Here is a 225836-nt window from a genome sequence, read left to right on the forward strand (position 1 = left end):
TCAGCCGAGCAGACCACCAGGATCTGCACGAGGTGCGGCGGGTAGTCAGCGGACGCGGCGCGGGCGATGGTGGCTTGGATGACCTCCTCCTCGTGGCGCGCTGGGAGGATGGCGGTGAAGGAGAGTTGCGGCGTAACACGTTGATCGGGCACCCGTGCCTTGGCGTCCGCCTCTGGCTGGTCCCAGGTATAGATCATCAGATATAAGGCGTGCGCCGCTTGCACCGTCAGTAGTAGCGAGATCAGGGTGACGCCGGTCAACACGATCTGCTCCATCGGTGCGTTCACTCCAAATCCACTTCGAGCTGACGGCGAAGTTCACCGCGAAGCCGGCGCCGATGCCGACCAGGTTGGCTGGGAGGTAGTGCATGCCGAGTCCCACCAGGATCTGGACCACGACCACGTTGACCGGCAGCGCGGCGAGGCCGGCCAGGCTGTAGTAGGCGAAGCGCTGCAGCGACAGGCTCCGGCGCCGGAAGGTCCACAGTTCGTGCAGGATGTAGTTGGAGACGAGCGCGATCTCGACCGACGCGACCGTGGCCGGCAGCAGGGCCAGCCCGAGCAGTCCGTGCAGCACGAGCAGGGCGACGTTGTTGACGACGACACCGCTGGCTCCCACCAGGGAGAACCGGCTCAGCCGGTTCAAGTAGTGCGTCACGCTCACAACCGTGCCGCCCGGCCGCCCTCCGCCACATCACGCCGCGGTCCGGCGGCGGTCCACACCTTCGGTCTCCCCCAATCGGCCTAGTCCACCTGGCACCTGATACGTGGTGATTCGCACCTTTCTCCGGGTATAGGCCGCCACGATGAGTATCAGGATCCTGATCGCCGACGACCACGCGATGGTCCGCGAGGGCCTGCGCAGCTTCCTGTCCCTGAGCGCCGACCTGGAGACCGTCGGCGCCGCGGCGGACGGGCGGGAGGCCGTGGCCCTCACCCACGAGCTGCGGCCGGACATCGTGCTGATGGACCTGCTGATGCCGGGCCTCGACGGCATCAGCGCGACCGCCGTCATCCGCCGCGAACTGCCCAGTGTGGAGGTCGTCGCGCTCAGCGGCTACCTCGAACCGCAGTTGATCGCCGACGCCCTGCACGCGGGCGCCGTCGGTTATCTGCTCAAGGACACCGACGCCGAGGAGTTGCACCGCGCGGTACGGGCCGCGGCCGCCGGACAGGTGCAACTGTCCCCGGCGGTGGCCGCCCGCCTGGTCCGGGACGTGCACGTGCCGACCACCCCGCCGCAGCTCACCAGGCGCGAGGAGGAGGTGCTGATCCTGCTGGCCCGCGGCCGGGCCAACGGGCAGATCGCCCGCGAGCTGCACATCGCGCCGCAGACCGTCAAGACGCACGTGAGCAACATCCTGTCGAAACTCAACGCCGAGAGCCGTACCCAGGCCGCCCTCTACGCGATGCGTGTCGGGCTGGTCCCTGTCCACGCGGCGGCCCCGAGTTGAGCGCGGCGCTCGACGAGCTGTGCTCGCTCGCCCGAAACGTGACCGGCGCGCAGTCCGTCCACGTCCTCGACGCCACGGCGGTGGTGCGCGCCTCGGCGGGCGCGTCCGCCGGCGTGGATTCGGACCTGGCCGCCCGCGTCCTGTCGACCGCCCGCCCGGCGCGCGTCGACCCCGTCCTCTACCTCCCCCTCCCACCCCCACTTCCCAGCGTTGATCATGCAGTTGTGGTGCCTGACAAAGCCGGACATCGCGGGAGTGTCCCGGCACCACAGGTGCAAGATCGACGCGGGGTGGGGGTTGGGGTGGGGGTTGGGGTGCTGGTCGGGATCGGGCGGCGGCGCGCGCCGCGGGCCGCCGAGCTCGCGCCGTTCGCGCCGCTCGCGCGGCTGCTGCTGAGCGGGGCCGCCGAGCCGATCCAGGAACGCGAGCGGCTCGCCCGGGACCTGCACGACTCCGTCGTCCAGACGCTGTACGGGATCAGCCTCGGTGCCGGTACCGCCGCCGAACTGCTCCACGGCAACCCGGCGCAGGCGCGGGAGTCGCTCGCCTGGATCCAGGAGACGGCCGCGGCGGGCCTGTCTGACCTGCGCGGCATCATCCTGCGGCTGCGGCCGGAGACGCTGGTCGGCTCGGGGCTCGCGACCGCGCTCAAGGGTCTCTTCGAGACGCTGCACGCGGCGCCGGGCCGCGACGAGGCGCAGACCGACTGGGGCCTGCAACTCGACGCCGACCCGGCCGTCAGCCCGGAAGTGGAGGAGGCCTTGTACCGCATCGCGCTGGAGGCGCTGGCCAACGCGGCCCGGCACGCCGCCGCCGCACATGTCACGCTCCGGCTGTCCGGCGACGACACGCAGGTCGTGCTGGAGGTGGCCGACGACGGGGTCGGGTTCGCGGCCGACGGCCCGCACCCGGGCCGGCTGGGGGTGCGGTCGATGCGGGAGCGGGCGGTCCTCGTCGGCGGGCGGCTGGAGATCGTCACCGCCCCGGGGGCCGGCACCGTCGTCCGCGCGGTCCTGCCGGCCCTGGCTACCGCTTCCGTCCTACCCGCCGGGTGAGGCACGGGGGCGGACGGGCCGCGACCTTGGACCCATGCGCGTGGTTACCGACCTCACGAAGTGTCAGGGCTACACCCAATGCGCCTTCCTGGCCCCGGACCTCGGGAGGAATTCGTGACCGCCTCGGTCGGCTCCGGCTTCGACGCCGTCCTCGACCCGGTGAACCGGCACAACCCGTACCCGCTCTACACCTCCCTGCGGCGCACACCCGTCGACCGGCAGCCGGACGGCACCTACGTCGTCACCACCTTCCGCGAGGTGGCCGACCTGCTGCACGATCCACGCGTCAGCTCGCAGCTCGACAGCGACCTCGACGCCGCCGACCCGCACGCCCGGATCGGGCTGCCGCCGAGCTTCCTGCGGCTCGACCCGCCGGAGCACGACCGGCTGCGCCGCCTCGCCACCCGGCCGTTCGGCCCGCCGCACAGCCCGCACCGCGTCGACGACCTCCAGCCGAAGCTCGAGGACATCGTGGCCCGGCTGGTCCGCGACCTGCCGGGCTCGACCGTGGACCTGGTCGACCACTTCGCGTATCCGCTGCCGGTCCTGGTCATCTGCTCGCTGCTCGGCGTGCCGGTCGAGGACGAGCCGAAGTTCCGCGGCTGGATCGACACCGCGCTACAGTCGATCGACCCGCGGCGCGCCCGGCAGGAGCAGCTCGACGCCGCGCACGCCGGGTTCCGCGACCTGGCCGGCTACCTCGGCGACCTCGTCGACCGGCGCACCGCCGAGCCCGGTGACGACCTGCTCTCGGCCCTGGCCACGGACGACGGTCCCGACGGGCGGATGACCCGGGAGCAGCTCATCAGTACCGCGGTGCTGCTGCTCATCGCCGGCCACGAGACGACGGTCAACCTCGTCGCCAACGCGGCCCTGGTCCTGCTGCGCCAGCCGGTCTGGCTGGACCGCCTCCGCGCCGACGACGGCCTCGTCATCCCGTTCGTCGAGGAGGTGCTGCGCTGGGACCCGCCGGTCCAGATGCTGCCGTGGCGGCGGGCCCTGTCCGACATCCCGCTCGCCGGCACGACGATCCCGCAGGGCGCGTCGATCACGCTGGTCCTGGCGGCGGCGAACCGCGACCCGCAGGAGATCCCCGATCCGGACCGCTTCGACCCGCAGCGCCGCCAGATCCGGCACCTCGGCTTCGGCGATGGCATCCACTACTGCTTCGGCGCCCCGCTGGCGCGGCTGGAGGCCCAGGTCGCGCTGCGCGGCCTGGCCCCGGTGCTGGCGCACGCCCGGCTGCTGGAGGATCCGCCGGTGTACCGCATGAGCGCCATCCTGCGCGGCCCCCGCCACCTGCGCGTCGCCCTGGGCTGAATGAACCCTGGACTGAGCCTTGGACTGGGCCCGGGATCGAGGCCGGGGCGGTCCGGGCGGACGTGGCGCGGCGGGTCGCGGAGCTGCCGCGCCGGCCGTCAGGCGCTGCCGGCGCGGACCAGGCCTGACTCGTACGCGTAGACGACCGCCTGGACACGGTCGCGCAGGCCCAGCTTCATGAGCACCCGGGCCACGTGGGTCTTCACCGTGGCCTCGCCGACCGTCAGCGCCGCGGCGATCTCGCCGTTGGACAGGCCGCGGGCCATCAGGCGGAGCACGTCGGTCTCGCGCGGGGTCAGCTCGGCCAGCTCCGGCGGCGGCTGCGGGCCCGGCGAGCCGGCGAACGCCGAGATGACCCGCGTCGTGATCGCCGGGTCGAGCAGCGCCTCGCCGCCCGCGACCACCCGGATCGCGGTGATGAGATGCTCCGGCGACGAGACCTTGAGCAGGAAGCCGCTCGCACCGGCGCGCAGGGCGTTGTACAGGTTCTCGTCGGTGTCGAACGTGGTGAGGACGATGATGCGCGGCGCGCCCGGCGCCGACAGCAGCGTCCGGGTGGCGGCCAGCCCGTCCTGGCGGGGCATCGCGATGTCCATGAGCACGACCTCGGGACGCAGGCGCCGCGCCAGGGCGACCGCCTCCACGCCGTCACTGGCCTCGCCGACGACGGTCATGTCGGGTTCGGTCTCGATGACCATGCGCAGACCGGCCCGTACCATCCGCTGGTCATCGGCGATGACGACCTTGATCGTCATGCGGGCGCCGCCACCTGGGCCGGGAGCCGCGCGTGGACCGCGAATCCGCCCTCCGGGCCCGGACCCGCCGTGAGCTCGCCGCCGAAGAGCATCGCACGCTCCCGCATGCCGATCAGGCCCTGGCCGCCGCCGGCGACCGGGGACGCGGTCGTCCCGCCCTTGTCGACCACCGACAGGTGGACGCCGTCGTCACCGTACCGGATCTCGACGGTCACCCTGGTCGGGCCCGCGTGCTTGAGGACGTTGGTCAGCGCCTCCTGGATGATGCGGTACGCCGAGAGGTCGGCCGCCGGCAACAGCGGCACGGGCACGCCCTCCCGCTTGAACGTGACGGTCAGCCCGGCCTCGCGCACCTGCGCCAGCAACTCGTCGAGGCGGTCCAGCCCGACCGGGGCGGCGGCCGCGCCGCTGTCGTCACCGCGGAGCAGGCCCAGGGTCCGGCGCAGCTCGCCCACGGCGTCCCGGCCGGCCGACTCGATGCTCCTGAGCAGCTCACCGTCGACGCTGAGCCCGGCGTCGAGACGCCGTCGCACGACGCCCGCCTGGATCACCATCACCGTCACGCTGTGCGCGACCATGTCGTGCAGCTCCCGGGCGATGCGCACCCGCTCCTCCATGACCGCCTCGCGGACCCGCTGCTCGCGGATCGCCGCCCGGGCGGACGCCGCGTCGGTGTTCTGCCGGTGCTGGATCGCGAACGCGATCCCGAGGCCCCACGGCACGACCGGGAAGAAGAACGCGCCCATCGGATCGGTGTGGTCGACGTCCCAGTAGGTCAGCGCGGTGGCGACGACCAGCCCCAGCCCGACGAAGCCGCGGACGCTGCCGGGCCGGGGCGGCAGGTAACGGCCCACCGTGTAGGCCGCGATGATCATCGCGGCGAGCTGCCACAGCCGGTACGTGACGACCATGTCGCTGTAGAAGATCTTGTTCGCGTGCACGCAGCTCGCGGCGAGCCCGACGAGGGGGACGGTCCGCCGGAGCGCGACCAGCACGGCGAAGACGGCGAGCGCGAACGGCCACCACGCGCCCGGCATCCGTACCACGGCCTCCTCCGTGAGCGCGAACGCCACGAACCCGCCGGCCACTCCGAGATCGACCTGCCACCTGCGCACACCGAAACGGTACGGGCTGCGCGGTCACCCCCTCGCCCGTCCGCCGGATGACCGGCCGTCCCCCGCGCGGCGGACCCCGGTTCGCTCGCGCTGCGGGTTACCGGCAGGTCGGGTCCGCCTAACGTTCACCGCCGTTGCACTGCTGATGACAAGGAGGAACCGATGCGGCGTACGGCTGCTGCGGTCTGTTTGGTCCTGGCCCCCATCACGTTGGCCGTCGCGACGGCGGTCGACCCGGCCCTCGGCGCCGAGGACCAGAGCTACGGCATCTACCGGGACAACCCCGGTGCCATCGAGTGGCACTCGGTGCTGCTGCACTGGGCCTGGGTGCTGTTCGTGCCGGGCCTGATCGGCCTGCTCGACCCGATCCGCAAGCGGGGGGCCGTCCTCGCCCGCATCGCGTGGATCGCCGTCGTGTTCGGCCTGGTCACGTTCGCCGCGCTGATGGCATCCGACCTCATGGTGCTGGCCCTGGAGCAGAACCTCCCCAACGACAAGGTCAAGGCCGTCGACGAGGCCTTCCAGGCCATGGCGTGGGCGCAGTGGGGCTGGCAGGTGCCGGGCCTCCTCGGCTGGGCGGTCGCGCTGCTGCTCACCCCGATCGCGGCGGCCCGGGCACGGGTCATCAACTGGTGGACGGCGGGCGCCGCCCTGGCCGGCACCGCGGGATACTTCCTGTTCGCGATCTCCCCGGTGCCGCTGTGCCTCGTCGGCCCGGCGGTCATGACCGGCGCGTACGCGGTGGCCGGCTGGCAGCTACGCCGCGTCACGCCGCCCGCGGAGCCCGACTCGTTCGGCGCGTTCCGGTTCACCGTCGGCCGGCTCTGCATGGTCCTGGCCCCGGTGTCGTTCGGCGTCGGCCTCGCGACGGTCCCCGGTCTGTCGGCGGACACCGCCGGCTTCCTGGAGCACCCGGCCCTCGCCCAGGCGAGCGCCTTCTTCCTGCACCTCTCCTGGGTGCTGTTCATTCCGGCGGTACTGACCGCGACGCGCGACGGCGGCCGCTTCGCCCGCATCGCGGGCTTCGTCACGGTGCTGGCGCTCGCGAACTTCAGCGCGCTGATGGCGGGCGACTACGGTGACCTGGCGGCGCGGCAGACCCTGGACCAGGCGACGGCCGACAAGGTGCAGGCTTCGATGGGCGAGCAGGCGCTGTTCACGTTCGCCTGGGTGCTGCCGAGCATGGCGGGCACACTGCTGGGCCTGATCCTGGTGGCGGTGGCGACGACGGTGGACGGCCGCTCCCGCTGGTGGGTCCCCGTGCTGGTGAGCGCCGGCATCGCGGCGTTCCTGGTGCTGGGCGTGGGCCCGCTGAGCCTGGTGAGCCCGGCGCTCCTGCTGGCGGGCTTCGGATTGCTGGCCCGCTCGCTGCGGTTCACGTCCACGCCGTCCCCGGCACCGGCGCCCGCACCGGTGCCCGCCGGCTGAGACCCACCGCGCGCCCACCCTCGTCGATCATGCGGTTGTGGTGCCGCGACACTCCCTGAATGCCCGGGTTTGTCAGGCACCACAACTGCAAGATCGACGAGGGTGGGCGCCCGCTCGAACGCGGAGCGTCAGGCCTCGACCAGGGCCATGACCTCGTCGCTGACGTCGAAGTTGGCGTAGACGTTCTGGACGTCGTCGCAGTCCTCGAGCGCGTCGATCACCTTGAAGACCTTGCGGGCGCCCTCCTCGTCGAGGGGAACGGTCACGCTCGGGACGAACGAGGACTCGGCCGACTCGTAGTCGATGCCCGCCTCCTGCAGAGCGGTGCGGACCGGGACCAGGTCCGACGCCTCGCAGATGATCTCGAACGACTCGCCCAGGTCGTTGACCTCCTCGGCGCCGGCGTCGAGGACCGCGAGGAGCAGGTCGTCCTCGGTCAGGCCGTCCGCCTTGGGGACGATGATGACGCCCTTGCGCGAGAACATGTACGACACGCTGCCCGCGTCGGCCAGCGAGCCGCCGTTGCGCGTGAGGGCGACCCGCACCTCCGTCGAGGCACGGTTGCGGTTGTCGGTCAGGCACTCGATGAGGATCGCGACGCCGTTCGGACCGTAACCCTCGTACATCGCCGTCTGCCAGTCGGCACCGCCGCCGATGAGGCCGGAACCGCGCTTGACGGCGTTGTTGATGTTGTCGTTCGGTACCGAGTTCTTCTTCGCCTTCTGAATGGCGTCGAACAGCGTCGGGTTTCCGGCCGGGTCACCACCACCGGTGCGCGCGGCCACCTCGACGTTCTTGATCAGGCGGGCGAAGAGTTTGCCGCGCTTGGCGTCGATGACCGCCTTTTTGTGCTTGGTCGTCGCCCATTTGGAGTGCCCGGACATCTCTGCTAACCCTCCGTCGTCTGACCCGCCTCACGCGCCATCTCCACGAAGTACCGATGGACTCGGAGGTCGCCGGTGAGCTCGGGGTGGAAGGCCGTCGCGAGCAGGTGCCGCTGCCGAACCGCAACGATCCTACCGGCGGCCGGCCCGTCCTTCACGCGGCCCAGCACCCGCACGTCGTCACCCACCGACTCTACCCAGGGCGCCCGGATGAAGACCGCGGAGAACGGACCGCCCTCGATATCCGAAATGTCCACGGAGCCCTCGAAGGAGTCGACCTGCCGGCCGAAGGCGTTGCGGCGGACCGTCATGTCGATCCCGCCGAACGGGACCTGATCCGGTCGCGCGTCCAGCAACGACGAGGCCAGCATGATCATTCCCGCACACGAGCCGTAGACCGGCATCCCGCCGGCGATCCGCTTGCGGACCGGCTCCATCAGGCCGAACTCGACCGCGAGCTTGCTCATCGTGGTCGACTCGCCGCCCGGGACGATCAGCGCGTCGACCGAGTCGAGCTCCTCCGGCCGCCGCACGGGCCGCCCGATCGCGTCACAGGCGGCCACGGCGTGCAGGTGCTCGCGGGTATCGCCCTGGAGGGCGAGCACACCGATGATCACGAAAAGGTCACCAGCCCCGCTCGGCGAGGCGGTGCGGCACCGGGATGTCGTCGACGTTGATGCCGACCATGGCCTCACCCAGGCCGCGGGAGACCTTGGCGAGCACGTCGGGGTCGTCGTAGAACGTGGTGGCCTTGACGATCGCGGCGGCGCGCTGCTGCGGGTTGCCCGACTTGAAGATGCCGGAGCCGACGAACACGCCCTCGGCGCCGAGCTGCATCATCATCGCGGCGTCGGCCGGGGTGGCGATGCCGCCCGCGGTGAACAGCACGACCGGCAGCTTGCCCGTCTCGGCGACCTCCTTGACCAGGTCATACGGCGCCTGGAGCTCCTTGGCGGCGACGAACAGCTCGTCTTCGGGCAGGGAGGAGAGCCGGCGGATCTCCTGCCGGATCTTGCGCATGTGGGTGGTGGCGTTGGACACGTCGCCGGTGCCGGCCTCACCCTTGGAGCGGATCATGGCGGCACCCTCGTTGATGCGCCGCAGGGCCTCGCCGAGGTTGGTGGCGCCGCAGACGAACGGCACGGTGAACGCCCACTTGTCGATGTGGTTGCTGTAGTCGGCCGGGGTGAGCACCTCGGACTCGTCGACGTAGTCGACGCCGAGCGCCTGGAGGATCTGAGCCTCGACGAAGTGCCCGATCCGGGCCTTGGCCATCACCGGGATCGAGACGGCGTCGATGATGCCGTCGATCATGTCCGGGTCGCTCATGCGCGACACCCCGCCCTGGGCGCGGATGTCGGCGGGAACCCGCTCGAGAGCCATGACGGCGACCGCGCCGGCGTCTTCGGCGATCTTGGCCTGCTCCGGCGTGACGACGTCCATGATGACGCCGCCCTTGAGCATCTCGGCCATCCCGCGCTTGACGCGGGCGGTGCCCGTCACGGACGAGCTGGGTGTGGGCGACTCGGACACGGCGCAGCACTCCTCACAACAAAAGACCCGGATTCACCCGCAAGTTTACGCCCGATCACCCGGCAGCCCCGACAGCCAATGCCAACCCCGCGGCCCACAAACCCCCTACCCCCGTTGATCTTGCAGTTGTGGTGCCTAACAAGTCGGACATTCAGGGAGTGTCTCGGCACCACAACTGCAAGATCAACGGGGCGGGCGGGCGGGCGGCGGCGGGCGGGCGGCGGCGGGCGGGAGCGGCGTGGGTCAGGGTAGGGACGGGTCGTCGACGTCGAAGTACGTCGGGGCTGGGTGCTTTCGGGCCAGGCGGAACAGTCTGATCAACGGTCTGCGGCGCACGGCGAGCGCGTCCCGGACGACGTCGTTGTGCACCTGCCGCGCCAAGGCCACCCGGCGGCTCACGTGCACCAGTGAGTCCAGCACGTCCTGCGGTGCCCCGGTCACGGAGCGCAGGTGACGGGTGAGGTCGTTCTCGGCGATCTCCCGGTCCTCGGGACCCGCGTCGAGGGCGATTCGGGCCGCGTACATCAACGTGGGCACCTGCGCGGCCTCGGCGAGCGCCACAGCGGCGACCGCGCGGCGGACGAGATGCGCATCGAGAGTCGCGTACGCCGCGCCCGCCCGGGCGTGCAGCCGGTCGACGCGAGCGGCCAGCCAGGTCAGGTACGTGGCGATCACCACCACTACCGCCACGACGGCGATCACCCACCACATGCGGCGCAGCCTACGGGACCGACTCCTGCACGGTCGCTCCGGCGACCTCGATCGCCGTCGAGTAGACCTCGAGGACACGCTCCGCGAGGACGGGCCAGTCGTAGGCGGCGACCACCTCGGCCGCCCGGGCCGCGATCCGGGCCCGCCGCCGCGGGTCGTCGAGCAGGTCCGCGGCGGTCGCGGCGAGTGCCGCCGCGTCGCCGACGGGGAACAGCGCACCGGCGGCGCCGCCGGCGAGGACCCGCCGGAAGGCGTCGAGGTCGCTGGCGAGCACGGGCGTGCCGGCGGACATCGCCTCGGTGAGGATCATGCCGAAGGACTCGCCGCCGGTGTTCGGCGCCACGTAGAGGTCGACGCTGCGCAGCATCCTGGCCTTGTCGTCCTCGGAGACCTTGCCGAGGAACACGATGCGGTCCCGGACGTCGGCCGGCACGTCGTCGAGCACCTCGTCGACGTCACCCGGGCCGGCGACCAGCAGCCGCAGCCCCGGCCGGTCCCGCGCCAGGATCCGGAAGGCCGACAGCAGGTACGGGAAACCCTTCCTCGGCTCCGTGAACCGGCCGAGGAAGCCCAGCGCGCCGTCGCCCGGCCAGCCGTCGAACGGCTGCGCGGCGCGGTACTTCGCGACCTGCACCCCGTTGGGGATCTCCCACGCGCTGCCGCCCAGGTGCTCGACCTGGACCTTGCGTGCCAGCTCGCTGACCGCGATGCGGCCGGTGATCCGCTCGAGCACCAACTGGAGCACCCCCTGCGCGGCGGCGAGGGCGCGTGAGCGGGTCATGGCGGTGTGGAACGTCGCGACGACCGGGCCGCGCGCGGACAGTACCGCCAGCATCGACAGGCTGGGGATCAGCGGTTCGTGGACGTGCAGCACGTCGAACCGGCCGGCCGCCAGCCAACGGCGCACCCGGGTCGCGGAGATCAGCCCGAACGAGACCCGGGCGATCGAGCCGTTGTAGGGCACGGGCACGGTCCGGCCGGCGGGCACGACGTACGGCACGGTCATGCCCTCGTCGTCCCCGGGCGCCAGGACGCTGACGTGATGGCCGAGGGAGATCAGGGTCTCGGCCAGGTCGCGGACGTGGTTCTGCACGCCGCCCGGCACGTCGAAGGAGTACGGGCAGACGATCCCGATGCGCAACGCCCCTCCTTCAGGCCACTGGAGTCTTCGCCGGCTCGTCCAACCAGAGCCGTTGCAGCATGTGCCAGTCTTCCGGATGGCGCGCGATGCCCTCGGCGAGCTGGTCGGCGACGCGCTGGGTGACCAGCCGCACGCGGACGTCGAGCGGCCCCTCGCCGGCGGCCGGCATCGGGAGCGGGCCCACGAGGCGACCGGCCGCCGCATCCGCATCGAACCACATCTGTGCCACGTACAGGGGGGCACCGGTCCGCAGGGCGAGCAGCGCCGGACCGGCCGGCATCTTCGTCCGGCCGCCGAAGAACTCGACCTCGACCCCCCGGGCGGTCAGGTCCCGGTCCGCGAGGAGCGGCACGACCGCCCCGGCGCGGACGCGCTCCTCCAGCACGTCGAACGCCGGGCGGTCACCGCCGACGAGCGGCAGGATCTCCATACCCAGCGAGCGGCGGAACTCCAGAAACCCGCGGTACACGCTCTCGGGTTTGAGCCGCTCGGCGACCGTCGTGATCGGCCAGCCCTGTGCGGCGACCCACGCGCCGGCCGCGTCCCAGTTGCCGCCGTGCGGCAGGGCGACGACCGTGCCGGCCCCGGCGGCGACGTGCTCGCCGAGCAGTTCGCCGCGCTCCAGCCGGAACCCGCGCAGGATCTGCTCCTTCGACCGGCCGGGCAACTGGAATGCCTCCAGGTAGTACCGCGCGTAGGAGCGCAGGGCCCGCTCGATCAGCGCGGCGAACTCCGCCTCGGGCAGCTCGTCGCCGACGACCCGGCGCAGGTTCTTCGCCAGGGTCGCGGTCCCCTTGCCCGGTTTTCCGCCACGGTACGCCCGGGCGCCGTGCCCGGCCGCCGCGGCGAACAACGGCCACACCGCACCCCGCGGCAGCCTCGGCAGCAGCGAGAACGCGGCGCCGTAGCCGAGCTCGACGAGGTTCACGACACGCCGGCCTGCTGGTCCGTCTGCCGGTCCGCCTGCTCGTTCGCCTGGCGGTGGACGGTCACCATCCGCTGCGCGACGGTGACGATCGACAGCACGCCGAGGATCCACAGGACGACCTCCAGGCCGTACCGCACGTCGAAGCCCCACAGCAGGCCGCCGATGCCGAGGATGATGAGCCGCTCGGAACGCTCGATGAGCCCGACGTTCGCGGTCATCCCCAGGCCCTCGGCGCGGGCCTTGACGTAGGAGACGGCCTGGCCGGCGACCAGGCAGAGCAGTGCCGCGGCGACCCCGCGCAGATCGTCCCGCGTGGCGAAGTAGTAGGCCACGGAGCCGAAGATCGCGCCGTCGGCGATGCGGTCCATGGACGAGTCGAGCAGCGCGCCGAACTTGTTCGTCACGCCGCGGAGGCGGGCCATCGTGCCGTCGAGCATGTCGGTCAGGCAGCTCACGGTGATGATGACGAGCGCGATGACGAGGTGGCCGCGCGCGGCGAAGCCCAGGGCTCCGACGAGCACGCCGACGGTGCCGGCGACGGTGACCGCGTTCGGGGAGACCCCGGCACGCAGCAGCGCCGCGGCGACGGGCTGGACGACTCGGCCCAGGGAGGCCTTGCTGACTACGCTGAGGATCTTCGCCATGGCGCTCCCACGATAACGGCGGCGAAGCTTGGCGGATACCGCCGCGTGGGACTGCTCACGGTGCTTGAGTAAACCTCATGCCGTGATGAGCGGCGGTGGGCTTGTGTCGGTGATGTTTCGGGTGTGGGATCGGTGAACAGGTCGTGACTGTGAGGCTGCTCACAGAAGGCTTCGGGCTGACGGGAGGCGCGTAATGGCGCAGAAACTCCAGGAGAAGGGGGTCACCGGCCACGCACCGGTGGTTGATGACCCCGGCAGGGTACGTAACGTGGTGCTCGTCGGGCACTCCGGTTCCGGCAAGACGACGCTGGTCGAGGCGCTGCTTGCCGCGACCGGGACGATCGGCCGGGCCGGCGCGGTGACCGAGGGCACCACGGTCACCGATCACGATCCGGCGGCGGTGAAGCAGCAGCGGTCCGTCACGCTGTCCTCGGCGCCGATCATGCATGGCGACGTCAAGGTCAATCTCCTCGACACCCCCGGCTACGCCGACTTCGTCGGTGAGTTGCGGGCCGGTCTGCGGGCCGCGGACGCGGCGCTGTTCGTCGTGTCCGCGGTCGACGGGATGGACGCGGCGACCGCCGCGCTCTGGGAGGAGTGCGCCGCCGTGGGCATGCCCCGCGCGGTCGCGGTCACCCGGCTCGACCACCAGCGGGCGGACTTCGACGAGACCCTGGCCCACTGCCAGGAGGTCTTCGGCGACAACGTCCTGCCCCTCTACCTGCCGATGCTCGGCGACGACGGCACGTCCGTCGAGGGGCTCATCGGCCTGGTCACCCAGCGCGTCTTCGACTACTCCGGCGGCTTCCCGCCGCGGCTGCGCGAGCCCGACCCCGAGCACCTGCCGGCGATCGAGGAGTCCCGCAACAGCCTGCTCGAAGGGATCATCGCCGAGAGCGAGGACGAGACGCTCATGGAGCGGTACCTCGGCGGTGAGGAGATCGAGACCTCGGTGATCGTCGACGACCTCGAGAAGGCCGTCGCCCGCGGCACGTTCTACCCGGTCGTGCCGGTCTGCTCCGAGACGCGGGTCGGGCTCGACGTGCTCCTCGAGGTGCTCACCAGCGGGTTCCCGTCGCCGCTGGAGCACGTGGTTCCTCCGGTCACCGACCTCGACGGCAACCCGCACGCCCCGCTGCGCTGCGACCCGCGGGGCCCGCTGATCGCCGAGGTCGTCAAGACGACGATCGACCCGTACGTCGGGCGGGTGTCGCTCGTCCGCGTGTTCTCCGGCACGCTGCGCCCGGAGCAGCCGGTCCACATCTCCGGGCACGGCATGGCCGAGCGCGGGCACCCCGACCACGACGCCGACGAGCGGTTCGCCCACCTGTTCTCGCCGCTGGGCGCGAACCTGCGCGAGGTGCCGTTCGCGGTCGCGGGTGACCTGGTCGCGATCACCAAGTCGGGCACCGCGGAGACCGGCGACACGATCTCGGGCAAGGACGAGCCGCTGCTCATGGCGCCGTGGGAGATGCCCGAGCCGCTGCTGCCGATCGCGATCGTCGCCAAGACGCGCTCCGACGAGGACGCCCTCGCCAAGAACCTGGGCCGGCTCGTCGCCGGAGACCCGACGCTGCGGCTGGAGCGCAACAGCGAGACGCACCAGTTGGTCCTGTGGTGCATGGGCGAGGCGCACGCGGACGTCGTACTGGACCGGCTGCGCGCCGGCGGGGTCGAGCTGGACACCGAGCCGGTCAAGGTCTCCCTGCGGGAGACGTTCGCCGCGCCGAGCCAGGGGCACGGGCGGCACGTCAAGCAGTCCGGCGGCCACGGGCAGTACGCGGTCTGCGACATCAAGGTCGAGCCGCTGCCGCGCGGGTCCGGCTTCGAGTTCGTCGACAAGATCGTCGGCGGCGTGGTCCCCCACAACTACATCCCCTCGGTCGAGAAAGGTGTGCGAGCCCAGATGGAGCGCGGCATCGTCGCCGGCTACCCGGTGGTGGACGTGCGGGTGACGCTCTTCGACGGCAAGGCGCACTCGGTCGACTCCTCCGACGCGGCGTTCCAGACCGCGGGGGCGCTCGCCCTGCGCGAGGCCGCCGAAAACGGCCGGACGACGCTGCTGGAGCCGATCGACGAGGTGACGATCCGGGTGCCCGACGACTTCGTCGGCGCGGTGATGAGCGACCTGTCCGGTCGCCGGGGCCGCGTCCTGGGCAACGAACCCGACCCGGCCGGTCACGAGCGCACCCTGGTCCGGGCCGAGGTCCCGGCGACGGAACTGGTCCGCTACGCGGTCGAGCTGCGCGCGATGACCTCCGGCTCCGGCACGTTCACCCGCTCGTTCGTCCGCCACGACCCGATGCCCGCCAACCTGGCCGAGGTGGTCAAGCAGGAGCACGCCGCCGCCCGCTGACGGCGGCGACCCCGCTCGCGGCGCGCCTGCATCCGGGCTGGCCGCTGACCCACCCCTCCCCGCGTCGATCATGCAAGGCCGCGACGTCAGGCCCCTTGGTCAGCCCCGGACAAGGCCGACAATTCGAGCGCGTGACCCGGAGGTGTCGCCGCCACTCCGCCACCCGCTCGACCGTGCGTCACCACCCAGTAGCACAACACCGGATTGCCAGACGACCGCACGACTCAACGTCGCGACCTTTGTTGATCATGCAGTTGTGGTGCCTCGACACTCCCACGATGTCCGGGTTTGTCAGGCACCACAACTGCAAGATCGACGCACAGAAAGGCGCGGGGGGCGCGGGAGGGGGCTAAGGGAGGGGGGTGGGCCAGGCGTCGGCCAGGAGTTTGCGGGTGTCCGTCAGTAACTGGGGCAGGACCTTGGTGCGGCCGACCACCGGCATGAAGTTGGTGTCGCCGCCCCACCTCGGGACGATGTGCTGGTGCAGGTGGGCGGCGATGCCCGCGCCGGCCACCGCGCCCTGGTTCATGCCCAGGTTGAAGCCGTGCGCCGCGCTGACCCTGCGGATCACCCGCATCGCCGTCCGGGTGAACGCGGCGACCTCGGCGGTCTCGGCCACCGTCAGGTCGGTGTAGTCCGCGACGTGCCGGTAGGGCACCACCATCAGGTGCCCGGGGTTGTACGGATAGAGGTTGAGCACCGCGTAGGCGAGATCGCCCCGCGCGACGACGAGGCTCTCGTCCTCCGGCAGGCCGGGCGCCCGGCAGAACGGGCACCCGGTCGGCTCGTCATGGTCACCGGCGCGATCCTCCTTGATGTACGCCATCCGGTGCGGCGTCCAGAGGCGCTCCAGGTCGTCCGGGACGCTGGTCACGACGCGCTCGGACCCACGTTGGTCCGGGAGCGGACGACCTCCACCACGTGCGCCACGGCCTCGTCGAGCGGGACGCCGTTGCGCTGGGAGCCGTCGCGGTACCGGAACGAGACCGTGCCGCCGTTGACGTCGTCGTCGCCGGCGATCGCCATGAACGGCACCTTCTGCTGCTGGGCGGTCCGGATCTTCTTCTGCATCCGCTCGTCGGAGTGGTCGACCTCGGCGCGGATGCCCTCCTTGCGCAGCCGGGCGACGAACTCGGCGAGGTAGCCGGCGTGGTCGGCGCGGATCGGGATGCCGACCACCTGCACCGGCGCCAGCCAGGCCGGGAACGCGCCCGCGTAGTGCTCGGTGAGGACGCCGAAGAACCGCTCGATCGAGCCGAACAGCGCCCGGTGGATCATGACCGGCCGCTGCCGGGTGCCGTCGGCCGCCTGGTACTCCAGCTCGAAGCGCTCCGGCAGGTTGAAGTCGAGCTGGATCGTCGACATCTGCCAGGTGCGGCCGATCGCGTCCCGTGCCTGCACCGAGATCTTCGGCCCGTAGAACGCCGCGCCACCCGGGTCGGGCACCAGGTCGAGCCCGGACTCGGTCGCGACCCGGCGCAGCGTCTCGGTCGCGGTCTCCCAGACCTCGTCCGAGCCGACGTACTTGTCCGGGTTCTTCGTCGACAGCTCCAGGTAGAAGTCGGTCAGGCCGTAGTCCTTGAGCAGGTCGAGCACGAAGTGCAGCAGCGAGGCGAGCTCGCTCTCGATCTGCTCCGGGGTGCAGAAGATGTGCGCGTCGTCCTGGGTCATGCCACGGACCCGGGTCAGGCCGTGGATGACGCCGGACTTCTCGTACCGGTACACGGTGCCGAACTCGAACATCCGCAGCGGCAGCTCGCGGTACGACCGCCCGCGCGACCGGAAGATCAGGTCGTGCATCGGGCAGTTCATCGGCTTGAGGTAGTAGTTCGCGCCCTCGACCTCCATGGGCGGGAACATGCCGTCGGCGTACCAGTCGAGGTGGCCGGAGACCTCGTACAGGTGCCCCTTCGTGATGTGCGGGGTGTTGACGAAGGAGTACCCGGCCTCCTCGTGCCGCTGCCGGGAGTGGTTCTCCATCTCCCGCCGGATGATGCCGCCCTTCGGATGGAAGACCGGCAGGCCGGAGCCCAGCTCGTCGGGGAAGCTGAACAGGTCGAGGTCGGCGCCGAGCTTGCGGTGGTCGCGGCGGGCCGCCTCCTCGAGGAGCTTCTGGTACTCCTTCAGGGCGTCCCGGGTCGGCCACGCGGTGCCGTAGACGCGCTGGAGTTGCGGGTTCTTCTCCGAGCCGCGCCAGTAGGCGGCGGCGGTGCGGGTCAGCTTGAACGCCTGGATCAGCCGGGTCGTCGGCAGGTGCGGGCCGCGGCACAGGTCGGACCAGCACACCTTGTCGGACTGGGCGTCGACGTTGTCGTAGATGGTCAGCTCGCCGCCGCCGACCTCCATGACCTCACTGGTGTCGACGTCGGACTTGGCGTCGACCAGCTCCAGCTTGAACGGCTCGTCGCTGAGCTCCGCCTTGGCCTGCTCGACCGAGTCGAACCGGCGCCGGCGGAACCGCTGCCCCGACTTGATGATCTCCTGCATGCGCTTCTCGAGCCGGTCGAGATCGTCGGGGTGAAACGGCGTGTCGACCTGGAAGTCGTAGTAGAACCCGTGCTCGATCGGCGGGCCGATGCCGAGCTTGGCCTCCGGGAACAGGTCCTGGACGGCCTGCGCGAGGACGTGCGCGGTCGAGTGGCGCAGCACGTCGAGCCCGTCGGGCGAGGACATGTCGACGGCCTCGACCTCGACGTCCCGCTCCGGGGTCCAGTCCAGGTCACGCAGCTTGCCCTCGGCGTCACGGACCACGACGACGGCCTTCGGACCGGTGGCGGGGAGCCCTGCGGCGGCGACCGCGGCGCCCGCCGTCGTGCCCGCCGTGACCACGATGCGCGGAGGGGCTTCAATGGTCTGGCGCGCTGTGGACACGGTCTGCTCCCAAGCTCGGTCGGTCGGGTTTCCTCCCGATGCTATCGGGGCGCTCAGCGCAAAGCCGCGAACACCCCTCCGGCGACGAGCGCGCCGACCGCCGTGCCGACGACGACCTGTGTGACGGTATGGTCCGTCAGCCGGACGCGGGACCAGCCGACGGCGGCGACGAGCGGCGCCGTGACGGCGAGGAGCCAGCCGTAGACCAGCATCAGGATGACGACCGAGCCGGCGGCGACCGCGGCGTGGATCGACATCTTCCACCAGTGGTTGACCGCCATCGCCACGATCAAACCGACCCCGCCGGCGACGACGGCGGCGATCAGGTCGCGGTCGGCGCCGAGCCACAGCAGCACGGCGAACCCGACGGCGACCGAGCCCAGCCCGACGAGCAGTGGCCCGCGCCGCTGCTTGTGGTCGCCGACGTGGTGGTCGGTGAGGCTGCCGTTGCGGACCCCGCGGAGGATGTACAGGAAGGGCAGCACGCTCTCGAACAGCGCGGCGACGACGCCGAGGGCCAGGCCGCGGGCGGGCCGCCCGGGCTCGCTGTGCAGGCCGAGCAGCACCAGCAGGACGGACACGAGCACGGCCGGCGCGAAGAGCTCGGTGAGCGCCCTGGCGATTCGCTGGCTGTTCACCGCCGCACCGTACCGGACCGGTGCACTCCCCGTCGTCGAGTGCACCGCCCGGCAGGTCAACGGTCAGCGTCCGCGGTCAGCGCCGCCAGAAGGCGCGGCGCGGCTCGGCCTGCGGCGGCGGGTCGCCGGCGGCCTCGTCGAGAGCCTCCAGGACGAACCGCCACAGCTCGTCGAGTGGCCGCGCGGCGATCCCGGCCGGGGTCAGGGCGTCGGTGAGCTGCCGCAGCTCGGGCAGGCCGAGCGCGGCCAGCCGCGAGCCGAGGTCCTCCAGCAGCTCCCGCCGCTCGTAGTCGGGCCGGTCCGCGGCCTCCCGGAGCCGGGCCGCCTCCTGCGTGGCGAGCTCCCGCAGGTCCACGCCGGTCACGCGGGCCAGCGCGGCGTCCACGTCGGCCTGCTCGAACCGGATGGACCGCGAGTGGCCCCGGCCGCGCGACATCCGGGCCATCCCGCCGCCGCCCGTGGCGAACGGCGCCGGGGCCGGCATCGCGCGGGGCGCCGGGGGCGGCGGGCCGCTCGGCGCGGACGCGCCGGGCGCCATCGACATCGGCATCGGCATCGGCATCGAGGCCGGCACCGCGGAGAACGGCGGGGACATCGGTTGCAGCGGTGGCGGCGGTACCGCGGTCGGCGGCTGCCAGCCGGCGGGCGTCTCGACCGGCTGGGTCACCCGGCGGGGCTGGTCGCCGTCGGTGACCACGCGGCTGTCGACGGCCACGTACGCCGTGAAGCGGCACAGCACGCCGAAGCGCAGCGACGTGGCGGTGATCCGCTCCTCCAGGTCGTCGGAGGGGACGCCCCCGGACACGTAGGCGTCCTCGAGGTCGCGGAGCAGTGCCCGGGCCCAGACCGCGGTGAGCGCGGCGTTGTCGTGCCGCTCCGCGGTGACCGTCGCCGACCAGGGCAGCTCGTCCCGGGTCGTGCCGGCGACGGTGAGCGCGCCGGCGACCGGCCCGCGGTACCGCCCGGCGACGACGAACGGCACACCGGGAAACACGTCGGGGAGCCGCGCCGGGGTCCGCGTGCCGTCGAGGAGGTCGAGGCCGGCGGGCGTGACCGTCACCCCGGTGAGGACCGGGGCACCGATCCGCCGGTGGATGTGGTCCATCGCCGTGTCCAGGCGGTCCTCGCTCTCGACCAGCTCGCAGCGGCCGCCGCCGGCGACGGCGAGCCGGCCGAGGAAGCCGGCGTTGACGGCCCGGTCGATGCCGACGGTGTGGACGCGCACGCCGCGCAGGGCCGTCGAGACCGTGCGCAGGATCTGGTCCTCGTTGCCGACCTGGCCGTCGGTGACCAGCACGAGCACGCGGTCGCGGGTGCCGGCGGCGGGGTCCGGGTCGCAGGCAAGCAGCTTCAGGCCCTGCAACAGCGGGTCGAGCAGTTCCGTGCCGCCGCGGGCGTCGACCCTCGCCAGGTGTTCGATCGCGCGGTACCGGTGGCGGTCGGTGCCGGCGACGAGCCCGGCGGGCAGGGAGCCGGGCGCCTCGACACGGTCGTCGAAGGCGAGCACCGTGAAGCGGTCGTGCGCGTCGAGCGTGTCGACGATCCGGGCCGCGGCCCGGCGGGCGGCGACCATCTTCCAGCCGCCCATGCTGCCGGAGCGGTCGAGCAGCAGCACCACGTCCTTGGGGCGGGGTGCCGTCCGCGCCGCCGGCGGGAGCACGGTCAGCAGGTAGGTGCCCTCCTCGCCGTCGGCGTCGGGCGCGAGGGCGAGGCTCTGCGCGCCGGCGCCGTAGCCGATGCGCAGGACGAAGTCGCGGTCGGCGCGCTCGCCCGGCCGTACCGTCAGATGTCCTTGGTCCTCCACGACCGTGTGGAGGCTGGACCGGACGTCGCCGAGGGGCAGCCCGGCCGGGTCGATCGTCACGTCGATGCCCAGCCGCAGCGGGTTCGGGAAGCCGGGCAGCAGCACCGGCGGGCTGATCCGCGAGGCGTCCGGGACGGCGTCGGTGTCCAGCGCGTACCCGTCGCCGACACTGTCGCCGTCGAGCGGGGCGCCCGGGACGTACCGCGGGGCGACGACGAGCGGGAAGCGGTACGTCGCCTCGCCGTCCTCGAACGCCAGCGGCCCGACCAGGGACAACGTCACGCTGACCCGCTCGCCGGGCAGGATGTTGCCGACCCGCATGGTGAACACGTCGGGCCGCTCCTCCTCCGCGATCGAGGCGCGCTGACCGGCGGCGATCGCCGTGTCGTACGCCTCGCGGGCGGCCCCGCGCTCCCGCAGCTCGGCCTCGACGACCCGCCCGTCGGCGGTCATCGCCATCCGGATCACGGCGGCGCGGTCGGGCAGCGGGAAGATGTAGGTCGCCTCGAGCGGCGTGGTGTGGACGTTGACGAACTCCTGGACGAGGTCGGTGCGGGCGACGAGTCCGGTGATGGCGGCACGGACGTCGAGCCGGTCGAGGGGAAGGTTCCCGCGCTCGGTGCGCAGTGCGCCGATCCCGGCCTCGTCCGCGGGGACGGCGACCCGGTCGGCCTCGGCCTCGGTCATCGTGGCGACTCTCATTTCGCACTCCCTGAGTTCGGCGTGGTGGACTGGTCGGCAGGCCCGCCGGGCAGGATTCCCCGGCTGGTGAGCAGGTCGAGCAACGGCTGTGCGGCGGCCCGGATCGCGGCCACGTCGTCGGCGCCGGGGTGCGCGGGCAGCAGCAGCACGGCGCCGCCCGGCAGCGGCACCCCGGTGAGCAGGCCGGGCAGGCCCGGTCCCGACTCCGGCGGCCGGACGCCCGGCGCCGGTGGTGCCGGGCGGCGGACCGGCGGACCGGCGGCCGGCGGATGGTGACTGCCCGGGGAGTCGGTCCAGAACCGCCGACGGCCCTTCCCGGTTGCCGCCGGTCCGCCCGCGGCATCGGCACGATCGCCGGTTCCGTCGCCGCCGGCCGCCACATCCATTGATATGCCGGATTTATCCGGATTGCCGAGGTGAGTCACGCTCGGCGCTCCCCCGGGCGGGCCGCCCGGCAGGGCCGCAAGGCCCTCGGGCACGTCGGCGATGGCGCCGAGCACCTCGTCCGGGACGTCCGCCAGCTCCACCTGGATGTCGGCGATCCGCTTCCCCCGCGACTGCAGGCGCTTGATCGCCACCAACTGCAGCAGGTGACGCGGCCCGTAGAGGGCGACCCGGCCACGCATCACCGGGCGGTCGACGAGGCCGATCGTCGCGTACCACCGGATGGCACGCGCGTCGGGCACGTCCCGCACCCGCCCGTTCGGCGCGCCCGCGTAGGCGGCACCGCCGAGCGCGGCGGCCACCCGGGCCGTCAACTCGTCGAGCGTCCATCCTGTCGCGGTCATGCCGCCAACTATGACACTGTCACATGACACTGTCAACAAGGCGCGGTAGCCGCACCTCGGCGCGGGTGCCCGGGCGGCCGTCTACCAGCTTCACCGTGCCGCCGTGGCGGCGCACCAGCTCACGCACGATCGCCAGGCCGAGACCGGTGCCACCCGCGTCGCGGGCGCGCCCGTCGTCGAGCCGGGCGAACCGGTCGAACACCCGCTCCCGCAGCGCGGCCGGGATGCCCGCACCGTCGTCCGTGACAGTGACAAGGACGTCGTCACCGTCGGCGACGGCGGCCAGGACCACCCCCGAGCGGGCGTGCCGGACCCCGTTGTCGACCAGGTTGAGCACGATGCGGTGCAGTTCGTCCGGGTCGGCCTCGACCCACAGGGACTCCCCCGGCTCCACGGTGACGGTGTCGTACTTCCGTGCGAAGTTCGACAGCAGCGTCGGCAGCTCGACGGGCTCCCGAGCGCCCGGGCGGCCGTCGGACGCGTCGGCCCGCGCGAGCAGCAGCAGGTCGTCGACCAGGCGCTGCAGGCGGTCGAGGTCGACGAGCAGGTCGTCGCCGGCGGTGGCCCAGTCGCCGAGCTTCTGCGCCACCTCCACCTGGATCCGCATGCTCGCGAGCGGGCTGCGCAGCTCGTGGGCCGCGTCGGCGATGAACGACCGCTGCCGGGCGCGGGACTGCGCCAGCCGGTCGAGCATGTGGTTGAGCGTCACCGCGAGGCGCTGGATCTCGTCACTCGACGGCGGTACGGGCAGCCGCTCGTCGGTCGCCGCGCCGGTGATCCGCTCGGCGCCGGACCGCAGCCGGTCGACCGGGGCCAGCGCGGCGCCCACGACCCGCCAGGCGATGGCGACGAGCACCACGACGAGCACCGGGTACGTGACCCACAGCGAGGTGCGCAGCAGGGCCTGGCTGCGCTGGTAGTCACCCAGCGGCACCGCCACCAGGACGATCCGGTCGTCGGACACCTTCCGCGCGGTGACGCGGAGCCGGTCCGGTTGCAGGGCACGGTCGCCGGACACGGTGACCCGGGTGCCGCTCATCGCGACGGTCAGCTCGTCGTCGTGCAGCAGCGGCACGAGCCGGTCCGCGTTCCGGTCACCGGCGACGACCCGGTGCTGGGCGTCGAGCACCTGCACGACCTGCCCGGCCGGGGCAGGCAGCGGCTCGGGGAGCCGGTCACCCTCCACCAGCAGGTTGGAGATCTCGGTCGCGGTGCTGTCGGCCGAGCGGTCGAGGGTCCCCCGGAAGCTGTACGTCATGGCGGTCGCCATCGCCAGGCCGGCGATCGCCAGCCCGACGACGAGCCCGCTGGTCCCCAGCAGGACGAGACGTCCGCGCAGCGAGAGCTGCGACCACCACCTCATGTTCACGCCCGCAGCCGATAGCCGGCGCCCCGGACCGTCTCCAGGGCGTCCCGGCCGAGCTTGCGGCGCAGATAGCCGACGTACACCTCAACCGCGTTCGGCGCGGTGTCGATGCTGGCGTCCCACACGTGGTCGAGCAGCTCGGTCTTCGACACGACCTGGCCGGGACGGCGCATGAGGTACTCCAGCAGCGCATACTCCCGGGCGGTGAGCACGATCTCGGTGCCCGCGCTGGTCACGCGGCGCCGCGCCGGGTCGAGTGTCAGCTCGCCGACGGTCAGCACACTGGGCCGCTCGGGCGCGCCGCGGCGCAGCAGGGCGCGCAGCCGGGCGACGAGCACCACGTAGGAGAACGGCTTGGTCAGGTAGTCGTCGGCGCCGCAGTCGAGGCCGTCGGCCTGGTCGTACTCGCCGTCCTTGGCCGACAGCATGAGCACCGGCACCCAGTTCTTCTCCGCGCGCAGCGCCTGGACCACTCGATAACCGGACAAGCCGGGCAGCATGATGTCCAAAATCACCGCGTCGTAACCGCCGTGCCTGGCCAGCTCCAGCCCGGTCGGGCCGTCGCCGGCCACGTCGACGGCGAATCCCTCCGCCTGGAGACCGCGCTGCAGCGCGTGCGCCATGCGCACCTCATCCTCCACCACGAGCAACCGCACGGGGACCAGCGTGGCACGCTGTCCTGTGGAACGGCACAGACGGTCTCAGCGATGTCACAGCCGACCCCGGGCACCATGGTCGGCAGGAGGTGTACCAATGTCCAACTTCACGTCACGACCCGTCCTTCGGTGGGCGGTGCCCGCGGCTGCTGCGGTCGCTGTGGTCGGAGCGGGCGTGGCCGCGAAGACCCTCGCCGTGGCCGCCGAGCCGGACCTGCCGCCGCGCACCGCCGCGCAGTTGCTGGTCGACCTGCAGACCGCCCGTCTCGACGGGCTGTCCGGCACCGTGGTCGAGCGCGCCGACCTCGGTCTTCCGGCGATTCCGTCCCTGACCGGCGAGCAGAGTGCCGAGCTCACGTCGCTGGTCTCCGGCAAGCACACCCTGCGCGTGTGGTACTCCGGACCCGAAAAGGCCCGCATCTCACTGCTGGGCACGCAGGGTCAGAGCGACATCATCCACAACGGCGCCGACACGTGGTTGTGGAACAGCAAGACCAACACCGCACAGCACTTCAAGGGCTCTCCGCCCGGCGCGGACGAGAGGGGCCCGGCCGGCATCCCGAGCGACCTTCCGAAGTCGCCACAGGAGGCCGCTGACCTGGCGCTCAAGGCGATCGACCCGACGACGCAGGTCTCGACCGGCAACTCGGCCCGCATCGCCGGTCGCAACGCCTACGAGCTGATTCTCCGGCCGCGCGACACCGCGTCGCTGGTCGGCGAGATCCGCCTGGCGATCGACGCCCAGGAGAAGCTGCCGCTGCGCGTCCAGCTCCTCGCCCGAGGCCAGGCCAGCCCGGCCTTCGAAGTGGCGTTCACGCAGGTGAGCTTCACCCGTCCGGACGACGGGCAGTTCGCGTTCAACCCGCCGGCCGGTGTCAAGATCGAGGAGCAGGACCCCGCCAAGGACCCGAAGGCGGCGGAACCGCAGCACCCCGAGGTCACCGGGGAGAAGCCGAAGAACACCGTGATCGGCACGGGCTGGACCTCCGTCTTCGTCATGCGCCCCGGCGACGGCAAGGGCGCCGACCCCGCCGAGGCGCGGAAGACCCAGGACGTCATCGACCAGCTACCGCTGGGCAACGGCGGCCGGACGTTCAACAGCAAGCTGTTCAGCGTGCTGATCACCGACGACGGCCGGGTGCTGGTCGGCGCGGTGACCCCGGAGCGGCTCTCGCAGGTGGCCGCGGACCCGGCGGCGGCGCTGAAGTAGGACCGGCTCAGTTCCGGGACGGGACCGTGGCGGTGCCACGGTCCCGTTCCATGTTCCGGTTGACCGCGGCCCGGGCGAGTGTGGCGGCCGAGTACATGTCCCGGGCCCGGCGCAGCAGCGCCTCCTCGGTGGCGGTGTCCTGCCGCACGGAGAAGCCGACCGTGCTGTACGCCAGGCCGCTGAGCAGCAGGCAGGCCGCCACGCACACGGGCGCCAGCAGGCCGAACAGGCTCACGCCGGGGACCTCGCCGGCGACGGGGGACACCTCGGCCCGTACCGCCGCCAGCACCGTGTAGTGGGTGCTGCAGACACCGACGGCCATGATGGCGGCGGCGCACAGCATCGCCGCGTTCCCGCGGATCACGCTCACGCACCACAGTGTCACCGTGGCCGCGACGATCGAGACGACGGCACCCGCGAGGGCGGTGCCCGGGTCGTACCGGATGACGCCGGCGATCCGCATCGCGAGCGGCCCGGTGCAGTGGACGACGGTCAGCCCGAGCCCGGTGAGGATGCCGGCGAACACCGTCTTCCACGCGCTGAGGTGGCCGAAGCCGACGATGAACAGCCCGAGGCAGTGCGCGACCACCGCGATGCCGGGGCCGAGCAGGACGACGGTGAGGTCGTACCGGACGACGGTCCCCGGCACGTCGGTGCCGAGCAGGGCCATGAAGTGGGGCACCCAGGTCCCGGAGCCGCCGATGGCGACCGCGGAGAGCGTCAGCCAGCGGGCCCGGCTGCCGCCGGAGGACGCCCGCGAGCGGATGGCGAGGGAGATGCCGAGCAGGCCGCCGAGGAAGGCCATGACGAGGGCCAGCACCGGCGTGATCCAGCCGTACGCGAAATGCTCAACCGCGGTCACGCTCGCCGATTCAGCCAGGACCAGGCCCGTCCCGGCCGGACAGGTTGTGCGTTTGCCTTCGGCCGCCCCGGGTACGCGACCGCCATGAGCGAGTTCGAGGAGTACGTCGAGCGCCACTCGACGATCCGGTCCGGCGCGGCCGGCCGGGCCACGGACGGCGAGGAACTGCCGGCCGGCTCGGCCCGCGAGGTCGACGAGGAACTGGAGGCCGAGGACCACGGCGGCTGGGCCTCCCCGGGCGAGACGCCGCCGGAGGCGGCGACCCTGCCTCCGGACCTCGAGCAGGTCCCCGACGCCGACGGCTCCCGCCATCGCCTCTGACGCCGGTGAGCGCCGGGACGGGAGTCAGGCCGCCGGCTGACGGGCCTCGATCTTCGCCGCCAGGGTCCTGATCAGGTCGGCCCTCCGGCGACCACGGCGCTCAGCCGCTGGGCCGGAGCATGGGTGTCACTACCCACCAGCGTGGTGCAACACCTGCTGGTCCTCGTTCGGACCCAGATCCGGCCAGCCCCGCTTCGGGTCGGTCTCCTCGATCTCGACCCGGTCCTCGGGCAGCACCCGGGCGGGCAGCTCACCGAACCGCACGTGCCGCAGGAACGCCAGCTCCGCATTGGTGAATTCGGTCATGCTCCGATCGTCCACCCCCGCGAACACACGCGCAAGCACGCCGTGTCTCAGGGCCCGCGGTGCCTCAGGATCCGCGGTGCCTCAGGATCCGCGGTGCCTCAGGATCCGCGGTGCCTCAGGATCCGCGGTGCCTCAGGATCCGCGGCCGATGAAGGCCAGCAGCCTGGTCTGCGGGTCCGCGTCGGACACCTCCACCAGGTGACGGACCACGTCACGGGCCGCCCAGCCCGGACACGGCGACGGCCGGTCCCAGCCGTCCGGGGCCGCGCCGCGCACCAGTTCGGTGAAGCGGCCGGCCACCGTGCGGTGTTCCTCCGCCGGACCGGACATGCGGGCCTCCTCGGGGCAGGGCGCCTCGGGCGGGGCGCCATACTGGACGGCATGGGTTATCTGATCGCGTTCGCCTCGCGGCGCCTGGTGGAGGACGAGTCACTGACCCCTGGATACGTGTACCACGACCCGGAGGACGCCACGCTCCCTCCCGCGCCGGACGGACGGCGGGCCAGCGGGTGGAACCTGCTCGTGGGTGACGAGACCGACGAGCAGCTCGCCGACGCCGGTGAGCTGCTGATGCCCGACCTGGAGTGGCTCGTCGAGCGGTATCCGGCCTTCGGCAGGATCGTCGGCGAGGGCTCGGACGGCCGGCAGTTCGAGTGGGACGCGGACGAGGAGCGGTACACCGACGTCGGCCCGTCGACGTTCCAGGACTGACCCCCTACTCGGGCAGCGGCAAGGTGATCGACGACGGCGACAGGATCTCCTGACGGACGGCGCGCAGCTCCAGTTCGTGGCCCAGCGGGGCGCCGGTGCCCGGGTTCCGGGAAAACCTGGGATGGGCACCACCGCTGACCTGCACACGGATCCGGCGACCGGCCGCGAACCGGTAGGCCGTCGGCCACAGCTCCACCCGCACCGGCCCGGCCGGGGCACTCACCCGGGCCAGGCCGTCACAGATGTTCCAGGACCGCCCCTGGTCGTCGACCTCGCACAGCCGCACGAAGACGTCGAAGTGCGGTGAGCTCGCGCGCACGGTGATGTCGGCGGCGACCGGTCCGACCACGTCGAGCGGCTCGGTCAACGGCGCCGACGTGAACGTCAGGACGTCGGCGCGCGACTCCACGGGCCGGTTGTCCCGCCGGCCGGAGATCTTGCCGACGAGGCGCGGGCCGCCGAGCGCCGGCGTCGGATCCCGGGGGTCGTAGGTGAAGGCGTCGAGCACCGCACCGTCCTGCCCCGGTTCCGTGGCCAGTTGGGCGCCGGCGCGGAGGTACCACCGCCGCGTCCGACCGTTCGGCGGCGGCCAGTCGGCGAGCTCGTGCCAGCCGTCGGCCCCGCCGACGTGGACGCGCACCGGGCACTCCCGGATCTGCTCGGGTCCGCCGGTGTGCGCCCGGAACCAGGCGACCGACTCGGCGGCGGAGTGCTGGAAGAGGCCCGCGCTGCCGTGGTGCCAGGGGCCGATGGTGAGGTACGGCTGGAGACCCGCCTTGCGCAGCGCCGCGTAGTCCGATAGCTGCCAGGGGAGGAAGATGTCGTGCCAGCCGCCGATCATGAGCACGGGCGCGGTGACGTCGGGCAGCCGGTGGGTGTGGCCACGCTCGGTCCAGTACGACGAGGCGGGGTCGGCCTCGGCGAGCCACCGTTGGAAGAACTCGATCTCGGCGCCGGTGGTGATCCGGTCGGCCTCCGCGAGCGGCACTCGGGCCAGACCGCGCTGGAGCCGCGGCTGGCCGCGCAGCAGTTCGACGGCGTTCTCCAGGCGCGGCCCCCGTTGCGCCTCCAGCAGCGCCGACCAGGTCAGGACGGTGTCGAGCGAGAACGCGCCGCCCGCGTAGGTCGGCGGCCCGAAGTCGGAGGCGGTGACAATGGTGGCCATCGCCTTGAGCTCGTCGCCGGCTTCCGCGGCGAGGGCCCATTGGACGAAGCCGACGTAGCTCGGGCCGTACGTGAGGAGGCGGCGGTCGTACCATGGCTGGCACCGCAGCCAGTCGAGGGTGTCGAGCCCGTCTTCACGCTCCTGGAGCAGCGGTTCGAAGGTCCCGCCCGAGTCCGCCGTGCCGCGGCACGACTGGATCAGCACGTGGAAGCCCCGCTGGGCGACGGCCCGGCAGAGCAAGCTGACCGGCGCCCCGCGCCCGTAGGGCGTGCGGACGAGCACGGTGGGAAGCTGGGCGTCGAGCAGGGGCTCGTAGTGGTCGGCACGCAGAATGGCCCCGTCGCGCATCCGGACCGGAATCCCCCGTGCGACCCGCACCCGGCCGGTCACCGCGGGTGGCAGTTTGAGCAAACGACCGACCGGATCAAGCCTCATGTGTCCCGAGTCTATGAAGCACCACGGCGACCCGCACCGAGCCGGGCCGGTCCCGGCCCGGTGGCCGGCCGCCACCTGCTGCGGGAGCGGCGCCGACCCCGGCGTTGCGCCACGGGACGGTGGCGCACAGTCATGCCGGTGACCTCTGGCCGCTGGACCGGCCCGGCGTGTCCCGGGTCGACCGACTCCTTGACCGAGCAAACCGGGAAGTTCAGCCGTGCGGTCGTCCGTCGACCCCCACGTTGCGCTACGGAAAGGTGACACACAGTCGCTCGGGCGGGTGTCCCCCGATCGCGGCACCCGCCGACCCCGGGACGACACGCTCCGGGCCAGCGACGCCATGATCATGGGAAAGATCTGGCTATCGGGGCAGCCACATCTTTCCCATGATCATGAGATCGATCGGCACGGCGGCCGATCGCGGCGGATTGCGCCGCACCGCGCGCCGGCCGGCACGCCTCGGCGGCGACACCTCCGAGTCCAGTGCCCGAATTATCATCCTTGTCAGGCTTTGCCCGACTCCTTCGGGCTGAACCGCGCGGCCTTGCCGCATGTCGGCACGAAGCCTTCCGGAGCATGCGCCGACCGCATCGCGAGCTACCACAACCCTGTGCCGTCATGAAGACGACGCCCCGCCCGGCGGGCCGCGCGGATCAGTAGTTGGCGCAGCAGGACGTCATCAGGGCCTTGACGTTGTCGACGTATTGACCGTTGGGGATGCCGGCCTTGCCCTTCGCCGGGTCGACGCCGACCGTGCCCCAGTTGTACGCCGAGATGACGCCGTTGAGCAGCGCCGGGTTGGACAGGTCGAACGTGCCGTCGGCCTTGAACGCCTGCAACTGGTTGCCGTAGTACGAGAAGAGCCAGGCGAGATACTGACCGCCGAGCATCACGTTGTCCGCCGGGACGTCGATCTCATACGTGGTGCCGAAGCGCTGGTTCATCCACGCCTCGGTGTCCGGCATGATCTGCATGACACCTACGCCGCCGTCGCAGGCGTGGATGTTGGACTGCCAGCCGCTCTCCTGGTCCGCGATCGCGTAGAGCAGCCGGACCGGCACGCGGATGGCCTGCTCGGCGGCCGGCGCCCTCGAGCCCCAGAACTGCGTCGTCGACGCGGTGCTGAGGTATTGCCGCACCTGTGACTTCGCCAGTTGCTTGCCCTTGTAGGTGGGCTGGCAGCCGGGCTTCGTCGTCTTCACCGGCGGCGGCGGGACCTCGGTGCGCTTGGCCGCCGGGGTTTTCGTCGTGGCGGACGGCGACGGCGACGGCGGTGGCGGCTCGGACGACGGCGGCGGTGACGGCGGCTCCTCGGACGGGCCGGCCGGCGCCGAGGACGGTGTCGTGGCCGCGGCCGGCGTGGCGTGCCGGTCCACGCCTCTGGCCAGGCCGACGATCACGCCGCAGGCGATCAGGACCACCGCCAGGCCGCAGAACAACACCACGGTGCCGATGCGCCGCCGCACCGGGCCGCGTGGATGTTCGGCGGTGTCGTCGTCGTCCTCGTAATGGCTCATGGAAACCTCCCCCGTGACCGGAAGGCTAGCCGTCCGGTGGTTGTCCGCGCTGTCCCGTCACCGTCCGTCGACAATCAGGGGCGCCGAACGTCACAGCACGCACAGTGCCCGGCGAACGGCCGGGGGCGCCTGGAACAATGGGGGCCATGCAGACCCGCTCAGACCTTCGCAACGTGGCCATCATCGCCCACGTCGACCACGGCAAGACCACGCTCGTCGACGCGATGCTGCGCCAGGCCGGCGCGTTCCACGCGCGCGCCGAGCAGGTCGACCGGGTCATGGATTCGATGGACCTGGAGCGCGAGAAGGGCATCACCATTCTCGCCAAGAACACCGCAGTGCGATACGTGCCGGAGGACGGTGGCGCGCCGACCACGATCAACATCATCGACACGCCGGGCCACGCCGACTTCGGCGGCGAGGTCGAGCGCGGCCTCACCATGGTCGACGGCGTGGTGCTGCTGGTCGACGCGAGCGAGGGGCCGCTGCCGCAGACCCGGTTCGTGCTGCGCAAGGCGCTGAAGGCGCGCATGCCGATCATCCTGGTGATCAACAAGGTCGACCGGCCCGACGCGCGCATCAAGGAGGTCGTCGACGAGACATATGAGCTGTTCCTCGACCTCGACGCCGACGAGGAGCAGATCGACTTCCCGATCGTCTATGCCTGCGCGCGTGACGGCATCGCCTCCCTCCAGGAGCCGAAGGACGGCACGGTGCCGGACGACAGCGACAGCCTCCAACCGCTGTTCCGCACGTTGCTGGACACGATCCCCGCCCCGGCGTACGACGAGAACGCTCCCTTGCAGGCCCACGTCACCAACCTCGACGCCTCGCCGTTCCTCGGCCGCCTCGCGCTGTGCCGGGTCCGCCAGGGCACGATCCGCAAGGGCCAGACGGTCGCGTGGTGCCGTGAGGACGGCTCGATCCACAACGTGCGCATCTCCGAGCTGCTGATGACCGAGGCGCTCGAGCGCAAGCCGGCCGAGGAGGCCGGGCCGGGCGACATCATCGCCGTCGCCGGCATCTCCGAGATCATGATCGGTGACACGCTGGCCGACGCCGAGCAGCCGGTCCCGCTGCCCCGGATCACCGTCGACGAGCCGGCGATCTCGATGACGATCGGCACCAACACCTCGCCCCTGGCCGGCAAGGTCAAGGGCGCGAAGGTCACCGCCCGGCTCGTGAAGGACCGGCTCGAGCGGGAGCTCGTCGGCAACGTGTCCCTGCGTGTGCTGCCGACCGAGCGGCCCGACGCCTGGGAGGTCCAGGGGCGCGGTGAGCTGGCGCTGGCCATCCTCGTCGAGCAGATGCGCCGGGAGGGATATGAGCTGACGGTCGGCAAGCCGCAGGTCGTCACCCGCGAGATCAACGGAAAGGTCCACGAGCCGACCGAGCGCCTGACGATCGACGCCCCGGAGGAGTACCTCGGCGCGATCACCCAGCTCCTGGCCACCCGCAAGGGCCGCATGGAGCAGATGGTCAACCACGGCACCGGCTGGATCCGCATGGAGTGGCTGGTGCCGGCGCGCGGCCTGATCGGCTTCCGCACCGAGTTCCTCACCGACACCCGTGGCACCGGCATCCTGCACCACGTGTTCGAGTCCTACGAGCCGTGGTATGGCGAGCTGCGCACCCGCGCCACCGGCTCGCTCGTCGCCGACCGCGCGGGTGTCGCGACGCCGTTCGCCATGATGAACCTCCAGGAGCGGGGTTCGCTGTTCATCGAGCCGACCACCGAGGTGTACGAGGGGATGATCGTCGGCGAGAACTCCCGCGCCGACGACATGGACGTCAACATCACCAAGGAGAAGAAGCTCACCAACATGCGGTCCTCGGCGGCCGACGAGACCGAAAAGCTGATCCCGCCGCGGAAGCTCTCGCTGGAGCAGGCGCTGGAGTTCTGCCGCGAGGACGAGTGCGTGGAGATCACGCCGGCGGCGATCCGGATCCGCAAGGTGATGCTGGACCAGAAGGACCGCGAGCGGGTGGCCCGCAAGCGGGCTCACGCATAGCCCACCGCGGGACGCTACTCCGCCGCACGCCGCTGGGGCGGCACCTCCGAGGGCGCGTAGCGGCCGGACTCGAGCGACCAGTCGAGGTTGCCACGGATCCAGTGGACGAGGTCGGCGACGCAGACCTCGACCGCCGGATCCGTGCTGTCCAGCCGCTCCATCGCCGCCATGAACTCGACGACCTGCTCGTCGTGCTCGGCGACCGCCGCGTAGACGGCGTCCTCCAGCGACAGCCTCTGCTCGCGCTGAAACGCGAAGACGATGTTGTGGTGGTCGCCGATCGCGGCCTCCTTCGGCCACGAGATCAGATCGTTGAAGATCCCGATGATCGTGCCGGCGGACAGGCGCATGGCGCGGAACACGGGATCGGCCAGCGTCTCGGCGGGCAGCTCGACGCCGTGCATCGGCTCGATGAGGTCGAAGAACATCTCGGTGGCGGCACTCTGGTACCGCATCCGGCGATACTCATCGAGCCGCGGCGGCCGGCCTTCGGCCCGGTTGCCCGCCTCCCACAGCGTGCCGGTCAGGTATCCGGCGACATGCCCGACGAACCGCTCCCGCCAGGCTGGGCTGACCCGCTCCCCGGTGCGGCGCCAGACCTCGTCCAGCGCGCCGGTGAGCGGCCGGCCGAGCACCTCGCCCAGGACCGGGCTCGCCGCCGCCGGCGGCGCCTGCTCCCGCAGCAGCCGCACGAGTTCATCGACGGCGGACCGGGTCGGCTCCGGATCGGTGACCAGCGACCGCTCAAGCAGGTCGTCGAGCACGAAGATGCTGATCAGCCAGGCGGTGACCAACTGCAGATCGGCCTGGCCCGCGTCCGGATGAGCGCGGGCCATGAGATTCGCGAAGCGGGCCCGCGCGAAGGCCGCGCGGGCGCCGGATCGTTCGAGCAGTCCGTGGCGGGTGGCCCACTGCATGGACCAGCGCTGGACCGCGTCCACGTGCGGGGAGATCCGCGGCGTGAACGGGCACAGCACGGATGGGGCCGTGAGGTGGCCCGCCTGCGCGATCTCGTGCATCATGCATCACCCGCCCGCTGTGGTACCCCATAATCGCCCCAGATCGAGCTTGGCGCGACCTTGTTCGGGCACTTAGGACGCGTTGGTTGTTTTGTCTGGTTCAACTGTTGCCGCACGTGCGTCACGCTTCGACTTGACCAGTGATGCGACGGTCGTGATCGCCAATGTGCCAATGATCACACTGAGCGACAATTCGATCCCGATGTGCGGTGCCCATTCGACGTGCTCGCCGCCGTTGATGAACGGGAGGCTGTTGTCGGCGAGCGCCTCCAGGAACAGCTTCACGCCGATGAAGCCGAGGACCACCGCGAGACCGATCGACAGGTAGACGAGACGGTCCAGCAGCCCGCCGATCAGGAAGTAGAGCTGCCGCAGACCCATCAGCGCGAAGACGTTCGCGGTGAAGACCAGGTAGGGCTCCGCGGTGAGCCCGAAGATCGCCGGGATCGAGTCGAGCGCGAAAATCAGGTCGGTGGTGCCGATCGCGATGAGCACGACGACCATCGGGGTCATGCGCAGGCGACCGCGCGCGTCGCGGCTGGTGAGGCGCGACTCCTGGTAACGCTCCGTCATCGGCAGGACGCGGCGGGACCACCGGATGAGCGCGTTCTCCTTGAAGTCATCTTCGTCGTTCTCGCCCTGCGTGGCCAGTTTGACGGCGGTGTAGATGAGGAAGGCGCTGAAGATGTAGAAGACCCAGGAGAAGCGGCTGATGGCCGCGGCGCCGACGGCGATGAACGCCCCTCGCATCACCAACGCCAGCACAATGCCGATGAGCAGCACTTTTTGCTGGTACTGCCGGGGCACCTTGAACCGCGACAGGATGATCACGAAGACGAAGAGGTTGTCGACGGAGAGGCTGTACTCCGTCAGCCAGCCCGCATAGAACTCGCCCGCGTAGGTACCACCCCACTGCGCCAGGACGAAGAGCCCGAACAACACGGCGAGCCCGACGTAAACGGTGACCCAGATCGTCGACTCTTTGATGGACGGCTCATGAGGCCGACGGGCGATGATCATCAGATCGAAGATCAGAATGGCACCGAGACCGACGAGTGTCGCGGTCCAGGTCCAGCCGGCAACGTCCACGTGCACAACCTCCGGTAGACACACACAGACCGCGCGGATCCCAGGGGGATGCGCGGACATGTGTAGTTGACACCGGAGGTCTCTTCCGCCACCCGCCAACGCCGGATGACCGACGACGCCGGGTGATCACCACGTTACCGTGGATGCACCGTGCTGACGACGATCGCCGCTGGGGAATACTCCCCTCCTGTTACTTCAACCATTGTCCATCAACCCGCCACGATCACGCGGGCGGGGGGCCGAAAATGTCGTACCCCACGGCTATGGTGCGGATCGTCGGGTGGCGATCATCGCTTGGGGGTGTGGCTGTGTATCGGCAAGGAGATGTGCTGCTGGTGCCGGTGTCCGTCGCGGAGGTGCCCGCGACGGCGGTGCCGGCGCCGCGCGACCGGTCGGGCCGGATGATCCTGGCCCGAGGCGAGGCGACCGGGCACGCACACGTGATCGTCGGTCCGGATGTGGCGCTGCTCGCCGACCGCGACGACATCGACCGGCTGTTCGTCAAGGTGATCTCCCGCGCCCGCGTGGTGCACGAGGAGCACGGGCCGATCACGGTGTCCGCCGGTGCCTACCGCGTGGTGCGGCAGCGTGAGTACATCCCGGGTTCCTACCGGCCGGTGGCGGACTGATGACCGCCGTCGCGCTCTCCGGCACGGCCGACGCCGCCCTGTCCCGGGCCGCGGCCCTGGGCGCCGTCTCGGCGAAGTGGCTGGCCGCCGGCCTGTCGACCGCTCCCGCCGACCGCGACGCGGCGGCCGACGCCGTCCGGCTCGCCTACCGCTCCGCCGGTCTCCCCGAGCCGGCCCGCATCGTGTGGTTCGCGTCGCCGTCCGCCGGCGCGCGGGCGGCCGCGCTGCTCACCGGCCGGCGCGACCTGCCGGGCGGCCCGGAGGACAAGGACCGCTGGGACGAGGAGATCGCCGCCGACCTGCGGGCGCAGGGCTGCCCGCCGCGCCCGGGCACGGCCGGCGTCCCGGTGCGGGCAGCGGTGCGCAACCGGCCGTGGGCGGCTGCCCGCGCCGAGGTCTATGCGTTGCTCGGCCCCGACGGGTGGGCCGGCCTGTGGTCCGCCTGCGGCGCCGACGTGTGGCGCCTGGTCAACGACCGGGTCGCGGCGCCGCTGCGTGCCCACCTCCGGACGGAGCTGCCGTCCCAGGCCCGGGCGGTGCTCCTCGACGCGGTCGGCGGCCAGCACGACGCGGGCTGGCTGGCGGCCTTCGACGCGGCGGCCTCCGGCGCCGCCGGCCCGTCCGCCCCGGACACCGGCACCACCGCCCCGGTCGCCGGCACCACCGACCGGGGCGGTGGCACCACCGACCGGGGCGGTGGCACCACCCTGCCGTGGCCCAGGTCCGCGGCCGACGACCAGCCGGCCGCCCGCGGCGGAGCGGGCTCGACCGGGCCCACCGGCAACGGTGCCGCGGCCACGCACGGCATCGACGACGCGGCCGGCCTCGACCCGGCCGCGCGCGGGGCCGGGGGCGCGGTGCTGCACGCGGTGCAGCGGCTGGCCGGGCTCGCCGGAGTGGCGCGCTCGGCCGGGTGGTGGTGGCCGTATGCCAACGTCGCGATCCTCACCGATCGGCCCGATGCCCTGCACCGGGACAACATCGGGCGGTTGCACGCCGCCGACATGCCCGCGCTCCGATACAGCGACGGCTTCGCGCTGCATGCGTGGCGGGGCATGCCGATCCCGTCGGACGTCGTCGACCGGCTCTCGCAGCTCACCTCCGACCAGATCACCACGGAGCGCAACGCCGAGCTGCGGCGGGTCATGCTCGAGCATTTCGGCTACGAGCGGTATCTGCGCGCGGCCGGAGCGCAGCGGATCGGCCAGGATGCGTGCGGTGTCCTGTGGCGGCTGAGCTTCGCCGACGACGAGCCGCTGACCATGGTCGAGGTCGTCAACAGCACGCCGGAGCCGGACGGCACCAGCCGCGTCTACTGGCTGCGCGTGCCGCCGTGGACGCGGACCGCGCGGGAAGGCGTGGCATGGACGTTCGGGCTGACCGAGCAGGAGTACCGGCCGCTCGTGGAGACCTGAGCCGCGAGCGGAACGGACCACGACGGGCGTTCGTGCGGGATGCGTTCGAGCACGCCTCCGGCGAAGACGTCGTAGAGCGGCAGCGTAGTCAGGTGCACGTAGCCGATGTGGCAGTCGCAGGTGCCGTTCGGGCAAGGGCGGGCGGCGCCGGGGACGCGGGCCGCCTGCCAGGAGCCGTCGTAGAGGTTGCCGAGCGGCTCGGGCACGAAGTGGCAGCGGCGCACGGTGCCGTCGCCAAGCACGGAGACGACGTCGCCGCCGGTGCGGCACGGCCGGTCGAGCGAGGCGTGCGGGCGCACGCTGTAGCCGAACAGGGGGTCGAGCGCGGTCCACGTCACCTCCTCGTCGGCCGTGTACGGGTGGCCGTCGGCGGCGTTGACCCACAGGTACACCTCGGGCGGCAGCGCCTGCCGGAGCGCGACGGCGTCGGCCAGATGCTCCGGCAGGCCGACGATGCCGACCGAATAGCGGATGCGGTGTCCGTCCAGCGTCGCGCACGCGGCGAGGAACCGGTCGAGCGTGACCTGCCCGGGATGAAACGTGCACCACAGCGCGAGCGTGGCCGGGTCGGCGTCGGCGACCCAGCCGAGGCGGCCGGCGAGGTTGGTCTGGATCGCGGCGCGGCCGACGTGCGGCAGGTGGGACAGCTCGACGAGCGCTTCGCGGTACCACGAGCGGGTCAGGCCTTCGCCCCACGGCGTGAACAGCACCTCGACGGGCTCGTCGCGACGGCCGCGGACCCAGCCGACGAACCGCCGCAGCGCCTCCCGGTCGGCGCGCAGCAGCTCCGGCGGGTCGCGTCGCTTGGCGAACGGGCAGTACGGGCAGTCGTAGTTGCAGCTCGCGAGCGGCCCCCGGTAGAGGATTCTCATCGGGCCACGTGCCCGGCCATGGCGGCGCGGACGCCGGCGGAGACGAGCCACGGGCCGATGGCGTCGGCGTGGGCCAGGCCCTCGGCGGTGAGGCGGTGCCCGTCGAGGTAGCCGGCCTCGCGCAGCTCGTCGAGCGCGGGAAAGTCGTCGTCGACGCCCGTGCCGAACCGGTGCCGATACGCGCCGGGCATGATCCCCTCGGCACGCAGCAGCGACTGCAACAGCCAGCGCCGCCGCTGCTCGGCGGCGTCGAGCACGAACCCGGCCTCGGCGCCGTCGAAGTCCTCAGCCGGCCGGCCCAGGTAGTCGTCGAGGATCCCGCGGACCTGCCGGACACTGACGGCGTAGTCGAAGGAGTAGTGCAGCCCCGAGGTGTACGACCGGGCGCCGCACCCGAGGCCCACCATGCCGTCGTCCTGGCAGCAGTAGCCGGGGCCGTCGACCGGCGGCGCGTCGCGGCGGCGGAACGCGCGCATGGAGAGCTGCTCGTAGCCGGCGTCGGTGAGCAGGGCGACGGCGTGGCGGTAGAGCGTCAGGCGGTGCGCGTCCCACGCCGGGTCCGGCCCGTCGTCGGCCCGCCGCGCAACGCCCCGCCGGCCGAGGCCGGTCAGCGGCCGGACGTACAACGGATAGAGGTACAGCTCCTCGGGGCGCCAGTCGAGTGCGGTCCGCAGCGAGTAGGCCCAGGTGTCGGGGGTTTGGCCGGGGATGCCGTAGATGAGGTCGACGTTGAGGTCGGCCGGGCCCGCGGCGCGGATGGTGTCGAGGGCGCGGTCGACCTCGGCGCGGCGCTGCGGGCGGCCGGCGGTGCGGGCCTCGGTGTCGAGGAAGCTCTGGACGCCGATGCTGATCCGGGTGGTGCCGCGCTCGAGCAGCACCGCGAGCCGGTCGGCGGTGGCGGTGGCCGGTGACGTCTCCACGGACAGCGGGACGGCGCGCAGGTCGGTGCCCGTGGTCTCCTCCAGCAGGTCGAACAGCGCCGTCAGCTCGCCGGCGGTGAGGTAGGTCGGGGTGCCGCCGCCGATCGCGGCCCGCGCGTATCGGGCACCGGCCGGCAACGCGGCCGCGACCCGCCCGGCCTGGCGGCGCATCTGGGTGAGGTAGGCGCCGACCTGGTCCTGATCCACGCCTGTGCGCGTGAAGAGGTTGCAGAAACCGCAGCGCATTTCGCAGAACGGCACGTGGACGTAGAGGAACAGCGCCTCGACCGGCTCGCCGGCCCACACGTCGGCGAGCCGGGGTCGCGGGCGCAGCGGCCGGTAGGCGGTCTTGTGCGGGTAGGCGTAGAGATACCCCTTATACGGCGAGCCGAGGTCTACCACGCGCCGGCCGCCAGCGTGAACTCCGCGTAGGGCACCGTCCACACGACCTCGTGGCCGACGCGGTGGCCGGTGTGGCCGTCCTCGCCGTATGCGGTGCCGTGGTCGCTGCACATGATGACGCGGCACGGCCGGCCGCGGGACGACACGAGTGTGAACAGCGCCGGCAGGTGCCGGTCGACGTATTCGAGCGCGGCGGCGTGCGACTCGATGCTGTCGTCCTCGGCTCCCGGCAGATAGTGCCGGTTGGGCTGGTGCAGGGCGGCGACGTTGACGAACGTGAACAGCGGACCGGCACCGGGCAGCACGGCATTGAGCCGGTCGAGCTGCGCCTCGAAGCAGCCGGGGTTGGTGACCCCGAAGTCGCGGGTCCAGTGGGCCTCGTCGAACAGGCCGGGCAGGACGCCGCCCTGCGGCGAGGTCATCGCGAAGAAGCCGACGCCGCCGACGCAGATGGTGTGGTAGCCGGCGGCGCGGAGCGCGGTGACCACGTCGGGCGCGTCGAAGACCCAGGTGTCGGGGCCGACGGTCGTGCTGCCGGGGAACCGCGCGGCGAACGGCCGGTCGTGCGGGCCCGGCGTGACCGGCGTGGGCAGGAACCCGCCGAAGAACGCGTGGTGCGCCGCGTAGGTGAACGAGGCCGGCGTGTGCCGTCGCTCCCACAGTCCGCCGGGCAGTGCCCGGGCGAGATTGGGCGTGCGACCTGCCGCGAGCAGGTCGGCGGCGACGTCGTAGCGCAGTGTGTCGAGGGTGACGAAGAGCAGGTCGTGGCTGCCGATCAGGGACCTCATCACGCCACCGCCCCGGTGAGCGCGGCGATCTCGGCGGCATACGTGTCGCGGCCGTCGACGAGCACCCCGGGCAGCAGGTCGCCGAACGCGTTGACCTCGGCGACGGCGTGGGCGGTGTACCGCGGCCCGAACATCAGGTCGACGCCGACGTGGAGACTGCCGGGGAAGCAGGCGGCGGCCCGCTCGCAGGTGCGCATGGCGGCAGCCCAACGCTCCTCCCCCGCCGCGGCGCGGACGGCGGCCAGGTCACCGCGGGCGTTGCCCAGGTGGAGATTGGTCATCGGCGAGCGGCTCGACCGCACGACGACGTGGCTCGCCTGGCCCGCGATGACCACGACCCGCAGGTCGAAGAGCCGCCCGTCGTGCCCGCCCTTCGGGAACCAGCGCTCGATGTGCAGCCCGTCGCGGCCGAGCCGGTCGACGATCTCCGCCACGACCGTCTCGTCGGTGTAGTGCCGGACGCGCAGCTCGTTGAACAGGCGGCCGCCGTCGAGGACCGCGGAGCTGTACGCACTGATCCTCCCCCGCCCGAACGCCAGCGCGACGACCCCGGACGCGGAGCTGCCGTGGGCCGGCTTGACGAACACCCGCGGCCAGCCGTGCGCCCGGATGCGCTCGTAGGCGTCGTCGGGCCCGACGGTGAACGCCTCCGGCACCGGCACACCGCGCGCAGCGAGCAGCGCGTGACAGCGCCGCTTGTCGAACAGCACCTCGAGGTCGCCGACCGGGGTGAGCAGCGGCGCACCGCGCGCCTCGACCCGCCGGGCGGCGGCGATCAGGCCGCGGTGCCAGGCGGCGAGCCCGACGATCTCCCCGTGCTCCGTCGGCTCGGCCGCGCCGCGCAGCAGCCGGTCGACCTCGGCGTCCTCGCCGGGCGACTCGAGCCGCACCAGCGTGCCCGGGCCGACGGTGAAGGCACCGGCGCAGACCTCGCGCCAGTCGACGACCGCCGGCGTGTCCAGCCCGGCGGCGACGGCCGCCTCCTGGAACAGCCGCACCCGGCGGTGCCCCCGGATGCCGACGACGGTGAACGTCATTCCGACACCGACACGTAGCGATCGCTCGGGTCTTCGGCCTCCTGCTCGTCGGAGAGGTCGACGTCGACGCCCGGCAGCTCGGCGACGAACCGCTCCCGCAGGTCCGCGGAGATGAAGTGGTGCGACAGGTCGAGCCGCCGCAGGTGGGTGAGCGGCTGACCGAGCAGCAGCTCCTCCGCGCCGCGGTCGGACAGGATGCCCAGCGAGAGGTCGAGCTCCTCCAGCCGCGCCACCACCGGCGCGCCGGCGAGCGCCGCGGCGACCTGGTCGGCGATCTCGGCGTTGCGCAGGGCGAGGCGACGCAAGGACGGCAGCTCAGCGCCGCCCAGGATCGGCGCGAGATCCTCGACGGTGATGTCACCGCCGTATGCGCTGACACCCAGCCACAGCTCCAGCGTCGTCAGCGCGGGGAACGCGGAGTCGCTGATGCCGCGCAGGACGGTGGCGGGCAGGCCGCCGGACTCGACGCCCAGCTCCCGCAGCCGGCGGTGCCGGACCGGTGACAGCCGCAGCCCCTCGGAGCCGCGGATCCACAGCACCTCGAGCCCCGGGAACGCCCCGAGCAGCGGGGTGACGTCGCCGTGGTTGATCCACGAGATCTCGCACTCGTCGAACGTCATCTCGCCGAGGAACAGCGCCCGCAGGTTGGGCAGCCGGTCGCGCACCGCGATGATCCGGTCCAGCGGCGGCGCCGTTTCGTAGGCCGATCCCCACTGCCCGACGACCAGCGCTTGCACCGACTCCCCACCCACCACGTCGAGCAGTCTGTCCAGCATCCGCACGAAGACCTCGGCGTCGTCCTCGTAGTCCGTCTCGATCCGCCACGCGACGGCACTGCGTGGCGTGCCGGCCGCGTCGAGCTTGTCGACCACACCGGGCTCGAACTCGGTCACCGGCAGTCCGGCGAACGTCGTGATGCGCTCGCTGATCGTCATGGGCCGGACCCTAGCAGCCGCCACCGACAATTCCGGGCGACCGTGACGGGAGCGGGATGCCGTCCTCTACGCTTGCCCGATGGTGTTGGAAGTTGCGCTCATCGACGTCCTCGAAGGCAGCGAGGACGAGTTCGCCGCCGCCTACCGCAAGGGGCACGAGATCCTCGCGAGCACGCCCGGCTGCCGCTCGGTGCGGATGACCCGCGGCATCGAGACGGCGAACCGGTTCGTGCTGGTGGTGGAGTGGGACTCGGTCGAGGCGCACCTCGACAACTTCCGCGCGACGGAGCGCTTCGCGCAGTGGCGGGCACTGATCGGCCCGTTCTTCGACGGCGCGCCGCGCGTCGAGCATTTCACCGACGTGACGCCATAGACCCTGTCGTGTCGAGCCTGCGCCGGCCCCCGGAGCGCGTCGACGTCCAGACCGCCGCGCCCGCCGGCGAGGGCCGCACCAGGGGTGCGATCCGGCGGTGACGCGCGGGACCTTCGACCGTCCGCTCAGTCGCCCGGCTTCTTGAAGACCGTGAAATCCAGGTAGGTCGAGTAGATCTGGCCGGCCACGACGAGGTCGGCGCCACGCGGGGTGAACCACGCGTAGCGGGCCTCGTTCGTGTAGACGCACACCCGTGAGCCGGGCACCAGCACGGCGAGCACCACCTGGTTGACCCACTGCTCCGCGGGCAGGGCGGCGCAGCCGGCGAAGGACGGGATCTCCGGCGCGGTCCAGACAGCGAGCTGGGCGCCGGCGCCGGCGGACAACCCGACGGCGGCGGCCGTCACGTCACCGCCGGTGGCCGACTTGGTGCCGGTGTCGAAGTCGAACGCCTCGTCGGGCTGGCCGAGCAGCACCGTGAGCCGGACCGTGCCCACCCGCAGCACGTCGGTGCCGCCCTCCGGGATCGGGCCGACGACCACGCCACCCGGGCCGGCCGAGCCGCTGGGGTCGAGGCTCGGCACGCCGGTGCTGCCGCCGCTGCGGTCCGGGCCGACCGACACGCCGCTCACCCCGTTGGCGGTGGGCGTCGTGACCACCGCGGGCGCGTGGGAGGGGTTCGTCGTGCCACCGTCGCGCGTGGTGGACGAGCCACGGGTCGCCAGCACCCCACCGGCGGCCGCGATCACCAGCACGATCAGTCCGACGACGAGCGCGACGACCCGTCCCTTCCGGGCCGGCCGGCCCGGCCGGCCGGCGCTCGGCGCCCCTCGGGCCGGCTCCTCCGCTGGCTTCGTGTCCTCGGCCACCGGCCCGGGCACCGTCTCCGGCTCCGGCGCGGTCGGCTGCCGGGGCACGACCGCGTAGGCCGACGTGGGCCAGCCGGATCCGCCGTCGAGCGGGGAGTCGGACATCCAGCCACGCCGGCTGCGGGGTCGCGGTGGCGACCCGTTCACCTGGTCGTGGCTGTGCTCCGTCGGTGGCTTCTGCCGTGGGGGGTGTCCCGGCTCCATGCAGCGCGTCCTTCTGATCCTGGCGTTGGTGCTGTTGCCCGGCAGAGTATCCCCGACCGGCCAGCGGACGCACCACGGCAGAAAGCCAGTACGCGCCGTCGTACGGCGCTGATTGTCGGCTATCTGGCAAGCATCTGCGCGACCGCGGTGGCACCGGACGCGGTGTACCACCCGCTGACCGCGAGCACGCCGAGCACCGCCGCCGCGACGACGATGCCCATGGCCTCACCCGTCCACTGCCACATTGAGCGCACACGCCGGTGCCGTGCGTGACGCACCGGTCGGCGGCCGTCCTGATCCACGGTCACCGCGATAAGCTCGCGACGCTCCAGGCCCGGCCGGCCCAGGCTGTGTCGCCCGACTGTCATGATCGCCCCCCGCAATCGTTCCGCAGAAGGAAGATATATTGACAATTCCGGCATTCCGTGCACACCACGCCGGGCGGACCCGGCGGCAGGCCCGAATTCACCTTCCGGTGTGATGACCCTATGAAGATGGTGGGGCTGACCGGCGGCATCGGCGCCGGCAAGAGTGCCGTGGCGACCAGGCTCGCGGCGCTGGGCGCGGTGATCATCGACGCCGACCGTCTGGCCAGGGAGGCGGTCGCGCCGGGCTCGGCCGGGCTCGCCGAGGTCGCGGCCGCCTTCGGCGAAGGCGTGCTGGCCGCCGACGGCTCGCTGGACCGGCCGGCACTCGCCGGGCTGGTCTTCAACGACGACGACGCCCGGCACAGACTGGAAGCGATAATCCATCCACGGGTACGGGCAAGGACCGCCGAACTCGTCGCCGCCGCACCCGCCGACGCCGTGATCGTCAACGACGTCCCGCTGCTGGTCGAGAAGAACATGACCGGGCCCTATGAACTGGTCGTTATCGTGTTCGCCAGCCTGGAGACCCGGCTGGACCGGCTGACCCGGCTGCGCGGGATGTCGGCGGAGGACGCCCGGGCGCGGATCGCCAAACAGGCCACCGACGAGCAGCGCCGAGCGGTCGCCGACATCGAGATCTGGAACGACGGCACTCCGGAGGACCTGGACCGGGCGGTGGAGGCAGCCTGGCGGCAGATCAACGCGCGCTGACGTCCGCCGACGATCAGGGCGCTCGCGGCGGCCGGTCGCGCGCTACGCGCGATCCTGCACCGGTGCGCTCGGCCGGTCGTGACGGACCGGGGCAGCAACCGGGCGCCGGGAGGGCCAGCCGTGTGGTGGCGAGCCTGCTCTCCGGCCGGCCGCCGCGAGCGGCCTACGCGTCTACGTTAGCCCGGTGATCTTCACCACACAATCGTCATGTTGAATACGATCCACCACCCAGGGCGAGGACCCCGAAAGTTGTCATACCCCACGCGTACGGTTGGGGGCATGGCGCTCGACATCCCACGCTTGGACCGCCGATTCGAGGTGGTCAGCGAATACAAGCCCTCCGGCGACCAGCCCGCGGCGATCGAGGAGCTGGCGCGGCGGGTGCGGGCCGGCAACCGGCACACCGTCCTGCTCGGCGCGACCGGCACGGGCAAGAGCGCGACCACGGCGTGGCTGGTGGAGCGGCTGCAGCGCCCGACGCTCGTGCTCGCCCACAACAAGACCCTGGCCGCGCAACTGGCCAAGGAGTTCCGCGATCTGATGCCGCACAACGCGGTCGAATACTTCGTCAGTTACTACGACTACTACCAGCCCGAGGCCTACATCCCGCAGACCGACACCTATATCGAGAAGGACTCCTCGATCAACGAGGAGGTCGAGCGGCTGCGGCACTCCGCCACGATGAGCCTGCTGACCAGGCGCGACGTCATCGTGGTCGCGACCGTCTCGGCGATCTACGGTCTGGGCACCCCGGAGGAGTATCTCGACCGGGCGGCCAAGGTCAGCGTCGGCGAGGAGATCGACCGCGACAAGCTGCTGCGGCGGCTGGTCGACATCCAGTACACGCGAAACGACCTCGCCTTCAACCGCGGCACGTTCCGGGTGCGCGGCGACACGCTGGAGATCATCCCGGCCTACGAGGAACTGGCGATCCGCATCGAGTTCTTCGGCGACGAGATCGAGCGGCTGGCCTATCTGCATCCGCTCACCGGCGACGAGATCCGGCAGGCCGACTCGCTGCTGATCTTCCCCGCGACACACTACGCCGCCGGGCCGGAGCGCATGGAGCGGGCGATCAACGCGATCGAGGCGGAGCTCGAGGAGCGGCTCGCCGAGCTGGAGCGCGAGGGCAAGCTGCTGGAGGCGCAGCGGCTGCGGATGCGCACCACGTATGACGTCGAGATGATGCGCCAGGTCGGGTTCTGCAACGGCATCGAGAACTACTCCCGGCACATCGACGGCCGGGAGGCCGGCAGCCCGCCGCACTGCCTGCTGGACTACTTTCCCGACGACTTCCTGACCGTCATCGACGAGTCACACGCGACGGTGCCGCAGATCGGCGGCATGTACGAAGGGGACGCGTCCCGGAAGCGGACGCTGGTCGAGCACGGGTTCCGGCTGCCCAGCGCCCAGGACAACCGGCCGCTGCGGTTCGACGAGTTCGAGGAGCGGGTCGGTCAGACGGTGTACCTGTCGGCGACCCCCGGGCCGTGGGAGCTGGGCCAGACGCAGGGCGAGTTCGTCGAGCAGGTGATCCGGCCGACCGGCCTCATCGACCCCGAGGTCGTGCTGAAGCCGACCAAGGGCCAGATCGACGACCTGATGCACGAGATCAAGCTGCGCACCGAGCGCGACGAGCGGGTGCTGGTCACGACGCTGACCAAGAAGATGGCCGAGGACCTCACCGACTACCTGCTGGAGCACGGCATCCGGGTGCGATACCTGCACTCGGAGGTCGACACGCTGCGGCGGGTGGAACTGCTGCGGGAGCTGCGGCGCGGTGAGTTCGACGTGCTGGTCGGCATCAACCTGCTGCGGGAAGGTCTCGACCTGCCGGAGGTCAGCCTCGTGGCGATCCTCGACGCGGACAAGGAAGGCTTCCTGCGCTCGGGCACGAGCCTGATCCAGACGATCGGCCGCGCCGCGCGGAACGTGTCCGGTCAGGTGCACATGTATGCCGACAAGATGACTCCGTCGATGGCCCAGGCGATCGACGAGACGAACCGGCGGCGGGCGAAGCAGACGGCCTACAACGAGGCCAACGGCATCGATCCGCAGCCGCTGCGCAAGAAGCTCGGCGACATCCTCGACGACATCTACCGCGAGGCCGAGGACACGGCCGGCGCGGTCAGCGGCCACGGGCCGGGCGGGGCGGTCGTGGTCGGCGGCGGCCGTCAGATGAGCCGCGGGAAGTCGCCGGAGAACACCCGGGCCCGGCAGAAAGGCGGCGGCACCAAGGGCACGGCGGGCGGCGCCGTCACCCCGGCGCGGGCCGGCATGGCGAGGGCCGAGCTGGCGTCGCTCATCCAGGACCTCAACGAGCAGATGCTGGGCGCCGCGCGTGAGCTCCAGTTCGAGCTGGCCGCCCGCCTCCGCGACGAGGTCGCCGAACTGAAGAAGGAACTTCGCGCCATGGACGTCGCCGGCGTGAAGTAACCACCGGTCCGGCGTACGTGCGCACGGACGCCGGACCAGCCCCCGTGCGCGGCGCTTCCCGTTCGGCTCCGGCTGTTCGACCCCTTCTCGGTATTCCTGGGTGGAATGCGATGCGGAGATAGCAGCCCGGCGCCGGGAACGGACGAGCCCCGCGGCCGACCAGGCCGCGGGGCTCGTCGCAGACTTGCGAGCTTGTCAGCTCTTGCCGCCCGCCAGCTTCTCGCGAAGCGCGGCGAGGGCCTCGTCGGTGGCCAGGGTGCCCGACGGCTCCTCGGGAGCGCGGGTCGTGGCCGGCGTGGACGAGCTCGCCGAGCCGCCGCCGGCAGGAGCGGCCGCGGCCGGCTCCGCGCTGGCGTCGGCCTGACGGGCCGTCTGCACCTGCTTGGTGTGGGCCTCCCAGCGCTGGCGGGCCTCAGCGTACTGCTGCTCCCACGCCTCACGCTGCTTCTCGAAGCCGGGCAGCCACTCGGCGGTCTCCGGGTCGAAGCCCTCCGGGTAGATGTAGTTGCCCTGCTCGTCGTAGGTCGCCGACATGCCGTAGAGGGTCGGGTCGAAGTGCTCCTCGCCCTCGACGAAGCCCTCGTTGGCCTGCTTGAGCGACAGCGAGATCCGCCGGCGCTCAAGATCGATGTCGATGACCTTGACCATGACGTCCGAGCCGACCTGCACGACCTGCTCCGGGATCTCCACGTGGCGCTCGGCCAGCTCGGAGATGTGCACCAGGCCCTCGATGCCGTCGTCGACGCGCACGAACGCACCGAACGGCACGAGCTTGGTGACCTTGCCGGGGACGATCTGCTGGATGGCGTGCGTCCGGGCGAACTGCCGCCACGGGTCTTCCTGGGTCGCCTTCAGCGACAGGGAGACGCGCTCGCGGTCCAGATCGACGTCGAGGACCTCGACCTCCACCTCCTGGCCGACCTCGACCACCTCGGACGGGTGATCGATGTGCTTCCAGGACAGCTCGGAGACGTGGACCAGGCCGTCGACACCACCGAGGTCGACGAACGCACCGAAGTTGACGATCGAGGAGACAACGCCCTTGCGGACCTGCCCCTTCTGCAGCTTGTGCAGGAACTCCGTGCGCACCTCGGACTGGGTCTGCTCAAGGTAGGCCCGGCGGGACAGCACCACGTTGTTGCGGTTCTTGTCCAGCTCGATGATCTTCGCCTCGAGCTCGCGGCCGACATACGGCTGCAGGTCACGCACCCGGCGCATCTCGACGAGCGACGCCGGCAGGAAGCCGCGCAGCCCGATGTCGAGGATGAGGCCACCCTTGACGACCTCGATGACGGAGCCGCGAACGACGCCGTCGTCTTCCTTGATCTTCTCGATGGTGCCCCACGCCCGCTCGTACTGCGCGCGCTTCTTCGAGAGGATCAGGCGGCCTTCCTTGTCCTCCTTCTGCAGGACGAGGGCCTCGATGTGATCACCGACCGACACGACCTCAGCAGGGTCGACATCATGCTTGATCGACAGCTCGCGCGAGGGGATGACGCCCTCGGTCTTGTAGCCGATGTCGAGCAGGACCTCGTCCCGATCGACCTTGACGACGGTGCCTTCGACGATGTCGCCGTCATTGAAGTACTTGATGGTCTCGTCGATCGCGGCGAGGAATGCCTCCTCGGACCCGATGTCGTCGATGGTGACCTTGTTGCTGCTGGCGCTCGAGGTGGCCTCGATGCTGCTCGTCATGTGGGCTGTTGCTCCGGTCGGTGGATTTCTGGGTGGACCTGCGCGCTCCCGCGGACCCGTCGTCGGGCACAACCCGCCTGTCACAGTGCAGGATCAGTGCATTGGAAGCGCTCAGGATGTGTTCAACGACCGTGAGCCTGCTCCATGCCGAGGCGCACAAACCCACGAGTGCACCGATCAGCTTACCCTGCGCAATACCACATGGTCCAACCCTCCCCCAGACCCGATCTGCCGACTTCCTCGGGGCCTACCGTTGCTCTCCATGGAACCGTCACCCGACGCAGGCGTCACCCGACGCGCCGTGAGTCCCGCTGAGAGTCGCCGGGCCAGCCGCGGCTGGTGGGACCGCGATGCCGATGCCTACCAGGCCGAACATGGCTCGTTCCTGGGCGACGCCGACTTCGTCTGGTGCCCGGAGGGCCTGCGTGAGGCCGATGCGCACCTGCTCGGCGACGTGGCCGGGAAGCGCCTCCTGGAGATCGGCTGCGGCGCGGCTTCGTGCTCGCGCTGGCTCAAGTCCCAGGGCGCCGAGGCCTACGCGAGCGACCTGTCCGCGGGCATGCTCCGCCACGCGGCCGCCGGAGCCACCCGATCGGGTGTCACCGTCCCGCTCGTGCAGGCCGACGCGACCGCCCTCCCATTCGCCGACGGCGTATTCGACGTCGTCTGCACGGCGTTCGGCGCCGTGCCGTTCGTGGCCGACTCGACGAGCGTGATGCGGGAGGTGTACCGCGTGCTGAAGCCCGCCGGCCGCTGGGCGTTTTCGATCACCCACCCCATGCGGTGGGTCTTTCTCGACGACCCGGGTGAGGGCGGCCTGGTCGCCGTCCACTCGTACTTCGACCGCCGCGCCTACGTCGAGGAGGACGGCCATCACGTGCCGACCTACGTCGAACAGCACCGCACCCTGGGCGACCGCATCCGCGAGCTCGTCGGCGCCGGTTTTGTCCTCGACGACCTGATCGAGCCCGAATGGCCGGCGGGCCATGACCTGACCTGGGGCCAGTGGAGCCCCCTGCGCGGCCGGATCTTCCCGGGCACCGCGATCTTCGTGGCGACCAAGCCGGCCTGAGTCGAGCCGGCCGCCCGGCTCCTTCGCGGAGCCGGGCGGCCGGCAGTGGATCGTCAGTGGTCGGCGGCGTTCCAGTCGTGGCCCGAGCCGACCGAGACACCGAGCGGGACGTCCAGCGGATACGCACCGCCCATCTGCTCGCGCACCAGGGCCTCGACCGCGTCGTACTCCCCCGGTGCCACCTCGAACACCAGCTCGTCGTGCACCTGGAGGAGCATTCGCGAGCGCAGGCTGGCCTCGCGCAACGCACTGTCGACGCGGAGCATCGCGACCTTGATGATGTCGGCCGCCGACCCCTGGATCGGGGCGTTGAGCGCCATCCGCTCGGCCATCTCCCGCCGCTGGCGGTTGTCGCTGTTGAGGTCCGGCAGGTAGCGCCGCCGGCCGAGGACCGTCTCGGTGTAGCCGTCGCGGCGGGCCTGCGCGACGACCTGGTGCAGGTAGTCACGCACCCCGCCGAACGTCGCGAAGTACTCCTCCATGAGCACCGTCGCCTCGGCCGGCGAGATGCCGAGCTGCGTGCCGAGCCCGTAGGAGGACAACCCGTACGCCAAGCCGTAGTTCATCGCCTTGATCTTGCGGCGCTGGTCGGGGACCACCTCGCCGACCGGCACGGAGAACACGGACGAGGCGGTCGCCGCGTGGAAGTCGAAGCCGGAGTTGAACGCGTCGATGAGCGCCTCGTCTTTCGACAGGTGCGCCATGATCCGCATCTCGATCTGGCTGTAGTCGGCGGTCAGCAGCGTCTCGAACCCGTCGCCGACGACGAACGCCCGACGGATCCGCCGGCCCTCCTCGGTGCGGATCGGGATGTTCTGCAGGTTGGGGTCGGTGCTCGACAGGCGGCCGGTAGCGGCGACCGTCTGGAAATACGTCGTGTGGATCCGGCCGTCGTCGCTGATCGACTTGAGCAGGCCGTCGACCGTCGTCTTGAGCTTGGCCTGGTCGCGGTGGCGCAGCAGATGCTCGAGCAGCGGGTGGCCGGTCTGCGCGAAGAGACTCCCCAGCGCGTCGGCGTCGGTGGTGTACCCCGTCTTGATGCGCTTGGTCTTCGGCAGCCCCAGCTCGTTGAACAAAATCTCCTGGAGCTGTTTGGGCGAGCCGAGGTTGAACTCGCGGCCGACTACCGCGTAGGCGTTCTGCGCGGCGGCCTTCACCTCCGCGGCGAAACGCGACTCGAGCTCGCTGAGATAGTCCGCGTCGGCGGCGATGCCGGTCCGCTCCATCTCGGCGAGCACCGTGACGAGCGGCAGCTCGACGTCGGCGAGCAGGCGCGCGGACAGGTCGCCGTCCCGGCGCAGCTCCTCGGAGATGGCTTCGGCCAGGTCGAGGGTGGCGCGGGCGCGCAGCATCAGGTTTTCCTCGGCCTCGCCGGTGTTGCCGCCCAGTCCGTCCAGCGTGAGCTGCCCGTTGTCCGGTGCGTCGACGCGCAGCTCGCGCTTGAGATAGCGCAGTGCGAGATCGTTGAGGTCATACGACCGCTGGTCCGGCCGGGCCAGATAGGCCTCCAGCGCGGTGTCGCTCGCCACCCCGTCGAGCTGCCAGCCCCGGGCCAGGAATGCCAGCCGCGCCGGCTTGGCGTCGTGGAGCACCTTCGGCCGGTCCTCCGCGGCGAGCCACGCGCCCACCGCCGCGTCGTCGGCCTCGTCGAGCTCGGTCGGGTCGAACCAGGCGGCCGGGCCGTCGGCGATCGCCAGCCCCATGCCGGTGACGATCCCGGTGCCGCGGCCGAACTTGCCGGCGACCGCGACGCCGACCCGCACGCCCGCGGGGGCGTGCTCGTCGAGCCATGCGCCGACCCCCGAGCGCAGCACCGCGCCCGACAGCTCGAACCCGGACTCGGCCTCCGGCTCCACCGCGTCGAGGTACTGATACAGCCGCTCCCGCAGCACCCGGAACTCCAGCGAGTCGAACACCTGGTGCACCGCCTCGCGGTCCCAGCCGCGCCAGCGCAGGTCCTCCGGGCCGACTGGCAGCTCCAGGTCGTCGACGAGCCCGTTGAGGTCGTAGTTGCGCATGACCTCGGCGAGGTGGGCACGCACGTTGTCGCCGGCCTTGCCCTTGATCTCGTCGACCCGGGCGACGATCCCGTCGAGCCCGCCGAACTGCAGGATCCACTTCGCCGCGGTCTTGTCGCCCACGCCGGGCACGCCCGAGAGGTTGTCGCTGTCCTCGCCGACGAGCGCGGCCTTCGCCCGGTAGAGGGACGGCGGGATGCCATACCGCTCTTCGACCCGCGCCGGTGTCATCCGGTCCATCTCGGAGACGCCGCGCTTGAGATACAGCACGGTGACGGTGTCGTTGACGAGCTGGAACGTGTCGCGGTCGCCGGTGATGATCGAGGTCGGGATGCCGTGCTCGGTGGCCTGCCGGGCGAGGGTGGCGATGACGTCGTCGGCCTCGTAGCCCGGCTTCTCGATGAACGGGATCCGCAGGGCGGTGAGGATCTCCTTGATCAGCGGCACCTGGCCGGCGAACTCGGGCCGGGTCTGCTGGCGGGTGGCCTTGTACTCCGGATACTTCTCCAGGCGGAACGTCTGGCGCGACACGTCGAAGGCGACCGCGACGTGGGTCGGCTGCTCGTCCTTCAACATGTTGATCAGCATGGACGTGAAGCCGAAGACGGCATTGGTCACCTGGCCCGTCTGCGTGGAGAAGTTCTCCGCGGGCAGGGCGAAGAACGCCCGGTAGGCGAGCGAGTGCCCGTCGAGCAGCAGCAGCCTGGAGTCAGTCGAACCCGTCACACTTCGCGAGCCTAGTCCGCAGGTACGACACTTTCGGCTTCAGGCCCGCCGTACACCGACGCGGCTTTTGTCCGGAACGCCGAGACAGTCGGTCATGTCCGCCGCACCGCCCCTGATTGGGCCGACAAAGCGAATCGTGTTGCGGTTGCGAACAGGAAGATTACGAACGCGCAACTTCCTCGTACGTGTTGGGCCGAAGGCCTAGTGCCGCGGGGTGAGTGTCATTAGGTTGTGGCTTCATCAGCGTCTTGGCATCTAGGCGCAACCACGCCTACCGCGCTGTTAAAAAGGAGACAGGTGATGATCCGCCCCAATCTCGGATGGCGCTCGGTCGCCGTGCTGAGCGCCGCGTGCATGGCGCTCGCCGCTTGTGGCGATAACAAAGGCGATTCGCCCAAGGCTGGTGCCACCAGCGGCGCTGCCGCCGCCGGCGACGGCGTGCTGAAGATCGGCACGATCCTGCCGCAGACCGGCTCACTGGCCTTCCTCGGCCCGCCGGAGTTCGCCGGCGTCGACGTCGCGATCAAGGAGATCAACGACAACGGCGGCGTCCTCGGCAAGCCGGTCCAGATCCAGCACATGGACTCGGGCGACACGTCCACGGACATCGCCACCCAGTCCGTCAACAAGCTGCTGACCGACAAGACCGACGTCATCATCGGTGCGGCCTCGTCGTCCGTGTCGCTGACGGTCATCGACAAGATCACCGGCGCGGGCGTGGTGCAGATCTCACCGGCCAACACGTCGACGGCGTTCACCACGCACAACGACAAGGGCCTCTACTTCCGGACCGCACCGCCGGACACGCTCCAGGGCCGCGTCCTCGGCGACCTGATCGTCCAGGACGGCAACGCCAAGGTCGGCATGCTGGTCCTCAACGACTCCTACGGCGTCGGCCTCGCCGAGAACGCCAAGAAGGAGATCGAGAGCGGCGGTGGCGAGGTCGTCAAGTCGATCACTTACGACCCCAAGGCCGCCGACTTCAGCACCGAGGTCGACGCCATCGCGACCGCCAACGTGGACGCGATCGCGATCATCGGCTTCGACGAATCCAAGAAGATCGTCCCCAAGCTGGTCGAGAAGGGTCTCAAGTCCAAGAAGTGGTACTTCGTGGACGGCAACATCGCCGACTACTCGAAGGACTTCCAGGCCGGCACGCTGACCGGCTACAAGGGCACCCAGCCCGGCGCCGAGGCCAAGCAGGACTTCAAGACCCGCCTCCTCGCGATCAACAAGGACCTCAAGGACTTCAACTACGCGGTTGAGTCCTACGACGCCACCATCCTCGCGGCCCTGGCCGCCGAGGAGGCCAGGAGCGACAACCCGGCCGAGATCGCCAAGCACCTGATCACCGTCTCGAAGGACGGCGAGAAGTGCACGGACTACAAGCAGTGCCTCGACCTGCTCAAGGCCGGCAAGAACATCGACTTCGACGGCCGCAGCGGCCCGATCTCCTTCAACGAGGCCGGCGACCCGGCCGAGGCCACCATCGGTGTCTACACCTACGGCGCCGACAACAAGCTGACCCCCGAGGTCAAGTACCAGACCGGCAAGATCTGAGCCTGTCCCAGGCCCCAGGGCCCTCACCCGCTCGCCGGGTGGGGGCCCTCCCTTTTCCCCGCCCCTTCCGTTGCGTTGATCTTGCAGTTGTGGTGCCTGACAAACCCGGCATTCAGGGAGTGTCGCGGCACCACAACTGCAAGATCAACGCGCAAAGTGGAGGGGGTGGGGGGCGGGTGGTACATGAGCGAGGCGGGCCGGAAAGAGCAGGGCGCGCGATTGTCGAAAGGGCGCGGAAATGGCGGTGGAACCCGAGGGATACGTAACTACGAGAAATCCCGCACCACCCCTCCGGTGGTGCGGGATTTCTGTCTGACAAAAACGATCGTTCAGGCGCGGGCGAGCGTCCCGAGGTACAACTCGATCACCCGGGGATCGTTGATCAGATCCCGACCGGACGCCGTATATGCGTTACGGCCCTGATCGAGGACGTAACCGCGGTCGCAGATCTGCAGGCACCGGCGGGCGTTCTGCTCGACCATCACGACCGTCACGCCGGTCAAGTTGATCTGCTTGGTCCGGAAGAACACCTCGTCCTGCAGCGCCGGGGACAGGCCGGCCGACGGCTCGTCCAGCAGCAGGACCGTCGGCTCCATCATGAGCGCCCGGGCCATGGCCACCATCTGCCGCTCGCCGCCCGACATCAGGCCGGCCCGCTGCTTGCGCCGCTCGGCCAGGGTCGGGAACAACTGGGTGACGAACTCGAAGCGCTCCTTGAACCGCTTGGGCCTGAGGAAGGTGCCCATCTGCAGGTTCTCTTCGATGGTCAGCGCCGCGAACACGTTGTTGGTCTGCGGCACGAAGCCGATGCCCCGCTCGACCAGCGCGTGCGCCTTGAGGTTGGTGATGTTCTCCCCGCGCAGGGTCACCGAGCCGGTGCGGATGTTCACCAGCCCGAACATGGCCTTGAGCAGCGTGGACTTGCCGGCGCCGTTGGGGCCGATGATGCCGACCAGCTCGCCGTCGTGCACGTAGAGGTCGGCGCCGTTGAGGATGTTGATGCCGGGCAGGTAGCCGGCGACGACGTCGTCGGCGCGCAGGACGGCACCCTCGGCCTTGGCCAGGTGTTCGCCGCGGTCGACGACCTCGTTGCGGGTCGCGGGCGGCGGGAGCTCTTCTTCGGGAAGGGAGGTCACTTGCGGTCCTTTCCGTCTTCGTCGTCGAGCTCGTCGACCACCGGTACCAGCGTCACCGAGTCGCCCTCGTCCAGCGTGCCGGCGTCGATCTCCTGGCCGCCGACGCTCTTGACCGCGCCGTCGTGGTGCGCGCCGAGGTACGCGTCGATGACCCGCGGGTCGGCCATGACCTTGTCGGGAGTGCCCTCGGCGATGACCCCGCCCTGACCCATGACGATGATCCAGTCACTGATGTCGTGGACCATGTCCATGTCGTGCTCGACGAAGAGCACCGTCATGCCGTCTTCGCGCAACTGCTTGACGTGGCCGAGCAGCGACTGCGTCAGCGCCGGGTTGACCCCGGCCATCGGCTCGTCGAGCATGACCATCTCGGGCTGGACCATGAGGGCGCGGGCCATCTCGAGGAGCTTGCGCTGGCCGCCGGAGAGACTGCCGGCGAAGTCGTCCTTCTTGGCGATCAGCTTGAAGCGGGTGAGCAGGTCCTCGGCCCGTGCCGTGATCTCGGCCTCCTGCTGCCTCCAGACGCCGGGGACGAGCGCCCGCCAGAAGCCCTCGCCCTTCTGCCCGGTCGCACCGAGACGCATGTTGTCGATGACCTTGAGCTTCGACAGCGCCTTGGTGAGCTGGAACGTGCGCACCATGCCCGCCCGGGCCACCTTGTGTGCCGGCACGCCGGACAGCGACCTGCCGTTGAACGTCCACGTGCCCTCGTCGGGCGCGTCGAAGCCGGTCAGCAGGTTGAAGAAGGTCGTCTTGCCGGCGCCGTTGGGGCCGATCAGCGCGGTGATCGAGCCGCGCTGGATCTCGACGTGCTTGACGTCGACGGCGGTGAGGCCGCCGAAGCGGCGCACCACGTTGTCGGCGACGAGGATCGGGTCGGGCTTCGGCACGCCGGGCTCGTTGGGCAGGTCGGCGAGTGCGGCCACCGCCCGCTCGCGGACCGTGCGCCCGGTGGTCTCAGCGGACATCGAGCATGACCTCCCTCTTGTCGCCGAAGATGCCCTGCGGGCGGTAGATCAGCAGCAGGACCAGGCCGAGACCGACCAGGATGTACCGGACCGAACCGGCCTGGGTGGTGCTCATGAACCAGTCGGGCAGGACCTTGTTGTTCGACATCTCGCTGAGCGTCGAGTCGACGAAGATCAGCAGCACCCAGAAGATCATCGAACCGACGACCGGACCGAAGACCCGGGCCGCGCCACCGAGGATCACGATCGTGTACGCGAAGAACGTGAACTCGGTGCCGTAGGTGTCCGGCTGCACCGCCGCCCGGTCGAGGGCGAAGACGAAACCGCCGAGGCAGCCGATGACGCCGCCCAGGACGAGGGCCTGCATCTTGTACGAGAAGACGTTCTTGCCGAGGCTGCGCACCGCGTCCTCGTCCTCGCGGATGGCCTTGAGCACGCGGCCCCACGGGCTCTTCATGAGCAGCCAGACGACGAGGCAGCCCAGCGCGACGAGCAGCCAGCCGACGAAAAGGATCCACACCTCGCGCTCGGAGAAGGTGACCAGGCCGAGGTCGACGCCGCCGCTGCCGTCGAACGGGTTCAGCGCGTAGAAGTCCTGCGAGAAGCCCTGGAGGCCGTCCGAGGCGCCGGTCCACTTCCGCAGGTCCGTGGCGCGGTAGAGCAGCCGGATGATCTCGGCCGCGGCGATCGTGACGATGGCCAGGTAGTCGGCCCGCAGGCGCAGGGTCGGAATGCCCAGCAACAGCGCGAGCAGGACCGACGCGGTGAGGCCGATCGCCACGCCGAGCCACAGCGGCAGGTCGAACGTGGAGACGGTGACGGCGATGCCGTAGGCCCCGACGCCCAGGAAGGCCGACTGGCCGAAGTTGAGCAGGCCAGTGTAGCCGAAGTGGACGTTGAGACCGATCGCCGCGAGCGCGTATGCAATGGTGGTGGACCCGACGACCGCTTCGAGCGACACGCTGAAGATGCTGTCCCAGTTCATCGTGTCCCCCTCAGCCGATCCGGGTCCGGCGGCCGAGGATGCCCTGCGGCCGGAAGAGCAGGATCAGGATCAGCGCTGCCAGCGCGCTCACGTTCTTCAACTCCGACGGAATCCAGTAGGTCGAGAACTGGATGAACAGACCGATCACCAGGCTGCCCAGCAGGGCACCCCAAGCGGTGCCGAAGCCGCCGAGCGTCACGGCGGCGAAGATGAGCAGGAGGATCTGGAAGCCCATCTGGAAGCTGACATTCTGGTAGACGCCGAGCAGGACGCCGCTGAGTGCGGCCAGGCCGCCGCCGATCGTCCAGACCAGCCGGATGATGCGGTCGACGTTGATGCCGGACGCCGCGGCGAGGGCCGGGTTGTCGGCGACCGCGCGGGTTGCCTTGCCCAGCCGGGTCATCAGCAGCGCCGCCGACACGGCCACCAGCACCGTGATCGCGATCGCGTCGGCGACGAGGTTCTTCGGCGCGATGAGGAAGGGGCCGTACTTCTCGCCGGGCTGGGAGTTGTACTCGGCGAAGGCACGCGAGTCGCCGCCGAAGAAGTACAGGAACAGGTACCGCACGGCGAGCGACAGGCCGATCGAGATGATCATCATCGTGACCAGGTTGGTGCGGCGCTTTCGCAGCCAGCCCCAAAACGCCCTGTCCTGCACATAGCCCATGGCGGCGCCGACGGCGACCGCGACGAGGCCCGAGAGCACCAACGGCAGGCCGATGGTCACGTTGAACAGGAAGGTGATCAGCGCGCCGAACGTGACCAGCTCACCGTGCGCGAAGTTGGTCAGGCCGGTCGTGCCGAAGATCAGCGAGATGCCCAGCGCGGCCAGCGCGATGATGAGCGAGAAGTGGATGCCCGAGTAGAACAGGTTGGCGATCCGGTCCCATTCCGACGGCGCGGACGGCGCCGGCTGGTTCTGGTCGCCCGTGGCCGCCCCACCCGATCCCCCGCCGAGCGGAAACAGCACGTTTCGAGCCTGGCCGTCGGCCACCGACGGCGTGAGGCTCGGCCGGCCGTTCGTCACCGTGACGCCGGACGGCAGCGTTGACTGGTCGAGGTCGATCTTGTAACTCCCGGCGCCAGGCACCGGGATGCTCCATTTGCCCTGCTCGTCGGATGTGGCTTCGCCGACGGGCGCGCCGTCCTGGGTGAACGCTTTGATCTTGACACCGGCGACCGGAGCGCCGTTGCTGGTCAACGTTCCCTGCAGCGCTTCACCCTCGGCCCAGGCGCTTGTGGCGCCAACGCCGAAGGAGAGCATCACGCAGGCCAGGAAGGCCGTGAGCATGATCACGGCTCTACGCAATGGTGCTCCTCGAATCAACGGGTATTGGGGGGCCGTCCCGACCCGCGGGACTGGCGGATCATAGCCCGCGTCGCAAGGCAATTGCGGGCCGTTACCAAGCCGTTATTCGATGCTCAGGGGCACCTGCCGAAACACGCCGTGCGCTGGTAAAAGGTCACGACTCCTGGGTAACGGAACTGTTACCACCGGCGGTTTCCGCGATGATCCGGTCGGCCACTTCCCGCATCGTCATGCGGTGATCCATGGCGGTCCGTTGAATCCATTTGAACGCCTGCGGCTCGTTCATGCCATAGGTCGCCATGAGCTGGCCTTTGGCCCGCTCGACGACCTTGCGGGTCTCCAGTCGATCGGTGAGCGTGGCGACCTCGGCCTCGAGCATCGACAACTCGGCGAACCGCGACACGGCGATCTCGACCGCCGGCACCAGGTCGCTCTTCTGGAACGGCTTGACCAGATAGGCCATCGCCCCCGCGGCACGCGCCCGCTCGACGAGGTCACGCTGGCTGAAGGCGGTGAGGATGACGACCGGCGCGATCCGGCCGCCGGCGATCTTCTCGGCCGCGGCCAGCCCGTCCATGATCGGCATCTTGATGTCCAGAATGACCAGATCGGGCTTGAGCTCCTCGGCGAGACGCACGGCGGTCTCGCCGTCGCCGGCCTCACCGACGACGTCGTAGCCTTCCTCGACGAGCATCTCCCGGAGATCGAGGCGGATGAGGGCCTCGTCTTCCGCGATGAGCACCCGACGGCTCTGTGCCTCGGCCACTAGCCACTCCCGATCAAATCCGACACGACACGACACGACGGCGATTACCGTCGCGATCAGAGTAGTGGGTACCCTGGTGCGGCGTACTCGTCCCGGTATCCCAATCGGCAGAGGAACGGAGCTCAAACCTCCGACAGTGTGGGTTCGAATCCCACCCGGGGCACGCACAACAACCCGGCCCGCGCCACCGTCGGCGGGCAATCCGGACAGACCGGGCGGGCTCGATCCCGCCGGCCGGTGTCCTGGAGACGTCAGTCACGCGGCGGTCCCTGCGGAAACCTGCGACCGCACGGCGGATGCGGCGCTACTCCAAGCGTACGAAGCCTCAGTCGAGAACGACCGGGGCCGTGCCCTCCGTGAGGAGGTCGAGGCCGGCACCGCTGACGACCTGCGCCGGCTGCCTGTCCCGACCGGCCATGGCGGCCAGCCGTGCCACCGGGAGCCGCCCGGCCCGCAGTGCCGCGGCGAACACCACATTGCCGAATCGGCGGCCGCGCAGCAGCTCCGGGCGCACCACCAGGCAGACGTCGTCGAAGGCCGTCCGCAACGTCGCGGCCTGACCGCGGGAGAACGCGAGCGGCGCCAGGTCGGCGACGTTGACCGCGTAGATGCCCTCGGGCCGCAGGACCCGCGCCACCGACACGGCGAACGTCACGTCGCTGACGCTCTCCGGCATCTGCGCCGCCACGTACACGTCGCCGATGACCAGGTCGAAGTCCTCCGCCCGCCATCCCGCGACGGCGGATCGAGCGTCGTCGAAGACGATCTCCAGCTCGAAGCCGAGCGGCAGGACCCGCTGCACGAACCCGGCCAGCCGCCGGTCCCGCTCCACCACCACCTGAGCGGAGCCGGGCCGGGTCGCCTCGACGTACCGCGGCATCGTGAACGCGCCGCCGCCGAGGTGCAGCACCCGCAGGGGCCGCCCGGCCGGCGCCGCGGTGTCCACGATCGAGGCGAGCCGGCGGGTGTACTCGAAGCTGAGGTACGTCGGGTCGCGGACGTCGACGTACGACTGCTGGACCTCCTCGACCAGGAGCGTCCAGCCGCCCTTCCGCCGTGGGTCACGCAGGAGCCGCGCGGCGCCGAGATCGACGTCCTCCGCGATCCCGTCGACGATGTCCCGCCAACCGCCGGCCACTTACGCGGGTGCCTCTTTCACGAGTTCCACCGGCACGCCGTCGGCATACCGGGCCTTGAAGAGCGGAGTGGCCTTGTCGACGTCCGCCGTGCCGACGACGACCACGCCGCGCACGAAGTCGGAGCTCACGCTGTTGACCTCGACGCCCCGCGACGACCAGTAGGCGTGGTCGTCGCCGACCTCGTCGTACCGCCTGGCGAGGTCGCCGGCGGAGAACCTGGCGTCGTGCAACAGCACACAGGCGTCGCGGAACGTCTCGAGGACCCACGCGTCGAACTCGGCGGACGGCTTGCGGTAGACGTCGACACCCTCGTCACCGACGCGGGCACCGGCGAAGACGGCGGCGAAGGCGGCCTCGCCCTGCTGCCCGACCTGCGCGGTCACGTCCACCGGGTCGACCGAGTCGGGCGACGGCGTGGCGGCGCAGCCGGCGGTGCGGGTCGACAAGGAGCCGCTCGGGGAGGTCTCCGCACCGGGGGAGCCGGACGAACAGGCCGTCAGTGCCGGTAGCGCCGTCACGGCGGCGAGCAGCGCCAGTACGAGTACACGTCGCATCGCGCCACAACCTACCCGAGGAAGCCCGGCAGCGGTGAAACCCTCATGACGCCGCTCCGCAGGACGAAAACATGGACATGGAGGCCGGTACCACCGTCATACGCAGCGTCGACGACGTGCTCGACGCCCGCGCGGTCACCACGGTCTTCCAACCCATCGTCCGGCTCGACTCGTGGTGGCGCAAACGCCATGAGGTCGTCGGATACGAGGCCCTCACCCGGGGCCCGGCCGGCACGCCGTGGGAGTCGCCGCTGGAGCTGTTCGACGCCGCCGCGGAGCGGGGCCGCCGCGCCGAGCTCGACTGGATCTGCCGCGCGACCGCGTACCGCGCCGCGATGGACGCCGGTCTCCCCTACGGCCTCACGCTCTTCGTCAACACGGAGCCGCAGGCGCTCGACGTGCCCTGCCCGCCGGATCTGGCGCCGACCATCCTCGACGCGCAGCTCCGCCTGCGGGTCGTCGCCGAGATGACGGTGCGGGCCATCGGGCACGACCCGTCGGCGCTGCTCACCGCCGCTGAGGCGGGCCGCGCCGCCGGGTGGGGCATCGCCCTCGACGACGTCGGCGCCGAGCCCGCCTCGCCGGCGCTCCTGCCGTTCGTCCACCCCGACGTGGTGAAGGTCGACAGGCACCTGACCCGGCGGCCGGACGTCGACCCCGCGGCCCGGGTCGTCAACGCGATCGTGGCCTACGCCGAACGTTCGGGCGCCGCCGTGCTGGCCGAGGGCATCGAGACCGAGGAGCACCTCGCCGCGGCGCTCGGCCTGGGCGCCACCCTCGGCCAGGGCTGGCTGTTCGGCCGGCCCGGCCCGCTGCCGCCGGACGTGGCGGACCGGCGGTCCACGCTGAGCGTCCCGTTCGTGGTACCGCCGGCGACCACCGGCGGGCGCACCCCGTACGAGATCGTCGCCGCCCGCAAGCCGACGGCCGAGGCGACGAAACGCATGCTGCTGCCCCTCAGCCGCTACCTGGAGGCCATGGCCATGGACCCGGCGGAGCCGCCGATACTGCTGGCGAGCTTCCAGGAGGGGCGGTTCTTCACCCCGGCGACCGCCCGCCGCTACGCCTCGGCCGCCGGGACCGCCGCCCTCGTCGCCGCGCTCGCCACCGAACTGCCCGCCGAGCCGGCACCGGGCGTGCGCGGTACCGCGCTCGGCGGCGACGACCCGCTGCGCGGCGAGTGGAACGTCGTGGTCGTCGGGCCGCACTTCGCCGGCGCGCTCGTCGCCCGCGACCTCGCCGACACCGGCGACGACGGCGACCGGCGCTTCACCTACGCGCTGACCTACGACCGGGACCTCGTGCTCGACACGGCCCGTGCGCTCCTGCACTGGATCGTGCCAACATAGACGGTCATGAAGCGGGTGTTGCTCCTCGCACTGGTGGTCCTGGTAGCGCTCGGCGGCGCCGCGCTCTCCGGCAACGCACCCCGGCCGCAGGCGCCACCGGCGCGACCCGTGGTGATGCGCGTCGCGCTCACCCAGGGCCGGGTCGACGAGGTCCGGCACACCGTGCAGGTCTCGATGAACAACGACGGCCCGGCGAAGATCACCGTCGTGCAGGTCGAGCTGCGGGCCCCGTCCTTCAAGGGCGTGGGTCCGGTGCGGGTCGACGCCCCGCTGCCGGTCGGCGGGCTGCGGGTCGACGTGCCGGTCTCCTACGGCACCGGCATCTGCGCCGGCGACGAGCTCAAGCCGCGCAGCGCCGCGTCGCACGTCGCGTTCAAGGTGCGCACGGAGGACGGCGCCGTCCACGACGTCCGCCTGCCGCTGCCCGACCCCGACCCGATGCTCGACAAGCTCCTCGCGATCGACTGCCAGCAGGCGTTCCTCGACCGGCAGGCCACGTTCACGTTCGGCCCGTGGACCCCGCTGCCCAGCGGCTGGGTCAACGGCACCGTCGTCGTCCGGCGGGTCGGGTTCCCGGGCACGATCACGCTCCAGGAGTTCACCGGCAGCATCCTGCTGGAGGTCCTGCCGATCCCGCTGCGGGAGAAGACCCCGAAGCCGTACGGTGTGCTGCGCCCCGGCGAGGACGAGGTGCGCATCCCGATCGTCGTCGACGGCGAGCGGTGCACCCCGCACGCCCTCGCCGAGATCAAGAAGCCGTACGTCTTCCCCGCCTTCGTCAGCCTCGACGGCGGCGAGCCACTGTACACCGAGCTGAAGATCACCGATACCGAGGTGGCCGCGTTCAAGCCGGTCATCGACGCGTGCGCGGCCGGCCACACCGAGATGTGAGCAGCGAGTTTTAAGCCAGACTTAGGTCGGTTGCGATGGGATTCGGCGGGTGCCATGCTCGCAGCCGTGTCCGAGGTCGGTCGCCGCTTCCGCGCCGCGCTTCCCGCGGTCGGCCTGCTGACGCTCGCCACTGCGGGCATGCTGGGCATCTGCGCACTGCTCGGTTTCGCGCCGGCGCCGCCGGTCTGGCGGATCGCGCTGACCCTGGTGGCCGCCGCGCTGCTCGGCGTCGCCGCCGCCGACCAGGTCCGCGCCGCCCGCACCGACTGGCGGGGCGCGACCGCGGCCGAGTCCGGCGCGCACCGCCGTCCCCGCCGCGGTACGCCGGCCACGCTGCGCCGCGCCGACTCGGAGCACACCGGCGAGCACACCGGCACGGGCGTCTTCACCGGTCGCACCCGCCGGGTGCCGACGACGGACGACCTGTGGGGCGGTGAGGGCGCGGTGGCGACGGCTCCCCCGCGCGCCGAGGATCCGCCGCCGGCCGGGCCGCCGCCGCGTCCCAGGCCGCCGCGCCCGTCGTGGGTCCGGCTCGCGGTCACCGTCCTGTCCGCGCTGGCGCTGGCGGCACTGCTGTGGGTGCCGCGGGTGCCGGTCGGCGGCGTCGTGCGTACCGTCGCGCAGTTCTTCTCCGGCTACGGCGCCTTCGCCCTGCCGGTCCTGCCGTTGCTGCTGGTCTGGCCACTGCCGCGGCCGCGCCACGCGCCGTGGCCGTGGCGGCTCCCGCTCGTGCCGCTGGTGGACCGCCGGCTGTGGACCGGCGAGGAACTGCGCACGCTGGCCGTCGCCACGCTGGCGTTCGTGCGCGAGCGGGTCCTGACCCGGCCGGCCGGCATCGTGCTGGCCGCGCTGGGCCTGCTGCACCTGGTGCGCGGCAACCCCGACCTGCTCGACGGCGGCACCTCACGCGCCGGCGGCATCGTCGGCTTCCTGCTCGCCGAGCCGCTGCGCCTGGCGCTCGCCTCCGGCGGCGCGATCGCCCTGCTCGGCGGCGTGCTGGCCGGGGCCGCCGCGGTGGCCGCCGCGTCGGTGGGGCGGGCCTGGGGCACGGTCACCGGCTACGCGGTCCTCGCCGTGGCGCTCGCCGTGCCGCTCGGCGGGGTGGGCGCGAGCCACTGGCTGGGCTTCGAGTACTACCTGCGCACCGAGAACGGTCGCGTCGTCGTGGTCGCCGGCCTGTCGCCGGACCACCGGCAGGCGGTCCACGACACGTCGCTCACCGTCGACGGCCTGTCCCCCTCGCTGGTCGCGCTGTTCGACAAGGGGCTGACGGTCGCGGACAACGCCGACGGGGACCGGATCGCCAAGGCCCTGGTCCGGCCCGCCGAGTCGGCGGCGGCGAGCTTCGTCGGTGACCAGTTCGAGCTCAGGACCGGCGAGTGCTTCGACTGGATCGGCGGGTCGTCGCAGCTACGGTACGTGGCGCCGTGCAACGGTGCGCACGTCGGCGAGGTCACGTTCGTCGGGCACCTGCCCTTCAGCGTCGACCCCGGCAAGGCGGCGGTCGAGATCGCCTCGCGGGCCATGTGCGAGCAGTCCTACGGCGACTATCTGGGCGTACCGTTCGGGCAGTCCTTCCTGCCGCTGGAGCAGCCGCTGCTGCCCGCCGGCCTGGACGGCGACGGCTGGCGGCCCAGGCCGGTGATCGCGTGCTGGCTGGGCTCGGTCGGCCCGTGGCCGCTGAAGGGCACGAAGACCGTGGCCGCGCTGCAGCAGAAGGTGTCGTGGGGCGCCGCCGCCGGCTGCAAGATCGAGGTGCCGGACGCGCTGCGGGTGACCGCCGAGCAGCCCAATGCGCGGTGCGTCGCGCCCGGCCCGGAGCAGAAGCTCAGCGTGCCGGGTGGTGGCTTCGCGATGGACCTGGAGTTCGCCGCGGTCGGCAAGGCGGCCGGCGGCGCGAAGATCGGCGCCGGCTGCTTCGACGGGGCGAACCTGGCCAACGGGTACAGCTTCGAGGTGGCCGCCGACGGCATCATCGAGATCTACAAGCACGCCGGCGACCAGCACGTCAAACTCGGCGCGTCGGCGAAGCCGAAGAACGCCGGCCCGCCCACGACCGCGTCGACTCCGCTGCAGGTGACCTGCAAGCCGACGGCCGACGGCGGCGTGGAGCTGACGGCGTTCTCGACGGGCGGCCGCAAGGCCGCGACGGTGGACAAGAACGCCCCGATCACGGCGTTGAGTCCCCGTCTGGTCCTGTCGAACGCCGCCACGGCCGGCGTGGTGATGACCACGATGATCTTCAACGCCACCCGGGTGTAGGCGCGTCGGATCGAAGCCGGCCGGCTCCGCCCCGGCTCCCCCAAGGCTCCGTGATCACCAGCACGGTGGCCGCCCCAGCCGACCGCAGTGCTGGTGATCGCGACCTCGCCGCAATCATGGCCAGGCGCCGCCCGAAGTGCACGGAGCCGGGCGACCAGTCTCATGCTCGTGAGGCCGAACTCCCGCTGCTGACCCGCGCGGCCGGGTCAAGGCGGGCCGGGCCGGGCGACTCCATCATGGGAAAGATGTGGCTATCGGGGCAGCCAGATCTTTCCCATGATCTGGAGTCCGGGCGCCACGGCGCCGGAACGCGTGCCGGCCGGCGGGCCTCGGCGGCGACACCTCCGAGGCCCGCGCCCGAATTGATGGTCTTGCCCGGATTGGCCATGGAACTGTTGGGCCGAGCTTCGCGGCCTTGCGCCGGGGCAGCCAGGCACTTTCGATGATCATGAAACCAGGGTCAGGCCGAGCGCGGCGCCCGGCCGTCCGGCGTCCAGGTCGTTCCAGCCGCGGCGCGGGTCGACGATCGCCGATCAGTGAGCGAGCGTTCGCTCTACAATGGGAGGGTGCCGCGCGTTTCCGAAGCCCACCTCGCCGCCCGCCGTGAACAGATCATCGAGGCGGCGACGCGCTGCTTCGTGCGCAACGGATTCCATCAGACCTCGATGCAGGATGTCATCAAGGAGGCCGGGCTCTCCGTCGGCGCCTTCTACCGATATTTCAGCAGCAAGGCCGAGCTGATCAAGGCACTCGCCGGGGAGAAGATCGGCACCATCCTCGGCACGGTCGACCACCTGATGCGCCAGGAGCCCATGCCGCCGCTGGACGAGGTGCTCGACGAGGTCCTGCGGCAGATCGACGAGAACCTCATCGACGACGGGCCCGTACGCATCGCGGTCCAGGTGTGGGGCGAGGCGGTGCACGATCCCGAGTTCGGCGAGCTGGTGGGGGGCATCTACTCGCGGTTGCGGGACAGCGCGACCGCCCTGGCGGCGCGCGCCCAGGCCGACGGCCAGCTCCCCCGCGACGCGGATCCGTCGGCGATCGGCGCGACGATCTTCGGGCTGCTCCAGGGGTACATCCTGCAAAAGGTGCTGCTCGGGCGCATCGATCGCGCCATGTACCTCGGCGGCGTCCGCGCCCTGCTGGGGGCCGGTGCGCGGCAGACCGGCCCCCGTCATTGAGTCAGGACTGGACGATGCTCACGTCGACAGGCGCCAACCTACCGATTGGCTCATACCATGGGCGCGTGCAGAAGGCTCTCGGCTGGGTCGGCTTCGCCGCGCACCTGGCAACCGTCGTGTGGTACGCCGCGTCCGGGCTGCTCGCCCCGGGCTGGGCGGTTGTCCTGCTGCTGGTGATCTGGGCGGGAATGACGGTGTTCGCGCTGCGACTCGTGCGCGGTGTACGGCCGCTGTGGACGCTCATGGTCCCGGTCCTCGACGCCGCGATCTGGTTCGGTGTGCTCTCGTTCGGCGAGGCGGTGCTCGGCTGGACGGGCTGATGAACCCGCGGTGACATGTGGACCACGCGGGTGGGAACGCGGGTCCGGGCCGATCGCTCCCGCATCGACGGCCCGTTATGGTGCGTGGCGGCGCCCCACGAGACGCCCCGACCTTCACGGAAGGCACACCATGACCAACCCCTCCGGCACCACCCGGCGACGGGTTCTCACCGTCGCCGCGGCAGCGGCCGCAGCACCGCTCGTGGCCCCGGCCGCGGCGTCGGCCGCCGAGACACACCGCCCCGGGACGCCGAAGACGTGGGACCTGACGCTGCTCGGCACGTCCGACACCCACGGCAACGTCTACAACTGGGACTATTACAAGGACACCGAGTACGACGACAGCGCCCACAACGACGTCGGCCTCGCCAAGGTCGCGACGCTGGTCAACCGGATCCGCGCGGATCGGTGCGGCAAGGCCACGCTGGTCCTCGACGCGGGCGACACGATCCAGGGCACGCCGCTGGCGACGTACTACGCCAAGCAGGAGCCGATCACCACCACGGGCGAGAAGCACCCGATGGCGCGGGCGATGAACGTCATCGAGTACGACGCGGTGACGCTCGGCAACCACGAGTTCAACTACGGGCTGCCGCTGCTCGGTCTCTGGATCCGCCAGCTCGGCTTCCCGGCCCTCGCGGCCAACGCCGTCAACGTCAAGACCGGGCGGCCGGCCTTCGCGCCGTACGTCATCAAGAAGGTCGACCTCGGCAACGGCGCCCCGACGCTCCGGGTCGGCATCCTCGGCCTCACCAACCCCGGCGTGGCCATCTGGGACAAGGCCAACGTCGAGGGCAAGCTGCGCTTCGACGACATGGTCGGGACAGCGGCGAAGTACGTGCCGGAGATGCGCCGCCGGGGCGCCGACATCGTGCTGATCTCCGCGCACGGCGGCGACAACGGCAAGTCCAGCTACGGCCCGGAACTGCCGAACGAGAACCCGTCGGCGCTGATCGCCGAAAAGGTGCCCGGCATCGACGCGATCCTCTTCGGCCACGCGCACAACGACGTGCCGCAGCGCTTCGTGACCAACACCGAGACCGGCGCGCAGGTGCTGCTGTCGGAGCCGTCGAAGTGGGGCCAGCGGCTGACCCGCATGGACTTCACGCTGTCCCGCGACCGGGGCCGCTGGACGATCACGGCGAAGCAGGCCACCACGCTGAACACCAACACGGTCGAGGCCGACCCGCAGGTGGTGGCGGCGGTACGGGCGCAGCACAACAAGACGGTGGCGTACGTCAACCAGGTGGTCGCCACGTCGACGGAGACGCTGTCGGCGGCCGAGTCGCGGTACAAGGACACGCCGATCCTGGACTACATCAACAAGGTCCAGACCGACACCGTGGCCGCGGCCGTCGGCACGGCGCTGCCGATCCTCTCGATCGCCGCGCCGTTCTCCCGCACCGCGGTGTTCCCGGCCGGCCAGGTCAAGATCAAGGACGTCGCCGGGCTGTACATCTACGACAACACCCTGGAAGCGGTGGTGCTCACCGGCGCCGAGGTGCGCGCATACCTGGAGTACTCGGCGAAGTACTTCGTGACGCTCGCCCCGGACGCCCCGGTCGACCCGGCGAAGATCAACGACTCGTCCGTGCCGGACTACAACTACGACACCATCTCGGGCGTCGAGTACGACATCGACATCAGCCGCCCGATCGGCCAGCGCATCACGCGCCTGGTCCACCCCGGCACCGGCACCCCGGTGTCCGACACCGAGCAGTTCGTGGTCGCGGTGAACAACTACCGCCGCTCGGGCGGCGGCAACTTCCCCGGCATCGTGAAGCCCCAGGTCTACAACGCCCAGCAGGAGATCCGGCAGCTCCTGATCGACTGGGCCCAGGCCAAGGGCCAGATCAACCCGGCCGACTTCTACGTCCCCAACTGGAAGCTCGTCCGCGAGACCGTCCCCGTCTTCTGACCCCGCCCCTTCACGCGTTGATCTTGCAGTTGTGGTTGCGACAAACCCGGACACTTCGGGAGTGTCGAGGCACCACAACTGCAAGATCAACGCGATGGGGGCTTGACGGGCGGGATGATCAGCCGCGACATAGGGTGAACGTCATGCAAGAGAGGACATCGGGGCGCACGGGTGCCCGCGGCAACGCGGCCGTCGGCGCACAGCCGATGGAGAGCGTCGGCGACACGATCGGCGTGGAGGAGGAGTTCCACGTCGTCAACGCCGAGAGCGGCGAGCTCGAAGCCGCCGCGCGGCGGGTGCTGCGCGGCGCCGACGCCGAGCCGGAGCTGCACCGGTCGATGGTCGAGACCGCGACCGCCGTGCAGACCGACCTGTCGGCGCTGCGGGCCGACATCGTCGAGAAGCGCCGTTCCCTGACCGAGGCGTGCGACCGGCTGGGGCTGGCGCCCGTCGCGGCGGGGACCGTGCCGGGCTCGGGCAGCGGGCCGAGCCGCGTCTACCCGGACGAGCGCTACGAGCGGATGGCGCAGGAGTATCGGCAGCTCGTCGACGAGCAGCAGGTCGCCGCGTGCCAGGTCCAGGTCGGCGTGCCCGACCGGGACCAGGCGGTGCGCCTCACGCGGCGGATCCGGGAATGGCTGCCGGTGCTGCTGGCGCTGAGCGTCAGTTCGCCGTACTTCGCCGGCCAGGACACCGGCTACGCCTCGTACCGCACGGTCGTCACCAGTCGCTGGCCGACCGTCGGCCCGCCGCCCGACCTGGCGTCGGCCGCCGAATACGAGAAGGTCGTCGAAACGCTGGTCGAGAGCGGCGTGATCAGCGATGCCGGCATGGTGTACTTCGACGCTCGGCCGTCGGCCCGCTACCCCACCGTCGAGGTCCGCGTCGCCGACTCGTGCCCGCGGATCGACGACGTGGTGCTGCTCGCCGCCCTGTCCCGGGCGCTGGTCACGGTGGCGGCCGAGGAGGACGACGCCGGACGTCCGCTGCCCGAGGCACCGCAGGTGCTGCTGCGCGCGGCGACCTGGCGGGCGGCTCGCTCCGGCCTGAGCGGCCACCTCGTCGACCCGTCGACCCGCACCGCCGTGCCCGCCGGGGTGCGTATCGACGCGTTCCTCAACCACGTGCGGCCGGCCCTGGAGGCCCGCGGCGAGTGGGAGACGGCCGTCGACCTGCTCGCCGACCTGCGTGGTCGTGGCACGTCGGCGACCCGGCAGCGCCGGGCGCCGTCCCACCGGGAGGCCGTCCTGGCGCTCGTGGCGGAAACCCGGCAACCTTAGGCCATGGCGACGCCCAAGGGCCTTCTGGTCGACTACGGCGGTGTGCTCACCACCGACGTGTTCGTGTCGTTCGACGCCTTCCGCGCGCGGGAGGGGCTGAAGCCGGCCCGGGCGCTGGGCATGACCACGCTCCACCGTCAGGACACCCGGACCACGATCGGCACGCTGCGAACGCGGCTGTAGCGAAGCGGAGGTGGCGGCGTGAAGAGACGGACGCTGCTTGTCGGCGCGCTGTCGACAGCCCTGCTCAGTGCGTGTGAGCCGGACGGGGCTGAGGCCTCCGGGACGTTGCGGATCGCGACCGGCAGCTCCGGCGCGGTCTACTACAAGTACGGCACGGCGATCGCGAACCTCACCACGACGTACCTGCCGGAGGTCCACGCCTCCGTCCTGCAGACCGCCGCGTCCGAGGAGAACGTCCACTTCGTCATCACCGGCCAGGCCGAGCTCGGCTTCACGCAGTCCGACGTCGCCGGCGCCGGCGACAAGACCAGCCCCGGCCAGCTCGCCGCGCTCGCCCGCGTGTACGACGACTACATCCACGTCGTCGTGGCCGCCGGCGGTCCGGTGAAGTCCGTCGCCGAGTTGCGCGACCGCCCGGTGTCCGTCGGCGCGCCCGGATCCGGCACCGCCGTCACCGCCGACCGGATCCTCGGCGTCGCCGGCGTGCCGGTGGACCGGCGGCAGCTAGGCCTGGACGACTCGGCGGCGGCGCTGAAACGGGGCCAGATCGACGCGTTCTTCTTCTCCGGCGGCCTGCCGGTGACCTCGATCGGCGACCTGGCCCGGGAGTTCCCGATCCGGCTGCTGGACCTGCAGCAGACGGTGCTGGAGATGCGCGAGGTCCACGGCCGGTACTACGCGGAGCGGGTGGTGCCGGCGTCGACGTACCCGGGGATCAGCGCCACGGTCGCCATCGGCATCGCCAACTATCTCGTCGTGCGGGTGTCGATGCCCGAGCCGCTCGCGTTCGGCCTGACCCGGCTACTGTTCGAGGGGCGTGACGAGCTGGCGAAGGCGCACCAGGCGGCGGCCCGGCTCAACGTCCGCTCCGCGATCAGCACCCCGCCGCTGGTCCTGCATCCGGGCGCCGTCCGCTACTACCGCGACCAGAAGGCCTGAGCCTAGGGCGGGCCGGGGAACCAGAGTCGTGCGTGCAGGCCGGTCGGGTCGTTCGGCAACAGGTCGAGCCGGCCGCCCGACGCGTCGACGAGGACGGCGACGATCGGCAGGCCGAGGCCGCTGCCGTCGACGTTCTGCGCGTCGGGTGCCCGCCAGAACCGTACCGTCGCCAGCTCCCGCTGCTGCTCGGTCAGGCCGGGCCCGTTGTCCATGACGTGCACGGCCACGCCGCCGCCGTCGGCGGTGGGGCGGACGGTGACGGTCGCACCCGGCCCGGAGAACTTGACGGCGTTGTCGATGAGGGCGTCGAGGGCCTGGTCGAGCGCCGTCGTCACGGCACGCACGCGCAGCGGGCGCGGCGGCCGGACGTACCGCAGGGTGATCTGTCGTTTCGTGGCGACGGGCTGCCAGGCGACGACACGGGCCCAGGCCACCTCCCCCGCGTCGATGTCCGCCAGCTCGAAGCGGCCCCGCTCGGCGCGGGCGAGCGCGAGCAGGCTGTCGAGGACCTCGCCGAGCCGCTCGGCCTCTTCGAGGGCGAGCTTGTGCCCCTCGACGGCGTCCGGGTCGGTGAGGTCGGCGCCGAGGTCCTCGACGCGCAGCCGCAGCGCGGTGAGCGGGTTGCGCAACTGGTGGCTGGCGTTGGAGACGAACGCGCGCTGACGCTCGAGGGAGTCGGCGACGGTCGCCGCCATCTCGTTGAACGCGGTGCCGAGGCGGCGCAGTTCCGGCGGGCCGTCGGCGGCCGGCACCCGGGCGGCGTAGTCGCCGGCGCCCAGCTCGTGCGCGGCGGCGTCGAGCTCGGCGACGGGCCGCAGGGTCCAGCGGGCCAGCGAATAGGCGGCGACGATCCCGGCGAACAGCACGACCAGCCCGCCGCCGGCGAGCACGCTCCAGGCGGTCCCGACGGCGTTGGCCCGGTGCCGGGTCGGCGAGATCGTCACGACCGCGCCGATGACCTCGCCGCCGCGGCCGACCGGCGCGGCGACCACGAACGGCTCCGTCCGCCACGGCCAGACGGTGCCGTCGTCGCTGCCCTCCCGCCCCTCCAGGGCGCGGTGGACCTGCCGCTGCACGTCGGCACCGGCGAGGAGCTTCAGGTCGGCCCGGGAGCTGACGACCTGGTGCGCGTCCTGGTCGACGACGACGGCGGCGATGCCGTACAGCTCGTCGTAGCGGATCAGCTCGTCGGTCATCTCCTTGGTGTCGTTCGCGCGCAGCGCCGGTTCGGCGAGCGTGGCGAAGCGGGTGGCGTCGGCGAGCCGGTCCGCGACGAGCCGTTGGGTGTCCCGGGCGGCCAGGGTCATCGCCAGCGGTACCTCGAGTGCCGCCAGCACCAGCAGTAGCAGCACGAGATACGTCCCGACGAGCCGGACCCTCACGGTGCCAGCCGATAGCCGACGCCACGGACGGTCTGGACGAGCCCGGGCACGTCGAGCTTGGCGCGCAGCGAGCCGACGTGGACGTCGAGCGTGTGCCGCCCGACAAAGCTCGTCTGCCAGACGGCGAGGATCAGCCGGTCGTACGAGACGACGACGTTGGGCGTGCGGGCCAGCACGGCGAGGATCTCGAACTCCTTGCGGGTCAGGGCGGCCTCGCGGCCGTTGATCCGCACCCGGCGGGCCGCCACGTCGATGCTGACCGGACCGGCGGCGAGCACCTCGGCCGGCGCGGGCGCGGCCCGGGCGGCGCGGCGCAGGACCGCCTCGATCCGAGCGTTGAGCTCGGCCATCGAGTAGGGCTTGACGACGTAGTCGTCGGCGCCGGTCTGCAGGCCGGCGACCCGGTCGCGCTCCTCGGCGCGGGCGGTGACGGCGATGATGGCGACGCTCTCGTCCTTGCGGCGCAGGGTGCGGCACACGTCGATGCCGTCGCCGTCGGGCAGGTTGAGGTCGAGCAGCACCAGGTCGAACGGTTCCGCGGCGAAGGTGTCGAGCGCACCCGCCGCGGTCATGCAGTGCACGATCTCGTGGCCGCGCCGGCGCAGAGCGGTGGCCAGAGCGGCCGCCACCCGCGCGTCGTCTTCCACCAGCAGCACTCGCATCGTGCCGCTCATGGTAGAGGTCGCCGGCCTCCGGCCGCGTTGATCATGCACGTGTTGTGTCACTATGGTCGCCGTTTGGACGGTTTACCCGCATCACAATTGCGTCTCCGACGAGGCGCCCGGCGCCTTGCGGTTGAGCTTGCCGGCCGCCGCCGGCGGGATCCGGTCCACCGGACGGATGGCCCGCGGGCACCTGGGTGGGGCGGGCGGGCACCTGGGTGGGGCGGGCGCACGAACCCGCCGGCCGCCGTCGCCACGGCGGTGAAGGCGTCCTCGGCTGCGGTGGCGCCGTCCCGTAGCGTGCAGACGACCGCACGGCTGAGCTTCGCGGCCTTGCCCCGGCCCCGGGTGGTCTTTCAAGACTTCCTCAAGGAACGGTGGCGGCGGTTCCGTCCCCGGCCCGGCAGTTGCCACGGTGTCAGGGTGGACATCGTGTCAACCGGCGACCGCTATCGAGCCTCGACCGTCGCCGCGTTCGAGGCAGCCGTGCTGGTGCGATGTACCGGGGTGTGCGGTGGAGGCCGTGCCCGGGCGCTGGGGGGCGCCCGGGCACGGTCCGCAAACCCTTTGTCGGGGGTGCTCGCCGAGTTCAACCGGGCCGCCGCCGCGGACCGGCTGGTCGAGCTGCTCCGAGCGGCTGGCCGCTCGGCGAGCGTGCACCGTTTCACGGCGGGCAACCGCCACCGGTACGAGATCTCCCGCGTCTTCACCGACCCCGCCACCGCCGGCTTCCTGGATCGCGCCTGGCAGGGTGGTTACACCGAGTTGTGCGGCACGCCGGGCGCCCCACGCTCGACCCGCCAGGTGCGGCACGCCCGGCTGCTGGCCGAGGCCGCCTGGCGCGGCGTCCTGCTGGTGTCGGGCCCGGCCCGCAACAGCTCCCCCGGCCTGCGCGTGGCAGATCTGGACACGGCGACGGTGCTGATCCGCGCCGGCCGGATGATGCGCATGCCGGTCCGCATGAGCACCCGCCCCGGCGGTCAGCTCCTGCTGGTCATGCCGGCCGAGGCGGCGGCCTGACCGAGCTCACGACGGCGCTCAGAGGGCGGCGAACCTGCGCTCCAGGCCGTCGACCAACGCTTCCAGGCCCAGCTCGAACGCGCTGTCGTCCACCTGGGCGTGGCGTTCCGCGAGGCGGTGGGCGTCGCGCAGGTGCGGGTAGTCGGTGGCGTAGAGCGACGGGTCGTCGACGAACCCCAGCGCGAACGATCCCAGCGCCGAACCCGCCACAAAATATCGCATCGTCGCGCCGATCCCGGTCGCCAGCACGGGGGGCCAGCCGGCGGCGACCAGGGCGCCGTACACCGCGTCGGCCAGGCGGAGCGACGCCGGGCGGCGGGCCGGGCCACGCGCCAGGAACGGCACCACGTTCGGGTGGGCGCGGAACGCCGCGCGGTACGCCCTGGCCCACGACTTCAGCGCGGCCGGCCACGGGTCGCGGCCGAGCATCGACAGGTCGACACCGGCCACGATCGCGTCGCCGATCGCGTCGACGATCTCCTCCTTCGTCGAGAAGTGGTTGTACAGCGACGGTGCCCGTACGCCGAGGTCGCTGGCCAGCCGCCGGGTGGAGAGCGCGTCGAGCCCCTCGGCGTCGACGATGGCCGTGGCGGCCTCGACGATCCGATCACGGGTGAGCAGCGGCGTTCTGGGACGGACCATGGCTACGATCTTAGGAACTCACGTACTGCCTGCGCCCGATCGCCGGGTTCCAGCGCATTCGGGGTAAGGGGTCACCGTGATCGACGTCTACAACCCTGCGACCGAATCCGTCATCGCCTCCGTGCCGGTCACGACCTCGGTGACGCCCGCGGTGGAAGCGGCGCGCGCGGCGCAGCCGGCCTGGGCGGAGCTGTCCCGCGCCGAGCGGGCCACACACCTCGCCCGGCTGCGGGACCTGCTGACGGAGCACGCGGACGAACTGGCCGGCATCATCACCGCCGAGATGGGCGCGCCGCTCGGCGTGGCACGGAAGGTCCAGGTCGGGCTGCCGATCACGGTGCTGTCGTCGACGGTCGCCCAGCTCGAGGCGCCGGAACAGGACGTACGACTCGGAAATTCGCGCATCGTGCGGGATCCGGTCGGCGTCGTCGGGGCCATCACCCCGTGGAACTACCCGCTGCACCAGACGGTCGCCAAGCTCGCGCCCGCCCTCGCCGCCGGCAACACCGTCGTGCACAAGCCGAGCGAGATCGCCCCGCTGTCGGCGCTGCGCCTCCACGAGCTGGTCCGCGAGGCCGGCCTCCCCGACGGCGTCTACACCCTCGTCACCGGCTACGGCGACCCGACCGGCGCCGAGCTCGCCGGCCACCCCGGCATCGACCTGATCTCCTTCACCGGGTCCACGACCGCGGGCCGCAAGGTCGCCGCGCTGGCCGCCGCCAACGTGACCCGGGTCGCGCTGGAGCTCGGCGGCAAGTCCGCCAACGTGATCCTGCCCGACGCCGACCACACCGCCGCGGTCAAGGTGGGCGTCGCCAACTGCTTCCTCAACTCCGGCCAGACGTGCACGGCGTGGACCCGGATGCTGGTCCACGAGTCGCGCCACGACGAGGCCGTCGAGCTGGCCGTGGCCGCCGCCGCGAAGTACACGGTCGGCGACCCCACCGACCCTTCGACCCGTCTCGGCCCGCTCGCCTCGGCCGCGCAACGCGACCGGGTGCTGTCCTACGTGGAGCGCGGCGTCGCCGACGGCGCGAAGATGGTCCACGGCGGCGGTGCCGTGCCGGAGGTCGGCTACTACGTCGCGCCGGTCGTCTTCGCCGACGTCGACCCGGACGCGGTCATCGCGCAGGAGGAGATCTTCGGTCCGGTGCTGTCGATCATCCGGTACCGCGACGAGGACGACGCCGTGCGGATCGCCAACGGCACCAGGTATGGTCTCGCGGGCAGTGTCTGGTCGGCGTCGCAGGACCACGCGGTCGCCGTCGCCCGGCGGCTGCGCACCGGTCAGGTCGACGTCAACGGCGGCGCGTTCAACCCGCTCGCCCCGTTCGGCGGGGTCGGCCACTCCGGCTACGGCCGGGAGCTCGGCACCTTCGGCTACGAGGAGTTCACGACCGTGAAGGCGATCCAGCTATGACACGCGCGGCGGTGCTGCGGGCGCTCGACGGCCCGCTCGCCGTGGAGGAGCTGATCCTCAACCCGCTCGGCCCCACGCAGGTGCGGGTCCGGCTGGCCGCGGCGGGCGTCTGCCACTCCGACCTCTCGCTCGCCGACGGCACCCTCCGCCAGCAGTTCCCGGCCGTGCTGGGCCACGAGGGCGCCGGCACCGTCGTCGAGGTCGGCGCGGACGTCACGACGGTCGCCGTCGGCGACCACGTGGTGCTGAACTGGTCCCCGCCGTGCCGGTCGTGCTGGTTCTGCGAGGCCGGCGAGCCGTACCTTTGCGTGCGGGCGGACGACGCACGGGCCGTGCCGTTCGCGCGCGACTCGTCCGGCGCGGACGTCTTCGCGGGCCTCGGCACCGGCGCGTTCGCCACGGAGACGGTGGTCGGCGCCCACGCCTGCATCCCGGTCCCGGCCGACCTCCCGCTCGAGGAGGCCGCGCTGCTCGGCTGCGCGGTGCTCACCGGCGTCGGCGCGGTCACCAACGCGGCGCGGGTCCGCCCGGGCCAGTCGGTGGTGGTCATCGGCCTCGGCGGTGTCGGCCTCGCCGCGCTGCAGGGCGCGCGGATCGCGGGGGCCGGCACGATCGTCGCGGTGGATCCGGCACCGGCGAAGGAGGATCTCGCCCGCCGTATGGGCGCGACGCACTTCCTGCCGCCGTCGGAGAAGCTGGCGAAGGAGATCCGCGCCTTGACCGGCGGCCGCGGCGCCGACCACGCCATCGAGTGCGTGGGCCGCGCGGAGACGATCCGGGCGGCGTGGTCGGCGACGCGGCGCGGCGGCACGGCCACGGTGGTCGGGCTGGGCTCATCGAAGGACCAGCTCAGCTTGAGCGCGCTCGAGGTGGCGTACTTCGCGCGGACGCTGGTCGGCTGCATGTACGGCAGCACCGACCCGGCCGTGGACGTGCCGATCCTGCTGGACCACTACCGGGCGGGCCGGCTCGACCTGTCGGCGCTGGTCACCGATCACGTGGGCCTGGGCGACCTCGACGAGGCGTTCGTCCGCGTGCGCGAGGGCCGGGGCGCTCGCACCTTGGTCCGCTTCTGACCCCCGGTTCGCGGCCCGGCGTCTCGGCGGTGCCGCCGGTGCCTGTCGCGGCGCTGAGGCCCGGCCGCAGCCCGGCCCCAGCGCCGCGAGAGGCGCTACATCCCGAGTAGCCGATCGAGGAAGTCGCGGTACTGCCGGACCGCCGCCCGCAGCCGCTCGGTGTCGTCGCCGTCCTGCCGCTGCCATTCGGCGAGCCGCCGGCACTGGGACTCGAGCGCGGCCGTGACCGACCCGACCGCCTCGGCGACGAGCGCGTCGGCCTCGCCCGCCACGGACCGAGGATCGTCGATGAAGCGTAGCTGGAGCTCGCGCCAGCGCTCGCGGAGCCCGTCCACGGCACCGTCCGCCCACAGCGCCCCGATCGGCGGAACCTCGACCGCGCCCGGCAGCAGTTCCTCGGGCTCACCGTCGACCGGCTGGGCGGCCGCGCCCGCCGGGTCGCTCACCGCGAGCGTCTCGTCGTAGCCGTCCGCCGCGGTGTCGTCCGCACCGGTGTCGTCCGCCGCGGTGTCGTCCGCCGCGGTGTCGTCCGGGTGCCCGGCCTCCCACCGCCGGTCCGCGGTCTCCTCGGCCCGCGCCGTCCCGGCCCCGTCCGGGTACCGCTCGTCACCGCGCTCGCCCGAGCCGGGCTGCCCGGTGGAAACCCGCGCGGTGCCGACCGCGACGTCGTCGTGGTCTGCCGTGCGCGGCTCGGGAACGTCCGTCCGCTGTTCCTGCTGCATCGGTAGCGTCCTTTCCCGGCCCTACGACCGGCTGGTGGTGTCGTGGGGCACCGCTTCGGACGCCCGCTGCGCGGGAACGCCGGGATCGCCGGGGGTGGCGTCGGCGCCGAGCAGGTCGGAGAAGAGCGCGCGGTAGTGCACGACCGCCTGGCGCAACTGCTCCGTGGTGGCCTCACCCCGGTCGCTGAGCAGGCTGATCTCGTGCGCGTCGCGGTAGTGGCCGAGGGTCCGGGCGTGCTCCACCGACAGGTCGGCGACCTGCTCCTCGTAGTCGCCGGCGGGGTACCCGCGCTCGGCGATCAGCTCGGTGACGAGGGTGTCGGCGGCCCGGACGGCACCGGCCGGGTCGTCCAGGAAACGGGCCTGGATCTCCTCCCACGCCGTCGCGTACCGGGTGCGCGCCTCGGGCTCGAGCTCGCGCAGTTCGAGGGCGGCGTGCCGCCGCTCGCGCTCACGCAGTTCGCGTTCGGCGGCGAGGCGGCTCTCCCGTTCGGCGACGGCCCGGTCGTACTCGGGGCCGAACCGGTGCTGCAGAGCGCGCCGCCGGGTGACGAACCAGATGCCGTAGCCGATCGCGGCGATCACCACGAGCACGATGATCGTGAGCAGAACTTGGGTGGCTGTCATGGCGGTCCTCCTTCACAGGAGGTATGCCCGCCAGATACGAGCCCTCAAACGGCGGTATCGACGATGATCACGGCCCGACGAGATGGTTCAAGAAGTCGCGGTACCCGTGGACGGCCGCCCGGAGCTGCTCGGTGTCGTCGCGGCCGGAGGCGCGCCAACTGCTGAGCTGGTCCTTCCGGGCGTTCAGCGAGGCGGTCACCCCGGCGAGCGCGTCGTCGATGAGGCGCTCGGCCTCACCGGCGGCGGTCTGCGGGTCGTCGACGAACCGCATCTGCAGCTCCTGCCAGCGGGCCCGCACCTCGTACGCGTGCGCCTCGCTGGTGAGCGGCGCGGTCGTGGAGTACCCCGGCCCGGGTGGCGGCGGCGGTGGCGCGCCGTATCCGGGCTGCGGCTGGGGTGCCGGCGTGCCGTACCCGGTGCCGTACGCGGGCACCGCGGACATCTGCGCACCGGGCATCATCCCGGGGACGGTGGGCATCGTGCCAGGCATCGCCGGCTGGGCTATCCCTGCGGGCGCCGCGGTGGGCGGGACTCCGGGGGCCGCCTGGATCCCGGCCGTGGCGGTCTGCGCCGGAGGCCGCGGAGCCGGGGGTGCCGAGCCGGACTCCACCTCCTCGTCCTCCTCCTTGTTACCCCGCAGCAGGATCCAGCCACCTACCGCCAGGGCGATGACCACCAGCCCGATCGTGATCGTCGTTGAGTTCATGTGCTCGTCTCCTTCCCCACCCCGGCCTCACAGGCCGAGGATGCGGTCGAGGAACTCGCGGTAGTCGCGCAGCGAGGCGCGCAGGTTCTCGGTGTCCAGGCCGCGGGCGGCCCGTTGCTGGTGCAAATGGGTGCGGCGGGCGTCCAGCGAGGCGGACAGCGCGGTGACCGCTTCCTGCACGAGCCGCTCCGCCTCGCCCGCGACGAGGTGCGGATCGTCGAGGAAGCGCATCTGCAGTTCCTGCCAGCGGCCGCGGATGCGCTGCCGGTCGGCGTCGTTCCACAGCGCCGCCAGTGCCGCTGTGGTCGTGCCGCCGTTGTTCGACCGGTACGTGGACGGGCTACCCGGGGCCGCGCCGCTCGCCGCACCGGACACCGCCCCGGCCGGGGGAGGCGGAGGTTCGGCCGAGGTGGCACCGAACGCGGACGGGTCCGCGGAGCCGCTGAACGACGGGACGCCGCTGGCCGGAGCTTCGTCGTCAGCCTGGGGCGCCATCTCGTCGCCTTCAGGTCGCATGCGCGCGTTCCTTTCTCCCACTGGCGAAGCCCGGCCCGGGCACCGGTGCAGCACGGGCCTACCCGGTCTGAGGCGTGCCACACTCGACACGGCCTCCGGGCCTCGGGGACGGGTGCCCCGCACCCGGTGCACCACGTGGTCCACAGTGGACATGACGGTCCCGGTGGGACGGCGGCGCAGGCGCCGGCGCAACAGCAGGCCGATCAGCAGGGCGACCCCGAAACAGGCGACCGCCAACGACATCGTGCACCCCCCTTCGGGACCAGTCTCAGCCTTACCCCGATCCGCGCGGCGAGAAGCCGGGCAGGGCCCGGTCACCCGGGTTCCCACCCGCGGGTGACAGGGGCAGAGGTCGGACGGCGTCCAGGGCCGAGCGCGGGACGTCGGTGCGGTCGGCGATCACGTCGCCGAGGTCGCCACGGACGTCGACGCCGCACGGGTCCGGCTCCGCGAGGGCGGGGCCGCTCCCCGGCCCGAGGCCGGGCTCAGGCCCGGGACCTGCGAGTCTTGCCGCGGCTTGCAAGCCGCCGCCACGACTTGCAAGCGGCGTCAAGGCTGGAAGCGGTACCCCATGCCCGGCTCGGTCAGCAGGTGCCGGGGCCGGGAGGGATCCTCTTCGAGCTTGTGCCGCAGTTGGGTCATGTACTGCCGGAGGTACTGGGTCTGCTTGGAGTACGTCGGGCCCCAGACGTCCTGCAAGAGCTGGCGCTGGCTGACCAGTTTGCCGGGATTCCGGGCAAGGATCTCCAGCAAGCGCCACTCGGTGCGGGTCAGGTGCACACCGTCGGTGATGGTGTGCGCGGTGAAGTCGATGTCGTGGCGGCCGATCCGTACCGGTTCGAGTTCGTCCGCCGGGCTCAAGCGGCGGGTGACCGCCCGGACCCGGGCGAGGAGCTCGTCGATGCTGAACGGCTTGGTCACGTAGTCGTCGGCGCCGGCGTCGAGCGCCTCGACCTTGTCCCGGGAGTCGGCCCGGCCGGACAGCACCAGGATCGGCACCGGACTCCAGGCGCGCAGCTCCCGGATCACGTCGACGCCGTCGACGTCGGGCAGCCCCAGGTCGAGGATGACCAGGTCGGGCCGGGCGTCGGCGGCCTGGCGCAGCGCCTCGGCACCGTCCGCGGCGACCACCACCTCGTACTGCCGCGCGACCAGGTTGATCCGCAGCGCGCGGACGATCTGCGGCTCGTCGTCGACGACCAGGACGGTGCTCACGCTTCCTCCGCTTCACTCCGCATCGCTCACACCAGCGTCCCATCCCGCCCCGACGTGACGGCGGACACGCTTGAAGGGCTCCGCAAGCCGACCGCAAGTGGCCGCCAAGTGCCGGTCGGCAGAGTGTGCGGCATGACGAAGACGCGTACGTTCTGGGCCGGCCCGACCTTCACCATCGCGACCTCGGGCTCATCCTCGAACCTGGACGAGAGCGAAAGCGCCGCTGGTGCGCCATGACGCGGGCAGGCTTCGCTCGGCCCCCTCGGCCAACCCGACGACCACGTCCGACTTCACTGTCCGCAACGCCGCGACCGCGCCCGGGAAGTATCCGGTGAGCTCCTCGAACGACGAGGTCACCGGCCAGTGGCGATCCCCGACCAGGCGGCGGTAGTTGAGATCACCCTTGAGGATGGTCAGCTCCGCCGCCGCGAACCGGGCGGCAAGCTCCTCCGGCAGGTCATGGAACGTCAGCGGCGCGCAGAAGAACGGATCGGCGTGCAGGGACAGTGCGCCCTCCTCCAGCGCCGCCCGCAGCCGCCGCCCGACAGCACTGCCGGCCGGGAACCGCCGCAGCTCCGCGAGGACGTCGGCGGGCAGGGCGTCGGACACGAAGTACGGCGCCGGCTTGACGTGCAGCTCGACCCGTCCCGCGCGCCCGGTGCGCAGCAGGAAGTCGACCAGCACCAGGTCGGGCAGCAGTTCACGGCCCGCGTTGTCGGCGATCAGGCAGACGGTGCCACCCCCGCGCAGCAGTTCCCACAGCCGCTTGCTGTCGTCGACGATCAGCTCGTCGACCCGGTCGGCGCCCCGCGCCACCAGGCGGAAGCCGAGATCCGCCCGATTGCCCCACAGCGCCGCGGTCACCAGCGCCCCCGCCTGCCGCTCGTCGGGCAGTGCCTGCAAGGCGTCCAGTTCGGCAAGTTCCTCCGGCCCCGGCAGGTCGGCGTCCTTCTGCGGCCCGAACGGGTCGATCCCCCGCCATGGACCCGGTGCGTAGTAGCCGACCGCGTCCAGCAGCCGCCGGTAGAAGAAGTTCTCCGCCCAGAGGAACGGCACGTCGTACCACGACCGGCCGTACATGCCCTCGCCCCACCGCGCCCACTCCGCCGCGTCGTGCGCACCGGCGGGCAGCGGCGCGATGACAGGCTCTTGCAAAAGCCTTTCCAGCCGGAGTCGTACCTCTGGTGGGTACGGGGTTCCCTCGAGCACGCGCCGGACGATCGCGGGGTGGCGGTCCCGCAGGACGGACCGGGGGAAGGATCCCGGCTCGTTGCTCAGGATCGGCGGTGGCTCGGCGGGCATGCGGGCAGTATCACCCAAGGCCGCGAAGTCGCGCCCAACCACCCCCGGTCGACTCGGACCAGGCTGACAATTCGGGCGCTGGCCTCGGAGGCGTCGCCGCCGAGGGCGCCGGTCGGCACGCGTTCCTGCGCAATCCCGCCGCCAGGCCGGGCGACCCCATGATCGACAGACACCACCCGCACGACCGTGCGTCACCATCCGTAGCGCAACACCGGGTTGGACAGACGACCGCACGACTTGACTTCGCGGCCTTGCGGTATCACCCGTAAACTCGATCCATGTCGGACGAGTCGCTCTACGCGCTCTTCGTGGTCGGCGGGTTGCTGCTGATCGGCCTGCTGGTGCTGGCGATCGTCCTCTCCGTGCGGGTCTGGAGGACCGGCAAGTATCTGCAGGCCATGGGCGCCGGCGGCAAGGTCGCGCTCTGGGGCGCGATCATCTACACGATCTTCCCGGTCGACCTGCTGCCCGACCCGATCTACCTCGACGACGTCGGCGTCCTCGGTGCCGCCCTGTTCTACCTCACCCGCCTGGCCGTCAAGACCCGCCAGCGCCGGTCCCCCCTCCCACCGGAACTCCAGCGCCGCCGCTGACCCCTCACCCCGCGCCGCCCGGACTCCCCCAGCGCGCGTCGATCTTGCAGTTGTGGTGCCTGACAAACTGGGCATTCCGGGAGTGTCGCGGCACCACAAGTGCAAGATCGACCAGCTTGGCGGGGCTGGCCACATCGCGAACCGGGGCACCACGGCCTCCGACACGCCGGACATCGCGCTCACCCTCGCGCGGACACCCCGGTGTGAGCCGTCGCGGGAGGGGTACCACGACGCTATGCCGACAGAGGGGTACCTCGGCGTCTCGCCCGCCGAGCTCAGCGACGCCGGATTGCTGCGCGAACTGGCCACCTTGCACGAGACGCGCCACGACACGTTCCGCCACGGGTCGGACGACGCGCTGACCAACCACACCCGGCGCACCGACGAGCTCGAACGCGAGTACCTGCGCCGCCACCCGAACCGGGAGGTCGACCCGCACCGGGTGCGCGGCTAGCGCTAGGGCTTCGTCGCGACCAGGATGTCCCGCATGATCGCCTGGTCGACCCGGTGGCGGAACGATCCGTACGGATCCTCGTCCACCACCCGCAGGCCGGCGGCGGCCAGCAGGCCGGCGGCCTCCTCGCGGCGTGCCACGAAGGTGTTCCACGAGATGCCCAGCGCGCCGCCGCCGCGCAGCAGGCCCGCCCACACCGGCGCGCTCTCGGCGAGCAGGTCGCCCGGGTCGCGCGCGAGGCCCTTCCCGCCGGTCCGGCTGCCGTGCTGCACGCCGTACGGCGCGTCGGCCACCACCAGGTCGAACGTGCCCGGTTTGAAGAACTCCCCCGAGCGCACCGTGTCGGCGTTGACCACGTCGAGGACCTGTTTCTCGCCGGTCTTGTAGTCGTCCTTCGACGCGGCCAGGTCGACCCGCAGCCGTCGCGCCACGACCTGCCGGTTGCGCCGCACCGGGCCGACCTCGGCGTGGTGCTTGATCCGCTTGCGCTTGAGCCAGGTCTGGATGAACGCCGCGTACGCCTCGAAGTCCTTCTGGTCGCGGTCCACTCCAGCGGCGTCGAACCCGTACATGAGAGCCTGGTTGAGGGTCGTGCCGCGACCGCACAGCGGATCGAGCACGCGGAACCGGCGCTCCAGCATCTCCGGCGCGAACGCCGAGGCGAGCAGCGTCACGTTGAGCAGCAGCTTCGTGAACAGCTCGTTGGTCTTGCCCTGGTACTTCTGGATGGTCAGCAGATCATCGTCGAAACGGTCGAGCGGCCGCAGTTCCACCGGGCGCAGCAGGTCGCCGACGACCTCGAACAGCGCATAGGCCGAGGACAGGTTCGCCAGGAACGCGGCGTCCCGCTCGCCGAGCCGTTCGGCCTCGAACGTCACGTACGGCACGCCGCCGATCGTCTCCTCCGCCGGCTCGGAGAGCCTGCCGTCGAGGACGGCGCGGTTGAACGCGGCCAGTTCGGCGCGGGTCAGCGCGACGGAGGCGTCGGCGTACACCCGGTTGGTCGAGGGCAGGATGAGCAATGCGTACTGGGCCATAGTCGCCTCAGCCTACCGGTGGCGCTCCGCCGGTCAGGGTGATGGTGAAGCCGTCCGCCGTGCGGCTCGTCCGGACGTGGTTGCACGACTGGTACGTGATCCACAGGCCGAGGCCGCCGAGGCCGCCGTGGTCGGCCGGCATGAGCCCGGCGAACGGGTCCTTCGGCCCCGCACCGCCGTCGCTGACCGCGACCACGATCCGGTCCTCGGCGGTCCACACCCGCATCCGGACCGGCGGGCGGCCGTGCCGCAACGCGTTGGTGACCACCTCGCTGACCGCGATCGTGAGCTCCTCCAGCTCGTGGAGCCGTAGCCGCCCGCCGTCCACGGCCCGGACCACGTCGCGCGCCTCGCCCGGGGTCGGGTCGGCCAGCTCCGCGACCGGAGGCCGCTCCTCGATCGGGTCGGGCGCCGTGGTCGACGGCTCGCTCAGGAAGGTCAACGGATCGACGAACGATCCACTGGGCACGTGCCGGCCGCCGGGCATGGCAACGTTCGGGTGGGTCCGGGCGACGTCGTCGAGCACCGGCGTCAGGGTGCGCCGGGTGTCGTACGCACACATGCTCCACAGCGGGAAGTCGTCGTACGCGTGGTTGATGGCCGCCTCGTACCGCGCCCACCAGTCCCACATCCGGCCGAGCAGGTCGGGTGCCAGCTCCCCGACGATGCGGATCTGCGCTGCTCCGTCGGCCACGTGGCCGGCGAGCAGCCGCCGGTACGACCGGATGGCGGCGGCCGGGCGGGCGTACACCCCCTCGCCGGTCAGGAAGGTCACGCCGTGGCCCTCCGGAAGCGCGTCCCGCACCAGCGCGGCGTTGTGCTCCCCGAAGGCGACGATCGACGGCTCACCGGCGGCGACCCCGTCGAGCAGGAACGGCACGACAACGGCGAGCAGGTCGTCGGGACGGTCGTAGAAAATGGCTTCGTGGAAGTATCCGTGGTGGCCGGCGGCCGCACCTGTGCGCGTGGTCATCGTGCCGGCTCTACCCGCACCCGGCGCAGCCCCAGCAACTCCACGAGCTTGACCGCGGAGATCAGCCCGGTCCGCAGGACCACCCGCGTGTGCCGCTCCTCGGCATAGTCCTCGAGGTCCAGCAGCGTGCGGTGGTCGATGAACCGCAGCCCCGCCGCGTCAAACACGATCTCCTCACCGTCGGCGCCCAGGTCGGCCCGGCGCATCGCGGCACCCAGCACCGCACGGTTGGACTGGTCCAGCTCCCCGGACAGCACCACACCCCCGCCGTCCGCCCCGGCCCGCAGGCTGAACAGCACGCCGACGTTGGTCTCGGGGTGCAGCCCGGCCAGCTCGGCGACCACCTGCCAGCCGAGTTCCCGCTGGTCGTAGGCGCAGAGAGCCGACATGGGAGCGGTGCTCATGTACTGTTCGACGAGGTATTCGTAGCGCGCGAAGGCCTCCTGCCCAGCCGCGTCCCGGACCAGCGGCGTAACCTCCGCCACGACCCGAAACCCGGTATACCCGTCGGCGAGGGCCTGCTCGGTCGCGGCGGCGTAGGCTCGCACCTGGGCGGGCGGGTCGATGATCCACTCGTCGTCGTAGGCCTCGGCGATCCGGATGAGCCGAGCACCCTCGATGGGCTTCGTCCCCTCATCGGCGACGAACCAGACCCGGTTTCCGGCAGCGATCCCTTCGGCGATCCACTCCTTCGCGCGGACCGTGAAGCCCACCGGGTCGTCATATGCCCAGCAGACATGCCGATGCCTGTCCACCACCCTCTGAGCCTACGTCAAGCCAGGAAACCCCGCGCGCCGCGCGCCGCCCGTCGCCACCTCGCGAGCGGCGACACGGGGGGTCGGGATGCACGATGGCGGGGCAATCGGGTACAGTTTGGCGTCGCGGGCGATTGGCGCAGCGGGAGCGCGCTTCGTTCACACCGAAGAGGTCACTGGTTCGATCCCAGTATCGCCCACCGCAGATCAGAGGCCATGTCGAGATGCTCGACATGGCCTTTTGTGTTGCCTGAGTGACTAAGAGGTCGCGCAAATAGGTGGGTTTCATGGTCGGCGGGTGGGGCGGGTGTCCCAGCGGCAGAGGGTCCAGGCCTGGCGGATGAGGCTGCGGATGGTGATGCTGGCGTCGGCGAGGTCGAGGTGGAGCCATTCGTCGCGGCGGTTGCGGATCGCGCTGGCCGAGCAGGTGGTATCGGCGATGGCCTCGTAGGAGCAGCCGAACCGCAGCACCCGCAGGAGCTTGTCGAACACGATCCGGTCGGCGATGCGCCGACGGTGGCAGCCCAGCGGGTGGGTCGGATCGGCCGCAGGTCGTGGCGGGAGCAGCGCGGCGAACTGGTCCCACGGGGGGTCGCTCAGCCATGTGGGATAGCGGGCACAGGCGTTCCAGTGATCACTAGGCGTAGGAACCTTCATGATCACTGACGCCTGTGCCCGTCTTCTACCCGCCCGGCTCCTCGCTGACCTATTCGCGCGGCCTCTAAGCCTCATGAAACGCTCGCGACTTCCCCAGCCAGCTAATCGAGGTACCAGTTGAGCATCTCGGCACCGGTCGCTGTGAGATGGACGATCGGAACCATGATCGCAAGAACACTGAGCACCACCAGCGCGCTTCGAATGCGCACGCCGAGGCGCCGTCCGGCGAAGGCGAGGATCCCAGCCGCAACGCCGAGCACCGCGCCGGTGCGGCCGCTGTCGAGGCCGTGCGTGTCGCCAAGGCCGAATGTTTCCGAGTAGAAGGCGGCGTAGCGACTAACGAGGCCGGCCCCCAGGACTGTCAGAACGAGACAGGCGAGGCCGACGCCGGCGATCACGAGGCGGTACCTACCGCTGCGGCGACGCTGCATGACGGCAAGCACCAGCCCCGAAACGCCGAACGTGCCCAGCAGGAAGGGCCCGCCGAGGATCACCGCCCAGGCGCCCAGGTCCAGCAGGGTTTCCAGAGGAAGCAGAACGACGAACGGTCCGTCCGTCGGCCACAGCCCATTCGGGTCGACCGTCAACCCGGTCCGAGCGATGCGACCGGGAATATCCGCTGCCAGGTAGGTGATGGGCACCATGATCAGCCAGGAAATTACCGGCCAGCCCAGCCCGAGGAGGAGGAAATGGGCTATCGAGGTGAGCGCGCCCGGCGCTGGAGCGACTGTGGATAGGTCGGCGAAGCCACCGCGACGTGCAGCGCGGCGCAGTGCCGGCAGCGTCCATGCTGCGCCGGCCAGATAGCGCCAGCGAGTACCCGCACCGCTTGTCAAGCCCAGCAGGTCGGCCGCCCACTCATCGCGTTGCCGCCCCCGGAAGCCGGCCGGCAGAAGCCGGCACAACATCGCGACCGCGGCGCGTTCGCCGAGGGGAAGCCTGTGCTGCTGCGCCGACTCACCTGCTCGACCTGGGCTCACCACGCCAGCCTCCGAGCGCCGGACCGCTGCGCGCGCTGCCTCCGAGTGGCCATGGCGGCACGACCGGCAACCACGCCGTCCGCAGTGAGCCGGTAGTACCGCCGCCGCGGGCGGCCCTCGACGTGGACGTCCACCTCCTCAGCCCGGCTGGCGAGCCAGCCGGCGGCCTCAAACGCCACGAGGATCGGATAAATCGTGCCCGGCTCAAGCCCGGCGATGTGTGCTAGCTCGAGACCGTATCGCTCACACTCAGGCTCATCGAGGAACGCCTCTAACACCAGCAGGCGTGGCACTGTCATGCGGAGGTTCGTCATGGTGTGCCAGCATAGACCCTATGAAGAATACTGCATAGCCGGCAACCAGGCCGCATCCAAAGCGGCAGGACTGAGCGCGGCGCCGTGCCGCCCAAGCTGCGGGTCTGCCTCGCCAAGTCGCACGACAGGTTCGGCCAACCCGCCCGCTTGGGAGAAATCTGGGAGACGATCTTACGTGCCAGCCCTCGCAGCATCCCCGGAAACCAACGACGACCAACGTCCCGGCCAGTAGGTTTGCGGTTTGCCGCACGTGGGATCGCCGGGCTTGCCGAGCAGCGTCGGGTTGGCGTCGAAGTTCGCGACCAGGACGCTGCCGTCAGCCGGACGGCATGAAGGCCGACCACAGGCCGGATCGCCTTCGTGCCATCAGGTTGACCTGGGGGTGCTCAGCGCCGCCGCATCCGGCCACGGTTGCGCGGGGGTGGGTCCTCGATCGTGGGCGGGTCGCGGTCCTCGCCCTTGAGCACCTGGACCGTACGGAAAGCGTCGTCCCGCATCCGCTTCGTCCCCAGCACGCTGACGATCGTCGCGATGGTCGGTCCTGGTAGCTGTGGGCCACAAGCGCAGCAGGCTGGCGGTCCCCGACCGCCCGGTTGGGTGGTCAAGGTCGACGTCGGCGAAGGTAACTCGCACACCCATCGCCGCCGCGACCGTCTTCAGCCTGGTGATTCACGTCTTCCAATGAATGACCGGATGAGATTTTGTCTACCCAATTCACTGCCGGAGATGAGTGAATGAATGAATGAGCTACGGGAACGACTATTCTCGGAGCGCGCCCGCATCCTCGCGGTTGAGCCGATCCGGTCTCCTGCGCCACGTCCATCACGACCAGACCCGGCTCAGCACTCTCATCGGTGTCCCGATCGAAGAAATCCTCACTTCGGAGCGTGGTGCGTAATTCGGAACCCCCGCATGTCAAACCCCACGACAGTGCCGATCTTGCAGTTGTGGCGCCTAACAAAACCGGACGAGTTGGGAGTTTCATGACACCTCGACTTTCGGACTTCAATACCTGGGCCTGCGGCCTGCCGCGATCGCATCGCGGCAAGCCGTTGGGACGTCGAGATCGGCTGGTCGGGCCACGGGTATTTTGCGGCTTAGCGTGGACCAGGAAAGTTGCAAGGTCTAAGTCGGTCTCGCTGCTGGCCTGCGGCGTCACCGTCACCAAAAGTCCGAACGTTCAAGTGGCACCACAAGTGCGAGATCGACGTATGGGAGAGGCGTTGACAAGCCGTCCCGGCGGAGTGCGCGACACGCTCGTCGGCCGAGTGGTTCAACCACAGAGGCCAGGTGGCCCTGGACCGCGGGCCGGACGGTTTCACGGTCCGGCCGACCCCGGGCCGCCGGACACGGGTTCAGCGTGAGGGTTCCAGGATGTGGTGCTTGGCAGCGAGGTAGCCGGCCTGGAAGCGGCTGGTCGCACCGAGCTGCTCGAGCACCTCGGCGATGTGCCTGCGGCAGGTGCGCACCGACACCCCGATCTGGCGGGCGATGCGCTCGTCGCGCAGGCCCTCGGCGAGGAAGTACAGGATCGCGCGCTGCACGTCGCCGCTGAGCTCCCGTCCCTCGGAGCGGGAAACGGTGCGGCCGTCGAACGGCTTGGCCATGCTCCAGCTCTGCTCGAACAGCGCGGCGACCGCGGCGGCGACCACGGGCTGGCTGACCGACACCACGCCGGTGTGGTCGTAGATGAACACCATCTCCTGGTCGATGACGCAGGTGTGGTTCCACAGCTTCTCGATGGTGCGCACCTGCCCGCCCGCGCCGGTGATGACGGCCGCGTGGTCCTGCACCGCCTGGTGGTAGCGAGCCGCATGCTGGTGCAGCACGCAGAGACGGACGCCGGCGTGGGCCGGGGCGGCGTCAGCGGGCAGGATCGGCGTGAACCGGTGCTTGACCTTCGGGTCGGTGCCGCACATCACCAGCACCTCCTTGCGGGCGGCGGCGATGTGCTCGGTGACGAGCACATTGGCGGCGTCGGGGTCGGTGATGGTGTCGAGCACGCCGTTAAGCTGGTTGCGCCGTTCCACGGTGGAGCGGTAGACGGCCATAAGCTGGTCGAACTGGCCCGAGATGCACTTGATGCGCCACTGCGCGTTGCGGATCGTCGTCTCCAGAGGGTCGATCATCGCCGAGGCCGCGACGTCCGGACGCAGCACCGTCATGCCGTCGGCGTCGGGCACGGGGCGCACCAGGTGAGCCTCGGCCAGCTTGTCCAGCACCCACTGCGCGCCGTCCGGGCCGAACTCCTGCTCCAGGGCGGCGGCGTCCAGCAGGTCCATCTCGAGCACGCGGCGATAGAGCGCGAGCGTCTCCTCGTCCAGGCGAGGTATCGATGCGTCGTGCGTTCCCATCGTGAAGCTCCCAAAGTAGTTCATACACGAGGGCACGCGTCGTCCCAGACCTGATCCCCTACGGCGCCGCCATCCGACGATATCGCAATACACCGGATCGGAATTAGCACGACAAAGAGGCCCCCGCACCTAAGGTCGTCAATCTATCGGCCTGATGCTCCCATGCCGTAGCGGATCCCGTCAACCGCGGTCACGCTGCGTATGTACATTCTGCGGATCTTTGGATAAAAGGGCCGATCGGCCGATCGGATAATTACCGTCGAAGACCGCGCTGTCCACGGCGGGAGGGGATCAGGTTCCTGCACGGCCACAACCTGCGCCGGTGCCCGGCACTCCCCTTCCTGCCATGCAACAAATTGCCGTCCACGAAGGATGGCCAGGCCGAAATTGACTGTGTAAGTATCGGCACCGGTCGCTGGCCTCCCACTCATCATCGCCGCCGCCGTATCCAAAAAAAGGGCCGCGGTGATCTATCGCGACCGGCGATCGCTGCAATGACCGACCGCAATCAACAGCACGATCCAGAAAGGGAGTCACCCATGCCCACGGTGAACGTAGGAAACGCTCAGGTGAAGTACACGGTAACCGGGTCCGGCCCGGACCTGGTGTTGGTGCACGGCGTCGGCAAGGGCGGACAGAGCGCGTTCGGTCACCTCGTTGACCAGTTCGCCGAACGCAACACCGTCATCCTCGTCGACGTGGCCGGCAGCGAGGCCGCTACCGACGACGGCGCCGACCTGACCGTCGAGGGCCTGGCCGAGCAGGTCAACGCCATCATCGAGGACTACGGCAAGAAGCCCGTCGACCTGCTGGGCTTCTCGCTCGGCGGCGCGGTCGTGGCGGCCGCCGCGGCCCTGCGGCCCGACCTGATCCGCCGCCTGGTTCCGGTCGGCGGCCTGGTGCGCACCGACACCTACATGCGCAACCTCATCGGCCTGACGTTGAGCCTCAAGCACGACCCGGTGGCCTTCGGCCGGGTGCTCACCACCACCGCGTTCAGCCCCCGCTACCTGAACACCCTGCCCAACCTGGACGAGGTCGACCGGCTCGGCGCCGAGCTCAGCCCGTCCAACGGCCGGGTCCGGCAGCTCGAGCTGCTGATCCGGGTGGACATCCGGGACCTGGTGAAGAAGGTCCAGGCGGAGACCCTCGTGGTCGCCCCCTCGCCGGACTCCGCGGTGCCCACCCACCACTCGCGGGAGCTGCACGCCTCGATCCCCAACTCGTCCTATATCGAGATGGACAGCGGCCACATGGTTCTGTTCGAGCAGCCCGACGAGTTCATGAAGCTGGTCAACGAATTCCTGCACAAGCACTGAGGCCCCCGACGGGCGCGGCCGGGCCGCGCCCGTCGTTCCTTGTCCACACCGGACATTCCACATAGGACACCAATACGGAAGGGAGCGACCGTCGTGACCAGGATCCTGCTCGCGGTCAGCAGCCACACCGTGCTCGGCGACACCGGCAGCCCCACTGGCTACAGCGTCTCCGAGGCGGCCCACCCCTACTACGTCTTCACCGCCACCGGCAACGAGGTGGACTTCGTCTCCGTGCGCGGCGGCGAGCCGCCCGCCGTCGTGTTCGAGGGCGAGGAGAACGACCCCCAGGTCGCCTCGTTCCTCGCCGACGACGCGATCCGGGCCAAGCTCGTCGCCACCCGGCCCGCCGCCGAGGTCGACCCGGACGCCTACTCGGCCATCTTCTACGTCGGCGGCCACGGCGCCATGTGGGACTTCCCCGACTCGTCGGAGCTCGCCCGCCTCGCCATGGACATCTACGCCCGCGGCGGCGTCGTCTCGGCCGTCTGCCACGGCCCGGCCGCGCTGCTCAACCTCCGCCTGCCCGACGGCGCCTATCTCGTCGACGGCCGGCGGGTCGCCTCCTTCACCAACGAGGAGGAGCAGTCCTTGGGCCTGGTTCACGTCATGCCGTTCCTGCTGGAGGAGCAGCTCAAGGCCCGAGGCGCTCGGCACACCAAGGCGCCCAACTACGTCGCCCACACTGAGAGCGACCGCCGGGTGATCACCGGGCAGAACCCCGCCTCGGCCGCCCACGTCGCCGCGCTCGTCGTCGAGGAGCTCGAAAAGGCCGCCGCCAACTCGTAACGGAAGGAGCACACCATGCAGGGTTTGATCCAGGTCGCCGGCGTCATCGACCAGGCCGAGGCCGACCTCATCGTCGAGGAGGGCGCGGACTGGCTGGGCTTCGCGCTGCGCCTGCCCGCCAAGAACGAGGATCTCTCCGAGGCCGAGGCCAAGGCGATCGTCAGCCGGATCCAGCCGGAGTGCAAGGGCGTCATCATCACCTATCTCACCGAAGCTGACGAGACCGCGGCGTTCTGCGCCGAGCTCGGCGTCGGCGCCATCCAGATGCACGGCGACATCACCCCCGCGGAACTGCGTCGGCTGCGGCGTATCGCCCCGGACCTCTACGTGCTCAAGAGCCTGGTGGTGAAGACCGACAACATCACCGAGCTCGCCGGGATCGTCGAGGACTCCGCCGAGTGGGTCGACATGTTCATCACCGACACCTACAACCCGGCCACCGGTGCCAAGGGCGCCACCGGCCTGGTGCACGACTGGGACGTCAGCGCCGAGCTGGTGCGCATCTCGCCGCGCCCGCTCATGCTGGCCGGCGGGCTCGGCCCGGACAACGTCGCCGAGGCGATCGAGAAGGTCCGCCCGGCCGCCGTCGACGCGCACACCGGCTTGGAGAACGCCACCGGCCGCAAGGACCGGCTCAAGGTGCGCACATTCGTCGCCGAGGCCCGCCGCGCTTTCAACCGCATCGGCGCCGGGGTCCCGCGATGACCGTCGTCGACGACTCCACGCTTCACCTGCTGCCGCAGACCCCGCGGCTGCGCGCGCTGCACACAACCATACGTGACCGCAGCGTCGACCGGGACACGTTCGTGCTCACCTCCGGGCGGATCATCCGCCAGCTCGTCGAGGCCGGCCTGGAGCTGCTGCCGTTCGAGCCCCGCGACGTTCAGACCCCGGTCGGGCGCACCTACCACGGCACCCGCGTCGCCCCGCCGATCTGCGGGGTCTCCATCGCGCGGGCCGGCGAGAGCATGGAGGCCGGGCTGCGCGCGGTCGCCCCGGGCGTGCGGATCGGCAAGATCCTGATCCAGCGCGACCCGGTGACGAAACTGCCGAAGCTGTACTACTCCAAGCTCCCGGCCGACCTCGCCGACCGGCACGTGCTGCTGCTGGACCCGATGCTCGCCACCGGCGGCACCGCGCTGGCGGCGATCGATGTACTCATCGGCGCCGGCGTGGCCCAGGAGCACATCGTCTTCGTCAACCTGCTGTCGGCGCCGGAGGGAATCGCGGCCGTTCGCGAGCGCTTCCCGCGTGTGCGGATGGTCACCTCCTCCATCGAGGAGCGGCTCAACGAGAACGCCTACATGCTGCCGGGCATCGGCGACTTCGGCGACCGGTACTTCGGTACCGACGTGGCGTGACGCCGAACAACGGAAGGAGCGCACCCATGTCCACTGTGGATCCCACCCGGGTCGCCGTCGTCTACTACTCCGGCACCGGCAACGTCCATCGCCTCGCCTCGGCCGCGGCCGAGGCGGCCGAGAAGCACGGCGCGCACGCCCGCCTGCTGCGCGTGCCCGAATACGTCGACGCCTCCCTCGCCCCGGCGTTCGTCGAATGGACCCGGGCCTGGAAGGAGCACGCCGAGAAGGTCAAGAACGAGCCGACCGCGAGCCTCGACGACCTCGACTGGGCCGACGCCATCCTGTGGGGCAGTCCCGGCCGGTTCGGCCTCATCGCCGCCCCGCTCAAGCACTTCATCGACCTGGCCTGGCCGCTGCACGCCCGCGGCGGCCTGGCCGGCAAGGTCATGTCCGCGTTCACCTCGACCGGCGCCCCGCACGGCGGCCAGGAGAGCACGATCCTGACGCTGAACAACGTCTTCTGCCACTGGGGCGCCATCATCGTGCCGCCCGGCGTCGCCGACGACATCCAGACCGCGCCGAGCAACGGCAACCCGTACGGCGTCAGCTCCGTCTCCGGCCCCAAGGCGGTCCCCGGACGCCTCGCCGAGAACGTCACCGCCGACAACGAGGCCGCGATCGGCTACCAGATCCGGCGGATGATCGCGGTCGCCACGGCCCTACGCCGCATGGGCGACACCGGCCGCATGGGGGACACCACATGAGACCCGACTGCCTTCCCGCCCTGCTGCGCGAGCAGGCCGGGCGCAGGCCCGACGCCACGGCGGTCGTCACCGGCGGCGACCGTCTGACCTTCGCCGAGCTGGCCGGGCGCAGCGCCGAGCTGGCCGGTCGGCTGCACCACCTCGGCGTCGCCGCCGACGAGTGCGTCGGGCTCTTCGTCGAGCCCTCCATTGACCTCATGGTCGGCGCCTGGGGCATCCTGTGCGCCGGCGGCGCCTACCTACCGCTGTCGCCGGAGTACCCGGACGAGCGACTGCGGTACATGATCGAGGACTCCGGTACCAAGGTCGTCCTCGCCCAACCGGGGCTCACCGCCCGGCTCGCCGCGCTCGCTCCCGAGGGCACGACGATCCTCACGCCGCAGGACGCCGACGGGTTCGTGCCCGGCGACGCCGACCCCGCCCCGCAGGACCTGGCCTACGTCATCTACACCTCCGGCACCACGGGCAAACCCAAGGGCGTGCTGATCGAGCACCGCAGCATCGTGAGCCAGTTGCGGTGGCTCGCCGCCGCCCACGGGATCGGCCCGGACAAGACCGTGCTGCAGAAGACCCCGATGAGCTTCGACGCGGCTCAGTGGGAGATCCTCGCCCCCGCGTGCGGGGCGACCGTGGTGATGGGCGCCCCGGGCATCTACCGCGACCCGGAGCGGCTGCTGGAGACCATCACCGCGCACGACGTCACCACCCTGCAGTGCGTACCGACCCTGCTGCAGGCGCTGCTGGACACCGACGAGTTGCCGTCGTGCAAGTCGCTGCGGCAGGTCTTCGCCGGCGGCGAGGTGCTGCCCAAGCCCCTCGCCCAGGCGTTCCTCGCCGCCATGCCGGGCTGCGAGCTGGTCAACCTCTACGGGCCGACCGAGTGCACGATCAACTCCTCGGCCTACACCGTCGACCCGGCCACCGTCGGCGAGGGACCGAACGCGATCTCGATCGGCGCCCCGGTGCATGACACCGACTACCTCATTCTCGACGACAAGGGCGCCCCGGTCGCCGTCGGCGAGATCGGCGAGCTGTGCATCGGCGGCGTACAGGTGGCCCGCGGCTACCTACACCGGCCGGAGCTGACCGCGCAGCGGTTCGTGGTCGGCCCGGCCGGACAGCGGCTGTTCCGCACCGGCGACCGCGCCTCCTGGAACACCGACGGCACGGTGCAGTTCGCTGGCCGGGCCGACAACCAGGTCAAGCTACGCGGCTTCCGGGTCGAGCTCGACGAGATCCGCCTGGCCATCGAGACCCACGGCTGGGTCCGGCACGCGGCGGTGCTCGTCAAGACCGACCCGCACACCGGCTACCAGAACCTGGTCGCCTGCGTGGAGCTCAACCCGCGCGAGGCGGCCCTGATGGACCAGGGCAACCACGGCGCGCACCACCAATCCAAGGAGAGCAAGCTGCAGGTGCGGGCCCAGCTATCCAACGCCGGACTGCGCGACGCCGCACAGCTCGCCGACCGGTTCTCCCTCGACCTGCCGGGCCGGGTGGCGAACCCGGCCCAGCGGCGGGCGGCGTTCGCCCGCAAGACCTACCGCTTCTACGAGGACGGCGGGGTCACCGCGGGCGACGTGCTGCGGCTGCTCGGCCGGCTGCACGACCGGCGCGCCGCCGGGGTGCCGCCGCGCGGGCCCGGGCAGCTCAGCCTCGCCGAACTGGGTGGGATCCTGCGGTACCTCGGACCACACCTCAGCTCGGAACGGCTCCTGCCGAAATATGCCTACGCCTCCCCCGGCTCGCTGTACGCCACACAGGTGTACCTGGAACTCACCGGCGTCGGCGGGCTGCGCCCGGGCATCTACTACTTCCACCCGCTCGAGCACCGGCTCGTGCTCATCACCGAGGCGCCCGGCGCGCCCGAGGCCCGGGTCCGGCTGCACTTCCTGGGCAAGAAGGCGGCCATCGAGCCGGTCTACAAGAACAACATCCAGGAGGTACTGGAGATCGAGGCCGGCCACATGGCCGCCCTGCTCGAGGAGATCCTGCCCGGCTACGGCCTGGAGATCGTCGACGCCCCGTTCCTCCCCGCGGCCAAGGCCGCCCTGGACGTGGCTGCCGAGGACTACTACCTCGGCGCGTTCGACTGGGTCCCGTTCGCCGGCCCACGCCCGTACGACATGCTCGACGTCTACGTCCAGGCTCACCCCGGCAAGGTCGCCGGCCTGCCCGCGGGCCTGTACGCCTACGAGCACGGCGGGCTCACCCCGGTCTCCGACGAACTGGTCCTGCGCAAGCACGTCATCGCGATCAACCAGGCCGTGTACGACCGGGCCAGCCTCGGCATCACCGTGGTCAGCCGGGCCGGCCCGGGCTGGCGCCGCTACATCGACCTCGGCCGCGCCCTGCAGCGGCTGTCGATGAACGACCTCGACCTCGGGTTCATGTCGGCCGGCTACAGCTCGCACTCCGGCGACGATCTGCCCTCGGCCCGCCGCATCGACGCCATCCTGCGCGGCCTGGGCCGGCACACCGGCCCGTCGTACTTCTTCGTCGGCGGGCGGGTGAGCCACGAGCAGCGCCGGCACGAGGGCATGAACGAGGACATCGTGCACATGCGCGGCCCAGCCGAGATGATCCGCGACGACCTGATCAACTTCCTGCCGCACTACATGATCCCGAACAAGGTCGTCATCCTCGACGCGCTGCCCACCACCGCCAACGGCAAGATCGACGTACAGGCGCTGGCCGAGTCGAAGGTTACCGACGTCGACCGCGGCGACCACCCCTTCGTGGCCCCGCGTACCCACGCCGAGCGGCGCATCGCCGAGCTGTGGCAGCAGGCGATGAAGCGCGACAGCGTCTCGGTGCTCGACGACTTCTTCGCCTCGGGCGGCAACTCGCTCATCGCGGTCGGGCTGGTCAACCGGCTCAACCGCGAGTTCCAGGCCGAACTGCCGCTGCAGGTGCTCTTCGAGGCCCCGACCATCGAGAAGCTGGCCCGCCGGCTGGAGCGGGCCGACGCCGAGCCGCTGTCCCGGCTCGTCCCGCTGCAGCCCGACGGGCCCGGCCGGCCGATCTTCTGCTGGCCCGGGCTGGGCGGCTACCCGATGAACCTGCGCCTGCTGGCCGAGCGAATGGGCGCGCATCGGCCGTTCTTCGGCGTACAGGCGCACGGCATCAACGCAGGCGAGCTGCCATACCCGACGATCCGCGAAATGGCCGCGGCCGACGCCGAGATCATCAAGCGGGCGCAGCCGGACGGCCCGATCACGCTATGGGGATACTCCTTCGGCGCCCGCGTCGCCTTCGAGACCGCCTATCAGCTTGAGCAGGCGGGGCGCAGGGTCGACCACGTCTTCCTGATCGCCCCCGGCGCCCCGAAGGTCGGCGATGGCCGGCCGGACCAGATCGCCAGCTACGCCAACCCGACCTACGTGACCATCCTGTTCTCCGTCTTCACCGGCACCATTACCGGCCCGCTGCTGGACCGGTGCCTCACCGTGGCACGCGACGACGAGCGTCTCGCCGCGTTCCTCAACGCCAACCTCGCCCACCTCGACCCCGACCTGGTGCACCGGATCATCAGGGTGGTGCGCACCACGTTCGAGTTCAGCTACTCCTTCCGTGAGCTGACCGAGCGGCGCATCGCCGCGCCGATCACCATCTTCAAGGCCCGGGACGACGACTACTCGTTCCTCGACGGCAGCAGCGGTTACTCCAGCGCGGCGCCGACCATCGTGTCGCTGCAGGCTGACCACTACGCGCTGTTGCGGCCGGTGGGCATCGACGAGCTCGTGGCCGCCATCCGCCGGCGGCTCAACATCGGAGAGGCGAACAACATGCCGCACGTCAACATCAAGTACTTTCCCGTGAAGCTCAGCGACGAGCAGCAGTCCGAACTCATCACGGCCGTGACCGCGGCGGTGATGAACGCATTCGGCTGCGACGACGGGGTGGTGTCGATCGCGTTCGAGCCCATCGACCAGGCCGCCTGGCGAGAAAAGGTCTACATCCCGGAGATCGTCAACCGCCGGGACATCCTCGGCAAGGTGCCCAACTACAGCTTCGACAACAACTGACGGGTGTGCGTGCCATGCAGATCCCCCTGGTCTTCAGCGACGAGGTGGCCGACGCGGTCCACGACGGCCGGCCCGTCGTGGCGCTCGAGTCCAACGTCATCACGCACGGCCTGCCGTACCCCGAGAACGCCGCCACCGCCCGGAAGGTCGAAGGGGCCGTCCGGGCCGGCGGCTCGGTCCCGGCCACCATCGCCATCGACGCCGGCCGCATCGTCGTCGGCATGACCGACGCCGACATCGAGCGGTTCGCCGCCACACCGGGCATCCCTAAGGTCAGCAGCCGGGACATGGGCCTGGTACTGGCCGGCGGCGGGATGGGCGCGCTCACGGTCGCCTCCTCCGTGGTGGCGGCCGAACTCGCCGGCATCCCGTTCTTCTCCTCCGCTGGCATCGGCGGGGTACACCGCGGCGCCCAGGCGTCGATGGACATCTCCTCCGACCTGATCCAGTTCACCCGCTCGAAGGTCGCGGTCGTGTGCGCCGGGGCCAAGAAGATCCTCGACCTGGGGCTCACCCTGGAGTACCTCGAGACCCAGTGCGTGCCGGTGGTCTCCTACCGCTCGGACGACTTCCCGGCCTTCTACTGCCTCTCCAGCGATTTGCGCAGCCCGCAGCGGCTGGACGACGACGACGTCATCGCCCGTGCCGTCGAGCACCACTGGGCGCTGGGCCACCAGGGCGGGTTTCTCATCACCACACCGGTCAAGCCGGAGGAGGCGATCGGCAGCGAAGAGGTCGACGCCGCCATCGCCGAGGCCGTCGCGGCCGCGGAGCGCGACGGGGTGCGGGGGCAGGCGATCACGAAGTACCTCATGCGGGCCGTCGACGCGGCCACCCAGGGCCGCTCGGCCCGGGCCAACATGGCCGTGCTCATCAGCACGGCCGAGGTCGGCGGCCGGCTCGCCGCGGCGCACGCCCACTACCGCGCGGAGGTGGCGGGCGCATGAACGCCAAGAACCTCACCCTCGTCGCCGGGCGCAGCCATCTCGAGCTCGCCGATGAGGTGGCCGAGTGCCTGGACGTGTCGCTGACCCCACAGGCGGTCTACGACTTCGCCAACGGCGAGATCTTCGTGCGGGTCGAGGAGTCGGTACGCGGTAGCGACGCGTTCGTCATGCAGAGCCATTGCGCGCCGATCAACACCTGGCTCATGGAGCAGCTCATCATGGTGGATGCGCTGAAACGGGCCAGTGTCCGGCAGATCACGGCCATCATGCCGTACTACGCCTACTCTCGCCAGGACAAGAAGCACCGCGGCCGCGAGCCGATCTCAGCCCGGCTCATCGCCGACATGTTCAAGGCCGCGGGCGCCGACCGGATCATGACCGTCGACCTGCACACCGCCCAGATCCAGGGCTTCTTCGACGGCCCGGTCGACCACCTGTTCGCCCAGAACCTGCTTGCCGACTATGTCGACACCAGGTACGGCCGGGCCGACGTCACCGTGGTCTCCCCCGACTCGGGGCGGACCAAGCTCGCGGAGAAGTGGTCCGACCGGCTCGGCGGGCGGCCCATCGCGTTCATCCACAAGACCCGGGACCCGCTGCGCCCCAACAAGGTCGTGGCCAACCGGGTCGTGGGCGACGTGAAGGGCCGCACCTGCGTGGTCATCGATGACCTCATCGACACCGGCGGCACCATCGCCAAGGCGGCCCGGCTGATGCTAGACGAGGGCGCCGCGGACGTGATCATCGTGGCCACCCACGGCGTGCTGTCCAACCAGGCGGCGGCCGTGCTGGCCACGTGCGGGGCCCGCGAGGTCATCGTCACCAACACGCTGCCGATCCCGGCGGACAAGCGGTTCCCCACGCTGACCGTGCTGTCCATCGCCCCGCTACTGGCGCGGGCCATCCGCGAGGTCTTCGAGGTCGGCTCGGTCACCGGCCTCTTCGATGGGCACGCGTAAAGGTTCTTTTGAAGCCGGCCGCCGATCCGTTGCCGTGACACGGATCGGCGGCCGCCCTCGGGGTGGGCCGGCCGCCGGTCCGTTGCCGGGAAAGCCTGTCAGGCGGTGGTCGTCAGGGCGTCGTCCTCGGAGGAGACCGGGGCGGCCTTGCGGCTACGGCCGGTGGCGAGCGTGGTCAGCAACGCGGCCGCGGCCAGCGCCACGCCGAACCAGACCGCGCTCTCGACCCCGAGGCGGTCGGCGAACAGCCCGCCGAAGAGCGCCCCGAGGGCGATCGAGGTGTTGTACCCCAGCGTGTTGATGGACATCGCGGCCTCGAACGTGTCGGGGGCCGCGCCGAGCATGAGGTTGATCTGGCACAGGTTCGCGGCCCCGAAGGACGTGCCCCACAGCACCACGGCCAGGATCAGCCCAAAGCGGGTGTGCCCGATGCCGAGCAGCAGCAGCATCGCTGTCACAATGCCGACGACCGCAACGACGAAGCTCGCCCGGAGGTTCCTGGTGACCGTGTAGCCGGCGACGAAATTGCCGACGGCGCCGCCGATGCCGTAGATCACCAGCAGCACGCTGATGAACGCGGCCGAGACGCCGGTGTTCTCCTCGGCATACGGCCGGATGAAGGTGTACGCCCCGAAGTGGCCGAGCACGTACAGCGTCACCGCGAACATCACCACGCGTAGCTGCCGGTTCTTCACCGGCAGGTTGAAGACCTCCCGCACCGGCACGGCGTTTTCCGACGGCAGCGACGGGATCACGGTGGCGACCAGTAGGAACACCAGCGTGCTCAGCCCGCTCCAGATCAGGAACGTGCCGCGCCAACTCGTCAGCTCCTCCAGCATGGTGCCCAGCGGGATGCCCACCACCGTGGCGATCGAAATGCCCGACAGCGCCACGGCGGAAGCCCGGCTGGCCAGGTGGCCCGGCACCAGGCGCATCGCCATGCTCACGCCGATGGCCCAGAACACGCCGTTGGCGAAGCCCATGATGAGCCGGGTGCCCAGCACCAGCGGGAAGTTCGGGGCCAGGCCGACCACGAGGTTGCCCACGGCCAGGATGGCCAGCAGCACCGACAGCAGTACCCGCCGGTTGACCCGCCGGGTCCAGGCGACGATGAACGGCACGCCCAGGCCGGCCGAGATGCCGTAGAGAGTGACCATGAGCCCGGCGATGCCGACGGACACGTCGAGATTCTTGCTGATCGGGGTGAGCAGGCCCACCGGCATCAGCTCGGTGGTGACGAAGGTGAACAGGCTTGCGGTGATGACGGCGACGCCGAGCCACGCCCGCGCCATGGAGCGTGACTGTGCCTCATTTGTGACCATTGCTTCTTCCTTGTTGTTCGGGCCGCGGGGCTCCGGCGCTGATCGGGAGCCGGGGAGTCGACGACTGGTCCCCGTCGCTTTGCGGGGAGTCCTGTGGGCGTCGAGGCTTCGCCGGTTGGGTCTGTGCCAGCAGTACCGCGGCGATGATCGCGACGACGCCGACCAGTTGCAGCAGCGAGAACGTCTGGTCCCGGAACACGTAGCCGAGGATTGTGGCCACGATCGGGCTGCCCAGCGCGAGGAACGACACGGCCAGCGCGGGCAGCCGCTCGATCCCCCGGAACCACAGCGCATAGCTGAGCACGGCGCCGAGGGTGACCAGGTAGGCGAACCCGATGACGTTGCGCGGGCTGAGCGAGTGTGGCAGCCCCTCGTAGACCAGCGTGAACGGCAGCACCACGAGCCCGCCGGCGACGAGTTGCCAGCCGGTGAAGGACAGCAGCCGCACCCCGTCGGGCCGGCCCCAGAACTTGGTAAGCGTGATGCCGACGGCCATGCAGATCGCTGCGGCCAGGGCGGCGAGCACGCCGACGGTATCGAGCGTCGCCGAGCCGCGGAACACGAGCAGGACCACCCCGGCCGCGCCGAGAAGGCACGCCACCACGTGCGGGAACCGGATCCGGTCGCCCATGAGCAGCGCCGCCAGGATCAGCACGATCATCGGCTGCACCGCCATGATCACCGCGGCCACCCCGCCGGGCAGGCGGTAGGCCGCGACGAACAGCAGGAAGTTGAACGCCCCGATGTTGAGCGTGCCCAGTACCAGGGCGCGCCACAGCCAGATCCCGACCGGCCACTCGCGTAGGAACACCAGCAGGATCAGCCCGCCGGGAAGTGCCCGCACGGTGGTGGCCAGCAGCGGCCGTTCGGGCGGTAGCAGTTCGGTGGTGATGAGGTAGGTGCTTCCCCAGATCGCGGGCGCGAGCCCCGTCACGCCCGCGGTGAGCAGTTGTCGGCCGCTTGTCATTGCCGGGCCGCCCTCCGTGTTCGTTTGTTGTACGCTCAGTTCGTTCGTTTGCGCTCGGTTCTTGTGTTTTGGCCCTCAGTCGAAGATGGGATCGCGAGTCCGGGAGCGCTTGAGCTCGAAGAAGCCGTCGGTACCGGCGGCGGCGATCACCGCGTCCCACAACCGCCCGGCCGCCTCACCCCGCGGGCTCGGCGACATCACCGGGCCGAAGAACGCGATCGACTCACCCTCGACCCCTGGCACGTGGATGACCGGCGTACCGACCTCGACCCCGACCGGCTCCATACCGGCGGCGTGACTGGCCCGCAACGCCTTGTCGTGATCGGTGCTGTCCCCCGCGTCGGCGAGGTGCACGGGCAGCCCGGCGTCGTCGAGGGCGGCGAGGATCATGTCCCGCCCCAGGCCCGCCTTGTCGTGGTGGATACGGTTGGCCATCGCGGTGTAGAGGCGCCGCAGCGCCTCGGGGCCGTGCTGCTCCTCGGCGGCGATGCACACGCGCACCGAGGCCCAGCCCTCGACCATGGCGGCGCGGTACCGCTCCGGCACCTCCCGCCCCTCGTTGAGCACCGACAGGCTCATGACGTGGAAGCGCGCGACCACCGGCCGCACCTGTTCCACCTCGCGCAGCCAGTTGGCGGCGATCCAGGCCCAGGGGCAGCGCGGGTCCACCCAGATGTCAGCAACGGTCTCCGCCGGGTTCGGCTGGTCCACTCTCACGCTCCGAGTCTTGCCGCGCGCGATTGATGAGTCCAACGCATGTTTGTCACCTCGCCGATCGCGATGCAAGATTGATCCGTGGAACTGCAGCAGATGCGCTACGTCGTGGCGGTCGCCGAGACGAACAGCTTCACCCGCGCGGCGGAACGCTGCCTTGTGGTCCAGTCCGCCCTGAGCCATCAGATCGCTCGCCTGGAACGGGAACTGGGCACGAAGCTGTTCGAGCGCACCAGCCGCCGGGTGCGCCTCACCCCCGCCGGCGCCGCCTTTCTGCCTGCCGCCCGCCAATGCCTGGACGCCGCCGAGCGCGCCGCCGCGGACGCCGCCGCCGCGGTCGGCGAGATCCGCGGACGCCTTGCCGTGGGGCTGATCCCCACCGTCGCCGCCGTCGACATCCCCGGCGCCCTGCGCGACTTCCGGCAGCGCTACCCGTCGGTGCGGATCAGTCTGCGCGCCGGCGCCTCCGAGGACCTCGTCGAGCAGGTCAAGGAGGGCGCCATCGAGGTGGCCTTCCTCGGCCTGCCCACCACCGCCCGCCCCGAGGGCGTGCACGCTCGGGTCCTCGCCCACGACCGCCTCGTCGCCGTGGTCGCCCCCGGTCACCTCCTGGCCACGGAGCCCACGGTCGATCTGCGCCGCCTCGCCCAAGAAGTGTTCGTCGACCTGCCCGCCAAGACCGCCGGCCGGGCCCAGTCCGACCAGGCCTTCGCCGCCGCCGGCCTGACCCGCGACGTGGCCTTCGAGGTCACCACCGCCTACATGACCGCCGGCCTGGTCGGCCAGGGCCTGGGCATCGCCATGCTGCCGTCCGCCTACGCCCCCCAGCTCACCGGCGTCACTACCATCGAGGTCACCGACGCCCCGACCCGTGTCGAGTACGTCGTCTGGAGCCGGGTCAGCCACACCGCCGCCGCCAAAGCCTTCCTCGAACTGCTGGACGCCCACACCGCACCCACCGCCCGGCCGGCCCCATCCCGCTCACCGGAACCCTGATCCGAAAATGATCTTGAATGGGCGCCTCGTACGGAGCCGACGCCGACAGCGGAATGATGTTCCATCGTTCGGTGTCCGATATGGAGCGTCGATGTCCTGATGCGCTCGCGAACCATCACCCGTACCAGAACTCGCGCGGCAATCACCTCACGATGGCATTACGTTCGTTCTTGAAACGATCGTTTTGCTAGCGATAGGTTGACCCTGTGAAGCTGAAGATCCTGATCGCCGTCCTGCTGACGATCTCCGCCCTTGGTGCCGTCGTGATCTGGCAGAACAGCTACGACATCCGCGAGGAGAAGGTCAGCGTCCACGGTCTCGACGGCGTGCTCGCCCTGCCGGACAGCGGCGACGGCCCGTTCGGGCTGGTCGTGTTCGTTCACGGCGACGGCGAGATCGACGCCACCCACGACGGCTTCTACCGCCCGATGTGGGAATCGTTCGCCCGCGCCGGCTACGCCTCGCTGTCCTGGGACAAGCCCGTCGGCTGGCTCGACCAGAGCATGGACGACCGCGCCGACGAAGTGCGCCACGCGATCGCCTGGGCCCGGCAGCGCCCCGACATCGACGCCAAGCGTATCGGCCTGTGGGGCGCCAGCCAGGCCGGCTGGGTCATGCCTAAGGTCGCCTCGACCGACCCGAGTCTGCGGTTCATGATCGCCGTTTCCACCGCGATCAACTGGCTCCAGCAGGGCCGCTACAACCTGCTCGCCCAGATGCGGGCGGACGGCGCCACCCAGTCCGAAATGGATGAAGCCTTGCAACGGCGGGAGAGGCGGATCACGTTGCTGCGTCAGGGAGCGCCCGTGCCCGAGGACGAGGACATCACACCGCAACGGTGGGCGTTCATCCTGAAGAACTTCACCTCCGACGCGACGGCGGATCTCAAGGCCATGCACGGCATACCGGTGCTGCTCATCCTCGCCGGGCACGACCTCAACGTCGATGTGGCCGACGCCGAAGCGGCATACCGGCGGCTCGTGCCCAACCTCACCGTGCAGCACTATCCCGATGGGACACATTCACTGCTCAAACAGGACATCGAGGAATCCACGCCACGACTCACCGTCACAGCGATCTTCGCGCCGAGGATGCTGTTCGCCGACGGCTTTCTCGCCAACCAGCAGCAGTACCTTCAGCGGGTGAACCGATGAGAAGAATCGCCGCCGTCGACGCGCTACGCGGGTTCGCCGTCGACGAGGGCGAGACGTATGACCGGCTGTTCGCCGACATGGTCGCCACGAACACGCCCACCGGGGCTGTCCGCCACTCCTGTACAGGCAGCAACGTACTGCGGCCGACGCCACCGGACCGGACGACGCCGGACTGAAACACACCGGCCGACCTCGGACCGGCCATCACGGGACCATCAGACCGACAGTTCGCATCGAGAGGGTCGGAAGCCTGCGCGACGGGATCGCTCCGCGGACCTACACTGCGGACATGCGAACGCTGGACGGGTCTTATGTGCTGCTCGTGCTGGCCCTTGTTCTGTGCTCCTCGATCGGGGCCGGTGGGGTTGTATTGCTCGCGCTTCGGAAGATTCGCCGTCGCCAGTAGTGCCGCGGAGGGAGCACGCACGTGCGCGACCTCGGACTGGGACCTGACGCGATCTCGCGGCCCACAATTCGCACCCTCATGTATGGCCGGCATGTGGCTCGCCGGATACCCCCTCGCCCAACACACCGCCAAAGGCACCCCCGCCGGCTCCACCAACCCCCTCATCGACTACCACATCATCTACGCCGCCGCCCTCCCCATCGTCCTGGCCCTCGCCTACGCCGGCCACACCTGGGGTCTCGGCCGCCACTGGGCCAAGCTGCCCATCGTCCAGCGCAACCGCTGGCTCATCTAACCTCGCACCAACCAGCCGCGAAGCCCGGTTGAGGCAGCCGCCTCAACCGGGCTTCGGCGCGCGCGCACGCCGAGATGTCGCGGACCAGGGGGCGGCACAGGTGAGCGCCTCGGCCGATCGACTTGAGTGCGTATATGGCCCTATGGCCCTCAGGATTTGCTACCAGCACATTCAAGCGCGACGATCGCACCAGCAACTGAGCGCTCGCAAGGCATCACGGCAGGCTACGTCCATCTTCCCAGCCCCGAGGGACGACGATGTCACCGCTTGATCCGCGGCTTTCCCCCGCCGACGCGTACTACTTCATCGCACACGAGCACATGGTCGGCCGGCGGCGGCTGCATCCACGGATCATCGGGATCGGCCTGGGCGCGGCGCTGCTCGGCGAGTTGGTCCTGACCGGCAGCCTCACCGTCGACGACCGGGGCGTCCGCGCCCTGCGGCTGGAGCCGCCCCGCGATCCGTTGCTGCACTCGACGCTGGCCCTGCTGCTCGCCCAGCCGCAGCACCGCGACCCGGCCACCTGGCTGGCGTTCCTCGCCGAGGAGGCGGCCGACCGGGTGGCGCAGCGGCTCCAGTTGAGCCGGCGGCTCGAGGTGATCCGGCAGCGGCGGCTGATCGGCACCCGGCGGGTGCTCGTCCCCGCGGACGTCAACGAGGCCGCCTGGGAGTCGATCCGGCTGGAGCGGCTGCTGAACACCGAGACGCCGTTGTGCCAGGCCGACGGCTTCCTGGTCGGGCTGGTGTGGGTGACCGGGCTGATCCCGCACGTCCTCTGGGACCCCGAGATCTCCGTCGCCGGCCGGGCGATCCTGCCCGACGTGGTGGCGGCCCTGCACCCGGCCCTGCACGCCCTCGTCAAGCAGTGCGAGACCGCCGTCGGTCATGCCGTTCTGGCCCCGCGATAACCCCCGAACCGCGACAGGAGATGGAATGTCCCGATCGAGACACGGCGACCGTACCGACATCGTGGCCAGCACGCTGGCCCGCAACCGGCTCGGTGTGCCCGCCGTGGTGTTCTTCGTGCTCGCCGCGGCCGCCCCGCTGACAGCGGTGGCCGGTGGTGCGACGACCGGCTGGGCGGTGACCGGGGTGATCGGCATCCCGGTCGCCTACCTCGCCGTCGCGGCCGTCCTCGCCCTGTTCTCCGTCGGCTACACCGCCATGAGCCGCCGGATCGTCAACGCCGGCGCGTTCTACTCGTACATCGCCCAGGGCCTCGGCCGCGTGCCGGGTGTCGGCGCGGCGCTCGTGGCGCAGCTCGCATACAACACCATGCAGATCGGGTTGTACGGCGGCTTCGGCGCCGTCCTGGCCGGCCTCCTCGACGACCGGGCCGGCGTCGACCTGCCGTGGTGGCTGTGCTCGTTCGCCGCCTGGGCGGTCATCGGTGTCCTCGGGGTGCTGCGGGTCGACGTCAACGGCCGGGTCCTCGCCGTACTGCTGGTCGCGGAGATCGCCATCGCGATCGCCTACGGCGTGGTCGAGGTGGCGCACCCGGCGGGCGGCACGGTCACGTTCGACACCCTGGCACCGTCCTGGCTGTTCGAGACGGGCATCGGTGCCGGACTCGCCACGGCGATCGCCGGCTTCGTCGGTTTCGAGGCCACCGCCGTCTACGCCGAGGAGACCAAGGACCCCCACCGCACGGTGCCCCGCGCGACCTACCTGGCGCTGCTCGTCATCGGGCTGCTCTACGCCGCGAGCGCGTGGGCCATGTCCGTGGCCACCGGCCCGGCCGGCGTCGTCGACCGGGCGAGGGCGGACGGCACCGAGCTGATGTTCACGCTCGTCGCGCCGTACCTGCACCGGGCCTGGCTCGACGTGGGACACGTCCTGTTCGTGACGAGCCTGTTCGCGGCGCTGCTGGCGTTCCACAACACCGTCGCCCGCTACAGCTTCGCCCTCGGCCGCGAGCGGGTCCTGCCCGCCTGGCTCGGCGCCACCGGTGCCCGTACCAACGCTCCGATCTGGGGCTCGCTTACCCAGACCGCCGTCGCCGGGGTCGTCCTCGCCGTGTACGCCGCCAACGGGCTGGATCCGATCGTCCACCTGTTCTTCTGGCTCGGCGTCCTCGGCGGCCTGGGGGTGCTCATCCTCATGACCGCGACCTCCGTCGCCGTCGTCGCGTTCTTCGCCCATCCCGGCAACCGCGCCGGCACCGGGCTGTGGTCCCGTGCGATCGCACCCGCCGTGGCCGTGGCCGCCCTGACGTACGTGCTGTGGCTGACCCTCACCCAGTTCGACGTCCTGCTCGGCATCACCGACCCCGCCTCGCCGTGGCCGATCGTCCTGCCCGCCCTCTACGGCGCGGCCGCGGTGCTCGGCATGGCGTGGGCGCTCCTGCTGCGGGCACGGTCGCCGCGGCGGTACGCGACGATCGGGCTCGGCGCCGACAGCGCGACCGCGATGTCCTTCACCATGCCGGTGCGGGTCGGCGGAGCCGGGCGATGAGCGTCCGCACCGCCGGCCCGGGCGACCTCGGCGCGGTGACCGGAATCCTGGCGGAGGCGTTCCTCGACGGCGACCTCTCCGGTTGGCTGGTCCCCGACCGGGCCACCCGCCGGACGGTCTACGCCGGCTACTTCCGCATCTTCGCCGAGTTCTTCCTCGCTCACGGTCTGGTCGAGACCACCGGCGACCTCGACGCCGTCGCCCTGTGGTGGCCCGTCGACCAGCGTCTCGACCTCGACATCCCCGGTTACGACGAGCGGCTCGCGACGGTCTGCGGGCCGGCCGTCGGCCGGTTCGTCCGACTCGACCTGGCCATGCACAACAGCCACCCCACCGGCCGGCCGCACCACTATCTGGCCTTCCTCGCGGTGCATCCGGACCGGCAGGGCGAGGGCCTGGGCAGCGCCCTGCTGCGGCACCGCCACGCCCACCTCGACGAGCTGGGCGTCCCGGCCTACCTGGAGGCGACCAACCCGCGCAACCGGGGGTTGTACGAGCGGCACGGCTACCGGCCGCGTGAGCCCATCCACATCCCCGACGGCCCGAGCATGTACCCGATGTGGCGGTGAGACCCCGCCGGGGGCTGTCGCCGGCTCGGCTGCGGTGCGCTCCGCCCGGGTGACCGGCCCGACGTCATCCGCCGGCCGAGCGGACCGCCTCCGGTGCGGCAGCCGGCACGGCCCGCGCGGCCGGGCGGGCCGGCCACCAGAACCGCTCGCCCAGCAGCAGCGCGATGGCCGGCACGACGACGGTGCGCACGAGCAGGGTGTCGAGCACGACGCCGATGCCGACGATGACGCCGATCTGGGTCAGCACGATCACCGGGAGCACGCCGAGCACCGTGAAGACCGCGGCCAGCAGGATGCCGGCCGAGGTGATGACCCCGCCGGTGGCGGCGAGCGCCCGCACGACGCCGGCCCGGGTGTCGCCGCGTTCGGCGGTCTCCTCCCGGGCCCGGGTGATCAGGAAGATGTTGTAGTCGACGCCGAGCGCGACGAGGAAGAGGAAGCTCAGCAGCGGCACGGCCGCGTCGAGCGCCGGGATGCCCAGCACGTGCTCCAGCAGCACGCTCGCCGCGCCGAGGCTCGCCGTGTAGCTGACGACGACGGTCACGAGCAGCAGCACCGGCGCCACCAGGGAGCGCAGGAGCACGACGAGCACCACGAGGACGACCAGCAGCACCAGCGGTACGACCACCGTGTCGTCCCGCACGTCGGCGTCGCGCTCGTCGAGGTCGGCCGCGGGCGCGCCGCCGACGAGCGCCCCCGGCACCCCGGCGAGGGTGGTGCGCAGGCGGCGCACCGTGTCGTCGGCCGCGGTGGTCCCCGAGCCATCGGTGAGCTCGACGCGGAACTTCACCAGGTGCCCGTCGTCGGAGCGCTCGGGCTCGCCGACGGCGGCGACGCCTTCGACACCGGGCAGCGCCGTGCGGGCCCGTTCGGAGGCGCCGGCGGCGACGACGACGGTGACCGGCTGGGACGCGCCGGCCGGGAAGTGCCGGGCGAGCGCCTCCTGCCCGCTGACCGACTCGACCTCGGTCCGGAACTGCTCGGTCTGCGACAGGCCGACGGAGGTGCCGAGCAGCCCGAGCGTGAGCGCGGCGAGGGCGAGTGACGCGCCGGCGAGCACCCGCACCGGGTGCCGGCCGACGGCGCGGGCGACGCGGGACCACACGCCGCGGGTGGTCGGGTCGTCGCTGCCCAGCTTCGGCACGAACGGCCAGAAGACGCCCCGGGGCAGGCTGACCAGCGCGGCCGGGAGCACCACCAGCCCGAAGACCAGCGCGACGGCCACGCCGATCGCGGCGGAGACGCCGAGGGTGCGGTTGCCGGTCAGGACCGCGGCGAGCAGGGTGAGCAGCGCGAGGATCACGGTCGCGGCGCTGGCGACGATCGCCGGCGCGGCGCCGCGCAGCGCGTCGGCCATCGCATCCCGCCGCGACCCGGTGCGGCGCAGTTCCTCGCGGTAGCGCGCGATGAGCAGCAGCGCATAGTCGGTGCCGGCGCCGAACACCAGCACCGAGACGATGCCGCTGACCGAGGCGTCGGTGCGCTCGCCGGCCAGCTCGGCCACCCACGGCAGCAGCTTCGCCACGACCTGGTCGCCCACGCCGATGACGACGAGCGGCACGATCCACAGGATCGGGCTGCGGTACGTGACGAGCAGCAGGACGGCGACCACGCTCGCCGTCGCGATCAGCAGGGTCACGTCGGCGCCCTCGAAGGCGGCGGCGATGTCCCGGCCGAACGCGGGTCCGCCGGTGACGTGCGCGGTCAGCCCGGGCGGCAGGGCCGAGCCGGGCCCGGAGTCGTGGACGCTCGCGCGGACCCGGTCGACCGCCCGCGTCGTGGCGGCGTCGTCGAGGCCGCCGCCGAGCGGGACGGTCAGCAGGACCGCCCGCCCGTCCGCGGCGGGGATCGGCGGCGGCAGGTGCCCGCCGAGCGCCTCGGCCGTCCTCGCGACCGCCGCCCGGTCCGCGTCGGTCAGGGTGCCGTCCGCCCGCTCGAACACGACGATCAGGGCCTGCGCGCGGCCGCTGGGGAACCGGCCGGTCAGCTCGGCGACCCGGGTCGACTGCTTGCCGGCGGGCAGCCCGTCGGTGGCGTCCCTGGCCGGTTGCTCCGGCGAGGTGAGGAACACCAGCGCGGTGAGGCCGACGGCCACGAGCAGGATCAGGATCGCGCCGAGCCGGCTGGTGACCAGGGCCGCCACACGAGCACCCATCACGCTTCCTTCGACAGACGAATAGTTCGACCGTCGAATCATAGCTCCACGGCGGCGCGACCACCGGAGCGGGCACCGCGCTCGTGCCGGACGTCATCAGCCCCTGACGCGGGCGGTGAAGAGGAGGTACTCCCAGTCCGCGCCGCCGGCGTCGCCCAGGTCGGCCAGGGCGCGGTCCAGCGCGGCCGCGTCGTCCGGCCGGTCGGCCAGGTTCCGGTAGGTGACGATCGTCGGCCCGTAGTTGCGCTTGAAGTAGTCCCGGAACGAGGCCCCGTCCGGGAAGTCGACGTGGACCGTGTGGCGCTCGGCCACCACGTCGGTGACCCGGTCGCCGAACAGCGACCGCACATGGGCCTCGTCACCCCACAGCGGCGGCGGCTGCGCCCCGGGCGGCGGAGGCGGCGCGTAGGGCTTCATCGCCGCGAGCATCCGGCCGACGAAGCCCGACGGCGTCCAGTTGATCAGGCCGATCGTCCCGCCGGGTCGGCACACCCGCACCAGCTCGTCCGCCGTCGCCCGGTGCCGCGGGGCGAACATGACGCCGACGCACGACATGACGACGTCGTACGACGCGTCGGGGAACGGCAGCGCCTCGGCGTCACCCTCGACCCACTCCAGCGGGACGGGCGCCGCGGCCCGGCCCGCCGCCAGCAGCTCGGGTGTCAGGTCGCTCGCGGTCACCCGCGCGCCGGCCAGTGCCGCCGGGACGGCCGCGTTCCCCGACCCCGCGGCGACGTCCAGCACACGTTGCCCCGCGCCGACGCCGCACGCCTTGACCAGTGTCGTGCCCAGTTCCGGGATGATCTCGGTGGCGACCGCGGGGTAGTCACCCAGTGCCCACATCGCCCGGTGCCTCAGTTTCACCTCGTCCATGCTTCCGACGCTAGAAACCCGACTGGGCAGCGCCTAGTACAACATCTGTACCGAGGTCTACCGTCGGCTCATGGGCGCGTCGTACTACCAGTTCTGCCCGGTCGCGAAGGCCATGGAGCTGCTCGACGAACGGTGGACGATGCTGGTCGTCCGCGAGCTGATCGCCGGCAGCCGGCACTTCAACGACCTGCGCCGGGGCCTGCCCCGCATGTCACCGACGCTGCTGTCCAAGCGGCTCCAGCAACTCGTCAACGCCGGCATCGTCGAGCGCCGCCCGGAGGGTGCCGAGGTGCGGTACGAGCTGACCCCCGCCGGCCAGGAACTGGAGCCGATCGTCGCGGCCATCGGCAACTGGGGCGTGCGCTGGATCGGCGAGCTCGGCGACCGCGACCTCGACCCGAAGCTGCTGCTGTGGGACATGCGCCGCAACGTCGACCACGCCGCGCTGCCGCCGGGGCGCACGGTGGTGTCGTTCCGGTTCCCGCACGCGGAGCCGCAGGCGCGGCACTGGTGGCTCGTGCTCACCGCCGCGGAGGCGGACGTCTGCGACACCGACCCGGGGCACGAGGTGACCGTGCGGGTGACCGCCGACCTGCGCGGCCTGATCGACGTGTGGCTCGGCAACCGCCGGTGGTCCGACGCGCTGCGCCGCGGCGACGTGGCGATCGACGGCCCGGCGCCGCTGCGGCGGGCGCTGCCCGGCTGGTTCAAGGAGATGGCCTACGCGAGCGTCCCGCGCCCCGCCTGACCCACGCCGGGTGACCACCGACACGCCGGGCCGTCGTCCACGGGTGCGTAGCCTTGCCGCGTGACGACGGTGCGGGAGCTGATCGACGGTGTGGTCCGCGGCGGCGGGGACTACGAGGCCGGGCTCGACGCGCTGACCGTGGCGCCGCCCGCCGAGGCCGACCCGGCGCTGTTCGGCGCGCTGCTGGAGGCCACCGCTCGGCTGTGGACGGGCGGCTGGCAGCCGGCCGAGCTGCACCGCGCGGCCGTGCGGCGGGGCCGGCCGTCGCTGGGCGGGCCCGTGGTCGACGCGGTCGCCGCGCACCTGCGGGAGTTTCCCCGGCGGGCCGTGGACGAGCGCTGGCTCGCGCAGGCCGACGCGCTGGATGCGGCCGTCTGGTGGGGCTCCGACGGTTCGTACGTCGCGGAGCTGGCCGCCCGCCGCCGGGCCGGCCGGGTGCCGGTCCTCGACGACCTGCTGACCCTGCTCGGCGTGCTCGCCGCGTTGCCGGCGATCGAGGTGCTCGTACCGCCGCCGGGGACAGCGCCGCGGGTGGACCCCGTGGCGGCCGGGCGGGTGGATCCGCGGCTGCTCGACCGGGTCCGGGCGCTGCTGGCGAAGGCGGAGTCGACGACGTTCCCCGCCGAGGCGGAGACGTACACGGCCAAGGCCCAGGAGCTCATCACCCGGCACAGCATCGACGAGGCGCTCACCGGCACCGCCGGCACGGCCGCCGTGGTGCCCTTCGCCCGCCGCATCGGCGTCGACCACCCGTACGAGAGCGAGAAGGCCTCGCTGCTGAGCGCCGTCGCCGAGGCGAACCGCTGCCATGCCGTGTGGTCACCGGACCACGGGTTCTCGACCGTGTTCGGGTTCGACGCCGACATCGACGCGGTCGACCTGCTGTACACGTCGCTGCTCGTCCAGGCCAACCGGGCGATGGCCCGCGGCGAACCGCCGGGCGGGAAGGCCGGGCGGGCCCGGCTGAAGTCGTTTCGCCAGTCGTTCCTGGTCGCGTTCGCGGTACGGATCGGCGAGCGGCTGACCCGCGCGGCGGCCGAACTGTCGGCGGCGGCCGTCGCCGAGCACGCCGACCTGCTGCCGGTGCTGCGGTCCCGCGACGAGCAGGTCCGCGAGACGATGCGGCGGGTGTTCCCGCGAACGGTGCGCGGGCGGGGCAGCCGGGTCGACAGCCGCGAGGGCTGGGAGTCGGGCCGGGCGGCGGCGGACCGTGCCGAGCTCGGGCGCTAGCTGGCGAAGGCCGACGAGCGGTTCGCCTACGCCCTCTCCCAGGGCGGCGGCGCCCGCGTCTGAGCAGCGCGGGCCGCGCCTTCCGCCGGCGGAGGGCGCGGCCCGTCTTTCCCGCGGTGGCAGACGGGTGGCCGATCGACCGGCGCCCCCGAACGGACCACCAGCATGACCGCTGTCGGCACGCCGAATCGTTCGGTCCGGCCGACCCGGGTCGGCGTAAAGTCGGAGCATGGCCGGGCTGAAAGGTCTCGTCGTGGTGGGGGCCTCCGCCGGCGGCGTGGAAGCGCTGAGGACCTTCGCGGCCGGGCTCCCCGCCGATCTCCAAGCGGCCGTGTGCGTGGTGCTGCACGTGCCGCGGTCGGGCATCAGCACGCTCCCGCACATCCTCGGCCGGTCCGGCCCGCTCCCGGCGGCACACGCCGAGGCGGGCCGCGCACTGGTGGCCGGCCGGATCTACGTCGCGCCGCCCAACTTCCACGTGCTGGTGGACGACGAGCGGCTGCGGCTCTCCCGGGGCCCGGCGGAGAGCGGCCACCGGCCGGCGGCCGACCCGCTGTTCCGCTCCGCGGCCCGGGCCTGGGGCTCCTCCGTCGTCGGCGTCGTCCTGTCGGGGAGCCGGGACGACGGGGCGTTCGGCCTGGCGACCATCGCACGGCACGGCGGCCTCGCGCTGGTGCAGGATCCGGAGGAGGCGCTCTACCGGTCGATGCCGCTCCAGGCGATGGAGCTGGTGCCGGCCGCCCGTGCCGTGCCGTGCCGGCAGATGGGTCTCGTGCTCGGCGGACTGGTCGCCGGCATGGTCGGCCCCGTACCGGTCGCCGCCGTGGACGACGCCCGGGTGGACGCGCAGGACGCCATGGCGACGATGGAAAACCGCACCGCCGGTGCGGCCGGCGGGATTCCCGCCGGCCTCGCCTGCCCGGACTGTCACGGCGCGCTCTTCGAACTGCCCGGCGAGCACGCCCCCCGGTTCCGTTGCCGGGTCGGCCACGCCTGGACGTCGGCCGCTCTGCTCGACGAGCAGGGCGAGGCGCAGGAGAGCGCCCTGTGGATGGCGCTGCACGGCCTCGAGGAGAAGGCGGCGTTGAGCCGCCGGATGGCCGAGTCGGCGCGGTTCCGGGGCAGCCTGTCGACCGCCGTGCGGTACGCCGAGGTCAGCGAGGACGCCGAGGCCGCCGGACGGGTGATCCGCAAGCTGATCGAGCAGTTCGGCGATCTCGACGACAAGACCCGGGTGGCTGACGCTCCATGACCGAGCTGGTCTGTTTCCACGAGCCGGACTTCCCGGTCACGGTCGTCCGGCCGGTCGGCCTGCTGACCTACGGCAGCGTCCCGGAACTGCGCGATGCGGTGCACAAGGCGCTGACCGACCATCCGGAGCTGGTGCTGGTCGACGTCAGCGGGGTCGAGGTGCTCGACGACATCACGCTGGCCGCGTTCCCGATGCTGGCCCGGCAGGCCGCCGATGCGGGCATCCCGGTCGTGCTCTTCGGGCCGTCGCCGACGTTCGCCCGGCATCTCGAGACGATGACGATCGGCCGGCAGGTGCCGGTCTTTCCGTGCCTGGACGACGCGCTCGCCGCGCACGCCCGGCGGCCGGGGCCGCGGCGGGTCGAGGCCGTGCTGTCGCCCGTACCGGCGGCGACCGCGGCGGCGCGGAAGCTCGTCGACCGCTCGTGTGCGCGCTGGCGCATCCGGCGGCTGGAGGACCAGGCCGCGCTGATCACGACCGAGCTGGTGGCCAACGCGGTCGAGCACGCCGGCACGCGGGTCCGCGTCTCGCTCGCACTGCGCCAGCACTACCTGCACATCGCCGTCCGCGACGACAGCCCCGAACTCCCCCGCCGGGTCACGGCCGACGACGACCTGGAGTCCGGCCGGGGACTGCTCATCGTGGAGGGCCTCGCGTCCGCCTGGGGTTTCGTCAAGACCACGGACGGAAAGGTGGTGTGGGCGACGCTGCGACTTCGGCCCGGAGCGGTAGCGTATCGGGCTGACAGTGCGCGGGAGGACACATAGCGGTGACCGACATGAATCCGGACTTCGAGGCGTTGCTCGTCTACCTCAAAGAGGCCCGCGGCTTCGACTTCACCGGATACAAACGCTCCAGCCTGATGCGACGGGTCGACCGCCGCATGTCCCAGGTGAACCTCGCCGACTACAGCGACTACCTCGACTACCTCCAGGTCCATCCGGACGAGTTCACCGCGCTGTTCAACACCATCCTGATCAACGTGACCGGCTTCTTCCGCGACCCGGACGCCTGGTCGGCGCTGAGCCGTGAGGTGCTCCCCCGCATGATCGGCGAGCACGACGGCCCGTTCCGCGTGTGGAGCGCCGGTTGCGCCTCGGGCGAGGAGGCCTACACACTCGCCATCGTCCTGGCCGAGATCCTCGGCCCCGAGAAGTTCCGCGACCGGGTGAAGATCTACGCGACCGACGTCGACGAGGAGGGACTCGCCCACGCGCGGCAGGCCACGTATTTCGACCGGGACCTCCAGGCCGTCCCGCACGAGCTGATCGAGCGGTACTTCGAGTCGACCGCCGGCCGGTACACGTTCCGCAAGGACCTGCGGCGATCCGTCATCTTCGGGCGCAACGACCTGGTCCAGGACGCTCCGATCTCGCGCATCGACCTGCTGGTCTGCCGCAACACGCTGATGTACTTCAACGCCGAGACGCAAACCCGCATCCTGTCCCGGTTCCACTTCGCGCTCTCCCCCGGTGGCGTGCTCTTCCTGGGCAAGGCCGAGATGCTGCTCAGCCACGCCACCCTCTTCACCCCGATCGACCTGAAGCGGCGGATGTTCCGCAAGGTCGCCCGGACGGTGGTCAACGGCAACGGCTATTTGTCGGAGGCGCCCCAGCCGGCGCAGCGGACCGAGCTGTTCGGCCTCGACCGGCTGCGCAGCGAGGCGTTCCTGGCCAGCCCGGTGGCGCAGGTCGTGGTCACCGTCGACGGCCTGGTCGCGCTCACCAACCGGCACGCCGAGACCCTGTTCGGGGTGGCGTCCCGGGACATCGGCCGGCCCTTCCGCGACCTCGACCTCTCGTACCGCCCCGTCGAGCTGCGCGGGTACATCGAGCAGGCGCAGGTGGAGCGCCGGGTCGTGAAGGTCGACAACGTCGAGTTCGCCACCGCGCCGGGCGAGACACTGTTCCTCAACATCCAGGTCAATCCGCTCGTCGACGGCGACGCGGGGCTGCTCGGCGTGGTCATCATCTTCCAGGACATGACCGCCGCGCGGCGCCTGCAGGACGAACTGGAGCACGCCAACCGACAGTTGGAGACCGCCTACGAGGAGCTCCAGTCCACCAACGAGGAGCTGGAGACCACCAACGAGGAGCTCCAGTCGACGGTCGAGGAACTGGAGACGACGAACGAGGAGCTCCAGTCGACCAACGAAGAGCTCGAGACCATGAACGAGGAGCTGCAGTCGACCAACGACGAACTGCAGAGCATCAACGACGAGCTGCGTGAGCGCACCGCCGAGCTCAACGACACCAACTCGTTCATGGAGGCCATCCTGACCAGCCTCCAGGCCGGTGTGGTGGTGCTCAACCGGGAAATGCAGATCCTGGTCTGGAACCGTCGCGCCGAGGATCTGTGGGGGCTACGCTCGGACGAGGCGGTGGGTCAGCACTTCCTCAACATCGACATCGGACTTTCGACCGCCCAGCTCCGGCCGCCGATTCGCGACGTGCTCAGCGGCAGATCGGCTCGTGAGGAGACGGAGCAGTCCGCGGTCAACCGCCGCGGGCGCACGGTGCGACTCCGGATCGTGTGCAGTCCCCTGACGAGTGCATCCGCAGGGGTGATCGGGGTGATCCTGGTCATGGAGCTCTCCGGGGACAGCAGATCGACCGCGCCCACAGCGGCAGCGGCGGAATCGCCGTAGGCTCGGTCGGGGGGCCGGGAGGGGGCGACATGGACCTGACGATCACCCTGTCGAGACGGGGAGACCGCAGTCTCGTCGAGCTGACGGGCTCCCTCGACTACGGCTCCGTGCCCTACGTGCGCCAGCTCGTGTTCGACCGCTTCGACGCGGGCGACCGCCACGTGACCGTCGAGCTGTCCCGGCTGCGGCTGCTCGACGCGGCCGCCATCAAGGTCCTGCTCTACCTCCAGCGGCGCGGCGAGCAGCTTGATGCCGACGTTCGCCTCGCCGGTGCCCGCGGCGCCGCGCTCACCGCGCTGGAGATCTCCGGCGTCGCGAAGCAGCTCCACGCGTACGACAACGTGCACTGGCCGGTCGCCGACCGGGACCGGCAGGAGATCGACCTCGACACGCTGCACCTCTCCCACGGCCACTGGCCCGCCGAGGTCACCGACCTGCTCGCGCGGCTCCACGCGATGGACCCCGCGGACCCGGCCCGCCAGCGCGCCCGGGACCAGGTCATCGAGATGTGCCTTCCGGCGGCGCAGCGGCTCGCGCGGCGCTTCGGCGCCTCCGGCGAGCCGGTCAACGACCTGATCCAGGTGGCGTCCCTCGGGCTGGTGAAGGCGGTCGACGGTTTCGACCCGACCCGGGGCATCGAGTTCGGCACCTATGCCACGCCCACGATCATCGGGGAGATCAAGCGGTACTTCCGCGACCGCACCTGGGGCATCCGCCTGCCCCGGCGCCTCCAGGAGCTGCGGCTGGCCGTCAACAAGGCGCGCGACGACCTCACCCAGTCGCTGGGCCGCTCCCCGACCGTCACCGACATCGCCAACCACCTGGTGGTCGACGAGGAGCAGATCATCGAGGTCATCGGCGCGACGCACGCGTACCGGCCGATGTCGCTGGACACCCCGGCCGGCGACGTCGACGACGAGACGACGCTCCTCGACGCCGTCGGCGAGGAGGAGCCCGAGTTCGGCCTGGTCGACTTCCGGGAGTCGCTGCACACGCTCATCGGCCGGCTGCCGGAGCGCGAGCAGCGGATCCTGTCGCTCCGCTTCTACGGCAACCTGACCCAGTCCGAGATCGCCGAGCGGATCGGCCTGTCCCAGATGCACGTGTCCCGTCTGCTCCGCCAGTCCCTCGACTTCCTGCGCCGCCGCCTGTCGGAATAGCCGTCGCCCCTCCTCTCGGCCGGCCTCTGCCAGGAGGGGACCGCCGGCCCCTCTCAAGGGCCGGCGGGGTCGGCTCAACTCCGATCGCGGATCGCGTCCCGGATCCGGTCGAACATCGCGATCGGCGGTCCGGCCAGCATGTTGGCGGTGGCGGACTCACCCGCACCGGGATGCGGCCGGGTGGGCGCCACCTTCTCGGCGACCTCGAACACCTTGGCCATCTTCCGCAGCTTCTCCGGGTCGAGGTTCTGCCGCAGGTACAGGAACTCCTCGTTCTCCTCGTGGGTGGCGTGATCGACGACCGACTCGGCGAACAGCCCGAGCCGCATGTCGAACTCCGGATGGTCGACGCCCAGGTCGTAGAGGTCGGCGAGCGCCCGCTTGGCGTCGCTCTCCTCCTGCAGCCGCTGGTCGACGACCACCTCACCGTCCGGCAGCGCCTTGCGGGCCGCCGGGTGCACAACCTGCTCCTCGGCACTCTCATGTACGGCGAGCAGACGCACCAGGTCGTAGAAGAGCTCCCGCTTCTGCTCCCCCTGCGCGGTGCCGACCCGGTTGAACAGCGCTTTGATCTCGTTGTGCTGGACAAGAAGGATGTCGACGACGTCTTTCTGGTGCACCTGTGTCACGGCCATCTCCGCTCTGCCGGGTTTCGGAGCTTCGACCCTTACCCGCCGATGGACCCGCCAACCATCTCCCACCCCGGTTGACCTCGGTGACTTTCCGCCGCCATGCCGCTCGACCTCATGATCATGGGTGACGCTCTCAGCCGGCGCCGAAGCATACGAAACTGTCCGTGCTCGGCCGGTCACCCGGGTCGGCCGCGGCCTGCGCGAGGGCCAGGGCGGCGGCCGGCCCGTGTCCGTCGGACAGATGGCCGTAGAACGCGCGCATCAGGTGGCGGGTCGCGCCGTCGTCGACCGGGCCGGTGCTCGCGATCACGGTGCCGGTGCCCATGTTCACCAGCGCCGCGACCAGGCCCATCAGCTCGTCGCCGGGATGCACCGCGGCCAGGCCGGTGTCGCAGCCCGACAGCACCAGCAGGGCGGGCGGGTGGCGCAGCGCGGTCAGGTCGTACACGGTCAACTGACCGTCGGCGAGCATGAGGAACGAGAAGAGCGGGTTGTCGACCCGAAACTCGCCGTGGCTCGCGATGTGCCCGATCGCGGCCCCGTCGAGGGCCGCCAGCGCGGGCGCCACCCGTGCCTGGTCCCCCGCCAGCACCGTCGATCCGGGCCGGTCCGCCGCGATCTCCCGGACCTCCGCGCCGGCCTGCGCGGCCGACGGCGCGCCGACGAGCACCAGCGGTCCGGCCACCGGCGGTTTCGTGGCGGCGCGCCACCAGATCGCCGCCGACGGCGCCACGGCGAGCGACCGGCCCCGCAGCCGGGGCAGCATCGGCCACGGCAGGGCGTGCAGGGCACCGGTCGGCACGAGCACCAGCGGGCCGTCGCCGAACAGGTCGGCCAGCGGGTCGAGCAGCAGCCGTTCGAGCGTCGCCACCCCGCGCGCGGCGCGGTCGGCGGCGGTGCCGCCCTGGCCCAGGACCTGGCTGCGCAGCGCGAACCGCAGCGATTCGAGCTCGCCGGCGATCTCGGCGATCCGGCCCACGACCCGGTGGGTGACCCGCTTGCCGCGGACCACCAGCGCGTGAAGCAGACCGTCGAGGTCGAGCAGCTCCACGAGGACCCGCCCGCCCAGCGCCTCGGCGAGCGTGGCCAGCGGCAGCTCGACCTGCGCCGACACGGACGGCGCGGCGCCCGGCGCGCGCCAGGAGCGGCCGCGGATCTCCGCCTCCAGGGCGCGCTGGCGGCGCAGGAGCCGGTTGGTTCGCTGCGGGCCGGTCGGCGCGGCGGCCAGCTCGCCGTTGATCCGGCGCAGCTCGGTGAGGTGCCGGGCGACGACCGGGTCGCTCGACGGCTGGGTCGGCGGCAGCGAGAGCGCCGCCGACCGGCAGCGCTGGGCCCAGGTCAGGGCCGCGGCCGGGCCGCCGTGCTGGAGGGCGAGCCGCAGCCGCAGGCCGGCGAGGGCGGCCGTCTCGGCGTTGCCGCGCACACGCAGCTCGGTTGCGCCCAGGCTGGCCCGGTAGGCGTCGGCCTGGCGCAGGCCGGCGGTCGCGGCCCGGACCGAATCGGACACCGAACCCGACGCGAGCTCCAGCCGCGCCCGAGTGTGCCACCAGCGCACCCGCAGCGGCGGCGGGCCGAGCTTCGTCACGGCGCCGGCCTCGGTGAGCAGCTCCCGTGCGGTGTACAACTCACCGAGGTCGACGGCGAGCCGGGCCGCGTCGAGCAACGCGTCCCAGCCCGGCTGCACCCAGCCGGACTCGAGCAGGCCCCCGGCGGCAGTCCGCAGCTCACGCAGCGTGCCACGGTTGGCGCGGCCGAGGGCCACCACCGCGGCCAGCTCCGCGTGGCGCGCCCGGGCGCTCCAGACGGGCCGCGCCTGCTTGCCGAACGTGCGCCGGGCGATGACGGCGGCCTCCCGCGCCTCCTGCGGCTTGCCCGCGGCGAGGAGGATCCGCGCGAGCGTGAGGTGAGCCTCGCCGAACATCGAGTCGAGGTGCCCGTCGGCACACGCGTCGATCGCCGCGCGGACCGCCGCCTCCGCCTCGGGCAGCAGCCGCACGGACAGCAGCAGGTCGGCGCGGTCGAGGAGGCCCGGCGCGGCGACGCCGGTGTTCCACAGCCGGTCGTGGGCCCGGTCGTAGCGGGCCAGCGCGGTCGGCACGTCGCCGGCCTGCGCGGCGACGAAGCCCAGGTTGTGCTCGACCTGCGCGGCGGCGGTCGCCATGCCGAGCCGGTTGTAGAGCGCCTGGGCGGCGCGCAGGTCGATCTCGGCCTGCTTGAGGTTGCCCCGGTAGCCGTGCAGCACGCCGCGGTTGGTCAGGGTCCTGGCCTCCCACACCTCGTCGCCGGCGGTGCGGAACGCGCGCAGCGCCCCGCGGTACAACTCCATCGCCTGCCGGTCGAAGCCGAGGCGGCGCAGGATGAGCGCCCGTTGCATCGTGGCCCGGACCCGCCGGTGGCCGTGCAGCTCGGCGATGGCCCGGTCGATCTCCTTCAGGGCCGCGGCGGGCCGGCCGAGGTCGTCGAGGATGAGCGCATGGCTCATCCGGGCCTCCGCCTCATGGACGACAAGTCTGTACTTCCGGGCAACCGCGATCGAGGCACGCAGGTGCTCGGCCGCGCGCGCCGCATCGTGCCTGGCCCGGGCCACGAGACCCAGCGCGCGCAGGGCCACCGCCTCGGCGGCGGGGTCGCCGTCGCGGCGAGCGTCCCGCAGCGCCGCGTCCGACAAGGCCTTGGCCTTGCCCGGGTCGGCCATGACAATCGGAAGCAGCCGCTGCGCCAGGTCATCGGCGGTGGAGAGCGCGGGCGCTGCCGTCATGGTTGCATCCTGCCAAATGCCTCCACGTGTATCACGGGGACGGGGCGGCGTCTCTAGTCACTGGTCCCGAGTCGTGAACCTGTCCGTGAACGTCGTGTCCGATTGAGGAGCATTCATGTCCGTTGCCCGCGAGCGCCTCGAACGGTGGGTGCAGAAGCGCGACCAGCGTCTCGCCGCCCTGCCATGGCTGCGCACCGAGCTGCACGCCGGCCGTCCGGTGCGGTTCGTCGCCGACGAGATCCTGGTGCAGGACACCGGCATCTCGGCCGCCCTCCGCACGCTCACCGGCCTGGGGCACCGCTCGAGCGAGATCACCGAGGACGAGCCGGCCACCGGCCTGCGCCGGCTGCGCACGTCGGGCCTCGACGTCACCGCCGCGGTCCGCCGGCTGCGCTCCCAGTTGCCCGGCGCCGTGGTCGGCCCGAACCACGTCTTCACGTCGACGCCGTACGAGCACGGCGGCCCGTTCGGCCCGCCGGTCGCCTGCGACGCGCTGCCGTCGAAGCTGGCCCCCTCGGCGTCGGGCGCCTCGTCGGTCCGGGTCGTGGTGATGGACACCGGCGTCTGGGTCGACAGCCCGCTGCCGGCCGGCTGCTACTCGGCCACCCCGGACAACCACGAGACGGTGCTCGACGGCGACGACAACGGCGAGCTCGATTCCGACGTGGGCCACGCCAACTTCATCGCCGGGGTCGTCGTGCAGAGCACCGCGGGCGCGCAGGTCCGCATCGTCAAGGTGCTCGACAGTTTCGGCGTGTGCACGGAGGCAGATCTCGCCGTGAAGATCACCGCCCTGACCGACGTCGACGTGCTCAACCTGTCGCTCGGCGGCTTCTCCATCGGCGACCAGGCGCCCGCGGTGCTGGCCGCGGCGCTGGAGACGTTCCTGTCCGGCACCGGACGGGTCGTGGTCGCGGCCGCGGGCAACAACGGCATCACCGACCGCCCGTTCTGGCCGGCCGCGTTCTCCGCCGGCGGTACGACCTGGGCCCAGCAGATCCTGGCCGTCGCCGCCCACAACGGCACGACGGTCTGCGACTGGAGCAACCAGGGTCCGTGGGTGACGGTCGTGGCGCCGGGCGAGGACGTCGTCAGCACGTTCATCAACCACGCGGGCTTCACCAGCGGGTGGGCCCAGTGGAGCGGCACGTCGTTCGCCACGCCGAAGGTGGTCGCGGCGATCGTCGACCGGGTCGCCGCGGCGGGCTCGGTCGTCGCGGCCGCGCAGCAGTTCCGCACGGACGTGGCCCAGCAGACCGTCGGGGGCTACCCGGCGCTGCACTGACACCTGCCGTCCCGTTCCGCCCCCGCCCGGCGAGGCGGGGGCGGAACTCGGCGCTGGAGCGACCGTACGTGCCGGCGGCATACTGTCGCGGGTACCGGCAGGCGGGGAGCGGGGAGCGGTGAGTGGACGACGACGACGTCACACGCGACGGCCTGCCGCGGTTCCTCGACCTTGAGCACGACGACACGGACTCGTCCGCGGCCGAGCCGGAGCCGCAGCGCAGCCCGACGGTGCTGCTCGCGTCGGGCGGGGTGGCGCTGCTGCTGGTGATCGGCCTGGTCGTCGCGGCCCTGCTCAGCGGCGGGGAGGAGCCTGCGCGGTCGCCGTCGCCGGCCGCGCGGCGGGCCACCGGCCCGGTCGTCCCGACGGTGAGTGCCCCGCCGTCGCCGGAGGCCTCGCCGACACCGTCGCCCAGCCCCGGTTCGGCGCGGCCGAGCCGCACCAGGAACTCGCCGACCCCGACGCGGACCGCGAGCACCACGCCGCCGGCCACGACCACGTCCGCGTCGGTCAGGCTCAGCCCGGCGAGCTACGAGGGTCCGTGCCTGTTCGGCAGCGAGTCGCCCGTGGCCACCGTGACGATCCGGGTGAGCCGGCCGGGCACCCGGGTCGCGTACAGCGTCGGCGGCCGGGAGTTCACCGGCACCGCCCAGGGCACCACCTACAGCCGCGACGTAAAGGTGCAGATCCCGCGGCGGTCCGGCTCGCACACCGTCGCCCTGAACGTCTCGGCGCCGAGCACGGCATCCGGTTCGGCGACGTTCGTGGTGAAGTGCCGCTGACGCGTCGTCGACCCCTGTCGCTGACCCCTGTCGCTGACCGCTGCTGTGCCGACGCCGCCCACCGGTCACGCGCGCCGGGCCGGCCGCCCGCGCCCAGGCTCGCGCGGTGGCGGAGGCGGCCCCGCGGCCGGTGGCACGATTGACGGCGTGCGGATCGACCGTTCCGCCGGGCGCGTCACCATGGCGATCCGCGTCGACGGCGGCTACGTCGCCGCGATCCTCCCCGGACGGTTTCCATGGCATCCCCGCAGCACCCGATCGGCTCCGGCTTCGGCCCTTCGTCCACGGCGGCCGACGTGCTCGCCGGCGCCGACCTGTCGGACCGGTTCGCGATCGTCACCGGCGGCTCGTCGGGCATCGGCCTGGCGACCGCCCGGGCCCTGCACACCGCCGGCGCGGCGGTTGTCGTGCCGGTCCGGGACCGCTCGAAGGCGACGCGGGCACTGGCGGGCCTCTACCGGGTCGAGATCGAGGACCTGGACCTCACCGACCCGGTTTCGATCGACGCGTTCGCCGAGCGGTACCGCGCGACGGGCCGGCCGCTGCACATGCTGGTGAACAGCGCCGGGGTGACGGCCGCGCCGCTGACCCGCGACGCTCGCGGCTACGAGCTGCACCTCTCGACCAACCACCTCGGCCACTTCCAGCTCGTCCGGCGCCTGTGGCCGGCCCTGCGCCCGGCCGGCGGCACCCGAGTGGTGTCGGTGTCGTCGTGGGGCCACCGGTACTCGCACGTGGTGTTCGACGACCTCCAGTTCGCGCGCCGCCCGTACGACCGGTGGGCCGCCTACGGTCAGTCGAAGACGGCGAACATCCTCTTCGCGTCGGCGCTGAACGACCGCGGCATCCAGGCGTTCTCGCTGCACCCCGGCAGCATCGTGACAGCCTTGGCCCGGTTCCTCGGCCTCGACGAGCTTCGCACCATGGGGGTGCTGGACGACGCCGGCGACCCGATCCTGGACCCGGCGCGCGGCATGAAGACCCCGGAGCAGGCAGCCGCGACGCAGGTCTGGTGCGCGACGAGCCCTCAGTTGACCGGCCTCGGCGGCGTGTACTGCGAGAACGTCGACATAGCCCCGTTGTCCTCGGAGGCCGGCAGCCCGGCGACGACCCACGGCGTGATGCCGTACGCGGTGGACAGCGAGGCGGCAGCCCACCTGTGGGAGGTCAGCGAACGCCTCGTGGCCGGCTGACGCCGCATATCACGATGCGTCGGCATTGCCGCATACGGCCCCGCGCTGGGCTGTCTCACGCGACTGTCAGCGAACCGGGCGCCAAGAGCGTCTTGCCGACGGCGGTGCGGTCCTCGATCGCGCGGTGCGCGTCGACGGCCCGCTCCAGCGGGAACTCCTGCCCGACCACGGGCTTGATCCGGCCGGCCGCCACCTCGGCGAGTGCCCGGCCGAGGTGGGCGCGGAACCGCTCGGGACGTAGCTGGACGGCCTCGATGCCGGTGGCGGTGATCCCGCGTGCCCGCGCCACCTCGGCGTCGGCCACCGCGAAGCCGCCCGCGGGCGTGCCGTGTGCCGAGAACCGGCCGCCTTCGACGACCAGGTCGAACGCGGCCCGGCCGTAGTCGCCGCCGGCCCCGTCGAGCACCACGTCGAGGCCGCCGGTGGCCTCCCACACCTTGTCGACCCAGTCCGGCTCCGAGTAGTCGACGACGACGTCGGCGCCGAGTGCCCGGACACGGTCGAGTTTGGCGGTACCGCGGGCAGCGCCGACCACCGTCGCGCCGTTCCCGCGCGCGAGCTGTACCAGCAGCGTCCCCATGCCGCCACCGGCGGCGGTCACCAGCACCCGGTCCCCCGCCACGATCTTCACCACGTCGACGAGCGCCAGGGCGGTCACGCCGTCGTGGAGCACCGCGGCGGCGTCGCGCAGGTCGACGGCGTCGGGCACCGCGACCAGGTCGGCGGCGGGCACCGCGACCTTCGCGGCGTAGCCTCCGGTGTGGCCGGTCCGCGCGACCACGCGCCGCCCGATCCACTGCGGGTCGGCCCCGCCGCCCACCGCCGACACCGTCCCCGCGCCGCCGACACCCGGCACGTAGGGCAGCTCGACCGGGAACACGGCGCCGCCGCCCCCGGCCCGGATCATCGTCTCCAGCCACAGGGTGTCGGCGACCACCACGTCGACGATCGCCTCGCCCGGCCCGGGGACGGGGTCGGGGATCTCCTTCGGGACGAGCACCTCCGGCCCGCCGAACCGGGCCACCTCGATCACACGCATGCGCCCAGCGTCCGACCTGAAGCGCGGTTGAGGTCAACGGTACGGCCGGGGTGATCCGCTACGACGCCGAGGTGACGACCGCCGAAGGGCTCAGCGGCGGCGACGGCTTCCACCCGGCGCCGATGGCGGCCGCGTCGACCTACCGCGAGGCCCGGGACCGGCCACACCGCCGAGTGACACACGTCACGTGTCATGGTGGAAGGTCCCGGGAACGTCCCTGGTTGTAAGAGTTGAGTGGCAAGGGCTCAACCTTGGAGGGACACATCATGTTGCTGCGCACCGCACCGTTCCGGGACTTCGACACCTTCGCCGGCCAGTTCTTCGACTCCACCCGCCGCGGTCCGAGCGCGCCGCTCGACGCGTACCGCGACGGCGACACCTTCTTCGTGGAGATCGACCTGCCCGGCGTCGACCCGGCGAGCATCGACGCGACCGTCGACCGCAACGTGCTCACGGTCCGCGCCGAGCGCACCCGCGTCCAGCGTGAGGGCCTGCACCGCGTGATCACCGAGCGCGCGACCGGCACCGTCACCCGCCGGCTCGTCCTGGGCGACAGCCTCGACACCGACCGGCTCGCGGCGAACTACGACAACGGCGTGCTCACGCTGAGCATCCCGGTGGCCGAGAAGGCCCGGCCGCGCAGGATCGAGATCGGCACCGCGAACCGGGAGCTGGCGTCCGCCTAGCCACATCCCGCGAAATACGCGATGGGCCGCGACCCTGGCAGGGGTCGCGGCCCATCGCGTATTGACGCGGATTTGCGAATCGATCGGCGTCGGCACCACCGGTAATTCCGGGGCGTCGGCGCTGATCATCGGCCGCATTCCCGGCGTGGTATTCCGGCGGCGGGGTTTGCGGGCGTCGACAAAAGCGATCGGCGCGGCCGGCCGCCGGGCGCGGGAACGGGCCACGACCACGACGGCACGACCGCGCCGGCGGTTGCCGGGCGTCAGTGCTGACGACCGGCCTCGGCGTGGTAGCGGTCGACGATGTCCTGCTTGATCCGGCCCCGGTCGGAAACCTCGATCCCCTTCCCCTGCGCCCATTCCCGAATCGCGCGGTTCTGGTCGCGGTCGCCGCGGGTGGCGCTGCGCCCGCGAACCTCCCGGCCGCGCGAGGTGGCCACGACGCCACCCCGCCCGATTTTCGTCGCGGCGGCGACGAACGGCGCCACCGCGTCGCGCAGCTTCGTGGCGTTGGTGGCGGACAGGTCGATCTCGTACTGCACGCCGTCGAGCGCGAAGACGATACTCTCGGCGGCGGGCTTGCCGTCGATGTCGTCGATCAGCTCGTGGATGACGCGTTTTGCCATGAGTGGCCTTTCCTCGGGTGGTACCCATGTGTAGAGAACCGATGTGAACGGAACCGATCCGGATCTCGGCACTGAGCGCACCGGCCCCATCATTCGGATACAAACAAGATACTTGGCGACATGCTACGCCTAGTTCCGGGCGAGATTACTCCCACCGTAGCCTTCTCGCGCGCTGGGTGTCGAAATCAGCCCGTCCCGAAACGCATACAACACAAACGCGCACGATCGGTAAAGCCGACACGCGATAACCCGACGATCAGGCCGCCGAGGTGGAACCGGCGGCATCCACCCCGGCAGGATGGCCACGACTCACCCCGCAGCGCTGACGATCGCAGATGTGGAGTCAGGCGAGCATCCTCAGCGACAGCAGCAACGCCCCACCGACCACCAGGAGCAGGCCGCCCACGGAGACGATCCGCACCAGCCAGGAACCCTCCCGGACCAACCGGGTCCAGCGCAGCAACTGTTCGCGGGTGAAATGCAACAGGCGCTTGGCCCAGTGGAACTCCAACGCCAGGATGGCCAGGCCGCCCAGGATGATCACCCAGCCCGGGCCCGGCAACGGCAGCAGCACCACACCGACGGCGATGACGAGGGTGCCGATCAGAGCGACGGCGATCTTCACCCCGAAACGGCCCATCCTGGTGGAGTGCAGCCGGCGGCGCCAACGCAGCACATGCGCCCGTATGCGCGCGGTCCGCAACCGCCAGGCAGCAGGAGAGTTCACATCGGGGCCTTTACCGCGAGGATCGGGAACACCGCCGACAGCGACACGCCGGAAGTCACCCTCGCGTGCGGCAGACGGCCCGGAATCAGGCGTAACGCCCGACCCGTCCACCTCACTGTCGCGCATTTATCGTTCCCTTCACTCCTTAACCCGTCACTCCCATGGACCACTGGACGTTACCGGAATGAATTGACGTACGACCCACGGGTCACGTCGAGGACCCCGGTCACGCCCACGAAACCCGACATCGGTCGCACGATGTTCGGTTCACGGCAAATCGGGCCCAGAAACACTACAGAGTGAGATCGTAGAATCACTACGCGTAACACTGGGAATCGCCTCAACATAGGAGAGGCGGGGCACGGCATGCTCCGCAGCGGTGCCGGGGGGAGTACGACATGAGCGCTATCCGACCGTCGACCGTCGAGGTCGAAACATCCCTACGACTCGTCGCGCCCGACGCGACCGCGCTGCCGGTGCGAGCCAGCCTGCGCTACGACCCGAACGACCCGTACGCGGTGCACGTGCTCTTCCACGCCGAGTCCGCGGGCGGCGAGCCGGTGAGCTGGTCGTTCGCACGTGAGTTGCTGTTCACCGGGCTGGACGAGCCGGCGGGCATCGGCGACGTGCGGGTCTGGCCGTGGAACGGGCCGCGCGGCGACTTCGTCGCCCTCGCGCTGTCGTCGCCCGACGGCAACGCACTGTTCGAGGTGCCGCGCAGTGTCCTGGTCAGGTTCCTGCGGCGCACGTACAGTGTCGTGCCCCGCGGCCACGAGACCGACCACCTGGACGTCGACATGGCCGTGAACCGGCTCCTCGCCGGTCGCTGACCCGGCGCCCTCCTCGGCGTCCGATCAGCCGCCGGCGGCAGCGCGGTGGCCGGCGGTCACGCCAGGACCCACCGCGCCGGCCATGGCCACCAGCCCGGGCAGGCGCACCCCGCCGGCGCGGCACCTCGGCCCGGATCGCCTGCCGGGCGAGCAGTACCAGCAGTACAGGCACCACACAGCACCGGGCGCCACGCCGATCTTCGCCGCAGCCAAGCAGCCCGCCGGCGCGAGGATCAGGACGTGGCGCCCGACGTGTCCGCCCGTCCGGACGGTCGCCGCGGGCCGAAGCCTGGCCACCACGGCCAATCCTGGATCAAGAAGAAACTCCTGTGATTTCTCCCATCCCCGGTTCACGGGACGGCCGGTGGTGGGCGCGCTACTGTTGCTCAAGTCGGTGTGCTGTGTGTCCCCGGGCCTCACCACACTGCCTTCACGGAATACCGTTCGGCTGGAGCCGTGTCGCGCCTATCGCCGCGAGGCGACCTGGCACACCGACCCAAACTTCCTTCACCGCGGCACCGCGTGGACGGGCGAGCCAACCTCCCGAGTGGCACGACTCAACGGAAAGTCATCGAGGAGTGCCGAAGTCCTGCGTCCAGATCGCGGTCCTGCCCTGGTACGCCAGGCCGACACCGAGCTCCTCGAGGTCGCAGTTGAGGATGTTGGCCCGGTGCCCGGCGCTGTTCATCCACGCCTTCATGACCTCTTCGGGCGTGTGCTGGCCCTTGGCGATGTTCTCCGCGGCGCCCGACCAGCGGTAGCCCTCGTCACTGATCCGGGTGGCGAAGTCGACGCCCTCGGGAGTGTCGTGGGAGAAGTAGTCGCGGGCGGCCATGTCGGCGGAGTGCTTGCGGGCCGCGGTGGCGAGCCTGGTGTTGGCGGCGAGCGGCCGGCAGCCCGCCTTCGCGCGCTCGTTGTTCGCGATCGCGAGGACCTGCGCCTCGGAGCTCGCGTTGGCCGGGATCGCGGCGGTCGTCTTCGGCTTCGCCGGCGGCGTGGTCTTCGCCGGCGCCGAAGACACCGTCCGGCCGGGTGCCGAGGAGGCGGTCGCGGCCTCGGTCGGCGTGGGCGCGGCACCCATGGCGCCCGGGTCGGCGGACGCGGCGCCCGACGGGTCGCCGGCGGACTCCGACGAGGCGGCACCCGCGAGGGTGGAGGTGTCCGAGGACGAGGACGACGAGGTCGAGGACCGGCCCAGCAGCAGCGGGCCGCCGAACGCGACGGCACCGACGACGAGCAGAGCGACCACGCCGACCCCGACGACGAGCATCAGGCGCGAGCCGCGCCGGTGCTGCGGCACGTGCTCTCCTTCGGCGGGAGCGTACGGCTCGCAGGGGTGGTACGAGTCCGGACGGCCGTCGCCGAACGCTGACACCAGGAGCCTCCAAGAGCACAGACGGGACCAACTCTTGGGAAGCCTAGGCAGCCGTACCGTGTCCGAGTCGTACATCGATGCCGATTTAACACCGGTCTAAGGCAAATTTATGTCGTCGACGCGTCGGGTAACAGCGCACTCACGACCCGCCGCAGCACCGCCGTGGCGGACGGCACGTCGAGGCGCAGATCGTCACGCCACATCGACCAGCCGGTGAACGTCACCGCCACCGTCAACGCGTCGAGCACCTCGGACCGTGCGTCACCGGCGGCGTCGAGCTCGGCCGCGAACAGGGTCTCGACCTCCTCGCGGGCGGTGTTGACGTACCACTCGCGGTCGCGCCGCAACTGCGCCGAGAACGGCTCGCGGATCCGCGCGGCACGCGCGGCCGGCGCGATCAGCTCCAGCAGGCGGGCACGCTGTTCGCAGTACAACTCGATCCGCCGCGGCAGCGGGAGCTCCGGCGGCACCGGGCGGAACTCCGCGGCCTGACGCTCCATCAGGCGCTCGCCGGCGGCGGCGAACAGCCGTTCCATGTCCTTGAAGTTGGTCCACAGTGCACGCAGGGACACCCCCGCCCGCTCGGCGATCCGCTCGGCGGTCGGCTTGAGCTCGCCCTCTTCCAGCAGCGCGAGGTACGCGTCGGTGATCGCGCGCCGGGTGCGCTCGGCACGCAGGGTCCGCCCGTCGACTCGCTGCCGCGGCCCCGGTTCGCTCATGAGCGGTCCGGAGCGCGGCGGAGGGGCCGGTCACATGGGCTCAGCCTGGAGGTCAGGCGGCCGGAGCGAGGCGGAGGGCGCATGGCCATCCAGCCTACGTGCGGCCGCGGCACGGAACCCTTTACGGTGAGGTACGTGGTATTGCGCACCGTGCACGACATCGACATCGAGCTACCCACGCTCCACCCGGGAGAGCTCGAGCCGGTCACCGCGCCGTGGGGTGGCAACCTCAACGACGCACATGTGCAGACCGGCCGCGCCATTCGGACCACGCTCATCGACGCCCGGCTCCGCCGCGCCCACCTGGAGAACCTGGACCTCAACGGGGTGGTCTGGGAGGACGTCACGGTGAGCGGCTGCCGGTTCGACAAGGTCGACTTCACCGCCGCGCGGCTCACCGGGCTCTCGCTGGAGCGGGTCCACTTCGTCAACTGCAAGCTCACGTGGGCACACCTGGCGGAGTCGAAGCTGAGCAACGTGCTGTTCGAGGGCTGCCGCCTCGACGCCGCCACGTTCGACGACGTGACGACGGCCGGTCCGACCGGATTCGTCGGCTGCGTGCTGGTCAACACGGTCCTGCGCGACTGCGTGCTCGACCGGGCCGCCATGCAGGGCTGCCGGCTGCGGCAGATGTCGTTCGAGAGCTGCGACCTGCGCGGCGCCGACCTGCGCGGCAACCAACTGTCGGAGGTGAGCGGGATGAGTAGCCTACGGGGGGTGACGATCGAGCCGGCCCAACTCCCCGGCCTCACCGACGCGGTGATGCGGGACCTCGGCGTGATCGTGCGCGGCCCGAAGGGCTGACCCGCCGGCGGAGGCGCGGGAGGCGCGGCGCGGGCCGCTCGTCGACGCAGTTGGCGGCCCCGGCGGGCAGGGCGTCGAGCAGGTCACGCGGGTCGGCGGCGAAGGCACCGGCGACGCTGGCGAACACGGCGATCCCGCTCATCCCGGCCGCGACGCCGAGCCACGAGCGGATCGCCGGCGACGGGGCGGCGAGGCGGACCTCGCCACCCCGGTCACGGGCCATGTCGGCGACGCTCACGAGCAGGGCGGCCCCCACCGTGTCGCAGACCGTCACCTGCGAGACGTCGAGCACCAGCCGGGGCTCGTGCGCGGCGAGACACCCGGCCAGCACCGGCTCCACCGTCGCGACGGTCCCGTCCACCAGCAGCCCGTGCAGGGCCAGCACGACAGCACTCATCGTCTCCGACGGTACTGGCACCGGCCGCCGGGCGTCAGCGGACACACGGTGGACCCCGCACGGGTCACTCGTGCACCGGCGACGGCTCGAAGGGTCAGGCACGCATGGCGTCGAGGGCCTTCTTCAGCGCCTTCGGCTCGGTCGGCCTCGTCGGTGCGGACGGGCGCAGCTCCAGCATCCTGGCGCCGAGTTCCTGGAGCTCGTTGCGGCCGAGGGCCTCGCGGACCTTCGGGAACCACTCCTGCTCCTCCTCCTCGACGTGGTGGGTCACGTTCTCGATGAGGACCGTGACCTTGGCGTCGAAGTGCTCGTCCTCGGGGTCCATCGTGGCGAGTTCCATGCAGAGCACGTCGGCCACGTGGTGCTCCTCGTAGGACTCGAGGATGTCGTCCTCCAGGTCGGGCACGAGCCGCCGGACCTCCGGGTACATGACCTCGTTCTCCAGGTACGTGTGCACCGTCAGGCCTTCGAGGATCCGCTCGACGATCTTCGCCTTCCGGGCCGCCGGGCCGTCCTCGTTCGCCTGGAACTCCTTGAACAATCGCTTCATGTTCTTGTGGTCCTCTTTGAGGAGCACGATCGCGTCAGTCGACATGACCATCGGGTTACCCCCCGGTCAGCGCCTCACACTCACGACCACCCCGGATCCGTGGTCGAGCTCGACCGTCACCAGATCGGGGTGCTCGACAAGGGCCCGGCGGACCCCCCGTTGCGCGACCTTGAAGTCCTCCGGCCAGCCGCCGATCTCGGTCATGTCGTCGACCGCCGCCAGGAACTCCAGCGCGCCACCGACCCGCAGCTCCACAAAGGACGACCAGTCCTCCCGGGCGGCGACGGCCGCGGTCGCCGGGTCGGTCTGGCCTCGGCCCGGGCGTAGGCGGCATCGACGAGGTTCACGGCGCATACCCTAGCGATGATTCCGTCACGGCGCGTGCAAAGCTTGTCCCCCGTGAAGTCACTGCGGATCCTCACGATCACCGCCGCGCTGCTCGCCCTCGGCGCCTGCGGTGAGTCCGGCACTCCCCCGCCGTCGGCCGACAAGGACGCGACGGAGCAGAGCGCCACGAACACGTACGAGGTCAAGGAAGACGTCAGCGTCGTCGAGGTGAACAGTCTGGGCGGCACCATCAAGGTGAGCGTCGGCCACGGTCCGACGATCAAGGTGACGGAGACCCAGCAGTACCGCAGCGACAAGCCGGGCCGCAAGCAGACCGTGGAGGGCGGGGAACTGGTGCTCGCCTCGGGCGGCTGCCCGAAGAACGACTGCTCGATCACCTACGAGCTGCAGATCCCGTCGACGCTCTCGCTGCGGCTCGACAGCTCGGGCGGCGCGGTCACGCTCAACGGCATGACCGGCCTCATCGACGTGTCGACGGACGGCGGGCCCCTCAACGGCGAGGCGCTCGCACCGCCGGAGCTCAACGCACGCACCGGCGGCGGCCCGGTCGAGCTGCGGGTCACCCAGGCGCCGGACCGGATCGAGGTCGACAGCGGCGGCGCGAGCGTCAACATGCGGCTGACCTCGGACGCCTACGCCCTGCAGACCGAGCTCGACGGCGGCAAGCAGAGCGGGTCGATCAAGACCGACGCCGGCTCGGCACACAAGGTGCACATCGTCACCGGCGGCGGCGACCTGCTGTTCGTCTAGCCGTCAGTCGATGAGCGCGCTGTAGACGAGCTGACGGAGCTGGGGGCGCAGCGGGTACGTGCTGGACGGCATCATCTGGGTGTAGAGGCCGACGGTGAGCCGCTCGACGGGGTCCACCCAGAAGGCCGTGCTCGCCGCGCCGCCCCAGTAGTACGTGCCGGGGCTGCTCCACACGCGCGCCGGCACCGGGTCGCGGACCACCGCGAAGCCGAGGCCGAAGCCGACGCCCTCGAACGTCGTCTCGGCGAACCCGCCGGTCTGGAGGGTGTCGAGGTCCACGCCGCCGGGCAGGTGGTTGCGGGTCATGAACCCGATCGTGCGGCTGCTGAGCAGGCGCTCACCCGCCAGGGTGCCGCGTTGCAGGAGCATCTGCATGAACCGCTGGTAGTCGGCGGCGGTCGAGATGAGGCCGCCGCCGCCGGACGGGGCGGCCGGCGCCTCGAAGGCGGCCTTGCCGATCGGGTCGAACCGCGTCGCCCTGCCGTCCGGGCCGGGCACGTACAGCGCCGCCATCCGCTTCGAGCCGGCCTCGACCGACCAGCAGGTGTCGACCATGCCCAGCGGCTCGAAGATCCGGGTCCGCAGGAAGTCGGGCAGCGACCGGCCGGAGACGACCTCGACGAGCCGGCCGAGGACGTCGGTCGAGACGCCGTAGCCCCACGCCGTGCCGGGCTGGAACAGCAGCGGCAGCGCCGCCCAGTCGCGGGACGCCTGCGCCAGGTCGACGCCGGTCTTGGGCAGCACGTCGTAGCCGGCCTTGCGGTAGAGGGCGTCGACGACCGAGGTGCGCAGGAAGCCGTACGTGAGGCCGGACGTGTGGGTGAGCAGGTGCCAGACGCGGATCGGCTCCATGGCCGGCACGGTGAACGGCTGGCTCGCCGAGCCCTTGTCGAAGACCCTGACGTCGGCGAACTCGGGCAGCCACCGGCTGATCGGGTCGGTCAGCTCGAAGTGCCCCTCCTCCCACAGCATCATCGCGGCGACCGAGGTGATGGGCTTGGTCATCGAGTAGATGCGCCACTGGGTGTCCGGCTCGACCGGCAGGCCGGCCTCGGCGTCACGCGCGCCGTAGGTGCTGCTGTGTACCACCTTGCCGGCACGCGCGACGACGATCTGCCATCCGGCCAGCCGGCCGTCGTCGACGTATCCGGCGAAGTGGGCGTCCAGGCGGGCCAGCCGCCGCGCGTCGAATCCGGCCTGCTCGGGCGCCACCTCACGGTCGATGTTCACACGGCGGACTCTATGCTCGCCCGCTCCGGGGGATCAAGAAAGCGCGAGCTGCTCGGCCCCCTGCACCACCCTGTCCACGAACCCGTACTCCACCGCCTCCTGCGCGGTGAACCAGCGGTCGCGGTCGGAGTCTGCCTCGATCTGCTCCTGGGTCTGGCCGGTGTGCTCGGCGATGAGCCGCTGCACGATCTGCTTGGTCAGCAGCAGTTGCTCGGCCTGGATCGCGATGTCGGCCGTCGTGCCGCCGATCCCGCCGGACGGCTGGTGCATGATGACGCGCGAGTGCGGCAGCGCGAACCGCTTGCCGGGGGTGCCGGCGCTGAGCAGGAACTGCCCCATCGACGCCGCCATGCCCATGACCACCGTCGACACGTCGTTGCCGATGAAGCGCATCGTGTCGTAGACGGCCATCCCGGCGTGCACGGCGCCGCCGGGTGAGTTGATCCAGAGGCTGATGTCCTTGCCGGGATCCTCGGCGGCCAGGAGGATCAACTGGCCGCAGATGCGGTTGGCACTCTCGTCGTTGACCTCGGTGCCGAGCACGACGATGCGTTTGGCGAGCAGCCGCTCGAAGACGGCGCTGTCGAAGGGGGTCTTCAGGTCGGTCATGCGGTGGGCTCCTTCCCGGGCCTGGCTTGCTCCTTCCCGACGGTATGGACGATCGGCGCCCTTGAGATCCCCGGTTCGCTGTGAGCGTGTTCGCTGTCAGCGTGGCTCTTGCAGGATCGGTCTCAGGGCATCGATGACCGTCGCATCCTCGATGGTCGGCGGCACCGGCTCGTCGTGGCCGGCCGCGATGCCGCGCATGGTCTTGCGCAGGATCTTGCCCGAGCGGGTCTTCGGCAGCGCCGGGACGACCTGCACGCTCTTCAGGGCGGCGACCGCGCCGATGCGTTCGCGGACCAGGGCGACCAGCTCGCCGATCAGCCCGTCGGTCGCCGGGACGCCGGCCTTCAGGACGACGAACCCGCGCGGCACCTGCCCCTTCAGATCGTCGTCGACACCGATCACGGCGCACTCGGCGACCGCCGGATGGGAGGCCAGGACCTCTTCCATCGACCCCGTCGACAGCCGGTGCCCGGCGACGTTGATGACGTCGTCGGTGCGGCCCATGACGTACAGGTAGCCGTCCTCGTCGAAGCGGCCGCCGTCGCCGGTCAGATACGTGCCGGGGTACGCGCTGAGGTACGACGCCACGAACCGCTCGTCGTCGTTCCACAGTGTCGGCAGGCAGCCCGGCGGTAGCGGCAGCCGGATCACGATCGCGCCGTCCTCGCCGGCGGGCGCGTCAGTGCCGTCGGGCCGCAGGACCCGCACGTCGTAGCCGGGCACCGGCACCGACGGCGAGCCGGCCTTCGTCGGCATCGGCTCCAGGCCGCGCGGGCTGGCGACGATCGGCCAGCCGGTCTCGGTCTGCCACCAGTGGTCGACGACCGGCACCCCGAGCTTCTCGGCGGCCCACTCGTACGTCTGCGGGTCGAGCCGCTCGCCGGCGAGGAAGAGGGTGCGCAGGCTGGGCATCGGGCGGAGGTGCCGGGCGTCCGGGTCCTCCTTGCGGATCGCGCGGATCGCGGTCGGCGCCGTGAACAGCACGTTGACGTCGTGCTCCTCGACCACCCGCCAGAACGCCCCGGCGTCGGGCGTGCCGACGGGCTTGCCCTCGTACATGATCGTGGTGGCGCCGACCAGCAACGGGGCATACACGATGTACGAGTGGCCGACCACCCAGCCGACGTCGGAGGCGGCCCAGAACACGTCGCCGGGGCCGACCGCGTAGACGTTGGTCATCGACCAGGCGAGCGCGACGGCATGGCCGCCGTTGTCGCGGACGATGCCCTTCGGCCGGCCGGTCGTGCCGGAGGTGTAGAGGATGTAGAGCGGGTCGGTCGCCGCGACCGGCACACAGTCCGCGGCGGTGCCACCCTTGACCGCGTCCGCCCAGGTCAGGTCGGTGCCGGACAGATCGACGGGCGCCTGCTCGCGCTGGAGGACGATCGTGTGGTCGGGCCGGTGCGCGGCCTCGGCGAGCGCGGCGTCGAGCAGCGGCTTGTACCTGACGATCCGGCTCGCCTCGATGCCGCACGAGGTGGCGACGACGACCTTCGGCCGCGCGTCGTCGATGCGGGCGGCGAGCTCCTTCGGCCCGAAGCCGCCGAAGACCACGGAGTGCACGGCCCCGAGCCGCGCGCACGCGAGCATGGCGATCACGGCCTCGGGCACCATGGCCATGTAGATGACGACGCGGTCACCCCGGCCCACGCCGAGCCGCCGGAGCGCCCCGGCGAAGATCGCCACCTCGTCCCGCAGTGCCCCGAAGGTGTACTTGCGGACGGTCCCGGTGACGGGACTGTCGTGGATGAGGGCGATCCGGTCGGCGTGTCCGGCGGCGACGTGCCGATCCAAGGCGTTGTGGCAGGTATTGAGCGCGGCGTCGGGGAACCAGCGGTAGAACGGCCGGCGGTCGCCGTCCAGCACCCGGATCGGCATCCGGTCCCAGTCCACGGCGGCGGCGGCGTCCCGCCAGAATCCTTCGGGGTCGGCAAGGCTCTGTTCGTAGGTTTCGCGATAAGCGCCCATGCCGTCGATCCTGCTCCCTCCCCCGCGGTTCGTCTCCCCCCCCATTTCGTCACGTTGATCATGCAAGGCCGCGAGGTCGAGCCGTGCGGTCGTCCGTCGATCCCGGCGTCGCGCCACGGGGTGATGACGCACAGTCGCGCGGACGGTGTCCGCCGCTCGCGACCGCCACCGAACCCGGGACGGCGGCGTTCGGGCCGGACGACTCCATGATCATGCCGAGCTTCGCGGCCTTGCCCAACGGCCCCTTGCCAACCCGGACCAGACCGACAATTCAGGCGCGGGGCCTCGGAGGCGTCGCCGCCGAGGGTGCCGACCGGCCCACGTTCCGTCCCAATCCGCCGCCGCGCCTCTCGATCTCATGATCATGCAAGACCGGGAAGTTAAGTCGTGAGGGTTGCTGTCAAGGGTGTGTGGTTGCGGTGTGGTGGGGTGATAAGGCAACGGGACTCCGGTAGAACAGGCAGTCGATCAAGATCAGCCTGTGGGGGGAGTCCCGTTGTCGGAGGAGTCTGTCATTGCCGGGGTCGGGTCGGTGCCGGTGGGGGTGTTCGCGGCGGGGCATCTGGGTGAGTTGACCCGGGCTGTGCCGGTGGAGTTGGTGGATGCGGTGTTGGCCGAGACGGGGCGGGTGCAGCGGCGGGTGCGGCGGTTGCCGTCGCGGGTGGTGGTGTATTGGCTGTTGGGGTTGGGGTTGTTCGGCTCGTTGTCGTATCGGCGGGTGTGGGGAGCGTTGGTCGGTGGGTTGGGTGTGGTGGCCGGGTTGGGGGTGTGTCCGTCGTCGTCGGGGTTGGCGCAGGCGCGGCGGCGGGTGGGGGTGCCGCCGCTGCGGCGGTTGTTCCAGACTCTGGCCGGGCCGGTGGCGGGTCGCGACACGGTCGGGGCGTGGTGGCGGGGGCTGCGTACGGTGGCGATCGACGGGTCCACGGTGAATGTGCCGGATTCGCCGGCGAATCGGGCGGTGTACGGCAAGCGGATGGCCCGTGCCGGTGAGCCGGGGTATCCGCTGGTGCGGGTGGTGGCGTTGGTGGAGACCGGGACTCGGGCGGTGTTCGGTGCGGTGTTCGGTACCGGCGTGGGCGGTGAGAGTGGTGAGACCAGTTATGCCGTGGGGTTGCTGGGTCTGCTGCGGCCGGGAATGCTGCTGCTGGCCGACCGTGGCTATGACACCAACATGTTCATGACGAAGGTCACCGCCGCTGGGGCGGGGTTGTTGCTGCGGGTCAAGTCCAGTCGCAAGCTGCCGGTGCTGGACCGTCTTGGTGACGGTTCCTACGCCAGTGTGGTGGCTGGGGTGCGGGTTCGGGTGGTCGAGGCGGTCGTCACGCTGTCCTGTGCGGATGGTTCGACCCGTACCGGTGTCTGGCGGCTGGTCACTACCCTCACCGACGAGCGCCGCTATCCGGCCGGGGCGCTGATCGAGCTCTACCACGAGCGGTGGGAGGTCGAGTCGACCTTCCTGGCGATCAAGCACACCCTGCTGGCTGGGCGGGTGCTGCGTTCGACCACTCCGGACGGCGTCGATCAGGAACTCTACGCACTGCTGACCGTCTATCAGGCGCTGCGGCAGACGATGACCTGGGCCACGGACACCACCGGGGCCGACCCGGACCGGGCCAGCTTCACCATCGCCGTGCAGACCGCCCGCGATCTGACCATCCGCGCTGTCGGGGTGATCACTATCGCGGTCGACCTGGTCGGTGCGATCGGTCGTGCTGTGCTGGCTGACCTGCTACCGGCCCGACGCGCCCGGATCAGCCCACGTGTGGTGAAACGGCCGATCTCCCGTTACGCCTACAAGAACCTGAAAACCCCGAAGATCATCCACCGGATCACCGACATCGCCATCGCTATCGGCACATCAACCAGCCCATTGACAACAGCCCCAGCGGCTTAACTTCCCGGTCTTGCATGATCATGGGAAAGATCTGGCTACCGGGACAGCCACACCTTTCCCCTGATCATGGAGTCGCCCGGCCGGAACGCGCCGTCCCGGGTCCAGCGGCGATCATGAGCGACAGACACCACCCGCACGACCCCGCGTCACCACCCCGACGACAAGGCCCGTCGGGCCGAACCGCGGTCTTGGTTGATCATGCAGTCGTGGTGGTTGCAAAACCCGCCGAACTCCCGCGATCCGGGCACCACAACTGCAAGATCAACGCGGGTATGGGGGTCACTGGCGGCCGGGTTCCAGGCGGCGCAGGGCCAGGCGGGCCACGCCGACCAGTGCGGCGAACTGCACGACCAGCAACAGGACCGAACGCCACCAGGCACCCGTCGTGTGCCCCCAGAGCGAGTCCTTGAACGGGATCATCGACTGCAGGTCGACGGTGGAGGCGCCGGCGGCCAGGCCCCAGCGCGTCGGGAACAGCCACGAGATCTGCTGGAGCACCGCCTGGCCCTCCAGCTCGAAGAGGCCGCCGGACAGTACGAGCTGGGCCATCACGACGACGACCAGCACCGGGGTCGTCTGCTCGGTCGTCTTGGCCAGGGCGCTCACCAGCAGGCCGAACGCCATCGAGGCGAGGGCCACCAGCGCCACGGGAACCGTGATCTCCACCAGCCAGTGCGCCGGGAGGATCAATGGGTCCTTCGGCGGCTTCTTGCCGAGCAGCGCCAGCCAGGTGAACAGCGCCGTCTGCACCACGATGATGATCGAGAAGACGACGACCTTGGAGGCCAGGTACGCACCGGCGGACAGGCCGACGGCCCGCTCCCGCCGGTAGATGGTCGACTCGTTGACGATCTCGCGGATCGCCGCGGCGGTGCCGAGGAACGCCGCGCCGACGGCCAGCACCACGAGGAGCCGCTGTGCCTCCAGGCTGAACCGGGTGAGGCCCGGCGCGAGGCCATTGTCGCCCGGAACGGTGCGGGTGAGCAGCGCGAGCGCCAGCGGCAGCCCGACCATGAACAGGGCCAGGCCGCGATCGGCGCCGATGACCCAGAACATCCGCAGGCACAGCGTCAGGAACTGCCGGAGCGGCGCCGCGGGGTGGAGGGCACGGCTGCGCAGCGAGGCGCCGCCCAGCTTGACACGGGCCCGCCCGACCGCGCCCCCGGAGGCCGGGGACCTGGCCGCCGCCGGAGCCGGCGGTACCGGTGGTGACGGTGGTGACGTGGACGGAGCCGAGGACGCCGGCCGCTCGGGCATGGCCTGCTCGGCGGTGGGCGAGTCGGCCACCCCGGCGGTGCCTTCCGACGGCTCCGGGGAGCGCGGCAGCGGCACCGTCACCCGCTCGATCACCTCGGGCTTCGGCGGCGGCGCCTCGGCCATCGGCTCGATGACGTAGCGCGTGTAGCGCTCCGACGACCGGTACGTCCGCACCCAGTGCTCGGCGTTGTTCGTCACCTCGCGGAAGACCTCCGCGTAGTCCGCGGCGCCGAAGAAGTCGAGCAGCTCGGCCGGCGGTCCGAAATAGCCCATCCGGCCGCCGACCGTCAGCACCAGGACCCGGTGGCACATGTCGAGGTGCATGACGTTGTGCGTCACGACCGCCACGGTGCGACCCTTGTCGGCCAGGTCGCGCAGCTCCTCCATGACCTCCTTGTCGAGGGCCGGGTCGAGGCCGGAGGTGGGCTCGTCGAGGAAGAGCAGCGACGGCTCGGTCAGCAGCTCCAGGGCGACCGAGACGCGCTTGCGCTGGCCGCCGGAGAGGTTGTCGATGCGCTGCTTGGCCCGCTCGGTGAGGTTGAGCGTCTTGAGGACGTCGGCGACCCGCGCCCGGCGCTCCTTGCGCGGCACGTCGTCGGCGAAGCGCAGGGCGGCGGCGAACCGCAGCGCCCGGCGCACGGTGAGCTGGCGGTGCAGGACGTCGTCCTGCGGGACCATGCCGATGCGGTAGCGCAGCTCGGCGTAGTCGGCGTAGAGGTCGCGGCCGTCGTAACGGACCGTGCCCTGGGTGGCGGGGCGCAGCCCGGCGACGGCCTTGACGAGGGTGGACTTGCCGCAGCCGGAGGGGCCGATGATGCCGAGCAGGCTGCCCTCGGACAGGGCGAAGCTGACGTCGTCGAGCAGCGTCGCGTCCTTGATCCGCACGGTGAGGTCGTCGGCGATGAGCGACGACGGTCCGGCGTCCTCGAACTCGTGGAGCCTGGCGCCGTCGAAGATGAACTCGTGCCGGCCGATGGAGATCATGTCGCCGGGCCGCATGGCCTGCCGGGTGATCTGCCGGCCGTTGTGGAAGGTGCCGTTGCGGCTGCCGAGGTCGACCACCTCGTAGCCGGTCGGCATCCGGCGCAGCTCGGCATGGTTGCGCGAGGCGCGCAGGTCGGTCAGCACGATGTCGTTGTCCGGGCCGCGGCCGAGCCGCACGCGGGCGCCCGCCTCGTACTGCGTGACCTCCCGCACCGGGGACACCGGCGCCGACCCGGTGATCGTCGTCACCCTGAAGGTGAGGGCCGGGCCGTCGGCCGCGCCGAGGTTGACCTTGCCGCCGTCGGTGGCCGCGACGTAGGCGGCCTTCTCGCCGTCGACGAACGTGCCGTTGCGGCTCTCCAGGTCGCGCAGGAACCAGCCGTCGTCGCTCCAGATCACCTCGGCGTGCCGGCGCGATATCAGGTTGCCCTCGACCACGAGGTCGTTGGCGGCGTCGCGGCCGATGGTCACCGTGTCGTCCGGCCGGACCAGTGCCTTGGTCGCGCCGCTGGACACCTCGAGCACGGTGAGCTCGCGGGTCGCTGTCTGCTGGTCGATGCTCGCCACCGGCCCATCATGCCGCCCGCGGACGACCGGGAACACCCGGGGTGGCGATGAACCCGCTCGATCCCAGGCGTGCTCGATCTCCGCGCTCCTCGCCGCCATGAGCTGCGGCAACGCGCCTGGCTCGGAGGCTGCGAGGGAACGCCTCGGCCGTCGGCCGGCGCGCGACACCACCGGCCGGAAATTCCGTGTATCACGAACGCGACTCGCCTCCTCTAGTTCACAGACCCACGTGAGGAGGCAGCCATGGCACCAGCCGAGGGGTGGCGGACCCGCCGCGCCCGGCGTTTGGCCGGTCTGCCGTGGGTGCGCCGTGAGGACCGGGCGGACGGCAGTCCGGTCCGGTTCGTCGCCGACGAGCTGCTGGTGCTCGACGAGCACTTCGCGACCGCCCGGCAGGCGTTCGCGGAGCAGGGCTTCGCTGTGCGGGACATCATTGAGGAGGGGGATGTCCCGAGCGGCTTCCGGCGGGTCCGGCTGCCGGGCCTCGACGTGGCACGCGCCGCCCGCCGCGTGCGCGTGCAGGCCGAGGCGGCCGGGGACAACCGGGTGGCGGCCGGGCCGAACCACGTGTTCGTCTCCACGTCGTTCGAGCACGCCGGGGCGTACGGGGCACCGTGTCCCGCGCCGCCCGGCACGCTCTCGGCGCGGAGGGACGGCACGGAAGAGGTCGGTGTGCTGGTGCTCGACACCGGTGTGTGGCTGAACAGCCCCCTGCCGAAGGACCGGTACGCGGCCGAGGAGCAACGGGACTTCGAGTCCGATGTGGACATCGACGAGGGCGGGATCACGGCCGGTGACGCGGGGCATGCCAACTTCGTCGCCGGCGTCCTGCTCGCCCGGTCGCCGCGGGTCCAGCCAAGGTTGATGAAGATCGTCGACACGTTCGGGGTGTGCCGGGAGACCGACCTTGTCGCGGGACTCCGGCACGCGGAAGACTATCGGATCATCAACCTGTCACTGGGCGGATACACGCTCGACGACCGGCCGCCCGTCCTGCTCACGGCGGTGCTGGCCGGGCTGTTGACCAGCGGCGACCGGGTCGTCGTCGCGGCGGCCGGCAACGACGGGCAGCACGACCGCCCGTTCTGGCCGGCCGCCTACGCGGGGACCAGTGCGCCGTGGCGGCGGCGCGTGGTCGCGGTGGCCGCGCACGACGGGCGGCGGATTGCCGAGTGGAGCAACACCGGGACGTGGATCACGGTGGCGGCCCCGGGAGTCAACGTCACCAGCACCTTCGTCAACCATGAGCGGTTCCCGGACGGCTGGGCGCGGTGGAGCGGCACGTCGTTCGCGGTGCCGTACGTCGCCGCGGCGATCGCCGACGCCATGCCGGAGGCCGGGTCGGCCCGCCTGGCCGCCGAGGCGGTCGTCGGCGGCGCGAACCGGAGGTTCGGCCGCTATGCGGGCCTGGACTAGAGCCATGCGCCAGACCGGGGGGAGGAGGGTGACGGGGTGCGCCGCGCTGGTCGCCGCGCCCCGTCACCCGGAGGCCTCGGTGCTACCCTTCGAGACCATGCCTGAGCCTGACAACGCCCATGTCCTGCGGGCGGCCGCCGACGGCGACCAGAAGGCCTGGGAGTCCATTGTGGACAGATATGCCAACCTGGTCTGGTCGGTCGCCCGCAGCTTCCAGCTCGGCCAGTCCGACGCCGCCGACGTGAGCCAGGCCACCTGGCTGCGGCTGGTCGAACACATCGACGACGTGCGCGACGCCGACAAGCTCGGCTCCTGGCTCGCCACCACGGCCCGCCGCGAGGCGATCGCCCTGCTCCGCAAGGGCGGCCGCGACGTGCCCGCGGGAGCCGCCGCCGACTTCGTCGAGCACCTCGGGGTCCAGGTGGGCTTCGACGCCGCCGACGAACCCGACGCGGGCGTGCTGCGCGACGAGCGCGACGCCGTGTTGTGGCACGAATTCCGCGCGCTGTCCGGCCCGTGCCAGCAGTTGTTGCGGGTGCTCATCGCCGACCCGCCGCCGAGTTATGCCGAGGTCTCGGCCGCGCTCGACGTGCCGATCGGCAGTATCGGTCCGACCCGGCAGCGCTGCCTCGGCACGCTGCGCCGACGATTGGCGGCTTCGATATGACGCGCTGCTCCTGGGCAGGGCCGACCCGATGATCGGGGAGGAAGAGGTGCTGAGCTCATTGCGTGAGTTCGCCAGCCGGCACGACCCCGTGCCACCAGCGGTCCTGGCCGCCGCACGGGCGAGCCTGGCCTGGCGCAACCCGGACGCGGCGCTGGCCGAACTGATCCGCGACTCGGCCGCGAGCAGGCTGATCGCCGTGCGCGGTGGCGGCCCGCGGCTGCTGACCTTCCTGGGCGGGTCGCTGACCATCGACGTCCAGGTGACGACCGGGTCATCCGGCACGGTGGAGGTGGTCGGCGAGCTCGCCCCGGCACTGCCGGCGCGGGTGGTCGTCGAGTCGCCGGGCGGCACGTACGAGACCGCGGCGGACCCGCAGGGCCGGTTCAAGATCACAGGTTTGACGTCCGGGCCGGTCCGGCTGCGCTGCGAGCCGCAGGACGAAGGCGGCTTCGCGCCGGTCCGGACAGAATGGGTGCAGTTGTAGATTCTCGCTACGACACGGACACTTCCGGCGGTACCGTGCGGGGAAGTGCCGCATCGTCGCGAGGGAGCCGGCCATGCCCATCGACCACGTGCAGATCGTGTCCATTCCGGTGAGCGACCAGGACCGCGCGCGGGACTTCTATGTCAACGCGCTCGACTGGGAGCTCGTCAGCGACAACGACGAGGGCGAGCGCCGCTGGGTCGAGGTCGCGCCGAAGCACGGCCAGACCTCTTTCACCCTCGTCACCTGGTTCGAGTCGATGCCGGCGGGCTCGATGCGCGGCATCGTCCTCGACACCGACGACATCGAGAAGACCTACGAGGAGCTGTCCGAACGGGGCATCCTCTTCGAAGGGCCGATCGAGGAAGGGCCGTTTTCCCGGGTCACGAGCTTCGCCGACCCCGACGGCAACTCCTTCGTCCTGCACCAGCTCTACCAGCCGCGCACGCGGGTACTGAGCTACCCGCCGGCGAGATCGTAGCGCAGCGCTCGCCGCGCCGGCGCAGCAGGCTGGAGGACGCCGCCGAAGGGCTGGCGCTCACCGGCCCAGCATCCACAGTGGACCTCTTCCCCGCCGCCGAACCGGGTCGAAGCGATCCACGTCAGCGATACAACTTCGGTATGACGGTGACGACTTTCGGCGACTGTCGACCGGCCGGACGCCTGCCTACCGTGAGCGGTATGCCTGATCACGTCCTGGGTCTATCGCGGTTCGACCGGATGCTGCTCGTCGTGGGTCTTCCGGTGCTCGGCGCCGGGGTGGGATTCGGGCTGCCGGTCGCCGCCCGGTGGCTGCTATCGCTGCCGTGGACGCCATACGCCGGGCCGCTGCGGCTGGTCTCGGAGCTCGGCGACGGCTGGGGCCGCATCCCGACGACAGCCGCCGGCGTGCTCCTGGGCGCGACACTGGCGTTCCTGGCCGTCCACGAGACGCTGAGGGTCACCGTCACGGACGCCGAGCTGCGGCTGACGGAGGGCGAGCGGACCCGGACCGTGGCCCGCCACGACGTCGACGCGGTGTTCGTCGACGGCAACCTCCTCGTGGTTCTCGACCGCGAGTCGCGACAGGTCGTCCGGGACAAGCTGGAGCACGCCGACCGGCCCGAGGTGGAGCAGGCGTTCCGCGCGCACGGATACCCGTGGGTCACGACAGACCCGTATGAGCAGTTGTTCCGCCGCTGGTTGCCCGACCTGCCCGACCTGCCGCCGGCGGTCAACGCGGTCCTGGCCGCCCGGGCGGTGGCGCTGAGCAACAAGAGCGCCACCGGCGCCGCCGAGCTGCGCGACGAGGTGCAGAAGCTCGGCTACACGGTCCGCGACGTCGGCACCACCCAGCACTGGCGGCCCCTGGTGCGGTCATGAGGGCCCGCGACCTCTTCGTCGACCTGGCCGCGACCGCCATCGCGGTGCTGGTCGCCCTGATGGCGGCGACCGTCGGGCTGGACACCGGCCTCATGTCCGACGAGCGGTTCCTGCTGTCGGCCGCGGTCACGATCCCGGCGATCGTCCTGCTGTGGTGGCGGCGCAAGTGGCCGGTGCACGTCGCGCTGCTGCTGCTGATCCCGGCCGCCGTCACCGACATGGCCGGCGGCGCGGCGCTGATCGCGGTGTTCGGCGTGACGGTCCACCGGCCGCTCCGCGTGGCGCTGTGGGTGGCGGCCGCCCACCTCGTGGTACCGATCCCGCTCACCGTCCGCTATCCCGACCCCGACCTGCAGGCGGTGGGCGCCAACACGGTCGCGTTCGCGCTCGTCGCGATGGTCATCGCGTGGGGCGTCACGGTGCGCGGCCGGCGGGAGCTGATCGCGTCGCTGCGCGAGCGGGCCGCACGGGCCGAGGCCGAGGCGGCGCAGCGCGCCGAACTGCTGCGCGGCCTGGAACGGGAGCGGATCGCCCGGGAGATGCACGACGTGCTCGCCCACCGGATCTCGCTGATCAGCCTGCACGCCGGGGCACTGGAGATCCGGCGGGACCTGTCGCGGGAGCAGGTCGCCGAGGCGGGCACGACGATCCGGACCAGCGCGCACCAGGCCATGGAGGAGTTGCGGGAGATCCTCGGGGTCCTGCGCACGAGCGACAACGAGGCGCTGCGTCCCCGGCAGGACCTCGACGACCTCGACGAGTTGGTCGAGGAGGCACGCCGGGCCGGCACGCCGGTCGACCTCGACAACCGGCTGACGGAACCGGAGACCCTGCCGGCGGCGGTGACGAGAACGGCGTTCCGGCTGGTCCAGGAGGGGCTCACGAACGCGCGCAAGCACGCCCCCGGCACCGGGGTGACCGTTCGCCTCGACCGCACGGAGCAGGGTGAGCTGCACGTCTGGCTGCGCAACCCGCTCCCGCCGGCACCCGTGGCGCCGGCGCTGCCCGGGTCGCGGTCCGGCCTGGTCGGCCTGGCGGAGCGGGTCAGCCTGGCCGGCGGCCGGCTGGAGCACGGCCCCCGCCGGCCCCTCGGCGGGTGCCCCGAGGACGGGCTCGGGTTCCATCTGGAGGCGTGGTTGCCGTGGCGGACGTGATCCGAGTCCTCGTCGTCGACGACGACGCGCTGGTGCGCGCCGGCCTCGGCATGGTGCTCGGCGGCGATCCCGACATCGAGCTGGTCGGGGAGGCCGGGGACGGCGCCGCCGCCGTGCAGGCGGTGCGGGCCCTGCGGCCCGACGTGGTCCTGATGGACATCCGCATGCCGCGCATGGACGGCCTCGCCGCCCTGGAGGCACTGCGGGCGGCCGGTTCGGCGCCGGCCGTGGTCGTGCTGACCACGTTCGACACCGACGACCACGTGCTGCGGGCGTTGCGCCTCGGGGCACACGGCTTCCTGCTGAAGGACACCCCGCCACTGGCCATCCTGGAGGCGGTGCGGCGGGTGGCGGCCGGCGAGCAGATGCTGTCACCCTCGGTCGTCAAGCAGCTCGTCGCCCGGATCGTCAACGACGAGAGCCGCGGGCGCAGCGCGGTCAGGACCCTCCAGACGCTGACCCCGCGTGAGCGCGACGTCGCCGAGGCGGTCGCCGAGGGCCGGTCCAACGCCGAGATCAGCGGCGCCCTGCACATGAGCGTGGCGACCGTGAAGACCTACGTGTCCCGGATTCTCGCGAAGCTCGGCTGCGCCAACCGCGTGCAGGTCGCGATCCTGGTCCACGAGGCCCGCCAGGCCTGACCCGGCTCGCGGTGCGGGCCGGTGGCGGCCGGTCCGGTCAGCGGTGGTGGTAGCGGTCGGCGATGAAGCCCGTCGGCGGGGGCTTCTCGACCCGCGGCGGGAGCGCGGTGGCGGTGGTCGCGCCGAAGCCGCGGCCGAGGGACCGCACCTGGGCCTCCATCACCGGCACGCTGCGGCGCGCCTGGCGCTCCACCAGCCGCTCGGCCGGGCGGCTGTTGACCAGCGTCCGCAGCCAGTACACCAGGGCCACACCGCGCGGGACGAAGACCTTGCGGCGGCGGCGTTCCAGCGCGTCGACGAACAGCTCCGCGCAGCGCTCCACCGACGTCGTCGAGCCCAGCGGCGGCGGCAGGCGGTGCAGCGTCTCCCGGAACGACGGCAGGTCGTCCTTGGCGTCGCGAACCAGGTCGGTGTCGATCCACGACGGGTGCGCGGTGCCGACCCGCACGCCGTGATGGGCGACCTCGAGCCGCACCGCGTTGGCGAAGTGCTCGACGCCCGCCTTCGACGCGCAGTACGGGGCCATGCCGGGCAGCGCCGCGAACGAGGCCGCCGAGGCGACGACCAGCAGGTACCCCTGGGCGGTGATGAGGTGCGGCAGGCAGGCGGCGGCGGTGCGCATGACGCCCACCAGGTTGACCTCGACCGTGCGCACCAGGGCCTCGACGTCGCCGGTGGCGACCGTGCCGCGGCTCGCCACGCCCGCGTTGGCGACGACGGCGTCGATCCGGCCGTACGCGGCGATCGTGCCCTCGACAGCGGCGTCCATACTGGCCTGGTCGGTCACGTCGCACGCGAACCACACCGCACCCAGCTCACCGGCGAGCGCGGCGAGCCGGTCGGGCTCGAGGCCGACGAGGGAGAGCCGCGCGCCACGGGCGGCGGCGAGCCTGGCGGTATGTTCACCGATGCCCCGCGCGGCCCCGGTGACGAGCACCACCTGGCCGGACAGACTGCGCTTCACAGCGGCGCCTCCCATCGGCGGTACCGTTCAGTACCAGGCAAACTAGCACCCGGGAACATTGTGCCGGAAGGCCGAGGAACGGGGAGCGCATGACGACCACCAGGACCGCCGAGGCGCTCCGGGAAGACCTCACCGGCGGGCTGGCCGCGTCGATCGCCGCGAAGGGTTACGCGGCGACGACGATCGCCGACATCGTCATGCACGCCCATGTGTCGAAACGCACCTTCTACGAGCACTTCACCGACAAGGAAGCCTGCCTCATGGCCCTCTACGAGCAGGGCTGCGAGCACCTCCTGGCCGTCGTGCGCGGCGCCGCGGTCGGCGGGCAGAAGTCGTGGAAGGTGCTCGTCAACGACGGCGTCACCGCATACCTCAACGCGCTGGAGAGCATGCCGGCGGTCACCCGGACGCTGCTGGTGGAGATCCAGGCCGCGGGGCCGCGGGCCTACCGGCTGCGCCAGCAGATGCAGCGCCGGTTCGCCGATACGCTGGTCGAGGTGGTCGACGAGGCACGGGCGGTCGACCCGGCCATCCCGAAGCTGTCGCAACTGCTGGCGATCGCCCTGGTCGGCGGGGTGCACGAGATGATGTTGCAGGTCTCCGACCCCTACACCGGCGCCGGGCCGTCGTTCACCTCGCTGGCGCCCGCGGTCGACGAGCTCGTCTACGCGATCCTCACGAATCCCTGGGCGACCGGGATGGAATGATCCTCCGGACCGACGGGTTACACGCAGAAAGACACGAGGAGGCTGTGCTCCGGTGCTCAACCCAAGCGAGCTGTACGCGCTCAACGACGACCTGCCGGCACTCGACCGGCCGGTGCTCGTCCACGCGCTGACGGGCTTCGTCGACGCCGGCAACGCCAGCCGACTCGCCCGCGAACACCTGCTCACCATCGGCTCACCCCGAACCGTCGCCGCGTTCGACCTCGACCAGCTTTACGACTACCGCAGCCGCCGCCCGGCGATGCTGTTCGTCGAGGACCACTGGGAGCACTACGAGCAGCCCCGGCTGCTGCTGCGGGTGCTGCGCGACGCGGCCGGCACGGAGTTCCTGCTGCTCGACGGACCCGAGCCCGACCTGCAGTGGGAGCGGTTCACCGCGGCCGTCCTCGAGCTGATCGAGCGCTTCGACGTCCGGGCCACGGTCGGGCTCGCCGCGATCCCGATGGCGGTGCCGCACACCCGGCCGACCGGGGTGACCGCGCACGGCACCAGCCGCGACCTGATCTCCGGCTTCGAGCCGTGGCTCCAGCGCGTGCAGGTGCCGGCAAGCGTCGGCAACCTGCTCGAGTTTCGCATCGGTCAGGACGACCGCGACGCGTTCGGCTTCGCGGTGCACGTGCCGCACTACGTCGCGCAGGCCGAGTTCCCGGCCGCCTCGGAAAGGCTGCTGAGCTGCGTGTCCGAGGCGACCGGCCTGCGGCTGCCGACCGACGAGCTGCGCCGGGCCGCGGAGTCGGTCCGGGCCGAGATCGACCTGCAGATCGCCCAGGCCGACGAGGCCGCCGCGCTGGTGCGGGCACTCGAGGAGCAGTACGACGCCTACACCCGCGGCCGGCAGAACAACCTGCTCGCCGAGTCCCCGGCGCCGCTGCCGACGGCCGACGAGATCGGCGCCGAGCTGGAGCGCTTCCTCGCGGAGCACACCCGCAACGGCGACGACCCGCCGCTGGGCTGACACCTGCCTACCAGCCGGTGCCGGTGATCCGCTCGTACACCTCGATGTAACGGGCCCGCGTCAGCGCCACGACGTCCTCGGGGATCTCGGGGCCCGGCGCGGTCTGGTCCCAGCCGGTCCCGCGGGCCCAGTCGCGCACGAGCTGCTTGTCGAAGGAGAACTGCGTCCGGCCCGGCTCCCACTGCTCCAGCGGCCAGAAGCGGGACGAGTCCGGGGTGAGCACCTCGTCGGCGAGCACGACCGTGCCGTCGGGCGCCCGGCCGAACTCCAGTTTGGTGTCCGCGACGACGATGCCGCGCTCCGCCGCGATCTCCGCGCCGCGCGAGTAGATCCGCAGGGTGAGGTCCCGCAGCTCGTCGGCCAGGTCCTTGCCGATCTGGGTCCGCACCTCGTCGAGGGTGACGAACTCGTCGTGCTCCCCCAACGCCGCCTTGGTCGTCGGGGTGAAGACCGGCGCCGGCAACCGTGACCCCTCCACCAGACCGGCGGGCAGCGGCACACCGGAGACCTCGCCCTTCGCCCGGTACTCGCTGAGGCCGAGCCCGGCGAGATAACCCCGTGCGATGCACTCCACCGGCAGCATGTCCAGCCGGCGGCACCGGATGGCCCGGCCGGCGAACTCGGCCGGCACGTCGTCGCCGGAGATCACGTGGTTGGGCGCGATGTCGGCGAGTTGCTCGAACCACCACAGCGACAGCCGGGTGAGCACCTTGCCCTTGTCCGGGATCGGGGTCGGCAGGACCACGTCATAGACCGAGATGCGGTCCGACGCCACCAGGAGCAGGTCGTCACCGTCGGCGTAGACGTCGCGGACCTTGCCGGAGTGCAGCAGCTTCACGCCGGCCAGCCTATCGGGCACCCGGTCCCCCGCCTCGCCCCCCACCCCTCGCCTGCGGCTCGGGCGGTTCCTCGTGATGGTGGAGACTTTTGCTGCTCTGGGTGCCAAAAGTCTCCACCATCATGAGGCCCCGGTCGCGGCCCGGTTCTAGGCTGCGCCGACGGCTGGCCTGGGTGCTCGTGCGAGCGCCGTCCGGATGAGGACGTCGCACAGGGCGGGGTAGTCCAGGCCGGCCACCCGGAACATCTGCGGGTACTGCGAAACCGCGGTGAACCCGGGGAACGTGTTGACCTCGTTGATGACCGGCTCGGTGCCGTAGCGCAGGAAGAAGTCCACCCGCAGCAGGCCGCGGCACTCCAGCGCGCGGAAGGCTCGCACCGACAGGTCCTGCAGGCGCTCGATGATCGCCGGTTCGAGACGGGCCGGGATGTCGAAGATCGTCGACGGGTCGAGGTACTTCGCCTCGTAGTCGAAGAACGTGTGCTTGTCCGGGAAGCGGATCTCCAGCGGCGGCCCGACCTGCAGCGAGCCGTCGGGGTGCTCCAGCACGCCGAGGTCGACCTCGCGGCCGTGCACCATCTCCTCGACGAGCACCTTGGCGTCGCTGTCGCGGGCCTCGGTGAGGGCCGCGTCGAGCCGGCCCCAGTCGTCGACCTTCGACACGCCGAGGCTGGAACCGGCGCGCGAAGGCTTGACGAAGACGGGCAGGCCGAGCCGCTCCTTCTCCTCGGCCGTGAGCGTGCCCTTGCCGCCGCGCAGGACGACCCCGTCGGCGACCGGCAGCCCCTCGGCGACGAGGAGCTTCTTGGTGAACTCCTTGTCCATGCCGGCCGCGCTGGCGAAGACCCCGCTGCCGACATACGGCAACCGGACCATCTCCAGGACCGACTGGATCGTGCCGTCCTCGCCGTAGGGCCCGTGGATGGCGGGGAAGATCACGTCGGACTCGCGCATCGTGCCGATCGCGTCGGCGAGGCTGGTCAGCGCGACCTCGCCGGTCTCCTTCGTGAGGTCGAGCAGGCCCTCCAGGTCGAGCTCCTCCGGCGTGCCGGCGTCGGCGCCGAAGACCCAGGTGCCGTTGGGTGTGATCCGTACCGGCACGACCTCGTAGCGGGAGCGGTCGAGATACCGCACGATGCTCAACGCCGACTTGCACGAGACCTCGTGCTCGCCGCTGCGGCCCCCGAAGACGACGGCGACGCGCTTGCGTGCTTCAGCCATGCGGATGCTCCTGTCCTACATACGTTCGTGGGACCCGGGCCCCGATACCTGTCAAGATCTCATGCGGATTGGTCTGTGCCCACGCCGCCCACTCTTCCACGGTCGGCGCCGCGGCGGGGTCCGCGCCGAAGAGCACGATCTCGTCGCCGAGCGCGACCGGGAGGTCACCGGCGTCGACCACGAACTGGTCCATGGCGACCCGGCCGGCGATCGGCCGCCGCTCGCCGTGGAGTGCCACCTCGCCGCGGTTGCTGAGCAGGCGCGGGACGCCGTCGGCGTAGCCCACCGGGACGAGGACCATGGTCGTCTCCCGGTCGGTGACGTATTGATGCAGGTAGGAGACGCCGGTCCCGCTGGGCACCCGCTTGACGTTGATCGCGCGGGCGCGCAGGGTCATCGCCCGGCGCAGCCCGGCGGTGACGCCGTCGACGGGCTCGACGCCGTAGAGCGCCAGGCCGGCACGGACGAGGTCGTAATGCGTGCCGGGCACGTCGACGATGCCGGCGGAGTTGGCGAGGTGCCGCACCTCCGGCGTGATCCCGTGCTTCCCCGCGATCTCGAGCGCCTCCTCGAACCGCTCGATCTGCCGCATGATCGACGGGTTGCCCGGGTCGTCGGCGGAGGCGAGGTGCGACCAGATCCCGCGGACGTTGACCCTCAGCGCGGCGGCGGCCTCGACCAGGGCCGGCCAGTCCGCCCAGTTGACGCCGTTGCGGGTCAGGCCGGTGTCGACCTTGAGGTGCACGTCGGCGGCGCCGGCCGCGGCGATGGCGGCCAGGTGCTCGGGGGTCGAGACGGACAGGTCGACGCCGGCCCGGATCGCACCGGCGAAGTCGTCGTCGTGCGCATAGAGCCAGGCGAGAATCGGCGCGTCGATGCCCGCGGCGCGCAGCTCCAGCGCCTCGGCGATCGAGGTGACCCCGAGCCAGCTCGCCCCGTTCGCGAGCACGGTCCGGGCGACGGGCAACACTCCGTGACCGAACGCGTTCGCCTTGACCACCGCCATGGTGCCCGCCCGGGGTGCCGCGAGCCCGGCGAGGAGCCGGGTGTTGTGCGCGATCGCGTCGAGGTCGACAACGGCCTCGGCAACGATTCCCACCTCTTCACCCCTTTCCGGCCGGAAACCGCCCGGACCGATCATAGTGACAGGACGCGTCACCGTCGGTCACAGGTTGCCAAGCCGACACAGCCCGTATGAGCACGGACGTTCCAGTGGGTCCGAGGCCACCGGAACGTCCGTGCTCATGCGCGGCGGTCAGGCGGAGCGGAACAGGCGCACCGCCAGGTAGGTCGCGGCCAGGAAGCTCACCGCCAGCACCGTCAGGTGGAGCGGCCGCGGGACGTCGCCGACCCAGGCCGCCTGGATCGCCTGGCGGAAGGCGCCCAGCGGGGTGAGGTCGCCGATCCGGCGCAGGACCGGCGGCAGGTACTCCACCGGGACGTACAGGCCGGCGAAGAACGCCGACGGGAACCACGCCCCCAGCGCGTAACCGGTGGCCGCCTTCGCCGACGACGCGACCGCCGCCACCAGCAGACCGATCGGGAACAGGCCGAGCACCCCGAGGACGAACGTCGGCAGGACCAGTAGCAGGTTGGGCAGCCGCATGTCCAGCGCCACCACGCCGACGACCAGCGTGAGCAGCGTCGCCACCAGGACGACCCCGCCGTTCATGACGAGCTGCGCGCCGAGCAGGGCCGACGGCTTCACCGGCGTCGTGGCGAAGCGGCGCAGGACGCCTTTCTCGCGGTACGTGGCGAGGACGACCGGCAGCATGAAGAAGGCCACCATCGCCATGGCCACCATGACCGACATCGACGGGATGATCGTGTCGATGCCGCGGTGACCGCCCAGCGCCGGGTCCGGCTTCCGGGTGCTGGCCGCGGCACCGAAGACGACCAGCAACGCGATCGGCAGGAGCACGGTGAACAGCGGCGGGGAGATCTCGCGGAGCATGAGCCGGGTTTCGATGACGGTGAGACGGGCGAGGGTGCGCATCACGACTCCCGCGAGACGAGCGAAACGAACGCGGATTCGAGGTCGGCCTGGAGCACGTTGAGGGAGAGGGGCACCACGGACAGTGCGGCGAGCGCGGAGCCGACCTCGTGGGCGAGGTTGCCGGTGCCGGTGACGGTCCACGTGTGGTCGTCGACACTGACCGCCGTGACGCCGGTGACCCGGTCCAGGGCGTCCGGCGCGAGCGGCGCGGACGGCTGGAAGGTGACCCGCACGCCCGACGACACGCGGCGGACGAGGCCCGAGGGCGAGTCGACGGCGATGGTACGGCCCTGGTCGATCACGGCGATCCGGTCGCACAGCCGCTCGGCCTCGTCCATGAAGTGCGTCACCAGCAGGACGGTGACGCCCCGGTCGCGGATGTCCGAGATGAGCTGCCAGGTGTCGCGGCGCGCCTGCGGGTCGAGGCCGGTGGTGAGCTCGTCGAGGACCGCCACCTCCGGCGATCCGACGAGCGAGAGCGCGATCGACAGCCGCTGTTTCTGGCCGCCGGAGAGCTTCTTGTACTGCTGGTTCACGGATCCGCCGAGCCCGAGGTGGTCGAGCAGCGCCTCGGGGTGGGCCGGGTTGCGGTAGAAGGAGGCGAACAGCGACAGCGCCTCGCCGACCCGTATCCGGTCCGGCAACTGCGACTCCTGGAGCTGCGCTCCGAGCCGCTCACGCACCGCGGGGTCGGCCGGGTCGAGGCCGAGCACCCGCACCGTGCCACCGTCGGCCTCGCGCAGTCCCTCGACGATCTCGACCGTGGTGGTCTTGCCAGCGCCGTTGCGCCCGATGATGCCGAAGATCTCGCCGCGCTCGACGGAGAAGGACACGTCCCGCACGGCGACGCGGTCACCATACCGCTTGTGCAACTGCCGAACGTCGATGACTGTCATGCCGACAACTCTGCTGGCCCGCGGGGCACGGCAGAATGTGGCTGGACGCCGAGGTGGGGTGTATCTAGCTCTACCTCGGGATGTAGAGCCGGCGCCAATGCGCCGGGCAGGGCGGCGGGGGGAGGCTGTAGCGCATGACCTGTGTGAGGGCGCTCTACCGCAGCGTCGCGCTGACCGGCCTGGCCGTCGTCGTGCTGGTGCAGTTCGTCGCGTCGCTGGCACTGCTCGGGCCGGGCGTGCTCCTCGGCATGGTCTTCCTCATCCCGCCGCAGTTCGAGCTGGCCCGCCGGCTCACGAACCGCTGGCGTCGGCTCTTCGCGGACTGGACCGGCCGCGAGATCCCGGTCCCCTACCAGCCACCGCCGCCCCCACCGGAGCCGGACGAGGAGGGGCTCTACCGGCACGACTCGACGCTGTACAGGACACCGCGGTTCCCGGCCTTCTTCCGCAAGCTCGACTGGCTGGTGCAGGACCCGGCCACCAACCGGGACCTGGCCTGGCAGTTCTGGTTCCCGTTCGTGGCGGTCCTGCCGCTGGGACTCGTCGTCGTGCCGCTGCTGCGCCTCTGGGGTCCGATGTGGACGGTCGCGGTCACCCCGGTCGCCCTGGCCGCCCTGCCGTGGACGGTCGGCGCGGTCACCCGGTGGAGCGCGTGGCTGCTGACGCCACGGACCCGGCCACCGGCGAGCAAGGCGATCGAGCGGGTGCTGCTGGCCTGGGCGCGCTGCGGCCTGCTCGTGGTGGGCGCCGCGACCCAGGTCGTGCTGTTCGCCTTCAGCATGGCCTGCTTCGGGCTCGGGTTCGGGCTGGGCATCATCTTCCTGATCCCGGTCGCCTTGTCGCACTTCCGCTGGCTGGCCAACCTGCGCCGGCAGTTCGCCGCGTGGAGCGGCGCGCGCATCCCCTCCCCCTACACGCCGGAGCTGCGTCCCGAGCTCCGGCCGGACGGGCTCTACCGGGTGCGGAACAACCTGTACAAGACGGAGGCCATGGCGGCGTTCAACGCCCGCTGGCAGTGGACGTGGAACGACGTCGCCTCGTGGCGCGACCTGGTCTGGCTCGGCGTCGACCCGGTCGTCACGGTGGCGACCGTCGGCCTGCCGGTGGCGGGCGGGATCTACGGCGGCTGGGGCCTGGTGTTCCCCTGGATCTGGACGGAGTTCTTCGGCGCCGAGTGGTCGGCGTGGTATGGCGCGGTGGCCGGCAATCGCACCCTCGGGCTGATCACCGGGGTCGTGCTGGTCGCCGTCTCGCTCGCCGGCACGAATCCGCTGCTGCGGGTGCACTCGCGCTGGACCGCCGTTCTGCTGCGCCCGACGAAGGCCGCCGCCAAGGAGGCCGAGCTGCGGGAGCGGGTCGAGCGGCTCACCCAGACCCGCAACGACGCGCTCGACACCCAGGCCGCCGAGATCCGCCGCATCGAGCGGGACCTGCACGACGGCGCACAGGCCAGGCTGATCGCCGTCGGACTGACACTGGGCACGATCGAGCGGCTCATGGACACCGACCCCGACGCCGCCCGCAAGCTCGTCGCCCAGGCGAAGGAGACGTCGGCGACCGCGCTCACCGAGCTGCGTGACCTGGTGCGCGGCATTCACCCGCCGGTGCTGTCGGAGCGCGGCCTGCCCGACGCGGTCCGGGCCCTGGCACTCGACACCGCGGCCGAGGTCACCGTCGTCGGAGCGCTCGACGGCCGGCCGGCGGCACCGGTCGAGTCCGCCGCCTACTTCGCCGTCAGCGAGCTGCTGGCCAACGCCACCCGGCACGGCGGCGCCGAGCGGATCGGCATCGACCTGCGCCACCGCGACGGCATCCTGCGGATCGCGGTCACCGACGACGGCCGTGGCGGCGCCGACCCGTCGCGCGGGACGGGCCTGCGCGGCGTCGAACGAAGATTGGGTACCTTCGACGGGACGCTCGCCATCCACAGTCCACCGGGCGGGCCGACCGTCGCGACGCTGGAGCTGCCGTGCGTGTTGTCCTCGCCGAAGACCTCTACCTCTTGAGGGACGGCCTGGTGCTGCTGCTGCGGAGCCACGGGTTCGAGATCGTCGCCGCCGTCGACAACGGCCCGGCCCTCCTCGCGGCGCTGATCGAGCACCGGCCCGACGTCGCGGTGGTCGACGTGCGGCTCCCGCCGAGCCACACCGACGAGGGCCTCCAGGCGGCGCTGGCCGCCCGCCGTGAGGTGCCCGGCCTGCCGGTGCTGGTCCTGTCGCAGCACGTCGAGCAGTTGTACGCGCGGGAGCTGCTCGCCGACGGCACCGGTGCCGTCGGCTACCTGCTCAAGGACCGCGTCTTCAACGCCGACCAGTTCATCGACGCGGTCCGCCGGGTCGCCGACGGTGGCACCGTGATGGACCCGTCGGTGATCGCCAAGCTCGTGTCCCGCCCGTCGGCCAGCACCGGCGACCTCACCCCGCGCGAGCGCGAGGTGCTGACCCTGATGGCCGAGGGCCGTTCCAACACGGCGATCGCGAAGCAGCTCCACCTCAGCGAAAGCGCCGTGGGCAAACACATCGCCAGCATCTTCGCCAAGTTCAACCTGCCCGTGTCGGACGACGACAACCGCCGCGTCCTGGCGGTGCTGGCCCACCTGCAACGCTGACGAACGAAGGCACCAACGACCGCGGCCCCCGAAACCACCCCGGGCCGCCGGGCGCCGGCGAGACCCAGCCCGAACGGCCCGGCCCGAGCGGACCCGGCCGACAACTAGCCGACGCCCTTGAACGCCACGAAGTCGGCGTAGTCGCGGATGTAGTCGTCCGCATCGTAATAGTGTGACGCGAACACCAGCAGTGTGGCGTCCGAGGAATAGTGGTACTGCGTCGCCCACGTCAACGGGGGAAGGTAGAGGCCCGTCGACGGGTTGTCCAGCGCGAACTCCTGCCTCGACACGCCGTCGTCGGCCACCACGCTGCAGCGGCCCTTCACGCAGACCAAGAACTGGTGGCACTCCTTGTGCGCGTGCTGGCCGCGCACCTTCTCGCTCGGGACGTCCAGGATCACGAAGTACCGCCGGACCCTGAACGGGACGTCGCGCTCGAACTCGCCGACCGACAGGTCGCCGCGCAGGTCGCGCACGAAGTCGAGGCTGTGCAGCGTGACGCCCTGCACCTTGGTGCTGCTGATCCGCTCGCCCGGGCTGGTGACCGCGTCGTCCGTCACCGGCGGCGACACCGGGCCCGAGTCGACGTAGCCGGTGAGCCGGGCCGGGTTGCCGACCACGATCGCGTACGGCGGGACGGAGCGGGTGACGACCGCGCCGGCGCCGATCATCGCGGAACGGCCGATGGTGACACCCGGCAGGATCGTCGCGTTGGCGCCGATCGACGCGCCGGCCTCCACCGTCGTCCGCAGGAACACCGGCGGGTACTGCCTGCTGCGCGGCATCCGGTCGTTGGTGAACGTGACGTTGGGCCCGACGAACACGTCGTCCCCCAGCGTCACGCCGTCCCACAGTTGCACGCCGCACTTGACGGTCACCCGGTCGCCGAGGGTGACGTCGTTCTCGACGAAGACCCCGTCGCAGATGTTGCAGTCGGCGCCGATCTTCGCACCCGGAAGCACGTGGGCGAAGGCCCAGACGCGGGTGCCGGCGCCGACGTCGGCGCTCTCGCAGAGGGCGTTGGGATGTACGAAACGGGACATGGATCAGCCGTCCTCTCGCCGAGGGCTGTAGGAGAGCGAGCGCATGGCGACCGCGAGCGGGCGGCGCTTGGTGTTCTCGTAGCCGCGCCAGGCGTACGAGCCGACCACCCCGAGGCCGAGAGCGTTGATCCCGCCGAAGAAGAGCACCACGAGGATCGTCGCGGCGTAGCCGGGCACGTCGAACAGGCCGGCGAGCCGCGCGGTGAGGACCACGAGACCGAAGACGACCGACACCGCCAGCCCGACCGCGCCGAACGCCATCAAGACCCGGACCGGCAGGTCGGTGAACGAGAAGACGCTGTCGAGGAAGTAGGTGACCTTCTTCCTGAGGGTCCAGCCGGAGGAGCCGTGCGCGCGGGGGCGGCGCGTGTAGGCCACCTGCTTACGCCGGAACCCCAGCCAGTACAGGAGCGCGACCAGCGAGGTGTTGGCCTCCTCGCAGGCGAGCAGGGTGTCGCGGAACGCCGTGTTGCAGCCGAAGATGTCGACCCCGCCGCGGGGCATGCCGGGCATGACGAACCGGCGGTACGCGCCCCAGAACAGGTTCGCGGACAGCCGGCTGCCCAGCGGGTCGGCGCGCCCCTCGCGGGTGCCGACCACCACGTCGTACTCCCCCTGCTCCAGCGTACGGAAGAACTCCAGCGCGAGGTCCGGCGGTTCCTGCAGGTCCGCGGCCATGACCGCGAAGTACGGCCCGGCCGCCCGCTCCAGCCCGACCCGGATCGCGGCGAACGACCCGAAGTTGCGCGACAGCAGGACGAGCCGCGCGGCGAAGCGCCGCCCGGGCAGCAGCACGGCGAGCAGGTCCGCGGACTTGTCCGGGCTGCCGTCGACGACGAACACCGCCTCGAGCCGGCCGCCGAGGTCGGTGTTCATGCGGTCGACGGTGGCGAGCAGGTCGTGGATCGAGTCCTCGTTGCGATACACCGGGACGATCAGCGAGTACATCCGCTCACACCTCCCACCGGTCGACCGCGGTCGCGACCAGGTCGGCGTCGGCGTCGGACATCTCGGGGTAGCAGGGCAGCGACAGCGTCTCGGCGCACAACTGCTCGGTGACCGGCAGCGACACGTCCGCGAAACGATCGCCGAACCCGGGTTGCCGGTGGTCCGGGATCGGGTAGTGCGTCTCGCTGGGCACGCCGTGGGCGCGCAGGTGGGCGGCGAGCCCGTCGCGGTCCGCGGTGCGCACGACGAAGAGGTGCGCCACGTGCCAGGGCGCCTCGATCACCGGCAGGGCGACCTTCGGATGCGTGATGGAGGTGGTGTACCGCCGGGCGAGCGCGACCCGCCGCGCGTTCCACGCGTCGAGGTGCGGCAGCTTGACCCTCAGCACCGCGGCCTGGATCTCGTCGAGCCGGCTGTTGCGCCCGGGCCCGGTGGCCATGCGGTACTTGCGGTCCCAGCCGTACTGCCGCAGGCGCGTGACCCGCTCGGCGACGGCCGGGTCGGCGGTGACGACGACGCCGGCGTCGCCGAGCGCGCCGAGGTTCTTCGTCGGGTAGAAGCTGAACGCCGCGGCGGCACCGAACGAGCCGGCCCGGCGGCCGTCACGTGCCGCGCCGTGGGCCTGCGCGCAGTCCTCGACGATCTTGACGCCGTGGCGGGCGGCGACGGCCGACAGTGCCGCCATGTCGGCGAGCCGGCCGTAGAGGTGGGTGACGATCACGGCGCCGACGCCGCCGGACAGCGCGCGGTCCAGCGCGACCGGGTCGAGCAGCCACGTCTCCGGCGACACGTCGACGTACACCGGGATCGCGCCCAGCGCTCGCACCGCCGCGGTGCCGTAACCGCCGGCGTTGGCCACCAGCGCGACCCGGTCGCCACGGCCGATGCCCACGCCCGCGAGGGCGAGCTCCAGCGCGTCGGTGCCGTTGCCGACGCCGATCGCGTGCGGCACGCCGCAGTGGGCCGCGAACGCCTCTTCGAAGGCGGCGACTTCACGGCCGAGCACGTACCAGCCGCTGTCGAGGACACGCGTCACCGCGGCCGACAGTTCGCCGGCCAGGCTCGCGTTGTGCGCGGTGAGGTCGTTCATCGCGCGCAGGGGCATGGGACTCGCCTTTCAACGGGGAAGTTCGTAGACCGTGCAGCGTCCGGAGGTGTACCGCGGGACCGCGAAGCCGGCCAGGTCCGCCGAGCCCGGCACCGAGGCGTCGGCGACCAGCCAGCGCACGCCGTAGCGGTCGCGCAGCAACCCGACCGTCTCCGGGGACGGGTTCGTGAACGCGGCGTCGTTCTCGGCGAGGCGCCGCCGGTCCCAGAACCCGGCGAACCAGGGCGGGACGTTGTCCTCGGCGGCCCGCAGGTACGTGGAGTTGGTGAAGCCCCACCCTTCGACGAGCACACGGCGCTGGCTGGCGGCGGAGAGCCCGAAGCGGCGGTTGTCGCACGGGTCGCCGGGCCGGCGCACGCCGAAGCAGTGGGCGTTGGTGGCCAGCAGGTCGTCCGGGCCGGCGTGGTCCCGCAGCCAGCGGCCGGCCTCGTACGTGTCGCGGTCGACGGCCGACGCGCGGCCGTCCGGTCCGAGCTGCTTCGCCGGGTCCACGGCGTGCCACGTGCCGGAGCCGTACGTGCCGACGACGTCGCCGGCGACCGAGCGGACACCGTCGCCGGCGGAGGCGAGGCCGGACCCGGCACACCAGCAGACGAGCAGGGCGACGGCCCCGCTCCGCAGCCACCCCAGCCGCCGCGCGGCGAAGAGGGCCGCCGCGGTCACCGCGGCCCCGGCGGCGAGCGTGAGGTAGGGCCGGGCCAGTTCCCAGCCGAGGTTCCCGGCGGGCAGCGCCGGCCCGTCGGCGAGCCGCACCAGCCACACCGCGCCGGCACCGGCGGCGACCGCCGCGCCGAGGGACCAGGCACGGCCGGCGCGCACCGGGCCGCGGCCCAGCGCGACGCAGAGGCCGACGACCGAGACGATCGCGAGGTACGGCCGGCCCGACACGATGAGGTAGCCTTGGGAGCCGCCCGGGTGGCCGAAGACCAGGACGCCGGCCAGGCCGACCAGCCCGACGCAGAGCAGCAGCAGGACCGCCGGGTCGAGCAGGCGCCGGCGCGCCGCCAGCGTGCCGCCCCACATCAGCAGCCAGCTCAGCACGGTGAGCCCGGCGATCAGGGCGAGCCGCCCGAACGGGGCGCCGGGGCCGGTGTACCCGGTCGTCACGGCCGCCATGCTCTCGTACGTCGACATGATCGCCAGCGGTTCGACGACCAGCCCCTGGCCGCCGCCGCCGTAGAGCACGAGCTGCGATCCGGCGGTGAACAGGACGACCAGGCCGGCGAGGACGAGCATCGGCCGGCACAGCCCGCGCCGGGTCAGCACCAGCACGGCCACGGCGGCCAGGAGCGCGCCGGTCAGCATCGGCAGGTACGGCGACTTCGCCCCGGACACCCCGGCGAGCAGCAGGCACACCAGCACCCACCGGCCGGCGCCGCCCCGCGGGCCGGGACCGTCCGGTGCCGGTTCCAGGATGTCGACCAGCACCAGCATCAGCGCCGCGAACAGCAGCGCGCCGAACGTCTGGGTGGGGCTGGTCCAGGCGGTCAGCCGGAATATCGAGCCGTCCTCGACGGGGCCGAAGCCGAACCACGCGTCGGAGAGCCGCCAGCCGTACGGGTTGGGCGCGAGCACGAGCAACGCGGCGCCGACGGCGGCGGGTCCGGTCCACCAGCGGCCGGTGAGCCGGACGGCGAGCACGGCGACGAGCACGAGGAACGCGACGACCATCGGCAACGGCGAGAGGCGCACCAGCAGCGTCAGCGGGTCGATGCCGGTCACCCAGCTCGTCGCGGCCATCTCCGGGTAGACGAACCAGTGGTACACCAGGCGTTCGCCGGACACCCACGGCGCCTGCATCGGCATGTGGTGCCGCGCCTCGCCGATCAGCGCCCAGTGGAACGGCGTGTCGGCGTCGGTCGACGCGCTGACCGGCCAGCCGAGGCCGTGCCCGCGGAAGTGCCGGACGCTGCGGAAGACGAAGACGGCCAGCACGGCGACCAGGGACCAGGACCACGCCGCCGGTGTGCGCCGGCCGGGCACGCTCCGCCAGTACCGCCGGAAGCGCGGGACCGCGAGTGCGACCGTGACCATGCCGATCGGCCAGGCCAGGACGAGCAGCGGCGCGCCGGCCCAGCGGGCGCCGACGTAGCCGAGCACCTCGACCGTGTAGCCGAGTGCGGCGCCGGCGGCGGCGTCCGCGACGAGCCGGTCCGAGCGGCCGCGCAGGACGCGCCACAGCAGGGTGCCGGGCAGGACCACGCCGAGGCCGAGGTACGCGACGAACCGCACCGTCGTCGGCAGCGGCACGTTGTAGTAGCGGAGGACAGCCGCGGTCGCCACGGCGAAGGCGACCGCCGGGAGCCAGGCACTCAGTTGCGACAGAAGGCCGGATACCCGGACAAATCGCCCCGACTTCGGTAGACTCGCCGCTCGGCCCGTCAGCCGCCGCGAGAGGGAGCCGTCCACGTGACCAGCACGCGTCGAGCGGTCCCGGGTGTCGTCCGGCGCGTGCTGCGTGACCAGCGCGTCCGGTACCTGCTGACCGGCGGTGTCGCCGCGGGCGTGTTCTACGGCATCTTCCTGACCCTGTGGCTGACGGCCGGCGACCGGGTGCCGTACGTGGCACTGGTGCTGATCGCCAACACGGCGTGCGCGTTCGTCACGTTCCGCATGTACCGCGACGGGGTGTTCCGCAGCGACGCCGCGATCGTCCCCGGCTTCCTGCGCTTCTACGCGCTGGGGCTGGTGAGTCTGGTGGGGTCGGCCACGATCGTCCCGCTGCTGGTCGAGTGGCTCGGGGTGCCGGTCGCGGTCGCGCCGGTCCTCTACATCGCGATGCAACCGCTGCTCTTCTACCCCGTCAACAAGTTCTGGGTCTTCCGGGCGCGCCGGCGCTAGGTCCGTCACGGCTGGTCCAACGACGGCTCCCGCGGCCGGTTACTGCGGCGGGCCGGACGCCACCCCGCGCGGATGCCTTACCGCGTCGCGCAATGGACGGCCGTCGACGGGCCCGGCGGCAGCGGCGCGGCCAGGCCCCAGACCGCGAACGCCAGCACCAGCAGCACCGCCGCCGCCGCGCCGGCGAGCAGCCGCGGCGACCGCAGCCGGGCCGCGGGCAGCCGGGCCAGCAGGGCGCACCCGGCGATGCCGAGCAGGACCAGCGGCAGCGCGAACCGGGTCTCGGTCGCCGACGTCATCAGCGACAGGCAGACGGCCGACCCGGCGCCGGCCAGCACCAGACCCACACGCCGGCGGGGCGCCAGCACCAGGCCGAACCCGCCCGCGACGGTGATCAGGACGATCGGCAGCGTCAGGTCGTACCGTTCGGCAGCGGCCCCCACGCTGTAGGGCGTCTCCGCCGACCAGGCCAGCGCCGCCCCGATCTTCTTGAGCAGGAACAGGGCCGACTCCGGCAGATTGGTCAGCAGCGCCTCCGCCAGGCCGCCGACGGAGGTGACCGGACGCCCGGCGACGGCGCGGGCCATCGCCGGGTCGCAGTAGAACTGCTGCGGCGCGCCCGCCGACCCGGTGATGGTGTCGTAGCGGACCGCGTAGGCGGCGTAGCCGGCCTGGAAGCCGGCCAGCCCCGAGGTCCCCGGCGGGGCCAGCCCGGGCGCGGCGCCGCGGGACAGGTTGAAGACCGCCTGCGGCAGGGCGCCGACGACGGCCCCCGCGGGCACGAGCAGCCCCCGGAAGCGGTGCAGCGCGACGGCACCGGCGGCGACGGCGCCGATCGCCAGCAGGTAGGCGGGGCGGAGATTGAGCGTGACGCCGGCCGCGACCCCGGCGGCCAGCAGCGCCCACCACCGGGCGCTCCCGGCCGCCAGCCACAGGACGGTGACGAACAGCAGCGCGGCCGGCACGTCCATGAGGGGGTACGGCGCGAACCCGCCGAGCACCATCCAGGTCAGCCCGGCGCAGACCCAGACCGTGAGCGGGGCCGGTGCGCGGCCGCCGGTCGCGGCGCGGACGATGCCGGGCAGCACGACGGCCCCGATGACCGCGATCATCATCCCGTTCTCGGCGAGGACGAGCCAGCGGCCGGAGCCGTGGACGAACCGCTCGGCGAGGGCCGGCGGGGCGTAGACGAACGGCGTCAGGACCCCCCGCAGGTCGAGATCGCCCCAGGCGACCGCCGACTCGCGGGTGAACAGCGCGAGGGAGCCGAGCCAGTAGCGCGCCGCGTCGTAGACGAACTCGCGGGGCGGCCGCCGCACCAGGCTGAGCAGCAGCAGCGCCGCCCCGGCGAGCAGGGTCGCCCGGCGTGGGAGACGGGCCGGCGGCACGATGGCTGGTGGCGTGGACCGAGGGCTGGTCGCATCCACGGCGGTGACACTGACCGACACGCGCGTCACGCTACGCCGCTACCCGGCGACGCATCGGTAACTTACTACACGGCCAGCACGATCTTCCCCCGTCCGTGGCCGGTTTCGATCTCGCGGTGCGCCTCGACCGAAGGAGGGTGCTGGACATGGTGGTGCCGAAGGTTGCCGCGACCGGGGACTGGGTCGTGGTCGGGCTCGACAACGGCGGCACGGCGAACAACGCCACGGTGCTCGACCGCACCGGCACCTACCTGGTCGACGGGCTCGTGGAGGTGCCCAGCCGGGTCCTCGAAGGCCCGGAGATCGCCGTCGAGTCGCTCGCCGCCGCGTTGGACAACATCCTCGCCGTGACCAAGGTGGACCGCTCCCGGGTCGCCGCGGTCGGCCTCGACACACCGGGCCCGGCCAGCGCCGACGGCGTCATCTCGGCCAAGGGCGCGACGAACTTCTCCCAGCCCGCCTGGTGGGGCTTCGACTTCCGCGGCGCGCTGGAGGCCCGGCTCGGCCTGCCCGTGATCTACAACAACGACGGCAACGCGGCCGCGCTCTACGCGCACCACGTCCACTTCGGCGCCGAGGCGCACACCAAGTCGTCGATCTCCGCGATCGTCGGCACCGGCCTCGGCGGCGGCGTCGTCGAGCAGGGCAAGGTCATCCGGGGTGCGGCCGGCATGGCCGGCGAGCTGGGCCACGTCCACATCCCGATGCACGGCCTGCTGGAGGAGGGACAGCCGTTGCCGTCGTGCGGCTGCGGGTTCGTCGGCGACGTGGAGAGCGTCAGCTCCCTCACCGGCATCGTGCGCAACCTCCTGCCGTACTGGCTGACCCGGTATCCCGACCACCCGCTGCACGGCGTCGAGAGCCTCAAAGCCGCGGCGAAGCAGGTCCGTTCCTTCGCCGAGCAGCGCGACGAGCTGGCGCTGCGGATCTTCGAGCAGCAGGCGATGGGCCTGGGCCGGCTGTTCACCATCTCGGCCAACTTCACCGACCCGGACTGCTACTTCGTCGGTGGCGGCGTGGTCGAGGCGGCGCCGCACTTCCGCGACTGGTTCCTGGACCGGGTCCGCCACCACACCCTGCTGCGCGAGGAACAGGCGGCCGTGTCCACGTTCGCCCTGGTCCCCGACCGCGACATGGCCGGCGCCCGCGGCGCCGCGATCGCCGCCGCCGAGACGGTCGCCTTCGCTCTGTCCTAGCGGCTGGGCCCGGTCCTGGCGGCTAGGCGGATTCGACGGGCGCGGGCCGGCGGGCGACGTTCTCGCCGACCTGGTTGAGCATCCCCGTGCCGTCGCGCTGCCACCGCCGTCCCCTGCCGTCGGTGAACCACAGCTCGACGTGCATGTCCGCCGACGGCGCGAGCCGGATGGTCCCGTCCTCGTTGATCCGGTCACGGTCGACGGGACCCTCGGTCTTCTCCTCGTCGAAGCCGGCGTAGACCTCGGGCTGCTCCGACGGCGGCACGATCCGCACCCGCCGGACCGCGGTCCAGGCCGCCGGTGGGTCGCGGAAGACGATCTCCAGGTCGTACACGGGAGTCTGCCCGGCGTTGCGGACGGCCGCACCGACGACCCCGCGCGTGATGATCTTCTCGAACGTCTCGCGCTCGCTGACCGCCCAGGCGCAGACCCGCTCGGCGTCGGCGCGCGCCGCTGCCAGCCGGTGCGCGGCGACGAGCTCGGCGACGTCCACGGCACCCAGCCGGACCGCCCGCAGCACCTGGTACGCCAGGAACACCGCGCCGCCCGCGACGGCAACGGCGACCAGCGCCACGACAAGTGCCAGCACATCGGACAAAATACCTGTCCCGGGCGTCCGGTGTCCCCGGAAGCGAGGCCGTGGTCGCCGGCGGGTCCGGCGGGCACAATCGGAGCCGTGAGCAACCTGGAGAGCCTGCCCGCCGAGGTCGGCCTGCCCGTCGAGACCGCCAGCGCACCCTGCGCCGAACTCCTCGAGGGCCGTGACGTGCCGCTGGGGCGCTACACGGTCGTGCGGCGCAGCCTGCCCAACAAGACCCGGCGGACGGTGGGCGCCTGGTGCTTCCTCGACCACTTCGGCCCGGAGGACATCACCGGTGGCCCCGGGATGCGCGTGCCGCCGCACCCGCACATCGGCCTGCAGACGGTGACCTGGCTGCTCGGCGGCGAGGTGCGCCACCGGGACAGCCTGGGCTCGGACCAGGTGATCCGCCCCGGCCAACTGAACATCATGACGGCCGGGCGCGGCATCGCCCACTCGGAAAACTCGCCGACCGAGCACCCACCACTGCTCCACGGCCTGCAGCTCTGGGTCGCCCTGCCCGACGACAGCCGGCACGTCGACCCGTCGTTCCAGCACCTGCCGGACCTGCCCGTCGTCGAGACCGGCGGCGCGCGGGTCACGGTCGCCGTCGGCGAGCTGGGCGGGGCGTCCTCGCCGGCGGTCGTCCACTCCGAACTGCTGGGCGCCGACCTGGCCCTCACCGCCGGCGCCTCGGCGACGCTCGGGGTGCGGCACGATTTTGAGCACGCCGTGGTGGTGACCGAGGGCACGGTCAGCGTCGAGGGCGTCCCCGTGTCGCCCGGATCGCTGCTGTACCTCGGTGCGCTGCGCGACACGCTGCGGTTCGAGGCCGACGGCGAGGCGCGGTGCTTCCTCCTGGGCGGCGTGCCGTTCGAGGAGGAACTCGTGATGTGGTGGAATTTCGTCGCACGCTCCCACGAGGAGATCGTCGCGGCCCGCACGGCGTGGACGGCCGCCGACACGTCGAGGTTCGCCCCGGTGCCCGGCGGTGAGGACCCCCTGCCGGCGCCGGCCCTCCCGACGACCCGCCTGCTTCCTCGCCCCCGCTATCGCCCTTCGTGACCCACCCCCTCGGCACTTTCCCGAGCGGAACAGTGCCGGGCCCCCGCCGGCAACCGCACCGCGCTCACCAGCCGTGATCCGGGGCGGCTCCGGGCAACTCCATGATCATGGGAAAGACCTGGCTATCGGGGCAGCCACATCTTTCCCATGATCATGCGATCGAGCGGCACGGCGGCGGGAAGGGGCTGCAGGGCTGGACTTCGCGGCATTGCTTGATCATGGAGCCCGCCATTCCGACGGATCTCTGGTCAGTTGCCGTCGCCCATGGTGCGGTACCACCGAACACCACCGGCGACAAGGAGCCCGAGCCCGGCGGCCAGCGCGGTCGCCACGGCCCAGCGCCCCCAGGACGGCCCGGCGAGGACGCCGTAGCGGAACGCCCCGGAATCCGCGAACCCCACCATGACGGCCAGGCACGCCCCCGCGACGGCCACGACGATGTCGACCCGCCGGGCGGTGAGCGCGAGCCCGGCCACCACGACGCCGACGCCGGTGAGCAACGGCCAGAGCCGGGCCACCAGTTGGGTCGTGAGGCTCTCCGACGGTGAGACGGCGAGCCAGGCGCCGCCGACGATCCAGGCGACGGTGAAGCCGCCGCCGACGACGGCCGCGGTGACCAGCACCCACTTCCAGCGGTACAGGGCCGCGACGACCGCCGCGACGACGACCGCGCCCGCCCACCACCAGCCGGTCGCCGGCGCCGGCGCGGCGACGATCGTGCCGCGGACGATGCCGGGGTCCTGCCGGTCGAGGAGCAGTGGCACGCTCCAGGCGCGGGCCGGCAACTCCCGGGCGCGCTCGTCGTGCCACCGCACGACCGGATCCATGGAGACGGTGTGCCACTCCGGCATCGCCTTGGCGTCGCCGCCCTTGCCGGAAGCGCTCAGCGAACGGCTGGCGAACCACGTCGGGGACTTGCGGTTCTCGTCGACGCCGTCGGGCCGTACGCGCAGGAACTCCTCGCCCTGCAGCCCGAGGATGACGACCTCGCGCCCAGACTCGTTCTTGAGTTCCAGCCTGGCGCCGCCCTCGACGGGACGCACGACCACGCCGGGCACCGAGACCGAGGCGACCTCGACCCGGTAGTCGACGGCCACGGGCGCGTCGGCGCCGTGCGCGTGGGCGGCGGTGGTGTACCCGAGGGCGAGCGCCACCCCGAAGACGACCCCCACAAGAGCACTGCACCACCGCCCTACTCCCCGCGTCGATCTTGCAGTTGTGGTGGTGGACAAAGTCGGACAAAAACGGAGCATCATGGCACCACAACTGCAAGATCGACGCGGGCAGGGACGTGGGGAGGGGCGTGGGGGGCGTGGGCAGGGGGGTGGGGGTGGGGGGTCATCCGACTCGGGCGGCGGTGATGGCGGCGACGAGGTCGGCGCGGGCCCGGGCCACCCGGGAGCGGATCGTGCCGACGGGCACGTCCTCGATCTCGGCGGCCTCGGCGTAGGACAGGCCGAGCATCTGCGTCAGCACGAACGCGACCCGGCGCTCGGCGGGCAGGGCGGCGACGAGGTCGCCGGTGGCGTGCAGGCCGGCGTGGTCGCTGTCGGCGAACCGCTCCGGCTCGGCGACGACCCTGGCCTCCAGCCGGCGGGACCGGACCGCGGCCCGCACGTGGTCGACGCAGGCCCGCCGGGCGATGGCGAGCACCCACGTGCGCGCGGTCGACCGGCCGGCGAAATCGGGCAACGACCGGAAGGCGCGCAGGTAGGTGTCCTGGGTCACGTCGTCGGCATGGGCGACGCCGACGAGCGCGGCCACGAACCGCCAGACCTCCGGCTGCGTCGACCGCACGAACGCGGCCGCGGCGCGCTCGTCCCCCTGCTGGGCGGCGAGCAGCGCCTCCGTGGCCGGGTCCGTCACCCCGCCGAGTCCCCCGTCAGGCGCACCAGTCACGGCAGCGACTCTAGCGCTCCCGGCTTGGAACGCCCTGTTCGCCCCGCGCCATCCGGCGGCGCGCCACGTACCATCCCAGCACCGCGCCGGCCACGGCCAGACCGCCCAGGGTGAACCACAGGGGGGCGAGGCTGCCGCCGGCGGTGCCGGGCGGCGGCGCGGCGGCCGAGGTCCGCGTCGCCGGGATCAGGCAGGCCACCTCCACGGGTGCCGGGGAGGCGTCGCCCGCCGCCACCGGGACCCGCGCCTGGCAGTGCCCGTCGACCGGGGCGCCCAGATCCACCGCGACCTGCCAGAGGCCGGGTGCCAGCGCGCCACCGTACGTCTGGGTGCCCCGCTCGTCGCCGGTCTGCCGCAGCGTCGACGGGCCCACCGACGGGCCGCTGCCGGACACCGGCACGGCGGTCAGGGTGACCGGGGTCGGCTCGTTGATCGGATGCCCGTCCTGCCACCGGGCGGTGATCCACACCGATCCGCGGCCGTCGGAGTGGACGGTGACCGTGGCGCCGCCGTGCGCGTATCCCGGCGCGCCCCACAGCAGCACGAGGACCACGATCCCCAGCAGGATCCCGACGCGCGACCTCACGCGAAGGACCCTACGGCATGGCCGGGACCGTCTCGGGCCGGTCGTCGCGGACGTAGACCACCATGTCGCCGGTCTGGATCGTGGTGCCCTCCGGGTCGGCGAGCGACAGCACCTTGCCACGGCGGAACAGCGCGATGACGAGTTCGGTCAGTTCGCGCGGCGCCAGGCCGACCTCGTCGCGACGGGCCGAGCGCATCGCCAGCGCCATGCCCTGACCGGGGGTGAGCAGGTCCTCGACCACCTCGATGAGCGGCGGCGCGGTCGTCGACAGGCCCAGCAGCCGGCCGGCGGTCGCGGACGACACGACGACGTGGTGCGCGCCGGACTGGCGCAGCAGCGGACCGTTTTCCGCCTCGCGCGCCGCCGCGATGATCGACACCTTGCCGGCGGTCATCTGCCGGACGGTCAACGTGACCAGCACGGAGGCGTCGTCGGAGTCGGTGGCGATGATCACGGCGCGGGCGTCCTGGACGGCGGCCTCCTTGAGGACCGTGGAGCGGGTCGCCGAGCCCTCGATGGCGACGAGCCCGTCGGCGGTGGCCTGCCGCAGGGCGGTCGGGTTCCGCTCCACGACCACGACCTGGGACTTGTCCAGCCCGTTCTCCAGCAGGGTGCCGACGGCGGCGCGACCCTTCGTGCCGTAGCCGCAGACGATGACGTGGTTCTTCACGCGCTTCCTCCACCGTTCCAGCCGCAGGCTGGTGCGGTACTGCTCGGTCAGCACCTCGAGTGTGGTGCCGACCAGGATGATCAGGAACAGGACGCGGGCAGGGGTGACGAGCAGGACGTTGACCAGCCGGGCCGACTCCGAGACCGGCGTGATGTCGCCGTAGCCCGTCGTGGAGAGGGTCACAACGGTGTAGTAGAAGGAGTCGAGCAGGGACATCCCGTCTTCGTTGACGTCGCGGTAGCCGTTCCGATCGGTGTAGACCGCCAGCACGATCAGCACGACGAGCCCCAACGCGAGGCCGAGCCGCACGCTGAGTGCCCGCAGCGGTCCCCGCCGCACAGCCGGGAAGTGGATCACAGGTGGTCCCCTGCCGCCTCCGCTCGATGACGCTTGACGAAATCCACCATAAGGGTCGGGTGTGACGCTTCGCCCGCTGGGTAGATCGGACGACCCCCCGCGGCGGAAGGAGGCGCGCGATGACGGAACACGGCCCCCGGGTGGGCGTCCTCGGCTCGTACGGCGGCTACAACCTCGGCGATGAAGCCATTCTGACCAGCTTGCTGACCGACCTGCGAGCACGCCGGCCCGACACGGACGTCCTGGTGCTTTCGCGCGACCCCGAACACACCGCACGGGCACATCCGGACGTCACCGTGGCGCCGTGGGAGGGCGTGAGCCGCGACCGGACCGCGGAGGCCTTGGCCCGGCTCGATCTGCTGGTCCTCGGCGGTGGCGGGATTCTGTACGACACGGAGGCCCGCCGGTACCTCCGCGTCGTACGCACCGCGCAGGAACAACGGGTGCCGGTGTTCACGTACGCGCTGGGCGCCGGCCCGCTCACCGAGGACCTCGACTGCGCCATGACCCGCGAGACGCTGTCCGCCGCGATGGAGGTGACAGTCCGGGACGAAGAGTCCAAGGTCGCCCTCGAGGAGGCCGGGGTGACCAGCCGGGTGACCGTGACCGCGGACCCGGCGCTGCTGCTGCAACCGGAGGAGTTCAACATCGGCATCCTGCACGACTCCCTCCCGCCGGGCCGGCGGGTGGTCGGGATGAGTGTCCGTGAACCGGGGCGCGCCGCCCAGCACCTGGCCGCCGACGAGTATCACCAGTTGCTCGCCCACGTCGGGGACTTCATCGTCCACCGGCTCGACGCGGCGCTGCTGTTCGTGCCCATGGAGCGCTCCGACATACGGCACGCGCACGCGGTGCTGTCCCGCATGACGGCGGCGGAGCACTGCCGGGTGCTGCACGGTGAGTTCCGGCCCGGACAGATTCTCGACCTCATGCGGCACCTCGACCTGGCGGTCGGCATGCGGCTGCACTTCCTGATCTTCGCGGCGCTCTCCGGAGTGCCGTTGCTCGCACTGCCGTACGCCGGAAAGGTGTTCGACTTCGCCCAGCGCATCGGCGCGCCCGTTCCCCGGGGTGTGGTACGGGAGGCGGCCGGGCCGCTGCTGGCGCAGGTCGATCGGCTGTGGGACGAGCGACCGCAGCGGCTGGAGGACATCGCGGCTCGCGTGGCGGCGCTGCGGCAACGCGCGACGGAGACCGGCCGGCGCCTCGGCGCGCAGCTCGACCGGATCGCGCCGCAACTGTCGACCTTCAACGGCTACAAGGCGACGCCGGCGCCGGAACGGGTGGCGACGTGACCGGTCCGGAGCGCAGCGGAGGCCGCGTGACCGGTCCGGAGCGCAGCGGAGGGGCCGGTCACCATGGGCTCAGTGCGGAGGTCGGGCGGCCGGAGCGCAGCGGAGGCCGCGTGACCGGTCCGGAGCGCAGCGGAGGCCGCGTGACCGGTCCGGAGCGCAGCGGAGGGGCCGGTCACCATGGGCTCAGTGCGGAGGTCGGGCGGCCGGAGCGCAGCGGAGGCCGCGTGACCGGTCCGGAGCGCAGCGGAGGGGCCGGTCACCATGGGCTCAGTGCGGAGGTCGGGCGGCCGGAGCGCAGCGGAGGCCGCATGACCGGACTGCGCGCGCCGGCCGGGCTGCCGAAGGTGCAGCTACCGCCGCGCTCCGCTGTGCACGGCGGGCACTCCGAGGTCCTGGTGGTGGGCGGCGGTCCGGCCGGTTTCGGAGCCGCCATGGGAGCGGCCGCGGCGGGCGCCGAGGTGGTGCTCGTCGAGCGGTACGGCTTTCTCGGCGGCAACGCGACCGCAGCGCTCGTCATGCCGCTGATGAGCTTCCACAACGAGATCAAGCAGGCGGTCGCCGGCGAGGACAACCGGCTGCTGCCGACCGATCACGGTGAGGGCGAGCCGGTCGTGGCCGGGGTGCTGTGGATGCTGCTCGACCGGCTCGTCCGGGCCGGCGGCGCGATCCAGCCGACCAAGGACACCGGCTACACCGTGCCGTTCGATCCGGAGATCTTCAAGCTCGTCACGTACGACATGCTGGCGGGTTGCGGGGTGCGGCTGCTGCTGCACTCGTTCGCGTCCGACTGCACGACGCTGCCCGACGGCGGGTCGCGGTGCGTGTTCGAGACCAAGTCCGGCCCGGTCGTGCTCGACGCCGACGTCGTCATCGACTGCACCGGCGACGGCGACCTGGCCGCGGCGGCCGGCGCCCCCTACGAGATCGGGCGCCCCGAGGACGGGCTGACCCAGCCGATGACACTGATGTTCCGCGTCGGCAACTTCCACCGCGAGGAATTCCTGGAGTACGTCCGGGAGCACCCCGACCAGTGGCGGGGCGTGCACGGGCTGTGGGACCTGATCCGGATCGCCCGCGACGCCGGTGAGCTGGACCTGCCGCGGGAAGACGTCCTGTTCTTCGCCACGCCGCACCCGGACGAGGTCTCGGTCAACTCCACGCGCTTCGGCGGCCTGGGGATCAGCGTCTGGGACCTGACGCGGGCCGAACTGGTCACCCACCACCAGATGGCACAGATCGCCCGTTTCCTGCACAATCGGGTGCCGGGCTTCGGCGACGCCTACGTCATCCAGAGCGGCGTGCAGGTCGGCGTGCGGGAGACCCGCCGTGTCCTCGGCGACTACCAGTTGACCGGCGAAGACGTGCTGAGCGCGCGGAACTTCGACGACGTGATCGCGCGCGGCGCGTATCCGGTCGACATCCACAACCCCAACGGACGGGGCACGATCCTGCGCCGGCTGCCGCGGGGCGCCTCCTACGACATCCCGCTGCGCAGCCTGCTCCCGCGCGACGTCGACGGCCTGCTGGTCGCCGGGCGGTGCATCTCCGGCGACCATGTGGCGCACAGCTCGTACCGCATCATGCCGATCTCGATGGCCACGGGTCAGGCGGCCGGTGTGTGCGCCGCGCTCGCCTCCCGCACCGGCAAGGCGCCCCGCGAGATCTCGGCGGAACAGGTGCAGCGGGTGCTGCGGGCCCAGGGGGCGAGTCTGCCCGGGCCGTAGGCCGACCGCGACCCGGTATCCGCGGCGTCGAGCTGACCGTGACGTCGGTCACGGTGCGGTTCGAGCACGGCGGCGACAACGGCGGCCGGCCACCGCCGGTTCCTGGGCGATCGGCTCGCCGGCCGGTCCGGCCCGACGATCCGGCGGGCAACGTCGATATCCGAAACGGGGCTGTGTGAACCGTCCCGATGCGTCAGGATCGATGGATGGCGACCACCGTCATCGAACGCACCACCCCGACCCGGCCGGTCTCCACACACCGGCGTGACCTGCTCGTGGCGCTCGCCACGCTGTGGCTGGCCGGCGGCCTCTACCTCGACGGCTGGGCCCACTCCCACGTGCCGGAGCTGGAGACGTTCTTCACGCCGTGGCACGGGGTGCTCTACAGCGGTTACGCGGTGCTGGCGCTGGCGCTGGTCCCACCGGCGCTCTGGCGCGGCCGGCCGGTGGGACCGGTCCGCGACTGGTTCCCGGCCGGCTACGGCCTCGGCGTCCTGGGCGCCGTGCTCTTCGCCGTCGGCGGCGCCGCCGACCTGGTGTGGCACACGCTGCTCGGCATCGAGGTCAACCTCGAGGCGCTGCTCAGCCCGCCGCATCTGCTCCTGCTCACCGCCGGCTCGCTGATGATCGCCACCCCGGTCCGCGCGGCGGCCGCGAAGCGGTCCGGTCCGGGCCTGGCCGGTGACGTGCCGGTGCTCACCTGCATGCTCAGCGCGACCGCGGTGGCCGCCTTCTTCCTGAGCTACCTGTCGCCGTTCACCGACGCGCCGGCCGGCTCCGGCGGGTTCCGCGACGCTCAGGTGCTCGGCCTGGCGCAGTACCTCACCTACTCCGTCCTCATGGTCGGCGCGGCGCTCTTCGTGTGGAGCCGCCTGGGCCGTGTCCCGGCGGGCCTGATCACGCTGGTGGTGACGGCGGCGGCGGTGCCCAACGGCGTGTTCCGCGACTTCGAGCATCTGTCCGCCCAGTTGTACCCGCTGATCGGCGCCGTCCTGGCCGACGTCGCCGTCCGGTGGGTCGCGACAAGGCGCGGACGGCTGGTGCCGCCGGCCGTCGGCGTGCTGATCCCGCTGCTGGTCTGGCCGACCCACCTGATCGGCGTCCAGGCCTCGCTGGGCGTGACCTGGACGGAGGAGCTGTGGAGCGGTGTGGTCGTGCTGACGGCGCTGGCCGGCGCGGTCCTGGGCGGTCTGTTCCTGCCCCGCACGGCGCCGGACGCCGAGTAGACCCCGGCTACGGTCGACGCCGTGCGTGATCTGCTCCCCGAGTTCGTCGCCGTCGAGACGGCGTCCGAGGCCGACTACGCCGGCGAGCTGCTGCCGGCGGAGGCCGCCGGGCTGAGCGCCCGCGCGGTCGAGAGCCGCCGCCGCGAGTTCACCGCCGGCCGGGTCTGCGCGCGGCGTGCCCTGCGCCGCCTGGGCATCGACGGCCACCCGTTGCCCACTTCGGACAGCCGGGCGCCGATCTGGCCGCCGGGCACGACCGGCAGCATCACCCATACCGCCGGCTACTGCGCGGCGGCCGTTGCACGCGACCCCGACGTCCGGGCCGTCGGCATCGACGCCGAGCGCCGGACGATCCTGCCCGTCGGCGTGCGCCGGGCCATCTGCCTGCCCGAGGAACTCGCCTGGTGCGCCGAGCGGTCCGGCGAGGACTGGTGGCCGGCCGTGCACTTCAGCGCCAAGGAGGTCGTGTACAAGCTGTGGTCGCCGATCGTGGGCACCTGGCTCGACTTCCACGACGCCCACCTGACGATCGACGTGGTGGCCGGCACCTTCGAGGCGCGTATCCTGCCGTCCCACCTGGCGAAGACGCCGGGCGCCCCGTCCCGCTTCGAGGGCCGCTTCCACGTGACCCCGGACCTCATCCGCACCGCCGGCGTGGTGGTCCGCTGACCGCCGCGGGCGCCGTGCCGATATCCTCCGTGCGTCAGCCTGATCTGATCGTCCGCGAGTCCGGCGGCCACCCACGGGGCCGCCGGGCCTCGACCCGGAAGGTGCGGTGACCGATGCGCGTGGCGCTGTTCGTCACGTGCCTCGCCGACGCGATGTTCCCGCAGGTCGGCAAGGCCACCGTCGAGCTGATCGAGCGGCTCGGGCACGAGGTGGTGTTCCCCGAGGCGCAGACGTGCTGCGGGCAGATGCACATCAACACGGGGTACCGTCGCGACGCCGTCCGCCTCGTGGAGCACCACGTCCGCACCTTCGACCCGTTCGACGCGATCGTCGCGCCGTCCGGCTCCTGCGTCGGCTCGGTCCGCCACCAGCACGCCGAGGTCGCCCGCCGGGCCGGGAAGGCGCAGCTCACCTCGCGCGCCGAGGACGTGGCCGCGCGCACCCACGAGCTGTCCGAGTTCCTGGTCGACGTCCTCGGGGTCACCGACGTCGGCGCACGCTACCCGCACCGGGTCACCTACCACCCGACCTGCCACTCGCTGCGCATGCTGCGCGTCGGCGACCGGCCGCTGCGGCTGCTGCGGGAGGTCCGCGGCATCGACCTGGTCGAGCTGCCCGAGGCCGAGCAGTGCTGCGGCTTCGGCGGCACGTTCGCGCTGAAGAACGCCGACACGTCCGCGGCGATGCTCGCCGACAAGCTGCGCAACGTGCTGTCCACCTCGGCCGAGTTCGTGTCGGCGGGTGACTCGTCCTGCCTCATGCACATCGGTGGCGGGCTCTCCCGGCTGTCGGTGGAGACACGTCCCGTACACCTCGCGGAGATCCTGGCGGCGACATGACGACCTTCCTCGGTATGCCCACGGTCGCCCCGCGCGGCGTCGGACAGTTGCGCGGCGACGAGCCGTTCCCGGCCGCGGCCCGCAAGGCGCTGGCCGACGACCAGTTGCGGCGCAATCTCGGCCACGCCACCCGCACGATCCGCGCCAAGCGCGCCGCGGTCGTGGGCGAGGTGCCCGACTGGGAGGAACTGCGCCGCGCCGGCGAGGCGATCAAGGCCCGCACGATGGCCACCCTGGACACCCAGTTGGAGCGGCTGGAGCGGGAGGTCATCGCCCGCGGCGGCACGGTCCACTGGGCCCGCGACGCCAACGAGGCCAACCGGATCGTGCTCGACCTGGTCCGGGCCACCGGCGCCGACGAGGTCGTCAAGGTCAAGTCGATGGCGACCCAGGAGATCGGGCTCAACGAGGCCCTGGCGGCCGGCGGCGTCGCGGCCTGGGAGACCGACCTCGCGGAGCTGATCGTCCAGCTCGGCCACGACAAGCCCTCACACATCCTGGTGCCGGCCATCCACCGCAACCGCGCGGAGATCCGCGACATCTTCCTGCGCGAGATGCCGGGGGTCGACCCGGACCTGACGGACGAGCCGCGCCGGCTGGCCATGGCGGCCCGCGCCCACCTGCGGCGGAAGTTCCTGACGGCGCGGGTCGCCGTGTCGGGCGCCAACTTCGCCGTCGCCGAGACCGGGACGCTCGCCGTCGTCGAGTCCGAGGGCAACGGCCGGATGTGCCTGACCCTGCCGCGGACGCTCATCACGGTGATGGGCATCGAGAAGGTCGTCCCGGCGTGGACCGACCTGGAGGTGTTCCTCCAGCTCCTCCCCCGCTCTTCGACGGGCGAGCGGATGAATCCGTACACGTCGCTGTGGACCGGCGTCACGCCCGGCGACGGCCCGCGGGAGTTCCACCTCGTCCTGCTCGACAACGGCCGGACCGCGGTCCTCGCCGACGAGGCCGGCCGCTCCGCGCTGCACTGCATCCGGTGCAGCGCCTGCCTCAACGTCTGCCCGGTGTACGAGCGCACCGGCGGCCACGCCTACGGCTCCGTCTACCCCGGCCCGATCGGCGCGGTGCTGAGCCCCCAGTTGACCGGCGTCGAGGACAACGCGTCGCTGCCCTACGCCTCCAGCCTCTGCGGCGCCTGCTTCGACGCCTGCCCGGTGCGGATCGACATCCCGAGCCTGCTCGTCCACCTGCGGGCCGAGCACGTCGAGGAGCGTGCCAAGCGGGCGGTGCCGTCACCCGAGGCCATCGGCATGGCGGCCGGGTCGTGGGTGATGGCCCGGCCGGGCCGGTTCCGCGGCGCCGAGCGGCTGATGCGGCTGGGGCGGGTCCTGGGCCGGCGGCACGACCGGATCTCGGCGCTGCCGCCGCCGCTGTCGGCGTGGACGGCGAGCCGCGACCTGCCCCGCCCGCCGGCCCAGACGTTCCGCGAGTGGTGGAAGGCCCGCGCCGCCAGGAGCGCGTCGTGACCGCGCGGGACGACGTGCTGGCCCGCATCCGCTCGGCGCTCGGGCCCGCCCCGGTCGTTCCGGATCCCCCGCGGGACTACCGCCGGGCCGGCTCGCTGCTCCCCGGCGACCCGGCGCTCCTCGACCAGTTGGTCGACCGGCTGGAGGACTACAAGGCGACGGTGATCCGCACCTCCCGCGCCGCCCTGGCGGCCGACCTCCGCTCGGCGCTGGCCGGGGCGCTGCCGGTCGGCGGACGGCTGATCGTGCCGCCGGGCCTGCCGCCCGAGTGGGGTGTCGAGGACGCCGTGGTCGACGACGGCACGCTCGACGCGGCGGCCCTCGACGGCATCGCCGGTGTCCTGACCGCGTGCGCGGCGGCGGTGGCCGAGACCGGGACGATCGCCCTCGACGGCGGCCCGGACCAGGGCCGCCGGGCGATCACGCTGGTTCCCGACCGGCACGTCTGCGTGGTCCGGGCGGACCAGGTCGTCCAGACCGTGCCGGACCTCCTGGCCCGCCTGACCCCGACCAACCCGCTGACCCTGATCAGCGGCCCGTCGGCGACGAGCGACATCGAGCTCGACCGCGTCGAGGGCGTCCACGGCCCGCGCACCCTGGTCGTCCTGCTGGTCCGCTGACACCATCGATCGCACGCCGCCGGGTGGCACAGCGGCTCGCTGTCGCCGGGTCACCGGGCCGACGCGACCGGGCAGGACCGGGCGCGGGCGGCGTGGCCCTGCCGGTCGCCGGGCTGCGCCCGATCCTCACGGTGCGGGGCTGACCGTGCGCCGGCCGAGATCGTGGAGCAGCGCGTCCAGCGTGTCGTCGTCGGCCCAGCCGTTGACGGACACGAGACCGTCGGCCGCCACCGTGATCTCCAGGCGGTCCGGGGTCGACCGCGCCGCGGCCAGCAGGTCCGGGAAGCGGTCGGAGAGGGGCACGAACTCCTGGTTGGTCGAGCCGGCCCACGGGCGGGCGCGGTCCACGAGCCCGGCCACGAACGGGCCGGCGATCAGCAGGTCGGTGGCCGCCAGCAGCGCCGCCACACCGGTCCGTCCGCCGCGGACGGCCGCGTCGAGCTGCGCCGTGGTGTAGCCCGAAAAGGTCATGACGGAGCGGCCGGCGTCCCGGACGCCGGCCGCCACCGCGGCGAGCGGGGCGGCGTGGTCGAACGGTTCCCCGCCGAGCAGGGTCAGGCCGTCGGTCTCCTCGGCCAGGACGCGCGCCAGCAGGTCCGTGGCGGTCCACTCCGCGCCGCCGCGAAACGTCCACAGGTGCGGGTTGAAGCAGCCCGCGCAGTGGATCGTGCAGCCCTGCACCCATACGGCTGTCCGCTCGCCGGGCCCCTCGGCACGGGTTCGCGCGAGGTACCGCCCGATGCGGACGCGGTCCTCAGAAGTCGAGGACACGGCCGGCGGACGGGATGTCGGGGCGGGAGCCGCAGCGCACCTGGTGCCGCAGCCGGGCGAACTGGTGCGGGGCCAACTGCGCGACGATGGCGAACTCCTCGATCGACCCGAAGCCGCCGCGGGCCGTGCGCTCGGCGACGATCCGCTCGGCGCCGGCCAGGTCGAACTCGCCGAACCCGGCCAGCTCGGCCGCGGTGGCGGTGTTGACGTCGACCGGCCCGAACACCGGCGCCGCGCCCTCGCCCGGGAGACCGGACGTCGGGTCCGGGAAGCCGAACCCGACCGGCGTGCCCGGGGACGGAGACAGAGACGGGGACGGGGACCCCGGGAACCGGGACGAGGGCGCGGCCTGAACCGGACCGGGCGTGGCCGGAAACGCGGCCTGGGGCGACACGGGCACGGCCGGGGACGCTGACGGTGGCGGCGCGGCCTGAACCGGACCGAACGGGGCCGGGCCGAAACCCGCCGGAGCCGGCGGGAACGACGGGGGCGGCGCCAGCCGCCGGGCCGCCGCCAGCCGCTCCTCCTGCCAGCGCAGCCACCCCGGGTTCACGATCAGGGAGTGGATGACGCTCGCCAGCCAGAGCCCGAAGAACGTGAGCGCGAGGTTCCCGCTGGCCGGCGAGTCACGGTCCACCCGCTCAAAGGCGATGAACACGGCCCACGTCGCCAGCAGGTAGCCCAGGCCGCTCACCCACCACGCGGGGCGCCGGGCGCGCAGGCCGACGACGAGCAGGCCGAGGCCGCTCAGGCAGCCCAGGCCGAGCAGCGACAGCAGGACCCACCCGCTGCTCAGCAGTTTCCGGCTAAAGGACATCGTGGTCTTCCTGTCTGGCGCGGTGGGTGGCGGTCGTGGTGCCGCTCGCGGTGTAGTCGGCCGTGAAGGCGCTCCGCACGGCCCGGGCCTCCAGCAGGTCCTCCAGCACGGTGACGTAGTCGAGGCAGGCCGAACCGGGGATGCCCAGTGTCTCCGCGGTCACGGTGCCGTCCGCGGCGACGGTCACGACGATACGTTTCACGCGTGCTCCACGGCGAACACCAGCCGCACCGCCGCGTCCGGGGTCACGGTGCGCGACTCGAGCCGCAGGCCGGCCGCCGGGGCCCGCTCCTGCAGCCGGGCGAGGACCGCCTGCTGCACCTGACGGCCGTAGGCGGCGTCGACCGCTCGGACGATCTCCACCGCCCGGGGCTCGTCGACGTCACCGGTGAAATGGGCGGTCCAGATGCCCTCGCCGTCCCGGCCGAACCGGGTCCGCACACCGGCCCAGTCGGCCACCACGTCGTCGCCGTCGCGGGAGACCTCCGCCGCGCACGCGCGCAGCGCCTCGGCCAGCAGGGAGCTGTCGCGCATGCGGGTCTGCACCCGGCACACGGTCCTGGAGTCCGCGCCGACGGCGGCGGCCCGAGCCGAGACGGCCGCCACCGCCAAGGGGATCAGCAGCAGGGAGATGCTCATGCGGTACCCCTAGATCTCCAGTGTCCGGCCGTGGCGCGCGACGAACGGTACGGGAGCGGTCGGCGGCTCCTCGTCCGGATCCCAGTCCTCGGCCGCGGTCGCGGCGACCGCGCGGGTCTTCGCCCAGAGCCGGATGTCGTCGAGCTTCTCGGCCTGGGTCACGCTCAGCGGCACCATCGCGGTCACGGCCCGCACCAGGTCGTCCCGGCGCAGCGGGCGACGCTCCGAGAACGCGTCGAACAGCCCGGCGACGACCGCCTGCTCGATCTCGGCGCCGGAGTACCCGGCGGTCAGATCGCCGACCTCGCGCAGCAGCGCGTCGTCCAGGGCGAGCCCGCCGGCGACCGCGGGCTTGCGGAGCCGGCGGCTCAGGTGGACGTTCCAGATCGAGGTGCGCTCGGCGCGGGTGGGCAGGTCGACGAAGAAGATCTCGTCGAAGCGGCCCTTGCGCAGCAGTTCCGGCGGCAGCCGCTCGATGTCGTTGGCGGTGGCGATGACGAAGACCGGCCTGGTCTTCTCCTGCATCCAGGTGAGGAACGTGCCGAAGACGCGCGACGACGTGCCGCTGTCGTTGCCGGTACCGCTGGAGAAGCCCTTCTCGATCTCGTCGACCCACAGGACGCAGGGCGAGGTGGCCTCGGCCGTGCGGATCGCGGCGCGCATGTTGTGCTCGCTGGAGCCGATGAGCCCGGAGAAGACCCGGCCGATGTCCAGCTTGAGCAGCGGCAGCCCCCACGCGGCGGCGACCGCCTTCGCGGTCAGCGACTTGCCGCAGCCGGGCACGCCGGTGATGAGCACGCCCTTGGGCGCCGGCAGGCCGTAGTCGGCGGCGGCCGCGAGCCACGAATTGTCCCGCTTGGCGAGCCACCGCTTGAGGTTCTCCAGGCCGCCGACGTCGGCGAGGCGCACATCGGCGTCGACGAACTCCAGCAGGCCCGACTTGCGGACGGTCTGGCGCTTCTCCTCGTGCACGACGCCGAGGTCGTCGACGTCGAGGATGCCGTCGTTGACCATCGCGCGGGCGAAGGCGTTCTCCGCCTCGTGGAGCGTGAGCCCGACGGCGGCCTTGGCGAACTTCTCGCGGCCGACCGCGTCGAGGTCGATGCGGATCCGGCCGCTCGCCGCGTTGCTCGCGATCATCGACTCCAGCACGCCGCGGATCTCCGCCTCGGTCGGCAGCGGGAAGTCGACGATGGTCACGTCCTTGTCGAGGTCGGGCGGAATGCGCAGCATCGGCGCGACGACGACGAGGGTGCGCGGCACGGTGCCGCTCTTGAAGGCGGTGGCGATGTCCCGCAGCCGCCGCACGACGGTGGGCAGGGCGGGGATGTCACCGCCGAGCGAGTTGTGCAGGTCGCGGAAGACGAAGAGGCCGGGCTCCTGGAGGCGCAGGACCGCGTCGAGGGCGTTGTCGGGCTCCATGGTGTGCTGGCGGGCCGCCCCGTCGGGCTGCAGCAGCCCGGTCGTCGCCGACCAGGTCCACACCGGCCGCGGGGTGCGGATGAGCGCCGCGTCACCGGCGACGGCGGCGAGCTCGGCGAGCACCCGGTGCTCCTCGAAAGACTCCACGTAGAGGACCGGGAACCTGGCCTTCAAGAGCTGGGCCAGGTCGTTGCGAAAACCGGTCACGCGTCCTCCGCTCCGCCCCGGGCCGCCTGACCTCCAGGCTGCGCCCATGGCCCTACCCTAAGATCACTCGCCGGTCAGCGAAGTCCGGTGCTTGTCGCGAGTCCTGTCAGGAAGGCGGCACCGGCGAGGGCCGTCATCGCCCATGCCGGGAGCCGGTCGTGCGCGGCCACGGCGGTCAGGATCAGGGCCGTGAGCAGGGCGATCACCCGCCACCGGTTGCCATCCGGCGACTGTAGCGGGTCCGTCAGGAGGGCGGATCCGCTCAGCGGTACTTCCAGTGCCAGGGCTCCCGCGGCGTGTCCTCGACGAAGCCGAAGCGCCCGGCGTTGGCGCGCATCCAGGACTGGGCCTCGGCGTCGAGGTCGAGGTCGACGGCCCGGCCCCAGCCGTGGTCGCTGGTCCCCGGCTTGGCGGCCAGGCCGCCCTGCGAGTAGAGGCCCTTGCGGCGGGCCAGGTCGACCTGCTCGGCGTACGAGCGGTAGGAGTCGGTGATGCCGATCGTCACGCCGTCGGCCCGGGCGGCCCGCATGAGCGCATCCAGCGACGCGGCCGCGGGCGCCCACAGCCGGTGGCCGGTGTCGCCGACCCGTTGGAGGGCCGACTCGGGGATCCGGCCGTTGCCGTAGCGGGCCAGGTCGGCCGGCATCCCCTCGGGCGTGCGGAGGGCCCGGCCCGCCTCGGTGACCGCGGTCGCGAAGGAGGCCGCGCTCACGGAGGAGGCCGCGCTCACGGAGGTGTTCGCCGGCGGCGGGTGGAAGGCGGCGATCTGGGTGCGGATCTCGGCCACCCGGGTGGCGATGCTGGCGACGCCTTCCACGCCGCCACCATCGGCCACCCGGACGGCAACCTGAGGGATCCGTTCGCCGGTCCCGCAGGCGATTCGGCATGACCGCCACGGCGATCGAGCCGGACCGCGCCGCGCGGACGGCGAACGGATGTCGTCAGGAGGTCCGAGCCGCTGCCCGGCGGTAGGCGAGCAGGCCCACCACCAGGCCGGCCAGGCCCAGTACCAGGCCGGCGACGCCCAGGCCGACGGCGGCGCCGGTGCCGTCACCGCCGTCGTCGGGCGCGGCGCCGGCGGGAGCGGCCGGCGCGCCGCTCGCGGCGGCCTTCGGGGTCAGCTTGAGCGTCGGGGCCGGGTGCTCGGCCTCGGCGCCGGCGGCGGGCTCGTCGATCCAGCGGACGGTCTCGCCGCTGGAGTACGTCTGGAGGGCCTTGAAGACGAACTGGTCGGTTTGCGGCAGTGGGCCCATCGACACGTCGAACTCCTGGAACTGGTGCGGCTTGATCGCCGAGCCGGCGTCCGCGGTCCAGGTGATCTTGGAGACCACCTCGACGAGCTCACCGTCCGCGGTCTTGATCGGAGTCGCGAGCTTGATGCTCTCGCTCACCGCGGTCCAGCCCTGGATCGGCTTCAGCGAGACCGACGCGACGGGCTTGTCGGTCGGCAGCGCGATCTCCAGCTTCACCGTGCTGGCGTCGTCGCGCTCGTTCGGCACGCGGAACGTCACCTTCGTGTATCCGCCCTGCGTGGCGGTGCTCGGGTTGACGGTCACGTGCGCGGAGGCGACGGCGGGGAAGGCGAGTGCCGCGGCGACGGCCGCGGCGACGGCGACACCCGCGCGGACCACGTGGGCCAGGCGCATGCGTGTGGGGTCCTCTCTGGGAACGGCGGACGGAACGGTTCCGCGGGTAGTCGCCGGACCCCACCGAAAAGTTCCCGGGCTACCGCCGCAGATCACCCGGATCGGCGTAGGCGGTGCCGAGCGCCACCACGGCGAACAGCCCGACCGCCAGCACGTGGACCACCGTGCACCACAGGCAGATCGCGTCGAGGGTGAACAGTTCCGCGAACACCAGATAGAAGACGAAGAGGACGCCGACGGCGGCGAAGGCGAGCCGGCCCGTCCGGATCCCGGGCCGGCGTGACCGCCAGAGCGCCGGGAGTGACGCGACCAGCATGATCACGAAGTACACCAGGCCGAGCACCGCGACCGGGATGCCAAGGACCGCCGACTGCTCGCTCGTGGTGACCTTCACGCAGTTCAGCGTGCCGGTGTCGGGGCAGGCGAGGGTCGTCGCGGCGGTGAAGTGCTCGTAGGTGAGGTACCCCGAGACGGCCAGCCCGACGGCGGAGAGCACCAGCGAGACGACCGGCACCCAGGACTGGACGAGCCGCCGGTCGACCTCGGGAAGGCTGACCGCGCTACTTGAGGCTGACATTGGCGAACTCCCCCTGGAAGGCCGAGACGGCGGGGCTGGCGCAGACGTCTCCGGGCTGACCGTTGGTCAGCTTGCACAGCAACGCGGTCATCGCGTTCGCATTGGCGTCGATCGTACGGCCGAGCTGGCTCTGCGGGTCGTTGACCGCGGAGGCGATCTGCTCGTGCGTCTTGCCCTGGAGCAACTGCGGGCTGTACGACGAGCCGGTCGCGATCGCCTGGTTGGCGAAGTCGATGAACGGGATGGCACCGGCCGAGGTCGCGTCGACGTACGGCGGGGCGTTGTACTTCTGGAGGATCTGCTGCTGTTGCGGGGTCAGCGTGTCCAGCGGCGCGTAGGTGCCGCCCTTGCGCTTGTTGGTGGCCGTCTCGACGCCCTGGAAGGCGAGGTACTGGCTGGTGTACTTCGAGCCGTGGAACGACAGCGTCGGCGTGTCCGGGTAGACGTCGTCCGATGCCGACCGGCTCAGTGTCAGGCCCTCGAAGGTGCCGAACCTGGACAGTGCGATGATCACCGGCCAGCGCTGCGAGGCGCAGAACGGGCAGTATTCCGCGCCGACGTAGAGGACCAGCGGCTTGCCGTCCTGGGCGAGCGCGGGCTGCCCGGTGATCACCTTCGGCGGCACGGTGGTGTTCCCGCCGTCGACCGCGTCGAGCGTCGCCGCCGGCACCGTGGTGACGGCGGTGATCACCGCCGCGGCGGCCGGGCCCGACGGCAGCGCCTGCGGTGCCGGCCCGCCGCCCGAGCCGGCGCCGCCCAGCTTCGCCACGACCATGACGGCGAAGGCCACGATCACGACCACGATCGCCGTGGTGGCCTGCCGCATGCGGCCCCGCCGGGCCGTGGCCCGCTCCTGGATCATCCGCATGCGCCGCGCGTAGTCGCGCGAGTCACGCTGTCGTTTCGACACCCGGCCGCCCTCCGTCTGGTCTCGGACATCGGTTAGACGCCGGCGACCCGGCACAAGTTCCCCGAACCGGCCGCGGATCACCCGCCGATGCCAGACTCCCGGGTCCTAACACCGTTCGCCCGGGCCTAAGGTCCCGTCCCGGAGGGGCCGGACGCCATCCGATCGTAGATCTTGCGCAACGCTGCGTAGGCGGGCAATGTGCAATTCGGCACCTCGCACATCGTCGAGCCCGGATGCGAAAGGCGATTCCAGCATGCAGAGACGACACCTGCTCGCGGCCGCCGGTGGCGCCGTCGCGGGCGCGACCGGCCTGGCGGGCACCGCCGCGGCCGGCCCGGCCGGCGGCGAGACGCTGCAGCCCGGCAGGACCCGGCTGATCAGCCTCTCCCACGTCAACGACCCCGCGACGACCAACGTCTATCCGGGCGACCCGCCCTTCGAGCTCGAGGTCATCGCCACGATCGAGAACGAGGGGTACTACCTGCAGTACGTCCGGGAGGGCGAGGCGACCGGCACGCACTGGGGCGCGCCGGGCCACTTCAACGCGGGCGAGCCGCTCGCCGACGACCTCGACCCGAACGACCTCTTCCTGCCCGCGGTGAAGATCGACGTGCGGGACAAGTGCGCGCGCAACGCCGACTACGCGCTGACGATCGACGACGTGCGGCAGTGGGAGCGGCGGCACGGGCGCATCCCGGACGAGTCCATGATCATCATGTGGACCGGCTGGGAGTACAAGTGGGGAACCCCGGCCTTCCCGAACCTCGACGCCGGCGGGGTGCTCCACCAGCCGGGGTTCGCCCCCGAGACCGTCCAGTGGTTCATCGACACCGGCCGGATCGGCCGCAACGGCGGCACCGGCATCGACACGTTCGGCCCCGACCTCGGCACCGACCCGCAGTTCCGCGCCTCGCTGCTGGTCTACCGCCGGCACCGGATCAGCCTGGAGATCCTCGCGAACCTCGCGCAATTCCCGGCGACCGGCGCCGCGGTGCTGTGCGGCGGCATGATCAACGCGAGAGGGTCCGGATCGACCGCCCTCGTCTACGGGGTGATCCCGCCGGGTGTGCGCGGGTGAACGACCCCGGGGCGGTGCCGCTTGGAGCACCGGCCCGATCGGCGCGGCACCCGGCCGCCGGCGGAGGCGCCGCTCACCGAGTGGAGCGTCACCGTCCGAGGACACAGTCCCCGCACGTGCCGCCGCCGGGGATCCGGTAGTACAGGCAGCAGTTCCGCCGGGTCAGCGCGCGGTTGCCGACCACGGCCATGCCGGCGAGCGGCGGTCGCTCCAGCAGCGCCGCCACCATCGGCCAGCCGTCGGCCGGCAACTGCCCCGCGGCTCCGCCGAGCGCCGACGCCACGTTGCCCCACAACACCTGCCGCGAGAGCCGGAACCGCGCCCGGAAGACCTCCAGCAGCGGCGCGACCAGCCCCTCGATGCCGATCTCGAACAGCTTCGACGCGGGCGCCGCCGGCACCGGCCCGCACGCGACGGGCCAGGGACCGCCCGGCACCGGCTTCCACCACAGATCCGCCGGCCGCGCCGCGCGCACCTCCCCGGCCAGCACCGCGTCCGCGAGCAGCGGCGACACGAGCCGCGCCGCCAGCCCGAGGAACGACACCGACGCGACCACCCGCTCCGGCACCACGTCGCCGTCGAGCCCGAACATGGTCAGCAGCGCCTGCCGGGCGACCGCCACCCGTTCCGCCGTCACGTCCGGATCGAGCAGGTCGGTGAACGGCCGCCAGCCCTCCCCCGGCGCGTAGGACTCCCAGACGAAGTACGGCCCCAGCGAGTCGGTCATGGCGCTATTCTGGCTGCTTGCCGGTCGCCGGACCGCCCGGAGGTGATCCCCTGCCCACCGACAACGCCGAGCGGTCCCGGATCATCGAGGCCGCCTATCGTTGCCTCGCCGACAGCAACGGCGGCGGCGTCTCCGTCAACGGAATCCTCACCGCGGCCGGCCTGTCGACCCGCGCCTTCTACCGTCACTTCGACTCCAAGGACGGGCTGCTGCTGGCGATGTTCCGGCGCGACAGCGGACTGGTCCACGACGAGCTGACCGCCGTGGCCGCCACGGCGCCGGACGCGCGCGAGGCGCTGCGCCGCTGGATCGAGGGGTATCTCGGCCTGACCGCGGAGCCGTACCGGTGCCGGATCCTGACGCTGGCGTCGGACGAGCTGCTGCGCACGAGCGGCTACGCCGCGGAGCGCGCCCGCGCGGCGCACCACCACCGGACCGCGATCGCGGAGCTTCTGGCGCGTGGCCGCCGGGACGGCACACTGCCGCTGGCCGACCCGGAACCGGACGCGAGGACGATCCTGGCAGCACTGTCGGGATGGTTCCAGTCGTTGATGCTGGGCACGTCCGAGACGACAGCGGAGTCGGCGACCGCCGAGCTGACGGCGTTCGTCTTCCGGGCACTGGGCGCCCGTCCCTGACACGGTCCGCCCGCGCCCGACCCGCCGCATGTGGCCAGAAGGCGACAGCACCCGCTAATGTCTGCGGGCGTGACAGCTCGGTACAAGATGTTGGCCGATGTCCTGCGGCAACGGATCAGCTCCGGCGCGCTCGCGCCCGGGCGGCGGTTGCCCAGTGCCGCCGAGCTGGCCTGGGAGCACGACGTCAGCCGGGACACCGCACTGCGGGCCATGGCGACCCTCCGGGCCGAAGGGCTGCTCTTCCTCGCCCCCGACAACTCCATCCGCGTCGGGCCGTGCCGCACCCGGACCGTCCGCGACCGGACCGCGCCCAGCGCGACGGTCGTCGACGTGCCGGCGCATGCGGTGATCAGCGCCAGGATGCCGACGCCCGGCGAGCGCGAGACGCTCGCGCTCGCCGAGGGCACGCCCGTCCTGGTCGTCCGCATCGGCGACGTCGAGGAGGTGCACCCGGCCGACCGCACGACCCTCCGCAGGGCTAAGGGCTAGCGGGTCCGTCAGGCTGCCACGTGGTCGACGACGACCACCGTCACGTTGTCGCGGCCGCCGGCGACGACCGCACGCCGTACCAACTCCTCGGCCGCCTGGACGGGGTCCTCCTGTTCGGCGAGGACCGCCGCGATGTCCCGGTCGCCGAGCTCCAGCGGCAGGCCGTCGGAGCAGATGAGGTACCGCTCCCCGGGCACCGCCGGCAGGACCCACAGATCCGGCTTCGGGCCGGGGATCGTGCCGAGCGCGCGGGTGATGACACCCCGGCGCTGGGTCAGGGCCTCGGGCGCCACGTGATCGACGGTGAGCTGTCCGAGCTCGCCGCGCACGAAGCGATACACGCGGGAGTCGCCGATGTTGAAGACGACCCAGCACTCCTCCCCCTCGACCGTCGCGAGGCTCAGCCCGGTGACGGTGGTGCCCATGCCGCCGAGCGAGGGATCCTCGACCGCGGCGGCGAGGATGTCGTCGTTGGCGCGGGCGAGAGCGTCGCGCACGTCCAACGGGTCCCGGTCGCGCACCTGGTCGAGGCGGCGCAGCGCGGTGACGGCGAGGTCGCTCGCCACGTCGCCGCCCGCGTGGCCGCCCATGCCGTCGGCGACGGCCCAGACGCCCTCGCCGACGAGCGCGCTGTCCTCGTTGCGCCGGCGGATCTTGCCGACGTCGGTGGCCGCTCCGGCCCGAATGGTCGCCATCACACCCCTACCGGTTGGGCGAGCAGTTCGACGATGCGGGCGACGAGCGCCTCGCGGGTGACCCGGCGAGTGGCCTCCGGGCGGTCGAGATGGTCGCGGGCGTCGGACACGAACCAGACGCCGCCGCGGCCCCGGGCGACGGCGAGGCCGCCGGCGGCCGTCCGCACGAGGACGGTCCCCGTGCACAGGTCGAGGAAGCGCAGGACGGGCGCGGAGACCGGCTCGGCGGCGTCGATCAGCTCGACGTTGAACAGCCCGTAGGAGCCCGGGTAGACCGCCAGGCGGGCATCGGCGCCGCTGAACAGGTGCACCACGACCGGCCGGTCGCCGATCCAGCCGGCGGCCTCGGTGGTGGTGTGGCAGGTGGCCAGCGCGTCCGCGGCGGCAGAGACCAGCTCGCCGGGGACGACCCGCTGCCCGTCGAGCCGGCACAGGCCGCGGGCCAGCAGCGCGGCCACCCCGGCGGCGACCACGATGTCGGTGGCCACGCCGGGCTGGAAGTTGAGCCGGCGGCGCACCGGGTCGAACTCGGGCGCGCGCCGGTCCGCGCCTCCGGCGGCGGTACGCAGGACGAACTCCAGTTCCGCGAACGTCAGCGTCGTCAGATGATCGGCCATGGCCGCAGATTGCTCCTTCAAACCGCTGAGACTACCGGGAACCCGAACGATCTTTCAGAGCGGGTCCGCTTCCTCATATCGGGCATATCGGCAGGTTTCCGTCGTACTTCAGTTTCGCAAAGGTCCGGCGGCCGCCGGCCGATCGGTCGGTCGTGCGGACCGACGCTGGTAGCCGGGCCTGGCGACGACGCTGGGTGGGTGCGGCGCTGGTGCTCACCGTCCTGTTCGCCGGCCTCGGCCTGTCGGCGGGCGGTGCCGCCGTCGTGAACCGGGTCGAGCAGCGCTCCGCCGCGCAACTCATGGACCGCTACGCCGAGGACGTCAGTGCGGCGGTCATCCAGCAGGTGGACCGGTACGGCGACACGCTGGCGGACCTCGCCGCCGCCATCGGGGCCCGGCCGGACGTCACCGCGGCCGACTTCGCGGCGATCTCGGCGGGGCTCAACTGGGACCGGCTGCCGGGCGCCAGCGGCGTGGCGTTCGCCGTGCCGGCGGCCGACGCCGACCTGCCGTCCGTGGAGTCGTACTGGCGGGACAAGGGCGTCCCGACGCTCGCGCTCGCCCCGATCGGCACGGGCGTCGAGCACGCTTTCGTGATCTTCTCGCGGCCGTTCGACGGCGTCGCCGCGGTGCCGGGCCGCGACCTGAGCCAGGTGCCCGAGGCCACCGCCGCGCTGCGGATGTCGCGCGACAGCGGGGAGTTCACGATCAGCCGCGCGTACGTGCTGCTGAAGGACCGCGCGCTCCCCGCCGATCAGCAACAGATGTCCTTCACGCTCGTCGTGCCGGTCCACGACCACGCGAGCGGGCGGTTCCGCGGCTGGGTCGTCATGGGCCTGCGCGGCGGCGACTTCCTCAACGAGACGCTGCGGACCCGCGCGCAGGGCGCGGTGCGCATCCTGCTCACCGACCGCTCGGACGGGACGGCCCGGGTCGTGGCGAGCGTGTCGGCGGGCACCATCGCCGGCGACGACCCGGGCAACCGGCAGCGGATCGTGACGGTCGGGCAGCGGCACTGGGAGCTGTCCCTGTACCCGACGGACCGGCTCCTCAACGGCGCCGACCGGCGGATGGCCCTGCTCACGCTGAGCGCCGGGGTCGTCATCACCTTGCTGCTCACCGCGCTCGTCGCGATCCTCGACGGTGCGCGGAACCGGGCGATGGCGCGGGTCGACGACGCCACCGCCGCGCTGCGCAAGGACATCGAGCGGCGGCAGGAGACCGAGGCGCGACTGCGGGAGCGCGAGCACGAGCTGCAGCACCTGGCCTTCCACGACCCGCTGACCGGGCTGGCCAACCGCGTCCTGTTCTACGAGCGGGTCCAGCACGCCCTGCTCACGCACGCCCGCGAGCGGCACAGGTTCGCCGTGCTGTTCGTCGACCTCGACGGGTTCAAGCAGGTCAACGACAGCCTCGGCCACGCCGCCGGGGACGACGTGCTGCGCGAGGTCGCCACGCGGCTACGCAACTGCGTCCGGGCCAGCGACACGGTGGCGCGCTTCGGCGGCGACGAGTTCGCGGTGCTCGCCGAGCACCTCGCCACGGAGACGGACGCCCAGGCGACCGCGAACCGGATCGTCAAGGTCGTGGCGAAACCGTTCGAGCTGTACGGCACGCCGGCCCACATCTCGGCGAGCGTCGGGGTCGCGCTGAGCGGCGCGGGCGACGCCGACGAGATCCTGCGGGAGGCGGACGAGGCGATGTACCGGGCGAAAAGCACCGGCAAGGGCCGCTACGTCCTGGCCGGCGCCGGCCAATGTTGACCTTGGTAGCTGCCGGCGGCCGGGACCGCTTGCCCAGCCCGGGAACGCGCCGCCCCGGGCCGGCGGCGACCACGAGCGGCGGACACCGCTCCGGCGCGGCCCGGTCGCGCGCGCCCGCCTCCACGACGAGCCGGCGGGCGACGCGTCACCGTACGGCAGGCGTAGCCCGGGGTACGCGGCCGGGCGCAGGGTACCGTCTCGGGCGTGCTCATCCTGTTGCCGCCGTCCGAGGGCAAGGCCGCCGCCCCGCGGCGCGGCGGCCCCGTGGACCTCGACCGGCTCACCGCGCCCGGGTTGCGCGCTGCCCGCGAGGCGGTCCTCGACGACCTCGTCAAGATCAGCGTCGACCCCGCCGCCGCGCTCGACACGCTGGGGCTCAGCCCGGGGCAGGTCGCCGAGGTCGAGCGCAACACGCGCCTCCGCGACGCGCCGGCGCTGCCGGCCGGGAAGCTCTACACCGGGGTGCTCTACGACGCGCTGGACCTCGCCTCGCTGCCCGTGCCCGCCAAGCGCCGCGCCGGCAAGCAGGTGCTGATCTTCTCGGGGCTGTGGGGCGTGGTGGGCCTGGGCGACCGGATCCCGCCGTACCGCTGCTCCGCCGGTGTCCGCCTGCCCACCGTCGGCCCGCTGACCGGCCACTGGAAGGCGGCGCTCGCCGAGCCGCTGCGCGAGCTGGACGAGTCGCTGGTCCTCGACCTGCGCTCGTCCGCCTACGCCCCGATGTGGGCGCCGCGCAACGCGGTCACGGTGCGGGTCCTGCACGGCGGCAAGGTCGTGAGCCACTTCAACAAGGCCACCAAGGGCCGGATCGTGCGCGCCCTGCTGCTCGCCGACGCGCGCCCGAAGACCCCGGCGAAGCTCGCCGACACGCTGCGTGAGTTCGGGTACCGCGTGGAGGCGCACCGGCCGCACCAGCTCGACGTCGTAGTAGAAGCGTTGTAGGTTCGCCGTTTCGCTGCGCCCCGGCCGTACCGTCGGGGAGGGTCGGAACCGTGGACAGTCAACCCGGCGTCACGCGCCGTAGCGTACTGACCGCCGCGGGCCTCGCCGCCGTCTCCGGCGTCACGCCGACGGACCCGGCCGCCGCACCGGCGGCGCCGCTGCGGCCGGTGAGCATGGCCATGCACATCCACGGGCCGTTCAGCGAGGGCCTGGCCAGCTACTCCGCGCATCTGGCCCAGGCGCGCCGGCACAAGGTCGACGTGGTGTGGTGGACCGACCACGACTTCCGGATCGCCGCCTTCGACCACCGCGGGGTCGTGCACTTCGACGCCGCCAGGGAGCCGGAGAAGGGGCTGGACTGGACCTGGGCGAAACACACCGAGGGCGTGCTCGACTCGTCCGTCGCGGAGTTCGTGCCGGCGCCGCGGTCACCGCAGGACGGCGGCGGGAAGGCGCTCCGGCTCGCGGCCGCCGGGCCGGGGATCCTCTGGTATCAGGGCACCGCCTGGAACTCGACCGCCAACGCCTGCATCGCCGACACGACGATCACGCTCGACGTGCTGCCGGAGGTGCTCCCCGCCGACGGCGAACTGTGCCTGGACGTCCAGTTGTCGCACCACCCCGCCGGGGAGGGCCGGCCCGCGGGGGTGCTCCACATCCGGTACCGCATCGGGCTCTTCGAAACGCCCGGCCACAGCGCGAGCGGGACCGCCGGCACGGCCTGGCTCCCCGCGAAGGCCGGGGCCTGGCAGCGGTTCACGTTCGTCCCGCGCGACGACGTGTCGCGGCTGTGGCCCGGCGTGGTGCCCGGCGACAACGCGCTGACCGGCCTGCGGATCGGAGTCCGCCGGGCGCGGTTCGTCGTCGACCGGCTGACCTTCGACCGCAGCCGCCGAGCCGGCCAGGCGGGCGAGGAACTGCGCGCCGAGGTGATCGCCGCCGCCGGCCGGGCCTACCCCGACGTGACGCACTTCCGCGCGATGGAGATGTCGCTGGTACGGCACGTGAACTGGTACGGCGGCGACCAGACCCTGCCCGCGTTCCCCAGCCCGCCGGTACGGGACAACGACGTCCGCCGGACCGAGTCGATGGTCCGCTTCCTGCATGCGCACGGCGGCATCGCGTGCTGGAACCATCCGATGGACGTGGCGAAGCGGGACGAGCTCGCCGAGCTGATGCTGACCCGCGACGCCCTCGGCGCCGACCTCGTGGAGATCGGCCGCAAACCGCTCGACGACCTGCTCTGGGTGCTCGACGTGGCGGCCCGCAACGCGCTCTTCGCCACCGCCGTGGGCAGCAGCGACGACCACGACGCGATCGACTGGCTCACGAACGAGGAGCACTTCGTCACGTACGTCTGGGCGAGCTCGAAGGCGCGGTCCGACCTGCTGGCGGCCCTGCGCGCCGGCGCGGCCTGGTTCACCGACCTGGCCCGCTATCGCGGCACGCTCGACCTGCGGATCGGCGGCGTGTCGCAACTCGGCACGGTGCGGATCACGAGGTCGCCGGTGACCGCCGACGTGGTCGCCACCGGCCTGCCGAGGAAGGCGGTCGCGGAGATCGTGACAGGGCTCGCCGACGAGGCCGGCGCCGTGCCGTCGACGACGATCTCGAAGGGCCGGTCGGTCACCGTCCGGCCGGGGCATTACGCGCGGGTGCAGGTGCGCCTGGCGACCGGCGAGATCGTCGGGGCGTCGAACCCGCTGTGGGTGCTGGCGAAACAACCGAAACGCCCGGTCCCGGCGATCCGGAAACGGGCGTGATCTGCGAGAGCGGACGACGGGATTCGAACCCGCGACCCTCACCTTGGCAAGGTGATGCGCTACCAGCTGCGCTACGTCCGCACTGAATGAGCACTTTAGCGCATCGAGCACACGCCCCCCGCACCGGGCCGCCACCCGTTAGCGTGACGTTTCGTGAGGCTGGGTCTCCTTGTGCTGTCACTCGGGCTGGCGGGCTGCTCCGCCCCGCCCGCCGCTCCGTCTCCCGCACCCTCGTCGATCGCACCGCCGGCCTCCCCGGCCGCCCCGTCGCCGGCACCGGTCGACCTGCGGCTCGCGTTCGCCGGCGACGTGCACTTCATGGATCGCACCGCGGCCCTGCTCAAGAACCCGGCGACCGCCTTCGGCCCGATCGCGCCCACGCTGGCCGACGCGGACCTCACGATCGTCAACCTGGAGACCGCGATCACGTCGCGCGGCACGCCGGAGCCGAAGACGTACCACTTCCGGACCACGCCGGTCGCGATCGACGCCCTGAAGGCCGCCGGGATCGACGCCGTGAGCATCGCCAACAACCACACCCTCGACTACGGTCGTGTGGGGCTCCTGGACACGCTGGACGCGCTTTCCGCGGCCTCCTATCCGGCGTTCGGGGCCGGCCGGAACGCCGACCAGGCGTACGCACCCTGGATCACCACCGTCCGCGGCGTCCGCGTCGCGGTCCTCGGCTTCAGCCAGGTCAACGAACTGGCGTCGAGCTGGGCCCCCGGCCCGGACCGGCCCGGCGTGGCCATGGCGTTCGACACCACCCGGGCGATCGCCGCCGTCACCGCCGCCCGCCGCCAGGCCGACCTGGTGATCGTGTTCAACCACTGGGGCGACGAGGCCAGTAGCTGCGCCAACAGTGCCCAGAAGACCTTCGCCGGCAAACTGGCCGCGGCCGGCGCGGACGTGATCGTCGGCGCCCACGCACACACCTTGCAGGGCTCCGGCTGGCTGGGCAGCACGTTCGTGGCGTACGGGATGGCAAACTTCCTCTGGTACGGCACGTCGAAAAGCACCGAGACCGGCGTCCTGCGCCTGACGGTCCGCGGCCGCTCGGTCGTCGGCACCGAGTTCCTGCCCGCCGTGGTCTCGGACACCGGCCAGCCCAAACTCCTGACCGGCCCCGCCGCGACCAGACTCAGTCAGCGATACGCCAGCCTGCGCACCTGCGCGGCCCTCTCCCCGCCCCCTTCCGCACCGCCAGCTCAGACCCCGTGACGCGCCGAATCCGGATACCGGTTTGGCATGGGGGTTGGGGGTCGGCTAAAGTTTGCATCCGTCGCCGGGAGTGGTTCGGCCCGACGGTGCGGACGTAGCGCAGCTGGTAGCGCATCACCTTGCCAAGGTGAGGGTCGCGGGTTCGAATCCCGTCGTCCGCTCGGGGTAGTCACCACGGTGGGGTGGCCGAGAGGCGAGGCAACGGCCTGCAAAGCCGTGTACACGGGTTCAAATCCCGTTCCCACCTCGAGAGGCCACACCAACTGTGGGGCACTCAGCAAGGGCGATTGGCGCAGTGGGAGCGCGCTTCCTTGACACGGAAGAGGTCACTGGTTCAAACCCAGTATCGCCCACCAGCTCAGAGGCCATGTCGAACGATCGACATGGCCTCTTCTCGTTGGTGCGTGACTAACTGAGTGACTGAGCACGTCAAGGCGATCCAACCGTCCGGCCTGGGACCGCGATCCGGGACTGGCCAGGACAGCCCTAGCAACCGCATGGGTGGCCAGGCGAAGGAGTATCCCGCCTGACGGACGCCTAGCTATCGCAGGACGGTCGAATCGGCCGTAGGGGCTGTCCGAAGCCCAGGGGGTCGCGGGTCGGCTGCAGCCACACGTTCGATCACGGAGGTGAGGTACAGATTGCAATGCGGCCACGCGTGCGGCACCATATGGCTCCAGGTGCGCCAGCAGCGCGTCGAAGCCCGGGAGTTCGATGGCAAACGGCCGAGTCGCGAAAGAACTTCAATTGAGTGGGGAAGACGTCGTCATCCCCACTAGTGGCGTTCCTGAGGGCGTCGGAGTCGTCGTGCCCACACGCACACTCCTAGACGGAGCCTACGAGCCAGCAAAACTGGCATTCGCGCGAGCAGTTCAAGCTTATGCGGACAAACTTGCGATCGAGAGCGCGAACCAGGAAGCGTCAGAGAGGGCTCCTGGTGCTAACAGCACCGAAATCACAGAGTCGGCGGTCATTCGGGCACAAGAGGCGCTTGATAAAAAGGTGGCGTTACAGGTTCGGAAACGAAACCCGCTCGACCCCTATGCATTGGCCGGGAGTCCCATCTTTGCCGGCACTACAGGCGTTATGGGTAGCTTTCTGCACAGCCTGGTACAGGTCATTGTGTTCAGCACCCTCGCCGTGATTGCGATTGCTTGCATCCTCCACCTTGCCGTGAGGAGGATGCGATGAACCGGACGGTGCGACGTGTGCTCCTGGCCGTTGCCTTTGTGGTAGCGACCACGGCGGTCGGTGTGGCCACAAACTACGCCACCGGCGCAAGGCTTGACGATTGGGATAAGGCTGCTAGCTGGGTGAGCGCCGGGGTTGCGACAGCCTCGCTTCTCGTGGCCGCTTTTTCCGGGTTTTACGCTCAACGCGCGCTCAACACCGAGGAAAGGGCGAGGGTTACACGCGAGCAACTCGCGTTCACGCTCATTCGCTCATTCGCGGCAATTGAGCAAGAAGCGTTGGATTATGGAAAGCGAAGTGTTGGCCGTACTGATCGCCCACTTTCTTTGCGTGAGGTGCGAGCACTCATGGCCAACTCGGAAGTATGGAATGATCAGGATGAGATTGGCTTCGACCTCGCAACAAGGACGAGAAATTCGATCGTTCACGGCGATCTGGAAAGCGTCGAGATCCTTGACTTGAGGTATGCGAACGGAAAAGCACAGCACTTGCTAGAAAAGATTAGGAGCGCAACTCGTACCAGTACGTAGCGGGGTGGCGTGGACGATCCCGGCGGATGGAGGGCCTGCCGAACTTCGGGCAGGCCCTCCATCGTTTCGTTGACGGGCTACGCCTTGCCGAATAGCTCGTCCATAGCCACCGCCCCGCTGAGGATCACGGGTCGGAGTTGGTGGCGGTAGACCGCTTCGGTGACCCGTGTGCCGGCGTGGCCCATCAGGTCGGCGATGTCCTCGATCCGCATTCCCCCGCTGGACAGCAGCGACACGAAGCTGTGTCGCAGTTCGCGCGGCGTCCATTCGGCCGCGTCCAGTCCGGCCTTGCGCGCGACGGCCCGGAAGCCGCGCCGCACGTTCGCCGCGTCCAGCTCGGCGCCGCTCAAGGTGGCGAACACGAGATCATCGCCACCCGTGCGCGTCTGCCGTTCGCGGTGTTGCTTGAGCGCTGCGACACAGCGGGTCGGCATGGCCAGTGTCCGCCGCGACTTCTTGGTCTTGGTGTCGCCACCGACCCGGACGGACCGCCACACCTGAATGGAGGGCGGGACCGGCGGGTCGGCGTCGGCCTGGCCGACGAGGTCGACGTGCGACCACCGCAGCGCCCGCAGCTCCTCGGTGCGGGCACCGGTGAGCAGAGACATCACGATGTAGGCGTGCAGCTGCGATCCGACGGCAGCCTCCAGCAGCGCCCTGGCCTGATCGAGCGTGAGCGACTTCGACGGGCGGCCCGGCTGCCCTGTCGGAACGCCACAGAGCACCACCACGTTGCGCTTCACCTTGTCGCGGGCCATTGCCCTGGTTACGGCGCGGTTGAGGAAGTTGTGCAGGTTCTGCAGGGTGCTGGTGCTCAGCAGCTTGGCCTTCGCGGCGAGCCACCGATCAACGTCAGTTGCGGTCAACTCCCGCAACTTTCGGGCGCCGAGGTCCGGAATCACGTGCCCCTCGCACAACGCTCGGATCTTGTTCACCGTGCTCGGCGCCCGTCCGGTCAGGCCGTAATCCAGCCAGTCCTTCACCGCGTCTGCGACGGTGAAGTTGGCCGGCGCGATCGTCAGGCCATCCTCGTGGTCGCGCAGTACCTCCTTGAGCTTGTTCCGTGCCTCGGTCTTGGTCTTGCCGCTGCCCTTCCGGGTGATCCGCTTCCCCGCCGGCGTGTAGCCGATCGTGATCTCGGCGATGAAGCGCTGCCGCTTCTCGTCCCAGTACAGGGAGCCCTCGCCGCGTCCCCGCCGTACCGTCATCGGTTCGCCTCCCGCTCCAGCAGCGCGACGTACTCGGCGATCGCGCCGTCCGGCACCAGGCGCGTGCGGCCCTGCTTGACGGTGCGCAGGCGGCCGGCGCGGATCTGCTCGTAGATGACGGTCCGGCTGATGCTCAACAGTTCCATCGCCTCGGGGATCTTCCACAGCGCCTTCCGGGTGGCGACGGTGGTCACGCGGTACCTCCAACACGTCGGCGGGCAGGGGTAACCGTCCCATCCGTACCAAGCTCGTTTTGGCTGCTCAAGGCCGGTACGGATCGGTTTGGCGGTACGGTTCGATCCGTACCGGGGTCGGCATCCGTACCGGGGCTGACCTGCGAAAACGACGCTGGTACGGATGGGACGGATTGGGTCGGGCAGTAGCGCTGCCACGCGTCGGTGAAGGCGTCTCGGTGGTAGCCCTTGGCCTGCCCGACCGGGAAGCGGATCGTGGCCGAGCTGATGCCGAACTCCCGCAGCAGGTCGCCGAGGCGCTTGCCGGTCAGCCCGGCCGGGCCGGAGCCTTGCCAGGGTGCTTCGTCGTCGGCGTTGAGCGCGGCGAGCAGCTCGGCCGTGGTCGCGGCGGCCGGGTCGCCGAGCGTGGTGAACGCGGCCCGGATGTCGGTCAGCAAGCGGATGCGGGTCGACACGTGCCCGGTGTCCTCGGCTTCGGCGGTGAGCACCGTCGCGGCGGTCCGGCCGCGTGCCGGCCAGCTGCTGCCGGCGAGGTCGGCAACCGCGATGAGCGGTTCCCAGGTGTCGGCGGCGCGGTCCTCGAGCGGCATGACCGGCTCCGCGCGTTCGAGGGTGTCGAGATGCCCCCGCAGCCAGGTGAAGAGATCGGCGGCCACCTTGCGTAGTGCCGGGCCGTCGCGGCGGTGCCGGTACGGCGCTACCGTCTCCCCCGCCGTACGGCGCCGCATGCGGACGACGACGGCGCGGTCTTCGATGGTGTCGGGCATGGCGCCAATCCCGGCGAGCGCGGCCATGGCGAACGTCGGGATCTTCTCCAGCCGGTGCGTGTTGTTGTCCCACCGGATCGCGGGCCGGTTGCGCTGGTGCCCGGCGTTGAGCAGACCGCGCAGGTCATCGTTCGCCTCGGCGTTCTTGCCGCCGAAAATGGTGTCCGCCTCGTCGACGAGCAGCGTCGGCGGCTCATCGGTACCGATCGCGCGGTACACGGCGGCCGGTGAGGCGTTGACGGTGATGAGCGGGTTGCAGCTGGTGCCTTCCACGATGTCGAGCAGCCGGGACTTACCGCAGCGCTTCTCCGGGGCGCGGATGACCAGCCGCGGGGCGTGCGCCCACGCGGGCTGCGCGTGCGTGGCGGCGATCCACAGCGTCACGGCGTCGACCGCCTCGGGCGAGGGCAGCACGACGTAGCGGGTGAGGGTGGCGTGCAGCTGGTCGAGGATCGCGGCGCCGTTGGCCGGTTCAGGTGCGCGGGTCACGCCGGGACTCCTTCGTCGCGGAAGCCGCCGAGGATGGCGGCGCGGGTGTCGCGTTCGGTCTGGCCGGCGGCGAGGCCGACGTCGGTGAGTGCGGCCATGGCGTCGGCGAGGGAGAGCGCGTCGGCGGCGACCATGCGGGCCACACCTCGGGCGCAGCCGTAGAGGGTGGCGCGGCGGCGGCCCTTCGGTGCGCGGCGGACGCTGTCGAGCAGTGCGTCGAGCAGCGCGTCGGGTGATGAGATGCCCCCGCCCCACGTCGTGCTCGGCGGCCTGGTCGTGCTCGGCACGGCCGGCGGCGGGTAGCAGGCGGCGATGAGGGGCGGGGGCATCTCGACCACCGGCCGGGTGTCCAGCCATCGGTACGGACGGCCGGTACGCGGGTGCACAGATGGCGGCGCGACCACGTACCCGCCGTCGCCGCGCACGTCCACCCCGGCGTCAATGCGTCCCTGGCTGCACGGGACGGCCGATCCGGGGTGGCGGTAGTACAGGTGCCAGCCGCCGCTTCCGGTGACGACACAGGCCGTCTCAGGCATGACCACCGGGTCGACGCGGCCACCGTGCGCCGGGTCGATGTCGATGACGACCAGACCGGAGACAGCGCCGGTGCGTACGGCGAGCATGCCACCGGGCTGCGCGGCCATCATCGCGGCGATGCGGTCCGGGTCGGTGGTCGCGGCGTAGAGCCCGTGGCACAGCAGGCAGGCGCATGCCTCGCGGTCGTGGTCGCTGCCGGCGTTGTGGCAGGCGTCGCAGTTGGCGACGGGGCGCTTGGTGCGGCCGAGCAGGAATACGGGCCAGCCGCGCCCGGCAAGGTCGATCGCGTTGCGCAGCAACGCTTGCCTGTCAGTACGAAGTTCCATTGTGGACACCTCCTGGTCGTGGGTCAGGCGGCCGTGCGCGGTGCGGCGCCGGCGCGGGTGGCGCGGCGCAGGACCGTGTGCAGGTCGGCGGCGAGGGTGAGCAGCTGCGCGCGGGCGTGCGGCTCGGCGTCGGCGAGAGCGACGGTGAGCGTCACCTCGGCGTGTTCGCGGCCGTCGCGGCCACGGACGCGGGTGAGCAGCGCGCGGCCGTAGCCGGGGATGTCGACGGCGAGCGGGTCAGCGCGGTGCTCGCCGAGGTTGCAGCGGTGGCCGGCGGCGCACCAGCCGGGGTGCCGGTCGAGTGCGACGCTGCGGCGCACGGTTCGGGCGTTCATCGGTTGCCGCCCTTGTCGTGCAGGGCGCGCAGGCAGTTGAGGGCGCGGCGGCCGGGTCGCAGTTGGCGGCCGGTGCCGTCGCAGCGGCGGCAGATGCCGAACGCCCGGCCACCGAACAGGGCGCGGCGCTTGCCGTCGCCCTTGCAGCGGCGGCACGGGACGAACGGCCAGAGCCAGCACGCCAGCAGATAACCGAGCGTCACGACGATCAGGGCGAAGACGAGGAGTCCAGCGGCGGCCGGGTGGCCGGTAGCGGTAGCGGCGAGCGGGGTCACGTGGGTGCCTCCAGGGCCGGTTTTTGGGTACAGGGGGCCGCTGGCGCTACCCGCTACCTCGATCGGTAGGGGCTGGCCAGGGCGGTAGCGGTTGGGGTAGCGGCGGCGCTACCGGTAGCAGCGCCGCCGCTACCGGTCAGGCGCTCTTGCGGCGTTCGATCGCAGCGTCGACGTCGGCGAGCCGGGCGCCGCGCAGGACCTCGCCGCGGACCTTGACGTTCACGCTTGGTACACGATCGCGGAGCTGTGCCGAGATGGCGTCGGCGGTGATGTCGGCGTAGTGCTCGGGCATCTGCTCGGCGAGCCGGGCGGCGATGACCGGCCAGTGCAAACCCTTCTCCCCCGCCAGAAACACGGCGCGGACGTCGGCGAGCGTGTCGCGCACGTCGCGGGTCACGGTTTCGCCGATCGCGGCGCCGGACAGCGTGCCGGCCGCTTCGCGGTGCTTACGGGCGGCGGTGAGGATGCGCTCGGCGTCGCCGTGGTCGGCGAGGTGCGTGCGGACGGTGGGGGTGTCGTCGGCGGCGCCGTAGAGGTAGCCGACGCCCCGGTACTGCGTGCCGTTGGGCAGCGCCGAGGCGTCGAACCCCTCCGCGTACGCCTCCCCGCCGAGGATCGCCTCCGAGACCAGGCGGTTGCCGCACTTGAGGGCGAACCGCACGGCGTGGTTGTCGCGGTAGCGGTTGAACAGCCGGCCCACGTCCCCGGCGCCGACGCCGGAGGGCTTCTGGCTGGAGGACAGCAGGATCACGCCCGCCGAGGGGCCGACGGCCATGATGAAGCTGAGTAGGGCGGCGATTTCCTTGTTCTGATCCTGGCTGTCCAGCTCGTAGTAGACCTGGAACTCCTCCATGACCAGCAGCCACACCCGCAGCTGCGGGTACTTGCGCGACAGCTCCCGCGTGATCTTCCCCTCGGGGCACTCGGCGGTGGGGAGCTTGGCGAGGAAGTCGTTGACCTCCTGGATGTGGGCCTTGACCTCGCGCAGCACCTCGAGCAGATGGTCGACCGGGTTGTCGTCGCGACTGTTGGGCACAGTGCCGAACACCATCCGGTGCGCGACCAGGCGGAACTTGTCCCAGTCCGGCGACATCTTGCCGTCGACCACGATGATGCGCACGTACGGGTCCAGCGCCGCGTACAGGGCCAGCAAGCGGGCGGCGAACGTCTTGCCCTTGCGGGGCTGCGCACCGACCAGCACCGAAATCCACATCAGCAGCAGGCCGACCTTCCGGCCGCGCTCATCCAGGCCCAGCGGTGCCTCGGCCCAGATGTCGCGCACCTTGCCGTCCAGTAGCGGCGTGCGGCCGGCCGGGATGGCGAGAGGGTCGCGGTCGGCGACGAACAGCAGGTGCCGCCGGTGCGACGACTGATCCCGGGTGAGGAACACCTGATTGACGCTGACGTCCAGGCCGGACGCGATGGCGCCCTTGGCCTTGAGCACGTCGTCCCACGTCTTGCCGTACGGCAGATCGATCACGACCTGCGAGCCGGTGCCGGTCGTGTCGCGGGACATCGTGGAGCCGAAGGTGATCTGCTGGTTGGGCTTGTCCGGGTGACCGAGGCCGGCGGCGTAGTAGGCGCGCAGGATGATGTCGGGGTTGACGCGCCGGTACCGGCCGGCGACCACGGCCGGGGTGACGATCGGCCGATCCGCCGGACGGCCGAGGTGGGCCAGACCGGGCACGACGACGGCCACGGCGAGCGCGACCACCCACCACGGGGCCATGGCGTAGGCGATCGGCCCACCGATGCCCAGCGCGGCCAGCTCGGCGACGAGCACCGTGCCGCGCCATGCGCGGGTGGCCTTGACCTCGCGGTGCAGCTTGTACCAGGTGGCCGGGTCGTTGGCGTCGGCGGCGGCCTGCCGGAGGCCGTACTGCTCCGACAGCCACCACCAACGCAGCTGCCGACCGATTAGCCGGAACATGCCGACGACGGCCCAGAACGCAGCCTGTAGCGCGTACCAGGGCGAGCGAACCGCGTGGTAGCCCGCCCGGTGCGCCAGGTCCAGCGCGACGTCCCGGACGGTCGCCTTCACGTTCTGCCAGCCGACCAGCCGCGCCGGGATGATCGGACGGCGGCCCTTGCTGTCCGCCGGCGGCGGGTCGACCAGTACGCCACCGGGCTGCGGCTCCTCGTCGAGCGCGACGTCGAAGTGTCCGGCAGCCGCGGTGCCGCGCCGGGCGCGGGCCGCGCCGAGGTCCAGCACCTCAGCGTCGCGGCCGTCCAGCTCTTGTTCGTACCGCGACCAGTCGACCCCGTTCGGGTCCTCGCGGTCCGGGGTGTTGCTCGTCATGATGGAGGTCTCCTAACTCCTTCGTGGGGACTGGGGACCGGTGCGCGGCCAGGTTCCTAGGCCATGGGGCCGCGCACCGGGCGGCGCTACTCGTGGTTGGCGTGGATCAGGTGCGCGAGGGCCGCGCCCATGCCGAGCACGGCGACGGGCAGGCAGGCAACCGCAGTGGTGATCCACCAGGGGGCGTGCGTGATTCCGGCGGCGGTGAGCAGGTGGTAGGCCACCTGTCCGGCGCCGCCGAAGATGAGGGAGCCGATCGCCGAGGCTCGGGCGAACCGGCGCGCGGCGGCCGGGGCGGTCCCGGCCAGCCACACCGAGAGCGCGTAGGCGGCGTAGGTCTCGACGCCGATCGGCAGCGTGATAGCCGTGTTGATCGACAGGTCATCGGCGATGCCGGGCAGCGGATGGACGACGCCGAACCCGGTGAGTTCGCCGAGGCCGACCCACCCGGACCAGATCGCCACGAACGCGGGCAGCGCGAGCAGCCACACCGGCCACGAGCGCGGCTTGCGCACCGGCGCCGGAACGTTCTCGGCGGCCGGGGTGGTGATGTTGGTGTCCGGGTGTCCGTCACCCGTGGCCTGCGGCGGCGCCTCGGGCGCCGGGTCGACCGGCACGGGATCGGTGCTCGGCGCGGCCGGGGTGGGGTCGGCGATCGGCGCCGGGTCCGGCGCGACGTCCGGCAGGGTCGGCAGGCTCGGCGCGGCGGCCGGGGCGGCGACGAACTCGGCAGCCTCCAGTGCCTCGCGCAGCGCGGTGGCCTTCGGGGCGCCGATCTTCAGCTCCTTCATGAGCCGGTTGCGTGAGGGCGTCTGGCCCAGCGCCTCGGCGAGTGCACGAGCGCGGGGCAGCAGCTCGGCGAGGTCGAACGGGTACGCGCTCGGCGCGGTCGTCGTAGTCATGCGGCAACTCCGTCCAGCTTGATCGTGGTCATGCGGGCAACGGCGTCGTAGCTGGTGTGCAGGCGGCGGGCGATGTACGTCGGCCCCATGCCTCGGCTGCGGAGGCGGGACACGGCGACTGCGAACTCGGCGGCGGTCAGCTTCACCCGCTCGCCACGGCACGCGAGGTCGACGGCGATCTCGTCCACGTACGTCGGGTCGGGCCTCAGTTCGCGCGGCAGCCCGCACTCGACGGCAAAATGCTCGTCGTCGCGGATCGCCCGTTCCCAGCAGGCGCCGCACGCGCCGGACCCGGCGAGCGGCGAGCGGTGCGCGGCGCAGTTGCGAGCGGCGACATCCGCCAGGACATGCGTGGGGCCGAAGTGCACGGCAGCGGTCAGCAGCGGGGTGAGATGCCCCACCCGCGCGCTGCGGTCGGACTGTGCGATCACTGGCGGACCTCCGTCTAGGTTCGGCGCTATACAGCGCCAGTGCTGTATTCGTGGTTACGACCGTACAGCGCCAGTGCTGTATTCGCAACGGCGTCGATGTGCCATCACCAGGTGGTTTCGTTGACCGCGCCGGATCGGCCGGCGTCCTGCAACCAGCAAACCCCACCGCGAGCAGCGCGGGCAGGGTGTGAACCGGGTACGTCGTGGCACTCGATTCACACCCTGTGTGAATCGACTTATGGCTCTATCCTCAGCGTTACGGCGCACCTACCCTGCGGGCATGGGGGAGGCGAATCTGCTGCTTGCTGCGCTCATCGATCGCGCCGGACTGTCGAACGCGGGCCTGGCACGGCGGGTCAACCTCCTCGGCGCCGAACGCCGGCTCAGCTACGACCACGCCTCGGTCGCACGCTGGATCCGCGACGGCGCGATCCCCCGCGACCCCGGACCGGACCTCATCTGCCAAGTCATCGGCGACGCGCTGAAGACAACCGTCACCCGCGCCGACATCGGCATGGAACGCCGGCCAACCGCCACCGCGAGCGTGCCGCTCCCCCAGCTGGTCGAGCGCGCCACAGCACTGTGGCGCGGCGATCAGCGCGACAAGGCGGCCGGGCCGCCGGCCACCGGGGCGGATGCCGTCGCGCCGGTCTGGGAGTGGGAGAACCCGCCCGACGATGTCGACGTGGCGCGCGCCGGCCGCCGCCACGTCGACGCGGCCGACGTACAGCGGCTGCGCCAGCTGCGCGCCCGCTATCAGGAGATGTACCGGCGAGTCGGCGGCGTACCGACCCGGCCGCGCCTGGTCGCCGCGCTCAACGAGCACACGGCACCGCTACTGCGCGATGCCTACGACAACCGCGTCGGCCGGGAACTGTTCCGCGCCGCCGGCGGCCTCGCCGCACTGGCCGGCGTCTGCGCGTACGACGCCGATCAGCAGGGCCTCGCCCAGCGGTACCTCTTCGGCGCGCTGCGCATGGCGAAAGCCAGTGGTGACAAGCGATTCGGCGCCTACGTGGTCGCGCTGCTGAGCACGCATGCATTGCACGGCAACCAGCCGCGACTCGTCGTGCAGTACGCCGAAGCAGCACTCCGCGCGGCGCGGGGGCATCTCACCCCGGCGCTCGCGGCGGACCTGCACTCATTGGCGGGCAAGGCGTACGCCCGGATGGGTGACAGCGACGGGTGCCAGCAGCACATGCGCCAGTCCGAGCTCGTCGCCGCGCGCATCGACCTGAGCGACGAACCGGCCGAGGCGTCGTATGTCCAGCCGGGGCTTGTGGAGACGCAGGTTGCCGAGGCGCTGCGGCGCCTGGGTGACTTCGGCGCGGCGCAGACGTACGCCGAAGAGTCCGTGCGCATGGCGGCCGGGACGCATCTGCGCGGCCGGGTCCACCGGTACGCCGGTCTGGCGCTCATCGTGGCCCAGCGCGGCGATGTCGACCAGGCCGTGCACGTGGGTACCCAGATGCTCGAGTACGCCGAGGGCATGGAGTCCGGCCGCATCCGCGACCGGGTCGCGCAGGTCGCGGCGGCGCTGCGACCGCACGCTAGGGTGCCGGTGGTGGCGGAGTTTCTCGAACGGGCCGACACCGACACCCAGCTGAGGGGGTTCTGATGCGCTGGCAGGTCAACTCCGAACGGACGCTCTACCGCGACCAGTGGGTACACGTGCTCGCCGCCGACGTAGAGCTACCGGACGGCAGGCACCTCGACCACCGGCTCATCCGCAGTGCCCCCGGCGCCGGCGCCGTGGTGGTGGCCGATGGCAAGGTGCTCCTGCTGTGGCGCCACCGGTTCATCACGGACACGTGGACGTATGAGATCCCGGTGGGCGCGGTCGGTGACGACGAACCGGCCGCCGCAGCTGCCCGCGAGGTCGAGGAAGAGACGGGATGGCGGCCGGGGCCGCTGCGCCCGCTCATCTACACCCAGCCGTCCCCCGGCCTCATGAACTCCGAACACCACATCTTCCGCGCCGATTCGGCCGAGTACATCGGCCCCCCGGTCGACGGCTTCGAGTCCGAGCGCGTCGAGTGGGTACCGCTGGAAGAAATCCGCCGCCTGATCGACAAACGCGACATCGTGACCGGGACAACGCTGGTCGCGCTGCTCTACGTACTGGCCAACGCAGGCCGGTAGGCCGCTACGCCGTTGGGCGGCGCGGCCTGGTCTCGGCCCAAGCCTTCACCGTGGCTGGCCGCCACACCGGCGACCGGCCGAACTTCCGCTCAGGCTGCGGCGCCTGCTGACGCGCCACGTAGGCCGCCCACGTGCTGCGGGTAATGCCAAGGAAGCGGGCGCAGTCCTCGGCCGTCCACCAGTCGGCAGGCAGATCCACACGCTCATTCATCGTGTACACCGTACGACACCGCCTGGGCAGCCATGTGGTTGATCATCGAAGGATAAGATCTTTGCCGAAGAAAAGCGGTCGGCCACACTCGGATAAGTAGCTCGTACCGTGCAATAGCGACTGTTCGAATAGGGCCATACCGCTACTTCCTATTTCTATTCTTCCCAGGTCGTGTTGCCCCTGGCTTCGCGCTATCAATGCCAGGAATGCCAGTGATCGCAACATACGGCAATGCCCAGATCAGGTACCTCTTTGCCGGATTTGTTACCACAGCATCCCACAGTGCGTCAGAGTATTGGTCTTCGGTAAGGGCGAATCCTAGGAAACCGACACATGCAACAGTAGACAATAGAGAGGCAACCGCAACATAGGGCCCCAGAGGAACCGCAACGATCCAACCAAAAATATCAACCTTACCCAGACTCACGGACTGCTTCGCCCACTCTTCCGCCAAACCCCGCGGCACCGCCGCCCATGCGATTAGATAGATGAGTATCCACAGCGCCACGGAGATTCCGAAGAGCAGCGACAGGAATCGCCGCACGGCCAGCCATTTGAACCGTCGGCGCATTACATCCGAAAGGTCCGCGACTCTTGAATCATTCCTGGATATCTCGTAGGCCTTCGAAAGGAGGCGATCGACGGCCGCTTCATTTCCGTCGAAGACTTCGGGTTTCCTGCGGAATCCGCGTAATTCCTCGAAAACGCCAGTAGGCGCCTGTTGCGCGGCTTCAACTGCGGGAGTAACGCCGCGCAGCACTGACAGGAGGTCGAGGCGGAGGAGTCGAAGTATAAACAATGCCGCAAGAGGAACGGCTGATATGCCGGCAAGGAAGACGATACGAGAGTCGGCGGCCGATGCAAGCCTCCAAGGGTCTTCGGTCAAGAGTGGCAGCAGAACGATAATAAGTGCAAGCGGAATGAAGAAGGGAACGTGAGAGGAGAGTTTAATTGCCCGATAAGCCCATCTGACGCCGACCACAATAACGAATGGCAGGATTCCGCACAGGAGCAGTCCACCCCGGTCTCCGGTTACATTGAGGTAGACGACAACTGCACACCATACAATGAGATACGAGGCATATCCGATCGAATTAATGAATCCCCGAAGCTGCGCCAGACCGACCCAAATGAGTAGGGAGATGAAGACCCCAATTACCGTAGGCCAGAAGCCCCACCCCAGCCGAAATACTGCAAAGAAGGTTAGTCCAACCATTACTGATAACAGCAGGTTCTGACTGATTCGGCTCGCCGCTTCAGAGTGGTCGGAGGGCTCCTCCTTGCATAGTTTCCCAAATCCATCCCTTCGAAGCGCTCTGGACAACAGTTGCCTTAGTGTCACAGACGTAGCTTCCACTTGGGTGCTTTGCACCATTTCCCCCACATTGCCCACTTTCGACGACTGCTGAGCGGCGTCGGATACTACCGCCGATTTCGCACTCGCCGGGGGAATTCACGTCCGACTTTCGGGCAGCGTCGGTAACCCAACGGGTTCCGTGTAGACGCCAGCGGAAGCAAACGGCACGCACAGGCAGGAAGCGAGTGACAAAGTGAGTGACAACCAACCCGCACGACGGCGCGCGACCGTGAACGCCAGCGGACTGTTCGAGCAGCTCAGTCCGCACGCGATACCTGATCAGCTAGAGTCGATCATGCCTTGACACGGAAGAGGTCACTGGTTCAAACCCAGTATCGCCCACCACCGCTCAGGCGCAGTCTGCTCACAGGCTGCGCCTGTTCGCTGTTTCGCGGTGGAATTCTCCGCGCTCGCTTCGCTCGCTCCAGGCGGGGGGGCTTCGCCACCCCGCACCCCCCTGCCGCACTCCGTGCGGCGCTGGCTGCGCTCCGCTCGCCAGGCCACCTCGGCCAGCCATCGGGAAGGCGTGTCGCAGGTCGCCATCAGGATGTTCGTCAATCGTCACAGGGCCTCGGCGTGGTGTGCGAGATCGAGACGTGACTGCCCGCCGGGAGGCCGTCGAAACGGTTCGGATCAGGGCGGCGTGCGGCAGCAGGCGGCGAGGGTCAGGTGATGGGGAGTTCGAGTACGTGGACTCGTTTGGTGGCGCGGGTGAGGGCGACGTACAAGTCGCGGAGGCCGGACCGGCGTTGGGCCTCGATGGCGGCGGGATCTACGACGATCACTGTGTCGAATTCGAGCCCGCGGGCGTCGGGGGCCGCGACGATGACAGCGCCGGTGCTGTCGAGCGTGGCGGTGAGGTCGGTGATGCGTTCGGCCGGGCCGATGACGCCGACGAGCTCGTCCGGATGGGCATGGTTCACCTGCGCCACCAGGTTACGGGCGACGGTGAGGACGTCGGTATCGGTCACGGGGGTGGTGCGCGAAACCTCGCCGTGTCGGATCGAGCGGGACGGTTCCTGCCCGGGTGCGATCCGGGCGAGCAGAGGAGCGGCCGAGTCGAGGATCTCGGCGGTCGTGCGGTAGTTGACGGTCAGGGTGTGGCGGTCGAACCGGTCCTCGACGAACGGCCGTAGAGCCTCGGACCATGACCGGACCGTTGTCGCCGCTCCCGCTTGCGCGAAGTCGCCGACGATCGTCATGGACCGTCCCGGGCAACGGCGCATGAGCATCCGCCACTGCATCTCGGACAGCTCCTGCGCCTCGTCGACGACGATGTGGCCGTACACCTCATTGGGCGGTCCTTCGATCAGAGCCCGCGTTTCGTCGAGCAGTGCCAGGTCGGCGGCGGTGTATCCGGCACCGCTACGGTGCGCCAGGAGTGTGGCCTCGGCGGCCGGCAGGGAGGGTAGGTGGGACATCAGTGCCGACGTGTCGGTGAGGAACTGCTCAAGTGCTTCGGTGGCACGTAGCCGGGGCCAGACCGTGTCGACGGCGAGGTCGACGTCGGGGTCGTCAAGGAGCCCGGCACGGATGCCCTCCGCATCGAACTCGGGATGCCCGTCCGGGGCGGGTGTGTGGTCGAGGCCCAGCGACCGGAGATCGTCGGCGACCGCCTGGTCCAGGTCGATGTCCAGGATGGCCGCGACCTCGGCGTCCATGTCGTGCAGCGCATCGGTCGTGCGTTTCTCCAGCAGGTTCACGATGTCATCGACCACCTGCTCCTTGAAGAGCTCGCGGGCCGGGTTGTGAGCGAGCCCGCTGCGGACGGCGAAGCGGTGGGCGGCGTCCACCAGTTCCGGCTCCAGCACGAACGTGTCCTGCCCGGTCTCGACCTCGAGCGGTACGCCGCGTGGCTGGCGGTCACGAACCCACCGGGACAGCGCCACGGCAAGGTGCGCCTGTCCTTTGATCCGGGCGACGGACTCGGACTCGGTTGCCGTGGGGGCGAGGCCGACGAGGTCGGCCGAAGTGGCCATGTGCACGTCGTTCTCCCCGAGCGACGGCAGCACCTCGCAGATGTAGTCGAGGAATCGCCGGTTCGGGCCGAAGATGAGTACACCTCGTCCGGCGAGGGCTGTGAACGCGTACAGAACATACGCCGCGCGGTGCAGCGCCACGATCGTCTTGCCCGTTCCCGGGCCACCCTCCACGACGGTCACTCCTCGATGCGGCGACCTGACGATCACGTCCTGTTCGGCCTGCAGCGTCGCCACGGCCTCGCGCATCCGGCCGGTCCGTGCCCGCCCCAGCGCGGCCATCAGCGGCCCGTCCCCGACAATGTCCTGTGATGTCGGCGTCGAGCCGTCGAGAATCTCGTCGGTGATTTCGACGACTCTCCTGCCATCCAGGCGCAGGTGCCGACGCCGCCGCAGTCCCATTGGGAACGCCAGCGTGGCCGCGTAGAACGGGCGGGCCGCGTCCGCACGCCAATCCACCAACAGGGCGTCACCGTCTGCGGAGCGCAGCCCGACGCGGCCGACGTGCACCGACCCGCCTGCTGCGCTGTCGATCCGGCCGAAGCACAAGGAGCGCTCGGCAGCGCGCAGCTCACCGACGACGCGCGTGAGCCGGGCAGCCTCGACATCGCGCAGGTACAACTGCTCGGCGCTCTCGGGCGTGGTCGCGAGGACCGCGCTGTGGGCGGCGATCGCGTCCGCGACGAGCACACCGACACGCTCGTACATCGCGTCCACGATCCGCCGCTCGAGGTCGACCTGTTGCGCAACGCCGCCGTCCACCCGCATTCCGGATGCTCCTTCCCACCGACGACCCAGTATGCAAAGGAAAAGAGCCAAAAAGTAAGGCTTGACTTACTTTTGGGCGTCAGCCGGGCCGCGACGCGGCGAAGTCCGTAGGTGGAACCGGGTTGAGCATCGGGCTGTTCTCGTTCGTCTCCATCAACCGGCGGGGCGTTCCGGCCGGGCGACTCCATGATCATGGGAAAGATCTGGCTATCGGGGCAGCCATATCGTTCCCATGATCATGAGATCGAGCGGCCTGGCGGCGGATTGCGGCGGAACGCGCGCCGGCCGGCGCGCGGCGGCGGCGGCACCTCCGAGCCGGCGACCGAGTTGCCGGTCTTATCCGAGTTGACGAGGGGCTGTCGGGCTGAACTTCGCGGCCTTGCTCGATCGACAAAGAACGCCTTGGCCGTGGCCGGTGCCGGCAGATCGCCTCCGCGACCACGTGCCAGCGTGGCCGGCGAGATCATCTCCGTGGATGAGCTAGCGAATGACATCGCGATCCGCCGCCGGCATGCCGCGACCAGGTGGACGTCACCGCGGCGGGCCGGAGCACGTCCGCACTCGGCCGCGGAGCGCGTCCACGTGCCGCGGCCTCCCGGCACCTCGGCATCAAACGGCGATGCCGCCCAGACTCCGACAGCCGGCGCACGGAGCGACGAGGGGCCCGGTCGCGTACAAATCCGGCCACAGCCTCGATCAGTACGCTTCCGAGCGTGCGAGCCTTTTGGGATGCACTGTGGGCCGGCACGCATCGTCTCACGCTGGCTGAATGGATCCAGATCGTCTCGGCCGTCGGTGCCGTCGCCGCGGCGATCGCCGGTGCCGCGGCCGCCCGGTCGGCGCGCAGGGCGGCCCGCACCGCCGCCCAGCAGTTGCCGGAGTTTCAGAAACAGGTCGAGGTCAGTGCGGCGCAGTCGAGAGCCGCCGACGAACAGGTCGCCCTTGCCCATGAGGCGCTGAACGCCGCCACGACGGCGGTCCGGGAAGCCGCACGTGCCAGGACCGACGAGCGGGCTCCCCTCGTCGTCGCGCTGCTCGAGGCGCCGCAATGGCCCCCGTTGGTCGACACGACGCGCAATCGGATGCCGTACGGGAACGAAGTACGACTGCTCGACCGTCGTTCTGTGTCGCAGGCCGAACCAGCCTCGCCGGCGCGGTCGTTCTCGCGAGGCGGGGAGCGGAATCAGTTGATGTGGTTCCGGACCCGGGGAGTGCTCGTCAACGAGGGTACGACCACCGCCCGCGTGCGACTCGACGACGAGGCCCAGTTCGTGGCGGGCGACAGTCCACTGGTCCGGAACCCGAACATCGTGGTGCCGCCGGCCGTGGGAATCCCCACGAAGCGGGAGCATCTCTTGCGACCGGGTGAGATGGCGCTGTTCGAGTGGGGCGCCGGGCACACGATCGCGGAGTGGGCGGATGCGTGCGAGAAACCCGACCCGCCCAACCCGCGCGGCGCTTGCTTCTTCACGATCACCGTGTTCGACCCGTTCGAGCACGGCACCTTCGATCATATCCACGTCGTCATGGCGGGCCGGCCGATCGTCCCCGTGGACGGTTCCTTCGACGAGGTGGGGCTCGCGACCGAGGAGTCCGAGGCGGCGATGGGAGTCACCATCTTTCCCACGCGGCGCACGTATCGCTCCGACGGTCCGCGCAAGGAGCCGCTCCCCTGGGAGGAAACGTACGCGGCCTGGTGGCGACAGAACGGACGGCGTGCCACGGAGGTCGCGTAGAGCGTCATTTGAGCGGCTGGACGACCTCGATCCGGTCGGCGCCGAAGCGTTCCACCGTGCCGTCGGGCTGGCGGATCTCCACCAGCGGGACGCCGCGGTCCAGGCCGAGCGCCAACCGTTCCGGGGTCGACGGCATCCGGCTGACCAGCCGGCAACCGGCGCCCAGGGAGACCCGCCGCCGGTGCGGCTGCTGGCGCACGAACGACGGTATCCCCCGCCGCGTCACGATCAGCCCCTCCTCGCGCAGGACCGCCAGCGCCCGGCGCAGCGTCATCAGGCTGACCGCATACCGCACCACCAGTTCCGATTCCTTCGGCAGGAACTGCCCCGGCTGGTACGCGCCCTGCTGGATCTGCTCGCGCAGCGCGTCCGCCACCCGCTGGTACAACGCCTGCCCCACCCGTTCGACCGTCATGGCCCAGCATCTTACCCATTCATGTAGCCATATGGCCAATATCGGAGCGCCGACGACAGGGGGCTCGGCCTATGGCCGGTAATTCAGGCGGGAGGTGCCGCCGCCGAGGCGTGCGGGCCGGCGAATCCGCCACCGCGCCGCTCGACCTCATGGTCATGGGAAAGATGTGGCCATCGGGGCAGCCATGTCTTTCCCATGACCATGGGATCGAGCGGCCTGGCGGCGAATTGGGGCGGACGCCCGGGTGTCGGGCCCCGCATCCGGACCGGAGTGACGCCGCCCGCGGGAACGGATCCGGGGTCCGCTCCCCGCGGGCGGGGCCGTTCAGGAGTGGCGGGCCGTGTGGATGAACGGCATGCCGTGGTGGTTGGTCTGGGCGAGGCGGCTGTTCAGGTTGCCGGCGTTGGCGATCTTGTCGTGGTACGCCTCGCGGCGGCGGGCGACGCACCCGGTCGGCTTGTCGTTGGCGGAGACCAGGTCCGGGTCCAGATGGGTGTTGAGACCGTCGCGCAGCAGCATGAGCGCCTCGGCCCGTAGCTGGGAGACGCGCGACTCGGTGACACCGAGGTCGCGGGCGATCTCCATCATCGGGCGCTCCTGGAAGAAGTAGCCCTTGACGACCAGGCCCAGCCGCTCCGGCAGCGCCTCGACGGCGTTGTGGAGGTAGCCGATCCGCTCGCGGTGCAGGATCAGGTCCTCGGGGCCGGCGGCGCGCTCCGGCACCATGTCCTCGGCACTGCCGGCGGCGAAGCCCTGCAGTGACAGTACGGCCGCCCGCTGGACGTCGTCGTCGATCGACTGCAGCTCGTCGACGCTCACGCCGAGCGCCTCCGCAAGCTCCTGGCTGGTCGGGGTACGCCCGAGCGCCGCGGTGAGCTCCTGCAGCATCGCGTCGACCTGCCGCGCCCTCGCCCGTACGGAACGGCTCGCCCAGTCCAGCCCGCGCAGCTCGTCGAGGATCGCGCCGCGGATGCGGGTCGTCGCGAAGCTGCCGAACGGGATGCCCCGGCTCGGGTCGTACGCCTTCGCGGCGCCGGCCAGGGCTGCCATGCCGGCGGAGACCAGGTCCTCGCGGCTGACGTGGGCGGGTAGGCGGCCGAGCGTCTGACGGACCAGATGCCCGACGAGCGGCAGGTGCTCTCGGATGAGATCCTCGAGCTCGCGGCCTTCCAACTGGACCTTGAGCGTGGCACCCTCAAGGGTCGTTGTCATCGGTTCCCCCTCGTGTCCGGAGTGGACCCCGTGCAGGCGGTCCACCTGCTGACACGAAGAACTTTCGACTACGAAGGGTGCTGTTACCGTCACTCTCGGGTGCATTTTGGTTGCGGGACGGGAAGAGTGCTCAAGACTCGGCGTGTCGCCCAGCGCGCCGACGCAATCGAGCATCGGTACAGTCGCGCTCGATGAATCTTGTGCCCCTCGCACCCCGCCTGCGCCGCGCCGCCCGCCGCCATTTCGGCTGGGACCGGTTGCGCCCCGGACAGTTGCCCCCGATGCGCGCCCTGCTCAAGAAGCATGACGCCCTGGTCGTGTTACCCACCGGCGGCGGAAAATCCGCCATCTACCAGGTTCCGGCCACGCTGCTTCCCGGCCCCACGATCGTCATCTCACCACTCCTGGCCCTCCAACAGGACCAGATTGCCGGACTCAACGGCCGCGACGACGAGCGGCTCACCGCCGTCCGGGTCAGCTCCGCGGAGACGCCGAACCAGCAGAAGGCCGCGCTCACGGCGCTGCGCGAGGGGCGGGCCCGGTTCCTGTTCATCACGCCGGAGCAACTCGGCAATCCGGAGCGCCTCGCCGAGGTGCGCGCGCTGCGCCCCAGCCTGGTCGCCGTGGACGAGGCGCACTGCGTCAGCGCCTGGGGGTACGACTTCCGCCCCGACTATCTCCAGCTCGGCCACCTGATCCGGGAGCTCGGGCGGCCGCCGGTCGTGGCGCTGACGGCCACCGCCTCGCCGCCGGTGCGCGCCGACATCACCGCCGCGCTCGGGCTGCGTGACCCGTTCACGCTCGTCGCCGGGCTCGACCGCGCCAACCTGGAACTCGCCGCCGTGCACTGCACCGGCGACGAGCAGCGCTGGCAGCGGCTCCTGGCGCAGGTCCGCAAGGAGCCCAGCCCCGGAATCGTGTACGCGCCGACCCGCGCGATCGCCGAGCAGTACGCGGAACGTCTCACCGAGCACGGCGTCAAGGCGGTCGCCTTCCACGCGGGCCTGGCCGCGGGCGAGCGCAACCGTCGCTACGCCGACTTCATGGCCGACAGGATTCCGGTCATGGTCGCGACCAGCGCCTTCGGCATGGGGGTCGACAAGCCCAACATCCGCTGGGTGCACCACGTCGCGCTGCCCGACTCCCCCGACAGCTACCTCCAGGAGATCGGCCGCGCGGGCCGGGACGGCGCACCGGCCCGCACGATCCTCTACTTCCGGCCGGAGGACGTGGCGCTGCAACGGTTCTTCGCGGCCGGCGCGCCGGCCGCGAAGGAGCTCACCCAGCTCGCCGCCGCGCTGCGGGAAGGTCCCGCGACGAGGACGGCGCTCGCCACCCGCAGCGGGCTGCCGGCCCGGCGGATCACCTCGCTGCTGAGCCTGCTCGAACAGGTCGGTGCCGTCGAGGTGGGCACCGGCAACAAGCTCACCGCACCGCGGTACGCCCCCGCTCCCGCCGAGGCGGCGCGGCTGGCGCTCGCGCAGTTCGAGCGGCACCGGACGCTGCGCCGGTCGCGGATCGACATGATGCGCCAGTACGCCGAGAGCGCCAACTGCCGCGGCAACGCGCTGCTGGCCTACTTCGGCGAGCAGGCCGACCGCGCGTGCGAGCACTGCGACAACTGCGCCAGCGGCACCGTCGTCGTCGATCCGGTCGGGCCGGCCGCGCGGGTCCCGTGGTACCGCAGGCTCTTCCGGCGCGAAGCACCGCCGGCGACGGCGGCCACCGTGCCCACGCAGGCGGCCGCGCCCCAGGTCGACCCCGCCCGGCCGTTCCCGGTCTCCAGCGAGGTGCGGCACACCGAGTGGGGCACCGGTACGGTGATGGCCTACGAGCGGGACCGGGTGGTCGTACTGTTCGAGGAGGTCGGCTACAAGACGCTGTCGGTGCCGATCGTGCAGAAGTCGAAGCTGCTGGAGCCGGTGTAGGTGACGGAGATACCGGCGTCCGTGTCCCGGTGGTCGAACTGCTCGAATCGGGGCGCTGACCTCGGCGGGAATGCAGGAACACCCGCTGTCGGGTATCCGCCGACCGGCCCCGTGCCCGCACGGCGAAAGGCCCGAATTATGACTGATCGGCTGTCGTCTCGGGGATAGCTCGGGCCGTTGACCACGCGATACGCTCCGCGTCACCAGTTCAACAACGCGTTCGAACCGGGGTCGAGAACGGTGGCACATTTTCGGGATTCCGCACCCGCGCAGAATTCGTAGTGTGATCGTCAACGGCCGGACGAACACCACATCATCCGAACCCCTGCAACGCCCCGAAAGGACCCATCATGAGCGACTACGACACCGGCGACACCGGCCACGACGGCGGCAGCGACGTGGACTACGGCCACTACGAGGCCGGTCAGCAGCACGGCGAGCTCGACCAGCTCCACCAGGTCGACGCCAACGACTCGTCGTACAACAGCGACTTCAACGTCTACGAGCAGGACAGCGCCTCGGCCGAGTCGACCGACTTCCAGCAGGGCCACAACGTCCAGTGGACCGACGGCCAGGGCGCCAGCTACTCCGAGACCGACTTCACCAACTACAGCCACGACGAGGCCTCCGCCGACAGCATCTTCGCCGCCGACGGCAGCGTGTCGGCCAGCGACTCGCAGTTCTCGGAGATCGACGCCCTGCGCCAGCAGATCGACTCCTCGTTCGCCACGGGCACCGAGTTCCACGGCAACGCCGGCGAGCTGGGCCCCGCTAACTGAATCTCCGTGGTGCCGTCCGGCCGGCAAGACGGCAGGACGGCACCATCGCACGACCGAAGCGTGCCGGCCAGCGGATCAGCCCCGCTGGCCGGCACTGCTGTTCGCCCGTGTCTGCTGTTCCTGACCGCGAAGACGCGCAGCATGTCGGGCCCGCTGATCGTCTCGGTCCAGTCAGGGTCGCACCACTACCTCGCGCAAGAGATCGTGTACTCACCGCAGCACGCCGCCGAGGCCATCCAGCGGGTCAACTTCGCGCAGGCGCTGGCCAACCGCTACTGATCCCTAGCCGGCGCCGGAGGCGTCGTAGCCGGCCAGCAGGTGAGCGCGGGTGCCGACCAGGTGCGGCTCGAGGTCGCCGACCCGGGCCAGGCTGATCTCCGCCGGGGTCAGCCCGGACACCCGCAGCAGCAGTCCCGGCACCTCGTCGAGGGCGGCCAGCCAGCCGGTGCCGAGCGACGAGCCGAGCGCGTGGTCGGGCCAGTGGTGGAACTGCCTCGGCGCCCCGTCGACGGCGATGCCGACCCGATCCGGCGCCGGGCTCGACGCGGCCCGCAGCATCCGCTCCGTGGCCCGGCGCTCCGCCGGCGCGCCGGTCGTGTTCGCCGCCATCCGCACGTCGATGAGCAGCGGCATCGGCGGCCCGGCAGTCGTGATGACCTCGATCCAGGCGCCGCCGTCGACAGCCTCGCCGAACTGGAGCCCGGCGTGCATGAGCCGGTCGTCCTCCCAGCCCCAGGCCCCGATCCGGCACGGCCCGGTCCAGCCCGTGAGCCCGTACAGCGGCAGCGCTGCGGCACTCGCGCGGATGCGGTTCGCCTGCTGGTCGATCAGCGCGGTGAACTCGATGCGGCTGAGTCGGCCCCCGTATCGCATGACTCCGATCGTGCCGCATCGACCACCCCGTCGGCGCGCTCAGCCGCCCTCGGCGGAACCCTGCCCGCCACCCGTGACGACGTAGGAGCGGACGCCCGTCACGTCACCTCTTCGATCTTCGCGGTCGCCACGTCGAAGATGAAGCCGCGCACGTCCTCGCGGTGCGGCAGCCACGCGCAGTCGCGCACCGTCTGGATCGACATGCGCATGCGCTCGTGCAGGTCGGTGAAGCCCGGCACGCTCCAGCCCGGTTCCCGGCCGCTCTCCGCCGCCAACTCGGCGCGGAACGTCGGGTCGTCGAAGCCCTCCATGCCGCATTCGGTGTGGTGGATGAGCACCACCTCGCGCGTGCCGAGCTTGCGCTGGCTGATCGCGAGCGAGCGGAGGACCTCCTCGGTCGGCAGCCCGCCGGCGTTACGGATCAGGTGGGCGTCGCCGATCTCCAGGCCCAGGGCCCCGAAAAGGTCGAGCCGTGAGTCCATGCAGGTGATGACGGTCAGGCGCAGCTTCGGGCGCAGCGGCCGTGGTCCGGGGAACGTCTCGGCGTACCGCGCGTTCGCGTGGATGAGGTGGTCGATCGCGGACATAACCGAAGTGAATCAGATCCGTCACCCGAACGGTTGATGTCTGCGTCACAGGAGGGCAATGTCACCTGCGCACTAGTCTCCTCCCGTGACGGTGAACGAATGGGACGTGGCGGTCGTCGGGGGCGGGCCGGCGGGACTCTCCGCCGCCTACGAGTCGGCACGGCGCGGTGCGCGGACGCTGGTCCTGGAGAAGGCCGTGCACCCGCGGTACAAAACCTGCGGTGGGGGTCTGATCGGGTGCACCGTCGCGGCGGTCGACGACCGGATCACGATCCCGGTGAGCGACCACATCGAGCGGGCCGAGTTCACGCACGACGGGCGGCGCCGCTTCACGCGCACGACGCGCCGCGCGCCGCTGCTGGCGATGGTCCGCCGGCCCGAGTTCGACGACGCGCTGCGGCTCGCCGCGGAGAAGGCGGGTGCGACGGTACGGCAGGCGACCGCCGCCCGCGCGATCGAGCAGACCGGCGACGGGGTCCGGGTCCGCCTGGCCGGCGGTGGCGAGGTGACGGCCGCCACGGTCGTCGGCGCCGACGGCTCGTCGGGGATCACGTCCCGGCACGTCGGCGTCGAGTACGGCCAGGTGGACCTGGGCCTGGAGGTCGAACTGCCGGTGGGCGGGCCGGCGCGGCGCGAGTGGCAGGGGCGCCTGCTGATCGACTGGGGGCCGCTGCCCGGGTCGTACGCGTGGGTGTTCCCGAAGGGTGACGTGCTGACCGTCGGGGTCATCTCCGCCCGGGGCGACGGCGAGCGGACCAAGGCGTATCTGCGCGCGTTCGTCGACCGGCTGGGGCTCACCGGCATCGAGCCGATCCACGACTCCGGGCACCTGACCCGGTGCCGGACCGAGACGTCGCCGCTGCGCGCCGGCAACGTCATCGTCGCCGGTGACGCGGGCGGGCTCCTGGAGCCCTGGACCCGGGAGGGGATCAGCTTCGCGGTGCGGTCGGGTGCGCTGGCCGGCGCGGCGGCCGCGACAGGCGATCTCGACGGCTACGTCCGGGCGGTCGAGGCGCAGCTCGTCCCGGAGATGCGGGCCGGGCGCCGGCTGCTCGACACGTTCTCCCGCCGGCCGGGCCTGTTCCACGCGATGCTGCGCACACCGCCGGGGTGGCGGATGTTCGAGCGGTTCTGCCGGGGTGAGACCTCGTTCGAGGGCACCGTCGAGCGGTTTCCGATCCGCACGGCGCTGCGCCTGCTGCGATGAGCTTTTCGGGACACCCGGTCGGATCTTCCCGAAGCGCCGCCTCGACCGGCAACCGGCCTGGCGGTGCCGCACCTCGACGACGAAGGGGCGATCGACGCGCCGGGTCTGCCGTCGCCGGGATGAGATTTCGGGCGAACCTGGCTCCTCGGCGCTACCTGACCTCGATGCCGAGTGCGGCGGCCAGCACCGGGGCCAGTTCGAGGAGCTGGCGGTCGTCGACGATCGCGCCGCGCAGGGAGTCGGCACCGTCGGCGACGTCGAGCTCCCGCGCGCCGCGGAAGTCGACCTTCTTCAGCTTGGCGCCGGCGAACCGGGCCCGGCGGACGGCCGAACCGGCGAAGGTGACGTTGGTGAGCGTGGCGCCGCCGCAGTCGAGTTCGGTGAGGTCGCAGCCGTCGAACTCGACGTCGGCGACCGTCGCGCCGCGCAGGTTCAGAGTGTCGATCTTGCACCGCTGGAAGATCACCCGGCGCAGCCGCGAGCCGTAGGCCTCGATCCCGGCGAGCGAGCTGTCCAGCACGGTGACGTCGAGCCACTCGGCCTCGGCGCACCGCAGGCCGACCCAGCGGTTGCGGCTGATCCAGACGTCGCTGAACCGGCTGCGCTCCAGCGAGCCTCCGCCGAGGACAACACCGGTGAACGCCGACTCGATGAACGTGGCGTGGCCGGCGTGGACGTCCTCGAGCTCCACGTCCGAGAGGTGTACCTCGGTGTAGTTGCCGTCCGGTTCGAGCGGTTCGCCGTGCTCTCGCAGGTAGGCGGCGTAGGCCAGGTCTTCAAGGGATTGCGCTGCGGGCATACGGCTGACGCTACGCCTCCCGCCGGGGTGCCCGGCGGGAGGCGCGGCGGTCCTGCGTGTCTCAGGCGTTCATCGGCGCCCTGTCCCCGGTCGCGGCCTCCGGCTCCGGTCCCGGCGCGGCCTCCGGCTTCGGTCGCAGCGCGATCGCGGCGGCCAGGGACAGGCCGATGAAGATGACGGTTCCGACGACGCCGACCGCGTTGAGCCCGCTGGTGAAGGCGCTCCGGGCCGCCCCGAGCAGGCCGGGCGACTCACCGGCGACCGCGAGGGCCGCGGTCAGGCCGCTCTTCGCCGCCTCGGGCGCGCCGGCCGGCAGGTCGAGCACCGAGCGGTACACCAGGGTGGCGAGGCTGCCGAGCGTCGCGACCCCCACCCCGACCCCGAACTCGCCGCTGGTCTCCGAGATCGACGCGACCGAGCCGGCCCGCTCCGGTGGTGCGGCGGCAAGCATCAGGTTCATGGTGAGCGGCATCGGGAACGAGATCCCCGCCGCGGCGAGCACCAGCCCGACGATCAGCAGCGGCACGTCGGCGACGCCGACCTGCGTGACGACCGCCAGGCCGATGCCGGAGACGGCGAGCCCGAACGCGGCGACCACGGCCGCCGGCAGCTTGCGGGCCAGGGCCGGCGCGGCCATCGAGCCGAGGACCATCGCGACGTTCTGCGGGACCAGCCGCACACCGGTCTCCAGCGGCGACAGCCCGGCGACGTTCTGGAGGTACAGGCTGGAGACCAGCGACAACCCGGCCATCACGACCCCGCCGAGGAGCATGATACCCACGGCGGTGCTGAAGACCCGGTTGCCGAACAGGCGCAGGTCGAGCAGCGGGTCGGGCAGGACGCGCTGCCGCCGGACGAACACCACGCCGACCGCGATCCCGGCGGCGAGCGCGACGAGCGGTGCGGTGTGCCAGCCGTCCCGGGCCAGCGACTTGAGGCCGTAGATGACCGGCAGGATCGCGGCGAGCGACAGCGCCACGCTGGCGAGGTCCATCCGGTGCTCGGGCCGCTCGGGCCGGTACTCCGGCAGCAGGAACGGCCCGGTGCCGAGCAGCAGGAGCATCAACGGTACGCCCAGCAGGAACGCCGAGCCCCACCAGAAGTGTTCGAGCAGCAGGCCACCGACGAGCGGGCCGAGCGTCAAACCGCCCATGAAGCAGCTAAACCAGGCGCCGATCGCCAGGCCCATCCGCTTCGGGTCGGGGAACATGTTGCGGATGAGGGCCATCGTGGACGGCATCAGCGTGGCGCCGGCGATGCCCAGCAGGGCGCGGGCGGCGATCAGCAACTCGGCGCTGGGTGCGTAGGCGGCGGCGACCGACGTGACGCCGAACACCGCGGCGCCGATGAGCAGCAGCCGCCGGCGGCCGATCCGGTCGCCGAGCGCGCCCATGGTGACGAGGAACCCGGCGAGCATGAACGAGTAGATGTCGAGGATCCAGAGCTGCTGGGTGCCGTCGGCGTGCAGGTCGGTGCTGAGCTTTGGGAGGGCGAGGTAGAGGACGGAGACGTCGAGGGAGAGCAGCATCGTCGGCAGGGCGAGCACCGCCAGGCCGATCCAGGGGTTCGTTCTCATCGGTCCGCTCCGTTCTCGACGGCCGCCAGGTGCACGAGGTCCACGGCGGCGGCGAACTCGCGGGTGACGGCATGGTCGGCGGTGTACATCTCGCTGCGCTCCTCATGTGTCTTCGGTGGTCACAGGAAAGGCCGGCCCGCGCGGCGTCACGGGCCGGCCCCTGGTGGTGCTCCCGGGCTGTCGAGCCGGCGACTGTCGTCGTGGCGGTGGCCGCTTGCCGGTGGCGGCTCAGGCCATGGCCTTCGCGAGCCACTCGCTCCAGGTCTGCTCGGCCTTGGCCGGGTCGGCCTCGGCGAAGACGTGGTGGCCGGTCACGACGACCCCGCCACGGCCGACGAACCGCAGCAGCGCGTCGTCGGTGCGCACGCCGAGGAAGCTCGGCTCCAGCATCGTGTCGACCACGCCTTCGATCCGCTCACCGTCGAGGGTGAAGTGCACCTTGTCGCCCTCGCTGACGGGCTCGGACAGCCCGAGGGCGGGGGTGAGCTTCGCCCAGACGGTCTCCTGGTCGGGCAACTGCCCGCCGAACACCGTGACCGGCACGGCGATGCGGCCGGGGAAGTGCTCCACGTACTGCGCCAGGGACCGCAGGTAGAGCGGGTTGCCGTTCTTCAGCGCGTCGTACTCGGACTCCCAGTCGCCGGTCAGGATGCCGCTGTGCACGAGGCGCAGCGCGGTGGAGCCGCCGTCACGGCCCTCGATGAGGTACTCGAACGCCATGTAAGCGCCGTCCTCGCCGGGCGTGCCGCGGTAGGCGAAGCGCCGGCCCGGCTCCCAGGCGGTGATCGTGGCACCCTCGGTGTTGCCGAACATCGTCATGCTGGCCGTGCCGCCCTCGCGCGGCTCGACCTCGTTGCGGCCCATGAACCAGGAGTCGATGCCGGGGCCGGTGGCG

219 protein-coding genes, 6 tRNA genes and 3 pseudogenes (2 of these 228 running past the window's edge) are annotated in these 225836 nt (G+C 71.5%); 100 read left to right on the forward strand and 128 right to left on the reverse strand.

Going from position 1 to position 225836, the window contains the following annotated elements:
- Together Drose_RS28135 and Drose_RS28140 are read right to left on the reverse strand one after the other, a co-directional pair.
- Positions 1-152, reverse strand: partial view of a glycosyltransferase gene (locus tag Drose_RS28135; RefSeq protein ID WP_260724313.1) — the start only. 1015 nt of this gene lie to the left of the window's left edge; only the first 152 of its 1167 coding nucleotides appear in the window; its start codon is at positions 150-152; its stop codon lies off the left edge, out of view.
- Complete coding sequence (locus Drose_RS28140) at positions 46-657, reverse strand: GtrA family protein (RefSeq protein ID WP_260724314.1); 612 nt, start codon at positions 655-657, stop codon at positions 46-48. Before Drose_RS28140 ends, Drose_RS28135 begins: the two co-directional genes overlap by 107 nt.
- A 148-nt stretch (positions 658-805) precedes the next feature.
- On the opposite strand from Drose_RS28140, the gene Drose_RS28145 reads away from it, so the two are divergent.
- The 3 genes from Drose_RS28145 (at position 806) to Drose_RS28155 (ending at position 3828) form a co-directional block, all read left to right on the forward strand.
- Positions 806-1453 carry a response regulator gene (locus Drose_RS28145; RefSeq protein ID WP_190257651.1) on the forward strand — a complete coding sequence of 216 codons (648 nt, stop codon included), beginning with the start codon at positions 806-808 and terminating at the stop codon, positions 1451-1453.
- Between the two features lie 314 nt (positions 1454-1767).
- The gene (locus tag Drose_RS28150) at positions 1768-2508 is read left to right on the forward strand and encodes a sensor histidine kinase (protein ID WP_260724315.1); all 741 of its coding nucleotides are present in this window, start codon (positions 1768-1770) and stop codon (positions 2506-2508) included.
- 114 nt (positions 2509-2622) lie between these two features.
- The gene (locus tag Drose_RS28155; protein ID WP_260724316.1) at positions 2623-3828 is read left to right on the forward strand and encodes a cytochrome P450; all 1206 of its coding nucleotides are present in this window, start codon (positions 2623-2625) and stop codon (positions 3826-3828) included.
- A 98-nt stretch (positions 3829-3926) separates the two neighbouring features.
- On the opposite strand, the gene Drose_RS28160 is transcribed toward Drose_RS28155, so the two are convergent.
- Positions 3927-4583: a response regulator gene (locus Drose_RS28160; RefSeq protein ID WP_260724317.1), complete on the reverse strand. Its 657-nt coding sequence runs from the start codon at positions 4581-4583 to the stop codon at positions 3927-3929.
- Positions 4580-5698, reverse strand: coding sequence for a sensor histidine kinase (locus Drose_RS28165; RefSeq protein WP_260724318.1), 1119 nt, complete (start codon positions 5696-5698; stop codon positions 4580-4582). The genes Drose_RS28160 and Drose_RS28165 overlap by 4 nt, the downstream gene beginning before the upstream one ends.
- Positions 5699-5860: 162 nt before the next feature.
- On the opposite strand from Drose_RS28165, the gene Drose_RS28170 reads away from it, so the two are divergent.
- Positions 5861-7126, forward strand: coding sequence for a hypothetical protein (locus tag Drose_RS28170; protein WP_260724319.1), 1266 nt, complete (start codon positions 5861-5863; stop codon positions 7124-7126).
- Positions 7127-7254: 128 nt separating this feature from the next.
- Here Drose_RS28170 and Drose_RS28175 read toward each other — a convergent pair whose 3' ends face one another.
- The 7 genes from Drose_RS28175 to pgsA all read right to left on the reverse strand — a co-directional run bounded on the left by Drose_RS28175 (position 7255) and on the right by pgsA (position 12967).
- Positions 7255-8010, reverse strand: coding sequence for a YebC/PmpR family DNA-binding transcriptional regulator (locus Drose_RS28175; RefSeq protein ID WP_259858500.1), 756 nt, complete (start codon positions 8008-8010; stop codon positions 7255-7257).
- Between the two features lie 5 nt (positions 8011-8015).
- Positions 8016-8627 carry a pyridoxal 5'-phosphate synthase glutaminase subunit PdxT gene (gene pdxT / locus Drose_RS28180; protein WP_260724320.1) on the reverse strand — a complete coding sequence of 204 codons (612 nt, stop codon included), beginning with the start codon at positions 8625-8627 and terminating at the stop codon, positions 8016-8018.
- 7 nt (positions 8628-8634) lie between these two features.
- Positions 8635-9543: a pyridoxal 5'-phosphate synthase lyase subunit PdxS gene (pdxS, locus tag Drose_RS28185; RefSeq protein WP_313899941.1), complete on the reverse strand. Its 909-nt coding sequence runs from the start codon at positions 9541-9543 to the stop codon at positions 8635-8637.
- Between the two features lie 243 nt (positions 9544-9786).
- Entirely contained in the window at positions 9787-10254 is a 468-nt protein-coding gene (locus Drose_RS28190) for a hypothetical protein (RefSeq protein WP_260724321.1), read from the reverse strand.
- A gap of 10 nt (positions 10255-10264) precedes the next feature.
- On the reverse strand, positions 10265-11395 hold the full coding sequence (locus tag Drose_RS28195) for a glycosyltransferase family 4 protein (protein ID WP_260724322.1): 1131 nt from the start codon (positions 11393-11395) through the stop codon (positions 10265-10267).
- Positions 11396-11405: 10 nt separating this feature from the next.
- Positions 11406-12323, reverse strand: a complete 918-nt coding sequence (locus Drose_RS28200) for a phosphatidylinositol mannoside acyltransferase (RefSeq protein ID WP_260724323.1) — start codon at positions 12321-12323, stop codon at positions 11406-11408.
- Complete coding sequence (gene pgsA, locus Drose_RS28205; RefSeq protein ID WP_260724324.1) at positions 12320-12967, reverse strand: phosphatidylinositol phosphate synthase; 648 nt, start codon at positions 12965-12967, stop codon at positions 12320-12322. Before pgsA ends, Drose_RS28200 begins: the two co-directional genes overlap by 4 nt.
- Before the next feature lie 193 nt (positions 12968-13160).
- Between pgsA and Drose_RS28210 the strand changes: the two genes are divergently transcribed.
- The gene (locus Drose_RS28210; protein WP_260724325.1) at positions 13161-15323 is read left to right on the forward strand and encodes an elongation factor G-like protein EF-G2; all 2163 of its coding nucleotides are present in this window, start codon (positions 13161-13163) and stop codon (positions 15321-15323) included.
- Between the two features lie 349 nt (positions 15324-15672).
- On the opposite strand, the gene Drose_RS28215 is transcribed toward Drose_RS28210, so the two are convergent.
- The 7 genes from Drose_RS28215 to Drose_RS28245 all read right to left on the reverse strand — a co-directional run bounded on the left by Drose_RS28215 (position 15673) and on the right by Drose_RS28245 (position 24148).
- Positions 15673-16149 (reverse strand): HIT family protein, encoded by a 477-nt coding sequence (locus tag Drose_RS28215; RefSeq protein WP_260729833.1) that lies wholly within the window; start codon positions 16147-16149, stop codon positions 15673-15675.
- 44 nt (positions 16150-16193) lie between these two features.
- Entirely contained in the window at positions 16194-18194 is a 2001-nt protein-coding gene (gene thrS / locus Drose_RS28220) for a threonine--tRNA ligase (protein ID WP_260724326.1), read from the reverse strand.
- A gap of 53 nt (positions 18195-18247) precedes the next feature.
- Positions 18248-18832 (reverse strand): phosphatase PAP2 family protein, encoded by a 585-nt coding sequence (locus Drose_RS28225; protein WP_260724327.1) that lies wholly within the window; start codon positions 18830-18832, stop codon positions 18248-18250.
- 76 nt (positions 18833-18908) lie between these two features.
- On the reverse strand, positions 18909-21338 hold the full coding sequence (locus Drose_RS28230; protein WP_260724328.1) for a VIT domain-containing protein: 2430 nt from the start codon (positions 21336-21338) through the stop codon (positions 18909-18911).
- Positions 21335-22126, reverse strand: a complete 792-nt coding sequence (locus Drose_RS28235) for a helix-turn-helix domain-containing protein (RefSeq protein WP_260724329.1) — start codon at positions 22124-22126, stop codon at positions 21335-21337. Before Drose_RS28235 ends, Drose_RS28230 begins: the two co-directional genes overlap by 4 nt.
- Positions 22127-22145: 19 nt before the next feature.
- Positions 22146-23489 carry a sensor histidine kinase gene (locus tag Drose_RS28240; RefSeq protein WP_260729834.1) on the reverse strand — a complete coding sequence of 448 codons (1344 nt, stop codon included), beginning with the start codon at positions 23487-23489 and terminating at the stop codon, positions 22146-22148.
- A 2-nt stretch (positions 23490-23491) separates the two neighbouring features.
- Complete coding sequence (locus tag Drose_RS28245) at positions 23492-24148, reverse strand: response regulator transcription factor (RefSeq protein ID WP_260724330.1); 657 nt, start codon at positions 24146-24148, stop codon at positions 23492-23494.
- A gap of 97 nt (positions 24149-24245) precedes the next feature.
- Here Drose_RS28245 and Drose_RS28250 point away from each other — a divergent pair, with 97 nt between their 5' ends.
- A complete protein-coding gene (locus Drose_RS28250) occupies positions 24246-25358 on the forward strand; it encodes a LolA family protein (RefSeq protein WP_260724331.1) in 1113 nt (370 codons plus the stop codon).
- Between the two features lie 7 nt (positions 25359-25365).
- Here the strand turns inward: Drose_RS28250 and Drose_RS28255 are convergent, their stop codons facing one another.
- Positions 25366-26220 (reverse strand): MHYT domain-containing protein, encoded by an 855-nt coding sequence (locus Drose_RS28255; RefSeq protein WP_260724332.1) that lies wholly within the window; start codon positions 26218-26220, stop codon positions 25366-25368.
- An 84-nt stretch (positions 26221-26304) separates the two neighbouring features.
- Here Drose_RS28255 and Drose_RS28260 point away from each other — a divergent pair, with 84 nt between their 5' ends.
- Positions 26305-26541 carry a hypothetical protein gene (locus Drose_RS28260; protein ID WP_260724333.1) on the forward strand — a complete coding sequence of 79 codons (237 nt, stop codon included), beginning with the start codon at positions 26305-26307 and terminating at the stop codon, positions 26539-26541.
- 129 nt (positions 26542-26670) lie between these two features.
- Here the strand turns inward: Drose_RS28260 and Drose_RS28265 are convergent, their stop codons facing one another.
- Together Drose_RS28265 and Drose_RS28270 are read right to left on the reverse strand one after the other, a co-directional pair.
- Positions 26671-26847: a hypothetical protein gene (locus Drose_RS28265; RefSeq protein WP_260724334.1), complete on the reverse strand. Its 177-nt coding sequence runs from the start codon at positions 26845-26847 to the stop codon at positions 26671-26673.
- Positions 26848-26979: 132 nt separating this feature from the next.
- The gene (locus Drose_RS28270) at positions 26980-27177 is read right to left on the reverse strand and encodes a maleylpyruvate isomerase N-terminal domain-containing protein (RefSeq protein ID WP_260724335.1); all 198 of its coding nucleotides are present in this window, start codon (positions 27175-27177) and stop codon (positions 26980-26982) included.
- A 51-nt stretch (positions 27178-27228) separates the two neighbouring features.
- Here Drose_RS28270 and Drose_RS28275 point away from each other — a divergent pair, with 51 nt between their 5' ends.
- Positions 27229-27558, forward strand: coding sequence for a hypothetical protein (locus Drose_RS28275; protein WP_260724336.1), 330 nt, complete (start codon positions 27229-27231; stop codon positions 27556-27558).
- Between the two features lie 4 nt (positions 27559-27562).
- Here the strand turns inward: Drose_RS28275 and Drose_RS28280 are convergent, their stop codons facing one another.
- Entirely contained in the window at positions 27563-29158 is a 1596-nt protein-coding gene (locus tag Drose_RS28280; protein WP_260724337.1) for a CocE/NonD family hydrolase, read from the reverse strand.
- A gap of 653 nt (positions 29159-29811) precedes the next feature.
- Complete coding sequence (locus Drose_RS28285) at positions 29812-30675, reverse strand: lytic transglycosylase domain-containing protein (RefSeq protein ID WP_260724338.1); 864 nt, start codon at positions 30673-30675, stop codon at positions 29812-29814.
- Positions 30676-30821: 146 nt separating this feature from the next.
- Here Drose_RS28285 and typA point away from each other — a divergent pair, with 146 nt between their 5' ends.
- Complete coding sequence (gene typA / locus Drose_RS28290; protein WP_260724339.1) at positions 30822-32687, forward strand: translational GTPase TypA; 1866 nt, start codon at positions 30822-30824, stop codon at positions 32685-32687.
- 14 nt (positions 32688-32701) lie between these two features.
- On the opposite strand, the gene Drose_RS28295 is transcribed toward typA, so the two are convergent.
- Both Drose_RS28295 and Drose_RS28300 read right to left on the reverse strand, forming a co-directional pair.
- On the reverse strand, positions 32702-33709 hold the full coding sequence (locus Drose_RS28295) for a terpene synthase family protein (protein WP_260724340.1): 1008 nt from the start codon (positions 33707-33709) through the stop codon (positions 32702-32704).
- A gap of 69 nt (positions 33710-33778) precedes the next feature.
- Positions 33779-34795, reverse strand: coding sequence for a TerC family protein (locus Drose_RS28300; RefSeq protein WP_260724341.1), 1017 nt, complete (start codon positions 34793-34795; stop codon positions 33779-33781).
- Between the two features lie 308 nt (positions 34796-35103).
- On the opposite strand from Drose_RS28300, the gene Drose_RS28305 reads away from it, so the two are divergent.
- Together Drose_RS28305 and Drose_RS28310 are read left to right on the forward strand one after the other, a co-directional pair.
- The gene (locus tag Drose_RS28305) at positions 35104-35424 is read left to right on the forward strand and encodes a hypothetical protein (RefSeq protein ID WP_260724342.1); all 321 of its coding nucleotides are present in this window, start codon (positions 35104-35106) and stop codon (positions 35422-35424) included.
- A complete protein-coding gene (locus Drose_RS28310; protein ID WP_260724343.1) occupies positions 35424-36839 on the forward strand; it encodes a DUF6745 domain-containing protein in 1416 nt (471 codons plus the stop codon). The genes Drose_RS28305 and Drose_RS28310 overlap by 1 nt, the downstream gene beginning before the upstream one ends.
- Here the strand turns inward: Drose_RS28310 and Drose_RS28315 are convergent.
- The 5 genes from Drose_RS28315 to Drose_RS28335 are packed head-to-tail and all read right to left on the reverse strand — an operon-like array spanning position 36737 to position 41793.
- Positions 36737-37711: an STM4011 family radical SAM protein gene (locus Drose_RS28315; protein WP_260724344.1), complete on the reverse strand. Its 975-nt coding sequence runs from the start codon at positions 37709-37711 to the stop codon at positions 36737-36739. The two genes, Drose_RS28310 and Drose_RS28315, sit on opposite strands and share 103 nt — an antisense overlap.
- Positions 37708-39033, reverse strand: coding sequence for an STM4012 family radical SAM protein (locus Drose_RS28320; protein WP_260724345.1), 1326 nt, complete (start codon positions 39031-39033; stop codon positions 37708-37710). Before Drose_RS28320 ends, Drose_RS28315 begins: the two co-directional genes overlap by 4 nt.
- On the reverse strand, positions 39027-39821 hold the full coding sequence (locus Drose_RS28325; RefSeq protein WP_260724346.1) for an STM4013/SEN3800 family hydrolase: 795 nt from the start codon (positions 39819-39821) through the stop codon (positions 39027-39029). The genes Drose_RS28320 and Drose_RS28325 overlap by 7 nt, the downstream gene beginning before the upstream one ends.
- Positions 39821-40858: an STM4014 family protein gene (locus tag Drose_RS28330; RefSeq protein ID WP_260724347.1), complete on the reverse strand. Its 1038-nt coding sequence runs from the start codon at positions 40856-40858 to the stop codon at positions 39821-39823. The genes Drose_RS28325 and Drose_RS28330 overlap by 1 nt, the downstream gene beginning before the upstream one ends.
- Positions 40855-41793, reverse strand: coding sequence for an STM4015 family protein (locus Drose_RS28335; protein ID WP_260724348.1), 939 nt, complete (start codon positions 41791-41793; stop codon positions 40855-40857). The genes Drose_RS28330 and Drose_RS28335 overlap by 4 nt, the downstream gene beginning before the upstream one ends.
- Positions 41794-41872: 79 nt before the next feature.
- On the opposite strand from Drose_RS28335, the gene Drose_RS28340 reads away from it, so the two are divergent.
- Positions 41873-42166: an antibiotic biosynthesis monooxygenase family protein gene (locus Drose_RS28340; RefSeq protein ID WP_260724349.1), complete on the forward strand. Its 294-nt coding sequence runs from the start codon at positions 41873-41875 to the stop codon at positions 42164-42166.
- 125 nt (positions 42167-42291) lie between these two features.
- Here the strand turns inward: Drose_RS28340 and Drose_RS28345 are convergent, their stop codons facing one another.
- A complete protein-coding gene (locus Drose_RS28345) occupies positions 42292-43140 on the reverse strand; it encodes a hypothetical protein (RefSeq protein WP_260724350.1) in 849 nt (282 codons plus the stop codon).
- 218 nt (positions 43141-43358) lie between these two features.
- Positions 43359-43607 (reverse strand): hypothetical protein, encoded by a 249-nt coding sequence (locus tag Drose_RS28350; protein ID WP_260724351.1) that lies wholly within the window; start codon positions 43605-43607, stop codon positions 43359-43361.
- Between the two features lie 120 nt (positions 43608-43727).
- Here Drose_RS28350 and coaE point away from each other — a divergent pair.
- Both coaE and uvrB read left to right on the forward strand, forming a co-directional pair.
- Positions 43728-44297, forward strand: a pseudogene (coaE, locus tag Drose_RS28355) (dephospho-CoA kinase); the annotation flags it as partial.
- Between the two features lie 300 nt (positions 44298-44597).
- Complete coding sequence (gene uvrB, locus Drose_RS28360; protein ID WP_260724352.1) at positions 44598-46754, forward strand: excinuclease ABC subunit UvrB; 2157 nt, start codon at positions 44598-44600, stop codon at positions 46752-46754.
- Positions 46755-46949: 195 nt separating this feature from the next.
- Here the strand turns inward: uvrB and rpsA are convergent, their stop codons facing one another.
- Positions 46950-48449, reverse strand: coding sequence for a 30S ribosomal protein S1 (gene rpsA, locus Drose_RS28365; RefSeq protein ID WP_260724353.1), 1500 nt, complete (start codon positions 48447-48449; stop codon positions 46950-46952).
- A 262-nt stretch (positions 48450-48711) separates the two neighbouring features.
- Here rpsA and Drose_RS28370 point away from each other — a divergent pair, with 262 nt between their 5' ends.
- Complete coding sequence (locus tag Drose_RS28370; protein ID WP_260724354.1) at positions 48712-49521, forward strand: class I SAM-dependent methyltransferase; 810 nt, start codon at positions 48712-48714, stop codon at positions 49519-49521.
- A gap of 53 nt (positions 49522-49574) precedes the next feature.
- Here Drose_RS28370 and polA read toward each other — a convergent pair whose 3' ends face one another.
- The gene (polA, locus tag Drose_RS28375; RefSeq protein ID WP_260724355.1) at positions 49575-52265 is read right to left on the reverse strand and encodes a DNA polymerase I; all 2691 of its coding nucleotides are present in this window, start codon (positions 52263-52265) and stop codon (positions 49575-49577) included.
- A 300-nt stretch (positions 52266-52565) separates the two neighbouring features.
- Here polA and Drose_RS28380 point away from each other — a divergent pair, with 300 nt between their 5' ends.
- Positions 52566-53825, forward strand: a complete 1260-nt coding sequence (locus Drose_RS28380; RefSeq protein WP_260724356.1) for an ABC transporter substrate-binding protein — start codon at positions 52566-52568, stop codon at positions 53823-53825.
- 329 nt (positions 53826-54154) lie between these two features.
- Here the strand turns inward: Drose_RS28380 and Drose_RS28385 are convergent, their stop codons facing one another.
- The 5 genes from Drose_RS28385 to Drose_RS28405 form a co-directional block, all read right to left on the reverse strand.
- Positions 54155-54961, reverse strand: a complete 807-nt coding sequence (locus Drose_RS28385; protein WP_260724357.1) for an ABC transporter ATP-binding protein — start codon at positions 54959-54961, stop codon at positions 54155-54157.
- Positions 54958-55929, reverse strand: a complete 972-nt coding sequence (locus Drose_RS28390; protein ID WP_260724358.1) for an ABC transporter ATP-binding protein — start codon at positions 55927-55929, stop codon at positions 54958-54960. The genes Drose_RS28385 and Drose_RS28390 overlap by 4 nt, the downstream gene beginning before the upstream one ends.
- Entirely contained in the window at positions 55919-56914 is a 996-nt protein-coding gene (locus tag Drose_RS28395) for a branched-chain amino acid ABC transporter permease (protein WP_260724359.1), read from the reverse strand. The genes Drose_RS28390 and Drose_RS28395 overlap by 11 nt, the downstream gene beginning before the upstream one ends.
- Positions 56915-56924: 10 nt before the next feature.
- Positions 56925-58223, reverse strand: coding sequence for a branched-chain amino acid ABC transporter permease (locus Drose_RS28400; protein WP_260724360.1), 1299 nt, complete (start codon positions 58221-58223; stop codon positions 56925-56927).
- 154 nt (positions 58224-58377) lie between these two features.
- Positions 58378-58965, reverse strand: coding sequence for an ANTAR domain-containing response regulator (locus tag Drose_RS28405; RefSeq protein WP_390891457.1), 588 nt, complete (start codon positions 58963-58965; stop codon positions 58378-58380).
- Between the two features lie 113 nt (positions 58966-59078).
- On the opposite strand from Drose_RS28405, the gene Drose_RS28410 reads away from it, so the two are divergent.
- Positions 59079-59152: transfer RNA gene (locus Drose_RS28410), tRNA-Leu, on the forward strand.
- 162 nt (positions 59153-59314) lie between these two features.
- Here Drose_RS28410 and Drose_RS28415 read toward each other — a convergent pair.
- Both Drose_RS28415 and Drose_RS28420 read right to left on the reverse strand, forming a co-directional pair.
- A complete protein-coding gene (locus Drose_RS28415; RefSeq protein ID WP_260724362.1) occupies positions 59315-60127 on the reverse strand; it encodes a spermidine synthase in 813 nt (270 codons plus the stop codon).
- Entirely contained in the window at positions 60128-60682 is a 555-nt protein-coding gene (locus Drose_RS28420) for a hypothetical protein (protein WP_260724363.1), read from the reverse strand.
- A gap of 71 nt (positions 60683-60753) precedes the next feature.
- Here Drose_RS28420 and Drose_RS28425 point away from each other — a divergent pair, with 71 nt between their 5' ends.
- The 9 genes from Drose_RS28425 to Drose_RS28465 all read left to right on the forward strand — a co-directional run bounded on the left by Drose_RS28425 (position 60754) and on the right by Drose_RS28465 (position 71008).
- Positions 60754-62031: a sensor domain-containing phosphodiesterase gene (locus tag Drose_RS28425; RefSeq protein ID WP_260724364.1), complete on the forward strand. Its 1278-nt coding sequence runs from the start codon at positions 60754-60756 to the stop codon at positions 62029-62031.
- A 6-nt stretch (positions 62032-62037) separates the two neighbouring features.
- Positions 62038-62922 carry a hypothetical protein gene (locus tag Drose_RS28430; protein ID WP_260724365.1) on the forward strand — a complete coding sequence of 295 codons (885 nt, stop codon included), beginning with the start codon at positions 62038-62040 and terminating at the stop codon, positions 62920-62922.
- 66 nt (positions 62923-62988) lie between these two features.
- Complete coding sequence (locus Drose_RS28435) at positions 62989-65184, forward strand: hypothetical protein (protein ID WP_260724366.1); 2196 nt, start codon at positions 62989-62991, stop codon at positions 65182-65184.
- A gap of 566 nt (positions 65185-65750) precedes the next feature.
- Complete coding sequence (locus Drose_RS28440; protein ID WP_260724367.1) at positions 65751-66368, forward strand: TetR/AcrR family transcriptional regulator; 618 nt, start codon at positions 65751-65753, stop codon at positions 66366-66368.
- A 65-nt stretch (positions 66369-66433) separates the two neighbouring features.
- Entirely contained in the window at positions 66434-66688 is a 255-nt protein-coding gene (locus Drose_RS28445) for a hypothetical protein (RefSeq protein ID WP_260724368.1), read from the forward strand.
- A 130-nt stretch (positions 66689-66818) separates the two neighbouring features.
- Entirely contained in the window at positions 66819-68606 is a 1788-nt protein-coding gene (locus Drose_RS28450) for a bifunctional metallophosphatase/5'-nucleotidase (RefSeq protein WP_260724369.1), read from the forward strand.
- A 143-nt stretch (positions 68607-68749) separates the two neighbouring features.
- A complete protein-coding gene (locus tag Drose_RS28455; RefSeq protein WP_260724370.1) occupies positions 68750-69886 on the forward strand; it encodes a carboxylate-amine ligase in 1137 nt (378 codons plus the stop codon).
- A 3-nt stretch (positions 69887-69889) separates the two neighbouring features.
- Positions 69890-70069: a hypothetical protein gene (locus Drose_RS28460; RefSeq protein WP_260724371.1), complete on the forward strand. Its 180-nt coding sequence runs from the start codon at positions 69890-69892 to the stop codon at positions 70067-70069.
- Between the two features lie 18 nt (positions 70070-70087).
- Complete coding sequence (locus Drose_RS28465; protein WP_260724372.1) at positions 70088-71008, forward strand: TAXI family TRAP transporter solute-binding subunit; 921 nt, start codon at positions 70088-70090, stop codon at positions 71006-71008.
- A gap of 2 nt (positions 71009-71010) precedes the next feature.
- Here Drose_RS28465 and Drose_RS28470 read toward each other — a convergent pair whose 3' ends face one another.
- A complete protein-coding gene (locus Drose_RS28470) occupies positions 71011-72390 on the reverse strand; it encodes a sensor histidine kinase (protein ID WP_260724373.1) in 1380 nt (459 codons plus the stop codon).
- Positions 72387-73052, reverse strand: coding sequence for a response regulator transcription factor (locus tag Drose_RS28475; RefSeq protein ID WP_260724374.1), 666 nt, complete (start codon positions 73050-73052; stop codon positions 72387-72389). Before Drose_RS28475 ends, Drose_RS28470 begins: the two co-directional genes overlap by 4 nt.
- A gap of 423 nt (positions 73053-73475) precedes the next feature.
- On the opposite strand from Drose_RS28475, the gene Drose_RS28480 reads away from it, so the two are divergent.
- Positions 73476-74072, forward strand: coding sequence for a hypothetical protein (locus Drose_RS28480; protein WP_260724375.1), 597 nt, complete (start codon positions 73476-73478; stop codon positions 74070-74072).
- 18 nt (positions 74073-74090) lie between these two features.
- Here Drose_RS28480 and Drose_RS28485 read toward each other — a convergent pair whose 3' ends face one another.
- Positions 74091-74714, reverse strand: a complete 624-nt coding sequence (locus Drose_RS28485; RefSeq protein ID WP_260724376.1) for a TetR/AcrR family transcriptional regulator — start codon at positions 74712-74714, stop codon at positions 74091-74093.
- Positions 74715-74790: 76 nt separating this feature from the next.
- Between Drose_RS28485 and Drose_RS28490 the strand changes: the two genes are divergently transcribed.
- Both Drose_RS28490 and Drose_RS28495 read left to right on the forward strand, forming a co-directional pair.
- On the forward strand, positions 74791-76134 hold the full coding sequence (locus Drose_RS28490; RefSeq protein WP_260724377.1) for an aldehyde dehydrogenase family protein: 1344 nt from the start codon (positions 74791-74793) through the stop codon (positions 76132-76134).
- Positions 76131-77210: a Zn-dependent alcohol dehydrogenase gene (locus tag Drose_RS28495; protein ID WP_260724378.1), complete on the forward strand. Its 1080-nt coding sequence runs from the start codon at positions 76131-76133 to the stop codon at positions 77208-77210. The genes Drose_RS28490 and Drose_RS28495 overlap by 4 nt, the downstream gene beginning before the upstream one ends.
- A 95-nt stretch (positions 77211-77305) precedes the next feature.
- Here Drose_RS28495 and Drose_RS28500 read toward each other — a convergent pair whose 3' ends face one another.
- From Drose_RS28500 to Drose_RS28525, 6 genes are all read right to left on the reverse strand, one after another.
- On the reverse strand, positions 77306-77932 hold the full coding sequence (locus Drose_RS28500; protein WP_260724379.1) for a hypothetical protein: 627 nt from the start codon (positions 77930-77932) through the stop codon (positions 77306-77308).
- Between the two features lie 21 nt (positions 77933-77953).
- Entirely contained in the window at positions 77954-78559 is a 606-nt protein-coding gene (locus Drose_RS28505; RefSeq protein WP_260724380.1) for a hypothetical protein, read from the reverse strand.
- 67 nt (positions 78560-78626) lie between these two features.
- Complete coding sequence (locus Drose_RS28510) at positions 78627-79265, reverse strand: hypothetical protein (protein ID WP_260724381.1); 639 nt, start codon at positions 79263-79265, stop codon at positions 78627-78629.
- Positions 79266-79292: 27 nt separating this feature from the next.
- Entirely contained in the window at positions 79293-79781 is a 489-nt protein-coding gene (locus Drose_RS28515; RefSeq protein WP_260724382.1) for a hypothetical protein, read from the reverse strand.
- A gap of 549 nt (positions 79782-80330) precedes the next feature.
- Entirely contained in the window at positions 80331-80996 is a 666-nt protein-coding gene (locus Drose_RS28520; protein ID WP_260724383.1) for a response regulator, read from the reverse strand.
- A gap of 189 nt (positions 80997-81185) precedes the next feature.
- Positions 81186-82298, reverse strand: a complete 1113-nt coding sequence (locus Drose_RS28525) for a damage-control phosphatase ARMT1 family protein (protein WP_260724384.1) — start codon at positions 82296-82298, stop codon at positions 81186-81188.
- Between the two features lie 278 nt (positions 82299-82576).
- Between Drose_RS28525 and Drose_RS28530 the strand changes: the two genes are divergently transcribed.
- Together Drose_RS28530 and Drose_RS39215 are read left to right on the forward strand one after the other, a co-directional pair.
- Positions 82577-82891: a YkvA family protein gene (locus tag Drose_RS28530; RefSeq protein ID WP_260724385.1), complete on the forward strand. Its 315-nt coding sequence runs from the start codon at positions 82577-82579 to the stop codon at positions 82889-82891.
- A gap of 55 nt (positions 82892-82946) precedes the next feature.
- The gene (locus Drose_RS39215; RefSeq protein ID WP_390891247.1) at positions 82947-83345 is read left to right on the forward strand and encodes a DUF6158 family protein; all 399 of its coding nucleotides are present in this window, start codon (positions 82947-82949) and stop codon (positions 83343-83345) included.
- A 2-nt stretch (positions 83346-83347) separates the two neighbouring features.
- Here Drose_RS39215 and Drose_RS28540 read toward each other — a convergent pair whose 3' ends face one another.
- From Drose_RS28540 to Drose_RS28550, 3 genes are read right to left on the reverse strand one after another with little or no spacing between them, the layout of a single operon-like run.
- Positions 83348-84382 carry a TRM11 family methyltransferase gene (locus tag Drose_RS28540; protein ID WP_260724386.1) on the reverse strand — a complete coding sequence of 345 codons (1035 nt, stop codon included), beginning with the start codon at positions 84380-84382 and terminating at the stop codon, positions 83348-83350.
- Between the two features lie 7 nt (positions 84383-84389).
- Entirely contained in the window at positions 84390-85355 is a 966-nt protein-coding gene (locus tag Drose_RS28545) for a sensor histidine kinase (protein WP_260724387.1), read from the reverse strand.
- The gene (locus tag Drose_RS28550) at positions 85352-86113 is read right to left on the reverse strand and encodes an MEDS domain-containing protein (protein ID WP_260724388.1); all 762 of its coding nucleotides are present in this window, start codon (positions 86111-86113) and stop codon (positions 85352-85354) included. The genes Drose_RS28545 and Drose_RS28550 overlap by 4 nt, the downstream gene beginning before the upstream one ends.
- Positions 86114-86238: 125 nt before the next feature.
- Here Drose_RS28550 and Drose_RS28555 point away from each other — a divergent pair.
- A tRNA-Val gene (locus Drose_RS28555) sits at positions 86239-86310 on the forward strand.
- 184 nt (positions 86311-86494) lie between these two features.
- On the opposite strand, the pseudogene Drose_RS28560 reads toward Drose_RS28555, so the two are convergent.
- From Drose_RS28560 to Drose_RS28580, 5 genes and pseudogenes are all read right to left on the reverse strand, one after another.
- Positions 86495-86767, reverse strand: a pseudogene (locus Drose_RS28560) (transposase); the annotation flags it as partial.
- 101 nt (positions 86768-86868) lie between these two features.
- Positions 86869-87750 carry a hypothetical protein gene (locus Drose_RS28565; RefSeq protein ID WP_260724389.1) on the reverse strand — a complete coding sequence of 294 codons (882 nt, stop codon included), beginning with the start codon at positions 87748-87750 and terminating at the stop codon, positions 86869-86871.
- Positions 87744-88061 carry a PadR family transcriptional regulator gene (locus Drose_RS28570; RefSeq protein ID WP_260724390.1) on the reverse strand — a complete coding sequence of 106 codons (318 nt, stop codon included), beginning with the start codon at positions 88059-88061 and terminating at the stop codon, positions 87744-87746. The genes Drose_RS28565 and Drose_RS28570 overlap by 7 nt, the downstream gene beginning before the upstream one ends.
- 386 nt (positions 88062-88447) lie before the next feature.
- A complete protein-coding gene (locus Drose_RS28575; protein ID WP_260724391.1) occupies positions 88448-88576 on the reverse strand; it encodes a hypothetical protein in 129 nt (42 codons plus the stop codon).
- A gap of 840 nt (positions 88577-89416) precedes the next feature.
- Positions 89417-90415, reverse strand: a complete 999-nt coding sequence (locus Drose_RS28580) for a helix-turn-helix transcriptional regulator (protein ID WP_260724392.1) — start codon at positions 90413-90415, stop codon at positions 89417-89419.
- A gap of 539 nt (positions 90416-90954) precedes the next feature.
- Here Drose_RS28580 and Drose_RS28585 point away from each other — a divergent pair.
- The 8 genes from Drose_RS28585 (at position 90955) to Drose_RS28620 (ending at position 100522) form a co-directional block, all read left to right on the forward strand.
- On the forward strand, positions 90955-91734 hold the full coding sequence (locus Drose_RS28585; protein WP_260724393.1) for an alpha/beta fold hydrolase: 780 nt from the start codon (positions 90955-90957) through the stop codon (positions 91732-91734).
- A gap of 93 nt (positions 91735-91827) precedes the next feature.
- A complete protein-coding gene (locus tag Drose_RS28590) occupies positions 91828-92520 on the forward strand; it encodes a type 1 glutamine amidotransferase domain-containing protein (protein ID WP_260724394.1) in 693 nt (230 codons plus the stop codon).
- 15 nt (positions 92521-92535) lie between these two features.
- Positions 92536-93225, forward strand: a complete 690-nt coding sequence (locus tag Drose_RS28595; RefSeq protein ID WP_260724395.1) for a phosphoribosylanthranilate isomerase — start codon at positions 92536-92538, stop codon at positions 93223-93225.
- Positions 93222-93881, forward strand: a complete 660-nt coding sequence (gene upp / locus Drose_RS28600) for a uracil phosphoribosyltransferase (protein ID WP_260724396.1) — start codon at positions 93222-93224, stop codon at positions 93879-93881. Before Drose_RS28595 ends, upp begins: the two co-directional genes overlap by 4 nt.
- Positions 93882-93907: 26 nt before the next feature.
- Complete coding sequence (locus tag Drose_RS28605; RefSeq protein ID WP_260724397.1) at positions 93908-94588, forward strand: NAD(P)H-dependent oxidoreductase; 681 nt, start codon at positions 93908-93910, stop codon at positions 94586-94588.
- A complete protein-coding gene (locus tag Drose_RS28610) occupies positions 94585-98616 on the forward strand; it encodes an amino acid adenylation domain-containing protein (RefSeq protein WP_260724398.1) in 4032 nt (1343 codons plus the stop codon). The genes Drose_RS28605 and Drose_RS28610 overlap by 4 nt, the downstream gene beginning before the upstream one ends.
- A 14-nt stretch (positions 98617-98630) precedes the next feature.
- Complete coding sequence (locus Drose_RS28615) at positions 98631-99563, forward strand: pseudouridine-5'-phosphate glycosidase (protein WP_260724399.1); 933 nt, start codon at positions 98631-98633, stop codon at positions 99561-99563.
- Positions 99560-100522, forward strand: a complete 963-nt coding sequence (locus Drose_RS28620) for a ribose-phosphate diphosphokinase (protein WP_260724400.1) — start codon at positions 99560-99562, stop codon at positions 100520-100522. The genes Drose_RS28615 and Drose_RS28620 overlap by 4 nt, the downstream gene beginning before the upstream one ends.
- A 98-nt stretch (positions 100523-100620) precedes the next feature.
- Here the strand turns inward: Drose_RS28620 and Drose_RS28625 are convergent, their stop codons facing one another.
- The 3 genes from Drose_RS28625 to Drose_RS28635 all read right to left on the reverse strand — a co-directional run bounded on the left by Drose_RS28625 (position 100621) and on the right by Drose_RS28635 (position 103522).
- Entirely contained in the window at positions 100621-101814 is a 1194-nt protein-coding gene (locus Drose_RS28625) for an MFS transporter (protein WP_260724401.1), read from the reverse strand.
- Positions 101815-101830: 16 nt separating this feature from the next.
- Positions 101831-102811 carry a DMT family transporter gene (locus Drose_RS28630; RefSeq protein ID WP_260724402.1) on the reverse strand — a complete coding sequence of 327 codons (981 nt, stop codon included), beginning with the start codon at positions 102809-102811 and terminating at the stop codon, positions 101831-101833.
- Between the two features lie 75 nt (positions 102812-102886).
- Positions 102887-103522 carry a mycothiol-dependent nitroreductase Rv2466c family protein gene (locus Drose_RS28635; protein ID WP_260729836.1) on the reverse strand — a complete coding sequence of 212 codons (636 nt, stop codon included), beginning with the start codon at positions 103520-103522 and terminating at the stop codon, positions 102887-102889.
- Between the two features lie 84 nt (positions 103523-103606).
- On the opposite strand from Drose_RS28635, the gene Drose_RS28640 reads away from it, so the two are divergent.
- The 7 genes from Drose_RS28640 to Drose_RS28670 all read left to right on the forward strand — a co-directional run bounded on the left by Drose_RS28640 (position 103607) and on the right by Drose_RS28670 (position 109399).
- Positions 103607-104521: a LysR family transcriptional regulator gene (locus Drose_RS28640; protein ID WP_260724403.1), complete on the forward strand. Its 915-nt coding sequence runs from the start codon at positions 103607-103609 to the stop codon at positions 104519-104521.
- A gap of 206 nt (positions 104522-104727) precedes the next feature.
- Positions 104728-105675, forward strand: a complete 948-nt coding sequence (locus Drose_RS28645; RefSeq protein WP_260724404.1) for an alpha/beta hydrolase family protein — start codon at positions 104728-104730, stop codon at positions 105673-105675.
- Positions 105672-105851, forward strand: a complete 180-nt coding sequence (locus Drose_RS28650) for a hypothetical protein (RefSeq protein WP_260724405.1) — start codon at positions 105672-105674, stop codon at positions 105849-105851. The genes Drose_RS28645 and Drose_RS28650 overlap by 4 nt, the downstream gene beginning before the upstream one ends.
- A gap of 312 nt (positions 105852-106163) precedes the next feature.
- Positions 106164-106376: a hypothetical protein gene (locus tag Drose_RS28655; protein WP_260729976.1), complete on the forward strand. Its 213-nt coding sequence runs from the start codon at positions 106164-106166 to the stop codon at positions 106374-106376.
- 257 nt (positions 106377-106633) lie between these two features.
- Positions 106634-107284 (forward strand): GOLPH3/VPS74 family protein, encoded by a 651-nt coding sequence (locus tag Drose_RS28660; protein WP_260724406.1) that lies wholly within the window; start codon positions 106634-106636, stop codon positions 107282-107284.
- Positions 107285-107309: 25 nt separating this feature from the next.
- Complete coding sequence (locus tag Drose_RS28665; protein WP_260724407.1) at positions 107310-108830, forward strand: APC family permease; 1521 nt, start codon at positions 107310-107312, stop codon at positions 108828-108830.
- Positions 108827-109399, forward strand: a complete 573-nt coding sequence (locus Drose_RS28670; protein ID WP_260724408.1) for a GNAT family N-acetyltransferase — start codon at positions 108827-108829, stop codon at positions 109397-109399. Before Drose_RS28665 ends, Drose_RS28670 begins: the two co-directional genes overlap by 4 nt.
- A 64-nt stretch (positions 109400-109463) precedes the next feature.
- Here Drose_RS28670 and Drose_RS28675 read toward each other — a convergent pair whose 3' ends face one another.
- Positions 109464-111554, reverse strand: a complete 2091-nt coding sequence (locus Drose_RS28675) for an MMPL family transporter (protein ID WP_260724409.1) — start codon at positions 111552-111554, stop codon at positions 109464-109466.
- 96 nt (positions 111555-111650) lie between these two features.
- The gene (locus tag Drose_RS28680) at positions 111651-112427 is read right to left on the reverse strand and encodes a class I SAM-dependent methyltransferase (RefSeq protein WP_260724410.1); all 777 of its coding nucleotides are present in this window, start codon (positions 112425-112427) and stop codon (positions 111651-111653) included.
- A 70-nt stretch (positions 112428-112497) separates the two neighbouring features.
- Here Drose_RS28680 and Drose_RS28685 point away from each other — a divergent pair, with 70 nt between their 5' ends.
- The 6 genes from Drose_RS28685 to Drose_RS28710 all read left to right on the forward strand — a co-directional run bounded on the left by Drose_RS28685 (position 112498) and on the right by Drose_RS28710 (position 119464).
- Positions 112498-113175: a winged helix-turn-helix transcriptional regulator gene (locus Drose_RS28685; RefSeq protein WP_260724411.1), complete on the forward strand. Its 678-nt coding sequence runs from the start codon at positions 112498-112500 to the stop codon at positions 113173-113175.
- A 60-nt stretch (positions 113176-113235) separates the two neighbouring features.
- Complete coding sequence (locus Drose_RS28690) at positions 113236-114405, forward strand: DUF2786 domain-containing protein (RefSeq protein WP_260724412.1); 1170 nt, start codon at positions 113236-113238, stop codon at positions 114403-114405.
- 229 nt (positions 114406-114634) lie between these two features.
- Complete coding sequence (locus tag Drose_RS28695) at positions 114635-115657, forward strand: chemotaxis protein CheB (protein WP_260724413.1); 1023 nt, start codon at positions 114635-114637, stop codon at positions 115655-115657.
- Positions 115654-116424 carry an STAS domain-containing protein gene (locus tag Drose_RS28700; protein ID WP_260724414.1) on the forward strand — a complete coding sequence of 257 codons (771 nt, stop codon included), beginning with the start codon at positions 115654-115656 and terminating at the stop codon, positions 116422-116424. Before Drose_RS28695 ends, Drose_RS28700 begins: the two co-directional genes overlap by 4 nt.
- An 11-nt stretch (positions 116425-116435) precedes the next feature.
- On the forward strand, positions 116436-118304 hold the full coding sequence (locus Drose_RS28705) for a CheR family methyltransferase (protein WP_260729837.1): 1869 nt from the start codon (positions 116436-116438) through the stop codon (positions 118302-118304).
- Between the two features lie 29 nt (positions 118305-118333).
- On the forward strand, positions 118334-119464 hold the full coding sequence (locus Drose_RS28710; protein WP_260724415.1) for a SigB/SigF/SigG family RNA polymerase sigma factor: 1131 nt from the start codon (positions 118334-118336) through the stop codon (positions 119462-119464).
- Positions 119465-119538: 74 nt separating this feature from the next.
- On the opposite strand, the gene Drose_RS28715 is transcribed toward Drose_RS28710, so the two are convergent.
- Both Drose_RS28715 and Drose_RS28720 read right to left on the reverse strand, forming a co-directional pair.
- Entirely contained in the window at positions 119539-120099 is a 561-nt protein-coding gene (locus tag Drose_RS28715; protein WP_260724416.1) for a hemerythrin domain-containing protein, read from the reverse strand.
- Positions 120100-120229: 130 nt separating this feature from the next.
- Positions 120230-122854, reverse strand: coding sequence for a CHAT domain-containing protein (locus Drose_RS28720; protein ID WP_260724417.1), 2625 nt, complete (start codon positions 122852-122854; stop codon positions 120230-120232).
- 115 nt (positions 122855-122969) lie between these two features.
- On the opposite strand from Drose_RS28720, the gene Drose_RS28725 reads away from it, so the two are divergent.
- From Drose_RS28725 to Drose_RS28735, 3 genes are all read left to right on the forward strand, one after another.
- Positions 122970-124139 carry a S8 family peptidase gene (locus Drose_RS28725; RefSeq protein WP_260724418.1) on the forward strand — a complete coding sequence of 390 codons (1170 nt, stop codon included), beginning with the start codon at positions 122970-122972 and terminating at the stop codon, positions 124137-124139.
- A gap of 122 nt (positions 124140-124261) precedes the next feature.
- Entirely contained in the window at positions 124262-124921 is a 660-nt protein-coding gene (locus Drose_RS28730) for a hypothetical protein (RefSeq protein WP_260724419.1), read from the forward strand.
- A 236-nt stretch (positions 124922-125157) separates the two neighbouring features.
- Complete coding sequence (locus Drose_RS28735) at positions 125158-126114, forward strand: SDR family NAD(P)-dependent oxidoreductase (protein ID WP_260724420.1); 957 nt, start codon at positions 125158-125160, stop codon at positions 126112-126114.
- A 55-nt stretch (positions 126115-126169) separates the two neighbouring features.
- On the opposite strand, the gene Drose_RS28740 is transcribed toward Drose_RS28735, so the two are convergent.
- Entirely contained in the window at positions 126170-127153 is a 984-nt protein-coding gene (locus Drose_RS28740) for a zinc-binding dehydrogenase (protein WP_260724421.1), read from the reverse strand.
- A gap of 266 nt (positions 127154-127419) precedes the next feature.
- Between Drose_RS28740 and Drose_RS28745 the strand changes: the two genes are divergently transcribed.
- On the forward strand, positions 127420-127839 hold the full coding sequence (locus Drose_RS28745) for an Hsp20/alpha crystallin family protein (protein WP_260724422.1): 420 nt from the start codon (positions 127420-127422) through the stop codon (positions 127837-127839).
- Between the two features lie 263 nt (positions 127840-128102).
- Here the strand turns inward: Drose_RS28745 and Drose_RS28750 are convergent, their stop codons facing one another.
- A complete protein-coding gene (locus Drose_RS28750; RefSeq protein ID WP_260724423.1) occupies positions 128103-128465 on the reverse strand; it encodes a histone-like nucleoid-structuring protein Lsr2 in 363 nt (120 codons plus the stop codon).
- 343 nt (positions 128466-128808) lie between these two features.
- Positions 128809-129141, reverse strand: coding sequence for a TIGR02611 family protein (locus Drose_RS28755; protein ID WP_260724424.1), 333 nt, complete (start codon positions 129139-129141; stop codon positions 128809-128811).
- A gap of 449 nt (positions 129142-129590) precedes the next feature.
- Between Drose_RS28755 and Drose_RS28760 the strand changes: the two genes are divergently transcribed.
- On the forward strand, positions 129591-130022 hold the full coding sequence (locus Drose_RS28760) for an SsgA family sporulation/cell division regulator (protein ID WP_259858621.1): 432 nt from the start codon (positions 129591-129593) through the stop codon (positions 130020-130022).
- A 24-nt stretch (positions 130023-130046) separates the two neighbouring features.
- Here the strand turns inward: Drose_RS28760 and Drose_RS28765 are convergent, their stop codons facing one another.
- The 3 genes from Drose_RS28765 to Drose_RS28775 all read right to left on the reverse strand — a co-directional run bounded on the left by Drose_RS28765 (position 130047) and on the right by Drose_RS28775 (position 132116).
- Positions 130047-130322 carry a hypothetical protein gene (locus Drose_RS28765; protein WP_260724425.1) on the reverse strand — a complete coding sequence of 92 codons (276 nt, stop codon included), beginning with the start codon at positions 130320-130322 and terminating at the stop codon, positions 130047-130049.
- 268 nt (positions 130323-130590) lie between these two features.
- Positions 130591-131397 (reverse strand): CAP domain-containing protein, encoded by an 807-nt coding sequence (locus Drose_RS28770; protein WP_260724426.1) that lies wholly within the window; start codon positions 131395-131397, stop codon positions 130591-130593.
- A gap of 107 nt (positions 131398-131504) precedes the next feature.
- A complete protein-coding gene (locus Drose_RS28775) occupies positions 131505-132116 on the reverse strand; it encodes a TetR/AcrR family transcriptional regulator (RefSeq protein WP_260724427.1) in 612 nt (203 codons plus the stop codon).
- A 135-nt stretch (positions 132117-132251) separates the two neighbouring features.
- Here Drose_RS28775 and Drose_RS28780 point away from each other — a divergent pair, with 135 nt between their 5' ends.
- A complete protein-coding gene (locus Drose_RS28780; protein WP_260724428.1) occupies positions 132252-132920 on the forward strand; it encodes a pentapeptide repeat-containing protein in 669 nt (222 codons plus the stop codon).
- Here the strand turns inward: Drose_RS28780 and Drose_RS28785 are convergent.
- From Drose_RS28785 to Drose_RS28795, 3 genes are all read right to left on the reverse strand, one after another.
- The gene (locus Drose_RS28785; RefSeq protein WP_260724429.1) at positions 132865-133317 is read right to left on the reverse strand and encodes an STAS domain-containing protein; all 453 of its coding nucleotides are present in this window, start codon (positions 133315-133317) and stop codon (positions 132865-132867) included. The two genes, Drose_RS28780 and Drose_RS28785, sit on opposite strands and share 56 nt — an antisense overlap.
- 94 nt (positions 133318-133411) lie before the next feature.
- Positions 133412-133912 carry a hemerythrin domain-containing protein gene (locus Drose_RS28790; RefSeq protein ID WP_260724430.1) on the reverse strand — a complete coding sequence of 167 codons (501 nt, stop codon included), beginning with the start codon at positions 133910-133912 and terminating at the stop codon, positions 133412-133414.
- A 21-nt stretch (positions 133913-133933) separates the two neighbouring features.
- The gene (locus tag Drose_RS28795) at positions 133934-134221 is read right to left on the reverse strand and encodes a hypothetical protein (protein ID WP_260724431.1); all 288 of its coding nucleotides are present in this window, start codon (positions 134219-134221) and stop codon (positions 133934-133936) included.
- Positions 134222-134266: 45 nt separating this feature from the next.
- Here Drose_RS28795 and Drose_RS28800 point away from each other — a divergent pair, with 45 nt between their 5' ends.
- Positions 134267-134965 carry a DUF4097 family beta strand repeat-containing protein gene (locus Drose_RS28800; RefSeq protein ID WP_260724432.1) on the forward strand — a complete coding sequence of 233 codons (699 nt, stop codon included), beginning with the start codon at positions 134267-134269 and terminating at the stop codon, positions 134963-134965.
- 3 nt (positions 134966-134968) lie between these two features.
- On the opposite strand, the gene Drose_RS28805 is transcribed toward Drose_RS28800, so the two are convergent.
- The 3 genes from Drose_RS28805 to Drose_RS28815 all read right to left on the reverse strand — a co-directional run bounded on the left by Drose_RS28805 (position 134969) and on the right by Drose_RS28815 (position 138772).
- Positions 134969-136195, reverse strand: a complete 1227-nt coding sequence (locus Drose_RS28805; RefSeq protein WP_260724433.1) for a serine hydrolase domain-containing protein — start codon at positions 136193-136195, stop codon at positions 134969-134971.
- Positions 136196-136228: 33 nt separating this feature from the next.
- The gene (locus tag Drose_RS28810) at positions 136229-136804 is read right to left on the reverse strand and encodes an ATP-dependent Clp protease proteolytic subunit (protein WP_260724434.1); all 576 of its coding nucleotides are present in this window, start codon (positions 136802-136804) and stop codon (positions 136229-136231) included.
- 96 nt (positions 136805-136900) lie between these two features.
- Positions 136901-138772 carry an AMP-binding protein gene (locus Drose_RS28815; RefSeq protein WP_260724435.1) on the reverse strand — a complete coding sequence of 624 codons (1872 nt, stop codon included), beginning with the start codon at positions 138770-138772 and terminating at the stop codon, positions 136901-136903.
- Positions 138773-139268: 496 nt separating this feature from the next.
- Here Drose_RS28815 and Drose_RS28820 point away from each other — a divergent pair, with 496 nt between their 5' ends.
- Positions 139269-140666, forward strand: a complete 1398-nt coding sequence (locus Drose_RS28820) for an IS4 family transposase (protein ID WP_260722692.1) — start codon at positions 139269-139271, stop codon at positions 140664-140666.
- A 279-nt stretch (positions 140667-140945) separates the two neighbouring features.
- Here Drose_RS28820 and Drose_RS28825 read toward each other — a convergent pair whose 3' ends face one another.
- A complete protein-coding gene (locus Drose_RS28825) occupies positions 140946-143474 on the reverse strand; it encodes an FHA domain-containing protein (RefSeq protein WP_260724436.1) in 2529 nt (842 codons plus the stop codon).
- A gap of 243 nt (positions 143475-143717) precedes the next feature.
- Between Drose_RS28825 and Drose_RS28830 the strand changes: the two genes are divergently transcribed.
- From Drose_RS28830 to Drose_RS28860, 7 genes are all read left to right on the forward strand, one after another.
- Positions 143718-144890 (forward strand): S8 family peptidase, encoded by a 1173-nt coding sequence (locus Drose_RS28830; protein WP_260724437.1) that lies wholly within the window; start codon positions 143718-143720, stop codon positions 144888-144890.
- A 97-nt stretch (positions 144891-144987) separates the two neighbouring features.
- Positions 144988-145557, forward strand: coding sequence for an RNA polymerase sigma factor (locus tag Drose_RS28835; RefSeq protein WP_260724438.1), 570 nt, complete (start codon positions 144988-144990; stop codon positions 145555-145557).
- Positions 145558-145585: 28 nt separating this feature from the next.
- Positions 145586-146041, forward strand: coding sequence for a hypothetical protein (locus Drose_RS28840; protein WP_260724439.1), 456 nt, complete (start codon positions 145586-145588; stop codon positions 146039-146041).
- Positions 146042-146114: 73 nt separating this feature from the next.
- Positions 146115-146522 carry a VOC family protein gene (locus tag Drose_RS28845; RefSeq protein ID WP_260724440.1) on the forward strand — a complete coding sequence of 136 codons (408 nt, stop codon included), beginning with the start codon at positions 146115-146117 and terminating at the stop codon, positions 146520-146522.
- Positions 146523-146722: 200 nt separating this feature from the next.
- The gene (locus Drose_RS28850) at positions 146723-147403 is read left to right on the forward strand and encodes a YqeB family protein (protein WP_260724441.1); all 681 of its coding nucleotides are present in this window, start codon (positions 146723-146725) and stop codon (positions 147401-147403) included.
- Positions 147400-148557, forward strand: coding sequence for a sensor histidine kinase (locus Drose_RS28855; RefSeq protein ID WP_260724442.1), 1158 nt, complete (start codon positions 147400-147402; stop codon positions 148555-148557). Before Drose_RS28850 ends, Drose_RS28855 begins: the two co-directional genes overlap by 4 nt.
- Positions 148545-149198, forward strand: a complete 654-nt coding sequence (locus Drose_RS28860) for a response regulator (RefSeq protein WP_260724443.1) — start codon at positions 148545-148547, stop codon at positions 149196-149198. The genes Drose_RS28855 and Drose_RS28860 overlap by 13 nt, the downstream gene beginning before the upstream one ends.
- A gap of 37 nt (positions 149199-149235) precedes the next feature.
- On the opposite strand, the gene Drose_RS28865 is transcribed toward Drose_RS28860, so the two are convergent.
- A complete protein-coding gene (locus Drose_RS28865; protein ID WP_260724444.1) occupies positions 149236-150162 on the reverse strand; it encodes an SDR family oxidoreductase in 927 nt (308 codons plus the stop codon).
- A gap of 89 nt (positions 150163-150251) precedes the next feature.
- Between Drose_RS28865 and Drose_RS28870 the strand changes: the two genes are divergently transcribed.
- Together Drose_RS28870 and Drose_RS28875 are read left to right on the forward strand one after the other, a co-directional pair.
- Entirely contained in the window at positions 150252-150869 is a 618-nt protein-coding gene (locus Drose_RS28870) for a TetR/AcrR family transcriptional regulator (protein ID WP_260724445.1), read from the forward strand.
- A gap of 52 nt (positions 150870-150921) precedes the next feature.
- Complete coding sequence (locus Drose_RS28875; protein WP_260724446.1) at positions 150922-151842, forward strand: proteasome assembly chaperone family protein; 921 nt, start codon at positions 150922-150924, stop codon at positions 151840-151842.
- A 7-nt stretch (positions 151843-151849) separates the two neighbouring features.
- On the opposite strand, the gene Drose_RS28880 is transcribed toward Drose_RS28875, so the two are convergent.
- The 5 genes from Drose_RS28880 to Drose_RS28900 all read right to left on the reverse strand — a co-directional run bounded on the left by Drose_RS28880 (position 151850) and on the right by Drose_RS28900 (position 156793).
- Entirely contained in the window at positions 151850-152680 is an 831-nt protein-coding gene (locus Drose_RS28880) for a phosphoribosylaminoimidazolesuccinocarboxamide synthase (RefSeq protein ID WP_260724447.1), read from the reverse strand.
- A 147-nt stretch (positions 152681-152827) separates the two neighbouring features.
- Positions 152828-153901 (reverse strand): D-alanine--D-alanine ligase family protein, encoded by a 1074-nt coding sequence (locus tag Drose_RS28885; RefSeq protein WP_260724448.1) that lies wholly within the window; start codon positions 153899-153901, stop codon positions 152828-152830.
- Positions 153894-155000 (reverse strand): alanine racemase, encoded by a 1107-nt coding sequence (gene alr / locus Drose_RS28890; protein ID WP_260724449.1) that lies wholly within the window; start codon positions 154998-155000, stop codon positions 153894-153896. The genes Drose_RS28885 and alr overlap by 8 nt, the downstream gene beginning before the upstream one ends.
- A gap of 156 nt (positions 155001-155156) precedes the next feature.
- Complete coding sequence (locus tag Drose_RS28895; protein WP_260724450.1) at positions 155157-155897, reverse strand: ABC transporter permease; 741 nt, start codon at positions 155895-155897, stop codon at positions 155157-155159.
- Positions 155897-156793 carry an ABC transporter ATP-binding protein gene (locus Drose_RS28900; RefSeq protein WP_260724451.1) on the reverse strand — a complete coding sequence of 299 codons (897 nt, stop codon included), beginning with the start codon at positions 156791-156793 and terminating at the stop codon, positions 155897-155899. Before Drose_RS28900 ends, Drose_RS28895 begins: the two co-directional genes overlap by 1 nt.
- Positions 156794-156927: 134 nt before the next feature.
- On the opposite strand from Drose_RS28900, the gene Drose_RS28905 reads away from it, so the two are divergent.
- Both Drose_RS28905 and Drose_RS28910 read left to right on the forward strand, forming a co-directional pair.
- A complete protein-coding gene (locus Drose_RS28905; protein ID WP_260724452.1) occupies positions 156928-158799 on the forward strand; it encodes a sensor histidine kinase in 1872 nt (623 codons plus the stop codon).
- On the forward strand, positions 158763-159401 hold the full coding sequence (locus Drose_RS28910; protein ID WP_260724453.1) for a response regulator: 639 nt from the start codon (positions 158763-158765) through the stop codon (positions 159399-159401). The genes Drose_RS28905 and Drose_RS28910 overlap by 37 nt, the downstream gene beginning before the upstream one ends.
- A 104-nt stretch (positions 159402-159505) precedes the next feature.
- On the opposite strand, the gene Drose_RS39220 is transcribed toward Drose_RS28910, so the two are convergent.
- The 5 genes and pseudogenes from Drose_RS39220 to Drose_RS28935 all read right to left on the reverse strand — a co-directional run bounded on the left by Drose_RS39220 (position 159506) and on the right by Drose_RS28935 (position 164783).
- Positions 159506-160021 (reverse strand): sugar 3,4-ketoisomerase, encoded by a 516-nt coding sequence (locus Drose_RS39220; RefSeq protein ID WP_260729838.1) that lies wholly within the window; start codon positions 160019-160021, stop codon positions 159506-159508.
- Positions 159998-160444: pseudogene (locus Drose_RS39225) on the reverse strand (acyltransferase); the annotation flags it as partial. The gene Drose_RS39220 and the pseudogene Drose_RS39225, both read right to left, overlap by 24 nt.
- Positions 160445-160447: 3 nt before the next feature.
- On the reverse strand, positions 160448-161392 hold the full coding sequence (locus tag Drose_RS28925; protein ID WP_260724454.1) for a glycosyltransferase family 2 protein: 945 nt from the start codon (positions 161390-161392) through the stop codon (positions 160448-160450).
- Positions 161393-161396: 4 nt separating this feature from the next.
- Positions 161397-162497, reverse strand: a complete 1101-nt coding sequence (locus Drose_RS28930; protein ID WP_260724455.1) for a DegT/DnrJ/EryC1/StrS family aminotransferase — start codon at positions 162495-162497, stop codon at positions 161397-161399.
- Between the two features lie 12 nt (positions 162498-162509).
- Positions 162510-164783, reverse strand: a complete 2274-nt coding sequence (locus Drose_RS28935; protein WP_260724456.1) for a hypothetical protein — start codon at positions 164781-164783, stop codon at positions 162510-162512.
- Between the two features lie 126 nt (positions 164784-164909).
- On the opposite strand from Drose_RS28935, the gene Drose_RS28940 reads away from it, so the two are divergent.
- Positions 164910-165341, forward strand: a complete 432-nt coding sequence (locus Drose_RS28940) for a GtrA family protein (RefSeq protein WP_260724457.1) — start codon at positions 164910-164912, stop codon at positions 165339-165341.
- A 77-nt stretch (positions 165342-165418) separates the two neighbouring features.
- On the opposite strand, the gene Drose_RS28945 is transcribed toward Drose_RS28940, so the two are convergent.
- A complete protein-coding gene (locus Drose_RS28945) occupies positions 165419-166789 on the reverse strand; it encodes a hypothetical protein (protein ID WP_260724458.1) in 1371 nt (456 codons plus the stop codon).
- Positions 166790-166914: 125 nt separating this feature from the next.
- On the opposite strand from Drose_RS28945, the gene Drose_RS28950 reads away from it, so the two are divergent.
- Positions 166915-167964 (forward strand): ROK family protein, encoded by a 1050-nt coding sequence (locus Drose_RS28950; protein ID WP_260729839.1) that lies wholly within the window; start codon positions 166915-166917, stop codon positions 167962-167964.
- A gap of 22 nt (positions 167965-167986) precedes the next feature.
- Here Drose_RS28950 and Drose_RS28955 read toward each other — a convergent pair whose 3' ends face one another.
- The gene (locus Drose_RS28955) at positions 167987-168553 is read right to left on the reverse strand and encodes a hypothetical protein (protein WP_260724459.1); all 567 of its coding nucleotides are present in this window, start codon (positions 168551-168553) and stop codon (positions 167987-167989) included.
- Positions 168554-168640: 87 nt separating this feature from the next.
- Between Drose_RS28955 and Drose_RS28960 the strand changes: the two genes are divergently transcribed.
- A complete protein-coding gene (locus Drose_RS28960) occupies positions 168641-169609 on the forward strand; it encodes a pirin family protein (protein ID WP_260724460.1) in 969 nt (322 codons plus the stop codon).
- Positions 169610-169857: 248 nt separating this feature from the next.
- Here the strand turns inward: Drose_RS28960 and Drose_RS28965 are convergent, their stop codons facing one another.
- The 4 genes from Drose_RS28965 to Drose_RS28980 all read right to left on the reverse strand — a co-directional run bounded on the left by Drose_RS28965 (position 169858) and on the right by Drose_RS28980 (position 173121).
- Positions 169858-170781 carry a hypothetical protein gene (locus Drose_RS28965; protein ID WP_260724461.1) on the reverse strand — a complete coding sequence of 308 codons (924 nt, stop codon included), beginning with the start codon at positions 170779-170781 and terminating at the stop codon, positions 169858-169860.
- Positions 170782-170947: 166 nt separating this feature from the next.
- On the reverse strand, positions 170948-171508 hold the full coding sequence (locus Drose_RS28970) for a sigma-70 family RNA polymerase sigma factor (protein ID WP_260724462.1): 561 nt from the start codon (positions 171506-171508) through the stop codon (positions 170948-170950).
- A 10-nt stretch (positions 171509-171518) separates the two neighbouring features.
- Positions 171519-172094 (reverse strand): hypothetical protein, encoded by a 576-nt coding sequence (locus Drose_RS28975; RefSeq protein WP_260724463.1) that lies wholly within the window; start codon positions 172092-172094, stop codon positions 171519-171521.
- 10 nt (positions 172095-172104) lie between these two features.
- Positions 172105-173121, reverse strand: a complete 1017-nt coding sequence (locus tag Drose_RS28980) for a potassium channel family protein (protein ID WP_260724464.1) — start codon at positions 173119-173121, stop codon at positions 172105-172107.
- 119 nt (positions 173122-173240) lie between these two features.
- Between Drose_RS28980 and Drose_RS28985 the strand changes: the two genes are divergently transcribed.
- From Drose_RS28985 to Drose_RS29015, 7 genes are all read left to right on the forward strand, one after another.
- Positions 173241-174416: a polysaccharide pyruvyl transferase family protein gene (locus tag Drose_RS28985; protein ID WP_260724465.1), complete on the forward strand. Its 1176-nt coding sequence runs from the start codon at positions 173241-173243 to the stop codon at positions 174414-174416.
- A 308-nt stretch (positions 174417-174724) separates the two neighbouring features.
- Positions 174725-176140, forward strand: a complete 1416-nt coding sequence (locus tag Drose_RS28990) for an FAD-dependent oxidoreductase (RefSeq protein ID WP_260724466.1) — start codon at positions 174725-174727, stop codon at positions 176138-176140.
- A 206-nt stretch (positions 176141-176346) separates the two neighbouring features.
- Positions 176347-177366 carry a hypothetical protein gene (locus tag Drose_RS28995; RefSeq protein WP_260724467.1) on the forward strand — a complete coding sequence of 340 codons (1020 nt, stop codon included), beginning with the start codon at positions 176347-176349 and terminating at the stop codon, positions 177364-177366.
- A 21-nt stretch (positions 177367-177387) separates the two neighbouring features.
- Positions 177388-178035, forward strand: coding sequence for a 4'-phosphopantetheinyl transferase family protein (locus Drose_RS29000; RefSeq protein WP_260724468.1), 648 nt, complete (start codon positions 177388-177390; stop codon positions 178033-178035).
- 113 nt (positions 178036-178148) lie between these two features.
- Entirely contained in the window at positions 178149-178874 is a 726-nt protein-coding gene (locus tag Drose_RS29005) for a (Fe-S)-binding protein (RefSeq protein ID WP_260724469.1), read from the forward strand.
- Positions 178871-180346 (forward strand): LutB/LldF family L-lactate oxidation iron-sulfur protein, encoded by a 1476-nt coding sequence (locus tag Drose_RS29010; RefSeq protein ID WP_260724470.1) that lies wholly within the window; start codon positions 178871-178873, stop codon positions 180344-180346. The genes Drose_RS29005 and Drose_RS29010 overlap by 4 nt, the downstream gene beginning before the upstream one ends.
- Positions 180343-180966 carry a LutC/YkgG family protein gene (locus Drose_RS29015; RefSeq protein WP_260724471.1) on the forward strand — a complete coding sequence of 208 codons (624 nt, stop codon included), beginning with the start codon at positions 180343-180345 and terminating at the stop codon, positions 180964-180966. The genes Drose_RS29010 and Drose_RS29015 overlap by 4 nt, the downstream gene beginning before the upstream one ends.
- A 126-nt stretch (positions 180967-181092) precedes the next feature.
- On the opposite strand, the gene Drose_RS29020 is transcribed toward Drose_RS29015, so the two are convergent.
- The 10 genes from Drose_RS29020 to Drose_RS29065 all read right to left on the reverse strand — a co-directional run bounded on the left by Drose_RS29020 (position 181093) and on the right by Drose_RS29065 (position 187955).
- The gene (locus Drose_RS29020; RefSeq protein ID WP_260724472.1) at positions 181093-181737 is read right to left on the reverse strand and encodes a radical SAM protein; all 645 of its coding nucleotides are present in this window, start codon (positions 181735-181737) and stop codon (positions 181093-181095) included.
- On the reverse strand, positions 181721-182554 hold the full coding sequence (locus Drose_RS29025) for a ComEA family DNA-binding protein (RefSeq protein ID WP_260724473.1): 834 nt from the start codon (positions 182552-182554) through the stop codon (positions 181721-181723). Before Drose_RS29025 ends, Drose_RS29020 begins: the two co-directional genes overlap by 17 nt.
- Positions 182544-182756 carry a DUF2997 domain-containing protein gene (locus Drose_RS29030; protein WP_260724474.1) on the reverse strand — a complete coding sequence of 71 codons (213 nt, stop codon included), beginning with the start codon at positions 182754-182756 and terminating at the stop codon, positions 182544-182546. Before Drose_RS29030 ends, Drose_RS29025 begins: the two co-directional genes overlap by 11 nt.
- Entirely contained in the window at positions 182753-183193 is a 441-nt protein-coding gene (locus Drose_RS29035) for a hypothetical protein (protein WP_260724475.1), read from the reverse strand. The genes Drose_RS29030 and Drose_RS29035 overlap by 4 nt, the downstream gene beginning before the upstream one ends.
- 9 nt (positions 183194-183202) lie before the next feature.
- Positions 183203-184822, reverse strand: a complete 1620-nt coding sequence (locus tag Drose_RS29040) for an AAA family ATPase (protein WP_260724476.1) — start codon at positions 184820-184822, stop codon at positions 183203-183205.
- 74 nt (positions 184823-184896) lie between these two features.
- Entirely contained in the window at positions 184897-185028 is a 132-nt protein-coding gene (locus Drose_RS29045; RefSeq protein ID WP_260724477.1) for a hypothetical protein, read from the reverse strand.
- Positions 185029-185084: 56 nt separating this feature from the next.
- A complete protein-coding gene (locus Drose_RS29050) occupies positions 185085-185639 on the reverse strand; it encodes a M15 family metallopeptidase (RefSeq protein ID WP_260724478.1) in 555 nt (184 codons plus the stop codon).
- A gap of 124 nt (positions 185640-185763) precedes the next feature.
- Positions 185764-186468: a YcnI family protein gene (locus Drose_RS29055; RefSeq protein WP_260724479.1), complete on the reverse strand. Its 705-nt coding sequence runs from the start codon at positions 186466-186468 to the stop codon at positions 185764-185766.
- A 79-nt stretch (positions 186469-186547) separates the two neighbouring features.
- Complete coding sequence (locus Drose_RS29060; protein WP_260724480.1) at positions 186548-187045, reverse strand: vitamin K epoxide reductase family protein; 498 nt, start codon at positions 187043-187045, stop codon at positions 186548-186550.
- The gene (locus Drose_RS29065) at positions 187029-187955 is read right to left on the reverse strand and encodes a DUF929 domain-containing protein (RefSeq protein ID WP_260724481.1); all 927 of its coding nucleotides are present in this window, start codon (positions 187953-187955) and stop codon (positions 187029-187031) included. The genes Drose_RS29060 and Drose_RS29065 overlap by 17 nt, the downstream gene beginning before the upstream one ends.
- A gap of 253 nt (positions 187956-188208) precedes the next feature.
- Between Drose_RS29065 and Drose_RS29070 the strand changes: the two genes are divergently transcribed.
- Complete coding sequence (locus Drose_RS29070; protein ID WP_260724482.1) at positions 188209-189033, forward strand: cyclase family protein; 825 nt, start codon at positions 188209-188211, stop codon at positions 189031-189033.
- Between the two features lie 88 nt (positions 189034-189121).
- On the opposite strand, the gene Drose_RS29075 is transcribed toward Drose_RS29070, so the two are convergent.
- Positions 189122-189760, reverse strand: a complete 639-nt coding sequence (locus Drose_RS29075) for a (2Fe-2S)-binding protein (RefSeq protein ID WP_260724483.1) — start codon at positions 189758-189760, stop codon at positions 189122-189124.
- A gap of 17 nt (positions 189761-189777) precedes the next feature.
- Here Drose_RS29075 and Drose_RS29080 point away from each other — a divergent pair, with 17 nt between their 5' ends.
- Both Drose_RS29080 and Drose_RS29085 read left to right on the forward strand, forming a co-directional pair.
- Positions 189778-190398 (forward strand): TetR/AcrR family transcriptional regulator, encoded by a 621-nt coding sequence (locus Drose_RS29080; protein ID WP_260724484.1) that lies wholly within the window; start codon positions 189778-189780, stop codon positions 190396-190398.
- Positions 190399-190467: 69 nt separating this feature from the next.
- Positions 190468-190887: a GntR family transcriptional regulator gene (locus Drose_RS29085; protein WP_260724485.1), complete on the forward strand. Its 420-nt coding sequence runs from the start codon at positions 190468-190470 to the stop codon at positions 190885-190887.
- 8 nt (positions 190888-190895) lie between these two features.
- Here Drose_RS29085 and Drose_RS29090 read toward each other — a convergent pair whose 3' ends face one another.
- Positions 190896-191582: a PP2C family protein-serine/threonine phosphatase gene (locus Drose_RS29090; protein WP_260724486.1), complete on the reverse strand. Its 687-nt coding sequence runs from the start codon at positions 191580-191582 to the stop codon at positions 190896-190898.
- Complete coding sequence (locus Drose_RS29095; protein WP_260724487.1) at positions 191582-192199, reverse strand: hypothetical protein; 618 nt, start codon at positions 192197-192199, stop codon at positions 191582-191584. The genes Drose_RS29090 and Drose_RS29095 overlap by 1 nt, the downstream gene beginning before the upstream one ends.
- A gap of 194 nt (positions 192200-192393) precedes the next feature.
- On the opposite strand from Drose_RS29095, the gene Drose_RS29100 reads away from it, so the two are divergent.
- The 3 genes from Drose_RS29100 to Drose_RS29110 all read left to right on the forward strand — a co-directional run bounded on the left by Drose_RS29100 (position 192394) and on the right by Drose_RS29110 (position 196667).
- Positions 192394-193962 carry a diguanylate cyclase domain-containing protein gene (locus Drose_RS29100; RefSeq protein ID WP_313899943.1) on the forward strand — a complete coding sequence of 523 codons (1569 nt, stop codon included), beginning with the start codon at positions 192394-192396 and terminating at the stop codon, positions 193960-193962.
- A gap of 204 nt (positions 193963-194166) precedes the next feature.
- Positions 194167-194904: a YaaA family protein gene (locus tag Drose_RS29105; RefSeq protein WP_260724488.1), complete on the forward strand. Its 738-nt coding sequence runs from the start codon at positions 194167-194169 to the stop codon at positions 194902-194904.
- 50 nt (positions 194905-194954) lie between these two features.
- Positions 194955-196667: a hypothetical protein gene (locus Drose_RS29110; RefSeq protein ID WP_260724489.1), complete on the forward strand. Its 1713-nt coding sequence runs from the start codon at positions 194955-194957 to the stop codon at positions 196665-196667.
- Between the two features lie 8 nt (positions 196668-196675).
- Here the strand turns inward: Drose_RS29110 and Drose_RS29115 are convergent.
- Positions 196676-196748, reverse strand: a tRNA-Gly gene (locus Drose_RS29115).
- A 72-nt stretch (positions 196749-196820) separates the two neighbouring features.
- Between Drose_RS29115 and Drose_RS29120 the strand changes: the two genes are divergently transcribed.
- From Drose_RS29120 to Drose_RS29140, 5 genes are all read left to right on the forward strand, one after another.
- On the forward strand, positions 196821-197888 hold the full coding sequence (locus tag Drose_RS29120; RefSeq protein ID WP_260724490.1) for a CapA family protein: 1068 nt from the start codon (positions 196821-196823) through the stop codon (positions 197886-197888).
- An 88-nt stretch (positions 197889-197976) separates the two neighbouring features.
- A tRNA-Gly gene (locus tag Drose_RS29125) sits at positions 197977-198049 on the forward strand.
- A 15-nt stretch (positions 198050-198064) separates the two neighbouring features.
- A tRNA-Cys gene (locus Drose_RS29130) sits at positions 198065-198135 on the forward strand.
- 34 nt (positions 198136-198169) lie between these two features.
- A tRNA-Val gene (locus Drose_RS29135) sits at positions 198170-198244 on the forward strand.
- An 831-nt stretch (positions 198245-199075) separates the two neighbouring features.
- The gene (locus tag Drose_RS29140) at positions 199076-199609 is read left to right on the forward strand and encodes a hypothetical protein (RefSeq protein ID WP_260724491.1); all 534 of its coding nucleotides are present in this window, start codon (positions 199076-199078) and stop codon (positions 199607-199609) included.
- A 77-nt stretch (positions 199610-199686) separates the two neighbouring features.
- Here Drose_RS29140 and Drose_RS29145 read toward each other — a convergent pair whose 3' ends face one another.
- From Drose_RS29145 to Drose_RS29185, 9 genes are all read right to left on the reverse strand, one after another.
- Positions 199687-200817 carry a tyrosine-type recombinase/integrase gene (locus tag Drose_RS29145; RefSeq protein WP_260724492.1) on the reverse strand — a complete coding sequence of 377 codons (1131 nt, stop codon included), beginning with the start codon at positions 200815-200817 and terminating at the stop codon, positions 199687-199689.
- Positions 200814-200963 (reverse strand): helix-turn-helix domain-containing protein, encoded by a 150-nt coding sequence (locus tag Drose_RS29150; protein ID WP_260729841.1) that lies wholly within the window; start codon positions 200961-200963, stop codon positions 200814-200816. Before Drose_RS29150 ends, Drose_RS29145 begins: the two co-directional genes overlap by 4 nt.
- Before the next feature lie 44 nt (positions 200964-201007).
- Entirely contained in the window at positions 201008-202267 is a 1260-nt protein-coding gene (locus Drose_RS29155; protein ID WP_260724493.1) for a DUF3631 domain-containing protein, read from the reverse strand.
- Positions 202264-203130 carry a bifunctional DNA primase/polymerase gene (locus Drose_RS29160; protein ID WP_260724494.1) on the reverse strand — a complete coding sequence of 289 codons (867 nt, stop codon included), beginning with the start codon at positions 203128-203130 and terminating at the stop codon, positions 202264-202266. The genes Drose_RS29155 and Drose_RS29160 overlap by 4 nt, the downstream gene beginning before the upstream one ends.
- 23 nt (positions 203131-203153) lie before the next feature.
- On the reverse strand, positions 203154-203465 hold the full coding sequence (locus tag Drose_RS29165) for a hypothetical protein (protein ID WP_260724495.1): 312 nt from the start codon (positions 203463-203465) through the stop codon (positions 203154-203156).
- On the reverse strand, positions 203462-203740 hold the full coding sequence (locus Drose_RS29170; RefSeq protein ID WP_260724496.1) for a hypothetical protein: 279 nt from the start codon (positions 203738-203740) through the stop codon (positions 203462-203464). Before Drose_RS29170 ends, Drose_RS29165 begins: the two co-directional genes overlap by 4 nt.
- A gap of 136 nt (positions 203741-203876) precedes the next feature.
- On the reverse strand, positions 203877-206039 hold the full coding sequence (locus Drose_RS29175; RefSeq protein ID WP_260724497.1) for a cell division protein FtsK: 2163 nt from the start codon (positions 206037-206039) through the stop codon (positions 203877-203879).
- Between the two features lie 86 nt (positions 206040-206125).
- Positions 206126-206941: an ABC transporter permease gene (locus Drose_RS29180; RefSeq protein ID WP_260724498.1), complete on the reverse strand. Its 816-nt coding sequence runs from the start codon at positions 206939-206941 to the stop codon at positions 206126-206128.
- Positions 206938-207372 (reverse strand): hypothetical protein, encoded by a 435-nt coding sequence (locus tag Drose_RS29185; RefSeq protein ID WP_260724499.1) that lies wholly within the window; start codon positions 207370-207372, stop codon positions 206938-206940. Before Drose_RS29185 ends, Drose_RS29180 begins: the two co-directional genes overlap by 4 nt.
- A gap of 280 nt (positions 207373-207652) precedes the next feature.
- Here Drose_RS29185 and Drose_RS29190 point away from each other — a divergent pair, with 280 nt between their 5' ends.
- A complete protein-coding gene (locus Drose_RS29190; RefSeq protein ID WP_260724500.1) occupies positions 207653-208990 on the forward strand; it encodes a hypothetical protein in 1338 nt (445 codons plus the stop codon).
- Positions 208990-209514 carry an NUDIX domain-containing protein gene (locus tag Drose_RS29195; protein WP_260724501.1) on the forward strand — a complete coding sequence of 175 codons (525 nt, stop codon included), beginning with the start codon at positions 208990-208992 and terminating at the stop codon, positions 209512-209514. Before Drose_RS29190 ends, Drose_RS29195 begins: the two co-directional genes overlap by 1 nt.
- Before the next feature lie 4 nt (positions 209515-209518).
- Here the strand turns inward: Drose_RS29195 and Drose_RS29200 are convergent, their stop codons facing one another.
- The 3 genes from Drose_RS29200 to Drose_RS29210 form a co-directional block, all read right to left on the reverse strand.
- Complete coding sequence (locus Drose_RS29200; protein WP_260724502.1) at positions 209519-209725, reverse strand: helix-turn-helix transcriptional regulator; 207 nt, start codon at positions 209723-209725, stop codon at positions 209519-209521.
- Between the two features lie 142 nt (positions 209726-209867).
- The gene (locus Drose_RS29205; protein WP_260724503.1) at positions 209868-211049 is read right to left on the reverse strand and encodes a hypothetical protein; all 1182 of its coding nucleotides are present in this window, start codon (positions 211047-211049) and stop codon (positions 209868-209870) included.
- 698 nt (positions 211050-211747) lie between these two features.
- Positions 211748-213829 carry a HelD family protein gene (locus Drose_RS29210; protein WP_260724504.1) on the reverse strand — a complete coding sequence of 694 codons (2082 nt, stop codon included), beginning with the start codon at positions 213827-213829 and terminating at the stop codon, positions 211748-211750.
- Positions 213830-214542: 713 nt separating this feature from the next.
- Between Drose_RS29210 and Drose_RS29215 the strand changes: the two genes are divergently transcribed.
- Positions 214543-215565, forward strand: a complete 1023-nt coding sequence (locus Drose_RS29215) for a hypothetical protein (RefSeq protein WP_260724505.1) — start codon at positions 214543-214545, stop codon at positions 215563-215565.
- Between the two features lie 4 nt (positions 215566-215569).
- Here the strand turns inward: Drose_RS29215 and Drose_RS29220 are convergent, their stop codons facing one another.
- Both Drose_RS29220 and Drose_RS29225 read right to left on the reverse strand, forming a co-directional pair.
- A complete protein-coding gene (locus Drose_RS29220) occupies positions 215570-215980 on the reverse strand; it encodes a GntR family transcriptional regulator (RefSeq protein ID WP_260724506.1) in 411 nt (136 codons plus the stop codon).
- A gap of 324 nt (positions 215981-216304) precedes the next feature.
- On the reverse strand, positions 216305-217192 hold the full coding sequence (locus tag Drose_RS29225; protein ID WP_260724507.1) for a sigma-70 family RNA polymerase sigma factor: 888 nt from the start codon (positions 217190-217192) through the stop codon (positions 216305-216307).
- A 191-nt stretch (positions 217193-217383) separates the two neighbouring features.
- On the opposite strand from Drose_RS29225, the gene Drose_RS29230 reads away from it, so the two are divergent.
- The 3 genes from Drose_RS29230 to Drose_RS29240 all read left to right on the forward strand — a co-directional run bounded on the left by Drose_RS29230 (position 217384) and on the right by Drose_RS29240 (position 220178).
- A complete protein-coding gene (locus tag Drose_RS29230; RefSeq protein WP_260724508.1) occupies positions 217384-219120 on the forward strand; it encodes a RecQ family ATP-dependent DNA helicase in 1737 nt (578 codons plus the stop codon).
- A 350-nt stretch (positions 219121-219470) separates the two neighbouring features.
- Complete coding sequence (locus Drose_RS29235; RefSeq protein ID WP_260724509.1) at positions 219471-219899, forward strand: hypothetical protein; 429 nt, start codon at positions 219471-219473, stop codon at positions 219897-219899.
- A gap of 60 nt (positions 219900-219959) precedes the next feature.
- Positions 219960-220178, forward strand: coding sequence for a hypothetical protein (locus Drose_RS29240; RefSeq protein WP_260724510.1), 219 nt, complete (start codon positions 219960-219962; stop codon positions 220176-220178).
- Between the two features lie 3 nt (positions 220179-220181).
- On the opposite strand, the gene Drose_RS29245 is transcribed toward Drose_RS29240, so the two are convergent.
- Both Drose_RS29245 and Drose_RS29250 read right to left on the reverse strand, forming a co-directional pair.
- Positions 220182-220772: a hypothetical protein gene (locus Drose_RS29245; RefSeq protein WP_260724511.1), complete on the reverse strand. Its 591-nt coding sequence runs from the start codon at positions 220770-220772 to the stop codon at positions 220182-220184.
- 98 nt (positions 220773-220870) lie between these two features.
- Positions 220871-221359, reverse strand: coding sequence for a beta-class carbonic anhydrase (locus tag Drose_RS29250; protein WP_260724512.1), 489 nt, complete (start codon positions 221357-221359; stop codon positions 220871-220873).
- Between the two features lie 91 nt (positions 221360-221450).
- Here Drose_RS29250 and Drose_RS29255 point away from each other — a divergent pair, with 91 nt between their 5' ends.
- Complete coding sequence (locus Drose_RS29255) at positions 221451-222566, forward strand: geranylgeranyl reductase family protein (RefSeq protein ID WP_260729842.1); 1116 nt, start codon at positions 221451-221453, stop codon at positions 222564-222566.
- 151 nt (positions 222567-222717) lie between these two features.
- Here the strand turns inward: Drose_RS29255 and Drose_RS29260 are convergent, their stop codons facing one another.
- The 3 genes from Drose_RS29260 to Drose_RS29270 all read right to left on the reverse strand — a co-directional run.
- Positions 222718-223365, reverse strand: coding sequence for a pentapeptide repeat-containing protein (locus Drose_RS29260; protein ID WP_260724513.1), 648 nt, complete (start codon positions 223363-223365; stop codon positions 222718-222720).
- Between the two features lie 61 nt (positions 223366-223426).
- Positions 223427-224941 (reverse strand): MFS transporter, encoded by a 1515-nt coding sequence (locus Drose_RS29265; protein ID WP_260724514.1) that lies wholly within the window; start codon positions 224939-224941, stop codon positions 223427-223429.
- Positions 224942-225169: 228 nt separating this feature from the next.
- Positions 225170-225836, reverse strand: partial view of an SRPBCC family protein gene (locus Drose_RS29270; protein WP_260724515.1) — the 3' portion only. 116 nt of this gene lie beyond the right edge of the window; only the last 667 of its 783 coding nucleotides appear in the window; its start codon lies beyond the right edge, outside the window; it ends in the stop codon at positions 225170-225172.

Origin of the sequence: Dactylosporangium roseum, assembly GCF_025264685.1 — a bacterium.
GTDB lineage: Bacteria > Actinomycetota > Actinomycetes > Mycobacteriales > Micromonosporaceae > Dactylosporangium > Dactylosporangium roseum.

What these genes read in the sequence shown, in the direction of transcription:
- Drose_RS28145 (WP_190257651.1), top strand. Translation starts at nt 806, where the DNA reads ATGAGTATCAGGATCCTGATCGCCGACGACCACGCGATGGTCCGCGAG.
- Drose_RS28160 (WP_260724317.1), bottom strand. Translation starts at nt 4,583, where the DNA reads ATGACGATCAAGGTCGTCATCGCCGATGACCAGCGGATGGTACGGGCC.
- Drose_RS28170 (WP_260724319.1), top strand. Translation starts at nt 5,861, where the DNA reads ATGCGGCGTACGGCTGCTGCGGTCTGTTTGGTCCTGGCCCCCATCACG.
- Drose_RS28175 (WP_259858500.1), bottom strand. Translation starts at nt 8,010, where the DNA reads ATGTCCGGGCACTCCAAATGGGCGACGACCAAGCACAAAAAGGCGGTC.
- Drose_RS28190 (WP_260724321.1), bottom strand. Translation starts at nt 10,254, where the DNA reads ATGTGGTGGGTGATCGCCGTCGTGGCGGTAGTGGTGGTGATCGCCACG.
- pgsA (WP_260724324.1), bottom strand. Translation starts at nt 12,967, where the DNA reads ATGGCGAAGATCCTCAGCGTAGTCAGCAAGGCCTCCCTGGGCCGAGTC.
- Drose_RS28210 (WP_260724325.1), top strand. Translation starts at nt 13,161, where the DNA reads ATGGCGCAGAAACTCCAGGAGAAGGGGGTCACCGGCCACGCACCGGTG.
- Drose_RS28215 (WP_260729833.1), bottom strand. Translation starts at nt 16,149, where the DNA reads ATGGCGTACATCAAGGAGGATCGCGCCGGTGACCATGACGAGCCGACC.
- Drose_RS28230 (WP_260724328.1), bottom strand. Translation starts at nt 21,338, where the DNA reads ATGAGAGTCGCCACGATGACCGAGGCCGAGGCCGACCGGGTCGCCGTC.
- Drose_RS28235 (WP_260724329.1), bottom strand. Translation starts at nt 22,126, where the DNA reads ATGACCGCGACAGGATGGACGCTCGACGAGTTGACGGCCCGGGTGGCC.
- Drose_RS28240 (WP_260729834.1), bottom strand. Translation starts at nt 23,489, where the DNA reads ATGAGGTGGTGGTCGCAGCTCTCGCTGCGCGGACGTCTCGTCCTGCTG.
- Drose_RS28250 (WP_260724331.1), top strand. Translation starts at nt 24,246, where the DNA reads ATGTCCAACTTCACGTCACGACCCGTCCTTCGGTGGGCGGTGCCCGCG.
- Drose_RS28260 (WP_260724333.1), top strand. Translation starts at nt 26,305, where the DNA reads ATGAGCGAGTTCGAGGAGTACGTCGAGCGCCACTCGACGATCCGGTCC.
- Drose_RS28265 (WP_260724334.1), bottom strand. Translation starts at nt 26,847, where the DNA reads ATGACCGAATTCACCAATGCGGAGCTGGCGTTCCTGCGGCACGTGCGG.
- Drose_RS28270 (WP_260724335.1), bottom strand. Translation starts at nt 27,177, where the DNA reads ATGTCCGGTCCGGCGGAGGAACACCGCACGGTGGCCGGCCGCTTCACC.
- Drose_RS28275 (WP_260724336.1), top strand. Translation starts at nt 27,229, where the DNA reads ATGGGTTATCTGATCGCGTTCGCCTCGCGGCGCCTGGTGGAGGACGAG.
- Drose_RS28280 (WP_260724337.1), bottom strand. Translation starts at nt 29,158, where the DNA reads ATGAGGCTTGATCCGGTCGGTCGTTTGCTCAAACTGCCACCCGCGGTG.
- Drose_RS28285 (WP_260724338.1), bottom strand. Translation starts at nt 30,675, where the DNA reads ATGAGCCATTACGAGGACGACGACGACACCGCCGAACATCCACGCGGC.
- typA (WP_260724339.1), top strand. Translation starts at nt 30,822, where the DNA reads ATGCAGACCCGCTCAGACCTTCGCAACGTGGCCATCATCGCCCACGTC.
- Drose_RS28295 (WP_260724340.1), bottom strand. Translation starts at nt 33,709, where the DNA reads ATGATGCACGAGATCGCGCAGGCGGGCCACCTCACGGCCCCATCCGTG.
- Drose_RS28310 (WP_260724343.1), top strand. Translation starts at nt 35,424, where the DNA reads ATGACCGCCGTCGCGCTCTCCGGCACGGCCGACGCCGCCCTGTCCCGG.
- Drose_RS28315 (WP_260724344.1), bottom strand. Translation starts at nt 37,711, where the DNA reads ATGAGAATCCTCTACCGGGGGCCGCTCGCGAGCTGCAACTACGACTGC.
- Drose_RS28325 (WP_260724346.1), bottom strand. Translation starts at nt 39,821, where the DNA reads ATGAGGTCCCTGATCGGCAGCCACGACCTGCTCTTCGTCACCCTCGAC.
- Drose_RS28330 (WP_260724347.1), bottom strand. Translation starts at nt 40,858, where the DNA reads ATGACGTTCACCGTCGTCGGCATCCGGGGGCACCGCCGGGTGCGGCTG.
- Drose_RS28335 (WP_260724348.1), bottom strand. Translation starts at nt 41,793, where the DNA reads ATGACGATCAGCGAGCGCATCACGACGTTCGCCGGACTGCCGGTGACC.
- Drose_RS28340 (WP_260724349.1), top strand. Translation starts at nt 41,873, where the DNA reads ATGGTGTTGGAAGTTGCGCTCATCGACGTCCTCGAAGGCAGCGAGGAC.
- Drose_RS28345 (WP_260724350.1), bottom strand. Translation starts at nt 43,140, where the DNA reads ATGTCCGACTCCCCGCTCGACGGCGGATCCGGCTGGCCCACGTCGGCC.
- Drose_RS28350 (WP_260724351.1), bottom strand. Translation starts at nt 43,607, where the DNA reads ATGACAGTCGGGCGACACAGCCTGGGCCGGCCGGGCCTGGAGCGTCGC.
- uvrB (WP_260724352.1), top strand. Translation starts at nt 44,598, where the DNA reads ATGGCGCTCGACATCCCACGCTTGGACCGCCGATTCGAGGTGGTCAGC.
- rpsA (WP_260724353.1), bottom strand. Translation starts at nt 48,449, where the DNA reads ATGACGAGCAGCATCGAGGCCACCTCGAGCGCCAGCAGCAACAAGGTC.
- Drose_RS28370 (WP_260724354.1), top strand. Translation starts at nt 48,712, where the DNA reads ATGGAACCGTCACCCGACGCAGGCGTCACCCGACGCGCCGTGAGTCCC.
- Drose_RS28380 (WP_260724356.1), top strand. Translation starts at nt 52,566, where the DNA reads ATGATCCGCCCCAATCTCGGATGGCGCTCGGTCGCCGTGCTGAGCGCC.
- Drose_RS28390 (WP_260724358.1), bottom strand. Translation starts at nt 55,929, where the DNA reads ATGTCCGCTGAGACCACCGGGCGCACGGTCCGCGAGCGGGCGGTGGCC.
- Drose_RS28395 (WP_260724359.1), bottom strand. Translation starts at nt 56,914, where the DNA reads ATGAACTGGGACAGCATCTTCAGCGTGTCGCTCGAAGCGGTCGTCGGG.
- Drose_RS28420 (WP_260724363.1), bottom strand. Translation starts at nt 60,682, where the DNA reads ATGCGACGTGTACTCGTACTGGCGCTGCTCGCCGCCGTGACGGCGCTA.
- Drose_RS28425 (WP_260724364.1), top strand. Translation starts at nt 60,754, where the DNA reads ATGGACATGGAGGCCGGTACCACCGTCATACGCAGCGTCGACGACGTG.
- Drose_RS28430 (WP_260724365.1), top strand. Translation starts at nt 62,038, where the DNA reads ATGAAGCGGGTGTTGCTCCTCGCACTGGTGGTCCTGGTAGCGCTCGGC.
- Drose_RS28450 (WP_260724369.1), top strand. Translation starts at nt 66,819, where the DNA reads ATGACCAACCCCTCCGGCACCACCCGGCGACGGGTTCTCACCGTCGCC.
- Drose_RS28455 (WP_260724370.1), top strand. Translation starts at nt 68,750, where the DNA reads ATGCAAGAGAGGACATCGGGGCGCACGGGTGCCCGCGGCAACGCGGCC.
- Drose_RS28460 (WP_260724371.1), top strand. Translation starts at nt 69,890, where the DNA reads ATGGCGACGCCCAAGGGCCTTCTGGTCGACTACGGCGGTGTGCTCACC.
- Drose_RS28475 (WP_260724374.1), bottom strand. Translation starts at nt 73,052, where the DNA reads ATGCGAGTGCTGCTGGTGGAAGACGACGCGCGGGTGGCGGCCGCTCTG.
- Drose_RS28485 (WP_260724376.1), bottom strand. Translation starts at nt 74,714, where the DNA reads ATGGTCCGTCCCAGAACGCCGCTGCTCACCCGTGATCGGATCGTCGAG.
- Drose_RS28495 (WP_260724378.1), top strand. Translation starts at nt 76,131, where the DNA reads ATGACACGCGCGGCGGTGCTGCGGGCGCTCGACGGCCCGCTCGCCGTG.
- Drose_RS28500 (WP_260724379.1), bottom strand. Translation starts at nt 77,932, where the DNA reads ATGCAGCAGGAACAGCGGACGGACGTTCCCGAGCCGCGCACGGCAGAC.
- Drose_RS28505 (WP_260724380.1), bottom strand. Translation starts at nt 78,559, where the DNA reads ATGACAGCCACCCAAGTTCTGCTCACGATCATCGTGCTCGTGGTGATC.
- Drose_RS28510 (WP_260724381.1), bottom strand. Translation starts at nt 79,265, where the DNA reads ATGAACTCAACGACGATCACGATCGGGCTGGTGGTCATCGCCCTGGCG.
- Drose_RS28515 (WP_260724382.1), bottom strand. Translation starts at nt 79,781, where the DNA reads ATGCGACCTGAAGGCGACGAGATGGCGCCCCAGGCTGACGACGAAGCT.
- Drose_RS28525 (WP_260724384.1), bottom strand. Translation starts at nt 82,298, where the DNA reads ATGCCCGCCGAGCCACCGCCGATCCTGAGCAACGAGCCGGGATCCTTC.
- Drose_RS28530 (WP_260724385.1), top strand. Translation starts at nt 82,577, where the DNA reads ATGTCGGACGAGTCGCTCTACGCGCTCTTCGTGGTCGGCGGGTTGCTG.
- Drose_RS28540 (WP_260724386.1), bottom strand. Translation starts at nt 84,382, where the DNA reads ATGGCCCAGTACGCATTGCTCATCCTGCCCTCGACCAACCGGGTGTAC.
- Drose_RS28545 (WP_260724387.1), bottom strand. Translation starts at nt 85,355, where the DNA reads ATGACCACGCGCACAGGTGCGGCCGCCGGCCACCACGGATACTTCCAC.
- Drose_RS28570 (WP_260724390.1), bottom strand. Translation starts at nt 88,061, where the DNA reads ATGACGAACCTCCGCATGACAGTGCCACGCCTGCTGGTGTTAGAGGCG.
- Drose_RS28580 (WP_260724392.1), bottom strand. Translation starts at nt 90,415, where the DNA reads ATGGGAACGCACGACGCATCGATACCTCGCCTGGACGAGGAGACGCTC.
- Drose_RS28585 (WP_260724393.1), top strand. Translation starts at nt 90,955, where the DNA reads ATGCCCACGGTGAACGTAGGAAACGCTCAGGTGAAGTACACGGTAACC.
- Drose_RS28595 (WP_260724395.1), top strand. Translation starts at nt 92,536, where the DNA reads ATGCAGGGTTTGATCCAGGTCGCCGGCGTCATCGACCAGGCCGAGGCC.
- upp (WP_260724396.1), top strand. Translation starts at nt 93,222, where the DNA reads ATGACCGTCGTCGACGACTCCACGCTTCACCTGCTGCCGCAGACCCCG.
- Drose_RS28605 (WP_260724397.1), top strand. Translation starts at nt 93,908, where the DNA reads ATGTCCACTGTGGATCCCACCCGGGTCGCCGTCGTCTACTACTCCGGC.
- Drose_RS28610 (WP_260724398.1), top strand. Translation starts at nt 94,585, where the DNA reads ATGAGACCCGACTGCCTTCCCGCCCTGCTGCGCGAGCAGGCCGGGCGC.
- Drose_RS28615 (WP_260724399.1), top strand. Translation starts at nt 98,631, where the DNA reads ATGCAGATCCCCCTGGTCTTCAGCGACGAGGTGGCCGACGCGGTCCAC.
- Drose_RS28620 (WP_260724400.1), top strand. Translation starts at nt 99,560, where the DNA reads ATGAACGCCAAGAACCTCACCCTCGTCGCCGGGCGCAGCCATCTCGAG.
- Drose_RS28625 (WP_260724401.1), bottom strand. Translation starts at nt 101,814, where the DNA reads ATGGCGCGGGCGTGGCTCGGCGTCGCCGTCATCACCGCAAGCCTGTTC.
- Drose_RS28630 (WP_260724402.1), bottom strand. Translation starts at nt 102,811, where the DNA reads ATGACAAGCGGCCGACAACTGCTCACCGCGGGCGTGACGGGGCTCGCG.
- Drose_RS28650 (WP_260724405.1), top strand. Translation starts at nt 105,672, where the DNA reads ATGAGAAGAATCGCCGCCGTCGACGCGCTACGCGGGTTCGCCGTCGAC.
- Drose_RS28655 (WP_260729976.1), top strand. Translation starts at nt 106,164, where the DNA reads ATGGCCGGCATGTGGCTCGCCGGATACCCCCTCGCCCAACACACCGCC.
- Drose_RS28660 (WP_260724406.1), top strand. Translation starts at nt 106,634, where the DNA reads ATGTCACCGCTTGATCCGCGGCTTTCCCCCGCCGACGCGTACTACTTC.
- Drose_RS28665 (WP_260724407.1), top strand. Translation starts at nt 107,310, where the DNA reads ATGTCCCGATCGAGACACGGCGACCGTACCGACATCGTGGCCAGCACG.
- Drose_RS28670 (WP_260724408.1), top strand. Translation starts at nt 108,827, where the DNA reads ATGAGCGTCCGCACCGCCGGCCCGGGCGACCTCGGCGCGGTGACCGGA.
- Drose_RS28675 (WP_260724409.1), bottom strand. Translation starts at nt 111,554, where the DNA reads ATGGGTGCTCGTGTGGCGGCCCTGGTCACCAGCCGGCTCGGCGCGATC.
- Drose_RS28680 (WP_260724410.1), bottom strand. Translation starts at nt 112,427, where the DNA reads ATGGACGAGGTGAAACTGAGGCACCGGGCGATGTGGGCACTGGGTGAC.
- Drose_RS28685 (WP_260724411.1), top strand. Translation starts at nt 112,498, where the DNA reads ATGGGCGCGTCGTACTACCAGTTCTGCCCGGTCGCGAAGGCCATGGAG.
- Drose_RS28695 (WP_260724413.1), top strand. Translation starts at nt 114,635, where the DNA reads ATGGCCGGGCTGAAAGGTCTCGTCGTGGTGGGGGCCTCCGCCGGCGGC.
- Drose_RS28700 (WP_260724414.1), top strand. Translation starts at nt 115,654, where the DNA reads ATGACCGAGCTGGTCTGTTTCCACGAGCCGGACTTCCCGGTCACGGTC.
- Drose_RS28705 (WP_260729837.1), top strand. Translation starts at nt 116,436, where the DNA reads ATGAATCCGGACTTCGAGGCGTTGCTCGTCTACCTCAAAGAGGCCCGC.
- Drose_RS28710 (WP_260724415.1), top strand. Translation starts at nt 118,334, where the DNA reads ATGGACCTGACGATCACCCTGTCGAGACGGGGAGACCGCAGTCTCGTC.
- Drose_RS28715 (WP_260724416.1), bottom strand. Translation starts at nt 120,099, where the DNA reads ATGGCCGTGACACAGGTGCACCAGAAAGACGTCGTCGACATCCTTCTT.
- Drose_RS28720 (WP_260724417.1), bottom strand. Translation starts at nt 122,854, where the DNA reads ATGACGGCAGCGCCCGCGCTCTCCACCGCCGATGACCTGGCGCAGCGG.
- Drose_RS28725 (WP_260724418.1), top strand. Translation starts at nt 122,970, where the DNA reads ATGTCCGTTGCCCGCGAGCGCCTCGAACGGTGGGTGCAGAAGCGCGAC.
- Drose_RS28735 (WP_260724420.1), top strand. Translation starts at nt 125,158, where the DNA reads ATGGCATCCCCGCAGCACCCGATCGGCTCCGGCTTCGGCCCTTCGTCC.
- Drose_RS28740 (WP_260724421.1), bottom strand. Translation starts at nt 127,153, where the DNA reads ATGCGTGTGATCGAGGTGGCCCGGTTCGGCGGGCCGGAGGTGCTCGTC.
- Drose_RS28745 (WP_260724422.1), top strand. Translation starts at nt 127,420, where the DNA reads ATGTTGCTGCGCACCGCACCGTTCCGGGACTTCGACACCTTCGCCGGC.
- Drose_RS28750 (WP_260724423.1), bottom strand. Translation starts at nt 128,465, where the DNA reads ATGGCAAAACGCGTCATCCACGAGCTGATCGACGACATCGACGGCAAG.
- Drose_RS28760 (WP_259858621.1), top strand. Translation starts at nt 129,591, where the DNA reads ATGAGCGCTATCCGACCGTCGACCGTCGAGGTCGAAACATCCCTACGA.
- Drose_RS28775 (WP_260724427.1), bottom strand. Translation starts at nt 132,116, where the DNA reads ATGAGCGAACCGGGGCCGCGGCAGCGAGTCGACGGGCGGACCCTGCGT.
- Drose_RS28785 (WP_260724429.1), bottom strand. Translation starts at nt 133,317, where the DNA reads ATGAGTGCTGTCGTGCTGGCCCTGCACGGGCTGCTGGTGGACGGGACC.
- Drose_RS28790 (WP_260724430.1), bottom strand. Translation starts at nt 133,912, where the DNA reads ATGTCGACTGACGCGATCGTGCTCCTCAAAGAGGACCACAAGAACATG.
- Drose_RS28795 (WP_260724431.1), bottom strand. Translation starts at nt 134,221, where the DNA reads ATGCGCCGTGAACCTCGTCGATGCCGCCTACGCCCGGGCCGAGGCCAG.
- Drose_RS28810 (WP_260724434.1), bottom strand. Translation starts at nt 136,804, where the DNA reads ATGACCGACCTGAAGACCCCCTTCGACAGCGCCGTCTTCGAGCGGCTG.
- Drose_RS28815 (WP_260724435.1), bottom strand. Translation starts at nt 138,772, where the DNA reads ATGGGCGCTTATCGCGAAACCTACGAACAGAGCCTTGCCGACCCCGAA.
- Drose_RS28830 (WP_260724437.1), top strand. Translation starts at nt 143,718, where the DNA reads ATGGCACCAGCCGAGGGGTGGCGGACCCGCCGCGCCCGGCGTTTGGCC.
- Drose_RS28835 (WP_260724438.1), top strand. Translation starts at nt 144,988, where the DNA reads ATGCCTGAGCCTGACAACGCCCATGTCCTGCGGGCGGCCGCCGACGGC.
- Drose_RS28840 (WP_260724439.1), top strand. Translation starts at nt 145,586, where the DNA reads ATGATCGGGGAGGAAGAGGTGCTGAGCTCATTGCGTGAGTTCGCCAGC.
- Drose_RS28845 (WP_260724440.1), top strand. Translation starts at nt 146,115, where the DNA reads ATGCCCATCGACCACGTGCAGATCGTGTCCATTCCGGTGAGCGACCAG.
- Drose_RS28850 (WP_260724441.1), top strand. Translation starts at nt 146,723, where the DNA reads ATGCCTGATCACGTCCTGGGTCTATCGCGGTTCGACCGGATGCTGCTC.
- Drose_RS28855 (WP_260724442.1), top strand. Translation starts at nt 147,400, where the DNA reads ATGAGGGCCCGCGACCTCTTCGTCGACCTGGCCGCGACCGCCATCGCG.
- Drose_RS28870 (WP_260724445.1), top strand. Translation starts at nt 150,252, where the DNA reads ATGACGACCACCAGGACCGCCGAGGCGCTCCGGGAAGACCTCACCGGC.
- Drose_RS28885 (WP_260724448.1), bottom strand. Translation starts at nt 153,901, where the DNA reads ATGGCTGAAGCACGCAAGCGCGTCGCCGTCGTCTTCGGGGGCCGCAGC.
- Drose_RS28895 (WP_260724450.1), bottom strand. Translation starts at nt 155,897, where the DNA reads ATGCGCACCCTCGCCCGTCTCACCGTCATCGAAACCCGGCTCATGCTC.
- Drose_RS28900 (WP_260724451.1), bottom strand. Translation starts at nt 156,793, where the DNA reads ATGACAGTCATCGACGTTCGGCAGTTGCACAAGCGGTATGGTGACCGC.
- Drose_RS28905 (WP_260724452.1), top strand. Translation starts at nt 156,928, where the DNA reads ATGACCTGTGTGAGGGCGCTCTACCGCAGCGTCGCGCTGACCGGCCTG.
- Drose_RS28925 (WP_260724454.1), bottom strand. Translation starts at nt 161,392, where the DNA reads ATGTACTCGCTGATCGTCCCGGTGTATCGCAACGAGGACTCGATCCAC.
- Drose_RS28930 (WP_260724455.1), bottom strand. Translation starts at nt 162,497, where the DNA reads ATGCCCCTGCGCGCGATGAACGACCTCACCGCGCACAACGCGAGCCTG.
- Drose_RS28950 (WP_260729839.1), top strand. Translation starts at nt 166,915, where the DNA reads ATGGTGGTGCCGAAGGTTGCCGCGACCGGGGACTGGGTCGTGGTCGGG.
- Drose_RS28985 (WP_260724465.1), top strand. Translation starts at nt 173,241, where the DNA reads ATGACGGAACACGGCCCCCGGGTGGGCGTCCTCGGCTCGTACGGCGGC.
- Drose_RS28990 (WP_260724466.1), top strand. Translation starts at nt 174,725, where the DNA reads ATGACCGGACTGCGCGCGCCGGCCGGGCTGCCGAAGGTGCAGCTACCG.
- Drose_RS28995 (WP_260724467.1), top strand. Translation starts at nt 176,347, where the DNA reads ATGGCGACCACCGTCATCGAACGCACCACCCCGACCCGGCCGGTCTCC.
- Drose_RS29005 (WP_260724469.1), top strand. Translation starts at nt 178,149, where the DNA reads ATGCGCGTGGCGCTGTTCGTCACGTGCCTCGCCGACGCGATGTTCCCG.
- Drose_RS29010 (WP_260724470.1), top strand. Translation starts at nt 178,871, where the DNA reads ATGACGACCTTCCTCGGTATGCCCACGGTCGCCCCGCGCGGCGTCGGA.
- Drose_RS29025 (WP_260724473.1), bottom strand. Translation starts at nt 182,554, where the DNA reads ATGTCCTTTAGCCGGAAACTGCTGAGCAGCGGGTGGGTCCTGCTGTCG.
- Drose_RS29035 (WP_260724475.1), bottom strand. Translation starts at nt 183,193, where the DNA reads ATGAGCATCTCCCTGCTGCTGATCCCCTTGGCGGTGGCGGCCGTCTCG.
- Drose_RS29055 (WP_260724479.1), bottom strand. Translation starts at nt 186,468, where the DNA reads ATGCGCCTGGCCCACGTGGTCCGCGCGGGTGTCGCCGTCGCCGCGGCC.
- Drose_RS29060 (WP_260724480.1), bottom strand. Translation starts at nt 187,045, where the DNA reads ATGTCAGCCTCAAGTAGCGCGGTCAGCCTTCCCGAGGTCGACCGGCGG.
- Drose_RS29070 (WP_260724482.1), top strand. Translation starts at nt 188,209, where the DNA reads ATGCAGAGACGACACCTGCTCGCGGCCGCCGGTGGCGCCGTCGCGGGC.
- Drose_RS29075 (WP_260724483.1), bottom strand. Translation starts at nt 189,760, where the DNA reads ATGACCGACTCGCTGGGGCCGTACTTCGTCTGGGAGTCCTACGCGCCG.
- Drose_RS29090 (WP_260724486.1), bottom strand. Translation starts at nt 191,582, where the DNA reads ATGGCGACCATTCGGGCCGGAGCGGCCACCGACGTCGGCAAGATCCGC.
- Drose_RS29095 (WP_260724487.1), bottom strand. Translation starts at nt 192,199, where the DNA reads ATGGCCGATCATCTGACGACGCTGACGTTCGCGGAACTGGAGTTCGTC.
- Drose_RS29140 (WP_260724491.1), top strand. Translation starts at nt 199,076, where the DNA reads ATGAACCGGACGGTGCGACGTGTGCTCCTGGCCGTTGCCTTTGTGGTA.
- Drose_RS29145 (WP_260724492.1), bottom strand. Translation starts at nt 200,817, where the DNA reads ATGACGGTACGGCGGGGACGCGGCGAGGGCTCCCTGTACTGGGACGAG.
- Drose_RS29150 (WP_260729841.1), bottom strand. Translation starts at nt 200,963, where the DNA reads ATGGAACTGTTGAGCATCAGCCGGACCGTCATCTACGAGCAGATCCGC.
- Drose_RS29160 (WP_260724494.1), bottom strand. Translation starts at nt 203,130, where the DNA reads ATGGAACTTCGTACTGACAGGCAAGCGTTGCTGCGCAACGCGATCGAC.
- Drose_RS29165 (WP_260724495.1), bottom strand. Translation starts at nt 203,465, where the DNA reads ATGAACGCCCGAACCGTGCGCCGCAGCGTCGCACTCGACCGGCACCCC.
- Drose_RS29175 (WP_260724497.1), bottom strand. Translation starts at nt 206,039, where the DNA reads ATGACGAGCAACACCCCGGACCGCGAGGACCCGAACGGGGTCGACTGG.
- Drose_RS29180 (WP_260724498.1), bottom strand. Translation starts at nt 206,941, where the DNA reads ATGACTACGACGACCGCGCCGAGCGCGTACCCGTTCGACCTCGCCGAG.
- Drose_RS29190 (WP_260724500.1), top strand. Translation starts at nt 207,653, where the DNA reads ATGGGGGAGGCGAATCTGCTGCTTGCTGCGCTCATCGATCGCGCCGGA.
- Drose_RS29195 (WP_260724501.1), top strand. Translation starts at nt 208,990, where the DNA reads ATGCGCTGGCAGGTCAACTCCGAACGGACGCTCTACCGCGACCAGTGG.
- Drose_RS29200 (WP_260724502.1), bottom strand. Translation starts at nt 209,725, where the DNA reads ATGAATGAGCGTGTGGATCTGCCTGCCGACTGGTGGACGGCCGAGGAC.
- Drose_RS29210 (WP_260724504.1), bottom strand. Translation starts at nt 213,829, where the DNA reads ATGCGGGTGGACGGCGGCGTTGCGCAACAGGTCGACCTCGAGCGGCGG.
- Drose_RS29220 (WP_260724506.1), bottom strand. Translation starts at nt 215,980, where the DNA reads ATGACGGTCGAACGGGTGGGGCAGGCGTTGTACCAGCGGGTGGCGGAC.
- Drose_RS29225 (WP_260724507.1), bottom strand. Translation starts at nt 217,192, where the DNA reads ATGACAACGACCCTTGAGGGTGCCACGCTCAAGGTCCAGTTGGAAGGC.
- Drose_RS29230 (WP_260724508.1), top strand. Translation starts at nt 217,384, where the DNA reads ATGAATCTTGTGCCCCTCGCACCCCGCCTGCGCCGCGCCGCCCGCCGC.
- Drose_RS29235 (WP_260724509.1), top strand. Translation starts at nt 219,471, where the DNA reads ATGAGCGACTACGACACCGGCGACACCGGCCACGACGGCGGCAGCGAC.
- Drose_RS29245 (WP_260724511.1), bottom strand. Translation starts at nt 220,772, where the DNA reads ATGCGATACGGGGGCCGACTCAGCCGCATCGAGTTCACCGCGCTGATC.
- Drose_RS29250 (WP_260724512.1), bottom strand. Translation starts at nt 221,359, where the DNA reads ATGTCCGCGATCGACCACCTCATCCACGCGAACGCGCGGTACGCCGAG.
- Drose_RS29260 (WP_260724513.1), bottom strand. Translation starts at nt 223,365, where the DNA reads ATGCCCGCAGCGCAATCCCTTGAAGACCTGGCCTACGCCGCCTACCTG.
- Drose_RS29265 (WP_260724514.1), bottom strand. Translation starts at nt 224,941, where the DNA reads ATGAGAACGAACCCCTGGATCGGCCTGGCGGTGCTCGCCCTGCCGACG.